The sequence below is a fragment of the Pseudopontixanthobacter vadosimaris genome (assembly GCF_012979275.1).
Lineage (GTDB): Bacteria > Pseudomonadota > Alphaproteobacteria > Sphingomonadales > Sphingomonadaceae > Pseudopontixanthobacter > Pseudopontixanthobacter vadosimaris.
This window is the reverse complement of the sequence record NZ_JABASZ010000014.1, coordinates 115,344-346,029: the sequence shown is the minus strand read 5'-3', so window position 1 is coordinate 346,029 and position 230,686 is coordinate 115,344. Positions and strand designations below refer to the sequence as shown.

Sequence of the window (230,686 nt, the reverse complement as noted above, 5' to 3'; positions counted from 1 at the left end):
TTCGGTCAGGTCGGAGCGTTCGGCACGATAGGTCGCGGCGTGGACTGCTGCCGACAGACCCTCACGCGGAACATCGTCACGCGGGATTACCGCAAGATCGTATTGCTCGGGCACAGCGTCTGCATCGGGCTTCTGCACTGCGATGACGCATGGAAAGACGTCGGCATCCGGGAACAAATGGCGCGCGTGGCCGAAATCGGCCAGAAATTCGACCCACACATCCTCGGCGAACATCCGCCGAAGCTTCTCTGCATAGCCAGCCTTCAACCACTTGTTGGTGACGACATAGCCCATTCGCCCGCCGGGCCTGAGCAGCTTGGTCCCCTGTTCGTAGAAATAGACGTAGAGATCGGCGGTGCCGGCATAGGTGTCGAAGGCTTTCGACAGGGCGGGCTTGATCGGGGAGATTTCTTCCTGCCGGACGTAAGGCGGGTTGCCAATGACCGCATCGAACCCGCCTGACCGACCCGAAGAGGACAAGTCGCGCCATACGCCGGGGAAGGCCACTTCCCAGTGGAAGAACCGCTGTTCAGCCGCGATTGCGCGCGCCTCGCGCACTAGGCTGTCTGCCAGCGCGCGGCGGCGATCATCGGGCCTATGGCTCGGCATCAGACTGCCTTGGACCGGCTCTGGTGCATCCAAGCTTAGCTCGGTTCGCGCGTCGGCTGCGAGCACTTCGATTTCACCGCTTGCGATCCGGCTGGGATCGCCGAAGGTTCCTTCGTGGACCAGCTTCATCGCTTCAGCCCGGTCGAACTTGCGTTCGGCTTCGCGCGCCTTGGCGACCGCGCGGTCAATCTTCGCAGATTCCTTTTCGAGCGCGACCCGCGCCTTTTCCGCCTTTGCTTCGTCGGTGCTGTCGGCCAGCGCCTTGCGCATGTCGGCGAGGCGTTTGTCACCATCCTTGCGAATGGCATCAGCCGGTTCGCGGGGTCGGCGGACATTCGTTTCCAGAACGCCCATCAGATCATCCGCCTTTGCCAGATCGAGGATCGCTTCGAGCGGAGCGCTGGCTTCGGAGACGGTGGTGAAGAGGCTTTTCGACTGGTCAACCTGAGCAATGTCGGTGTCGGTCAGCCCTTCGATCTTTTCCATCTCGCGCACGATGTTGGCGAGCGGGGCGAGGTGGCGGTTGGAAATAAGGGCACCGCGTTCTTGCATCCAGTCCATCGTCGGGCGCACCCACGCGCCAAGCACGCTGTTACCGCACCGCAAATGATGGTCGAGGAACGACAACGGCGCACCTACGGTGAAGCTGTGCAACCAGAGCGCGACCTTGGCGAGCTCCACGGCCATCGGGTTGAGATCGACCCCGTGGACGCAGCGCTTGAGTACCATGCGGCGCACGATATGGCGGTCATCCAGCTGGTCTTCGACGATCGGCCAGTAATGCTCCCGCGCGTTGGCGACGATCCCCTCTCGCAACTCGGCAATGAGCTTCACGAGAGGAGAAGTATAATCGCCCTCGGCCATGCTTTCGGCATCGCCGACTGCGGTCAAGACCTTGTCCGAAAGCCAATCGACCAAGCTGACGAGGAAATGCCCGCTTCCCATTGCGGGGTCGACGATGCGGAGCGAAAGCAGTGCCATGGCCGGATCGTGTGCGCGAAGGTCATCACCCTTTGCGCCGCTTGCTAGAGCGGCTTCGAATGCCTCGCGCTTCTCTTCGACGACCGGGCCGACCGTTTTTTCGATGATCAGCGATACGAGCGGTTCTGGTGTGTAATACGAACCCGAGCGGTGCCGTGCCTCGTTGTCCGAGCGCGGTCGGACGGTCCCGGTTTCCTCGATCTCGACACCGTATTCGAGGATCGATTCATAGATCGAGCCGAGCTGCTGAACCGAAAGGTCGCGGTAGTTGATGTAGCGAAGCCGCCCTTCTTCCTCGCGGTGTGAGAGCGGTAATATAGCCTTGGCTAGCGTCTCGTCCGACAGCTTGATGCGACTGAGTAGCGAATTGCCTTCCGCTGCGAACAGGCCGCCGTTGTAGGGCGGAATGCCAAGATCATCGTCGCCTTCGGAAATTGCGCCGAAAATTGTCTCGAGGCGCGACCAGTAGGCAGTGCTGCGGGCGAGCTGTGCTTGCCTTTGCACATGCCGTTCCTTGATCTCCTCTCGAAGACGGGTCAGGCAATAGTCCGCGTAGGGACCGCGCTCGTCGGGGAGCAGATTCCGATCTTCGGCATAAAGCACAAACAATAGACGATAGAGAAGGAACATGGCCGCTTGGCGAACCTGCTCGGCGTAGCCATCATCGAGCGTCTCGGGGCGATCCGGGTCTGCCAACGAGATGGCAGTAATCAGTTCGGGAAAGACGGTTTCGAACACCGTATCTGCCAGATCCTTGCGGACCCTTTCCTCCCACCGGCGCGCATCCTCGATCGCGATCAGGTGAAAGCTGCGGCCCTGCTCGCTCGGACGAAACGCTTCGCGACCAAAAATCAGCACGAACAATCGGAATGCGTAATCTGGATCGATCGGTTCGTCGAGTAGATCCGGTTCGCATCCGGGCAGACCAAAGACCTTGCCCAGGTCAATTTCGAAGAAGTCCTCAGCGACAGAAAGAGCGTTTTGGTAGTAGAGCCGCCAGTGCCGTCCGTTAGTCAGAATGCCCCACGGCATCTTTCCATCTGCCACGACGGCAGCGCGGCGCAGATAATGCATGATTTGGGTCGACGGAACACCCTGGTCGCCTTGCCCTTCGCGATCGAGCGGGCGGTTCCAGCGCTTCGCTTCGACAAGAGCAGCGCCATGACGGAAGCGTTGCCATGGCTCGAGTGTCTTCGCCTTTTCTGCGGCGTCGCCATCGGCGAAAAGCAAGGCATCGGGAACGTCCTTGCGTCCCTTTGTCGTCATGTTCTGTTGAACGGATTTGTGTTGCCAGCCCAGCAATTCGAGCAGCGGATAAATAAGTTGGTCTTCGGTTTCTGCTTCGGTTGGCTTCTTGTGGCCTGAATGTTCATGCAGCAAATGCTGGGCGCTTTCGTAGAGCTGCTCAACTTCACTAATTTCGAGATTCTGCCACTCAGGGGATTCGGTGACCCCTTGCTTCAGCCAATCACGAGTGAACAATGCGCCTTGGAACACTAAGACCCTCCATACCTTGAGTGGAGTAGCCGAACTTACATCGACTTACACCCAAACTGTGATTGTCATGCACAATGAACGACCGCGTCCCACGCCCAAGGTCTGCCTCGAAGCCCAGAGGAAAGGAGCCCGAGCGGGATATGCCACGCCTTGGACCGAAAGCGGACCGTAGCCAGGTGACCCGTTTAGCGATCAGTGCACCGCGCTCGCCGGCTGATCACGGAATTCATCAAGCCACCCGGGATCGAGTGACAGGCGATTCCGGTTCAATTCGATAGCAAACTACTTCCCCCTTGTGTCAGGATGGCCCTACAGTCACCTTCGAGATCTTCGAGCCATTTGAGATAATGACCGCATGCGCCTTGAGAACATTAAGATCCGAAACTTCAGGTTGCTGCGCCGACTCTCAATCGATCTCGCCCAGGACAAAACGACGACCATTTTGGTGGGGCCGAACAATAGCGGGAAAACCTCAGTAATGGAGGCTCTCCGGCTGTTTATCGGGCAAGGAGCCGAGGCTCCTAAAATCTCCTTCCACGACCTCTCTCAGCTTCGCCACCGGGACCTGAAGCGGATCGAGCGAAAGGTTGCGGCTGAAGCTGATCCAGAAAAGAAGATTGAGCTGCTTAGGCGGCTTACACCGCGTATGCGGCTCGATCTGACCTTTTCCTATGGCGAAGATCCCGCCGACCTCGTTGCAGCCACCAAGCTTTTGATGGACCTTACGCCTGGCACAAGCAGAGTGCGCATGCGGATCGACTATCGACTGGAGAACGCGAAAAAGCTTCTCGACGAGTTTGGGGCCAGGCCTCGCAAAGACGTCTCGCTGTGCGACTATCTGAAAGAGACGTTCAGAGATCATTTCAAACGCGTTTTCTTCAAAGTGTCCCCTGACGGCAAAGAAGTGGAACAACTCGAAGACGGCAATTTGCTGAAATCCCTACTGCGCATCGACATCGTGCCCGCTCAGCGGCACGTCGATGACGATGAGGGAAGCCGGTCCGCGAAGCTCTCAAAACTTCTCCACGATCATTACGAACGCTTCTATCGGGTCGATGACGCTGCCGGTTATCAAGCGATCGAAGATGCACTCACGGCGAGCGCAGGCGACCTTACGGGGATGTACGGCAAAGCCTTTGGCCGTTTGACGAAGCGCCTTCAGAGTTTTGGCTATCCGCCAGGCCAAAAAGCGCCGGACCTGAGGGTACGTGCTGAACTGAGCGCAGAAACAATTTACCGTGACAATGCGCGAATATATTATGCCAGCGAACACGCCGAAAAAGAAGGAGTAATGGAGGAGTTCGACCTGCCCGAAAAATATAACGGGCTCGGCTACAAAAACCTGATTTACATTGTCCTGCAGCTGGAGTCCTTCCGCGCTGCGATCGACGCGACGATGGGCGACAAGCCGCGCGTTCATATAATCGCGATTGAAGAACCCGAGGCGCACCTGCACCCGCAGATGCAGACGGTTTTCATCAGCGAGATTTCGAAGGTTTTGGAAACGGACGGAGGGACGACAGCACAAGTTCTGCTCTCCACACACTCGTCCCACATGATCGCTCATTCTGAGTTCGAGCCCGTGCGCTATTTCCGCAGGGTTGGCCGTCAGGTCGTCATGCAGGACCTTTCGCAGCTACCGCTGCCACCACACAACCCCGACCTTCTCGACTTCCTGCGCCGCTATGTTCGACTGACTCATTGCGATCTGTTTTTCGCGGACAAGGCCATCTTCGTGGAAGGCCAGGTCGAGCGGCTGCTGCTCCCAATGATGATTGAGGAGCAAGCCAAGGTGGCTGGCTGCGAGACGCTCGGAAGTCAGTATGTCAGCATTTCTGAGGTGGGCGGGGGGCACGCCCATAAGTTTAAGCCGATCATCGACTTTCTTGGCATTCCGAGCCTGATCATTACCGACCTGGACTCGGTCGATGACGGAGGAAAAAAATGCCCGGTCGCGACGGGGAAAAGCACTAGCAACGCCTGTCTCCGCAAATGGATTCCCGAGGAGGAAACCGTCGAAGAATTGCAAGCCTGCGATAATGCGGCCAAGACGCAAGGCTGCATTCGGGTTGCCTATCAGGTCACCCAGGACGGGCATTGTGGTCGTTCATTCGAGGAAGCATTCATCTACGCCAACATCACTTGGCTGACTGACAATCATGCCAAGCTCAGCACGACTAAGGCTGCCGTCAAGAAAGCGATAGACGCAGGCCTGACAGCACAAGCGTGGGAGTTGAGCGGCAAGCTCGGGAAGGTCGATTTCGCCCTCGATCTGATGGGCGCACCAGGCTGGGAGATTCCCCTCTATATTCAACAAGGCCTCCAATGGCTGGCCGAGCATCCCGCAAAATGATGACGGAAGCGGACGAAAAAATCCTGGATTGTCTGCACACGCGACAGAGCTTCCTGATCGACGCCGGGGCGGGCTCGGGCAAAACATCGTCCCTCATTCGCGCTCTTGATTTCATTCGAGGACCGGACCGTTCGAGCGTTATCGGGGAAGGCCAGCGTGTGGCCTGCATTACTTTCACGAATGTAGCAAAGAATGAGATCATCGAGCGTACAGAGCACGACCCCTTGTTTGTGGTCTCAACGATCCACGACTTCTTATGGGCCTCGATCAAAAACTTTCAGAAAGAGCTGAGGCCCGCCCTTCTTGCGTTCAATGACCGGTTGCCTGCAAGCAGCCGCAGAAAGCAAGATCAGGAGGAATTGGCAGAAGCTTTAAAGACGGTACCGACGATCGCCTACTCCGATCGCGGCGCAAACTTCTTGGAAGGCCGAATTTTTCACGACGACCTTTTGGGCGTGGCTCACATTATGTTCCACGACCATCCGCTTTTATCGAAAGTGGTCGCCGCTCGATTCCCGTTCATATTTGTAGACGAATACCAGGACACTGATCCGCTGGTTGTCTCCGCCCTGTTGGATCATCTTCTTAAGACAGAGCATCCCCCGCTGATCGGTTTCTTTGGCGACAAGATGCAGAACATCTATTCGGGAGGGGTCGGCGAATTGTCGGCCGATCAGCAGGCACAGCTGGTTCAAATCAAGAAGGAGGAGAACTATCGGTGCTCCAAGGCGGTGATCGACGTTCTCAACAAGGTCCGAACTGACATTCAGCAGGAGCCAGCGGGTGCCAATTTACCGGGGGGCGCGGTGTATGTCAGTCTCACCGGCACGGCTCCGGACGCGGACATTGCCGAACTCGCCGTCCAGAAAGCGCAGGATGTCTTCGGCTGGAGTGTACAGGGCGAGTTGAAGGTTCTATTCCTCACTCACCGCCTTATCGCCCGCAAGGCCGGATATGCCGATCTATTGGCAGCCTTCGCCAGTCGGGGAAGCTTTACGCAAGATAAGTTTCAGAGCGGCGAAGACCCGATTGCAGCCTTCTTCCTTAAAAAAGTCGAGCCATTTATTACTGCTTGGCGTGAAGGGCGGGTGGGGCGCGCTATCAGTTCATTGAAGGAACGCCCGATCCCGATCGCGGGGGCAGCCGAGAAGGCGCGAGTGAAGGCGGCCCTAGATGACCTCATCAAACTAATTGATGCCGGAGGAACGATTGAAGCAATCTTAATGCATCTGCGGGCAGCGCAATTGGTCACACTCCTTGATGACTTGGAAGCGGCCGTGGCAGGCCCTGTGGTGGCTGCCGAGGCAGGATCGCCCGAGGCAGCGCATCAGGCCTTTCTGGATCTTCTTCTGGCGGTGCCCTATCTGGAAGTCAGTCGTTACCGCGCCGTGCTGGAAAACAGCATGCCGTTCTCAACCAAACACGGCGTGAAAGGCGATGAATTTCAGAACGTGATCGTGGTTTTGGATGACGCTGGCGCGAACTGGAACCAATACTCGTTTGGCAAGCTGCTGGCAGGAACCGACACCAGCGAAAGCCGGGAGCGGAGAACCCGCCACCTCTTCTATGTTTGTTGCTCGCGCGCCAAAGACAAGCTGATTGTGGCTGACCTCGGGGTTGGGGCCCAGGCCAAAATCGAGGCGCTTTTCGGGGCCAGCGCGGTAGCCATGTGATCAAGTGGCAGCGCATGTTGGACAGGCCGCTAGTACGAGCCCCAGGTCATCGTTGAACTATGCAGCGATGCGCGTGCCAACCGCGACTTCCGATTCACCAGCAGCGACGGCGTTTTGATCCTGCTCCTGCACTGCGGTCCATCGGCCCGACGGACGACCACTTTTAAGGACGATGCGAGCCATGTCGAAAGGCTACCTAGAGGGCGCAGTACGGACTTATCTGCCTCAAATTACGCTGCCGCTGAGCACTTTGCCCTGTGATCGTTCCTGCACATGTTCGGGTCAGCCCCCGATCTTGATGTGGCGTTCGAAAACGAGGAAGACCGGCAAGCAGCTCGCAACTTCATGGATCTCCTGGCAGCATCGGAAGGCGATGGGTAAGCTGATTGCATTGGGAATACGCGAGCCTTCAGGCCCACACCCGATACCCATCCGGCTTTCTTCGCGAACAGTCCTGAACTAGGTCAGCTGAGGACGGCAACCCGTTCCTTTCCGGCCGTGTTGTCGCGCTTCGCGCGCCTGCCCGCACCACCCGTCATGAACAGGTTTCCCTTGGAGCTTCGCTCCTGCGGTGCAGTCCTCCCATGCCCTGCTTCTTCTGGATGTTCGCAAGCCGGAGATGGTCTCCGGTTTAAGGAACTGAAGGACTACCATCATGACCAACATTGCAATCCTCACTGGCCGCATCGCCCGCGATCCGGAAACCCGCGAAACCAAGGGCGGAACGTCCGTCACCGGTATCACTGTCGTCACCGATCGCCCGGCCCGGGACAAGGACGGCAAGACCTACAAGGACGAGAACGGCTACACCGCCAAGGAAAGCGAGTTCCACCGGGTTACCTGCTTCAACGGCCTCGCCAAGACCGTCGGCCAGTACTGTTCCAAGGGCCAGCTGGTCAGTGTTCAGGGCCGCATCCACTACACCCAGTGGGAGGACAAGGACGGGGGCACGCGCTACGGCACCGAGATCCTCGCCGACAAGGTCGACTTCCTCTCGCGCGGCAACGGCAGCGGTGACGATCACGACAACCAGGACGCTCCCGAGATCGACTGAACTCTCACCTCGATCTCGCCTCCCGAAGGGGTCCTGTCCCAGCCGGACAGGGCCCCTTCCTCGCGTATGGAACGCCGAAGAACTTTCAGTAATCGTTTGCAAAAGCGGTGCTACGAAGAGCGCCATGACTGACCAGGCGATCGTTTGCTATCCGGGTGAGGCCGCGACTGCAGCCGAGGTTGTGGCACTTGCAAATGAGTATCGGATCGCGGCCCAGCTTCTCGTGCAGAATGGACGGCCCGGAGAACCCAGGTCGCGGGCGCCGTTTCGCATGGTCGCGATTCATGCGGTCGAGCTTTACCTCAACGCATTCCTTCTCCGATCGGGTCACAGCGCGGGCGAGGTCCGGGGTCTCCAGCACAACCTCGCGGCAAGGGCGGACCTCGCAGTCGAGCTTGGGCTGGTGCTGCGGAAGCGGACGCGGGAACACCTGCATGCCATGTCGCAGTCGCGCGAATTTCTTGTGACGCGATACGTGCCCAGCGGGACCAGCCTATCGGAGATCAACCGCCTGCAGGCGACGCTGACAGAGGTCGCGCAGAAGGTCTCGGGAGCTATCTAGCTTGGGACCGGAGGGGAGGGGCCTGGCTCACGTTCTCCCATTCTGATGGCCGTGCAACAGGCGCGTCAAGGACGGCAGGGTCCCACCATTTTGACTCCCCTTCGCTACGCTACGGTCCGACAAAATCGTTACCCCTACCGCCGCTTCGCGGTCGCCCAAGTGGGCGATCCCTGACCCGCCGGCCGCACGCCCATCCGTCCTGCTCCTGCCGTCAACGGCAGACATCAGGAGGATACAATGGCTTCAATTGCTCGGATCAATTCGAACTCGGAACGCTACTTTGCCGCGCTGGCTGTGGCAGAGCGTCGGGCGTTGCACAGCTTCTTCGATCAGCATATCGTTGAGGACCGAGAACTCGGATACTTTGCTTTGGATGAGGGTGACTACAACGCGCTTCCTGCGCATCTTGCAGCGCGCGTGGTGCATACGGTTCATGGGGCAATGCTCGATGAGTTCTGACCGTAGGATCAGGGCGGGGACCGGGAACGGTTCCTGCCTTTTTTCTTGTTCGCAGGGTTAGGAGAGATGGGTATTCCCGATCGTTCTGCACCTCATCTCCATTCGATCTTGGGACAGTCCGGTGATGGCTATCTGGTCCCTATGATCCTCTCAAACGACCGGGCAATTGGCCCGCCTGGGGAATGACCCGCCGAGGGGGATTCTCACATAACTAAGGCCAGTTGGTAGCCCACCGGCATTTTCGCCCTGAATCTCGCTTTTCCCTACGAGGACACAATTGCTCGCGCTCCAAGAATAAGGATTAGAATTCAACCCATTGAACGGACCTCAGGGCCTCCTGAAAAGCCCCGCACACATTGGAACTTGACAGGCACACCGTACGCAGCGGGTGCTGCAATGGAAGGCATTAAAATGCTTCGCGAATTCACGAAATCTCGCCGATGTCATCTTCTGTGCCGGATGCGGTCCAGTTGCTCGCTCGTCCGTGCCGAGTCGGCACAGATCCATCTAGCCTCCTGCAATTGTTTGTGAATTTTCCGTTTTCCTACACCCCGTGCTGCGGCCTAGAGTGGCACTTGCCTTTCGAAGGGTGAGCCAGGTTCTTTGAACACAAGGAACTTGGAAAAATGCAAAGACACCACCGGTTTGTGACCTATGTCACGCCCCTGATCGCCGAATGGATCAGGAAACAAGCAGACGAGCGCAGGGTCAGCGCGAGTATCGTTGTTTGCGATTGCATCTTCGATGCCTGGCAGCGCGCGACCGAAGCTGACCTGAGGACTCCGGCGACCGATCCGGTCCGCCAGAACATCTTCATCACGGTCGCATTGGATGCGCTGCTTACGCATCATCCCGACACTACCTTGCGTGATAAAACCGTCGCTGCCTACCAGCGCCGGCTGGAGCGCCTCGGTATCGTTGCACCCCGACCCATGGGAGGCGACGATGAAGCATAATCTCGTCAACTTCACCCGCGGCAGCCAGCTCCTCGGGCATTTCGGCTTCATGTTTGCGGCGGGCCTCAAAGGGCCCCTGATCGTGACACTCTTGGTCGTTCTCGGGCTGGTCTATTGGGACGTAAGCAGCGCGCTAGATGACTATCAGGTCTACCTCCTGTGGATGCATGCCTATGCCTCTGGCTATGCCTTCATGGAGTTCGATCCAGACAAGCTTGTGAACCTCAAGCTGGCCGATGGGAGCCTCGTCGCATTTCCCATTTCCGTGGTGACCGATTACCCGCCGATGCGCGAAGCGGTCGCGCTTTTCCAGAGCGCGGTCATCAGCGCTTTGTGGCTTGCAGGGTTCATTCTTGCGCCGCTCTTCGCGCTTTTCTGGTGGGTTGCCGAACGCTTCGGCGAGAAGTCGAAACAGAAGAAGCATGTGCGCGGGGCGGAGCTTGCTACCTTGCGTGGACTTGACCGGGAGATCGCCGCGCACAACCGCAATGCCCGTGCCCGCGAGTATGGCGATGCGTTGGGCTGGCGCTGGCGTCTGGCCGGGTCGGCTTCGCTGCGGGATGCGGGCTTCTATTCTCCAGCGCATCTGGCAGGGGTCAGCTGGCCTTGGCGCCTCGAGCAGAGCCACGCGATGCTTGTTGGCACAACCGGGACAGGCAAGACCGTCGTCCTAACCGAGCTTACCAGGGAGATCCGTGAACGGGGCGAACGTGCGGTCATTTTCGATCTTACCGGGGCCTTTGTCGAAACCTTCTACGATCCCAAACGCGACATCATTCTCAACCCGCTCGACGCGCGTTGCCCCGCATGGAGCGTGTTCAACGATTGCTCCACGCGTGCCGAATTCCATGCCGCAGCGGAGTCGCTCGTCCCGCATGATGGGGGCGGTGCCGAACAGTTCTGGGTGCTCGCCGCGCGCACGCTGTTCGTCGAGACCTGTCTCAAGCTCGCCGAAGCAGGGCGGGGCACCAACGCCGCGCTTGCCCATGAACTGATGAACGCCGATCTCTCCGATCTGCACCGCCTGGTCGAAGATACCATGGCCGGTCCCATCAGCACGCCGAGCGCGGCGCGCATGGCGGAATCGGTCCGGGCAGTGTTCAATGTCAATGCCAAGGCGCTCCAGATGCTGCCCGAAGACGGGAAGCCCTTTTCGGTCCGCGCGTGGATCAACGGGGCAGGTGATCCGGGCTCGATCCTGTTCCTGTCTGCCCGCTACATCGACATGAGCGTGCTCTCGCAATTGCTCACGCTGTGGCTCGACACCGCGATCAATACGCTGATGGCGGGCCAGCGCTCGCGGGACATCAGGCTCTGGTTCCTGATCGACGAACTGGGCGCCCTGCATCGTCTCCCTTCACTCGAAAAGGGCCTCCAGACCGCGCGCAATTTCGGGGGCGCGATCGTCACCGGGATTCATGCCTTTGCCAAGCTCAAGGATGTCTACGGTGAGAACATGGCGATGACCCTGTCCTCACTTGCCCGCACCAAGCTTATCCTTGGTACCGCAGATCGCGAGACCGCCACCTGGTGTTCCGATATCATCGGCCACCGCGAGGTTCGCGAGATGGAGGAAGGATACAGCTATGGCTACAACAATGCGCGTGATGCGGTCAGCCTGACGCCCCGCCGCCAGGTCGTCCCGCTGCTGCTTCCCGACGAGCTGATGAAGCTCAAGAACCTTCATGGCTTCATCAAGTTTCCCGAAGGATTTCCGGCGGCACCCGTGGTTCTCGAACCGCGCAACTGGCCTCGGGTAGCCGAAGGCTTCATTCCCCGCGATATGCCGAAGCCACCGCCGCAGACCCGGCACGCTGATGATAAAGATGGAGCAGGGGGCGGTGCCGGAGCAGCCTCTGAAACAGGCGACAATGATGGCGATCCTCGCCGGATGAGGGACGCGCACGATCGCTCCGACAGCGCTGAAAAGAAAGCCGACAAGGAAGACAAAAAGGAACTGCGCCGGACCCGTCGCAGCAACAAGGGCGATCAGGCTCGACCGGACCAGACAAGGAAGCGTCGCGATCCGAATGCGCGAGGGAAAAGGGCGACATCGGACCCTCAGCGGCCGGCTCAATCCGAACTTCCTCTGGCTTCGAAAGCTGAGGAGCACCGCGGCATGGAGCAACGGGCTGTGCCTTCCGCCAGGTCCGATATTCCCGATCCCGCAGCGCATCAGCGAGCACAGGTCGCGCGCGGCAAGGCCGACCAGAGGCTCCAGGAAGAGCAGCAGAAGTCGCTTCTTGGCGGTGCAGCGAAGCAGGGCCGCGATGCCGATCAGGGGCAGGACCATGGTCACGATTACGGGGACTTCGATCCGGATATGTGACGCTCAACCGGGGAGGGGACGAGGGCCAAGAGAAAGTGATCCCAGCCCATGCTTTCCGTCGCCAATGTCCGCTCGCCATCGGCGGCGGCAAGCTACTTCGCTTCGGACAATTACTACGCGAGCGCCGATGCCGACCGCTCGGGCCGGTGGGTCGGCGAGGGTGCAAGGCGCCTTGGTCTCGACGGCAAGGTCGAGACCGCAGTGTTCGACGCGCTGCTGCGCGGAGAGCTGCCCGACGGCAGCAGTGTCGGCAATCCCGGGCAGGCACACCGCCCAGGTACAGACCTCACCTTCTCCGTTCCCAAGAGCTGGTCGCTGCTGGCGCTCGTCGGGAAGGACGAGCGGATCATCCCTGCCTATCGCGAAGCCGTCCTCGAAGCGCTGCACTGGGCTGAGAAGAATGCGGCCGAGACCCGGATGGTGGAGAAAGGCAAGATCGTAACGCAGGCCACCGGAAACCTTGCGATCGGCCTGTTCCAGCACGACACCAACCGCAACCAGGAGCCGAACCTCCATTTCCATGCGGTGATCGCCAATGTCACGCAAGGCAAGGACGGGAAGTGGCGTACGCTCAAGAACGACCGGCTCTGGCAGCTCAACACCACGCTCAATTCTATCGCGATGGCGCGCTTTCGCGTCGCGGTCGAGAAGCTTGGCTATGAGCCGGGACCGACCCTCAAGCATGGCAATTTCGAGGCGCGCGGTATCACCCGCGAACAGGTCATGGCGTTCTCGAGCCGCCGCCAGGAAGTACTCGATGCACGGCGCGGTTCTGGTCTTGAAGCGGGCCGCATTGCCGCGCTCGATACGCGCGCGAGCAAGGACGGGATCGAGGACCGCGAGGCCCTCGGCATGCAATGGAGCGAAACCGCGAAATCGATCGGGTTGGACCTCGCGCCCTTGGTCGAGCGGGCGCAGACCCGCACACTGAAACAGTCGATCGAAACTGGCAGGTTCGGTTCGCTTGCCGAGCGCGGGCGCGCATGGCTGGGACGTTTCGCCGCGCATGTCAGGGGCGATCCGGCCGATCCGTTCGTGCCCAAATCGGTCCTCAGGCAGGGCCGTGAGACGATCGCAGCTGCGCAGGCCGTCGCTTCGGCGGTGCGTCATCTTTCGCAGCGCGAGGCTGCCTTCGAGCGCACCGCGCTCTACAAGGCTGCGCTCGATTTCGGGTTGCCAGCGACGATTGCCGATATTGAAAGACGGACCCGCGCCTTGGTGCGCTCCGGCGACCTGATAGCGGGCAAGGGAGACCACAGGGGCTGGCTCGCCTCGCGTGACGCGGTGCTGACCGAGCAAAGGATCATGTCCGAGGTTGCCGCCGGCAAGGGTGCGAGCTCATCTGCAGTTGAGCCGGGAAGCGCTACTGATCGTGTCCAGACCGCTGCAATGGCAGGGCAGGGGTTCTGCCTCAACGAGGGCCAGCTCGGAGCGGCGAAGCTGATCCTGACGTCAGAGGATCGAACGATCGCGGTCCAGGGAATTGCCGGTGCCGGCAAGAGCAGCGTTCTGAAGCCAGTCGCCGAGGTGCTGCGCGACGAGGGCCACCCGGTCATTGGCCTCGCGATCCAGAACACGCTCGTCCAGATGCTCGAACGCGACACCGGCATCGGCTCGCAGACGCTGGCACGCTTTCTTGGTGGCTGGAACAAGCTGCTCGACGATCCCGGCAACGCGGCGCTGCGTTTGGAGGCCAAGGCGGCGCTGAAGGACCATGTGCTCGTGCTCGACGAGGCTTCGATGGTCTCGAACGAGGACAAGGAAAAGCTCGTCCGCCTTGCCAATCTTGCTGGCGTTCACCGCCTGGTCCTGATGGGGGACCGCAAGCAGCTCGGCGCAGTCGATGCGGGCAAACCCTTCGCGCTGCTGCAGCGGACGGGCATGGCGAGCGCTGAAATGGCGACCAACCTGCGCGCCCGCGATCCAGTCATCCGCGAGGCGCAGGCGGCAGCACAGGCGGGTGATGTACGCACGGCGCTGCGTCACCTGCAGCCGCACACGGTCGAGGCCAAGGGCGATGGCGCGCTGGTCGCTGCTGATACCTGGTTGGCGCTCGACAAGGACGACCGCGCGCGGACATCGATCTACGCCTCGGGCCGCGCCATCCGCTCTGCGGTCAATGCTGCCGTCCAGCAGGGACTTCTCGCCAATGGCGAGATCGGACCGGGCAAGGCCGAGCTTGGAGTGCTCGATCGCGTCAACACGACCCGCGAAGAACTGCGACATCTGTCAGCCTACCAGCCTGGTCGGGTGCTCGAGGTCTCGAGAAAGCAACAGGCCCTGGGACTGTCAGCGGGCGAGTATCGTGTCCTGGGACAGGACCGGAAGGGCAGGCAGGTCGAAGTCGCGGACAAGCGCGGCAAGCGGTTCGCGTTCGATCCTGCGCGGATCAGGGCAGGGAAGGGCGACCAGAATCTCGTCTTGCATGAGCCGAGGAAGCTCGAAATCCATGAAGGCGACCGGATCCGCTGGACCCGCAACGATCACCGGCGCGGCCTGTTCAATGCCGACCAGACCAGGGTGGTTGCCATTGCCGGCGGAAAGGTCACTTTCGAAACTTCAAGGGGAGACCAGGTCGAGCTCAAAAAGGACGATCCGATGCTGAAGCGGATCGATCTTGCCTATGCGCTGAACGCCCATATGGCGCAGGGTCTGACATCCGATCGCGGCATTGCAGTCATGGACAGCCGCGAGCGCAACCTGTCGAACCAGAAGACCTTCCTGGTGACGATCACGAGGCTTCGCGATCACCTGACGCTGGTTGTCGATAGTTCGGACAGGCTCGGAGCAGCCGTCGCACGCAACAAGGGCGAGAAGGCCTCGGCCCTCGAGGTCACCGCACAGTTGACCCCGCCAGAAAAGAAAAACGGCGAACTTGATCAGCTGAAACCGGAAGAGGTCAACAAGGCCGAAAAGGAACTCGCCCGAAGCAAGAGCAAGACACTGGACTTCGGGATTTGAAGGGCCGCTATGTGCCAGATTTTCTGACGAATTGGGCCAGGCAGTTGGTCCAGGTGGTGCTTACACGCGAACGGCCGGATTTCGGAACCGCTCTCAGATCGCAAGAGTCTTGCGATGCCTCTCAATCGCGCTTCGCACGTCATCGGGGAAGGGCAGGTGTCCGCTTTCGTTGCTCCAGGCGTCGTCGAACTGTGCAACGACATCCTTCGCTGTCGCGGTGATCAGCTTGGCAGGCAGCCTTGCCTTGTCGGCGATCGCCTCGAGTTCATCATAGGTATAGGACGCCCACTCGCGCGAGCTATGAAACTTGAGTGCAGCATCGTCGCCTGGGATATAGGCGAGCGTCGAAAGCAGGTCATAGGCAGGTGCCAGCAGCGCGTTTCGCCTATCCGGATAGATCAACGACCAGTTCTTGAGGTGCATGTCGCCATTCCCGATCAGCACCGAGTAGGTGAGCCGGCGGACCAATTCGACCACGCTTTGCTCGTCGGTCTCGATCGCCAGCACGCTGAGGATCTGGCGGTAGCTCGCATTCTCGTATTTATCGTCTGCAAAGACACCGAACACCTGGGCGAAGTCTTCGGTGTGTACGGGTCCCTCTTCTCCCCGGTCGAAGCGCCGGATGGCAAAAGCGGACTCTCCGTAACGGGTGATACCTTCGGGTATGCCATCAATCTGATCGAGCGGAACAAGGTCGATTTCAGGAACGTCGATCCCGATCTTTGCCGCCAGTTTCATCGCTGCGAATTCTGCCTCGGGCACGTCCGGATGTCTGGCAGACGGGAGCTTGACGATCCAGTCGCCGCCGCTGCCCGTGACCGGGATCGTCAGCCCGCCATTCTTGCCCTGGGCTTTGATTGCCGAGAATTTGAGTTGCACGCCGGCAAGCGAGAAGCGCAGCGCGCGCTCTGCCTGCTTCCCCGCCGCTTCTTCATCTAGCTCGTCGGCCTCCGTTTCCTCGGCATCGACGGCGACGGCGCGCACTGCGCCGGGAAGATCGTGCCCGAGCTGTGCGAGAAGGTGGTACTCGCGCATGGCTTTCACGCCCGCGCGGCGGGCCAGGTAGTCGCGAAGCGTGCCTTCAGGAAGGAGGTTGGAGAAGAACGGCTCAATCTTCGTTCGATAGCTGCGTGTCTCGGCAATGATTTCGCCGTTCGCGTCCTTGTAGGCCAGCGACAGCGTTGGCCGATCCTGGTCGGCAAGGTAGACTTCGTCGAATGTGAAGATGCTCGCATCTCCATCGAGGCGCGCAATGGTTCCAACGCGCGTCTTACCCAGAAAGATATCGAGAGCAGCTGCGTCGATCATGTGGCGTCGTCCCCAAGGCGGTAAGCAGGCCGTCTTGAGGCACTGTCTTGACCGATTGCTTGAACCTGCGAGTTTCTGACGTGTTGGAGGGCACGCGTGGATGCTGCGATCTGTTGGGTGAGTTTCTTCCTTCCCTCTTGCTGCTCAAGCGCCCAGCCGAGATCCTGGAGATGCTTTTTCAGATGAGCGACGGGCTGCAAGGCCTGCTCGATGGCTTTGAGCGTTTCGGGAGTGAAATTAACGGCCTGGATATCCTTAAGTGCGCTTTGAAGCTCGGTCACTTCGGTGACGCTCGGATAGCTCTCCCGTACTCGCTCGGCGAACCGGTTGGTTTCGGCAATCGTTGCGAGCACTCGACTTGCCTCGCTTCTTTCGCGCTGTGAGCGAACTACGCCTTCGATCGCCGGTACGGTCCTTCGAGGCACTAGCTTCAGTTCGAGGTCGAGCGCGCGCGCTATTTCGACGAGGCTGGAAATCTGTAGGTCTACACTCCCGCCTTCGATTTTGGAGATATGGCTTTGAGGCAAGCCTACCCGTTCACCCAGCTGTTTCTGGGTAAAGCCTTTTGCTATCCGTGCCGCTTTGATGCTTGCGGCGATGTCCTCGATTGTCGTGCTCATAAATATGTTTCTACATATGCTGGCCTACGTCTATATGTTTTAGCATATACCATGATCGTTGAGAAAGGCAATAGAGATATGCAATGGCATATATACACTACCCATGATAGGCCATTGCATATCATGGGTAGTGTTTGCCGCGCATAAAGCGTGAGCCGTCGTCACTTCAAAGAACCTTTTCCCGCTCTTTCGATGACAGAGCTTTCGCCCAGAGATCTGCCATTCAGTCAGGAAGGCCAACGGCGGCAATGCGCCCCAAACTCGGACATCAGGCTGGTCACTGCCAAAGCCTGAAAGCGGACCCTCTGCTTGAACCTCCCAATGATAGGTCAACAATCAGTCGAAGCGTCAGGGCGCCCGTCCTTGCACCACCTTACCTGCCCTGAGTTGATCCAGAAGTGGCATCCGCATTTGTTTTTCTGATGAATTGACGGATGTATTGTAGGCCGCAACCAAAAGTCTTCTGAGACCTGCCAGCGTGGTCGCTGATTAGGATTCAGCGAGAGATTGATGACTTCCCCGCAGCCGCCGGGACACTTCATACATGCCCATTTCTTGATATCGCCACTCTCAACGATAGTGAGATTACCCGCTTCGATCAGTGTCGGGTCCGGCAAGGTTGAAGCGCGTATCATGAGAAAATCAAATCGTAGCAGGCGCAAACGTCGCAGTAAGCGTGAGATATTATTTTTCATGTCAGCTCACCACGTCCAGAAACGGTTGCATATCTGCCCGACCAAGTGTTGCTGGCTGGTTGCAACAGGGGCAATCGGGTTGCGACTCCACAAACGGTCTGCGGTCGTCTCTGGCGTGAAAGCGCCGCATGCGCGTTGGCACCATTCCGGCCTCCCCAGCAAGCCCGGTCACTCCAGCCAACCACTCATTGACTGCCATCGCCGCTGCTTCGGTCGTGAAGGTGACAACTGCCGGAGAAGGATCACCTTCACCCAGAACGTAGGCTTCTTCTTTCAACTGCTCATATGCATCGGGATCATCGCGCCTTATCGCTTCTTCACGTGCTCGCTGCGGATCGACGTAGTCGCCGCAAAGTAGGCATGGATGCCCAGGCACAAGTGTCGAAACGCGGGCGAAGAGATCATATGCTGTGTCGGTACGCCGCTGCATCGCCAGTCCGACATCGATAACGGGGATGCCGTAAAACCGCGCGAAGCGATTGAGAAACAACCGTCCGGCGTGGTCATCTGTGCAGCAAAAGATCACATCGCATGCCTTTAGCGTATCCCAGGTTCCTGGGTGTCCGGCCCAAGCATCCACGCTCACCAGCGTCATGCCGAGCCCGGATTCCTCGACGGTTCGCGTGTGAATAGCGGTCTTGGGCAATTTGGCATCGACATCCGAGCGCCGCGCGCCGTGAAGGCGATTGAGATTTGTTTCGTCAACGATGTCTTTGTCGAATTGGACGGCCTCTTGAACCCCAAGCCGCAACAGCAGGGACAAGACGGCACTTCCAGTTGCACCTCCACCAGCAATCCCGCATCGAAAACCAGCTACTTGACGTGAGGCTTCCCTCCCGAAGAGCCGGACTTGGCGATCCAGAAAATCCGCCGGCGTTCCCTTCAGTCCCGAGATATGCAGGCGCGGTCCGACATGCAGGAGCCGACCGATGTCTTCTGCTTCTTCTGTCTGCGTCCAAATACGTGCAACAATATCGCCATTGCCGGCAATAACGATGCTGATCAAACCCGGCATTCCTTTCAGTAGGGCGGTGCGTGCAAGCTCGGCTTCGTTGCGGTCGTCCTGCTCAGAGAACTTGGCCTGGCCCGTGGGGTGGGTATGGACCAAGGAAGGCACGAGTCCGTTCACCTTGGCGTCGTTTAGGAGGCGCATGAAGCCATCGGTCTGCCAAGTCACATGCCGTGCTGACGCTGATACAACGTCGTTACCGCTGATGGCTTGGAAACGATGCGAAATCAGACGGCGCCGCTGTTGAAGTGTCCACGGATCGACTTCGATATCCGCGATGCCAAACAGCATGTAGGCGGAGCGCTCCGACCCGGCCCCTATCTTCAGCAGGGACCGAATCTGCGCCTCGTGCGGGTCGAGAAGGATGAGATCGGGTGCCTCCATTACGCTCGGGCCTCAGCCAATGCTGTTTGGACGCGGGCGACCATGGTCTGAAGACCGTCGACCCCAGGGCGCCAGGCGTTGTTATGACGGGACCAGCGCTGCCACACACGACCAGCGAAGCGGTGTTCAACAGTGCAGGCTTTCGGCACTTGTCCGGTGCCTGCCAGAGTCAGCTTCGGTGCGACGTAAAACATGTCGGGCGGGCAGTCGGGATACCCCTTGGGAAGCAGGATCAGAACATCTGCAACCGCATGAGCGAATTTGCCATCCGGCAGCGGCACAGCATTTAGGATGATCCCCGTGCTGCCGCCTTCCGCCACCACTTCGAACTCATAGCCGTGACCGGAAAGGTAGGTCTGATCTTTCGACGGAAGCGCATCCCCCTCCGTCGTTTGATCGATCAGCGAAACGAACCGCTCAACTCCGGCGTCGGCCAGGTTGATCACATCGGTATCAGCGATCTTCTTGTCGTGCTGTCCCGGGATTTCCTGCCAGAGGTTGTAATTGGGCGGCAGCTTGGCCAGCGTGCGCAGCACGAAGCCACTGATGCAGGCCCGCGGCCATTCGAGATCGGCGTCGTCGATCTTGAACTTGAAACTGCGATCGGTGCGGGCAACGAGCACTTTTTCGGCGCCGCGCCCACGCAGATCATAGCTTTCATCGAGGCGAAGATCCTCGAAATCGCCATTCGGAAGGATCGCGATTGCGACATGTTCATCCACCGGATGGCTGCCGGTTGCTTCAATGATCTGACGACCGAGAACCTTCGGATCGTCGAAAATGTGCGGTTTGTAGTCGAGATTTTCGTCTGCAATCAGAACGCGGAAGCGATCATCTTTTTCATTCGGTTTCATAAGCTTAACACCTTGTATGTTTTCAAGCACCGGCCTCATGCCTGTGCTTTCACAAGGTAAATCGCTGGTCCCGCCGGAAACCGGTAAGTCAGTTCAGATTCTTTTTCGCAAGGTTGCCCGATGGTACGTCAGTGCAAACGAAAAAGTATGGGCACCGCGGACACGTTCTTGCTGGCTGCTTCGGGCTGGCCGGAAATGTCCCCGACATGATCGATGAAACAGCGCTCTCAATCCTCTTTCTGCGGTTATTGAGCTTGGTTGTTCCCATAGCCACCGGAGAGCGCGATTCATCGGTCAGGAACACGAACTCGATGTCGCCTATTGATTCAGCGGCGAGCTGATAGGCTGCAGCATCCAGGGTGTCGGTCGACGTAGAGGTCTTGCGGCCCGTTCTGATACGCCTGAAAACGAGCCGGCCATCAGAACACACGGTCCGCTCATCCGGTCGCACGACAATCTGTGCACCCGCCAGGTTCAGAGTAAGGTCGGTGGCAGGCTCCGGTGTCTCGTTGCGGCGCAAATCAAACAGGTACGAAAGCAACTGGCGCCCTATGCGCTTATAGTCGTCTTCATATCCATGATTGACTGGGCCTCTCATGGCCCAGTGCTTTTCTAGGAGGCTTTCGAGTTCGGCCTCGGTAGTTATCGAGGTGGCCGGGTTTACGAGTTCATTGATGGCAAATTGCACCGCCGAGTGCATTTGCATGAAGGCAGTTTCAGTTCGTTTGCCACCAAACTTCAGAACATGGGTATACAAGAAGCGCCTTGGGCATTTTTCGTAAAGTGCCAATTGAGATGGTGTGATCGCCAACGGCTTGTCGAAGGAGACACCAACTGCCTTCTCGCTGTTGTTGGAGGAGCCTGATGCTGTGATTGCCTCTGAAAACTCGAGTTTGTCCGCTATGCGATCGATGAATTGGGATCGTTTCTGTGATCTGCCATCAGATTGTTTTGACGGGGCGTACATCAACAGTTCGTTTTCAGCTCGGGACAGCGCTACGAAAAACAAGCACTCCTGTTCTTCGTCATGCCCCGCTTTAACGGCATCCTTTCCGGAATGGATTGCGCCCTCGATCATTCCATCCGGTGGAGCCGTAGTGCTCTGCCGCGCAAAAGAGGGCATCGACCGACCGGTCAAACTTGGTAGATGTAATGTCTTGAACTCCAAGCCCTTACTTCCGTGAATTGTCGTCAGTCGAACCGCATCCAAAGCTTGGGCCGCTGCTGGCAAGTCGCGCAAATCTCTTTCATCGGAAAGGATCACCAGTTTGCGAATGTGGTCGAGAAGAAGCGTGATCGGATATCCTTCTCCGTCTGCACGAGCCGAACGCAAGAAGTTCTGAAATTGCCACAAGGCTATCGCCGGTAATGATGTCTCACCAGCCGCCCGATCGGAAAAACGACGGATCAGATCGGAATTGTCCAAATAGATCGCTGTAAACGCGCGCCAAGGCGTGGATGTTTCCTGGAGCCCTTCCAATGCAGCGATGATCGAAGCCAGACTTTGTTGCCCATCTTGGCTCAGCTCTGCGAACTCAGTCAGACGTTCCTTCCAATCAAGTGGTTCCGGTTCGGAAATCGAGGCCAGATGATGCGCGCATTTTGATACATCATCTACAGACAGTTCAATGCCAGGCATGGTGGCCACGCAGCCAAGACCCATAGCGCGCGGGTCCGTCAGCAGCGACAAGAACGCCAACGCCTGCTTGACTTCGGGCCGGTCAAAAAGCGGTCCGAGGAATAGGACTGGGACGTCATGTGCTTCCAAGCCCCTGGCAACGGCGGCGAGGCGATCGTTGGCTTTGCACAAGACTGCTTGCTCTTTGAATGGAACTCCATTTTTGCGGGCGGTTGCTATCCGGGTGGCAATTTCAGCAACTTCATGATCTTTGCTTTCGACAGTGACGAAAGCCGGTCGTTCGCCTGCCGCTCCTCTTTTGGCGATGGCTTCGACATCGGATTCCGCAGCAAGCATGTCAGCGTCTGCAAATTCGACGAACGCATCGCAAATCTCCTGATAAGATCGATAATTCGTCTTGAGGCTTTTGATTGTCCCACCAGGGAAATCCTCGTCCTTAAATCGTTCAAGGTTGAACGAGGAAGCGCCGCGGAATCGATAAATCGATTGCTTCGCATCACCGACCACCCAAAGACCTTGCCCGTCAGGCTTCATCGCGCGCAGAAGCCGCACACTGGCTCTGTTCACGTCCTGATATTCATCGACGAGGATATGTTCGTATCTGTCCTGCAGTTTCGCGCAGACTTCGGCATCTCTTTCCAGAAGCGTAGTCGGCAGTGCTACTAGATCGCCGAAATCTACGAAGCCACCGCTTGTCTTGAGCGATTCATACGCTTGATAGACTTGAGCGATTTCCTGGCAGCGTTCAGCCGCTTCGATTTCTTCGTCTGAAGCGGCCTGCGCCTGCATGGCATCGGCGAGTTCTTTGTAGCGGGGGGCATCGACCACCTCATCTTTCGCGCGAGAAATCGCCGATAGGATGTCTTTGAGCTTTTCGGTGGGATCCCACAGATCCCTAAAATGAGACAAGGACAACCGAACGAACTCGTTTTCCAGCAGCGCTATGGCATCGGTTGTATCGAGCGGTGTCGGATCAGCGGGAAAATCCAAACGATCATGGAATCGGCGAACAAGGTCGAGCCCAAAGGAATGAAAAGTTCCGATCCAGATCGCGCCAGCTGCTTCGGGCCACAAAGAAAGTGCTCTTTCTGTGAGTTCTCCGGCAGCCTTGTTTGAGAATGTGAGAACCAAGATCGAGCCCGGATCGACCCCCTTGTCTCTAAGATGTTCGAGCCGCCCGACCAATGTTTGTGTTTTGCCTGTTCCGGGTCCAGCTCTCAGCAACAAGGCGCCTTCCGAGTGGATCGCAGCTTCTTTCTGTTCGGGGTTGAGTGGTTTTGGCTTGAATGACTTGGGCGAAGCCAGCTCAACTTCAGGAAGTAAGAGGGCATCGAACAGTTGGACTGCGACCATATCGTATGGTGCCCCAAGCCGATCCGTTATCTGTTTTGCCGAGAGACCTTCCTTGAGATACCATTTTCGCGCCAATGGCCTGGGAAAGAGCAGCTCGCGAGCAAACAGGTCCATCAGAACTTCCTGACGGGCCTTGTGACTGTAGTCCACCAAACGCTCTGCGCCCGTGGCTGATGGATCGGCCGAACGCGCCGGATCAATTTCAATCACTGGTTCTGTGTCATGGCCGCTGTCGAATTCATCGTGCCCGATTTCGTGAGCAATCAAAAAGGCATTCAGGAATCTGTTGCCAGTGTCTTCATGACGAATTGCCCCCGCATCAGCATCGAAAAGTGCGCGACCACCTTCCAGTTGAGCGTGGCCTTGGGGATAGGCGCGCACTTCAATATCGCGCCGCTTCGCTTCGCGAAGCGCCAACGCAAGAGAATCTTCCGGATCGCCGCCCTTTGCGATTAAATCCGCGTGGAGCCCGGCGGCCTTTTGCCTGGCAAGCTCAATCCGTTCCATCTGCTTCGGACAGTTTGTTCAGAGCTTCCAGTTCGCTTTCGTCCAAATTTAAGCCAGCGACAAAATCATCAAACTCGACTGGAGCGGAGCCACGCGGCTTTCCATCCGCTTTGTAGGCCATCTGCGGAGTGGGCGCTGTTGAATCCTGAAGATGATAGATCAGCTGATGAACACCAACCTTCGCGGTCCGCGCGAGATTTCCGAGTAGCGCACCGGGAATCGAACCGAGGCGGATCTTTCTATCGCGAAAACCTGCAACGAAATCTCTGGGAAGGCCCAAATCCTGGGCAAGTCCGCGTAGATTGGTTCCGGATAGAGCACTCATGACGGCAGCTGCGCTCTGCTGAGCGCCCACATCCGCCGGATTTGTTTCGAATGGCACGCCGTCAACCGCAGTTGATAGATCAACCAGACGCAACTCGTGATAAAGATCAGTTAGCTCCACTGCGAGCGAGGGGAATCGTTGGACGTAGCTCCGTAATGTCTCGGGGCCTAACGACGGCTCGGTTGCGAAGTCATCGAGTATGTCATCCTTATCTGTTTTAGCTGACATTCTTGACCTCCGTTCCCAACATTTTTTGCAGTTTCTCGACAGCTCGATCACGACGATTTCGGACCGTCTGTGGGCCACAACCGAGAAGTTTGGATATAGTTTGAACTTCTGGGTCTTTGCTCTCGCTCGGTATCTCCGCAAAGATCATATTGATCACCCGCCTTTCGTCTTCTGGAAGGGTGTCAATCGCTTGCTGCAGTTGAAACCGGTAAGTAATTTCATCTTCAATGCTGTTCGAAGCAGGGTTTAGGCGGGTGAGGGCCTCCTCCACCTCAACGGAAATCTCTCCATCCTCATCATATTCAAGCTGAGCCGTTGGCTTATCCCGCCGGTACATTTTTCGCATCGCGTCATGCTTGCGCCGAGCAATCATGTGGTCGAATGCAACTTCAAACCCGTCTAGTGTCTCGTCATAAATTTGCCGGTCGCGCATTACCCGTTCAGCAAAATCATCGAGAACAAATTCCTGAAGATCGAGCAAATGTGCGATAGCCCCGTCTTTCTCGCCAAGACGGATTTCGGACTGGGGGCACAATCTCTTTATCCGGGTTTGCAGAAGCTGATACAGCGCTCCAAATTGGGTGTCGCTGTTATGCGTTTTCGTTTGCCTCAGAAAATAAACCAGCACCTCGGAAGGAATGTATTCGGAATGCGTTCTGGCGCTGATCTCTGCGCGATCGCAAAGCTGTTCAAAGCTCAAATCGCGGCACGCTTGAATGAGCGCTTCTGTTTCAGCTCTCCGCTTATAGAGCGCCCCTGCCTCGCTCCTTTTTCTAAGTGGCGGTAGGTCGCTCATTGAAGTCATCTCTACTTTGATTTTCGATAGGGCCTGTCGTCACCCTCACAGAGCATCTCGGACAGCATCCGCCAAGATATGCCTCGCCATTTTCACCCGATTGCGATGTGAGTGCCACCTAGGTGACGAAAAGCTCGCTCTCGACAGGTAAGAAGGATTACTTGCATCCGCTCCGCAGCTTCAGCCAGAATATCACTCATCAGATCTAGTCTAGCGTCGTCGGAATAGGCCAGCGGGTCATCGAGGATCAAGGATACCGGTCGTCCCTTTTCTAGGAGCATATCGGCGAAGGCCAAGCGGGTTAAAACGGCCAATTGCTCCTGCGTTCCGCGCGATAGGTGTGTACACCCTTCCTCCGTTCCTGCCCGGGTGATCGATTGTAGCTGAAGATCTTCCGTAAATGACAGATCGCACCCTGGTAGAAGCCGCTCAATGTGGCGCTTTGCCCTGCGAGCGATGGGTCCAACATAGGTACGGGATGTCTCCAAACGTGCATCTTCGAGCGTGTCGCGCAACAGTTTCACTGTTGCAGCTTCTTCACTCACACGATCTAATGACCTCTGCGCAGCCTCTGCCTCTTCCTCTGCCTTTGCTGCAGCTTCGGCGAGGCCCTTTCCGCCCTCGGTTTCAATCGTGGCTTCAAGTCTCGCGATCTCCAGCTGAAGTTCGGTCGCTTGCGTTCGAGCGGACTCCGCGCGCTTGTCGATTTTCTCTATTTGTCGCTCTATGGCGTCGGGATCGAGAGAACCAGCGTTCTCCTGAGCCTTTTGCCATGCGACATCCGCACCGGCTGCTTCCTTGCGCGCGGCGAGCAGTTCCGCATCCAAGTTTGCGAAGCGTGGGTCTGCTTCGATTTTTGCAATCTGCTGCTCGGCGCTAGCGAGAGTGGAGCGTGCCGAGGTTTCTGCTGTGGCGAGTGGGCGGTCCTTCTCTTCAGCTTTTCGCAAAGCTTCAAGCGCAGCCTGGTAAGTGCCATCGGCGGTCGCAAGACCTTCCTCAGCATCTTCGAAACGCTTCTCCAGGGCAGCTAGGTCGGGAATTGTATCAGGTGCTACCGTGTCGCTGTCGGCGATTGACGCGACGAATTTCCTCAATGCATCAGCCCCAGTACCAAGTTCTATTGCCGGCACGGCGGGGGTGATTGCTTCGATACGCGCATCGAGCGCGGCGGTACTTGCTTTGGCATCGCGAGCGGCGTCAACACGATTGCGCGCTTCCGAAACGCTCGCAACACCGAGCTGAGACAGCTCCGATTTTAGCCTTGCGTTCAAATCGTCCAGCCGCGCTTGCGCACTCGCTGTCCCGCGCGGGGGTTTGACAATCAGTTCGGCTCCACCACCGATGCCAATTCTGCTCTCCTCGACGATCGTTCGCGCACCGTCGCCGAATTCATTGCCATCGACAGTAATGTGGGATGCTTCGCCGACCAATTCGATGGTGGTTGAGCCAGCAGATAGCTCGGCAGAGGCGGTTGCGACGTCCCGCTGGAGGGATTCCAGCGACTTCAACGTTTGCGGATCGACGCCAGACGCTTCGATCTTTTTTGCTTCCGCAAGCTCTGACTCCAGCTCGACGAGCCTTTCATGTCGACTTTTCGCGTCAGCGATTGCCGAATGTTGAGAAGCGGCGGTGGCGAGCAGTCGGGCATCTCCTAACGCGGATCGCGCGGCTGCGCGGGCATCGCGGGCTGATGACAGCGCATGCTTCGCGCTCTCCTCTTTCTTCTTCGCGTCCGCGACTTCCGCTTCGACGTTGGCCCTTTCTGCATTTGCATCGGCTAGTGCGCCAGCGGCTTCTGTTTTCGCTTTCACAGCATTTTTATGGCGTTCGGCGAACTCGCCAAGCGCGTCGGCATCTGCCTGTGCGGCCGAGCGTTCGGCTTTGCGCTGGCCGAGCATCAAGGCGGCCGCCTGAGCCGTTTCGAGAGACTTCATGAGATCAGCTCGCGCTTGCGCATCGCGCTCGTCCGCCAATTCACGTTTCAGAACCTTCATGCGCGCTTGTTTGTCGGCCAGCTCCGTGAATGAAAGTTCCAAGGCTGCGAGTTCGGATGCGGCCTGGTACGCTGCATCTCGCGTCTTTTGCGCAGCATCGCGGGCCGATTTTTGTCGGCCGCCGATCGCGCCGCCGGGGGTCCAGTAATCCGCGAATTGCTTGTCGACGGCGGCACGGACAGCATCGTGCGTCGCTCCACCCATGATCGAACCAACTTCCGCTTCCAGGGTCGAGCGTACGCTGTTCCGCACGATTTCACCCGGTGCTTTTATGGAAAGCGCATCGCCTTGCCCGACCCAGAGCAAACCCAAGGCACCATAGGAGTCCAGATCGGCATCACGGCTCGTGCTGCGCTCGAACCCAAGCAACGCCTGTAATTTTTCTTCCGCCGCGTCCCCTGAAGTGCGCCCTTTCGGCCCATGGACCTCAAGTGCAGGCGATTTGAGGAATTTCTTGGCGACGCGCCAACGCTCTCCGTCAATCTGAAACTCAATTTCGACCTCGGGCGCTACGTTCTCGCCGAAAGGCATGAAGGATTGCGCGAGCTGATTTTTCGTTCCGTGCCGGACAAAAAGGCCAGCGCGAAGGGCTTCGAGAAGCGTGGATTTGCCAGTTTCATTGGGTTCGATGACAACGTTGAGGCCGCTTCCGAGGCCTTCGATTACCATAGGATCGCGGAACTTCCGGAAGTTGGTCGCGACGATGCGTTCGAGTTGCATACTCACGAGCCGATTGCCTTGGCGTGTTCGACAAAAAGCCTTTCAAGCGCTCTTCGCGCGATCAGGCTTTCCGGCCCATCCTCCTGGATACGAGCATTTAGGGTCGAAGCTGCTGTTCCCAAGATCCCTTCGGCGGCGAATGCCGCCAGATCGTCGTCGCTGGGTTTCGCTACGAGGTCCGTTGCTGAGAAGGCGAAGTAGCGGAACCTGTGCGCAAGTTCGTCCTCGAGCGATCTCAGCATGGCGACGCGGTCGGTCAGTGTCGTTATGCCGCTCAGCGTCAATCGAACTAGCGTTTCAGCAGGATTGCACTCGTCGAGAAGTTGGGCACGTTGCGCTTCGAACCCTGCGGCATCGTCCACGCGCCAGTCGCGCTTCAGCCATTGGTACTTTCCTGTTCGGAGTTCGGTAACGACGGGTTCGGCACTTTGTTTAAGCTCGACCAGCAGCGCTTTGCCCGGTTCGTCGCGCTGAAAACGGTCGACCTCTGGTGTTCCTGAGTACCAGGTCCGCGCATTTACTTGCAGCGAACCATGCCAATCACCAAGCGCGAGATAGTCAAGGCCGGAGCGCGCAGCACGATCAGGGGCGATCTGGTTCTTGGTTTCGCCTTGGGCACCAAAATCTACGATCGAACCATGCGCTAGTCCTATGCGTAGTTTGGCGCCCGGAGTTTTCATCGTGTCGAATTTTTCGGTTGGGTCGTCATCCTGGTGACGATGAACCAGCGGTGCTGGTAACAGCCACATACCCCCTTCAAGTTCCGAAGGCTGAGCCTCCGATATCAAGTATACGTTGCCTGGTAGTCGCGCCTCGATCCGGTCCCATAAACCTCCAGCTCTGACGAAGTCATGATTTCCCGGTAGCAACCACCAGTGGCATGCATGCCGCTCCATTCGGGAGAGAGCCTGAACGATCGTCCGGGGGTCCGGGCCTTCGGTATCGAAGACGTCACCTGCGACTAGAACATGAGTTGCTGAATGCTCGTTTGCCAACTTACCGATGGTGTCGATGGCATCGAAGCGCGCGTCCGTGAGGGCGCTGCGCACTTCAGGCTCAGCCCAGGCATAGGGCTTTCCCAATTGCCAGTCGGCGGTGTGGATGAACCGAAACATCTTATCCCCTGTTTGATCAAAGCATTCGGTCTGCGCTCAAGCTTCGACAAATTTCGCATTTATTGTCTTCGCCACTCCGCGCGCGACAGCTTTCGTTTTCATCGACTTAATTGCGCTTTACCTATAGCTAAAGAGAGAAACGAAGAGTTGCCAGAAAAACCGAATATTGCGTCGGTAGCGAGACGAAATTGAATGGAGTGCTCAAATGGATATTGAAGGCGCGCTAGCTGATGTCGATGAAGCCGAACTTCGGGCCGAAACGGCAGCGTTTCTGCAAAACTTTATGACGCCAGCGTTTGGATCCTTACCCAAAAGGGAGATCGAACTCGGGGTGTTTGATCTTTTGCGCAATCTCGGCATCCTTCAGACCGAGGCTACGATTTACAGTCTGATGACGGATTTGAAGGTCACGAGGACCAAGGCTTCACAACTGATTTTTGACCTGGAAATCCGCCGACATGGGAGCGACCGCGCGCGATTGGATGACCTCGTTAAACAGGCACTTATTGAGACAAAGTTTGCAAGGGACGGCGACTATTTCGTGATGGAGATCGAGAATCCGCTAACCATTGCGCACATGCGACAACGGATCCGCGAGGTTGGACATTTTTCCGATACCTCCTTCAACTCTTCGCTGGTCAGGGCGCCGCTCAGCGCTGTGACGGACCTCATGCTGAGTATCATCCCGGACGATCAGCATCAGGCGATCAAGGCCGCGCTGGTCGATGCCGGGGCACCCGACAACAGTGTCAAAGCAGTTGTTAAAGGCGCGCTGAAAACACTCGGAAGTAAGGTCATTGGCGAGGCAGCCGACCAGGTCGCTGAAGGCATTGTCGACAGATCGGCGGATTTCCTTGGTCCGCTTGTGAACGCGGGAATTGAGCAGATACGCGACCGTTGGAGCGCCTTGTATCCCGCGGACGGTAACGAGAACTGACCCTTTCGAATTCGGCACGCTGCTACATGGACCACCAAGGCACTGACCGATATGGTCGGATGCTTGGAATTGTCACCAACTCCCGCTGATCAATTGGTGACCAGATGGTGCGTGCCAACGTTGCTCGGACATTGTCGGGCCGCCGAGAGCCATAGCGCTAGCTGTTCCGAGAACTGTTTAAGGTTGAAAGGCTCTGATCCGCCGTGGTTTCAAAGTCGAATTCGTACACAAAGAGACCCCACACCATTTGTTTCTTGCAACGCGTTTGTGAAGTTCAGTCTACGGCTTAGGACAATTTAGCATTCGCCTTGCACTCTGGCCGTTTCTCGCACCGTGATCTGAATGTCCGCTTTGCTGTCTACCCGACCAGAACCGGACCGTCCGCCTTCGGCCCAAGTCCTGCCGTTACAAGGCTCGGCCAAACCAGATGACCCGACCGACGACGTGCACCTCAGATCGGTCCATGTCGTGCCAAGTTGGATAAGCTGGGTTGTCGCTGGCGATTGTGATTTGTCGGCCACCAGGCTTGATAGCAATACGCTTAACGACCAGAGCATCATCAGCGCGCAAAACGTAGATTCCATCGCGCAATCGTGAGCCATGGTCTGACGCGTCGACCAGGACCTCGTCACCATCGCTGAGCGTGGGCTCCATCGAGTCACCCTTTACGCCGACGATCGACAGGCTGGCGCTCTTGGCCGACGTCAGGTGCCGCAGCCACCGCTCATCGAACCCGAACCGGGTGTGTGCAGTCTCACTGGCAGCTACCGCGCCGAATCCAGCAGATGCTTCCACATCGAGAACGGGGATCTCGACCATACCATCATTGACTGGATTGGCGGGACCGCCGAGCACTTGCTCATCGACGCCGAAGAAGCAGGCAAGTGTCTTTCGGTCTTCGTCATCGAGCTTTCGCGGTGAACCGCGCTTGATGAATTGCTGCACATAGGCAGGGTTGCGGCCAAGCAGCCGCGATATCGAGGCGTAGCCATATCCGCCCTTGAGGATCAGCCGGTCGAGCTCTTCCCTGACATGTTCCATCTGTCTGTCCTTCGAATCTCAATTGTAGGAATTTTCCTAGACTCGCGGATGTGATCCTACTAAGAACATAACAAGAACACAAGGGATTTGCGAGTCGGAGCGAAAGGGTTATGACCTTGCTGGAACGGATCGAAAAGCATCTGAAAGATCACCATATTTCGGCAACGCGCTTCGGCCGGCGCGCAGTTGGCGATCCTCGATTCGTACTCGATCTCAGGCAAGGGCGAAGGCCGCGTCGACGAACGCTTGAACGGCTGGAAGCCTATCTGCAGTCAGTCGACGCTAGAGATCCTCAAGGTTCTATCAGGAATAGGTCCTGCGCTCGACAAGTTGCTCATAGCGACGGGCAACATTCTGCCAAAGTCTTGCCCCGTCCTGCTCGCCGGCCTGGTATAGCTGATCGATCTTCGACGCAATGAATTCACCTCCGGCGTCGCCATGGTGCTTATCCACCCACAGCGCCATGCCCCAAAGCTCCTGATCACGGGTGAGCATCAGAAGAGTGACCCGATGCCTGCGATGAGCATAAGGACAATCGGAATACCCAGCAGCCATGCTTCGAGCTTCAATTTCCATTCCCGCTCGTTGCCCGGCAAGGGATCGTCACTGTCCGGCCAGATGCGCATCAGCACCATGGCTCCCTGCGTCCGGACCAGGTTCGTGCTAGTCCTTCCGCGACCAATTGGTCGCCGATCGAGCGGCCATCGCGCATCAGGACACGGAGCTTACGACCGTACTGGTCTTCGTCTCGATTACCGATTGGAACGGCGGAGAACTCTCCCTGATTGAGCAGAACCACCAACCTGTCGCGTGCCCTTATGCCGAGATCGTATTCGATATCGCATCTTGGCTGCGAAATTTCAGGCGTGTCGATATCCGCGATCCTGATCTTCACGCCTTCGAGCCAGATCGTGTCGCCATCGATGACACAAGTGCGTCTGACCATGCCGCAAACGGCAACGCTGTGCTTGGTTCGTGCCTCAGCGATCGCCGAACCAAAAGGCCAGTAGATGCCAAGAATGCCGCCCAGAATGCCAACGAGTAAGCCTCCGGCAACAAGCAGCGCAAGGCCGCGCCGTTTGCCTTGCTTCTGTCGGAGAACTCCTGCGTGAAAATCGAAGACATTATTCTGAGGTGATCTTCCTGCCATGCCAACTCCTTTCATTTTCGGGCCTGCAAGCCAAGATACCGTGCTCGCTTTTCCGATGATTTTCGGCTATTTTCTCAGCAACAAGATGGGGCTGAGAAGAGGAGAGGGCGGCTCCCTTCTTGTGAAGGAGAATGAGCGATGAACGATCCAGACGACACACCCCCGGGCGGCAAGGAGGGCTGGGAGGGCTTCCGCGAAGTAGATCGGGCCATCGCCGAGAACCGTCTCACTTCCTACACCTGGAAAAAGACCTGGGCTGACCCGTGGGGCAAGCTTGGATTGATCCTGTTCGGGGTCCTGTTCCTCGCCTTTTTGATCTATGTGATCATCTACGACGGGCTGATCTGAGCTACCATTCCTTCACATCGTCGGCCGCCTCAGCCGAGGCTCCCTTGGCATCGCGAGTCTTGCCATCGAGGTATCCTTTGACGGTCCCGATCCGCCGGTCCCCTTGTTGTTGGACCCGACCTACATTCCGGGCGATGTCTTCACGCTCGCTTGAGGGGGCGCCAAGGCTCCCTGGTACCCCGCCAAGCCGTACCGATCCCCGCACGCCATCTGCGCTGCTCACAGCGGGTCGAGCGACGGACGCAAAGGGCGGCAGAGCCAGGTCATCCGCGATCTCGGCATTGAGCTGGTTCGCATAGCTTTCGACGAACCGCGCCTGGAGTTTCTGGCCCCGCGCACTCATCTGGAAATCGATGTCGTCGAAGCGCACCGGCCCATAGTAGTCGCGGTTACCATCGATCTCCGCCATGCCCCATTCGCGATAGGCCTGGCTGAGGTTGAGCGTGCCTGCGGCATTGGCACTTTCGTACCAGCTTGCTTGGTTCTCGAGGCGGCTGGCGATCTCCTCGGCTCGGCGCGCTTCGCGGGTGTAGCTCTGCGCTTCGGTGATCGACGTGGTGATCCCGGCCGAGCTGCTTGACACCAGCGCCTCCGAACTCGAACTCGTTTCACGCAGGAAGCCTTCGCGCGTGCTCGACCAGCTGCGACTGTCCGAGATCTGGCTCAGCGCGCCCATGATGCGCGAGCGATCCTCGGAGGCGATCCCGATATCACTGTCAGTCCAGGTCTGGTTCCGACCACCCTTTAACCCGAGGGTGCCCTTGATCGAGCCTCGTTCTCCTTTGACCCCGAGACCGGCATCCCCGTTCAGGAACCAGGACACAGTAATGTCGTCGGCCGCGCGGCGCGACAGCCCGAACTGCTGCTGGAGTGTTTTCGAGGCGTTGTCGACTTCGCTGAAGGCGCTGCCGATGCTGTCGCTCGTTGACGTGCCACTGACGCTCTCGTTCGAGCGCGAGCGGGTGTAGGCATCGCGCAACTCGCTGAAGCGGGTGACAGCCGAGCTCGTCGATTGCTGGGCAAGGTTCGAGAATGTCTCGCTCTGGCCGCGGCTCTGGCTCGCCATGGTCGCAAGCCGGCTCGAGAAGTCCTGCCCTAGCGTTGGTGTGAACGGATAGCTCGAGGTCGGCACAGTCGCGAACTCGGCCTGCGGGAAGCCGGTGGTTTGGGTGCCGTTTTCGCCCGTCGTTCGCGTCTGCGCGGCGCCGTAGCCAATGTTGGGAGCAAGGCTGGCTTGCGCAAACTGGCGCGAAAACACGTTCGAGTTCTCAAGGCTGGAATTGCCGAGCGAAATATTGCCGGTGCTCGCTTCGCGCGCCGCCTCTTCTGCCGCGTTCTGGCTCGGATTGAGGTAGCTGGTTGCCTGGCCCGATATTGCGAGCGCGCCCCTGGCGACGCCGCCTGCAAGGAACGGTATCGATGCGACGAGGTAGCCGGCCAGGATCCCGATATCGTTGTTGACGTCGGTCATGCCGGAGAAGGTCGCGAGGCTGAGACCGGTCGCGCCGCCCGCTGCCGCCACATCGCTCGCGCCCTTGAGCATCAGGATCATGTGCAGGATGACGAACAGCGGCCCCCAAGCTGCCAGATAGAAGAAGCCCGTGACGTATCCTCTGAGAGCGATCGGTCCGGTCTTGGGCATCAGGAACAGTGGGAAGAGCACCGGAAAAAGCGCGTAGAATACGACCGTCAGGACGACATTGAGGATCGGGACCCATTTCATCGCGTTGTGCGCGATCGAGGAATAGGTCCGTTCGGTTTGGATGTCGGCGCGGGTCTGCGCGAACACATCGACGCTCGATGCACCGCTAGCTCCGGCGAAGCCATGCATCGCCTGGTTCATGGCGTTGATGGTCAGAACCTGGCGGAAGATGCTGCTTGCATCCTTCGAGACGCCGGTGAGGTATTGATAGGCAATCGGCAGGTCTGCGATGAGCTTGGCCTTCGCGAGCGCCTCGGTCTGCCGGGGGTAGAGCTGGCGCCCGGCGACCCGTGTCATCTCATCAATAAGCCCGGCCCACTGGTTGGAGAGCGCAGTGTATGCTTCGCGGCAGGTGATGATCGTGGCCGTGACGCTATCGTCCGCCTGCCGGGTGAGGAAGCGCTGTGCCCGCGCGGCACTGCCAGGCGCAATGGTCGCCCAGATATCGTTGCTTTCGGACAGTTCCTTCATCGAGTAGCGGCCGAGGAGCAGGTCGTAGAACACGCATTGCCGCACATGCTCGTCGAAATTGGCGGCAAACTCGGGATCGGCAATGCGCAGGGACCGTGTCGCTTCGAGCAGGCGCGCGCCATAAATCATGCCGTTCTTCGAGTAGTTGAGATCGTCGGGGAGGCCGAAGACGAGCTCGGCGGAGCGGGTAAGGTAGTCGCCTGCCTGACTGGTGAAGCTTGCCATGAGCGCGAGCCCGAGCGGGACATTGGCGACTGTCGCCGGAGCGAGGCTCGGATTGACACGGTCGGTGACCTGCACATCCATGCGCGGCACCATCAGGCACATGTAGATGAGTGTCGCGCCGAGGAACCAGTTGAGCCAGGCGCGCCAGTCCTGGTTGAACGCGACGACAATGACCGCAAGCGCCATGCCCATGACCAGCGCCACCTGGATCAGGCTCTTGTAGCCACCGGCCCCGGTCCACGCGGCGACGGCGTTCAAGACATTGACGATGTATTCGCCGCCGCCGGTTGTGAAGATCTCGACCATGTCGCGGCCTCAGGGGATAATCGAGCGCGACTGGAGCCCGCGCGACCAGTCGAGCGCTGCCGACATCGAGGGCGACATCGAGGCGGCAAGGGCGTTCTCGATCATCGCCGTTTTCTCGATGATCTGCATGATAGCGGAGACCTTGGCCTGTCCGGTGGCCTGTCGCTGGACGAGCCCCGAACGCACCTCAGCAACCTGGCCGCGCCAGATCGCGAGCTTGGCTTCGTCGGCGGCGATGAAGCTCGCCATCGAGCGCCCGGCTTCCGACACGATCCGGTCGAGGATGGCATAGAGCAGGTCGATGCTGGCGATCTCGGCGAGCGTGTCGCGGTCGTCAGTCGGCATTCCGCGCCCATAGGCGGCCTGGACGGTAAGGATCTTGTACAAGGGGACCGAGGCGACCTGCAGCAATTCCTTTTCGGCATTGCCGATCGCGGTGTCGGCCCGGATCGCATCGACCATGTTCCCGATCAGGAGCGTGACCCGCGGGCGGATGGCCTTTGCATTCGATAGGCTCATCTGCTCGAAGGTGGGATTGAGGCAAAGATCGGTCTCGTCGCAGCGGAAAACGCGAACAGTCTGGCCCTGCGTCCCGTCGAGCAGTGCGCTCACCAGGGTGGATGAAGCATCGCCTGCGAAAGGCACGAACTTGCCTGCCTCGTCGTCCTTGGGCGGCACATAGATCACCGTGCCGATCAGTGTCATGGCGTATTCGGCAAGCTCGCGGTCGAATGTGCCGCCGGGGTTGAAGAAGGCGCTCTTTTTCAGAACGTGCCAGGTGTAGTTGCGCGCCACGCCCGGATTGATGTCGGCGTAGTCGGCGCCGGCGCCTTCATTCGTTGAGGCGCGCTGCCCGCGCGTGCCGCAGCCGTGTTTGGCTGCGGCATAGTCCGTGAAGATGCCTTCGGAATTCCCGATCGCTTCGCAGATCGCCTTGTCGGCGAGATCGCCCTTGGGCCACAGGCCTCCGACCAGCCCCTGCGCCATTTCGCAGGAGTTGATCGAGAGGTTGTTCATGAGCTGCGCCTTCTGCGAAAACTCCTGCATGATCTTGTTGCACTCGGGGCAAACGGTGTCGATCGCGAGGCTGAAGGCGAACCCGACCGCGTTGTTCGCCACGGCTTTCAGGAGCGCGACCATCTCGCTCGCATTGATGAAGGAGAAGGAGCCCGCGAAGATGTCGATCCCGCCGCAGCCCGCGCGGGCGCGGGGCAGCTGTAGGTTGGCCACGTTGGTGGTCTTCTGGGGGAAGCGCGTCCAGACATTGCCGAGGCTGTAATAGCCCGCCGACTGGCCTTCGAAAGCGGTCGGGCCGATGACATTGGCCGCCGCGCCCATGTCGTCCATGAACCGGTCCATGCTGTCGCCGACATTGGCGGCGACGGGTGATGCGACCATGCTGGCAGCGGCGAGGGTCAGCGCCGCGTTGCGAATGCTAGTAATCATGTCCGGCTTCCTTCGAGGTGAGGAGATAGATGCGGTCCTGCAGCTCGTCGGCCGAGAGCACGCCGTATCCGATCGGGATCGGGCGCTTGGTCGCGCTGTCCCACAGCACGAGCGCCGGGGTGGCCTTGCCTTCAAGACCGAGCCTTGGCGCGCTGGTTGGTCTCGACCTTGTAGTCCGGGAAATGGCGCGAAGGACCGCCATCGGTCGAGATGGCGCGCACAGTGATCCGCCAGCGGTCGGCGACTCCCTTGACGATGGGGCTCATCACTTCGCACGGGCCGCAGGTGGCGCTGAAGAAATAGAACAGGCCGTAGCGCTCGGAGAGCCGTGCCATGACGCTGTCGCGCTCGGCGCTGCGGGCGTCCTGCCACTGCTTCTTGGCGACCGCTCCGACGGGGCGTTCGAGCGTGTAGTCGAGTTCGGGGTCCTGCCAGATCGCCCGTTGCCAGACATCGGAGAACAGCGAGGCGCGGTCGAGCTGCGCGCGCTGGAAACGGATATAGGCTGCGACATTCGCTTCGGTCGGATAGAGGATCGCGCGCGCCTTCAACTCGCGCAATTCGGAGGTGATCGCATCGAGTTCTTGGCTGGCCGCGACCGGTTCGGCTTCGGGCGTTTGCGGTTCCTCTGCGGGCACAGGTTTGACGCAGTAGAACCAGTAGCCGAGCTTTCGCTCTTCGCAGTAGAGCGCGTCGGCGTCGGTGATCGATGCCGTCTCCCGAGGTTCCTGGGCATGCGCCGAAGCGGCGGCGAGCGCAGTGAAGCTGAGTGCGAGCGCAGTCAGGTAGTCCAGATGGGTCATTGACCGCCCCTTGCGTAATAGTCGTCGATCTTCTGCTGGATGAGGATGGAGGTCTCGAGCTCGTCGGGCAGCCGCGCGGCCTCGGTGAACTCGGCATAAACCTCGCTGAAATCCATGCGGGAAAGATCGAGCTGAGCGAACTCGTCGAGGGTGAAGCCCTCGCATTGTTCTTCCTTGGGCTTGTCCCAGGGCTTGGGAAGCTGCTTGCGGCCCTGTTCCTGCAAGATGCGCGAAAGCTTGCTCTCGAAGCAGCAATAGGCCTTCTTCTTGGTCAGGCAGACGCCAAGGAACTTCTTTGAACAATATGTGCCCACAAAGGCGCACAGGCCCTGCGCATCGCGCTGGTGGAGCAACACTTCCTCGCGGTCGCAGCCGAGCGCGACCAGCAGGCTGATCCCCGGAATGAGCGGGAAACCCTTGCCCTTGCAGCAATTGAGCACGCCGAAGACCTTGGACGAGCAGGTGTTGCGCGTTCCCCGGAACAGCGTCAGCGTGTTCGGGTCGAATTGCCCGCGCGCCTCGTCCATCGCATGGAGCGCGGTGACTGCATCCTTGAACTCGTCATTAGCGGTGCGCTCGATCGTCTCGCAGCTGCCATCAATGCAATAGACATCGCCATCGCAGACATATTGCGTGGTGTTCTCGGTATCGGGCAACGGGCATTCGTAGATGCGCTCCCAGGTCTCGCACGGAAGTTCGTCGGTGAGGCATTCCTCGCGGACGAAGCGGCAGGTGCCCTGGCTCTCGATGTCCGAGCAATCGGTCGCCGCTTCGCGCGAGGTGCAGGTGTAGCTGCGCTGCCATTCCCAGCAGGGCCGCGTCACCGAGACGCCGTCGATCACGCGTGTCTGCGGATCGGCATCGGTGCAAATCTCTACATCGAGCGTGCAGTCTCCATTGTCGGCAAAACCCGTGCACTGGCTCTCGTCTGGAACCGCATCGACCGTGCTGTCTGTGGTGACCGCATAAGGCGTGTAGCGAGGATCGGGCGCATTGCAGGAGATTTCGGCAATCGGATCGCCCGGCTCGGAGCAGAAGCGGTTGAACCCGTTGTCCCACCACTGGAGGCACGGGCCGGGGCGATAGCCGGTGATGCGGCACGAGCCGCCATCGAAGGCCGAGCACCAAGGAAGACCCTGGTAGATGCCGGTGTCGTTGCAGAGATAATGCCATTGCTGGCGCTGCGTCACGCTGGCGACGAGCGGCACCGCGCATTGACCCGCCGACTGGTCGATCCGCGTGCCGGTGTTGCAGGTCGCGGTGTAGGTTCCCGCAGAGCCCGAGCCGGGCGGCAGCGGGACGCAATTGCCCTGGCCGCCCGAGATATCCATGCCGCTGGTGTATTCAAGCGGCGTCTCGTTGATCGCGAGACTGCGCGCGATCACATCCTCGATCTCGTCTGGATCGAAGCATGCGCGGTTGGCGATGCTGTCGCGCATCGCGCGATAGCCCTGGTGCCCGGTGGCCACCGCCGCGGCATTGCTCTCGATCCGGTCGGGATCGTCGGCAAGCGTTTCGAGGTCACGCACGGCATTGCGATCGTAATTGGGGAGGGTGGATGCGTCGTGCTGCGAGTTGGCGGCTGCCTGCGCTTCGCTGCGCAGGCTTTCGCCAAAGGCCTTGCCGTCAGCCCGCGCATCCTGCTGCTGCGCGGAGAGGGGCGCGGCGACGGCGAGAAGAGCGAGCAGTCCCAGACGAAGCGATTGTGTGAGCCTCATGGCCGCTCTCCTTCAAGGCGGCGGAGATGGAGACGTGCAAGCTGCGCGCCCGGACCGCCTCCTGAAGCAAAGGTGTCGAGCACTTCGGCCACGCTGAAATTGCCAGCGATGCGGTCGTGCGGCGGAAGGATGTCGCTGCAGTCGAACCCGTCGCAGGGGGCAAAGTCGCTCGCGATCATCACGAAGCTCGGAGCGACCTCGATATCGAAGGCGCGGAACAGGCGCGGGTCGATCCCGAGCGCGCCGGCTTCATGGCCATCGCTCCAGATCGCGGCGATGCGTTTCTTGAAGCGCGCGCTGTCGCCTTGCGGGAACCCGCGCAGCACGGTGACGCCGCCCGCCCTCGCGACATCGTGAACCAGCGCCTTGAGCGAGCGTTCCGGCATTCCCAGCGAGGCAAAGGCAATGAACCGGGGCGTCTCGCCCATTGCCGCCACTTCGGCATCGGCCTGGGCGCGGATCATGCCATCGAGATCGAGCGGGCCGGTATCGGCAGTCGCTTGCGCCGCTTCTGCATAGGCTGCGCGGTTCGCGTGGGCCGTTTGTTGAGCGGCGCGCGCGTCCTCTGCCAGCGCATCGGCTTTTGTCTTCACCGACGTGGCGAGCGCTTCGGCATCGGCGCTATGCTCGCTGGCGCGCGCGCGGATTTCGGCAAGATCGAGTTCGGGCGAACTCTCTTGCGCAGACGCGGCAGCAAAGGCGGCGGCGGTCGCAAGGCTGATAGCGACCAGCAGGGGGAAGGCGATTCTCATAGCGCGCAGCAATTCCTCTTGCGCCAGACGAGGTATCCCATGTCTTCGCCGATGGCGGGGATGACCTGTCCGGGGGACTGGAAGGTGGTGGAGGCACCGATAGGCGGGCAGGCGAAGCGGCCCTTGGTTGCCGGATTGGGATTGGTGGCCTGGAAGCGGTATTGCTGCTTGCGCATCACCGGCATCAGGTATTTGCCGCACAGGCCCTTCGATCCCATCGTGCCCCACGAAACGAGTTCGCGGTGGAGCTTGTAGGCGAAGCGCGAGAGCACGAGCCGCGAGGCCTGGACATGTCCGATCGAGGCCGAGACGTTGCCGTTCATCGGGTACATCGAACCCTGGCAGCCCGCGCACCAGAACATCTCGTCGAGCGGCAAATTGGCGGTCGATGCCGCGCAATCCGCAGCGCAAGCGGCAAGCGCCAGCGGGTTGGCGAAGAGCACCGCTTCGGGGTTGATGATCGCGGTGAGCTCGCTGTCCTGCCACAGCGGATCGATCTCGGAGATGTAGAGGATGTCGATCGAACCGGGCTCGAGGCACAGGAAATCGGCGACGATCTCCATCCAGTAGATCAGCGGATAGGCATACCAGTGGACATGCCAGCTCGAATAATACTGGCTTGCGCCCCCCACCGCCGAAGGACCCGAGATCGAGCGGAAGCCAATATCAAAGCCGGGATCGAGTTTCATCCCGCCGAGGTTGACGAAGCACCAAGGCTTCATACTGACATCGGCGAGCCGGACCGGCTCCCAGAACCCCATCGCGATGCCGGGCCGAAGCCCGCACAGGCACACCGGTAGGTCCGGATTGTCGGGATCGGGGCGATTGCTCGGCCAGATTTCGAGCCCGCCGACCGATATCGGGAACAGGCACGACCAGCAGATGTCGGTGATCGGGTTGACGAATTGCCCGGTGCACTTGCCCGGACCGGCATCGGCCGAAGCCGGTGATGCGAATACCAGCGATAGCATCGCCGTGAACAGCACCAGGAAGGCGCGGATGCTGCTCATGGCTGTGCCTTCCGGGGCGGCAGCGCGATCTCGCTCACTTCGAGCATCCGGCCGTTCTGGCGCACGCGCGCAGGCGTCGCCCGAATTCCGAATTTGTCGGTGAGCTTGCCGCCCTGGTCGAAATAGAACCTTCGCTGGCGGGCCTTCATCAGCTCGAGCGGCGCACCCTTGACGAGGATCAGCTTGGCATTGACTTCTTGCCTCAGCGACCAGGCGACCTGCGCCGGATCGTCGCCGTCGAGAAACAGGAGGTCGCCGCGCAGCTTGACGCTGTCGAGCGGATTGACCCGGGTTCCGGCGGCATGGATCAGCTCGCCTTTTGCGCCCCGGATATCGGCAGCAAGCGTAATTGTCGGATCGAAGGCCCATTGGCGGCTTGCGCTTGCGCGGATCACGCCGGCAACCGGATCAGGCCGGTTGACGCGGGCGATCGTACGACGCTTGAGTTCCTCGTTGAGCCGCGCGGTCTCGCCCGACTTTTCCATCTGCGCGAGGCGAGCATGGATCTGTTCGAGCAGATCGCGCTCGATCACGGGGAAGACTGCGCCGCGCTGGCCATAGTCTCGCGCCTGCAGGCTGGCCGGGAGCGCAGCGAGGAGAAGCGCGCCAAGCGGAAAGAGGGAGCGCATCACAGGATCGCCCTCCCGCTGCCAAGGATTTGTCCGCGGCACACGAAGCCGATTGCGCCATAGCGGCTGTCGAGCCCGCGGGGATGGCTGGTGCCGGTGTAGTAGCAGCCCTCGGGGATGACGCCTTTAGGCCCCCGCGTGAGCGGGACACCGAGACGGGTGACCTCGAGCAGGCTCGCGACCTGCTTCCCGTTGATGAAGACCGCATCGCCCTCGTGGCGCACGACATCGCCCGGCATGCCAAGCACGCGCTTGCCGAACATCTGCGGTCCTTTTCCGAAATGCCTTTCGACCAGCTCGCTTTGCGGCGGCTCAAAGAAGATCAGGCTGCCGCGTTCGATCGGCGCGTGCTTGTCGAGCCAGAACGCCCAGTTGGACAGGCTCGGGCTCGCATTGATGAGGAACGCGTGGTCCTTGCTGAAGGCATCGAGCGGCGCCCAGGCAAGCGGCAGCAGGACCAGCCCCGAGAGCAGCAGCGGACGGCGGATCGAGCGGGTCAGGCTCATGGCTGCTTCTCCCCGGCGAGCTTGTCCGCAATGCGCTGCTCGAGTTCGGAGGTTGCGTCTTCGGCAGCGCCCGCGAGCACGGCCTCGGCAACCAGCACCACGCGGCCGTCATGGCCCATGTCGGCGACGGCGCTTTCGGCGGCTTTGAGGTATGCAAGGCTCGCCGCCTGAACGACCGCCGGATCGGCATCGGCGCGCGCGGCTTCCTCGACGAATGTCCCGATGGTCTCGGCAAGCCGGACCGTGACGATCCGCTGCTCCGGGGAGCTGGTGACCTGCTGCGTGATCCACGCACCCCACAGGAGCGCGGCAACGAGCAAGGCTAGAGCGAGGAGTTTCGGGCCCAGCTGGCTAAGCGGGAGGTTCAGTCTATCCATGGCGGGGAGATCCTTCGGCGAGGCGGCGATCGAGGCGGCGCAGGAAAGCCGGCAATCGCAGCAGGGCGAGGCCGCCGGCTGCGATGAGGAATGCGATCTGGAGGTCTTGGGCAAAGAAGCGGCGCGCGACCGGTTCAGCGGTGCGGTAATGGTCGGCAAGATTGCCGAGCTGCGCGAACAGCGCCGTGAGATCCCAGCCTGCTACAGCCAGGAACACGAACAGCGGCAGGCCGAGGACCAGCAGCAGCGTGCTCGCCGCGAAGCTTGCCGTTTCGATCAGCACCAGGCAGGTGCCCTGGAACAGCGCCAGCCAGTCGATCACACGGTGCTTGTCGCGGGCTTGTCTGACTGACGGAAGCGGCACGCGATCTACGAGCGTGGTGGTCTCGAGCACCATCACATGCCTCCTTCCACGCCCGCGACCAGCGCGACTGCGCGCTCCAGCGGCATGCCGTTTTCGACATGGCGGTGGATCGCGGCATAGGTGTCAGGATCGGAGGAGAAGATGGTTGCCGAGAGTGGGTCGAGCACCAGGCGTCCAACGGCTTCCATCTCGGGACCTTTGAGGTAGATCTCGCTGTACTCGGTGCCCGAGCGCTTGAGGCTGCGGATCAGCGTCTCGGTCCGGTCGTCCATGTCGAGCCGGGCCTCCTTGCGGAAATCGGCAATGGTCTCGGGCTTCTGCTGGAGCACCAGCATCCAGTCGCTGTTTTCGAGCGCGGCCCGCGCGCCGTCGGATTTGTAGTAATCGTTCAAGGACTGGGTGGCAGTGGCGAGCGCACCCCCGTACTTGCGCGCGGTGCGAGCATAGGTCTCGACGAACTCGCCCATCGAACCACCCTTGAGCATGGCCCAGGCTTCATCGATCAAAAGCAGCTTTTTGGTGGACCGCGAGCTGCGCGTCATCGCCTGGCCGGTCATGAACATGATCGCCGAGAGGACAACGCTTCGCAGTTCCTCGCGGGACGCAAGGTCGCTCATCTCAAAGACGGTGAAATCGTCTTCGAGCGCGAAACTCGCCTTGCCGGAGAAAAACCCGGCATAGCTGCCGCCGCGGCAGAAAGGCGCGATCGCGGTCGCCAAATCCCTGCCCGCCTCGTTTTCGCTTTGATGGAGGGCATGCGCGACATCGTCGATCGCGCCGCCGCTGCCGAGCGCTTCCCAGACCTGCGTCACCGCGCGGTCGATGAGGCCGCGCTCGGTGTCCGAGGGCGCGGCGCTTGGCCGCGCCATCTGGCTGACGATCGCCTTGATCATCGCAAAGCAGTCGAGCCGGTAGTCCTCGTCCTCATGCGCGCGGGCATCGTCGACCATCGAGAAGGGATTCAAGGAGAAGCCCGAGGCGAGGGTGAACTCGACGAAGCGCCCGCCCTGCAGCTTTACCGAATGCTCGAAACTGCGTCCGTCATCGATCACCACGACCTTGGCGCCCGCGCCGCGCAGCGCGGCGCACAGCTCCTGCAGCAGCACCGACTTGCCCGAGCCCGACTTCCCGCAGATCGCGATGTTGTGGTTGCCCGCCGCGTTCTCGAAGGGTGACCAGAAGAAGGGCTGGCCGCGCCGGCCGAGAAGCAGCAGGTGCGGGATAGTGCCGCCGAGATACTCGCCCTGCAGCGGGGCGATATGGGCCGCGGTGGTCGAGAGCATGGTCCGAAAGCGTTTGAGCCGCGCAAGGTCGTGGACCAGACCATCGGCGAGGCTCAACGGGAACGCCGCGACGAGGCCCTGGAGCTGGAGGAAGCGCTCGTCGGCAAGGTCCCATCCGGCCGCCTTGTAGATCGCCTTGACCGTGCGCTCATGCGCATCGCCTTCGCCAAGCGGCGAGATCGTGGTGAGACCATAGAACAGCTTGACCAGCTTCTTGCCCGCCTGGAGCTCGGCCTGGACGTGTTTCCATTCTGCCGACTGCTCGGACAGTTTGGGCAGGAAACGTGCGCTCTTCGTTTCCGACAGGCTGGTGGTGCGCATGAACTTGTAGCCTGCGCGCGCCGAGGCGGCTTCCTGGTCGGGATAATGCAGGCACAGCATGGTCGCAGCCGGGCAGGGAAAGCGCAGTTTGTCGGTGAACATGTCGCCGATGAGCCGCGCGCATTCCCACGGTGCCCAGCGCTCAGGGGTAGAGCGCACGCCGTAATGGCGCACATCGAAGCGGTCGGGATAGCATTCACCTACCTGCGGCACGCCATCTCGCGAGCGCCCGGTCTCGCGGAAGCGCTCGGTGCGCAAGATCAGCCGGTCGTCCTCGACTTCGAGTTCGATGTCGCGGCGGATCGCTTGCGCGTCGAGCGTGTCCTCGCGGTTCCAGTGCGTGAGATCGGGTTCGCGCGCGGTGGTCGGCGAGGTGAGCTCGTCGACCAATGCGAGGAGGCCTGCGGGCTCGAGCCTGTTCGATGCAAGGCCGAGCGAGTTCAGCATCCCCGACATCCCGTCGCGGCATTCGGTGAGTTCTGCATCGGTGACGCTTCCGGGCACCGGAACGCCGAGCGAGAGCACCAGACGCACATGGCGCGCATGGAACGGCGCGTGTGCCGAGCCCGACTTCCAGACGAGATCGTAGAGCCGGTTGGTGCGGGCTTTCGCAATCGCTTCGTAGATCCCGCCCTGCTCGTAGCGCGGTGCGAACCACGGGCCGACGATGGCGCCGATGCGCGGGGACGCGAAGTTCAGCACTTGGAGGCACGCGCCTTGCGGCAGGCTCTCGGAAAAGAACTGGCCGAGGATCTCACCTGTCCGCTCGTCGGCGCCGATGAGCGGGGTGACTTCGAGAATGAAGCCCTTCGAGTGCGCGTTGCGGTAGAGCCCCGGGCCCTCGTCATAGACTCGGTACGGAAGCCAGTCCGACAGCATGTCGAGCGCGAAACGCGGCTGCGCATGGTCGCCCCTTTTCGCATCGCCGAACAGGCCAGCAAGGAGCGCGTCGCGCGCAGAGGATAGCGAGAGGTTCACTTGGGCTCTCCTTCGGGCAGAACGGGGTGGGGCACCTGGCCGGGGGAGGGGGGACGACCAGGTGCCCCGGGGTCCGGCGCTTTGGCGCCGGGCAGCTCCGTCAGATCCTGCGAGGGGATGACCAGGACATCGGGAGGCTGCTGGGGGGAGGGATTGGGATGCTGGAAAGGAATTGCTTCTGCGGCGGCGGGCGGGGCGACTTCTGCTTCAGCCGGACGCGCCAGTGCGCGAAGCACGTCGCCGGTCGAACGCGGCGCGCGCCAGCGCTCGGCAGCGCGATCGGGCAGCACGACATGAACAACCCGGGCCTCGTGGATGCGGCCCGCCCCGTCGCGGTAGCCCGCAACAACGATCCGCAATCCGCGATCACCGGCCCTGTGCGCTCCCGCAGAGGCATGACCGGACCGTTCTGCCTGTGAAACGCGGGTCGCGGCATCGTCGATCATCGAGGTCGGCGCGCAGCTTCCCTCCGGTGCCCGGCAGGAAAAGTCGCCCTTGACGTTGCCGCCAAGCGTCGCACAGCCGGCGATCATCAACGCGAGAATTGCCGTCGCTCCGACACGGGTCGCACCGCCGCTCATTGCTTCGATCCGGTCTTGGCATTGGCAAAGGCGCGCAGTGTCTTTGCATCACGGTAGCCGTGCAGCACCGCACCGTCGCGCGCCCGGACGATTACCGGGGTTCCGGCAAAGCCGTTGGCCTGTGCAAAGGCTTCGTTGGCATCGAGCGCAGCTGACTTTTTGCAGGTTGCGCGCGGTTCGAGGTGCTTGCCGGTGTATGCGGCATGGAGCGCCTCGACCGGGTCGGCGGCGCACAGCACCGCCTCGGACAAGCGGCGGCTCGACGCGCCGAAGATCGAGATCGGCCGTTCCTCGACAAGAACGCCTGCCTTTTCGAGTTCGCCGGTGAGCCGCTTGCAGTAGCCGCACTGGAAATCCGAGAAGACAACCAGCTTCAGCCCCTTGGGATTGCCCCACAGGATCGCGCCTTCCTTGGGAAGGGCTTTAAGATCGACATGCGTCGCGACCTGCCTGTCGCGGGTTTCGGCAACGTCATGGCGCCCTCCAGTGTCCTCGCCGGCGTGGCGGGCTGCGCCGGCGGCGAGCAGGTCGGGGTTGAGTTCGAGCAGGCGCGCGGCAGTCACGTCGCGCCGCTCCTCCATGTCGTAGAGCCGCCCGACGAAGAGGTAGCGTGCCGCTTCGTCGATGTAGAATAGCGTCTCTCCCGAGACGACCTCGCACCATGGCGCGAATGTCGTGCAATCGAGCGCGTCGATCGGCGTTCTGGGCAGACGAAGCTTGAGCGCTTGAACCACATCTCGCGTGATCGCGGCCTGCGCGGGCATGGCGGTTACGATCGCGACGCCGCTTGTGAGGAGGGCTGCTGCGCTGGCGGCAGCGAGCGATATGTGCGCGGCGCGCGCCTTGAGGCCGGGCCGCTGGTTCGAATAGTTCATTGCGGTGTGCTCCTGACATGGACGCCGTCGAGAAAGACGATCTCGACTGCGATGCCGGTCGGCATCTCGACGACGGGTTGGTACTGTTCTGCGCGTTCGATGAGGTATTTGGCTGTAGTGTCGGCGGCTTCGCCCGCGCCCTGGCCGAGGCCGCCTGCGAGGATGTCGGTCGGCGAAAGCGCCTCGCGCCTGCCGTCGCTGCCGACAGGCTGCGCAAAGATGCCGTTGGCATTGGCCGAGAAGCCGCGCCCGAACCCGCCGACGATCCCGGCAAGCAGCGCCTGGCTGACAAGGCTGCCTTCGCGGCTGACGACATTGCCGCGCACGCCCGACTTGCCGGCAAAGGCGATGAACCCCTTGACCTCGCTCACCGCGAAGCGTCCGCCCGGTTGCGCGCAGGTCATGCGCACGAGCTTGACGTAAACCTTCTCGGCCGAGAGATCGCCGCGTGCCGCGCCGTTGACGAGGCAGCCGGTGAGATCGGTGGTGAGCAGCTTGTCGCCTTGCAGCACCGAGCGCGCCGGCCCGGTGATGCGCAGCACCACGGGCAGCGGATCGCTCTGACTGGTCACGCCCGTCGAGGCGTCGACCCCGACGATCACGGTGGCAGGTGCATAGCTGTTGGGCGGGAGATAATCGCGGCTTGCCTCGAGCAGCAGCGGCGGCGTGCTTTCGGTTGCCTTCGCTTTGGCTGCGCCCGGCTTTTCGGATGAGAAGCTCAGCAGGCTCGCCTTGGGTTCGCTGGGTGGCTCGAGCGGTCCGGGAGCGAAACCCGGAGTCCGCGGTTCTCCTGCGTCAACTGGCGTGACCGGGGGATTGGCGCGGACGGTTTCGAGTTCCGAGCGCAAGGCGGCGTTCTCCGCCGAGATCGCATCGATCGCAGCTTGCCCGTCGCTCAGCATCCGCGCGTTCTCGCCCCGCAGCGTTTCGAGCTCCTGCTCGATCGAGGCCTTGGGAAGCTGGCTTTCCTGCAGGTCTTTGATCGCGCGGCCCTGCGCATCGAGGCGGTTGCCGTAAGTGGCGACGAATTCGCGCTGCGAGAGATTGCGATTGACCAGCGCGCCGGTCTCGATCGTGGTCGCGCCCACGCCGTCGGCGCCGGCTTCATCCTCGCCGCCGAAGATGAACATCGAACCGGCGATGAGCGCCACGCCGCCGATCCCGGCAAGCAGCAGCTTCTGGCGCTGCGCGACCGTGCGGTTGAGGTTGCGCCGGGCTTCGCCGCGCGTCTCGTCCTTTGGCGCTGGCGCGGGCGTATCGCGTGTGTCGGGATCGGCCATTACTCGAGCCCTCCCTTGGTAAAGACAAGGAAGGCCTGAGTGCTCTCGCCAGGCTGAAGGCTGTCGCGGCCATAGGCAAAGGCCAGCGCCCCGGCCGGCGCCTCGCGCTCACCGGCAAGGTCGACGGGCGCCGAGCCAAGATTGCGTAGAGTAAAGGCTTGGCCGATCAGTTCGGCGCCTTCGTATTCCGCGACCTGCTGCACTTCGAGGCTGTCGGTGTGGCGTGGTCGCGAAAGTTCGGCACGGGCGCGGAAGCCCGGCAGGACCCCATCGCTGGCCATCGCTTCGATCAGCCGGATCGCGGCCTCGTCGCGCGTCACTGCTGCGCCTTCCCATTCACTCGCCTGGGATTTGGCGAGCGCGGGATTGGTGACGAAGAGCTGGCTCGCTTCCTCGCCTTCGACGCGGCAGGTGAACTTGTAGACATAGCCCGCGCTGCTCGTCGCGAAGAAGCTGACCCTGGCGCTCGCATATTGCAGCGGCACCGAGACATAGATGTCGCCGCGCACCGGCTCGTGGGTCACCTCGAAATCGTTGTAGGGAAAACCGCTCGCCATCTTCGAGACATTGGCGAAACCGTCCTCGATGAGGGCGATACGGGTCAGCGCGCCGCGCGCGAGCACGCAGTCGATCGCGGCGCCATCAGCGGCCTCGACGAACTGGTCGGCATGTGCCGGTGAAGCGTAGGCGGCCGTGGCGATTGCCAGCGCAACGCTGGTCAGCGCGGCGGGGAAGGGGCGGGATAGGAGTGTCATGGGTTCTCCTCCTCGTTTTCGGTTGGGAGCTGGCGGAAGCCGGTGAGGCCGAGACTGAGGCCGCGGCGGTTCCAGCTGAATTCGAAGCTGCGCTCTTGGCTTGCGATCACCTGCGCACCGACGAAGGTCTTGAGCGTGCCGGTGACGACAGCGGTGAGCGCCTGCGCGTCGACCTCCATCCGCGAGATGACGAAGGCCTGGCTGATGTCCGAACCGCGCTGCTCGTCGACGATCTTGACGAGCTCGGCCTTGAGGCTCCCGTGCGCTGACGGATCTGCCACCTTGAGGACCTGTTCCATCCAGTAGTCGAGGCTCTCGGGTGCGCGATTGAGCAGCATGAGCGCGGTGTCGCGGGTTACGAGTTCGAGGTAGTGCGCATCGGTACCGCCGCTCCCGAGCGTCAGGCGCTCGGTCGTGACAGGCACCAAAATGACGCTTTCCTCGCGCGTCGCCGCCGCGCCGACCGCCAGCAGGCTGGTAAGGCCCAGCACGGCTGACAGCGCGGCGAAGCGGTTGCGCTGTTTGAGGTGACGCTGCGCTTCCTCATAGGCGAATTCGTGTTTCACTTGGGTCCTCCCTCAGCCTGCGAGCAGGCGGCAGTGGGAGGGCGGCGTGGCTTTCAGCCCGAGGAAGCTCCCCGGCAGATACCAGTAGGCAGCATGGACCAGTTTCGACCCTGCGCCTGATGCCTTCGCCTTTCGAAGGGCGAACCAGGTCATGACCGATAGGCCGGTGCCGATGATGATGTGCTGCGAAAGGATGCCCCACGCGAACGGGACGAGCAGCCCCGCAAACTCGTCGATGGTCCAGAAGCCGATGACCTCCGGGTCGTCGAGCCGCCGTGGAACGAGGTATCTGTCGGCCATGCCGCCCTCCCGTCGTTAGACCGCGATCAAATGGTTGCGGTCACGACCGAGGTGACGATCGGCACGCCTGTGCCGACGCCAATTCCGACACCGACCGGGACCGCGACCTGCCCAAGGGCGAAGCGGCCCGAGGCGAGCGCGATCAAACCGCCGGCAAGGCTGAGGACGGTGATGATCTTGCCGCCCGAACCTTCGAGGAAGTCAGTGAACTTCTGCAGCGCCGGATCAAAGGTCGTGTCGGCACCGGCATAGGCGGCACCGGCGCAGGCGAGCGCAATCGCGGCCGGAAGAATATAGTCGCGGGCACGAATGCCTTTGACGGATTGGCGGGGAAGGGTGATTGCCTTGGTCATCGAGGAACTCCGTTTCGAACATTGGCAGCGATGCGTTCGCTGTATGTTCTTTCCTCGATTGGAAGGCGGGGTGTAGGAAAACGGAAACTGCCGCACGCGGCATTCCGACCAAGAGAAATCGTCGATTCTGGGCAATCTGACCAGGCTTTGCGCGACCGGTGCAGACATTGCGGCCAAGAATACCGATCATTGCGCCACCCATACCGAAGTCTGAGATCGAGGGACCGGAATCTGCGCGAATCAAATCGTGTGACGATGAGCCAGTTTCCTACGTGTTCCTTATTTGTTCTTTTTCCTTTCCTACAGTTTGACGCGTCGCCTAGCCTGTTGGTGATTCGCTGAAGATCACCGGAAGCAGGAACAATGGCGCGAAACACAAACGACAAATGGGAAGAACTATCGCGAGGAGTCGCCGCTTTCCTCGACCATGCCGTGGACGAAAGTGGCAAGTCCCGGCGGACGATTGCCGCACAGACGAATATCAACAAGGACGCGCTCCGACGCATCCTCGCCGGGACAAGGTCAGCCACACTGCCAGAGGCGCTGGCCATCCTTGACGCGAGCGGACACGCGCCGCGCACCTCCCTGATGCTGGCACTCGCGGGGTACTCGCGGCGTAGCAAGGATTGGCAGAATAGCGGCGTGCTGGAATTTCTTGAAACCTTCATAAGCGAGTTGCCGTCTGCTTTGGATCAAGCGCTGGGCGAAAGGCTGCTCGATGTGAGACCGCGCTGGGCAAAGGGGACCGCGCACCGCACCGCCGGTCTCCTGTCGGATCACCTCGCGCAACTGGAGCGGCAGGATGAACAAAGCTTCGCTCTCTGAAATGACGACTGGTCTCGAAACGGACGCGGAAGCCGTTCCTGTCGAGCCACCGCCAGACCGGCTCATTCGTCTTCCCGAGGTCATGGCGCGCGTGGGCCTGCGCCGAACGGCAATCTATCAGCGGATGCGCGAAGGCCGTTTTCCAAAGTCGCGTTCGCTCGGTCCCCGTTGCACGGTATGGGTCGAAGCCGAGATCGATGACTGGATCGGTTCTGTTGTCGAACGCACCGACGAGATATGTCAGAACACGCCCCGAATTTCGAGATGATCATGGTTTGCGTCCCGTCACCGCTCGAATAAACGCGCGCTTCCCGCTAGCCGGCAAGCACTTCGATTATCCGGCATTCGCCAACCGCTCCGTGCTGGCAGTCGTCGACCATGTGGCGCAGTTCGGTTCGCAGTTTTCGCAAGTCACCAAGCTTCCGATCCACTTCGCGTAGGTGGAGGCTGGCAATAGAGTCCACGGCTTCGCACGATTGCGATGGATCATCCGACAAAGAAAGCAATTGGCGCACCTCCGCCATGGTGAAGCCAAGGTCGCGTGCGCGGCGGATAAACCGCAATCTGGCCAATTCGGTCGGGCCATAGTCCCGGTAGTTGCCGGCGGTCCGTGGTGGTTCCTCCAGCAATCCCGTACGTTCGTAGTAGCGGATCGTTTCGGCGGTCGTGCCGGTCTTCCGCGCCAGGGCACCAATCTTCATGGAGTTCTCGCAATGCTTGACCTTGTAGCCACTACAAGGTGCATAAGGCGATTCGAAGATGCAAGCAGAACGGTGAAATCCTGTGGCGAAGAAGGACATTGTCGAACTTATCGAAGCTGAGCGGCGCGTTTTCCGTGCCGCCAGGCAGTCTGGTAACCGGGCTTTGGCGTGGACCGCGCTCGAGCGGGAACACATTCTGGGCCAAGGCTTCTTCGGGCCGCATCTTCGCTCGCATATGGCGATGCTGGGCTATGCGGTTGAAACCCGCGATGGCCGGGAAATTCTGGGGCAGGTCATGCGTCTTGCGCTCGCCCCTCTTGGCAATCTCACCGGACGGCTCCCCTGGGGGAATACCGGACGCGCAAACGTGAGCGCATTCGCGCCAATGCCTTACCCGGACGACCTCGCGGAGATCCTTACGATCTCTTCGGACGAGGCTCGTTAGCACGCGCCATGGCAATTCTATCCAATGAACAGGTTGAACGCCTCTACGACAAGAACGCGGGAATCTATGACCGATTGGTGTCGGGGTTTCGGTGGGCCGGTCTTGGTCGTTGGCGACGCGATCTGGTTGACCGGCTTGAACTCAAGGCCGGCGACCATGTGGTCGATCTGTGTGCTGGCACCGGCGCAAACCTCGCGTTTCTGCTTGAGAGCGTAGGACCAAGCGGCAAGGTGACGCTGGTTGATCTTTCGCAAGGCATGCTCGACCAAGCCCGTCGACGAGCGAAGCGCCTGCGAGCAAGCAATGTCGAATTTGTGCAGTCAGACGTAGCCGCCTTCCGCTTTCCGAGCGAGACCCGCGCAGTCATCAGCACCTTTGGACTGGAAATGCCACCTGATTACGCTGGGCTCATCGAGCGCGCCTCGGCTGCTCTCCCGACGGGTGGCCGGATGGCCCTGCTTGGCCTGAAACACCCCGAGCGCTGGCCGCGATGGCTGATTGAAATCGGAATATTCGCTACGAAACCGTTCGGCGTCTCGCGCGATACGAAGAATTCCGCCCGTGGCTACCAGCCCGCCGAGAGCTGAACGAACTCCATTTCCGCGAGTTTCTGGCAGGATGCGCTTACGAATTCGTCGGTGCCAAATCGTAATGCGGCGGAAGCCGCAGTTGCGTGACTGCTTTTGTCTAGCTTCATGCGGGTTCCCCTGTTGAGTTCGAGCCCAAATACACCACATCCGCTTGCGCTGGTCAGTCGATTTTAACCGTGCGCAGATAGGGGCGCAGCGTTGTGAAACCTTGCGGGAAGCGCGCTTTCGCTTCTTTATCGGAAACAGACGGTGGAATGATGACGTCATCCCCACTCTGCCAATTGACCGGGGTTGCCACGCCTTTACTTTCGGTGAGCTGGACTGAATCGAGCAATCGAAGCACTTCTTCGAAATTGCGTCCGCTGCTCATCGGATAAAGTAGCATCGCACGGATTTTTTTGTCCGGGCCAACGATATAGACGGCGCGAACGGTAGCATTGTCGGCTGCGGTTCTTTGCTCCGCACTGCCAGTCTCCTCGGCGGGCAACATATTGTAGAGTTTGGCCACCTTCAGGTCGCTGTCGCCGACCACCGGGTAATCGACTTTATTGCCGCTGACCGCGCCTCGATATCGGGTAGCCAGTCGCGATTGTCTTGGCTGCTGTCGACCGACAGGCCGAGAATCTTGGTGTCGCGTTTGGCAAATTCCTCGCCGAGACCGGCCATGTAACCCAGCTCGGTCGTACAAACCGGGGTAAATGCCTTTGGATGAGAAAACAGGATAGCCCAATTGTCGCCCATCCAATCATGGAAGGTGATGGTGCCTTGGGTCGTTTCCGCTGTGAAATCGGGGGCTGTCGAGCCAATGGAGAGGGTCATGTGCATAATCCTATTTGTCGTGAGGGGAGGTGTCCGCCGTCCTCATATTTTGGCGGGTGTGTGGCCTGCGGCACGTCGAATGTCGACGCAATCGATTGCGTGAGTCTCGACCTCACCTGCATTTAGTGGGGCGGAAATGCTCACTGGCGCTCCCGCCTCCTACAAGATTGCGCGATCATCGGCCGGCGTAGATACTCAGAAGCGCACGCTAGCGCCTGCTACGAAGCGCCGGGGAGCCCCCGGTCTCAAACCCGAAGGCCGACGCGCTACAGCATAAGCATTGTCGAACAGATTATCCACTCTGGCACACAAAGAGAGACCTTCCGTCAGCGCAAACCGGCCGGCGAGATCAAAGACAATCCTTTCGTCAATACGCTCATCGGGCGAAATATCCCCGCTACCTGCTTCGGTGCGTACTTGCGATGTGTAATTGGCGCTCACGAGCAAGGATGCCGGTCCAAATGCGAGCCCCGTTTCGGCATAGAATTGGTGGCGAGCGATGTAGGGGAGTGCGTCGCCCTGGGACACGGAACCGAAGAACGCACTCTCGAAACTGCTTTCGAATTGCGCGTCGGTGAGCGTGTAAACCACCGAGAAGGGAATTGAAATTTCCCTACCCACTTGATGCTCCGTCGAAGCTGCCAGCTCCAACCCCTTTACGGAGACGGCCCCAGCATTGAACTGGTCGCCAATATCCCCGACGCTACACCCCACGGATTGTGTGCAGTTTCCGAGCAGATTGGAATAGTCGGAATAAAACGCAATCGCGGAAGCTTGAATGGCGCCATTCCGAAAACGCCCACCAAATTCATAGTTCCAGCTTTTCTCGGCTCGCGCCTCCGGATTTCCTGGCCCGGGGGGAGAAAAACCGCGCGAAGCGCCTGCAATCAACAGCACGTCTCCCAGTGCATAGGTTGCACCGAGTGCGGGAAGCCATTCGTCAATGTTGGTCTTACGTATGCGCGAAGGTCCATCGAGACGAGCGGGGTCGGCTCGATCATAGTCCAGTCGGGTAAGGTCGATGCCTTCGTACCGAATGCCGGGTGTCAGAGTAAGCCCGCCGATCTCGATCCGGTCCTCCAGATAGAAAGCGATCGCCTTCGCCTTCGCCTCGCGATTGGCTTGAGCGCCCGGAGCCGTCTGCCGGACGAAAACGAGATCTCCATCCGTTTGCGTATAGAATTCCTCATTCTGCAACCGGTCTTCTTCATCCTCGTGATACCGGAGCGACGCAGCCAGGTTGTGCCTGACCTCGCCGGTCTCGAAAGGTCTTTCGAACGAAAGCTGGACGCCTTCGCTCCGATAGACGCGGTTGTTGTTGCGAATGCGAAGGGCACCTTCAGCGCACTCTGCGCCTCGCAGGATTGCGAGGCCTCTCTCGTTTGAGGAGGGAGCATCGAAAACGGGTTGGATGGCATCAAAGCTGCCATCACCATCGAAATCGATGTCCTGTAGCTTCGACCAACTTCGTGTGAAATCGTTGCGATATAGGGTAACCGCGAACTGCGTGTCGTCGGGCAACCGGAGGGTGCCGGTGAGCCGATATTGATCGTGCTCGCCCGTGAAAACGTCGCGTTGGCTGGCCGAATAGCGCCGGTACGGATCGCTCGCGAAATCCGCGTCGGCGAGGCCCAAATAGGTTTCGTTCGCCTCAAGTTCTGATCGACCATAGGCGAACTCGAGGCGCGCATCGACCGGCGAATCTGGGCTGGTGTGGACGGCGAAGCGGGCGCGATAGTCCTGACGTTGAAAACCGGTCTCAGCGCCGGGAAGCCCATCTATCGTCTTGAACCCGTCACTGCCTTGCTGATAGCTTTCCACCAGCGCCCCGAAATTGCCGGCGCTAGCGCCAATCCAGCCATGACCTTGATAATAGCCGCGAGAACCAAGCTGTCCGGAGGCTTCGCCAGCAAGGCTCTCGGTCGGTATCGGAGTCGATCGGAAATTGATGGCCCCGCCGATCGTGCGAGGACCATAGCGTACCGAGCCCGCGCCCTTGATCACTTCGACTGCATCCATTCGACCGATCGCAGGGAAGTAATACGCGGCCGGAGCGGCGTAGGGGGCAGGGGCAATAAGAACGCCATCTTCCATCAAGGTGATGTTGCTCGACCGTTCGACCGGCGCGCCGCGCAAGCCAATATTCGGGAATAGCCCGAAACTGTCCTCTTCCTGAATGTTGACCCCCGGCACCTGGCGCAGGACACGGTTGACGTCACCATGCTCGAATTCGCTCAGTTCCTCGCCATCGATTAGGTCCGCCGCACCGGCCACTTCATACGCATCGATGCGACCGCCAATCACGATAATCGATTCGCTTGGGTTTGCTATCCCGTCCTGCGATTGCCGCTCATCGGTCGGGTCTTTTTCATTGGCGTAAGCAGGGGCGGCCAGTGCAATTGCTATGAGCGAGGCGGTAGCGCGATACCTGTGAAGAATCCTTTCGAGACATTTACCAGCCTACTACTGCTATTGAGACGTATTCGCAATAGCAGTAGTAGGCTTTTATGCCCATATCGGGTTAGGGCGGCTCGCGGTGCATCGGTTCCGGACTGCAATACCGTCCGTGACCGGCGCGCGATGAGGGCTCAGGGTCTGCGAACGGTCGGGCAGGAACAGGCCAGCGAAAGCTTAATCACCGGCCGTGTCTTTCCCGTTGTTGGGTGCCGGGTGGGCAGGGATCAGCGCATCATCGCAGTCCGTAGCGAGGCAGGGCTCGAAAGTGGCATGTGCGATGCCGAAATCCTTTTCCAGCATCGCCCGCGCGCGTCGCTTGACTCCCTCGAATGCTGTTTGGGAGTAATCAACAAGAGTGAGATGGGCTTCGAGCGCCCGGTGATGTTCTCCCAGATTCCAGACATGGACGTGGTGAATATCCTGCACGCCGCCAAGCGCGCGCAGGTTTTCAACCATCTGATCAAATTCCACCTCGTCCGGCACTGCTCCCATCAGCAGACGAACGGTTCGCGGTAGGAGCGTCGCGCCCTGCCAGATGACATAGGCCGCGATGATGAGAGTGATGATGAGATCGGCGACGACGAGATCGTATAGAATGATTAGCACTCCGGCGACGATCACACCGATCGAGGCCAGCGCGTCCGAAACATTATGCAGGAAGGCAGCCTTCATGTTAATGCTGTCATGCGCGCCGCGATAGACAATGAATGCGGTGACGAGATCGATGACAAGTGCGATCCCGGCAACCCAGATCACGGTCCAGCCTTCGACCGGCTGCGGCGCGGCGAAACGGTTGATCGCCTCAACGATCAGATAGAATCCGATGATCAGCAAGGTCGTGAGATTGATGAGCGCGGCGACGACTTCTCCCTGGGCGTAGCCGAAGGTCATCAGCTTGTCCGCCGGCCGCCGGCCTATGCGCCGCGCAAACCATGCAAGACCAAGAGAGGCCGCATCGCTGAAGTTGTGCAATGCATCCGCGATAAGCGCCAGTGACCCCGAAAGGATGCCGCCGACGATCTGGGCAAGGGTCAGGAGGACATTGATCGCGACCGCGAGGATCAGCTGACGATCGCTAAGGTTTTCCTCGCCGTGACTGTGGCCAGTATGATCGTGCGAGTGCGCCATCACTTCTCTCCGCTATTTACGATTTCGTTGCCGGCGGTATCCGGATGCTGAAGGATCGCATCGGAATTATCGATTGCTCCGATCGCGGCGTTAAATCCGACTGCAATCATTCCGAACATCGCAAGCCCGGAGATGAAGGCCGCGAGTGCTGCCAAATTCAAACCTCCCAGTCTGCCCGGGATTTGCAGCAAAAAATGAACCGACCAGATAAGAAAGTATCCTGCGAGTAGAATTGCCAACCGCGCGTCGGTTGTTTCGCTCATGCCGTGGAGAAGCCAAAACCCGGCTACCGCTGCGGCAACAAAGGCGAGTGACAGAAAAACATGGATCGCCAGACGATCCATGCGTTTCATCGCGCTGTCGCGAAATCCGGCTGTTGTCTTTCGCCCCACCAGGAAAAAGGTGATTCCAACCCCTAGTGTTGCTGCGAAACCGGCGAAGACAGACACGGCTGCTGCTGCACCCAGAGCGATGCCACCAAACCCCAGCGCAATACCGCCTTGAAGCGCAATGGTCATCTTCGGCCCGCGTCTTCCCACGGCGTCGGACAGGGTTCCAACTGAGTCGCGATGCGAAGCCCAGCCTCCGATCAGCACCGCCAGAAGATAGAGAGTCCCGCCAGCGGGGAGCAGGGCTGCGTCTATGAAGTCACCCCTTGCTTGTCCAACTGCAGGACCGGTCAAAACAAGCGCAAGTGCGGCAAGGGCGCCAGAGTGGACGGCCGCCGCGAACCCATTTTCGTTCGGGGTAGGCCCGTGCTTTTCTTCCCAGACAACGCCAGCACCCAGGCCGAGGCTTGCCAGCATCGCCAAGGTCAGGATCGCCGACAAATCCTCAGTTACAAATATCTCGTGGACGAGGCTCATTCCCGTGTTTCGCCATGAACCGTTCCCGCTTCGTCGTGCTTGTCACTGTGCGCGTCGCGCAGGATATCGATCCCGCCGTAAAGAGCTATGCCAGCCACAGCGATGCCGACCACAAGGTCCGGCCAGTTCGCGCCTGTGATCATAACGATGACGCCAGCGATGATAATCCCGCCGTTCGAAATGAAGTCATTGAAGCTGAATGTGGTGGCGGCCCGCATGTTGACGTCCTTGTTCTGCATCTTTTGCAACAGGCGAAGGCAATAGAGGTTCACTATGCCCGCGACGGCAGCCATCGCGATCATCAGGATGCCACCCGGCTCAGAACCTTCAACAAACCGCCTGACGGCATCAGCAATCACTCCGCCGGCAAAGATCAAAAGCATGACGCCAGAAAAGCGCGCTGCGCCTCGCTTCCAGGAGCGCGGTCGACTCAGCGCAAGGAGACTGAGAGCGTAGACAAGCGCGTCCGACGAATTGTCGAGTCCGTTGGCCAGCAGCGCATTCGAGTCGCCAAAGTAGCCCATGACGAAAAACCCGACCGCAATCGCAACGTTAAGCCATAAGACGATCCATAATGTGCGGCGCTTGTCAGACGTATCCAGATTGAAGTTATCATCGCCGCTCATGCTTGCGTCTCCATTATCGCCTTTGCACCGCTCTTCTCTTTATACGCCAGAAGCCGGAGCGCGTTGGCGACCACGATCAATGTCGAACCTTCATGAACCGCGACAGCGGGGCCTATCCCGAGACCGAAAATAGTCGCCGGAATAAGCACAGCGACAATTCCGAGACTGACGATCATGTTCTGCCGGATGATCGAGCGGGTCTGCCGGCTCAGATCGACGGCGAAAGGCAGCCGGGCAAGATCATCAGCCATAAGGGCGACATCGGCTGTTTCCAATGCAACGTCCGAGCCTGCAGCGCCCATTGCTATCCCGACAGTGGCATTCGCCATGGCAGGAGCATCGTTAACCCCGTCTCCGACCATCGCAACCTTGTCCTGACCGGCAAGCTTGCGGATGGCCTCGACCTTGTCGTCGGGCATGAGATTACCCCAGGCCTCATCGAGGCCGACATCCTTTCCAACCGCATCGGCCACTCTTTGATCGTCGCCCGAGATCATGATCATTCGGGTGATCCCGAGGCCGCGCAGCGCTTCGAGCGTCGCCTTTGCTGCCGCCCGCGGCGTGTCGAGCAAACCGATCGCTCCAAGATCGCGCGTTTCCGAACGAACGCCCATTGTTGTCCGCCCACGCTCGCGCATGGCCTCGATTTCTCCCGACAGGCCCTCACTGAGCGAAGGAACGCCGTCTTGGCCAAACATTTCGAGCTTGCCGATCCACACCCGCTCCCCGCCAACAATTGCGGTGATGCCCTTGCCTGTGAAGCTTTCAAGATCGCGCGCTTTGGGTAGTGTCTCATCGCCGATCTGCTCGCGGCCATCCTTGACGATCGCCTGTGCCAGAGGATGATCGCTCAGGCTTTCGGCGGCGGACGCAATCGCAAGCAACTCTCGTTCCGCTACGCCGGGCGCTGCCACAACATCGGTAATCCGGGGCTCACCTTTTGTAAGCGTACCCGTCTTGTCGAACGCGATGGCCTTTAGCGCACCAAGATCTTCGAGCGGCGCTCCGCCTTTTACCAGAATACCGCTGCGTGCTGCTCTGGCTACTCCGGACAAGACCGCGCTCGGGGTGGCGATCGCCAAAGCGCAGGGGCTGGCAGCCACAAGCACCGCCATCGCCCGGTAAAAACTGTCGCGGAACGGCTCGTCGATGACAACCCAGGCGAAAAGGAGCAGGCCGGCCAGAGCGAGCACGGCGGGCACAAAAATTCGCTCAAAGCGCTGCGTGAAACGCTGGGTAGGAGATTGCTGAGCCTCGGCTTCGCTCACCATTTGGACGACCTTGGCGAGCGTCGTATCGCTCGATCGCCGGGTCACTTCCACTTCGAGCGCGCCCGATCCGTTGATCGTCCCTGCAAAGACGCGATTGTCATCCGCAAGATTGTCAGGATTGGCGCGCGCAGAAGCGATATTCGAAACCGCGCTCTTGTCGACCGGCACGCTTTCACCGGTCACCGGAGCCTGATTGATGGCACTGACGCCGTCCAGGATGAAACCATCGGCCGGAAGGCGTTCATTCGGACGCACTATGACCACGTCGCCAATCGCAAGCTTCTCGACCGGAACCTCAACGACGTCAGTTCCGCGCTTTACTCGTGCCGTTTCCGGCGCGAGCTCGGCGAGCGCCTCGATCGCCCTCTTGGCGCGGCCCATCGCGTAGTGTTCGAGCGCGTGGCCGAAACTGAACAGGAACAGCAGAAGCGCGCCTTCGGCCCATTCCCCAAGAAAGGCGGCGCCCGCAGCAGCGACAAGCATGAGGCTGTCGATTTCGAACCGGCGGAGGCGCAGATTGTCCCACGCCTCTCGGACGGTAAAGAATCCGCCAAAGAAATACGCTGCGAGATAGCACGCGAATGGCAGCCATCCGGGATGCCCAGACCATAGTTTCTCAATCCCGAACCCGGTCGCGAGAAATGCGCCCGAGGCGAGCGAGAAATAGAGTTCGGTGTTCGCGCCGAAGATTCCGCCATGACTGTGTCCGGCATGATCTTCATCATCGTGACTATGGTCTTTGGAAGAGTGCTCGGCGTTCCTGACGACATCGCCCGCCAGAACCGACACGCCGAGGTTCTTGAGCTCGCCCGCAATCCTAGGCTCATCGGTTAGCTGACGGTCGTATTCGGCGATGAACCTCCCGCTCGCATCAGCATTTGCTTCGAGGATACCGGGTTTGCTCGCCAGCAGGTCCGCGACCGTTTGGGCACGGCGGGTGGAATTGATGCCATCGGCTTGCCAGACAACGTGTCCGTAGCGTTCGGAGATTTCCGCTCCGGCCACATGGGCCAACTCCTTGATGCGGGGGACAGTCAGGCGATCGGCATCGTATGATATCGCTAGTCGGGCGGATGCATCTTTCTCGCCGGGCAATATCGTGACTTCGTGCACGCCGATCCGCGAGTTGAGCAAAGACTGCAAGCGAGCGATGCAATGGTCGGTTTCGCTGGGGATGTCGGGAAGGAGCGGTGAGACTTCGAGTTCGATGGTTCGTGTCATTGCCTATTGCATCCCATTGGAAATTGACCGCTCCCGGTGCCGCAGACCCGTAAGCTTGCAGGTTCGCGAAACCCGAATAGGGACTAGCGAAGCCCGCATATTGCGTAAAGAAAGCGTCAATGTGCGTCCTGACCTGCCGGCACTTTCAGCGAATTCGCTGGACAGCGGTGAAACGTGCGCGTGACACCGCGATAGTTGCGGGTTGTAAGTTTTTCGGCGGTGCGCTCTTCGATGGTAAGATGACGAACCCGCATCGGCCGTTCATGACCTTCAAATGGCATGTGCGCGTGGGTGTAAGCGATGGCATCGCCCTCGTCTCGCCAAATTCCGACGGCGGCGGGGGCACCGTCCGGAAGCTGCACTTCGGCATAATAGCCATCTGCGAAAAACACCCAGGCCGGTCCGCTATCACAAGACCGCGTTTCACCAAGGCTCCAGACACCGGCGATCGGAACAAGCGTGCTCTGATCCTGCGCCGATGCTGGAACACTTGAAAGTATCAGGGCGCCGGCAAGGGTCACTCTGAGCTGGCTAGTAATCATTGATACTCTCCATTCACGTAACCTCTTGCAGCTCTTGCCGTTCCTCGGGAGTGACGTTGCGGCGCAGGCGGTCCCACCAGCGTTGACGCCACGTCCGGTCATCCTTTCTGGTGGCGAAGACGAGCTTTAGGATCGCGGGAAGGACGAACAAGGTGAGCGCAGTGGCGGTGATCAGACCGCCAATGACCACCGTTGCCAGAGGCCGTTGAACCTCCGCTCCAGTGCCGGTCGCGATCGCCATGGGGACAAACCCGAGCGACGCGACCAGAGCCGTCATCAATACTGGACGCAAGCGCGCCAGTCCGCCTTCCACGATGGCCTCATCGAGCGCCATCCCCTTGTCCAGACGCTGGCGTATTGCAGTCACCATCACGAGACCGTTGAGGGTCGCCACGCCCGAGAGGGCGATGAACCCGACTGCCGCCGAAACCGAAAACGGCATTCCGCGCAGAGCCAGCGAGAAGATGCCGCCAGCGAGGGCGAGCGGGATCGCGCTGAAAACAGCCAGAGCGGGAACCCAGCCTCCGACTGCCATATAGAGCAACAGGAGTATAACCGCGAAAGCGATCGGGATAACGATCTGCAACCGTTCCTGCGCAGCCTGAAGGTTCTGGTACTGGCCGCCCCACTCGATGAAGGCTGCAGCGGGCAATTCGACCTGCGCCTCGACATTCGCCCTCGCTTCCTCAACGAAGGAGCCAAGATCGCGCTCGCGCACATTGGAGGAAACGATCACCAGCCTGCGTCCCTGTTCACGGCGGACTTCGGCAAGGCCATCCACAACCCGGAATTCGGCGACCGAGCGCAGCGGTATGGTCGCTCCGTTCGGAAGCAGCACCGGCAATGCACCAAGCTGATCGAAATCATCGCGTGTCGCATCCGAAAGCCGAACGACGACCTCGAACCTTCGATCGCCTTCAAAGACCAGCCCGGCAGGCCGCCCGCCCAAAGCAATTGCGACGGATTGAGCGACGTCTTCGACCTTCAGCCCATATCGAGCGATCGTTGGACGATCGAAGGCAATATCAAGCGTTGGGAAACCGGTGACCTGCTGGACTTTAACATCCGCAGCTCCCTCGACCTCGCGCAAAATCCCGGCGACCTCGTTCGCTGCCGAGGTCATGGCGGTCAGGTCGTCGCCGTAGATCTTGACCGCGACATCGCCGCGCACGCCAGCGATCAGTTCGTTGAAGCGAAGTTCGATTGGTTGGCTGAACTCATAGAGATTGCCAACCAGGCCTCCCAGAGCACTCTCCATTTCTGCCACCAGATCATCTTTCGAAAGATCCGGGTCAGGCCATTCATCGCGCGGCTTCAGGATCACATACGCATCGGAGGCGTTGGGCGGCATCGGGTCGCTGGCCACTTCCGCAGTACCGGTACGTGAGAATACAAGCTGCACTTGCGGAAATTCCTCCAATCGATCTTCTACTCGCCGCTGCATCGCCAGAGACCGCTCGAGAGATGTGGAAGGGATTCGCAATGATTGCACCGCGATATCGCGCTCGTCGAGCTGCGGTGTAAACTCGCTGCCAAGGAAACTGAACACCAGAGCAGCAACGGCAAAAATGCCGGCACCGGCCCCGATCACCGGCCAAGGGCGGGCGATGGCTTTGCGGACAAGAGGCCCATAGCGTTCCTTGGCGATCCGGATCGGTTTGACTTCCTTCTCCGTCAGTTTTTTGTTCAGCAGGATCGCGATCATCGCCGGGACGAAAGTCAGCGAGAGTACGAATGCCGACGCGAGCGCCAGCATGACCGTGATGGCCATCGGCGAGAACGTCTTGCCCTCGACTCCGGTGAAGGTCAGCAACGGTGCGAACACCAGAAGGATAATCGCCTGACCATAGACAGTCGGCTTGATCATCTCCTGCGCGGCAAGCCGCGTTTCCGTCAGCCGTTCGCCAAGTGTCAGGAGCCGGCCCTCATGCTCCTGTCTGGCCGCAAGACGTGCCACACTATTCTCGACGATAATCACGGCCCCATCGACGATCAGACCGAAGTCAAGCGCGCCCAGACTCATCAGATTGCCTGACACTCCGAGCCGGTTCATGCCGATCGATGCCATCAGCATCGAAAAAGGGATAACCAGAGCGGCGATAATTGCGGCCCGTATGTTGCCGAGCAAAAGGAACAGGATGGCTATGACCAGCAGCGCACCCTCGACGAGATTCTTCTCGACGGTCGCGATCGTTGCATCGACGAGAGACGAACGATTGTAGACGATTTCGGCTACCACACCTTGCGGCAGGGAGGCGCGGACTTCGTCAAGCCTCTCAGCGGCCTGGGCTGAAACAGTGCGGCTGTTTTCTCCTGCCCGCATGAGGACGGTACCAACCACAGCCTCGTCGCCATTCAGCGATGCAGCCCCGGTTCTGAGATCACCGCCAATGCTGACCGTTGCGACATCTCCCACGCGAATGGGAACGCCTCCACGTGTAGATATGACTGCTTGCTCGATGTCCTGGACACTGCCGAGCCGTGCATCGACACGAGCCAGCAGGGCTTCTCCTGATCGCTCGACGAAATTCGCGCCTTCGGCAAGGTTGGCGGCTTCCAGCGCATCGATCACCTCATCGAATGAAAGCCCGTAGCCTGTCATGCGAGCAGGATCGGGCTGTACGAGATATTGCTTTCGGAAACCCCCGATGGAATCGACACCGGCGACGCCATCGACCGACCGCATGAGTGGAGCGACCACCCAGTCCTGAATGGTACGCAGATAAGCAGCCTTAGCGACATCGCTATCCAGCCTGTCACCGCGTTCGGTAACGAAGCTTCCGTCGGACTGCCAACCGACCGCATTGCCCTTCGGTGCTTCCTTGCCCCCCGGATGCTCGAACTCGATCGTATACATGAGTACTTCGCCCAGACCGGTCGAGATAGGTCCCATTACCGGTTCTGCTCCTTCGGGCAGCGAAGCGGTGATCGGCGTCAGGCGCTCATTGACCTGCTGCCGCGCGAAATAGATGTCAGTACCTTCTTCGAAGATTGCAGTAACCTGGCTGAACCCGTTGCGCGAAATCGAACGGGTCATTTCCAGACCATCGATCCCGGCGAGACCGGTTTCCACCGGATAGGTTACCTGCGTTTCGACCTGGGAGGGGGAAAGGGCGGGCGCTTCGGTATTGATCTGCACCTGAACGTTCGTAATGTCGGGTACGGCGTCAATGGGAAGCCGAAGAAGGTTCATCACGCCATAGATGGCAACACCGATCGTCAAAACGACCATGGCCCAGCGAAAACGCACGGCCATGTCTAGGATCATGCCGATCAGGCCGTGGCGGTGCGAGTGCTCCGTTTCCTGCATGCGATCAGTGTCCATGTTCGGCTTCCTCTTTTTCGAGTTCGGCTTTGAGCAGGAAGGCATTCTCGGTTGCGATCCGCCAGTTCGCTTCGAGACCGGATTCGATCACCACGCGGCCTGCGGAACGTGCGCCGGTCACCACCGGACGGGTCTGGAAGCCGCGGCGCGTGCGCACGAAAACCACTTCCTGGCCGTCGAGTGACTGCACCGCGCTTTCGGGCACCGACATGCGGCCCGTGTCGACCTCGCCCGAAGGCCGGATGCGCGCTTGCAGGAAGGCACCTGGTTGAAGACCGGGGATGGACCGCGTGAGCGAAAGGACTGCCGTCGCGCTGCGGCTCTCAGGATCGAGCGATGGCGTGACGGAGCGGACCCGCGCTCCGATCTCGCGGTTTTCTGCAAGTTCCAGCGTGGCTTCATCGCCTGGCTGAATACGGCTCGCTTCTGCAGAGGGGAGCGCGACTTCGATCTGCATCGCATTAGGATTCACGATTTGGTAGAGTTCCTCTCCCGCATCGACAAACGAACCAAGGACAATAGGCGCCGCCGTTACCCGTCCTGCAAGAGGGCTGGTAACCGCCAAAGACCGACCGTCGCCACTCACGCCCGCTGCCGCAACCGCTGCCTGCGCGCGGGACAGTTCTGACTGGGCGACCTGGAGATTGGCGCGCACCGCTTCGAGATCCTGCCGCGCCGTAACATTGGCTTCGAAAAGCCGGCGTTCGCGCTCATAGGCGGCTGACAATTCGTTGACGCGCGCGCGCGCCGCGCTCAATTGCGATGCCAAAGCTGCCGCTTCCGCACTTTCGATACGCGCAATGGTTTCACCCTGCCGGACGTAATCACCCAGCGTTTTTTGAACGCTCCGCACCACGCCCGCCGCTCGCGCATCGATCCGCGCGCTGCCTGTGGGGCTAGCGGCGATTGTGGCTGGGAACACTAGCTCTACCGCCGAGCCCTCACCAACGGTCTCGACCATGATTTCGGAGCTTCGAATCTGCTCTTCGCCGAGTAGGACCAGTCCTTCCGGGAGATCGCTTTCTTCGGTTTCCTCTTCGCTGTGCGGTTCTGCGCCGTTGTCCGGCCACAGCATTACAGCAGCCGCAAAAACAAGAATGATCAGGCCGATCAGTACGGCCAAACGCTTACGGTTCATGGGTATTTTCCTCATTGGGCGCCAAGCCAGATCAACTGCGCCGCCAGGCGACCGCGATCTTCCTGGGCTTGGATCAAGGCTTCTCGGATTGCATCGCGGGCTTCGGCCGCAGCCAGAACCTCGATCAGCGGGAACCTGCCGTTGCGATACCCAATCCGGACGAGGCGCAAGGCTTCTTCCGCTTGAGGCAGGGAGGTTTGGGACAGAGTCTCTACACGAGCCTCGGCGGCGAGAAAGCGGCCGCGCGCCTGGGTTACTTCGAGTTCGAAATCCGCGCGGGCGACAGCCTCGCGTGCGGAGGCCGCGCGGAAGCGGGCCTCGGCAGCGGCGATGTTACCCTGATTGCGATTGCGGAAAGGAAGGGGAATCGAGACGCCCACTAGGAAGGCCTGATCCCTGCTTTCCTCGAACCGCCTGACACCGGCGGAGATGGCCGGATCGGGAACACCCAAAGAGCGCTCCCTGTCGATCGCAGCGTCCGCCGCCTCGCGTTCGGCACGCGCGACTTGGAGACGCAAAGCAGAAGGCGATGCAAGAAGCATCGCAGGAGGTTCGATCCCGGGAAACGCCGATGGCACGTCCGGGGGAGGGGACGTTTCACCCCAGAGCGCCACCAACGCGCTCCGCGCCGCTATCTCTGAAGCTCGCGCGGCTTCAAACTCCGCCTCGGCTTCAGCAAGGGCCGCTTCTGCACGAAGCGAGCGCAGCGGCGGCTCGCGGCCAACTTCGACAAGCAGGCCAGCTATACGCGCGAGTTCGCGATTGCGTTCGACTACGTCGCGGGCAAGTTCCAGTCGCGCAGCTGAAGCGACCGCCTCGATGTAGCGTTCGCGCACCATGCGACTCAGCTCAGCGACCGACAATTCTCCAGAAAGCATTGCCACGCGCGCCTCGGCCTCGGCCGAGCGAATGCGTGCGCCCCGCTTGCCGCCTAGCTCGAGGCGCTGACTCAAAGACAGCGTATATTCGGTTGCTTGCAGCCCTGAAAAGGCACCGCTTCCTGCGATGTTCTCCGCTTCAAAGGCAAGCTCAGGATTTGGCCGAAGCCGTGCCTGATCGATAAGCGCGCGTGCCGCGTCCGTTTCGGCCTGCGGCCCGATCAAACGCGGATTGTCTGATTGCACCTGCGCGCTTTCGTCCACCCCCGCACGCGCGAGAGCTTCGTCGAGCGTCAACACCGCGCGTTCTTGTGCACGCACCGCACCGGGCAGTACTGCGAGGCTCAGCCCTGCAAAAAGGGCGCCTCGCCAAATAATGGCAAACATGAATTGATTTTTCCTCTACTGACATGCCGAATGCGCGCCGACATTGCGGCGGCAATACTGGACGTCAGATTCGAGGAGGGGGCGTCAAAATCGCTTGCTGGACTGCAGTCAGGCCGACGGGTTCGAAGAAATGCTGTGCACCGGATGAACGCTCACCGGCCCCGATATCCGCATTGCCTGCAAATTGGACTCCATGATGGCAATGGCCGTGGGCGCAGATGCCATGCTGCTCATTCGGGCTGTCCGGCAAGTCTTGACCAGTCTCGCTACTTGCAGCTTTGACACTTGTAAGTTCGCCAATTTCAGGCCCGCATACCGCCGCGTCCACGCTTACGCTGAACACCAGGCCGAAGAGAATCAGCATGGCGAAAACCGGCTTCAAGGCAAGAAGGGGCATACGGAGGGTCATGACACTTTGGCCCCGCTAGCAGGACCAATCACATGGCACAAGTCGATATTCTCTTCGAATGCCGAAGCCGTCGCGCAGCTCAATGCATAAGAACGAACAAATGCGCTATTCATGTACCGACCTGGGTCGACACAAACGCCGTAATAGAAAGATATATTATCACACTGCATCGCGTTACCGGTCATTGTTTGATGCTCGGGTGTGATTAATCCAGAAACCAAGTAAAAGTGCGGATGCCATTGCAAATTGAGCGCCAATCACTTGGAACGTCGGATAAACTCCAAGCATACTTAGTCGCGGACCGCCGGCTATCGGTGCAATTCCGATCACACCCGCTTCCTGCAAGCCCGCGATCCCTTTGCCAATCAGGACAATCGCAAGCAGGGCGATGAGCACCGAACTGTAGGCAAAGAACTTTCCGATCGGCAGCGTCCGGCTGTAGCGCAGCAGCAGCCAGGCGATGACGACAAGGAGCAAACCGGCCGTGGCAGCGCCCGCCAGCAGATAGCCCGTACTTCCCTGAGCGGACAGCGCAGCGTAAAAAAGGATGGTTTCGAAGACCTCTCTATAGACGACAAGGAATACGATCCCGAACAGGAACCAGAGCGATCCGCGCGAAAGCGCCTTGCCAAGCTTGTCGCGGATATAGCGCTGCCAATTGTCTGCCTGTGATTTTCCGTGCATCCAGACGCCAACCGACAGAAGGACCAGCGCTGCAATCAGCGAACCGAATGCCTCGATCGATTCCCGGCCGGCACCGCTGATGTCGAGAAGATAGGTCGCCGCAAGCCAAGTAAACGCGCCTGCTACCAGCGCACCGGTCCACCCGCCATGGACAAATCGCAATGCCCGATCCTGTCCCGCCTTCCTCACGAAAGCGATCATGGCGATCACGATCAGCAATGCCTCCAGACCCTCGCGGAGGAGGATCGCGAAAGATGCCACAAAGGTTGACCATCCCGTCGCAGATTCCGGCGTAAGGACATTTTCAGCCTGTACGAGCAAACCCTCGATGGCCCGGATCCGTTCGCTTATCGCAGAGGTCGGCAGATCTGCGTCGATGGCTGCACGCAAGTCCATCATCCCGCTCTCGATACGCACCAGAAGATCCGGATTGCGTGTCGCCAATATCGGTTCGACGGGTTCGAACCCGTCCAAATATGCCGACAGTGCGAGCTCCTTGGCCCGGGAAATATTCCCGTTCGCGTGGGCGCGTTCAGCTTCTGCGAGCCGGGTACGTGTGATGCCAAGAGGCCCCGCTGCATCGGCGATCGCCGACGGGTTGGCCCGAAGATAGGCCATGAGCGCGTCCGCGCGCTCTTGCCCGATCTCTCCTGCCAGTTCGTCCGGCGTGATCTTCGTGAGAGCGGCAAGATCGGGAAAGCGTTTACGTAGTTCGGAATCTGACTTCCATAGACGCGCCCCTTCGTCCGCCGCCTCAAAGGCGACGGATCCCGAATAGAAGGCCAGGGCCCAACGATCGTCGGAGGAGAGCTGTGAGAAACCGGGCATGGCGGTGCCATCGATCCCTTGGTCGATAACCTGATAGAGACCCATAATGCTACGCTGGCGCGCGCGATCGACGTCGGTAAATGCGATCGGCGGTGGATCAAGGCCCGCAGACGCCGGCCCGCGACCGTTTCCTGACACCCCGTGGCAACTGGCACAAGTCTCCTGGTACAGCAGTCTTCCGCGCTCAAGATCGGGCGCCCTCGAAGGCGAGAGCGTGATCGGATAGATGGCTAGGAGATCCGCAGCGAGCTTTCTGGCTGCCGTGGCAACTTGATCAACGGGGGCCATCGAGAGGATATCGGCTTCAAGTTGCTTCGCGTTTGCCTCTAGCCGAACGCGACCGGGGCTTTCAGGCAATTCCGCAATACCCGATCGTACCGAACCGGCGAATTCGACCATTTCCTCATATTCGAGTTCGTTGACGACTTCGCCGTCCTCGACGGCAGCTGCATAATCTACCGCCATGTAATCGAGCAAGCGCCAGATCGTGTTGGGTTCTGCCGCCAACGCTTGCGCGCTGCCGAACGACAACAGAAGGGCCAGGCAAATGCCGGACAGGCGCGCCAAATATTTCATCATGCAATCTGCTGCGTCTTCATATCGCTGCGCGCATGGCGGATAATTTCGAGAGCCGAATGGAGGAACAAAAACGCAATCGCAGCGGCCACGATGATATCAGGCCATGCGCTTCCCAACCAATAAACCAAACCGGCTGCGACGATGACCGCGACATTGGCCAGGGCATCGTTGCGTGAAAATAGCCATATCGCGCGCGCTTGAGCATCGCCTCCTTTGCGAAAGCGAGCGAGCACAAAAACGGCGGCAAGGTTGATAAGCAGGGCGACAAACCCCACCCAGCCCATGATGCCGGCTTCCGGCTGCACCATATCGAACATGCGCCAGATCGCCGCGCCGATCACACTCACACCAAGCGCCGCCAGAAACAAACCTTGCGCGAGCGCCACCCGAGCACGCGTCGATGCCGTCCATCCGAGCGCAAGCAGTCCGATGAAGGTGATCGAGCCATCGCCAAGGAAGTCTAGCGCGTCGGCTTTGAGCGCCTGGCTCGCGGCTAAAAACCCGGCGGCCAGCTCGATCATGCCGAAGCCGACATTGAGGATAATCACGATCCAAAGCGCGCGGCGGTATTGCGGATCGTCAACCGCCCTCTCAGGGTCGCCGGTGCAACCACAGTCTTCCGAATCATCTAAACTCATGGTTTCTAAGCTTTACAATCTCCAGTTACTGGAGGATCAAGGACTTTCTGCGAACTTTTCGCAGAAAGTCTGACGGCCGATGTGCGATTGCGTCGCGGAGACACACACCCTGCGATGGCCATCATCGAGGATTAAAGAATGCAGATAGGAAAAATTGCCCGCGCGACCGGGACCAAAGTCAACACCGTTCGCTATTATGAAGAGATCGGTCTTCTGAAGCCCGCTCCGCGCTCCCAGTCGGGACGAAGGATTTACGCAGACGCCGATGTCGAACGGCTCGTATTCATCCGGCGGGCTCGGGGTTTGGGCTTTTCGGTGTCCGAAGTTCGCTCGCTGCTCGAAGTGTCGGACGCACCAAACCGGGATTGCAAGGACGCTGCGAATTTGGCACGAAATCATTTGCGCCGGGTGGAAGAGCAGATCGAACAGCTGCAGGCGATGAGACAGGAACTGATCGGCCTGGCACGGGCCTGCGATGGGGGCACTGCCACCGACTGCGGCATCATCGGCGGGCTTGCTAGAAAATCCGCCTAAAGATTGCCTCGGCAAAAGCGCAGAATCTACACTTTCGGCGCGGTGCCATCGTCGCGCTGCGTTTCTCCGGACCACCAGGTAACGAGAAGCAATGCCACTCCAAGGACTATTCCGACATCTGCGAGATTGAACGCCGGCCAGTGATAGCCGCCGACATAGAAGTCGAGAAAATCGGTGACCGCTCCGTCCGCCAGTCGGTCGGCAACGTTACCCAATGCACCGCCAATGATCGAACCTATCGCGGCGGATTCGAGGCGTACGGTACTGCGCCAGAGCCATCTGGCCAGAACGCCCACGACAAGAAGCGCGAACCCGGACAGCAAATAGGGCGCGATTGGATTGCCGGAACTCAGAAGGCCGAATGTAACACCGCGATTATATCCGAGCACCAGATTGAAGAATGGAAAAACATCTATCGTGCGGGCAGGGTCCATGACCACATTCACAATAAGCCATTTTGAAATGAGATCGCTCGCGAAGACTGCAACGGCGATCGAAAGACCAAGACTTCGGTACATATTGGTTCCTTGGATGATCGGCAGATATCTCTGATTCTCTGGACGATAGAAATCAGGTCTGGGCCCGGTACTCGTCGATCATGTCAATGCAGATAGGTCAACTGCACCGCCGATCACTGGCCTAGCCATTCAGGCATCCGAATGTCATCGGCACGTGATTCCAGCGCGGGAAAATATCTGTCTCCGCCATGCCTTGATGGGCAAGCAAAACATTTTCGCCGATGTCGCAAATTGCACCGGTTTCGCGTGGGGGCACACAAGGTGGATCGCGGACTCATACTGCGGCGGTGGGAATGTCAAGAAACGCAGTCCCTACCTTCCTACCAAACCCAAGGGCTATGATTTTTAGGATACTTTTTGCGGCTACGCGCATTTCAGAACATTCGCTGAACGGCATGGTGCGAATGAGGCGGGGCTCCTTGCGTCTGTGACTCTCTTTGCGGTTGTAGTGAGAAAGCATTGCCGTAGGGCATTCATGCTTCTGAAAAGGGAATATCGAAAATGAAAGCCTCTGACTTGTTTATCGCTGCATTAGAGGCTGAAGAGGTGGAATACATCTTTGCCGTTCCCGGCGAAGAAAACCTCGACCTGCTGGAATCCCTGCGCACGTCCTCAATCGAATTGGTATTGACGCGCCATGAGCAAGGTGCGGGCTTCATGGCGGCGACCTATGGCCGTCTGACCGGCAAGGCGGGGGTTTGCCTCGCAACTCTCGGGCCTGGTGCGACGAACCTGACAACTCCGGCAGCCTATGCCGCGCTCGGGGCCTTTCCGCTCATCATCATCACCGGGCAGAAACCGATAAAGACATCGAAACAGGCGCAGTTCCAAATTGTCGACGTTGTTTCGCTGTTTACGCCGCTATGCAAGGCTTCGACCCAGATCGTGAACGGCAATCGCATCCCCTCGCTCGTTCGCGAGGGTTTCCGCCTGGCGCAGGAAGAAAGACCGGGCGCTGTGCTGCTCGAGCTTCCGGAAGATATCGCTGAAGAGGAAACGATCGAACCGGTCATACCGCCGCATCACAGGCGTTATGCGGTCGCCGGAGATGCGGCGCTCGACGAAGCGGCCGAGCGGATCATCGCGGCTGAGCGGCCATTACTGCTGATCGGAGCCGGAGCAAACCGCCGCCGCGCTTCGAAGGCGTTGCGCAAATTCGTGGCCGATACCGGCTTTCCCTTCTTCGACACCCAGATGGGCAAGGGCGTGGTCGATGAAGATAACGAGCTCTATCTGGGCACCGCGGCGCTATCGTCGGGCGATTATGTTCACTGCGCGATCGAGAAGGCCGATCTGATCGTCAATATCGGTCACGACGTGGTGGAGAAGCCGCCCTTCTTCATGGAGCCGGGCGGGCAGACCGTCATCCATATCAATTACAAGGCGGCCGAAGTCGATCAGGTCTATTTCCCGCAGCTGGAGGTAATCGGTGACATTGCCGGTTCGGTCGAGCGGCTGGGAAACCGCCTGGATGGCAAGCTGCAGTGCGATCGCAGCTATTATACCGCCCTGCATCACGAGATTGCTTCGCACATTTCCGAAACCAGCGACGACGAACGTTTTCCGATGGTCCCCCAGCGCGTGGTTGCCGACGTACGCAGCGTAATGGCGCGCGATGATATCGTTGCGCTCGACAACGGTATCTACAAGATCTGGTTCGCCAGAAACTACATTGCGAATGAACCGGGCACCATCCTTCTCGACAATGCATTGGCGACGATGGGCGCGGGCCTTCCATCCGCCATGATGGCGGCGATGCTGTCGCCCGGGCGCAGAGTTCTCGCGGTATGCGGCGATGGCGGGTTCATGATGAACTCGCAGGAGCTGGAAACGGCCGTCAGGCTGGGCCTGAACCTCGTCGTACTCGTCCTGAACGATGCGGCATACGGCATGATCCGCTGGAAGCAGGACCAGCTCGGCTTTCCGGACTACGGCCTGACCTTTTCCAATCCCGACTTCGTCACCTACGCACAAAGCTATGGAGCGACCGGTCACCGGGTCGAACGGAGCGCAGATCTTGTGGCGGTCCTGAACGACGCATTCGAGGCGGGCGGCGTGCATATCGTCGATCTGCCCGTCGACTATTCCGAAAACAAGAAGGTGCTGATCGACGAACTCGGCGCGAAGGTGTGCGAGCTATGAAAACGATCGTTCACAATCCTTTCGACCGCTCGCCGATTGCAGAAGTACCGCTTGTTGACTGGGCTCAAATCGATGAATGGCTGAATGAAGCGCAGTTGCTCCACCGCGACCGCAGTTGCTGGCTTGCCGTGCACGAGCGTATCGCCATCCTCCGGCGGGCGGCGGATATCATGCGCGAACGAGCCGAAGAACTGGCTCTCCAGATCGTCAGGGAGGGCGGCAAGCCCTTGGTCGATGCGCGCGTGGAAGCCGGTCGCGCGATCAACAGCGTCGACTTGTGCGTTCAGGCGCTCAGCGATGGCGGCGGCCACGAGATCCCCATGGACCTGACAGACGCGGGTGCGGGACGGACGGCGTATACCTTCCGCGAACCGATCGGTCCTGTCGCGGCGATCTCGGCATTCAATCACCCCCTCAACCTGATCGTCCATCAGGTCGGACCGGCGGTAGCAGCCGGGTGCCCCGTTCTCATCAAGCCTGCGCTGGAAACGCCTCTGTCATGCCAGAGCTTCGTGAGCATTCTCCATGAAGCCGGCCTGCCCGAGGCCTGGTGCCGGTTCGCTCCGTGCAGCAACGATGTCGCCGAAAAAATGGCAACCGATCCGCGCACGGCGTTCTTCTCATTCATCGGTTCTGCGAAAATCGGCTGGATGCTTCGCTCGAAGCTGGCGCCGGGAACCCGCATTGCTCTCGAGAACGGCGGCGCGGCGCCGGTCATCGTGGACAGCGGCGTGGAGCGCGCAGCAGTGATCGCCTCGTTGCTCAAAGGCGGGTTCTATCATTCGGGTCAGGTCTGCGTTTCCGTGCAGCGCGTATTCGTCCCTGCTGCAGAATTGAAAGACTTCGCCAATGACCTGGGGCGAGCTGCCGAAAAGCTGGTCGTGGGCGATCCCGCCGATGCTGAAACCCAATGCGGCCCCTTGATCCGGACGGAGGAAGTCGACCGCGTCGAACGCTGGGTCGATGAAGCCATCGCAGCAGGCGGTACCCTGGTGTGCGGGGGAAGCCGTCTGAGTGACACTCTTTTCTCCCCGACCGTCATTGTCGATCCTCCCGAAAGTGCCAAGGTATCCCAGGAAGAAATCTTCGGCCCCGTGATCTGCGTGTATGGCTATGACGATATCGACCTGGCTATCGAGCAGGCCAATGCCCTGCCTTACGCCTTTCAGGCCGCTATATTCACCGATCGGCTGTCAATCGCCAATCATTGCATACAGTCTCTGGCGGGATCGGCTGTGATGGTGAACGACCATACGGCATTCCGCGTCGACTGGATGCCTTTTGCAGGGCTGCGCCGCTCCGGGCTTGGCGTCGGCGGGATCGCCTATACGATGGAGGATATGAGCCTTGAGAAAATGGCCGTCTGGAACTGGCCAGAGGATGGTTTTCGATCAGATCGATAGGAGCGTTCGATGATTGTCCCGCACACGGACTATTGAAAAAGCAGTTACTTATCGCTGCTACCCGATCTTCAACATCATGAAGACTGAGACGAGAGATGGCCGCGAATTCTTCATAAAGCGGGCAGACACTTGCATTAGGGCGGCTATCGCTGCGGAGACTGTGAAGAGCAATGAAGCGGGCCGGTGCCTGTGCCTCACGCCTCTCGGCGGACCCATACTTCTGTATTCCTGGGCTTCTGGGTAAGGCCTATTCAGATGCTAGCGCCTTCCATGAGGTGGCGAATGCCATTCTACAGCTTTCGTTCGGCATGACCGTGCCCGTTCGTCCATATCGATTTCATCCGGAAATGCGAGAGGAACATTATCCGGCGCCTCGCCGTTGCAATGGTACGCAAATATTCAGGTATTTAATAGAAATTGGAGACATATCATGGAAGCCAAGAATGTGATGACCTCGAATCCTGCATGCTGCAATCCTTCGACCAGGGTACGGGAGGCCGCTAATCTCATGGTGAAAAACGACTGCGGCGAAATTCCGGTTGTAGATGATTCCGGCACACTGGTCGGAGTGATTACCGATCGTGACATTGCTTGTCGCTGCGTCGCAGACGGCAAGTCTTCTGACACGTCGGTAGAAGACGTGATGACAAGCTCTCCGATTACTGTCACACCCGACACGAGTGTCGATGATTGTCGCAGCAAAATGGAGGACAACAAAGTTCGGCGGCTTCCTGTTGTGGACGAGAGTGGCAAATGTTGCGGCATCGTTTCACAAGCCGACATTGCTCGGCACGCGAACGAAAAAGAGACCGGCGATCTGGTGCGTGAGGTATCGGAACCCACCGAGGAAGCGTCAAAGTCAGGTTGCTGTTAGGCAAATTTGAGCAATAGGTTTGGGCTTCGGGTTTGCTGAAGCGAAAACATAAATCTGACCTTTGTCTTCAGCCTGATAACCGACTTGCACATCGTATGCGTTCGGACTATCCCAAACCGGTGACGTATATTCGTGCTCTTACTTTGATCTGCTTCAGCTTCGGCCTGTTTGTGCAGGACGCAGCACAGGCAGCTGTTCCGCAGATTGAAGTGGCCGGAACGACTGATTGCGCTGAAATGGTGCAAGGCATGCCCAATCACACAATGCCCGAGCAGGTGATGGCCGATAAGGACAATGCCGAGCAGCACGGGCCTTGCTGCGAGATGACACTCGATTGTCTCGTTGCGATGAATTGTTTTCCGCCCCTGGCGCTTACCGGCTCGGGACTGGCGCATACAGAACCGCTTTTTGTTGCGCCTCAGTACCTTTCCGCGAGTGCCAGCAGGCTCGAGAGCCAGCCGCTACCGCCGGAATCGCCACCTCCACAACGCCAGCTCACCATCTAGCATTTCCCGGGCGGTGCATCGCATCGCTTGCGAGCTTGACGGATAAACAGGCCCAGCGCCCGGTCGATTGACCGCGTGCGCCGTGGACCTTCCCGGTCAGCTTGCTTTGAAAGAGTGAGAATTATGGATTGGCGAATTGGCTGGGTGCCGTTTTCGGCCCTGCTCGCCGCGCAGACTGCACAAGCACAGTCTGTCGGATACGAGGAAGCACTTGCAGCGGTACGGGGCGAACAGCCCGTTCTGGAAGCTGGCGCGCTGCGTGTTCAATCACGGCGCGAAGCAGCAGAGGCGGCGGACGAGCTTCCCGATCCGCGTGTGCGTGCAGGGATCATGAACCTTCCTGTGACCGGACCTGCCGCGTTCGACCCAGACCGGCAACTCCCCACGCAGATCGCAATCGGTATCGAGCAGGAAATCCCCAATCTCGCCCGTCGACGGGCGAGGTTCGGCGTTGCCAGTTCGGAAGTGCGCCTCGCCGAGGCACGCCTTGGCATGGCCGAGCGTATTCTTCTCGCCGATGCGGGAACGGCCTGGGTCCGGCTCCATTATGCGCAAGCGCGGCTTCATCTTGCCCAAGGCGCGCTCGACGAACTGAGAGCATTCGTTCCGGTGGCCAACAGTGCTGTCGCTTCGGGGTCGGCCCGCCCGGCAGAGAGTCTGGCCATCCGGCGCGAGCTACTCGGAATTGAGGATGCGATTACCGCTATCGAAGCCGAGCGCGACGCGGCGCAAGCGCAGATTTCCCGATATGTACCGCTCGCAGATCCGGTTGCTCTGGGTGCCGCGCCATCGGCTGTCCTCGATCAGGAACGGCTGCGGTTCGAGCTCGAGAGCAATCCCGAAATCCTGCTGGCCGATGCCGAACGAGGCCGGGCCGAAGCCGGTGTCGCGCTCGCACGCGCCGAGAAACGACCCGATTTCGGCGTGAGCGCCACCTATGGTCGCCGCAACCCCGATTTCGGCGATGCGGTGTCGATCATGGGGTCCATTACACTACCGATCTTTACCGACCGGCGGCAGAATCCGCGCATTGCCGCAGCCGAATCCGAGGCCGCCGCCGCATCGGCCGAGCGCGAGGATCGCAGGCGCGCCTTGGTTGCCGGCTTCGAAGCCGATCTGGCCACTTGGCGCAGCACAGTGCGGCAATGGGAACGCGCGCGTGACGAGCTTCTCCCGCTGGCGCGCGACCGCGCCGACCTCGAGACAGCCAGCTTCGCGGCCGGGCGTGCCGATCTCGTCGATGTCATTGCGGCGAAATCCGCGCTCGCGCTGCTCGAACTGGAGATACTCGAGCGCGAACAGGCAGCTGTCGAGGCGGCGGTGAGGCTGCGACTCACCTACGGGGAGAGCAGGCCATGAACTCCGCGCTCGAACGATTCACACCGCGCCAGCGCATGTATGCGGCTGGGCTTGGCATTGCTCTGGTCAGTTTGTTGGCGGGCTATGGTTTGTCCACGCTCGGCGGCGAGAGCGGCGGCGGCGATGCAGCGACCGATACGGGCTGCGAGGACGTGCTCTACTGGTACGATCCGATGGTCCCTGATCAGCGCTTCGACGAGCCGGGCAAATCTCCTTTCATGGACATGCAGCTTGTTCCCAAATGTGCGGGCGGCGACGCGCAGGGCGCCGGGGGTGTGAGCATCGATTCGACGCTCGTCCAGAATTTCGGGATCCGGACTGCTGAAGCGGAATATGGCGTGCTGGAGCCCGAAATCAGCGTCACCGGCACGCTCGCTTATAACGGCAGCGAGATGGCGATCGTTCAGCCGCGCGCCGGCGGCTATGTTCAGCGGACCTACGGCCATGCACCGCAGGACCTGATTGCCAGAGGCGCTCCGATCGTCGACATTCTGGTGCCCGAATGGGGCGGCGCACAAAACGAGTATCTTGCTGTTGCCGCAACCGGCGACGAAGCGTTGACCCGGGCCGCTCGCGAGCGCCTGCGGCTGCTTGGCATGCCGGACTCGATGATCGCCTCGGTCGCCCGAAGCGGACGGCCGCAAACGATCATCACCGTCACTGCACCGCAATCGGGCGCGATCACGTCGCTCGGGGTAAGGCCGGGCATGACCGTGGCGGCGGGCCAATCGCTGGCCGAGATCAGCGGGTACAGTCCGATCTGGCTCGAGGCGGCGGTACCCGAGGCACTGGCTGGCAACGCGCGTGTCGGGCAGCCGGTGAGCGCCACTCTCACTGCCTTTCCCGGCGAACGGTTTGCCGGACGCATCATCGCCATTCTGCCGAGCGCGCAGGATGCGAGCCGCACGATCACCGTGCGGGCAGCGATGCCCAATCCGGGCCTGCGGCTCAAGCCTGGCATGTTTGCCCAAGTGATGCTCGCGCCTGAACGGCGCGAAGCGCTGCTGGTCCCTTCGGAAGCTGTCATTCGCACCGGCGAGCGGACCCTGGTGATGATCGCGCAGGAAGGCGGCGGCAATCGGCCCGCCGAAATCCGTATCGGCCGCGAAGCGAACGGACGGACCGAAGTCCTTGCCGGGCTGGCTGCAGGAGAGAGAGTGGTCACCTCGGGCCAGTTCCTGCTCGATTCCGAAGCCAGCCTTGCCGGCATCGACGTGCGTCCCGTCGATCAGGCACCATCCGGTGCGAGCGAAGACCGAGGATCGGACGATGCAGATGAGCCACAGACTTATCGCGCGACCGGGACGATCGAGCGCATAAACGCCAACAGCGTGACCTTGCGCCACGGTCCGGTGCCTGCGCTCGAATGGCCGGCGATGACCATGCCCTTCGCCAGCGAAGGACCGGAACAGCTGCGCGGTTTCGCGCGCGGCGACCGGGTCTCCTTCACATTTGTGCAAGCCAGTACGGGTCCGCGCATCGTCTCGATCCGGAAAACCGGGCAATGATCGCGCGCATTATCGATAGCTCGATCGCCAATCGCTTTTTCGTGGTGCTGGCAGCGATAGGGTTGGCGCTGGCCGGTTTCTGGGCGGTACGGACAACGCCCGTCGATGCCCTGCCGGACCTTTCCGATGTACAGGTGGTGATCCGCTCGAACTATCCAGGTCAGGCGCCCCGTATCGTCGAGGACCAGGTGACCTATCCGATGGCCACGACCATGCTGTCGGTCCCCGGTGCCAAGACCGTGCGCGGCTATTCCTTTTTCGGAGACAGCTACGTCTATGTGATCTTCGAGGACGGGACCGACCTCTACTGGGCGCGCTCTCGCGTTCTGGAGTATCTGAACCAGGTCCAGAACCGCTTGCCCGACGGGGTTCAGAGCACACTCGGCCCTGATGCAACCGGGGTGGGCTGGATCTACGAATATGCGCTGGTCGACCGCAGCGGCGGTCACGACTTGGCCGGGCTCAGGAGCCTGCAGGACTGGTTCCTGCGCTACGAGCTGAAAACCATTCCCGGCATCGCCGAAGTCGCCAGCGTGGGCGGCATGGTCAAGCAGTACCAGATCGTGCTCGACCCCTATCGCATGGCTTCGCTGGGCGTGACGCACGCGCAAGTGGTCCGCGCGGTGCAGGCAGGCAATCAGGAAACCGGGGGCTCTATCGTCGAAATGGGCGAGGCCGAATATATGGTCCGTGCCTCGGGCTATCTCGGCACGCTGGCGGATTTTCGCAGCATACCCTTGCGCGCCCAAGCGGGCGGCACTCCGGTAACGCTGGACGATGTGGCCAATATCCAGATCGGCCCGGAGCTGCGGCGCGGCATTGCGGAACTCAACGGCGAAGGCGAGGTTGCCGGCGGTATCGTCATTCTGCGCCAGGGCGCCGATGCGCGCAGCGCAATTGCGGCGGTCGAAGCGAAGCTCGAACAATTGCAGGCAAGCCTGCCCGAAGGGGTCGAGATCGTCACCACCTACGACCGTTCGCAATTGATCGATGCTTCGGTCGAAAACCTGACCTCCAAGCTCATCGAGGAATTCATTGTCGTTGCCCTGGTGTGCCTGCTGTTCCTGTGGCACGCGCGCTCGGCACTCGTCGCGGTCGTCACCCTTCCGCTCGGCGTGCTCGCGGCCTTCATCGTGATGCGCTTTCAGGGCGTAAACGCGAACATCATGTCTCTTGGCGGGATCGCCATCGCGGTCGGCGCGATGGTCGATGCTGCGGTGGTGATGATCGAGAACGCCCACAAGCATCTGGAGCGCTGGGCCGAGGAGAACCCTGACACGGTTCTGTCCGTCCAGGAGCGCTGGCGGATCGTCGCGGATGCCTCGAAGGAAGTCGGCCCGGCGCTGTTTTTCAGCCTGCTGATCATCACCTTGTCGTTTCTGCCGGTGTTCACCTTGCAGGCGCAGGAGGGACGGCTGTTCGCACCGCTGGCCTTTACCAAGACCTATGCCATGGCGGCTGCTGCGATCCTGTCGATCACTCTGGTTCCGGTGCTGATGGGATGGCTGGTGCGCGGAAAGATTCCGGCAGAGGACAGCAACCCGGTCAATCGCGTGCTGACCCGGGACTATCGGCCCGGGCTAGACTGGGTGATGCGCCGCCCGAAGACCGCTTTGGTCATCGCTGGGCTGGTCTTCCTGACCACGCTCGTTCCCTTCTCGCGGCTTGGCGGCGAATTCCTGCCGCCGCTCGACGAAGGCGACCTGCTCTACATGCCCAGCGCCCTGCCTGGATTGTCTCCCGGAGAGGCGTCAGCGCTGCTACAGCGCACCGACCGGCTGATCATGACCGTACCGGAAGTCGAAACCGTGTTCGGCAAGGCCGGGCGCGCCGATACCGCCACCGATCCCGCCCCTCTCACAATGTTCGAGACGACCATCCGCTTCAAACCACGCGATGAGTGGCGCGAGGGCATGACACCGGATATGCTGGTCGAGGAACTGGACCGCGCCGTGCAGGTGCCTGGCCTTGCCAATGTCTGGGTGCCGCCGATCCGCAACCGGATCGACATGCTCGCAACCGGGATCAAGAGCCCGATCGGGGTCAAGGTTTCGGGCGAAGATCTCGGCGAGCTGGAACGCGTCGCGCTCCAGATCGAACAGGCGGCAAAGAACATTCCCGGCGTCAGTTCTGCGCTGGCTGAAAGGCTGTCGGGAGGCCGCTATGTCGATGTCGATATCGACCGGCTGGAAGCGGCCCGCTACGGTCTCAACATCGCCGACGTGCAGCAGATCGTCTCCGGCGCAATTGGCGGTGCCAATGTGGCCCGTACAGTCGAAGGCCTCGCAAGATACCCGATCAATGTTCGCTATCCGCGCGAGATCCGCGACAGTGTCGACGAGCTGCGCAATCTGCCGGTGCTGACCCCGTCTGGTCAGCAGATCACGCTTGGTACCGTTGCGCAGGTGCGTGTGACCAGCGGCCCGCCCATGCTCAAGAGCGAACAGGGCCGTCCCACAAGCTATGTCTATATCGATGTGCGCGGGCGCGATCTGTCTTCTGTGGTTGGCGATCTGCAGGAGGTTATCGCGGCCGAGGTCGATCTGCCTCCGGGCGTCAGCCTGTCCTATGCCGGGCAGTTTGAATATCTCACGCGGGCCTACGAACGTCTGCAGATCGTCGTTCCGGCTACGCTCGCGATCATATTCCTGCTGCTTTACCTGATCTTCCGCCGGTTCGACGAGGCGCTGCTCATCATGGGCACCTTGCCGTTCGCGCTGACAGGCGGCTTCTGGCTGCTTTACCTGATGGGATACAACCAGTCGGTCGCGACCGCCGTCGGCTTCATCGCGCTGGCCGGGGTGTCAGCCGAATTTGGCGTCATCATGCTGATCTATCTGAAAGCTGCGCTGGAGCGGCGCGGTGAGGACCCGGATGCGGAGGAAGTCTCCGCCGCCATCCGTGAAGGGGCATTGTTGCGCGTCCGGCCCAAGGCAATGACCGTCGCGGTCATCCTCGCCGGCCTGTTTCCGATCCTGATCGGCACTGGGGCTGGCTCCGAAGTGATGAGCCGCATCGCCGCGCCGATGATCGGCGGGATGATCACCGCGCCGCTCCTGTCCATGTTCGTGCTTCCCGCAGCCTATCTGTTGCTGCGTCGTCCCCGGCCGGAACGGCCAACCCAACCCCAAGGAGAAGAAGAATGCGTCACACAACCCTCATAACCCTATTGGCCGCGCCGCTGGCGCTGGCAGCCTGCGATTCTGGCCAGGACACTGCCGAGATGGAGGACATGCCGATGGCTGAAGATGCAATGATGATGGACGGCCAGGATATGCCGATGGCGGATACCGGCAACGCAATGCAGTCCGCGAGTGCGCAAGGCACCGTCACCGCCATCGACGCCGAAGCGGGTACGATCACCGTCGACCACGGCCCGGTTCCCGCAATCGAATGGCCGGCAATGACCATGGCGTTCGAAGCCGATGAGCAACTGCGCAGCGAAGTAAGCGTCGGTGAGGGAATTGCCTTTGAATTTCGTACTGGTTCTGAAGGCAGTGTGATCACGTCGATCACGAAGGAGTAAATCGGTTGGGTGGTGCCAGGCAAATCTGGTGCCGCCCATCGCGAAACAGGAGGAGCATGATCCGGATACCGCGCATCACCCAGGCATTCCCCGTGGACCGCCGCACACTGATCAAAAGCGCTGGTTTTGCTGCTGCAGGCTTTGCCGCGTTCCCGCTTGCGGGATGCAAGGCGCAAGACGCATCGATGCTGGACAGCACTCCAGGGTCCAATCCGCTCGCTATACCGCCCTTGCAGCGTGGCGAGATTGAGCAGGGCGCACGGGTTTTCCGCCTGTCTTTGACACCGGGCCAGAAGGAATTCGTCCCCGGTGTTGCTTCGCCCACCATCGGCATCGACGCACCCTATCTGGGACCGACGCTTGAAATGCGCCGGGGCGAGTGGGTGCAGTTTCATATCGACAACAAGCTGGCCGAAGGCGCTACGGTCCATTGGCATGGTTTCGAACTTCCTGCCGCAGCCGATGGCGGACCGCATCAGTTGATCCGTCCCGGCGAACGCTGGAGCCCCTCTTTCGAAGTTCGCCAGCGGGCTTCGCTCTACTGGTGTCATTCGCATTTGGAACGCGAAGCCGGGCCGCAGGTCTATGCCGGGCTTGCCGCGCCGATTTTTGTTCGCGATGACGAGGAAGAGCGCCTCGACTTGCCGAGCGACTATGGCGTCGACGACATTCCGCTGATCGTGCAGGACCGCGTCATCGATGGATCCGGCCGCTTGGTGTACCCGCTGAGCATGCACACGCGGATGATGGGCGTGCGCGGGAGCCGGATATTCGTCAACGGCACTGAAAACGCTGTGTTCGACGCACAGACAGGCCAATTGCGGCTGCGCATCCTCAATGGATCGAACGCCCGCCTTTACGATCTTTCGCTCGAAGGTGATCGTTCGATGCAACTGATCGCGAGCGATGGCGGCTTGCTCGATCGTCCGCACATCGTCCGCTCGGTCAGGCTCGCCCCGGGGGAGCGCGCGCAGGTAATTATCGATCTCTCGGAAGGACGCCCGCTTCGCCTTCTTGCCAGCAGTCCCGAAAACGCCATGGACATGATGGGCGGACGCGGAATGATGGGCGGCGGGATGACGGGGCGCGGCGATAGCGGCGATGCTTCCGCAGACGTGTTTCAAATCCTCGATATCAGGCCGGCAAGTTCGGCCCAGCGCATCAGGGTGCCGACACAACTGGCATCGCTTGCTCCACCCGACCTGTCGTCAGCCGTCCGAACCCGGCGTTTCGTTCTCGACATGGGCATGATGGGCGGCGGAATGTCCATTAACGGTGCGGCGATGGACATGGATGTGATCAACGAACGTGTGCCCGTCGGCCAATGGGAAATCTGGGAGATCGCCAACGCTTCCATGATGGCCCACCCGTTTCATATCCATAACGTCCAGTTTCGTGTGATCGACCGCGATGGCCGAGCGCCCCCACCATTGGAAACCAGTTTGAAGGATACCGTGATCGTCAACCCGCGCGAGCAGGTACGCCTTCTCCTGCGTTTTGAAGAACACACCGACCCAGACCTGCCCTACATGTATCACTGCCACATTCTCGAACACGAGGATGCAGGCATGATGGGGCAGTTCGTAGTCGTGAAGAGCTAGGAAGGACAGGCGATGAGCAAGAACGAGAGCGTAATCGAGGGTACTGCGATCGACCCGGTTTGCGGCATGAGCGTTGCAATCGACGGGGCTCAGCATATCGCGACGCATGATGGCGCGAAACACTATTTCTGTTCGCCGCGCTGTCACGACAAGTTCGTCACCGATCCCGAGCTCTATCTCTCGGGCGCGCATCTCGACGCGGTCGAGGATGTGCCCGAAGGCACGATCTACACCTGCCCGATGCACCCTGAAATCCGCCAGCCCGGGCCAGGTTCATGCCCGATTTGCGGCATGGCGCTCGAACCGGAAACGGTTTCGCTGGGCGATGGCCCCGACCCCGAACTGGTCGACATGCGGCGTAGGTTCTGGTGGAGCGCACTGCTTACGCTGCCGCTGTTCGTCTACGCGATGAGCGACATGGCACCGGGGCTCAGTTTCGACGGGCTGATCGAACCTGCCTGGGCGCAATGGGCGCAGTTTGCCCTTGCCACACCGGTTGTTCTTTGGGGAGCCTGGCCGTTCTTCGTTCGGGCCATCCAGTCGCTCAAGACGCGCAATCTCAACATGTTCACGCTGATCGGGTTTGGCGTTGCCATCGCCTATCTGTTCAGCGTGGTGGCGACGGTCGCGCCCGATCTGTTCCCTGCAGCGTTCCGCGACCATTCGGGACGGGTCGGGGTCTATTTCGAGGCGGCAGCGGTCATAACCACGCTTGTCCTGCTCGGACAGGTCCTCGAGCTCAAGGCCAGGGGCTCGACCTCGAGCGCCTTGCGCGCATTGCTCGAGCTGGCACCGCCCAGCGCGGTCAAGATCTTCGGCTCCGGCGATGAGCGCGAGGTGCCGCTCGACCAGCTGGCCACAGGCGATCGTCTGCGCGTCCGCCCCGGCGATAAGGTTCCGGTCGATGGAGAAATCGAGGAGGGATCGAGCGCGATCGATGAATCCATGATCAGCGGCGAACCGCTTCCGGTCGCCAAACAGGCTGGCGACACAGTCATCGGCGGCACAGTCAACCAGACTGGTGGGTTCATTATGCGCGCAACCGGCGTGGGCAAGGACACGATGCTGTCCAAGATCGTCCAGATGGTGGCCGAGGCGCAGCGCAGCCGCGCACCGATCCAGCGACTGGCGGATCAGGTGGCGGGCTGGTTTGTGCCTGCGGTGGTGGTGATAGCCATCGCCACCTTCGTGGTCTGGGGAATCTGGGGTCCCGCACCTGCGCTTGCCTATGCGCTGGTCAATGCCATTGCGGTCCTGATCATCGCTTGTCCCTGCGCGCTTGGTCTCGCTACGCCGATGTCGATCATGACCGGCACGGGCAAGGGTGCCCAGCATGGCATCCTGATCCGCAATGCCGAGGCGCTGGAGACACTCGAGAAGATCGATACGCTAGTGGTCGACAAGACCGGCACGTTGACGATGGGCAAGCCCGATCTGGTGGCGGTGACGCCAGCAGAAGGAATCGACGAAGCCGATTTCCTGGCTGCGGTTGCAGGCGTCGAAATGGGGAGCGAACATCCGCTGGCCCACGCCATCGTCGAAGGTGCGCGGACGCGCGGGGTCTCGCCCGCCAATGCCACGGATCTCGCTTCGACGACCGGGGAAGGTGTTGAAGCCAATGTCCAGGGCCGCCGGGTTGCGATCGGCAATGAGAAGATGATGCGGCGCGTCGGGATCGATGACGAGGCCTGGCTCGGCACGGCCGAAAGTGGCCGCAGGCAGGGTCAAACAGTGATGTTCGTGGCATTCGATGGCCGTCCGGCAGGGCTCATCGCGGTGGCCGATCCGATCAAGCCTACCAGTGCAGCGGTCATTGCGGCGCTGCATAAGCGCGACATCCGGGTCGTTATGCTCACGGGCGACAGCCGCGGCACTGCCGAAGCGGTCGCCCGTGAAATGGGAATCGACGAAGTGCATGCGAATGTCTCGCCCGAAGACAAGCACCGCAAGATCGAAGAGCTGAAAGCGCAAGGTCGCCGGGTCGGCATGGCCGGGGACGGGATCAACGATGCTCCTGCGCTGGCTGCCGCCGATGTTGGTATTGCGATGGGCACCGGCACCGATGTCGCAATCGAAAGCGCAGGCGTGACGCTGGTTCGCGGCGACCTGACAGGAGTGGTGCAGGCCATCGTGCTGTCGCGTGGGACGATGCGCAACATCCGGCAGAACCTGTTTTTCGCCTTCGCTTACAACACACTCGGCATTCCGGTCGCGGCAGGCGTGCTGTATCCCTTCTTCGGAGTGCTGCTCAGCCCGATGATTGCGGCCGCAGCCATGAGCCTCTCTTCCGTATCGGTGATAGGCAATGCGCTGCGGCTGCGGGGTCTGCGCCTCGAAGTCTGACAGGCCAAACTTCAGCCATGCGCGTTTTTCCAAGCGCCCATGGAACCGAGATAGATGTCGAGGCGCTTGAAGCCCTGGCTTGCGAGCCAGCCTGCCGCAACGCTCGCCCGCATGCCGCTCGCGCACATCAGCGTGTAGTGGCGGTCGCGGTCGAGCTCTTTCCATCGCTTGTTGAGCTCGCCAACATAGATATGCTCTGACCCGTCGATGCTTGCATCTTGTCGTTCGTCCGCGTCGCGCACGTCGAGCAAAGTCCATTCGCAGCTGTCTTGATCGAGCCTGCGCGCGACTTCCTCGGTGCCAATCATGGGAATGCTGCGCATCGCTTTGCCCTGAGCAGCGGCTGGAACCACGCCGACATAGCCGCCGACAACATTATCGAGACCGATGCGCACCAGATGGGCCATGGCGTGGGCTAGCTGGTCTTCCTCGGAAGCGACGAGGGCAATCCTGTCGCCTTCACCGAGGAACCATCCGGCAAAGGCCGGTATCATTCCCACCGGAAGGCACATGGCACCCGGCATATGACCGGCGGCATAGGCGAGCGGCTCGCGCACATCGACCAGGTGATCGGCGCCGCTCTCGCGAAGGTCGTCCAGCCCCAGACGCCTTGGCCGCATAATCCGCGGCGCGGCATCGGCCCCTTCGAGGTTAAGCCGTTCCATCAGCCGGAAATAGGGAGGTTGGTAGTGGTGTTCTGCTACCTTCGCCTTGATGAACTCATCGCGGTCGGAGATGCGCAGGCGCGGGTTGTTGCGCCGCTCGTGGCCGATTGTCGAGAATTCCCGGTCCGCCATTCCCGACCCGCAGACCGAGCCCGCACCATGCGCCGGGTAGATGATCGCCTGGTCGCCGAGGCGGCAAAGTTTCTGCAGGGAGTCGAAAAGAAGGCCCGCGACTTCTTCCTTGCGCTCGGGATAGAAATCGGTGCGTCCGACATCGCCGACGAACAAGGCATCGCCGGTAAAGACGCCGACCGGTCCCTCGGAATATTCGCTGTCATGGATGACGAAAGCGAGATGATCGTCGGTGTGTCCAGGTGTTTCAAGCACTTCGATCTTCAATTGACCCAGCTCGAAACAATCGCCTTCGCGCGTAGTGTTGGCGAAGGCCACGTTTCCGGCCGGATTGGGACCGTGGTGAACCGTCGCACCAGTCAAGTCCGCAAGGATCGGCGAGCCGCTGAGCAGATCCTCATTGCGATGGGTTTCGAAGATATGCGTTATCTCCAGCCCTTCAGCCCGGGCCCTTTCGACATAGACCTCGAAGTCCCGGCGCGGATCGATGACCGCTGCCTGTCCGCCCGAACCGATGATGTAGGAAAGGTGCGAGAGGCCAGGGGTTTTGATCTTCTCCAGAAACATACAATTTTCCTTGTCTGTTGCTCAAAACTTGTAACGTTCGGGCTTGTTACAGAACGATAAATGATACGACGCTCAATCGATACCGAGTTCGGCCTTGATGGCACCAGGACTTTCGAAACGTTCGGCTTCGGGCCTGCCGATGGCAGGCTTTGCGTTGATCCAGGTGTCTTCGCACACGAATTCAAGCAGGCTCGCCGCGAGATCAGCATGACGGCACCGGAAACAGCCTTCCGCCAGCCGCTCGTCCGTAATCACGGCGTCGCCAGTGTAAGGCTCATCCAGCAGCCAGCCCGGCCGTGCGGCCGTCCATTTAATACCTTGGGCGTCGCTGAGCATCACTTCCATGGAGCGCATCTGCTCGAGTATATTGAACAATGCAGGCTTGGCAGTGAGTTCAAACCAGGCCGGGACGCTCGACTGATGTTCGACGAAGGCAGCGGAGATTACGGCAATGCGGTCGATCTTCGCTTGTGCCATCGCCTCGAGCAGGTTGCGCGTGCCATCGGTATAGAGCGGCGGTGGATCGATCGCATTGCCCGGACCGAAAGCGACACCGAGGGTCGAGATAACCGCGCGGCAGCCATCGAGATCGCCCGCGAAATTATCCGACAGCACATCGCATTCGATATATTCGAAGTCGCCCACCCGCTCGCCTGGCCCAGGCACGGTGTGTTCAAAGGCGCGGATCGGTATGTCTCGGGCAATGGCACGCCTCAAGAGCTCGGTGCCGGTCTTCCCGCCTGCGCCGAAGACAGCGATGGGCCTCGTATCGGTCATCTGCTTGTTCCTGTAAAAATGGTGAGGGCGACGAAGGGCGGAGGCGCGGGCGCATGGGTTAGCCGACGGCCCGCCCATGCGCCCTGCCAGTATCAGGCTCCGTCGGCCGGACAGGTGGTATAACCCCAAAAGCCGAACTCATCCTTGGCTCTTGGTGCTGCCACGATCATCTCCTGCATTTGCAGGCCCGCATCGCCTTCATCATCCAGCATGCGGGTTTTGATCCGAAGCTCGCCGTTCGCATAGCTGCCAGGGCCATCGGCGGTCACGGGGATCAATTTGCCATTGATCTTGATCGCTCCGCCCCCGTCACCGTCATAGACAAACGAGGGAAAGGCCACTTCGGTCAGGCGGAACTGGCAGGCCTGTCCTGCGCCCAGAGCAGCAAGGTCCGCGTCATTCATGGTCCCGGGAAGCATGAGGCCCGGGTCAACATTTGCCAGTGCACTGGCCGCGTCCTCGATCGGCGCGGCAGTGGCAGGCGGGTCGAGCTGGGCTTCGCGGTCGTTGCCCGGAGCGGTGTTCGAATTGCAGGCGGCAAGCGGCAGCGCGATGAGCGCCGTGAAAGCTATCTTGTTCATGGCTGCATCTCCTCGGGCAGGCGTTCTTCGGTTCGAGGACCGTTCTGCTCGATATCGTCTATGAGGTATTTCATCTCGGCGATTTCGCGGCGCTGTGCGACAATGATGGCCTGCGCGAGTTCGCGCACGCGAGGATCTTTCAGGCTCGCGCGTTCGCTGGTCATGATCGCGATTGAGTGGTGCGGGATCATTGCTGCCATATATTCGGTATCGTCAACGGTGGTCTGGCTGCGCACCAGCCATAGTGCGAGCGCGAACACAAAGGCCCCGACGCCCAGGATGATCAAGTTCTTGGTCCGGTCCTTGTACATGCCCCACATGAAGAGCAGCATGACAACCATCATCATCGCGCCCATGACGAACATCATCCAGAAGCGCGTTTCGCTCCAGAAAAGATCATCGACGGTAAAGGTGTTGGCATACATCAGGAAGAACATGATCACGGTCGAGGTCGACACCATGGCCATGAATCGCCAGTAGCTGCCGCCCCCTCCCTTGTCCGAGTGGGAGGTCTTTTCGGTCATGCTTTTTCTCCTTTTTGCATCATGGTCCAGAATAGCTGCGCCGAGCAGCTGATGAGAGCGAAGCCGGTAAGGGCCTCGACGCCGGCGAGAACTCTCAGGTGCTCGGTCGGATAAATGTCGCCCAGGCCCAGTGTGGTCACGTTGATGAGCGAGAAATAGAAGTAGTCCATCCAGTCCATGGAAGGCGCCTTGTCGAACCCTCCCAGGCCCCATTGCGCGCCCAGCCAGAAACCTGCGGCAAAAAGGATCGCGACCAGGAAATGCGACGCGAGCACGAGTAGCGAGACTGCAAGCTTTCTCAGCGTATCGCGGCGGCGATCGAGAAGCCGGTGGCCGACACCCAGAATGGCAAGGTGGGAAGCGACGGCTGCAAGGAACAGAAAGACGGCGAGAAGGAGCGCGGTGATCATGCGAGAAGCTTCGCGCCCATCCACAGACCCATTCCGATCATGAACAGATTTTCGGTCAGCGAGACGAAGCCGAGCGGCACATTGCTGCCCCCACCGACGCAAGCGCATTTGAGCTCACGCTTGTCGATGTAGACAGCCTTGAAGACGCTGACAGTGCCGACGGTGCCAATGAACAATGCCAGCGGGGCCGAGAGCCAGGTCAGCGCGCCTGCGGTCATCAGAATGCCGGCAGCGGCTTCGCCGAACGGGTAGACGAAGCCATAGGGCACCCAGCGCCGTGCGAGCAGATCGTAGTTGAGGAACATTGTCGAGAAACTGCGCACGTCCTGAAGCTTCTGGACGGCGAGCAGGGTCATCGACAGGCTGACGAACCATTCCGCGGCCCGGACGGTGAACAGATCGTCAAAAAACGCCCAGCTCAGCCCTAGCGCGAGCAGCAGCGCGACCGCGAAAATCGCAATGACCGGCTGATAGCTGGTCTCGCCTTCCTCTGGCTGCGAACGGCTCTTGCCGAAGAACTCGCGGACATCGTCATAGCCGCCAATGCGCTTGTCTTCGATAAAGGTCTGCGGGGTGGTCTCGACGTTGTGCTTGTCCTTGAATGCGTCGGTTTCCTCCCTGCTGGTCAGGTGATGATCCTCGACCTCGAAGCCTTGCCGTGTGAGGAGATCGACCGTCTTGATGCCATAGGGACAGACATGGTCCTCCATGACCATACGGTAGACCGCCGCTGTTCGGGTCGTCATGAATCGCTCCATCTGTTTTGCCTGACGTTTCTCGTGCTCAACGCCGGTTTTCGGTGAACGGTTTCGAAAAAGCCCGGCGTAAAAGCGGCAAAGCTGGTTGAAGAAGTTGCCATCACCTTTTCTCTCCTGACCCATCATCTTCAGGAGATGCGGGCGCTTCGGAATTGCGCGAGAGGTAGATCCATTCTCCCACGAAGACTGCGACGATGCCGATCGCCGCGTAGGCGACAACGGCAGGATCGCTGCGCAATTTGGCCGCGGTAAAGGCTGCGAGGACCACGCCATCTGCCGCGAGCGCTGTCAGAAGTATTGTTGCGCGCGCGCCGACTTCCTTGCGCAGGTGGCGCAGGACGCCCCAGTGAACCAGCATATCCATGACGAGGTAGAAGAAGGCGCCCAGCGAGGCGATCCTTGACAGATCGAACAGGACCGCAAGCGTCCCGGCAATGACCACCGTATAGACCAGCATGTGGCTGCGAATCCCGCCGCTCATGCCGAAATGGCTGTGCGGGATCATCTTCATGTCGGTCAGCATCGCAAGCATGCGCGACACGGCAAATACGCTCGCTATCACGCCCGAAGTGGTGGCGGCGATCGCGATCGCCACGGTGAAATAGAAGCCCAGTTCTCCCAGCGCCGAACGCGCCGCAGCCGCGAGCGAATAATCGCGCGCCTCGACGATCTCGGATATGCTCAGGCTCGAACCCACCGCCACTGCGACAAGCAGATAGATCACGATGCAGACGGCTATCGAGATCATGATGGTTCGGCCGACATTCTTGTGCGGGTCAACGATTTCGCCGCCGCTATTGGTAATCGTGGTGAAGCCTTTGAAGGCGAGGATCGAGAAAGCAACCGAGGCGAGCAGGGCTTCTGCATTGGTCAGCGAAACGGACTGCGAAAATGCGCCTGATGAAAATCCGCTGGCCCAGATCGCCGCGACTGCGAACAGCGCGATACCGCCGATCTTGATGGCGGACATGATGAGCGAGAAGCCGCTTACCGACTTGTTGCCCGCTGCATTGACGAGATAGGCGAAGATGATGAGTGCAAGCGCTGCCAGCGAAACGAGCCACCCGCTGCTTTCGAGGCCAAACGGGCGCAGCGCGTAAGTCGCAAAGGTGCGGGCCACGAGGCTTTCATTGATGACCATCGACAGAGCCATCAGGAGCGATGCCGACGCGGCAATGACGCCGGGTCCGTAGGCCTTCTGCAAGATCATCGCGATGCCGCCCGAAGACGGCCATTTGTTCGACATCTTGATATAGCTGTAGGCCGCCAGCGAAGTTACCAGCGCGCCGGCGATGAAAGACAGGGGGAAGAGCGGACCGGCGAGCTCGGCGATCTGCCCGGTCAGCGCGAATATGCCGGCACCGATCATGACGCCGGTACCCATCGCAACGCCGCCCAGCAGGGTTATCGAGCCAGCCGTTTCGCTTTGATTCTCGTGCTCATGGTCTTGCAAGACTTTCCCCTGTCGATGGTCTCCCGTGAAAGAAAGATTATGTCGACCAGTACGTTCGCCCTTGCCGCGTCCCTCAAAAAACTTTCAGGACAAAGCCGGAGAGTTGCGTTTTGCTCGGGGCGCTCGAGCAAATTGCGGCCTAAAGCGGACTGCCTGCGCGACCGAAAAACGCTCCGCGAGTTTCAAGGCAAGCGGCCATCGCCGCCGATCTGCTACGTCCTGAATCGGTTCCGGAAAAATCGCAGCATTGGCACCCCAATGATCGCGATGTACCAACCGTACAAAAAGCTGCCGAGAGCGCCTGCCAGAAAGCCCGAGATGGTCAGCCATTCGAACCCGGGAAGCAGCGGCGCCCACGCTTCGTGCATGTGCGCCTGTTCGGGCGCGAGCAGGCCGAAACCGATGCAGATCAGGTAGCTGAAAAGCAGGAAGAGGCTGAGTGTCCAGCCCCATATCAGTATTGTGGTTTTGACCGAATAGTCTGACATGATGGTCCTCCGTTAGAGTTGGCGCTGAGATGGCTTGTCCATGGTCACGGGTAGGATGCGAAAACGCGCTGCCCGCCTGAGCCGAAGGCGATGACATCATACGGCTGCACCCGGTCCCCGGCTTCCATTCCGGGCGAGCCAAGCGGCATTCCGGGCACAGCCAGGCCTGCCACGCCTTCGGGGCTTTCGCGTAATAGTTTCGCGATGGCATCGGCGGGCACGTGGCCTTCGATGATATAGCCATCGACTTCCATCGTGTGGCACGACCACAGATCCTGCGACACACCCCTGGCTGTCTTGAGCGCAGCCATGTCGTCGGTGTCGACCGAGGCGACCTCTGCTTCGAGTCCGTGTTCTACGTGACCGGCCCAATTGAGACAGCAGCCGCACCCTGCGTCGCGGAACATGGTGTAGGTCGCGGCCTGGGCCGCATTCGAGCAGGCTGCAATGGCGAGGAGGAGCGAGGCCGCCAGCGAACGGCGTAGCGGTCTCGAATCTTTCATGAGGTTCATTGAGCATTGCCTTTCTTGATGCCGCCCAGAGAGAAATGGTTCCGGTCGCGGTATGGATACGATCGAGCAATTCGGCGTCCGCGAAAATCTCGGCGAGCAATTTCTCGACGGCTCCGTCGGCGCTCGGCTGGGTGTCCTTGACGCCGTCGAGAAGCTGAACGCTCGAACGGAACAGCGCGCGCATGAGTGGAGCATCCTGCCGCATATAGTCGGCAATCAGCGCCATGCCCCCGGGGGCGAGCAGGTTCTCGATCTGGTCGAGGATCGCGCGCTTTTGCGATACGGGGACCTGGTGAAGGACGAGGCTGCTGACGATCTTGTTTGGCCGCCAGCCGTCGGAAAGCTCGAGACTATCGAGAAAGCCGTTGTGCCACCGGACCATATCGGCTCCGGCACCGAACTTGCGCTGCGCGATAGCCAGCGCTGCGGGGTCGGGCTCAACGCCGATGAAGCCGGCTTCGGGGCAGTTGGCCATCAGCGCCCTGAGCAAGGTCCCGGTGCCGCACCCGACATCGATGACCTTGTCGCCGGGCAGCAATGCGGCCTTTTCGACGATTGCGCGGCGCCACCGTCTCTCGCGCGTAAAGACTGCGATCGCGCGATCATAGAACGGCGTGAGCCAGCTTTTGCCCAGCGGCGGAGTGAACTCGCGCTCTTTTGGCGGAACTGCCGCGCTTTTCATGCCATGGCTCCTATTCGACGCTGGTACTTGCCGCTGTTGCTTGACTTACTCCTCTTACGCGTCGCCGACCCGCACCCCTCAAAAAAGAAACTTGAGGGTTTGCGCGAAGCATCGCGTATAGGAACCGTGCAACCGACAGGAGCAAGGGATGCGTGACAATCAGACACTCGATGCGATGCTCGGCACCATGGCCTCGCAGAAGGCTGGCGACGTGCCGCCCGACTTCATGAACGGCGTCTGGCAGCGCGCAGGGCAGCTGGGGGAAATTGCCGATCAGCGGCGCAGAATGGCCTTGTTCGCCGGTCTGTTTGTCGTCGGCCTAACGGCAGGCGCAGGGACCAGCGGATGGCCGTCCGAAAACGGCGCTCCTACAGAGATTGTTGGCGAGAGCCTCGTTGGCGGAGAATCCCTGTCACCCGCTGCATTGCTTCATGTGGGGTCATAGACGTTGAAGAAGTTTCACCTTGTCCTTGCGGTCCTGCTGGCGGCGCTCGCCGGATGCCTAGGAGCGCTTGCCGCCGATCGCTGGGCCAACAACGATGCCGAGGGCGGCCTGCACCAGTTCGTGCACGATGAGCTGTCGCTCACGGCTGACCAGGAGCAGCGGCTCGATGCGCTCGAAGCGCGTTTCGCGGTAGAACAGGCAAGGCTCGAAGCCTCTGCGCGCGCAGCCAACGCCCAGCTCGCCCAGGCAATGGAAACCGAGCACGAATACGGGCCCGAAGTCAGTGCCGCGATCGACGAGGTGCATGCGCGCATGGGCGATTTGCAAAAAGCGACCGTGCGCCACGTCTTCGACATGCGGGAAATTCTCGATTCCGATCAGCAGCTCCAGTTCGACCGGAAAGTGTCCGCGGCCCTCACGCGCGATCCGCGTGACTGACCAGCCTTGGCAGCGGTGGATGACACTTCGGATGAAGCTCTGATCGGGCGGGCGATAGCCGGTGACAAGCGGGCGTTCACAGCTCTCGTCGAGAGCGAGATCGCCCGGTTGATTGCGCTTGCCACGCGCATGCTGGGTTCACCATCGCGGGCCGAAGATGTCGTTCAGGACGGTCTCGCGTCGGTCTGGCTGACACGTCATCGCCTCGATCCGAGCAAGCCCATCGGTCCCTATTTGACGACAATCGTTCTCAACCGGTGCCGCGACAAGCTCCGCCGCAGGAAAGTTATTGGCTTCCTTGGTTTGCCGGATGGGCGGGAAGCCGACGCCGTTGCCGACGATGCCCCTAATCCCGAAAATGTTGCCGGAGCCCGCGAACAGCTGCGGCTGGTCCAGGCCGAAATCGGGCGCTTGCCGGTGCGCCTACAAGAGGCGCTCGTGCTGGTCACTGTCGAGGGGTACAGCCAGGCCGAGGCTGCCGAGCTGCTCGGCACCACCGAGAAAGCCGTCGAGACGCGCATCTATCGTGCGCGCAACCGGCTGAAGGAGCGGTTCGAAAAGTTTGAGGGGTAGGGCAGCTGACCGCGTATGTGACGGTATACGCATTTTCAGGAGCCCCCTATGCCTGCCCTCAATCGCCGAAGATTCCTTGGAACAAGTGCTAGCGGGCTGGGCCTGCTTGGTCTCTCCGGTGCCATGCCGGCCTGGGCGCGCGGCGCGGACATCCTTGCAGGAAACGCCCGCAAAGGGCTGGATGAAGTATCCGGGCCGAATATCGACCTCACTGTCGCGCGGTCTGCCTTTGCAACCGGCAACAGACGCGGCGGCGCCATCGCCGTCAACGGCACGATCCCCGGCCCGTTGTTGCGTTTGAAGGAAGGCACGACCGTCCGATTGAACGTCCATAACCAGCTCGAGGAAGACACCTCGATCCACTGGCACGGGCTGCTCGTGCCATTCGAACTCGACGGGGTGCCAGGTGTAAGCTTCCCCGGCGTCAAGCCCGGAGAGACCTTCACCGCTGAATTCCCGGTGCGCCAGTCGGGCACCTACTGGTGGCACTCGCATAGCGGCCTGCAGGAACAGGCCGGGCATTACGGCGCCATTGTGGTGGATCCGGCTGGACCCGATCCGGTCCAGGCGGACCGCGAATATATCGTGGTGCTCAGCGAATTCAGCGAAATGTCGCCCCACACGATTTTCGACAAGCTCAAGAAGGGCGAAGGCTACTTCAACTACAACATGAATACCTGGACCGACGACTATCCGCTTTCGGGCGAGGATCGCCGGATGTGGGCGAGAATGCGTATGATGCCGACCGACCTTAGCGATGTGTCGGCCCCAGCCTACACTTACCTGCTGAACGGTCATGGCCCGCTCGACAATCTGGAATATCTCTTCCGTCCGGGCGAGCGCGTGCGGCTGCGCTTCATCAATGCCGGGGCCATGACCTTCTTCAATATCCGCATTCCAGGCCTGCCGATGACCGTCGTTCAAGCCGACGGGCAGAACGTCGAGCCGGTCGAAGTGGACGAGTTCCAGATCGGCGTCGCGGAGACCTACGACGTCGTCGTGACGCCGGGTGAGCAGCAGGCGTACACATTGGTGGCCGAGTCGGTGGATAGGTCCGGAATGGGGATCGCAACGCTTGCGAGCGCGCCTGGCGCGCGCGCGGCCATTCCGCCGCTGCGCGATCCCCCGCTTCTGACCATGGCTGATATGGGCATGAGCGGTATGGACCACGGGGCTGGCAGCAACGATGCCGGTATGACCGGCATGGATCATGGCGCCGGCGGTATGGCCGGAATGGACCACGGATCGAGCGGAGCGGCTGGCGCGGATGGGATGTCCGGTATGGATGGCGGTTCGGCGGAGATGGCCGGAATGGCTGGCATGGCGGGAGGTATGCAGATGCGCGATACATCGCTCCTGCCTCCCGACGTGAAGGTCGGGCCCGGTCTCGACATGGTCTCGATGAACCCGGTCGACCGTATGGGCGACCCCGGCATCGGCCTTGCCGATGTCCCCCACCGCACCCTCGACTATCGCAAGCTCCGCTCGCTGACACCTCATCAGGAGGGGCGGACTCCCTCGCGGCGGATGGAAATCCATCTCACCGGGAACATGGAACGCTATATGTGGTCGTTCGACGGCAAGAAGTTCTCCGCCGTCTCCGACGAGCCGATCCGCTTTGCCTATAACGAACGCGTGCGTGTCAAATTGATAAACAACACGATGATGGCGCACCCGATCCACTTGCATGGGCACTTCTTCGAACTGGTTAACGGCGCACCTGCCGATCGTCAGCCGCTCAAGCACACGGTTAACGTGCAGCCGGGCGGCAGCGCGCAGTTCGACCTGACGGCGGACGAGCCGGGCGACTGGGCCTTCCACTGCCACCTTCTCTACCACATGCATGCCGGGATGTTTCAGATCGTCACTGTCGCCAATCCCGATGGGAGCGAAGCATGAAGATTCGTATTACCAGCCTGCTCGCATCGATCGCAGTCGGCTCAGTTCTCGCCTCCCCCGCTGCGGCGCAGCATGCCGGTCATTCGCCCGCGGAGCCGCAGCAGAGCGCCGAGGCGCAGGCTGACGCCAAGACAAAGTGCGAAGAAGAAGCCCAGCGCCATCGCGCGATGGGGCACCCGGTAGCCGAAGGAGCTTGCGAACCAGTGGCCCAGCCTGAAGTTGCCATGGATCATTCGACGATGGACCATTCGACTATGTCTCATGGTTCGACGACCGCTCAGGATGGTCATTCGGGCATGGCAATGCCGATGGACGCTGCCCGTCCGGAGACTACACCCGGGAGTCATGAAGGAATGGATCATGGCTCGATGCCGCATGGCACGCCTGCCGAAGGCGCGATGGATCATTCGCAGATGAACCAAGGCGACATGGGTCAGGCGGAAGCCAGCAACTCGTCGATGGACCATGGGCAGATGGATCACAGCCAGATGAACCATGGGCAGACGGGATCGCAGGATATGCAGGGCATGGACCATTCGGCGATGCAGATGGGCTCGAACGACGATATCCCGCTGCTGCCGCCTCCTCCCGAAGCCGGGAGCGGTCCCGCGCGCGCGGCGGTCGCGATCTGGGGCGAGGAAGCCATGAACGAAGCGCGGCGCGAACTTGTCCGCGAGACCGACGGCGGGATGCGCTTCTGGTTTCAGGGCGACCGGCTCGAATACCGCGCCCGCGAGGGAGTGGATGGATATCTTTGGGACATCCAGGGCTATTATGGTGGTGATATCGACAAGTTCTGGTTCAAATCCGAGGGCGAAGGCAGCTTCGGTGAGCCTGTCGAGGGAGCCGAAGTCCAGGCACTCTGGAGCCGGGCGATCGCTCCCTTTTTCGACCTACAGACAGGTGTGCGCCAGGATTTAACAGGACCCGAGCGCACCCATGCTGTCATTGGCATACAGGGCATTGCTCCCTACCAGTTCGAGGTCGACGTTGCAGCGTTCGTATCGAACAAGGGTGATGTAACCGCGCGCTTCGAGGGCGAGCTTGATCAGCGCATCACGCAGCGGCTGATCCTCCAGCCGCGAGCCGAAATCGCTCTTTCGGCTCAGGATATTCCCGAACTCGGCATTGGCGCTGGCCTCGACCGGATCGAGGCAGGTCTGCGTCTTCGCTACGAGTTCGCACGCGAATTCGCGCCCTATGTCGGCGTCTCCCAGGAGTGGCGGATCGGTCAGAGTGCCGATTTTGCACGCGCCGCAGGGGAAGACCCTAGCGTGACGAATTACGTCGTGGGCATGCGATTCTGGTTTTAAGAGAAGGAAATATACAATGAGGATAAGACTATCTCTAAGCGCGGTCGCCCTGGCCTTGGCTGCAGGCGGCACTCCCGCCCTGGCACAATCCATGGATCATTCCGCGCACTCGGACCCTACGGCTTCGACGCAGATGGACCATACGGAGCAGGGCATGAACCACGCCGAGCATATGGATGCGATGAATGATGACGTTGCGGAAGCCGAGGCGGTTCTGACATCATATCGGGATGCCCTGACGTCGCGCGATGCAGAGGCCATGGCCGCGCTGTTTGCCGAGGAATCCTTCGTTTACGAAAACGGCAAGGCGGAAGGCAGCTTCACGTATTACATGGAGCATCACCTGGGACCGGAACTCGATGCAATAACCAGCTTCACCTTCGGCGAACCGACGCTCGCAGTCACCCGGATGGGACATATGGCGTATGGCCGCGAATCGTACACCTATCGGATCGAACTGGCCGACGGCCGCGTGATCGACCGCGAAGGCGTTGCGACCTCGGTGCTTGCCCATGATGCGGATGGCTGGAAGATCGTTCAGTACCATTCGTCGTCACGAGCGCCGCGTAACAACTGATTTGATCGGGGGAACACCGATTGGCGACACGCTCTTTCAAGCTGCGTCTGCATGTGCTGGGCAGCAAGCTTCACAAATGGCTGGCAGTCTTTGTCGGCGTCCAGGTGCTTCTATGGATGGCCACCGGGGCGCTGATGTCGTTCCTCGACATCGAAGAGGTCCGGTCCGAACATGTCGTTTCGCGCGCACCGGAGGTTCTGCCCGCTAATGCTGCCATGCCCGAGTGGCTCGATAGCAGGGAGGGGGTGGTTTCCCTTGCGACGCGCGCGGTCGGCGGCAGGACAGTAACCGAGATCCGTCGGGACGATGGAAGCGTCACGCTCCGCGACCCGAACAGCGGCGCTCTCCTTTCGCCTCTTTCGAGCGCGAGCGCACAGGCCATCGCTCGCCATGCTTGGACGGGGCCACCAACCACCATAGCGACCACGCGCCTCATCGAAGGTGCTGTCGGGACCGAATTCCGGGGTCCGTTCCCCGCGTGGCAGATTACCTATGGCGATGAGGACAATACCCGCGTCTACATCGATGCATCGAGCGGCTCGGTGCTCGCTGCCCGCAGCGACACCTGGCGTCTGTTCGATTTTATCTGGGGGCTGCATATCATGGACTGGACGCAGCGCGACCGCATCAACAGCTGGTGGCTGCTACTGTTCGGGATCGGCGGGACAATCATCGCGGTTTCGGGCTTTGTCCTGCTTGCCAACCGGTTTCCCAGGATCAGGCGGCGGGCGAAACATGTGCCGAATGCCCCCTGAAGCCGCTCCCAGTTTAATCAGGTTCGGCTCGGGCAAAGCGGACCAGAAGGATCGTTAGCGCGGGCACGATCGTCCACATCGCGATCGGGATCAGCGCCAGTCCCGTCACTGGCTCTTGCGGCATCAACTCGCTGTAGCGCCAGCTCAGGAAACTGTTTGCCGGAAGCGATGTGGCGATCATTTCGACGGCGATCGCGACGACAAGCCCGAAGCCGAAATAGATCGCATAGGGCATTTTGGCGGCTTGCCAGAGCCACGCGTGCCCGCCACGTAATCCTGCAAGGCTATAAGCTGTCAGCAGGATCACGCCATCGCCCAGGCTTGCAATGCCGCAGCGAATGGTCCGCTCGAAGGGTTCGAGATCACCCGGTTCGAAGAATGGCATCTGGAAAATCTCCCAGACGAACGCGATCAGGCTCCCGCAAATAAGGATCAGCCAATGGGTTCTGGTCATGTTGCAGGTACGCCCGAAAAATCTGCGCCAGCAAATAGCAAGCGGCCGGATTTCCACTTCCTGCATAGCGCCTTCGCTGCCCCAAAGCCCGGATCAGTCATGATTTTCGCGGCCCTCCGACTCGGCCATGCGAGCAGCGCGTTTGAGAAATTTCCGCATGTCACCTGCTGCCAGTTCGGTAAGCGGGTGCCGGCTCGCATCGGGGCGCGGTTCGATCATGTCCGCACGTTTCCTAATCTGTTCGATCTGTTCATCGCTCGCCCCGGACAAAAGGCCAAGAACTATGTTCTCGAGAGTAATGAGGCGAATGCGCATTTGCACCAGATCGGCATGATCGGGCTCCGGGATATCCCAGCTGCCGTTCTCATTGACCGTGCTCACGACTGCTTCTCCGACGGCTCTGCTGGCACCATGATACTCCCCATTCGTCGTTATCGGCTTCTCTCAAAAAGGTGGCCGAAAAACAGCACCGCTGCAACCGGCCGTGCTTCGGCCCACCAGCCCCACCGCTGCTGCGGATTGTTTGAGGGGAAGAGATGGCGGCTGCGTAAAGAGGATGACTGCACACAGCATCCACCGCAAGACCGACGAAAGGAAATCGACCATGAAACTGACAGTTCTAGCTTTCGCGCTCGCCACCGGCCTGGCAACCACCCCGGCAATGGCCCGGCAACAGCATGACCACGGGGATCAAGCGGCGGCGCAGCAGCAGTCACACGCTGGCCATATGATGCAGGATTCGGCGGCCATGACGGCCCACCGCGAGAAGATGGCTGAAATGCGCGCGCTGATGCAGCAGGCCCACGCGGCGAGCGATCCTGCCGAACGCCAAAGGCTTATGGCCGAACATCGTGCAAAAATGCAGGAACACATGGCGGGCATGATGCAGGGGGACAACGCCGATATGATGGCGGCCTGTCACCAGCACATGATGATGATGCATGACATGATGGAGCAGATGGCGGCTCACGAGAACATGGCGCAAGACGATTAGGAGGCGGTGGCCGGGCTCTCGCTTTGTGCCTGAGCCTGGCCACACTCTTACCAGGGCGCGGTGCAAGGCAGGAGGTCCGACCATCTCGTGAGTAAAATTTGAACCCTCACGCGTCGACGATCGCCGCGCTCTATCACCGCAAGAGATGAAGGTTCGCAGAGCATTACAGACACAATAGGTTGCACGACCATCGCCAAGACCGGAGCCCGTAGAGAATGAAACGAATACAATTCATGGCTATTGTGGCCGCCAGTCTGCTCTGGATAAGTCCGGCCCAGGCCCATGGCGACGAGGAACATGGCGAAGCGGCCAGTGCTGTCGTCTCCGATGCGGCGTCAAAAGATATCCAGGCTGCGCAGGGGCACGGCGACACGGCTGCTGATCATGACGGGGCGAAGGGACAAGATGCAGACGAAGGCGACAAGGGCGTGGTCGGTGTGCTCAAGTCGCTGCATCCCGCCACCGTACACTTTCCGATCGCCTTGTTCTTTATGGCCGCTCTCACCGAGCTATTCGTCATCGCACGGAAGGGCACAGGCCTAGAGTCGGCAGTGCGCGTACTTGTTTATGGCGGTGCCGCCGGGGCGGTCGTGGCGGCCATATTCGGTTGGATCCATACCGGTCTCTGGTTCGGCGGAGATACTGCGATGCAGGTTCATCGCTGGAACGGAATGCTGATCGCGGTTCTCGGTCTGGCGATGGCCTATCTGGCGAGCCGTGCTTCCGCGAGCCGGACCGCGTTTCGCGCCGCAATCTTTGCCATGGCCGCTCTAGTGCTGGTGCAGGGATTTCTGGGCGGCGAGCTTGCGCACGGTGCCAATCATCTTGGTATCTCCTGGCTTTGAAGGATAGAATGATGCGCAGATCAAATCGGAACGCGTTTGTTGCCCCCCTTGCTGCGGCGGCATTGGGGCTAGGGCTCGCTGCCTGTGATCAGACGCAGGACACTTCATCAGAAGCTGAAGCCTTGCCACTGTATACGGCCCCGCCGACCGAGAGCACAGGTGCTGGCGAAGGCGAAAGAGACAACGCTGCCTTTCCCGCTGGAGAGGCCAACACGAACCGGTCGGGTGAAGCTGCGACTGCCGGTAGGCAACCAGACCGACCGGCGAGCACTCCGGTAGTAGCGTCGTCCCCTGCGGCCACTCCCCCGCCGGTGAATGCCCAGCCTAGCAACACACCCGATCCTCATGCGGGCCACTATATGCCATCCATGCCCGACCATGACATGCCCTCGATGTCCGATCAGGCGCATGGATCGTGACCTGGCGTTTCGCCTTCTGATCGGCCCAAAAACGGCCGACGCTCGTTTTACCAGTCACTACGAATAACAAGTCGTCGTTTGCCAAAGGCGCTTTATCTCATCTGTCCGATTTTGGGGGTATTGATGGGGGTATTTGCAAGACGACTCAAAAAGTTTATTAGGTAAATCAGCACGTTATATGCTCTCTATATTTCCCTCCTCCGCTACCAATCTCGGATTTGCATGGGTTCGTTTGTGTTCGCCCACATCCAAAAAGATAACGCGATCAGAACGGCGCATCTGATTTCCATTCGCTTGAAGCCGGTTTCGGAGTGAGTGTATTTTCCGGAATGCGAAAAGGAGCGATACCTCCAATGGCTTCGAATGAGATACAGATCGTAGAGCGAAGGCGTCAGAACGGTCGCACAAGCTCGCCATCGGTGAAGACCTCTTCCTGCTCGCCGAGAGGAACGGCTCAAAGCTCTGGCGGCTAAACATCGTTATCACGGATAAGGAAAAGCTGCTTTCTTTCGGTGCGTATCCAGTGAGGAGCCGCTCTGTCAGCTGTCAGACCGGCTTCATGGTTGCAATCTGCTGCCTCTTGCCGCCGGATGGACGGGGAGCATCCTAGGTGATCGGCCGTTCGCCGGTTATGGACAGGCCGTAACCTTCCAGCGCCACCATGGAATGATGCGTGTTCGTCAGCAGGACCATGTCGCGCACGCCCAGTTCGGCGAGGATCTGCGCGCCGCCGCCGTAATCGCGCTGCTCCGAAGGTTCGGCCTGTTCGTCCAGCGCTTTGCCGCTGTCGCTCAATTGCATGGCGCGGCTGACGTAATTCGGGCTGGGGCGATTGATCAGCACGACCACGCCCGCACCTTCGCGCCCGATGATTTCCATGGATTTTTCCAGCAGGCCACCGCGTTCGGAACGTTCGGCGAAAACATCGGGGAAAATCGACAGCAGATGCATCCGCACCAATGTCGGCCTGTCCGCCTCGATGGTGCCTTTCACCAGCGCCAGCGTCTCTTCCTTCGTCGCCTTGTTGTAAAAGGCGATGGCCCGCCATTCGCCGCCCCAGCGACTGGTGAACTGGCGTTCGCTGCGGCGTTCGACCAGGTGGTCGTGTTCGCGGCGATAGGCGATCAGGTCGCGGATCGTGCCGATTTTCAGATCGTGTCGCCGGGCAAACCGCACCAGATCTTCCATCCGCGACATCGTGCCGTCGTCATTCATGATCTCGCAGATGACGCCGCTCGGGTTCAATCCTGCAAGGCGCGAAATATCGACCGAGGCTTCGGTGTGTCCGGCGCGCACCAGCACCCCGCCGTCCCGTGCGACGAGCGGAAAGACATGCCCCGGCGTCACCAGATCCTCCATCCCCCGGCTGCCGTCGATGGCGACGGAAACCGTGCGCGCGCGGTCGCCTGCGCTGATGCCGGTGGTGACGCCCTCGCGCGCCTCGATCGAGGTGGTGAAGGCGGTTTCGTGCCGGGTACGATTGCTCGTGCTCATCAGATCGAGGCCGAGTTGATCGATGCGCTGCCGCGTCATGGCGAGACAGACCAGCCCGCGCCCGTGCGTCGCCATGAAATTGATCGCCTGCGGCGTCGCCATCTGCGCGGGGATCACGAGATCGCCTTCATTCTCCCGATCTTCGTCATCGACCAGCACGAACATGCGCCCGTTGCGCGCTTCCTCGATAATCTCTTCCGCACCCACGATGACCGGCGAATCATCATTGTCGGACAGGAAGTTTTCCAGCTTCCGCAAGGTGTCGGTCGTGGGGTTCCACTTGTCCTCGAGACAGTCGCGCAGGGAATTGGCGTGAAGCCCTGCCGCGCGGGCCAGTGCGGTGCGGGACACGGCGCCCGAATCAATGATGGTGCGGACGCGGTCTATCATGGTGCTGTTGCTCATTCCGGGCAGATACTCCGTCTGCCATCACATCGCAATGTCAATTGCACATTTCGATGTGAGCGGGTCGGGAGGGCGGCTTTGCATCTGCCGAACCTTGCGGCAATGGGGCAGGAGTGGCAGAGGCCGCGCCATGAACATGGCAGTGAAAGACCGGGTCATCGCGCTCGACGGCGTGGCGAATTTACGCGACTATGGCGGCTATGCCGTAGCGGGCGGGGCCAGAGTGCGCCGCGGCATCCTGTTCCGCTCCGGCGATCAACACGCGGCCACCGAGCGCGATCTGTCCGCCCTGGCCGCGCTGAACCTTGCCGCGATCGTCGATCTGCGCGGCAATGGCGAAAGGGAGCGCCACCCCAGCCTGCGCCCCGATGGCTGCAAGGCGCGCGTCCTGTTCTTCGATGGCGAGACGGCAGGGCTTGCCCCGCATCTCGAAGCGGCCGAAGGCGTTCTGGACGAGGCGGGTGCGCACAGGGCGATGGAACGGATCTATGCCCGTCTGCCATTTCGCGAAAATCTCATCTGGATCATGCGGCGCTATTTCGCGGTTCTGGCGGAGGGACAAAGCGCAAGCCTGGTGCATTGCCACGCCGGCAAGGACCGCACGGGCATGGCGGTGGCGCTGTTGCACCATGCCCTCGGCGTGCATCCGGACGATGCGATGGAAGATTATCTGCTCACCAACAGCGCCGTCGATCTGGACGCGAGAGTGGCTGACAATCGCGAGACTGCGAGACAGAAATATGGCGCAAGGGATGATGCCACCATCCGGGTGCTGATGGGCGTGGACGCGCGCTATCTCGATGCGGCATACAGGGCGCTGCGCGAGGAACACGGTTCGATCGACGCCTTCCTGCGGCAGGTGTTGCAGGTGGACGATGAACGGATGGAAGCCTTGCGCTTGCATCTGCTGGAACGCTAACCAGATTCGCAAGCGCGGCATTGCCGCCGTTTCACCCGATCCGCCGCAACTGGACGAGACACCATGGCCACCCATCATACCCGCATGCTCATCATCGGCTCCGGTCCCGCCGGGCTTTCCGCCGCGATCTATGGCGCGCGGGCGGCGATGGAACCGATCGTGGTGCAGGGCCTGCAACCTGGCGGCCAGCTGACCATCACCACCGACGTGGAGAATTATCCCGGCTTCAGGGACGTGGTGCAGGGTCCGTGGCTGATGGAGGAAATGCAGGCGCAGGCGGAACATGTCGGCACGCGGATGATGTGGGACACCATCACCGATATCGACATCGCCGGCGGATCGCCTTTCCGTGCGGTGGGCGATAGCGGCGATGAATATATCGGCGAGACACTCGTGATCGCGACCGGCGCGCAGGCGAAATGGCTGGGCGTGCCGGGCGAGCAGGAACTCGGCGGCAAGGGCGTTTCCGCCTGCGCGACCTGCGACGGTTTCTTCTATCGCGGCAAGAAGGTGGCCGTGATCGGCGGCGGCAATACCGCTGTGGAAGAAGCGCTGTATCTGACCAATCATTCCGACGATGTGACGCTGATCCATCGCCGCGACGAATTGCGGTCGGAACGCATCCTGCAGGAACGGGTGTTCGGAAACGACAAGATCTCGACGCTGTGGAACAAGACGGTCGAACGCTTCATCGGCGACCCTCTGCAAGGGGGGCTGACCGCGCTTGAACTGAATGACACCGTTACCGGAGAAGTCAGCACATTTCCGGTGGAAGGCGCTTTCGTCGCCATCGGCCATGCCCCTGCAACCGGATTGTTCAAGGGCAAGCTCGAGATGGACGACAGCGGCTATCTGACGGTCGAGCCCGGCACGCCCAAGACCGCGATCCCGGGCGTATTCGCCTGCGGCGATGTCATGGACCATACCTACCGCCAGGCCGTGACCGCCGCCGGCACGGGCTGCATGGCGGCGCTGGATGCGGAACGGTTTCTGGCAACGCTCGAATTTGCGAAGAAGGAAGCGCGCGAGGCTGCCGAATAGGGCCTGCCCCCGCGCAGCCTATCTTAAGGTCAGGGAGCGATGCCGGGGTTGAAGAACAGCGTCAGTGCCACGGCGCGGATGGCAAGGTAGATCAGTGCGAAGCTGGACAGGGCAAACAGGCTGAACCGCACCGGCACGCGATTGACCGTCGCCTGCCAGATCGAATGAACGATGCGGAGCACCACATAGGCCCAGGCGAGCGCCACGTCCCATGCATTCGCTCCCATCAGCGCGATAATGAGCACGGCTGCATAGAACAGTGTCGGCTGCTCCATCAGATGCGCGTAATTATGCGCTTTCCAGTTGATCCGGTCGTCCAGCACGCCTTCCAGATCCTGTCCCCGGCCGCCGGGTTTCGCTTCGCCCAGACCGCCCATCTTCCGGAGCGCGGGCAGGCGTGTCGCGGCCATCCAGATCAACATCATCAGCGACCACAATATCAGCACTGCGCCCGGTGCCAGCATCTGCGCCATCATCGTCGTTCCCCTTCTCGCCCCATCAGCCCGCGGGGATGCGGTGCGCCGTGCGGATTGTCAAACGCGGTCTGATCCGCCGTGCTGATAGTGGCTGCAAATTGCTGCGGATCGACATTGCTGCCGGTGATCATCACCACCGTATGCTCATCCAGACAGGTCTTGCCCGCCAGCGCCGCCGCCAGCGCCGCCGCGCCGCCGGGTTCGACCACCAGCCCCAGTTCGCGGAAGGCGAAGCGCTGGGCTGTACGAATCTCGGCTTCGCTGACCGCTACGCCCGGCTCGGCGCGATGGTTGAGGACGGCGAAATTGACCGGCGCGGTCTGCGGGGTCTGCAGGGCGTCGCAGGCGGTGGGTGGCGGATTGGCACCGACCGGCTCGATCCGCCCGGATGCGAGGCTGCGGGCCATATCGTCCCAGCCCTGCGGCTCGATCGGAACGATGGCGCTGTCGGGGCAGGCAAGGGCGAGGCCGGCCGCCAATCCGCCGCCACCGCAACAGACTACAAGGCGCGAAGGTTGCCGCCCAAGTTGATGCGTGATCTCGACACCGGCGCTGCCTTGCCCTTCGATGATCCAGGGGTCGGCATAGGCATGGACGAAAACCGCGCCGCGCTGGTCGCACAATGCATTCGCCACCGCATCGCGGTCCACCCCGCCGGGCCGATCGTAAAGCACGATTTCCGCACCCAGCGCCCTGGTGGCGTCCAGCTTCACCTGCGGCGCATCCACCGGCATGACGATGGCGGCGTCGATGCCGAGGCGGCGAGCGGCCCATGCCACGCCCTGCGCGTGATTGCCGCTGGAGACGGCGACGACCCCGCGCCGCCGTTCTTCTGAACTGAGGCTGTTCAGCCGGAACCAGGCACCGCGAATCTTGAAGGCGCCAATGGGTTGCAGGCTCTCCGCCTTGCCCCATAGGCTGACTCCGCCGATCTGCACGGGCAGCAGCGGCGTCGGCGGCAAAATGGCCGCCACCTGCTCGGCTGCCAGCCGGGTACCGGCGGCGGTGGGGTTGCGGGGGCTTTCGCGAAACATATCTGACGCCTAATGCGTTCCGCAGATATTAGCCATTGCCGCGAGATGCGGCGCAGACAATTTCCTCGGAGTATCCATGTCCACTATTCTGGTAATCGGCGCGGGCGGCGTCAGTTCGGTCGCGGTTCACAAGATGGCGCAGGTCAGCGCCGCAGGCTCGGGTATCTTCGGCGACATCCACCTCGCCAGCCGCACGAAGTCGAAATGCGATGCCATTGCCGCCAGCGTCAAGGAACGGACGGGCGTGGAGATCAAGACCTACGAGATCGACGCCGAGGAAGTCCCGGCGATGGTCAATCTGCTGAACCGCGTGAAGCCCTCGCTGGTCGTCAATCTGGCGCTGCCCTATCAGGATCTGCCCATCATGGACGCCTGCCTCGAGGCGGGCGTGAACTACCTCGATACCGCGAATTACGAACCCAAGGACGAGGCCAAGTTCGAATATAAATGGCAATGGGCCTATCACGACCGTTTCAGGGAAGCGGGGCTGATGGCGCTGCTGGGGTCGGGCTTCGATCCCGGCGTCACCAGCGTCTTCACCATGTGGCTGAAGAAACACAGGCTGAAGACGATCCGCCAGCTCGACATCCTCGATTGCAACGGCGGCGACCACGGGCAGGCTTTCGCCACCAATTTCAACCCGGAAATCAACATTCGCGAAGTGACCGCGCCGGCGCGCCACTGGGAAGATGGCGAGTTCGTCGAGACCCCGGCGATGGCCCGCAAGGTCGAATTCGACTTCGAAGAGGTCGGCACCAGGAACATGTACATGATGTATCACGAGGAACTGGAGAGCCTCGCGAAATTCGTGCCCGAACTGGAGCGGGCACGGTTCTGGATGACCTTCGGCGACGAATATATCAAGCATCTGACCGTGCTGCAGAATGTCGGCATGACGGGCATCGAACCGATCCGCTATCAGGGCAAGGATATCGTGCCGCTGCAATTCCTCGCCGCCGTGTTGCCCAAACCCGAATCGCTGGGCGAGACCACCAGGGGCAAGACCAATATCGGGGTGATCGCCACGGGCGAGGCGCTGGACGGTAGCGGCGAGAAGACGTTCTACCTGAATAACATCTGCAGCCACGAGGCAGCCTATGAGGAAACCGGCAACCAGGCGGTCAGCTACACCACCGGCGTTCCGGCGATGATCGGCAGTGCGCTCGTGGTGTCGGGCAAATGGCCGGCTCCGAACGGCGAGGGCGGCGTGTTCAATATCGAGCAGTTCGATCCCGATCCCTTCATGGACATGCTGAACGAACACGGGCTTCCATGGAACGTGCGGGAACTCGGCGGCCCGGTGGCGTTCTGAACAGATGAAGCTTTGCCATCTTCCATTCGCCGCGCTGCTGTTCTCCCTGGCGTCCTGCGCTCCGGCCGAACAGGTAGCAACGCCCGATCCGGGCGGCCCGGCTCGTCCCGCAGGTCCGGCTTTGAACGGCGCGCCGGGCGAACCGATCGATCCGGATGTGTCGATGACCGCGAGCCGGCGCGCTGCGTGCGAGGCTGCTGGTGGATATGTCGAACGGCGCGGGCGCAGGAATGCGGAACTCTGCGTCACGCCGTATCCTGACGCAGGAAAGGCTTGCTCCGACGGGTCGGATTACGAGGGGGATTGCATCGTCGAAGGTGCCGCAGAAATGCACAAAAGCGGGAACAGCACCGGCATCTGTCAGCGCGACGATGCGCTGTTCGGCTGCTTCGGCACTGTCGAGAATGGAGCAATCCTTCGCGGATTGTGCGTGGACTGATGGAAACCAGAGCCGGAGATCCCGGAGCCTTCGCGCAGTTCGATCTGGGCCGTGTCGACAGCCCCGCCTTTGTCGTGGATGCGGCGAAGCTGCGCGCGAACTGCCGAATTCTGGCCGACATACGCGATTCGGCGGACATCAAGGTGTTGTCGGCGCTGAAGGCGTTCTCCATGTGGAGCGCCGCGCCGATCATCGGTGAATATCTGGACGGCGCCTGCGCGTCGGGCCTGTGGGAAGCGCGCCTTGCCAGCGAATTCTACGACGGCGAGATCGCCACCTACAGCGCCGCCTACAAGCCGGACGAGCTGGAGGAAATCTGCCGCCTTTCGGACCACGTCATCTTCAATTCGCCCGGCCAGTTGCAACGCGCCGCGCTGATCCTCGAACAGGGCAGGGCGACGGGCGGCGATTTCGACATCGGCCTTCGCATCAACCCGCAGGTGCCGACCGGCGAGGTGCCGCGTTACGATCCCTCCAGCCCCGGTTCGCGCCTCGGCTTTCCGCTCGACCAGCTGACGGAGGAGATGATGGAAGGCGTGGACGGCATCCATTTCCATAATCTGTGCGAGCAGGATCTGGAGCCGTTGCAGCGCACCTGGGACAAGGTTTTCGACGCGATCGAGCCGTATTTCGGCCAGCTGAAATGGATCAACATGGGCGGCGGGCATCATATCACCCGCGCCGATTACCAGCGCGAGGAACTGGTCGCATTCCTGCGCGATGCGAAGGAAGACACCGGGGCGGAAATCTACCTCGAACCGGGCGAGGCCGTGGCGCTGGATGCGGGTATTCTGGTGGGTACGATCCTCGATACCGGCGTGAACGAGACTCGCTTCGCCATTACCGACATTTCCGCCACCTGCCACATGCCCGACGTGATCGAGGCACCTTACAGGCCAGCGATGCTCGGCGAAACTGCGGAAGAGCAGGCGGCGGGCGAACTGGTGCGGCTCGGCGGACCGTCCTGCCTCGCCGGCGATGTCATTGGTGATTATGCGCTGCCGGTGCCCTGCGAGGCGGGGGAGCGGATCGCGTTTCTCGACCAGGCGCATTATTCAATGGTGAAGACCAACACGTTCAATGGCGTGCCCCTGCCGTCCATCTGGCTGTGGGACAGCGAAATGGATGTTCTGGAGCAGGTGAAAAGCTTCGGTTACGAGGACTTCCGGGGCCGGCTGAGCTGAAGGGCGGAATACGCGGTATCGCGCGGTGAATGGCACCCGGTTTCTGCGCCTCAGCCGTGCTATTTTCACTTGCAGTTCAGCCGCCGGCGCCTATATGCGCCACCTGCTGCCAAGCCCCGCTTCAGGGGGGACTTCCCGACCGCAAGGCAGCGTCACCATATCGAACCGTTTGGGGGTCCCTTGAATTGCACCAATTTCCTGACGCCAAGGCTGTAGTCCGGGCCCTTGCGCCCGACGAACCGGTCATCCTCAACCGTCCGCAGGCAGCAGCCCGGGCGGCGCGTTTCTTCACGTCCAACTTTCCCGGCAAGTCGCTCTACGCGGTGAAGGCGAACCCGTCGCCGGATCTGCTGCAGATCTTGTGGGACAACGGCGTGACGCATTACGACGTGGCGTCCATTGCCGAGGTGCGGCTGGTGCGAGCCACCTTGCCGAAGGCCACCTTGTGCTTCATGCATCCGGTAAAGACGGCCCGCGCGATTGCCGAAGCCTATCACACGCACGGCGTCCGCACCTTCAGCCTCGACACGATCGAGGAACTGGAGAAGATCGTGTTGGCGTGCTGCGATGAAGCCGGCAATCCGGCGGAAGATTTGTCGCTCTGTGTTCGCCTGCGCGTATCCAGCGAATTCAGCGAATTGTCGCTCGCGTCGAAATTCGGCGTCGATCTTGCCGATGCGGCACCGCTGCTGCAGGCCACGCGCCAGCATTGCGACGCGCTCGGCATCTGCTTCCACGTCGGCAGTCAGGCCATGACGCCCTTCGCCTATGTACAGGCGCTGGAGCGGGTGCGCGCCGCCATCGTCGACGCTTCCGTTACCGTGGACATCATCGATGTCGGCGGCGGCTTCCCGTCGTCCTATCCCGGCATGGAGCCGCCGCCGCTGGAGGATTATTTCGACGTGATCTTCCGCGCCAGCGAATCGCTGCCGATTTCCTATTCCAGCGAATTGTGGTGCGAGCCGGGCCGGGCGCTCTGCGCGGAATATAGTTCGCTGATCGTCAAGGTCGAAAAGCGGCGCGGGGACGAGCTTTACATCAATGACGGTGCCTATGGCGCACTCTACGACGCGGCGCATGTCGAATGGCGTTTCCCCGTAAACGCGCTCGAGGACGATCTGATCGAAGGCACAGCCGAATTCTCGTTCTACGGCCCGACCTGCGACGATGCGGATTTCATGAAGGGGCCGTTCATGCTCCCGTCCGACATCCAGGCGGGCGATTATATCGAGATCGGGATGCTGGGTGCCTATGGCGCGGCCATGAAAACCGCGTTCAACGGGTTCGGGGCAGCGGAAGCCTTCGAAGTGGCCGATGAACCGATGGAGAGCCTGTATCGCGGTGACCGGGTGGACCCGCGCAGCAGCGACAATGTGGTGAGTTTGCGTTAAGGCGCGATCGAAACGGCGGCGGGCTGCTCATGCGCCCGCGGCCGTTTCATGCCTGTAGTCTAGTCGGGAAAGCCGACGAAGCTTGCCGCTGCATCCAGCGGCTTGCGGTTGGACACCACGGCATTTGCCGGAAAATCCTCGTCCGGCCAGCCCATCGCGACGCAGATCATGATGACCTGATCGTCGGGAATATTCGCTTCGCGCCGCACGACGGGCGACTGCATGATGCCCTGGCTATTGATGACGCAGCCAAGGCCGCGCGACCACGCGGCATTGACCAGCGCATTGGTAACGGCGCCGCAATCGAAGGGCGCGACATCGCTGCCCAGCAGATCGCGGTCGTAAGTGACGACGATGGAAACCGGCGCATCGAACTGGCGAAATCCGCGCAGCACCCAGTCCTGCCGTGCTTCCTTGTCTTCGCGGGCGATGCCCATGGCACCGAACAATTGCTTGGCGACCTCGACCTGCCGTGTGCGGTGATCGCCGGACTGCTTGCCATGGGTGCGGAATTCACGGCTGTCGGGCGTACCGGCCAGGATGCCTTCCGTATTGCCTCGCCTGATCCGGTCCAGCGGCTCACCGCTGACCACGGTGAAGTTCCAGCATTGATTGTTGAAAGAGGACGGCGCGCGCATGGCAAGTGCCAGCACTTCCTCGATCAGTTCGCGCGGCACCGGCTTATCCAGAAAACCCCGGATGGACCGACGGCCTTCGACGACGGCATCGAAACTGGGTGCCGCGTGGTTCATGCGGCCCGGCGCAGGTCCATTTCGAGCCTGTCCCAGATCTCCACCAGCGCACCCGTCAGTTCCGTCATCATCGCCTCGTCATGCGCGGGGCCGGGCGTGAATCGCAGGCGCTCCGTCCCGCGCGGCACGGTCGGGAAATTGATCGGCTGCACATAGACGCCATATTCCGCCAGCAGAATGTCGCTGATCTTCTTGGCACGGACAGGGTCGCCTACCATCAGCGGGACGATATGCGTCGTCGAATCCATGACCGGCAGCCCGGCTTCGCGCAATTTGGCCTTCAGCATCGCTGCATTCGCCTGCTGGGCATCGCGTTCGGCGCTCGAAGATTTCAGATGCCGCACAGAGGCAAGGACGCCTGCCACCAGCACGGGGCTGAGCGATGTCGTGAAGATGAAGCCGGGAGCATAGGAACGGATGACGTCCACGATGCGGCTGTCGGCGGCGATATAGCCGCCCATGACGCCGAACGCCTTGCCCAGCGTGCCTTCGATAATGTCGATGCGGTGCGCCGCTTCGTCCCTTTCGGAGATGCCGCCTCCGCGCTTCCCATACATGCCCACGGCGTGCACTTCGTCGATATAGGTCAGTGCATTGTATTTTTCGGCAAGGTCGCAGATGGCATGGATCGGCGCGACGTCGCCATCCATTGAATACACGCTTTCGAACGCGATCACCTTGGGCGTATCGATATCTTCTGCTGCCAGCAGGCGTTCCAGATCGGCGAGATCGTTGTGCCGCCACACGCGCTTGACGCAGCCCGAATTGCGGATGCCTGCGATCATGCTGGCGTGGTTCAGTTCATCGGAGAAGATCACGCAGCCGGGCAGCAGCTTCGCCAGGGTCGAGAGAGTCGCGTCGTTCGACACATAGCCGCTGGTGAACAGCAAGGCGCTCTGCTTGCCATGCAGATCGGCCAGTTCGCGTTCGAGCTGCACATGGAAATGCGTGTTGCCGCCGATGTTGCGAGTGCCGCCGGAACCTGCACCCACATCGTGCAGCGCTTCTTCCATCGCGGCGATCACCTTGGGGTGCTGCCCCATGGCGAGATAGTCGTTCGAGCACCAGACGGTGATCGGCTTCGGCCCGTTGTGCCCATGAAAGCAACGGGCATTTGGGTAGGCACCCTTGTTGCGCAAGATGTCGATGAATACCCGGTACCGCCCTTCGGCATGGAGCCGGACTATCGCCTGGTCGAAAATCTGGTCGTAGTTCAACGGATATTCCGTGCGTTGCGCCGGACGCCCCCGGCAGCGAATAGCCAGGTTCTAAGCCCGAAATCGCGTAAATGCCACCGCGATCTTTGCGAATGATTCGCGTTAAAGCGCGGTCAAGTCTTCGATGCCGTAAGCGGCAAACGCTTCGGCAAGCCGCTCAAGTTCATCGAGCGGCCCGCTGGTCACCGCGAGGCCCGGGCCGCTGCGGGCGAATTGCTGGTCGCGGGTGAGATCTGCTATCCGCCGCGCGATGCCAGATGCTCCGTCGATAAAGCGAACTCCGGCGCCGAATGCGTCTGCAAGATCGGTGGCAACCAGCGGAAAATGCGTGCAGGCAAGGACGACCGTGTCGATCCTGTCCCCGCCCGGCATCGCGCGCAGCCCTTCCGCAGCGCGGCGGAATACGTCCCTTTCGACAGGAATGCCGCGCAACCGGCTTTCCGCCGCCGCGACCAGTTCGGGCGCCGCGTGTCGCAGCAGCAGCTTGTCCGGCGCGAAAGCCGCCTCCAGTTCGTCGACATAGGCCTGCCGGATCGTCGCCGCCGTGCCCAGCAGGCCGATCACCCCGCTGCGGGTAAGGGCGGCGGCGGGTCTTATGGCCGGCACCGTTCCGACGATCGGCGTGTTCAGAACCTCGCGCACCATGCCGAGCGCGATGGTCGACGCCGTATTGCAGGCGATGCAGATCAGGCGCGGGGCGAACCGTTCCGCCATGCGTCCGAGCAGGCCGGACACGCGGGCGGCGATCTCGGCTTCGCTTTTTTCTCCATAGGGCAGACCGGCCAGATCGGCGGCATAGATGATGGGCGCATCGGGCAGCAGGGCGCGCAGTTCGGCCAGCACCGACAACCCGCCGACACCGGAATCGAACAGCAGGATTGGTGCGTCGGGTCTGACTGCGCGCGCGCTCGTCCGGTTCACGTGGCCTCCCTGATGTCCCCGGGCTGCGCTCACCCATTCCCGCGCTTGCCGACGCGCTGCCTTTTACCTACCAAGCGGCAAAAGAAAAGGCGTGGCCGCATGGCGCGCCTTGCTGACGGGGGTTTGTCGAGCCATGGAAATCCTGCTCGCCGCATTGCTGGGCTACGCTCTGGGGTCCATCCCCTTCGGCCTGCTGCTGACAAGGGCCGCGGGCAAGGGCGATGTGCGAAAGATCGGCTCCGGCAACATCGGTGCCACCAATGTCCTGCGCACCGGGAACAAGGGGCTGGCGGCGGCCACCCTGCTGCTCGATCTTGCCAAGGGTTTCGCGCCGGTTTTTGCCGCCTGGGCAATCTGGGACGATCCATTCGCAGCCGGTTTCGCCGCAATCGGCGCGGTGCTGGGGCACTGTTTTCCGATCTGGCTGAAATTCCGCGGCGGAAAGGGCGTGGCGACCTGTGCCGGCGTGTGCTTCGGCCTCGCCTTGCCGATCGGGCTAGCCTATGCGCTTGCCTGGATCGGGATGCTGCTGATCTGGCGGATATCCTCGCTGGCCGGGATGGTGGCAGCCATTGCCGCGCCGGTCATCGCGTTTCTGACGGGCTGGATCGTCTTCGTGCCGTTTCTCATCATAATCGCTTTGCTCATCCTCTATCTGCACCGCGCCAATATCGCCCGCCTGCTAGCCGGCGAGGAGCCACGCATCGGTGCCCGCTGAGACGGCGATCAAGGACGAGCACCGGCTGACACAGGAGGAAGCGTTTGCCCGCATCCGCCTGTTGCGTTCACCGAATGTGGGGCCGGTCAGCTACCGCCAGTTGCTGGCGCGCTTCGGCGATGCACGGCGGGCGCTGGAGGGTTTGCCGGAGCTGGATCGCTCCGGCAAGCGAAGCTATCGGGCGGCTCCTTCCGGGAAGATAGAGGATGAGATCGCCGCGGCCAGACAGGCCGGGGCGCGCTACCTTTTTCATGATTCACCCGGCTATCCGGAACTCCTGGCGCAGATTTCGGGCGCGCCGCCGATCCTGCTGTATCGCGGCGATATCGGATTGGCCGCGCGGCCCTGCATCGCCATTGTCGGCGCGCGCAACGCATCCGCAGCGGCGGTGCGGCTGGCGCGAACTTTCGCAGGGGAACTGGCAGCAGGCGGGCTGGCGGTGGTATCCGGCCTTGCACGCGGCATCGACGGTGCGGCACATGAAGGGGCATTGCCGGCCACCATCGGGGTGATCGCCAGCGGCATCGACATCGCCTATCCGCCGCAGCACGAGGCCCTGCAGGAACGCGTGGCGACAGAAGGTCTGCTGCTGGCGGAACAGCCGCCGGGTACGCAGCCGCGCGGCAGTCATTTTCCCAGTCGCAACCGGATCATCGCCGGGCTGGCGCAGGGAACGCTGGTGGTCGAAGCCGCGCCGAAATCCGGTTCGCTTATCACCGCGCGGCTTGCGGGCGAGGCCGGGCGCGAGGTCATGGCCATTCCCGGCAGCCCGCTCGATGCGCGGTCGCAAGGGTGCAATCTGCTGATCCGCGAAGGCGCGGTGCTGGTGCAATCGGCGGCCGATGTGGTCGAACTCGTGACCGGCTTCGGCGGCAACCCGCGTTCGTCGCTGCGCGAAGCCGCGCCTGAACCTTATGCCTATGAGGATGAACTGGCCGATGCCGAACCCGCCGATGTCGAACAATTGCTGACCAATGCGCCGGTCGCGGTGGATGAACTCATCCGCCAGTCGGGCAGCGGGGCGGCGTCGGTGCAACTGGCACTGCTCGAACTGGAACTGGCCGGCAGGCTCGAACGCGGGGCGGGCGGCAAGGTGCGGCTGGCGGGATGAACCGGCGCCCTCCTTGCCTGACGTGAGAAAACACGGTTGACGCGCCGCGCCTTGCGGAACCACCCTCGCGCGTACACATGAAAGGGCCCGCCATTCGGGCCGCACCGTCAAGGATCGCTTTAACTCTATGCAACTCGTCATCGTCGAATCGCCTGCCAAGGCGAAAACCATCGAGAAATATCTCGGCAAGGATTTCAAGGTCCTGGCCAGCTACGGCCATGTCCGCGACCTGCCGCCCAAGGATGGTTCGGTGCGGCCCGACGAGGATTTCGCGATGGATTGGGAGACCTATCGCGACAAGACGGCGAGGGTGAAGGAAATCACCGACGCCGCGAAGAAGGCGACGCGCCTGATCCTGGCCACCGACCCCGACCGCGAGGGGGAGGCGATTTCATGGCATGTGCGCGAATTGCTACAGAAGAAGAAGGCGCTGCCCGCCGATGTCGAGCGCGTCACCTTCAATGCGATCACGAAGCAGGCCGTGACCGATGCGATGAAGAAGCCCCGCGATCTGGATGGCGATCTGATCGACGCCTATCTTGCCCGCCGCGCGCTGGATTATTTGTTCGGTTTCACCCTCTCGCCCATCCTGTGGCGCAAGCTGCCGGGCGCGAAGAGCGCGGGGCGGGTGCAGTCGGTGGCGTTGCGGATCATCGTCGACCGCGAGCGTGAGATCGAGGCATTCAAGCCGCAGGAATATTGGTCGGTCACCGCGCAGATGGAGCAGGACGGCACTGCTTTCGATGCCCGGCTGGTGCGCTATGACGGCAAGAAGCTGGAGAAGCTGACCATCGGCGAGGAAGGCACCGCGCTTGCCGCCAAGGCCGCGGTCGAACAGGCGCTGTTCACGATCGAGGAGATCGAGACCAGGCCGCTGAAACGGCACCCCTCGCCGCCGTTCACGACATCGACCCTGCAACAGGAAGCCGCGCGCAAGCTGGGCTATTCCGCCAGCCACACCATGCGCCTGGCGCAGAATCTGTATGAAGCGGGCGCCATCACCTACATGCGGACGGACGGCGTGCAGATGGATGGCAGCGCGATTTCCGCCTGTCGCAAGGCCGTGGCCGATCGCTATGACGGGCATTATCTGCCCGAGAAACCGCGCCATTATTCGACCAAGGCCAAGAATGCGCAGGAAGCGCATGAGGCGATCCGCCCGACCGATTTCACCAGGGACCGCGCCGGATCGGGCGACGAGGCGAAGCTCTACTCGTTGATCTTCAAACGCGCGATGGCGAGCCAGATGGCTGCCGCCAATCTCGAACGCACGACCGTGACCATGCGCGACAAGGCAGGCCTGCACGAATTGCGCGCGACGGGACAGGTGGTGAAGTTCCCGGGCTTCCTGGCGGTTTACGAGGAAGGCCGCGACACGAAGGACGATGACGACGAAAGCGGCTTGCTGCCGCAGATGGCGAAGGGTGACAGCCCGGCCAAGAAGCAGGTCGAGGCCAACCAGCATTTCACCCAGCCTCCGCCGCGCTTTTCCGAAGCCAGCCTGGTCAAACGGCTGGAGGAACTCGGCATCGGGCGGCCCTCCACTTACGCATCGACCATCCAGACCTTGCGCGATCGCGATTACGTGCGGATGGAAAAGAACCGCTTCTTCGCCGAGGAAAGCGGACGATTGCTGACCTCGTTCCTTGAACGGTTCTTCGAACGCTACGTCGCCTATGATTTCACGGCCGGGATGGAGGACGAACTCGACGAGGTGTCCGGCGGGCGCGAGGCTTACAAGCATCTGCTCACCCAGTTCTGGCGCGACTTCAAGCCGAAGACGGACGAGGTGATGGAGCAGCAGCCTTCGGAAGTGACGAAGGTGCTGGACGAATATCTGTCCGACTACCTGTTCCCGCCGAAAGCCGACGGCACGGACCCGCGCCTGTGTCCGAAATGCGAGGTCGGGCAACTGGCGCTGCGGGGCGGAAAATATGGCGCCTTCGTCGCCTGCTCGAACTATCCTGACTGCAAGTTCACCCGCCGATTCGCCCAGCCGGGCGCCGATGGCGAGGATGCGGCGGAAGACCAGACGATGGGCGTCGATCCGGAAACCGATCTGCCGGTGGAGCGCAAGACGGGCCGCTTCGGCCCCTATGTGCAACTGGGCGAGGGCAAGGAGGCCAAGCGGGCCTCCATCCCCAAGGATCTCGACGATTTCGACCTCGAATGGGCGCTGAAACTGCTCAGCCTGCCGCGTATCGTCGGCGACCATCCCGAAACCGGCAAGCCGATCGAGGCGGCGATCGGACGCTACGGGCCTTACCTCCGCCATGACGGCAAATATGCGAAGCTGGCAGGCACGCGCGACGTGTTCGAAACCGGCATGAACGCGGCGGTGTCGCTGCTGGCGGAAGCGGCCAATCGCAAGGGCGGCGCGCGCCAGAAGGCGGAACCGATCAAGGAGCTTGGCAAGCATCCCACCAGCGAAGGCGAGATGAAGGTGATGCCGGGGCGCTACGGCCCCTATGTCACGGACGGCACGACCAATGCGACGATCCCGAAGGATATCAAGCCCGAGGATCTGACCGAAGAACAGGCGATCGGCCTGATCGACGCCCGGGTGGCGAAGGGGCCGGTCAAGAAGAAGCGCAAGGCACCCGCCAAGAAGAAATCGCCCGCGAAGAAGGCGGCAACGAAGAACGCTGCGGCCAAAAAATCACCGGCAAAGAAAACCGCCGCCAAAAAGCCGGCCGCCAGAAAAGCGCCCGCGAAGAAGCCAGCCGAAGCGGAGGCGGAGTGATGGCTGCCGACAAGTTCGAGAGGCACAAGCAGCCCTGGAACGGCGAGGAGGCGGGCAAATTGCGCCTGCTCGCCGGCAAGGGTCAGGGGCTTAAACAGATCGCCAAGGCGCTGGGGCGCAGCGAGGAGTCGACAAAGGACTTCGCTAAGAAGAACAAGATCGCAATCGCCAAGAAGCGCTAGCGGAACCTCGCCTTACTTACCCCAGTCGAGGCCGATCTCCTCGAAGATCTCCTTGTCGTCGGCCCAGCGTTCGTCCACCTTCACATGCAGGAACAGGTGGACCTTGCGGCCGAGCAGCTCGCTCAGCTCCTTGCGAGCAGCCTCGCCGATGGCCTTGATGCGCTGCCCGCCCTTGCCGAGCACGATGGGGCGCTGGCTTTCGCGGGCGATGACGATCTGCTGCCTGATCTCGACGCTGCCATCACGCTTTTCGGTGTAGCTTTCGGGCCGCACCGCGCTGTCATAGGGCAGCTCCTCGTGCAATTGCTGGTAAAGCTGTTCGCGGGTGATCTCCGCCGCCAGCAGGCGTTCGCTCGCATCTGAAACCTGGTCTTCGGGATAATGCCACGGCCCCGGCGGCATTTCTCCCGCCAGATGCTGCTTCAGGCCCGCGACTCCGTCGCCGGTCTTGGCGGAAATGAAGAATATCTCGTCGAAATCGGCCTTGCCGCCGAGATCCTGCGCGAGCGCGAGCAGCGGCTCCTTCACCGCGATATCCACCTTGTTCAGCGCCAGCAGCTTGCGTTCGGGGCGGTCCTTCAGGGCGGTGAGGAGCGGCTCCAGCTCGTGCCGGCGCTGCTTTACAGGGTCCACCACCAGCAGGATGGCGTCGGCCTCGCTCGTGCCTTCCCAGGCGGCGCTGACCATCGCCCGATCGAGACGGCGTTTGGGCGCGAAGATCCCCGGCGTGTCCACCAGGATCATCTGCACCGGGCCATCGAGCGCGATGCCCATCAGCCGGGCGCGGGTAGTCTGCGCCTTGGCGCTGGTGATGGCGACTTTCTGGCCGACCAGCTGGTTCACCAGCGTCGATTTGCCGGCATTCGGCGCGCCGATCACCGCGACTACGCCGCAATAGGACTGCTTCTGCTCGTTCATCCGTAACGCTCCATGAATTTCTTTGCCGCGGCGGTTTCCGCCTCCTGCTTGCTGGATGCGGTGGCCTGCGCCGCGCCCACATTGGGAACGCTGACCCTGACCGTAAACCTCGAGGAATGATCGGGGCCGGATTTGTCGACCACCTCGTAATCCGGCATCCTGCGCCGGTTGCCCGCGGCCCATTCCTGCAAGGCGGATTTCGGATGCTTGGCGATCCCGGCCTTGCCCTCGACTTCCACCGCCCAGATGGTGCGGACCCATTCCCGTGTCGCTTCGAAGCCGCGTTCGACGAAACTTGCCCCCAGCAGGGCTTCCATGACGTCTCCCAGGATATTGTCGCTGTCGGCGCCGCCATCGTCGCGGGCCTGCTTGCCCATGCGGACATGTTCGGGGAGGCCGATGCGCCGCGCCACGCGGGCGCAGGTGGCACGGCTGACCAGCGCATTCAGGCGCTGCGAAAGCGTGCCTTCAGAGCCGGTATTGCGCTGATAGAGCCAGTCCGCAATCGCGATGCCCAGCACCCTGTCGCCCAGAAACTCCAGCCGTTCGTAATCGGGTTCGTCGGTGCCATAGCTGCCGTGCGTAAGCGCCTGTTTCCAGAGGTCGCGGTCCGCCGGTTCGATGCCGAATTGTGCCAGCCACTGCACGGTTTCGGTTTTCATATGAGATCGCCGATCCGGCTCCAGCGGGCGGCGGAGAACCAGGTCCAGGGCAGCAGCCATTCCGCCGATCCGTCGGTGGACCACATCAGAACGGTGGCCCGGCCGACCAGGTTGTCCAGCGGCACCATGCCGATGCCGCCGCCCGGCGCGGCAACGAAGCGGCTGTCCTGCGAATTGTCGCGATTGTCGCCCATGGCGAAGAAGTGGCCTTCGGGCACGATGACCGGTCCGAAATTATCGGCAGGCCCGGTGCCGAGGTCGATGATTTCGTAGGTGCGGCCATTCGGCAGCATTTCCGCAAATCGGATGTAGCGGCAGAAAAGTGCGCCTTCCACCCGCGCGACCTGTGCGGCGGGATGGCAATCCGTATTTGCCGAGATCGGCACCAGCAGATCGTCGAGGCGGCGGCGGGGCAGGGCCTCGCCGTTCAGATAGACTGTGCCGTCGCGCAGTTCGACCGTGTCGCCGGGAAGGGCGATGGCCCGCTTGATGTAATCGGTTCCATCGACCGGGTGCCGGAAGATCACGACATCGCCTGCCTCCGGATCGTCTGCGAAGATGCGCTCCGGGATCAGCGGTGCATTCAGCGGCAGCGAATTGCTGGTGTAGCCATACGACCATTTAGCGGCGAGCAGATAGTCGCCGTTCATCAGCCGGGGCAGCATGCTTTCGCTCGGGATGTTGAACGGCGAGAAGATGAAACTGCGGAAGATGATGACGATCAGCGCCAATTTCAGCACGAAGATAAGAAAGCTTTCCTCCTCCTTCGTCTTCTTTCCGTCGTGATCCGCGGGCGATTGCTCCGAAACGCGGTCCTGTGACGCGATGGCGGGTTCGCTCACGAAGGGTCGCCGGTCAGGAGGGTGAGGCGGCTGGGTTGCATCATCGGGACGGAGCCCTTTTCATCCTTCCAAATCATGGCCGCATTCCCTAGTCGCGGCAGGGCACGGTAGGAAAGGAAATTCGATGAGCGACCCGGCCCAATCCACGAAAGCGCAGGACATCATGGATCGGATCGCCGGGCGACAGGTTCGCACTCTGAAGGAACTGTTCGCGGATGATCCGGGCCGCGTCGAGGCGCTTGCCTCACGGATCGAATGGCCTGTCGGAGTGACCGACGAGGCTGGTCCCGATGCGCCCCGCGCCGGGATGTTGTGCGACTGGTCGAAAACCCATCTCGACACGGCGTTGCTGGGCGATTTCGAGGAACACGCCGAGGCGATGGGCTTTTCCGCGGCGCGCGAGGCGCTGTTCGCAGGCGAGATCGTCAATGTGACGGAAGGTCGTGCCGCCGAACACATAGCGCAGCGCGGCGTGGGCGATGAAGCGGCGGTCGAGGAAGCGGCGGCGCTCCGCCGCCGCATGAAATTGCTGGTCGAGGCGATCCATGAGGGTGCATTGGGCGAAATCCGTCATCTTATCCATATCGGCATCGGCGGCAGCGCGCTCGGGCCTGCACTGGCGGTGGATGCGCTCACCCGCGACCTCGCCCTCGTGGACGTGCATGTCGTGTCGAACATCGACGGGCTGGCGCTCGAAGCCGCCTTCGCTGCCTGCGATGCGGCCACGACCCTGATCGCCGTCGCCAGCAAGACTTTTACGACGATCGAAACCATGACCAATGCGGCCAGTGCGTTGAAATGGCTGGGCGACAATGGCGTTGCCGATCCGCAGGGGCGTGTCATCGCGCTGACCGCCTCGCCGGAAAAGGCCGTCGATTGGGGCGTCGACGAAACGCGGGTGCTGCCCTTTTCGCCGGCGGTCGGCGGGCGCTATTCGCTCTGGTCGTCGATCGGTTTTCCGCTGGCGCTGGCGGTGGGCTGGGATGAATTCGCACAGTTCCTCGGCGGCGCACGGGCGGTGGACGAACATTTTCGCGACGCGGAAGGGCGGGATAATCTGCCGCTGCGAGCCGCCTTCGCCGATCGCTATTATGCCGAAATCCGCAAGTGCCAGACGCGGGCGGTGTTCGCCTATGACGAACGGCTGGAGCTGTTTCCTGACTACCTGCAGCAGCTGGAGATGGAATCCAACGGCAAGCGGGTGACGGCCCAGGGGCATCCGGTGACCGGTCCCACCGCGCCGATCACCTGGGGCGGAGTGGGTACGGACGGCCAGCACGCAGTGTTTCAACTGCTGCATCAGGGTACGCATCTGGTGCCGGTGGATTTCATCGCCAGCATCGCGCCCGGCGACGATCTCGACCCGGCGCATCACCGCATCCTGCTGACCAATTGCTTCGCGCAAGGGGCGGCGCTGATGGCAGGCGCCAAGGGCAAGGATCCGGCGCGCCACTTCCCCGGCGACCGGCCGAGCGCCACCATCCTGTGCGACGACATCGATGCGGCGACGCTGGGCGCGCTGATCGCGTTTCACGAACACCGGACCTTCGCCAATGCCGTGTTGATGGGCATCAACCCTTTCGACCAGTTCGGGGTCGAACTGGGCAAGCGCATGGCCAACGAGATCGAGGCGGGCGAGGGCGATTTCGACGCCGGAACGCGCGGGCTGCTGAAGGCCGCCGGCTTGGACTGAATCGCTGGCCCGGGGCGGTTGCGGAACCGCGCTCCTGTTGGCATGCCGGCGCGGCTCGCCCATATGGACCGGGATCGCATGGGCGAACAGGAGTATTGCATGGCCGAATATGATTATGATCTCTTCACCATCGGCGCCGGATCGGGCGGGGTTCGCGCATCCCGCGTTTCCGCTGCGCATGGGGCGAAAGTGGCCGTGGCGGAGGAATATCGGGTCGGCGGCACCTGCGTCATCCGCGGCTGCGTTCCCAAGAAGATGCTCGTCTATGGGGCGCATTTCGCCGAGGATCTGGAGGATTGCCAGAAATTCGGCTGGACTGTCGAAAACCCCACCTTCGACTGGGTCAAGCTGCGCGACAATGTGCTCGGCGATGTCGACCGGCTGAACGGGCTGTACAAGGATACGCTGGAAAACCACGGCGTCGAGATCATCCACCAGCGCGCCCGCATCACCGGCGATCACGAGATCACGCTGGCGGATGGCACCGCTATTACGGCCAGGCACATCCTCATTGCCACCGGCGCCCGTCCTCATGTGCCGCAATGCCCGGGGAATGAATATGGCATCACCAGCAACGAAGCGTTTCACCTCGACAAATTGCCCGAACGCATCCTGATCGCAGGCGGCGGCTATATCGCCAATGAATTCGCCGGGATCTTTAATGAACTCGGCACCCATGTGACCATCGTCAACCGCAGCGACACCCTGCTGCGGCAGTATGATGAGCAGGTCCGCGACCGGCTGCTGCAGATATCGATGATGAAGGGTATCGATTTCAAGTTCCATGCCGAGTTCAAGGAGATCGAGAAGACCGACGCCGGCTGCCTTCGCGTTTCCATGACGAACCATGACGATATCGAGGTCGATTGCGTCATGTTCGCAACCGGCAGGGTTCCGAACACGGAAGGGCTCGGCCTTGAACAGGTTGGCGTGGAACTGGGGGATAAGGGCGAGGTCAAGGTCGACCGGTTCAGCAAGACCAGCGTCGATTACATCTACGCCGTGGGCGATGTGACCGACCGGATACAGCTCACCCCCGTCGCCATTCGCGAAGGCCAGGCCTTTGCCGACACCGTGTTCGGGAACGAGCCCACCTCGGTCAGTTACGACCACGTTCCCAGCGCCGTTTTCAGTCATCCGCCCATCGCTGCGGTCGGCATGACCGAAGGGGAGGCCCGCAACAGCCTGGGCACCGTCAAGGTCTATACCTCCGATTTCCGCCCGATGAAGAACGTGGTCGCCGGGCGGAACGAGCGCGGGCTCTACAAGCTGGTCTGCGATGGCGAGAATGGCCGTATCGTGGGCGTTCACATGATCGGCCCCGACGCGCCCGAGATCATGCAGGCCGCTGCCGTCGCGGTGAAGGCCGGACTGACCAAGCAGGATTTCGACAACACGGTCGCCATTCACCCGACGATGGCGGAAGAGCTGGTGCTGATGCGCTGAGCCACGCCGGCGCGGCCTGTCTGAACGATCCGCAGGGTCATGCGTTCATCCGGCAATGCATCAATGCACAGTTACGAGGAGAAACATCATGGCAGGAACGGTTCTGGTCACGGGCGGTACGGGTTACATCGCAGGCGAATTGATCGGGCAGTTACTGGATAGCGGCTGGAAGGTCCGGACGACGGTCCGCGACATGGCGGCGGGCGGCGGCCGGCTGCGCGGCCGGTTTCCGCAAGCCGGCGACGATCTCGCGATCATGAAGGCGGATCTGCTGTCGGACGACGGCTGGGCCGAGGCGATGAAGGGCTGCGATGCCGTTGCCCATGTCGCCTCGCCCTTTCCGATGGGCGTGCCGAAGGACGAGGATGAACTGATCCGCCCGGCCCGCGAAGGCACACTGCGCGTGTTGCGATTCGCCAGGGAAGCCGGTGTTACCCGCTTCGTGCAGACCTCCAGCGCGGCGGCCATCGCCTATGACCATGACAGCGACCGCACCCATTTCGACCATACCGACTGGACCGATGTGACCGATCCGAAGGTCGCGCCCTATGCGAAAAGCAAGACGCTGGCCGAATTCGCGGCTCGCGACTGGGTACGCGATAATGCGCCGGACATGGTCTATTGCTCGGTCAACCCGGTCGCGGTCCTCGGCCCCGTCCATGACGAGGATCTGTCGACATCGATCGAGTTCGTGAAAAAGGCGCTGGACGGTTCAATGCCAATGATCCCCCATGTCGGCGTGGGCATCGTGGATGTGCGCGACGTGGCTGCGCTGCATGTGAAAGCGCTGGAAGCGGAGGCGGAAAAGGTGAGGGGCGAACGTTTCGCAGCCTCCGGGCCGTTTATCTGGCTGGAACAGATCACCGAGGTGCTCCGCAGCCGGTTGCCGGAGCGCGAAACCCGCAAGGTGCCGACGACCCGGATGCCCGGTTTCGCCGTGCCGATCCTGGCGGTGTTCATGCCGGAAATGCGGCAGTTGAGAACCGAGACGGGCCGGGTCCGGGTGATCGACTCCAGCCATGCCGAGAATGTGCTCGGCTGGACGATGCGCGACTGCACCCAGACGATTGTGGACACCGCCCGCAGCCTGATTGACCAGCGCATCGTCAAGGTCTGACGGCTTCGCGACGCGTGGCGCGGCGGCTATTGACGCTGCACCGCGCCACTCGCTAGGCGATGGGTGTAAGTTTCTTCTCCCATGCCGAACCAAGCGGCATGCCAGCCGCAGGATCGCCAATGTCCGCCAATATCGCCGAAATGGAACGTCGCCGCGCCGCAGCCCGGATGGGCGGGGGGCAGAAGCGGATCGACGCGCAGCATGCGAAGGGCAAGCTGACAGCGCGCGAACGGCTGGACGTGCTGCTGGATGAAGGCAGTTTCGAGGAATACGACCAGTTCGTCGAACATGACGCGGTCGATTTCGGCATGGCGGACCAGAAATTCTACGGCGATGGCGTGGTCACCGGCAGCGGCACGATCAACGGCCGCCTCGTCTATGTTTTCAGCCAGGATTTCACCGTCTTCGGCGGCAGCCTGTCGAAACGCCACGCGGAAAAGATCTGCAAGGTGATGGACATGGCGCTGCGTAACGGCGCGCCGGTCATCGGCCTCAATGACAGCGGCGGCGCGCGCATCCAGGAAGGAGTCGCCAGCCTCGGCGGCTATGCCGAAGTGTTCCAGCGCAATGTGCTTGCCAGCGGCGTGGTGCCGCAGATCAGCCTGATCATGGGGCCGTGCGCGGGCGGCGCAGTCTACAGCCCCGCGATGACGGACTTCATCTTCATGGTGAAGGATTCCTCCTACATGTTCGTCACCGGCCCGGAAGTGGTGAAGACCGTCACCAACGAGGTCGTGACGCAGGAGGAACTCGGCGGCGCGGTAACGCATACGACCAAGACCAGCGTGGCCGATCTCGCTTTCGAAAATGATATCGAGACGCTGCTGCAGACGCGGCAGTTTTTCGATTACCTGCCGCTGTCGAACCGCGAGGGCGTCCCCGAACGCCCGACTGACGATGCCTGGGACCGGGTGGAGGAAAGCCTCGACACGCTGATCCCGGACAATGCCAGCCAGCCCTATGACATGCACGAAATCATCGCCAAGGTGCTGGACGAGGGTGATTTCTTCGAGGTGCAGCCTGCCCATGCCGGGAACATCCTCTGCGGTTTCGGCCGGGTGGAGGGGCGCACGGTGGGCATGGTCGCCAATCAGCCGATGGTGCTGGCGGGCGTGCTCGACATCAATTCGTCGAAGAAAGCCGCGCGTTTCGTGCGCTTCTGCGATGCGTTCGACATTCCGATCCTGACTTTCGTCGACGTGCCCGGTTTCCTTCCCGGCACGGGGCAGGAGCATAATGGCATCATCAAGCACGGCGCGAAGCTGCTGTTCGCCTATGCCGAGGCGACCGTGCCCAAGATCACCGTGATCACCCGCAAGGCTTATGGCGGTGCCTATGACGTCATGGCGTCCAAGCATCTGCGCGGCGACCTCAACTACGCCTGGCCCACCGCCGAGATCGCGGTGATGGGCGCGAAAGGCGCGGTGGAGATCATCTTCCGGCAGGACCGCGACGATCCCGAAAAGATCGCTGAAAAGACGAAGGAATATGAAGACCGCTTCGCCAATCCCTTCGTCGCGGCGTCGCGCGGCTATATCGACGAGGTGATCTATCCGCATTCCACCCGGCGCCGGATTGCGCTGGGGCTACGCAAACTACGCGGCAAGGTGCTGGAGAATCCATGGAAGAAGCATGGGAATATTCCGTTGTGATTGCTGATATGCCAGGGAAACCAGATCTTCGGCTCGTATCGGATGGAGATCCGGACAAAAGCAAGATTTTTGGCGTCTATAACTCACGCCAAGATGAGCGCATCGTGATAGCGCAATCTGAATATTCGGCTATTCAGACAGCCAAGGCCTTTGGGCATGTTCGAACCATTTCAGCATTAGCTAAACAATTCGACAGAAATTTGATTGAAAGGAGATTGGGGCGTACATCGCCTGTTCTTGCGGATTTATTACAATTTGGAGCGCAAGGCAAGATCGAGATGGATTACAGTATGCCGTTTCCAACAGCTCCATCCGCTATTTACATCGATGCCCAGAACAAAAGAGCGAAGAGGCGCTTATGAAGCTCGGCCGTCTCAACCACATCGGCGTCGCGACGCCCTCCATCGCGGACAGCATCGTCTATTACCGCGAGGTAATGGGCGCGACCTACATTACCGACCCGTTCGACCTGCCAGAACAGGGGGTGAAGGTGTGCTTCGTCAACACGCCGACGGACAGCGGCATGAACGGCACCCAGATTGAACTGATCGAGCCGCTGGGCGAAACCTCCACCCTGCGCGCCTTCATGGAGAAGAACCCGCTCGGCGGGCAGCATCATGTCTGTTACGAAGTGGAGGATATCGGGGAAGCGCGCGCGTGGTTCGAAGGCAAGGGCAAACGCATCCTCGGCCCCACGCGCATCGGAGCGCATGACACGCCGATCTTCTTCCTTCACCCGAAGGACATGATGGGGCAATTGACCGAGATCATGGAAACGCCGAAACCCAAGCGAGAGGACATACACTGATGGCCGATTATCAGACAATCCGTTTCGAGGTCGCCGACAACGTCGCCCGGTTGACCCTGAACCGGCCCGAACGGCTCAACGCCTGCTCGCTCGACATGGCGGATGAAATGATGGACGCGCTGGACCGGCTGGACGGCGCCCGTGTGCTGGTACTGACAGGTGAAGGCCGTGCATTCTGTTCCGGGGCCGACCTGGCGGCGCGCGGTGATCGGCCGGTGAATGGCGGTCAGGGCAGTTATGCCGCGCTGGTTACGCGGTATAATCCGCTGATGATGAAGCTGGCGCGGCTCGACATTCCGGTGATCTCCGCCGTCAACGGTCCTGCTGCCGGGGTAGGATGCTCCATTGCATTGGCGGCGGATTTCGTGATCGCGGGCGAATCCGGCTATTTCCTGCAGGCCTTCGTCAATGTCGGCCTGGTGCCCGATGGCGGCGCCAGCTGGATGCTGCCCCGCCTCGTCGGCAAGGCGCGCGCCACGCAGATGATGATGCTGGGCGAAAAGATCGGCGCGGCGCAGGCACAGGACTGGGGCATGATCTACAAGGCGGTTGCCGACGATCAGTTGTCGGGCGAGGTCGATGCGCTGGCGCAGCGCCTCGCCAGTGGCCCCACGGTGGCTTACGGTGCCATGCGCCGCAACCTTCTGACCGCGCTCGACGCCAGCTTCGCCGAGGCGCTGAATGCCGAGGCAGAGGGCCAGCGGCTGGCCGGCTCCTCCGCCGATGCGGCGGAAGGCGGCATGGCTTTCCTCGCCAAGCGCAAGCCTGCTTTCAAAGGGCAATGATGAGCAAGAATGCCACCCCCGCTGACTGGCAGGCCGCCGCCGACAAGGAGGTAAAGGGCCGCGACCTCACCTGGCACACGCCGGAAGGCATCGCGGTAAAGCCGCTGTACACCAGTGAAGATACCGTTGATCTCGACCCCGGCATGCCGGGCTTCGCGCCTTACACGCGTGGGCCCTATGCCAGCATGTACACTGGTCGTCCGTGGACGATCCGCCAATATGCGGGATTCTCGACCGCCGAGGAATCCAACGCCTTCTATCGCCGCAATCTGGAGGCGGGGCAGAAGGGCCTGTCCGTCGCCTTCGATCTGGCTACTCATCGCGGCTATGACAGCGACCATCCCCGCGTCACCGGCGATGTCGGCAAGGCGGGTGTCGCCATTGACACCGTGCGCGACATGGAGATCCTGTTCGACCAGATACCCTTGGATACCATGAGCGTGTCGATGACGATGAACGGCGCGGTCATCCCGATCATGGCCTTCTACATCGTCGCCGCCGAACGTGCGGGCGTGAGCCAGGAGAAACTTGCGGGGACCATCCAGAACGACATCCTGAAGGAGTTCATGGTCCGCAACACCTACATCTACCCGCCCGAACCGAGCATGCGCATCGTGTCGGACATCATCGCCTATACGTCGGCGAACATGCCGAAATTCAACAGTATTTCCATCTCGGGCTACCATATGCACGAAGCCGGGGCGACGGCCGTGCAGGAACTCGCCTTCACCATTGCGGACGGCAAGGAATACGCCAAACGCGCGATGGAAGCGGGGCTGGACATCGACGCTTTCGCGCCGCGCCTGTCCTTCTTCTGGGGCATCGGCATGAATTTCTTCATGGAGATCGCCAAGATGCGCGCCGCCCGCAAGTTGTGGCACGACGTGATGGAAGGCTTGGGGGCGCAGGATGCCAAGTCCAAGATGTTGCGCACGCATTGCCAGACCAGCGGCGTCAGCCTGCAGGAGCAGGACCCCTACAACAACGTCATCCGCACCACGGTGGAAGCGATGGCGGCGGTGCTGGGCGGCACGCAGAGCCTGCACACCAATGCGCTGGACGAGGCGATCGCCTTGCCGAGCGATTTTTCCGCCCGCATCGCGCGCAACACGCAATTGGTGATCCAGGAGGAAACCGGCATCACCCATGTCGCCGATCCGCTGGGCGGCAGCTATTATGTCGAAAGCCTCACCGATGCGCTGGTCGAACAGGCGCGCGTCATGCTCGGCGAAGTGGAGGCGGCAGGCGGAATGACCGCCTATGTCGCCAGCGGGAAGCCCAAGGCCGCCATCGAAAGCGCCGCCGCAGCCAAGCAGGCCAGTGTCGACCGGGGCGAGACGGTGATCGTCGGCGTGAACAAGTACCGCCGCGAAACGGAAGACGAGATCGACACGCTCGACATCGACAATCATGCGGTGCGGGCGAGCCAGATAGCTCGGCTCGAAAAGGTCCGCGCCGCACGCGACGAGGCAGCATGCCACGCAGCTTTGCAGGCGCTGACGGACGGTTCGAAGGGTGGCGGCAATGTGCTGCAACTCGCCGTCGATGCCGCTCGCCACGATGCCACGCTGGGCGAAATTTCCTACGCGATGGAAGATGTGTTCGGCCGTTACGACACCATGCCGACACCGGTTCGCGGCATCTATTCGCAGGCCTATGAAGGCGACGACCGCTACGCGCAGGTCGTGGAAGGCGTGAAGGCGGTGGAACGCCGCCTCGGCCGCGCGCCGAGGCTGATGGTCGCGAAGATGGGGCAGGACGGGCACGACCGCGGCGCGAACGTGATCGCATCTGCCTTAAGCGACATGGGCTTCGAGGTGCTGTCCGGCCCGCTGTTCCAGACGCCGCCCGAAACCCGCGACATGGCGCTGGAGAACGACGTGGATGCCATTGGCGCCAGCAGCCTTGCGGCAGGACACAAGACGCTGATCCCCGAACTGATCGGCCTGCTAAAGGACGCGGGCCGCAGCGACATCAAGGTGATCGCCGGCGGCGTGATCCCTCAGAAGGATTACGACTTCCTGCGCGATGCCGGGGTGCAGGGCATCTATGGCCCCGGCAGCAATGTGGTCGAATGTGCAGCGGACGTGCTGCGCTTGCTGGGTCACAACATGCCGCCTGCGGGCGAGGATCTGGGTGAGGCTGCGGGGTGAACGAGAGCATGGTCCTTCTCGGCGTTTCAGGATTCGTTCTGTTTACGATCGGGTTGCTGCTCGGCTTCCTGATCCCAACTTTTCGCAACGCGAGGATGGGCCTTTCAGCGCACCTGACTGCTGTACAGACAGGACCAGCGCTCATCGGCGTTGCCTTATTCTGGGAACATCTGTCCATTCCTTCTGCATGGTCCGCAGAATTGTCCTCAGCCCTGATAGGTTCGTCCTATGTGCTTGTCGGAGGAATTGCGTTGGCCGCCGCATCAGGCGCTAGCGAAGCACTACCGATTGCCGGCGGCTCCTATCGCGCGAACAGAATGTACGAAGCCGTCGTCTCCCTCCTGGTCAAGGGTAGTTCGATCACCATGGGTTTGACCGCCGTTACCATTTCATTCTTTGCTATTCGTGGAATTGCCTGACTTGAATCTGCCCCGCACCGATTGGACCCGCGAGGAAATCGCGGACCTCTTCGACCTCCCTTTCACCGAGCTGCTCTTCCGGGCGGCAACCGTCCACCGCGAGTTCCATCCGCCCGAGCAGGTCCAGCTCTGCACGCTACTGTCGATCAAGACCGGCGGATGCCCTGAAGATTGCGGCTATTGCTCGCAGTCGGTGAAGGCGGACAGCGGCGTCGAGGCGACCAAGCTGATGGAGGTGCAATCGGTCCTCCAGCGTGCGGCACAGGCCAAGGATCAGGGCAGCCAGCGTTTCTGCATGGGTGCCGCCTGGCGCAATCCCAAGGACCGCGATATGCCCAAGATCGTCGAGATCGTGAAGGGCGTGCGCGACATGGGGCTGGAGACCTGCATGACATTGGGCATGCTGACGCCCAAACAGGCGGATATGCTGGCCGAAGCGGGGCTGGATTATTACAATCACAACATCGACAGCAGCCCTGAATATTACGAGCGCGTCATCAGCACTCGCACGATGGGCGAACGCCTCGAAACGCTCGATAATGTGCGCAAATCCGGCATCAACGTCTGTTCAGGCGGGATCGTGGGCATGGGTGAAACGCGCGCGGACCGGGTCGGCTTCATCCACACGCTCGCCACACTGGAAGCGCATCCCGAGAGCGTCCCGGTCAACGCGCTCGTGCCGGTGAAAGGCACCGTATTAGGCGACATGCTGGCCGACACGCCGCTCGCCAAGATTGACGATATCGAATTCGTCCGCACTGTCGCGGTGGCGAGGATTACAATGCCGCTGAGCATGGTGCGCCTCTCCGCCGGGCGCGAGAGCATGAGCGAAGCCACGCAGGCGCTGTGCTTCCTGGCGGGCGCAAATTCGATCTTCACCGGCGACAAGCTGCTGACCGCACCCAATGCCGGTGACGACAGCGACGAAGCGCTGTTTGCGAAACTCGGACTGACCGCGCTGAAGGGCGAGGAACCCTTGCGCCAGCAGAAGAACCTGGAGCCTGCGGAATGACGATGTTCAAGAAAATCCTGATCGCCAATCGCGGCGAAATCGCCTGCCGGGTCATCAAGACCGCGCGCCGGATGGGCATCGCGACAGTGGCCGTCTATTCCGATGCGGATGCCCGTGCGCCTTTCGTGCAGATGGCTGACGAGGCGGTGCATATCGGCCCCGCGCCTGCTGCCGAAAGCTATCTGCTGGCGGAGAAAATCATCGCTGCAGCCAAACAGACCGGCGCGGATGCGGTACACCCCGGTTATGGGTTCCTGTCCGAACGGGCCAGCTTCGTCGAAGCGCTCGATGAGGCCGGTATCGCCTTCATCGGCCCGCCCGCAAGCGCCATTGCGGCCATGGGCGACAAGATCGAATCGAAGAAACTGGCCGAACAGGCCGGCGTGAACGTGGTGCCCGGCTCCGGCGGTGCCATTGCCGACACGGCAGAGGCGCTCGAATGGGCGAACCGCATCGGCTATCCGGTGATGATGAAGGCCAGCGCCGGCGGCGGCGGCAAGGGCATGCGCCTCGCCTGGAACGATCAGGACGTGAAGGACGGCTTCGAGGCGACCCAGCGTGAAGGGCTGAATTCCTTCGGCGACGAACGTGTCTTTATCGAGAAATTCATCGAAGATCCGCGTCACATCGAAATACAGGTGCTGGGCGACAAGCATGGCAACCTCATCTACCTCAACGAACGCGAATGCAGCATCCAGCGCCGCCATCAGAAGGTGGTAGAGGAAGCGCCTTCGCCCTTCGTCAGCCCCGAAATGCGCCGCAAGATGGGAGAGCAATCCATCGCGCTCGCCAGGGCCGTCGATTACCACAGCGCCGGCACGGTCGAACTGATCGTATCGGGCGCGGACAAGACGGGCGACAGTTTCTTCTTCCTCGAAATGAACACCCGCCTGCAGGTGGAGCACCCCGTCACCGAGGCAATCACGGGGGTCGACTTGGTCGAACAGATGATCCGTATCGCGGCCGGCGAACGTCTGGCGATGACTCAGGACGACGTGAAGATCGACGGCTGGGCAATCGAGAACCGCGTCTATGCCGAAGACCCTTATCGCGGATTCCTGCCGAGCATCGGTCGGCTGGTGCATTACGATCCGCCGGTCGAACCCTGGGCCAGCGATGCCGAAGCCTACGACGGTCGCGGCGTTCATGTGGACGGCGGTGGAATCCGCGTCGATGACGGGGTGCGCGAAGGCGGCGAGGTGTCCATGTTCTACGACCCGATGATCGCCAAGCTGGTGACTTGGGGCGAAACCCGCGACGCCGCTGCCGATCTGCAGGTACAGGCGCTGGATGCGTTTCGCATCAGCGGCGTTGGCCACAATGTGGATTTCCTGTCAGCCATCATGCAGCACCCCCGGTTTCGCAGCGGCGAGTTGACGACGGGCTTCATTGCCGAAGAATATCCCGATGGGTTTACCGGCGCCGCCGCCGACGATCATCTGAAGCGGGAGCTTGCGGCGATCGCGGGCGTCGTCGCCACCGTGGATGAAGATCGCGCCGGCCGTATCGATCAGAAACTTGCCGAACGTACGCCGCCCACAGGCGACTGGACGGTGCGGCTTGGCGGGCGTGATTATGAAATCGTCATGGAAGAAGACGCGATCACGGTCGACGGCGTCGAGATCGAGCTGGCGATGGAATATACACCCGGCGACCGCATGATCGAGGTGGAGGTGGGCGAAAGGACGATGACGGTGCAGCTTGCCCTTATGCGGACCGGCTACCGGCTGACCACGCGCGGCGCGGCGCATGAAGTCCGCGTGCTGCCGACCCGCATCGCCGCACTGGCCGAACACATGATTGAAAAGGTGCCGCCCGATCTTTCGCGTTTGCTGATCTGCCCCATGCCCGGCCTTCTGGTGAAGCTTCATGTCGAAGAAGGCGAAACCGTGCAGCCCGGTCAGCCTCTCGCAACCGTCGAGGCGATGAAGATGGAGAATATTCTGCGCGCCGAAAAGGAAGGGATCATCGCCAGCATCAAGGCGGGCGAAGGTGACAGCCTTGCCGTGGACGAGGTGATACTGGAACTGGAGTGATGGTGGGGCGCCCTGCTACGCCCCAGGTCGCAGGATGGGATCAATGCGCCTGAAGCTGGCTGTCGAGGAAGCGGGCGACGTCTTCCAACGCAACATCGGACGCGACGAAAGCATCGCCGATGCCGCGCAGCAGGATGAAGGGCAGGGTGCCGGCATCCATCTTTTTATCATGACGCATGTGATCCACCAGTCGTTCACCATCGCAGGCGAGGCCCATTGCACTGATTTCCGACGGTAACCCGGCCATGTCGGCCGCGCGGGTTAGCCGGCGTGCGGCCTCGTCCGGCAGAAGCCCGCCCCGCACCGAATAGCGCGCGGCCAGCACCATGCCCAGTGCCACGGCCTCGCCATGCAGCAGGCGATCCGAAAATCCCGTCTCGGCCTCCAGCGCATGGCCAAAAGTATGCCCGAGATTGAGCAGGGCGCGCAGCCCTGCCGTTTCCCTCTCGTCCTTGGCCACGATCGCGGCCTTGGCTGCGATGCTGTGCGCCACGGCCTGTTCGGTGACTTGGCTGTCAAGCCGCAGCACCGCTTCGCCGTGGCTTTCCAGCCAGTCGAAGAATTTGGCATCGCCCAGGACGCCATATTTCAGAACCTCGGCATAACCCGCCCGCAATTCTCGCGGTGGCAAGGTGCCGAGGCAGGAAATATCGGCGAGTACGAGCGAGGGTTGGTGAAATGCGCCGATCAGATTTTTGCCCGCCGCGCTGTTGATCGCCGTCTTTCCGCCGACGGAACTGTCCACCTGGGCCAGAAGGGTGGTGGGCAGCTGCACGAAGCCGCAGCCGCGCTTCAATATGGCCGAGGCGAAGCCGGCCAGATCGCCTACGACGCCGCCACCCAGCGCCACGACGTGATCGCCCCTTTCCACGCCCTGATCCAGCATCCAGTCGGTAAGAAGGCGCAGATTATCCCAGCTTTTCGACGCTTCACCACTTTCGACATCGAACCAGGCGATCTCGTGCCCTGCCTGCATCAGCGAATCGGCCAGCCGGTCTCCATGAAAGTGGCGGGCGTTCACATCGGTGATCACGGGAACGATCTTCTTCCGCAGCAGCGGTGCTGCAACGGATGCCGTCCGGCCCAGCAGCCCTGTTCCGACATGCACCTGATAGGATCGCCCTTCGAGCGCGACGGGAATCACAGCCATCGTTCGATACCTTCCAGAATGCGCAGCGCCGTCGCGTGATGCGGCCCCTCCTCGCTGTTCACGTGGACAGGCGCCAGCCGGTAGATCGGATCGCGCTCTTCCGCCAGCCTGCTCAGGATTGCCTTGGGATCACCTGCACGCAGGAGCGGGCGGCTGTTCCGGCGGGCAGTGCGTCTGACCAGCGTGTCGACCGTCGCCCGGATCCAGACGGTAACGCCCCGTTCCAGGATCAGGGCGCGGGTTTCTGCATCCACGAAGGCACCGCCGCCGGTGGCAATCACCCCGTGCCGTTCCGCCATCAGCCGTGCAATGACGCGTCGTTCCCCGTCGCGAAAATAGGTTTCGCCGTGGCTTGCGAAAATTTCGGATATGCTGCGCTGCGCGGCGGCTTCGATCGCCTCATCCGCATCGATGAAGCCCGTGCCCAGCAGGTGGGCAAGTTTGCGCCCCACGGTGCTCTTGCCCGTACCCATCAGCCCGACCAGAACGACGGGGCGGTCGATCCGCCGGGCCAGTGCGCCAATTTCGGCTGGCGTCATGACGGGCGCTTCGCCGTTCGGGCCGGATGGTGTGAAAGGAGGGGGCATCATGGTCGCCGCAACTATAGATGCTGCTGTGCGAATCGGCTAGGGCGTGCCTGTTTTTGCTTGCGACGAGGTTTGTGCAAGAGATGGCGTTTGAGCGGTTCCGTCGGGGCTTGGGTGGCAATGGTACCATCGGCAGGGGTGCCGCGATGTTGCTGGGTGCCGCGCTGGCACTTCTGCTGCTGTTGATCTATGCATGGTTCGATGGCGGCGAGGAACCCGTTCGCCCGATCACCCAGCCTGTCGATTTGCCGGAGCAGGCATGATGAAGAAGTTTCTCCTGACCACGACATCCGCCGTTCTGGTGGCGGGATCGATGATCGGATTGTTCGGCCCGCAGCTTCAGGCCGCGCCGGAAAGCCTGTTGCCGCCGGTCTTCCGCAATCCAGCGCCCGCACCTACGCCCAGGTCGTCCCCCACACAGGCACCGTCTCCATCGCCGTCACCGGCTCCGCGGCCCGCACCTGCACCATCGCCGTTGCCGACGGCGACGAGTTCACCGGTCATCCAGCAAATCCCGTCCACCCCGGCCTCTGAACCGCAGCGACCGTCCCGCCCTGCCTTCCAGCCCTCGGCCCCGGCGGCTGAACTCCCCGATGGTCTGCCGACCCTGCGTGAGCTGGAGAACATGTCCACCGACGAGCTGGATCAGCTGTTCGGCCTGCGCCCCACGGTGGACATCCCGCCGGGCGCGCAGCGATCGCTGGCGCAGGTCGGCCTGATTGCGCGATCCGAAGGGGGGCTGCCCGCGGCATCGCTGGCGCGCCAGCCAGCGTCGCTCGTTCGGGCCACGCTGGGCAATGTGGACGGGCCGCTGGTCTCGCGCTGGGGGCACATCCTGTTTCGCCGCGCGCTGTCCAGCCGCCTCGCTGCGCCTGCCGGGATGGACCCGGTCGAATTTGCAGCCATGCGCGCCGCTGCCCTGAACACGATTGGTGAACATGCCGTCGCAAGGGCGCTGGTCCAGGATGTCGACACCGCCAATTACAATCCTGCGCTGACCGATGCGGCGTTGCGGGCATATCTCGCCACGTCCGACATAACCGGTGCCTGCCCCGCCGTGCGGCTGCAGAGCGGGCGTGACGATCCGCAGTGGCAGTTGCTGCAGGGGATCTGCAACGCCTTCGCGGGCGAGGGAGCGAGGGCGGAACGCGATCTGAAGCGGGCATTTTCCCGCGGGATTGCACCGCCCATCGACGTGCTGCTGGCCCAGCGTTACGCCGGGGCCGCTGGCCGGAGCCGCCGCGCCGTCAACATCGAGTGGGACGATGTCGACGAGTTGAACCCGTGGCGGTTCGCGCTGGCCAATGCCTTGAACGAGGAAGTGCCCGAAGGGCTGATGACCTCGGCAGGTCCCTATTACGAGCGGGTCGCTGCGACCACGCCGTCCCTGCCGCTGCCGGTCCGGGCGGCGGGCGCGCAGCGGGCGGCCCGCGAAGGCATTCTCTCGTCTGCGGCGCTGGTCGATCTGTATTCGATGATTTACCAGTTGCAGGACATGGACGATCCCTCGGCCGAAATCGCGCGGCAATTGCGGACTGCCTACGTCGGCAACAATCCGGCGGCCCGGCTTGGCGCCATCCGCCAAATCTGGGACAGCGGCGGCGCGAATTACGCAATGCAGGTGCTCACCGCTTATGCCGCAGCCCGGGTCACTCCGGCGGAAGAACTGGCGGACGACGCCTTTCCGCTTATCGCCTCCATGCTGACCGCCGGCCTCGATCGCGATGCGATGGAATGGCAGCCATACGTGCCGCAAGGTGGCGGTGCCTGGGCGCTGCTGGCGGTGGCACAGCCGGACCAGCAGGGATCGATATCACTGGGCGCGCTTGACGAGTTCATCGATGAAGATGCCAGCGATCGGCAGCACAAGTCGCGTTTCCTGGTTGCGGGACTGGCGGGGCTGGGGCGCCTCGGTGCCGATGACGCTTCCGAACTGTCGCAGCGCCTGGGGCTCGGCCTTGGACGGGAAACCAAGTGGAGCCGGGCGATCAGGCAGGCCGGCAGCTATGGTAATCCTGTTCTCGTGTCATATCTGGCCGCGCTCGGTATGCAGGGCGATGGCTGGGAACGCATGACGCCGCGCCACCTGTATAATATCGTCGCCGCGCTGAATGCCGCAGGTCTCGGCGCAGAAGCGCGCATGATTGCGGCGGAAGCCGTGGCGCGCGGGTAGGCGGGCGGCGCATTCTGCATTGGCGGTTCAGCGCGAGGTGGGCAGGATTTGATCGAGGATTTCCTTGCGATGCTTTCCGCAGAACGCGGGGCGGCGGCGAACACGATCGCAGCCTACCGCCGCGATCTGCGCGGCGCGGAAGACATCGTCGGCAATCTGGCGGCGGCGGGTGCGGATGATCTGAAGCAACTCGCCGCTGCATGGCGCGATCTCGCCCCCGCAACGGTCGCAAGAAAATCTTCCGCCTTGCGGCAATTCTACGGCTACCTCCTGGATGAGGGAACGATTTCTGCCGATCCCGGTCCTCACCTGCCGCGCCCTGCGACCAGAAGACCGCTGCCGCGCATCCTCGATCATGCGCAGGTTTCGGCCTTGTTCGAACAGGCGGAAAACGAAGCGAAGGGCGATCTTCCGGCGCCTCTGCGTACCCTTGTCATGCTGGAACTGCTCTATGGCTCCGGCCTGCGGGCGACGGAACTCGTGTCGCTGCCGCTATCTGCGGTGCCGCGCGACGCGCCGTTCCTGACCGTCACCGGCAAGGGCGGGCAGGCGCGCATGGTGCCGGTGAGCGGACGGGCGGTGGAGGTTCTGTCCCGCTGGATACCCGTGCGGCAGACTGGTTCGGCCTATCTCTTTCCATCGGGCAGGCACCATCTCACGCGCGTGCGCCTGTTCCAGCTGTTGAAGGAACTGGCCACCCGCGCCGGGATACCTGCGGCGCAGATAAGTCCGCACGTCCTGCGCCATGCCTTCGCCACTCATCTGCTCGAAGGCGGCGCGGATCTGCGCGTCCTCCAGACCCTGCTCGGCCATGCGGACATTGCGACGACGCAGATCTACACCCATGTCGACAGCGCAAGGCTGGTCGCGCTGGTCAATGAGCGGCATCCGCTTGCGGATCGCCCCCTTTCGGACTAGCGCCACCGCCCATGAAAACATTCCTCGACTTCGAAAAGCCGGTTGCCGAACTGCAGAACCGCATCGCCGAACTGCGCAGTGCTGCAGAGGGGGACGATGTCGATATCAGCGAAGAATTGCAGCGCCTCGAACTGAAGAGCGCCGAACTTCTCGCCAGCACCTATCGCAGCCTTACCCCGTGGCAAAAAACGCAGGTGGCGCGCCATCCGCTTCGCCCGCATTTCCGCGACTATGTCGAACATATCTTCGACGATTTCATGCCGCTCGGCGGAGACCGGACCTTTGGCGAGGACGAGGCAATTCTGGGTGGGTTCGCCAGGCTGAACGGGCGCCGTGTCATGCTGATCGGACATGAGAAAGGCAACGATACGCAAAGCCGCATCCGCCACAATTTCGGCATGGGCAAGCCGGAAGGGTATCGCAAGGCGATCCGGCTCATGGAAATGGCCGGGCGCTTCGGCCTGCCGGTGGTGACACTGGTCGACACTTCGGGCGCGTTTCCGGGTATCGAGGCGGAGGAACGCGGCCAGGCCGAAGCCATCGCCCGTTCGACGGAGGCCTGCCTTGCATTGCCGGTGCCCATGGTCGCAACCATCGTGGGCGAGGGCGGCTCGGGCGGTGCAGTGGCGCTTGCCAGTGCGGAACGGGTGCTGATGCTGGAACATGCCGTCTATTCCGTCATATCGCCCGAAGGATGCGCCTCGATCCTCTGGCGAACGGCGGAAAAGGCACCCGATGCGGCCGAGGCGATGAAAATCACCGCGCAGCAACTTGCGCAGATGAACGTGATCGACCGGATCATCAAGGAGCCGGTCGGCGGCGCGCACCGCGATCCGGCGGCCGCAGCCCATGCTCTCGGCACCGCGATCGCCGAGGAACTGGATGCGCTGATCGGCAGGCCCGCCGATGAATTGCGGCGGATACGCGAAGATCGCTTCCTCGCGATCGGCGCGAATTAGGCTCCGGCTTCCGCAATCTGCCAGAATGGCGGGAACCAGACCTGCTCCCGCACGCTTTTTTGCAAGGAACACCACGGCACGGGCGGGGCGGTACGTCGTGCGCTTCACGGAGGAATTATTCGATGAGCTTCAGCAAGACAGATTTGCCCAGGAAGATCGCCCCCAAATTCATGGCGCTGGCATCCAGTGCCGCCCTGGCCCTTTCGCTCAGCGGCTGTGCCGCTGTTGGCGGCGGAAACATCCCCAGCGCCAATACTCCGATCAGTCAGTCCGAAGCGCAGCAGGGCGCAGAGGCCGATCCGCAGCTGCTGGCCGAATTCGGCGGCCGCATGACCGGGCGTCATGCCGATTATGTCGAGCAGGTGGGCAAGAATATCGCCGTTCAATCCGGGCTGGGCAATGCGCGCGAGGATTTCCAGGTGCGTCTGGTTAATTCCAGCGTCAATAACGCCTTCGCGATCCCCGGCGGCTATATCTACACCACCCGCCAGCTTGTCGCGCTGATGAACAATGAAGCGGAACTCGCGGCCGTGCTGGGGCATGAGGTCGGACACGTAGCCGCCCGTCATTCGCAGCGCCGCCAGGCTGCATCGCAGCGCAACACGCTGGCCGGAGCAGGCCTGGCCATCCTTTCGGGCGTGCTTCTGGGCGACACGGGTCTTGGTGACACATTATCGCGCGGATTTCTTCAGGGATCGCAGCTGCTTACCCTGAGCTTTTCGCGCAATCAGGAGCTTGAGGCGGACAGGCTGGGCGTTCAATATCTGAATTCCGCCGGATATGATCCGCGCGCGATGGGCATGGTTCTCGCCAGCCTGGCGGCGCAGAACGCGCTGGATGCGCAGATCCAGGGCCGTAGTGCCACCATCCCGGAATGGGCCTCGACGCATCCCGATCCGGCGAGCCGGGTGCAGAATGCATTGCAGATGGCGCAGGGCACCGGCATCCTCAGCCGCGATACGTTCCTCAACAATATCGACGGGCTCGTCTATGGCGACGATCCGGCGCAGGGCGTCATCGAGGGGCAGCAGTTCATCCATCCGGATTTCCGCCTGAAGTTCACCGCTCCCAACGGGTTCTACATGGTGAATGGCACGCGGGCGGTTTCAATCAACGGACAGAGCGGCCAGGCGCAGCTTACCACCGGCCAGTATAACGGTAACATTGAAACCTATGTGCGGCAGGTATTCGCCGCGCTGGGCGGCCAGCGACAGCAGATCACGCCGCAATCTATCCGGCGCACGACAATTAACGGCATTCCGGCAGCCTATGGCACGGCGCGGGTGAACGCGCAGGGCGGGGCAACGGATCTGACGGTTTTCGCCTATGAATTCGGCAACAACCAGGCCTTCCATTTTCAGGCGGTCGCACCGGCCGGACGTGCGAATGTCTTCGGGCCGATGTTCAATTCGATGCAGCGAATCAGTCAGTCCGAAGCCAATGCGATCATCCCGCGCCGGCTCGATATCGTGACGGTCGGTGCTGGTGACACGGTGCGCACGCTTGCCAGCCGGATGGCCTATCCCAATGCACAGGAAGCACGGTTCCGGGTGCTGAACGGCCTGTCCTCCAGCGATGTGGTGCAGGCGGGGCAGAAGGTGAAGATCGTGGTTCGCAGCCGCTGAGTCCAGCGGCAACGGCGCTTTTGAAATTTTCTGTATCAGCAAGGCAAAGAAGAACGGCGGGGATTGCTCCCCGCCGTTCTGATTTTGGCGGTTTATTGTTCTTCGCCACCCGATCATGTTGTACCCTCGCCCCTTTCGCCCTTTTCAAGTTGGGTGCTTACATCGTTGAAAGTGCTGCTGAGCTGGTCACCGAGGCCGTTCATAGCTGTAATCGCTGCAACAGCGATAAGAGCAGCAATCAGGCCGTATTCAATTGCGGTCGCGCCCTGCTCGTCGGCGACGAGATTCTTGAAAAACTTCATGTGGTGTCTCCTGGTTCAGTCTTCGTGTCCCCGCTCTCACCGTCCTGGGCCAGAGCAAATCCGGTATTAGGGTAGACTTCTTTACAAGATGTAAAATCCGCCGACCCTTATTTCATTACCGCTGAAGTCTCATCGCGTACGGTCGCCCACAACCCATCTTTCTCATCAGCTAACGATGACATGGCGGAAATGCAGGCTATTACGATAAGGCTTACTATCAGCCCGTATTCGACTGCTGTTGCGCCGGAATCGTCTTTCCCGACTTCATTCAGGAGTTGTGACAATTTCATCCAACTTCCCTCGAATTCGGCCTGATCAGACTGGTTCTGACTCAGAACATTTAACAAGAAGTTGAAGCCTGCGATGAAAGTGAAAGAAAAGCCGACACGGGTGATGGTCGTTGCAGCTGCGATATTCGATCAAGACGGCCGCGCGCTGATGCAGCAGCGGCCCCGGGGCAAGCATCATGCCGGCCTGTGGGAGTTTCCCGGTGGCAAGGTAGAGCCGGGTGAAACCCCGCAATCTGCTCTTGTTCGCGAACTTGCCGAAGAGCTGGAGATTGTCGTTGATCCAGCAGAACTGGTGCCCGCCGGTTTTGCCGATAATGGAGAGGACGGGCAGGGCCGCCCGCTTGTCATACTTCTTTACAGCCTGTCCCGATACGATGGCGTGCCACGTTCGACCGAAGGAGCGGAGCTTGCCTGGCACGGTCCGGAAACCCTGCACCACCTGCCGCTGCCGCCACTGGACCGGTTCCTCGCCTCGCGGCTGTTTTGACGAAAAGAGCGCGCAAGGGGATTGCCAAGCGCGAGCATCGCCCATATAGGCCGCGGCTCCAAGGCGCCCGTAGCTCAGCTGGATAGAGTACTTGACTACGAATCAAGGGGTCGGAGGTTCGAATCCTTCCGGGCGCACCATAATCCCAACACATAATAGGCGATGGCGGATCGCATAGTTGCAGCCTGCGCTTTCGCTGGTCGCCACCTTGCTCGCTCGGCACTTGTGCGTGGACGGGCCTCGCCGGTTCATCCATCAGGGCGGCATGGGAAAAGCCACGATCTACGCATGGGGGAGTTACGACAGAAGCAAACCGTGCGTACTACTGCTCCTTGCCGCGTTGCGCCGGCGGGGAGTGCTGGCCGGTAAGATCGAGATCGAAGCCTGGCGCGGCGTAAGGGACAAGGCGCTGATGAAACGGTCGCAGATCATCAGGGAAGCGTTCCGGAAATTTCTGCTTCGCCTAGCGCCGAATGAAGGTCAGGCTGGCTGCTGCCGCCACCAGTTGGGCAATGGTGATGACGACGCGCGACAGGAGCGCCTCGACCAACGGAAGCCTGCGTTGCATGTCACAAATCCGTGAACAGCGCTCCGGATGGCGGCACCGTTGCGGGACGGTCCGCGCGCGCGGCGAGATGCAAATCCCAGCGCGCTATCACGATGTGCGACACCCGCCAGAGGACGGTGACCAGGATTACCGATACGAGGCCGTCCACGGCATAATGATACGCCAGGTGGACCGAGGCGATCCAGATGGTGACGAACAGGGCGAAGAACCAATGTCCGGCGTTTCGCGACACGCGCCGTATCGCCAGCCAGAACAGGAAGGCGATCGCGACATGCATGGACGGCATGGCCGTTATGCCGGCCCCTGAACCCGGTCCGTTCGCGAGATAGGTCTTGAGCAGGATCTCCTGAACATGCAGCACCACGACCGGTATCTGTTCGTCCGCCGCATTCAGATAAGCCATCTGTTCCGAGAAGCGCGGATCACCGGTCACAGCTTCGAGGAAGCATGGCCCGACGCTGGCCATGCCGCTGGCGAGAAGAAACCCGCCGACGAACCACGTCAGCATGAAGGCGAGCAGATATTGTCTGCGGATGCCCTCGGTCCGCCTGACATACAGGAAGATCAGTGCGCCGGGATAGATCAGCCCGAACCACGCGTGATAGATGACGGCCAGTGCTGCGGTGACGATCGGAAAACCCACTATCGGTTGCAGCAGGCGCCAGGGATCCGTTCCGAAAATTGCCCGGTCCCACTGGATCAGAACAGGATCCCAGTCATAGGGGTTGAGCAGCGGTATCAGCGGTTTCAGCAATGCGAACAGCGGGAGAAATGCGATATACAGTAGGAGCAGGGGGAGCCTTGCAACGAACAGCTCCAGCATGACCGGGTCGGAATATCTGCTCCAGATGAAAGCCGCAGGGCTTGTCGGGCGGTTTCTGTAAAGCAGATAGCTGAAATCGCAGATCACGAACAGCAGGAAACCCTTGAGATAGATATCCAGATTGGTGATTATCGAGGAGACCGGAAACGGCATCCCATAGCGCGACAGCAAGATTGCGCTGATTGCGAGGATGAAAAGAAAGCACGCATATACGGGAAGTTGCGGGTTGCTGCCGGCAGCAGGGAGGGCGGGCTGAAGTTGGTAGTAGATCCGCTTCATCGCACGCCTCGCCTTCTCGAACTGCGGCTAGCGCATCGTAGTTAAGAAGAAGTCAATTCGGTTGCTAATCCCGCGCTTCTTCAGGGCAGTCGCGATCAATCGGCCTCATCCTCCAGCTGGTGCATGTCATCGTCCGAGAAGCCGAAATGATGCCCGGCCTCATGCACGACCACGTGATGGACCAGGTGCTCCAGGTCGACGCCGGTTTCCTGCCATTCACGCAGCAACGGTTTGCGAAAGAGGGTGATGGCCGGCGGCATGTCGGAATGGTCCCACACCGATTTGTCGGGCAGCGGTCGCCCTTCGTAAAGGCCAAACAGGTGCCAGCGATCGTCGATCTCCACCGCACCGAGCTGCTCCGGCGTGGCGAAATCGGCGACCCGGAGGACGATATCGGTAAGATGCTCGCGAAAGCGGGCGGGTAATCTGGCGAGGGAGCGTTCGGCCATGGCCTGCATCTGCGCGATGTCCGGCAAAGCGGTCGGTTGATTGTCCATCCGGGACATATAAGCGCTGCCTGCCGCCATGCCAGAGCATCTGCCCACGCCGCGGAACTGCCCCTGCGCCGGCGGGTTGTGAATGCAAGCAACAAGGAAACGTCCAGAATGACCGACAGCACCGACATCTTCGATCGCCTGAAACAGGATCATGATCGCCATCGCGATCTGCTCGACAAGATGGCGGGCACCAAGGGCGAGACGGACCGGCGCAAGACCCTGCTGGAGGAATTTACCAAGGAGGTGAAAAGTCATGCGGCGGCGGAGGAGCAGGCGCTTTATTCCACCATGCTCCGCAAGCCGCCGACGACGGATGAAACCCGCCATTCGGTGGCAGAACACCACGAGTTGGACGAGGCGCTGAACGATCTGGCCGCGACCGATATGTCATCCGACGAATGGATGGAGAAGTTCAGGCAGCTGGATCACGATTATCGCCACCACATCAACGAGGAAGAGGAAGATCATTTTCCGGATTTCGAAAAGCACCTGACGTCCGAGGATGAACAGCACATGCGGGCCGTGTTTGACCGGCGCAAGGAAGCCGAACGTGCATCCGCCGAAGTGACTCCTGAAAAGAAGGAAGATGCCAAGGAGTGAGTTTTGCCCTACGGGCAAGTCGCATGAGTGAGAAAGCGAAGAACACATCCCGGCTGGACGACAGCGTCGAGCCGGGCGTCTGGCGATACGAACGCGCGGAAAAGGCCAGCGTCATCATCGATGCTGCGGATTATTTTTCGTTGATGCAGGACGTGATGCTGAAGACGCGGCAGCGTATTCTTCTGATCGGCTGGGATTTCGATACCCGCATCCATCTGGCGCAGGGGCGTCGCTGGTGGCAGAAGGGCTTTCAGCGCAAACATCCTTCCCGGCTCGGCAGTTTCGTCCTCTGGCTCGCGCGGCATAATAAAGATCTCGAAATCCGGATTCTGAAATGGAGTGTCGGCGTCTTTCAGCTGTTCTCCCGCGGATCCATGACGATGGATCTGATGCGCTGGTTTCCCAATCGCCAGATCGACTTCAAATTCGATACCGCGCATCCGGTCGGATGCAGCCATCACCAGAAGCTGGTCATCCTTGACGACCGGCTGGCGGTTTGCGGCGGCATCGACATGACCACGCACCGTTGGGACACGCGGGCGCATATCGAGAACGACACGCGACGCAAGCGGCCGCGTGGGGCGCTGTACGGTCCATGGCATGACGCAACCATGATGCTGGAAGGCCCCGCCGCCTCCGCCCTGTCGGAACTTGGCCGCGATCGCTGGATCAGGGCGGGCGGGAAGCCGCTGCAAGCGATCGAGAATGGGGGAGCGTCGCTCTGGCCGGACAGTCTGGAAGTCAGTTTTCAGGATGTGGAAATCGGCATCGCGCGCACACGGGCGAAGCACCGCGATTGGGAACAGGTCGCCGAGATCAGCGAGTTGTTCGTGCGGCATATCAAGCGCGCGAAAAAGTTCATTTATGCGGAAAGCCAGTATTTCGCCTCACGGGTTGTGGCCGAAGCGATCATGGCGAGGCTGGAAGAAGACGATCCGCCCGAAATCGTTATCGTGCATCCGCAAAATGCCGATGGCTGGCTGGAACAGCAGGCGATGGACCATGCCCGCGCGAAGTTGGTGCAGGGTTTGCACGAGGTTGACCACAGGAAGCGGTTTTCCTTGTGGATGCCTTTCACCGGTGCAACGCCGATCTATGTCCATGCCAAGATCATGATCGTCGATGACGAGATCCTGCGAATCGGATCGGCCAATCTCAACAACCGTTCGCTTGGCCTCGACAGCGAATGCGACGTGTTCATCGACTGCCAGCGACCGGGCAATGAGAAGCACTGCGCTGCAGTGCGCGGATTGCGGCTTTCGCTGCTGGCGGAACATCTGGGTGTCGGCGAGGACGAGATCGGCCCGATGCTGGACGATCACGGTTCCATGGCGGCGACCATCAGGGCGGTGGGCACGGCACGGGCGCGTTCCCTGCGCCCCTATGAAATGCCCGACCTGAACGAGCTGGAGGAGAGGCTTGCCGAATCGGGCCTGCTCGACCCGGAACGCCCTGAAGACATGTTCGAACCCTATGCAAACGGGGGGCTGATCCGCGAAGGGAGTCGCCTGGAACGCGCCCGGAAGAAAATTTCACGGAGGAAGAAATGAGCAGCCTTGTCGGACCCGATGAAGACCGGGAGGCAGGCAAGCCTCCGGTGCCCGAAGACGTGCAGGACGCTGTCCGCAAATTGATCGCCTGGGCAGGCGACGATCCGTCACGCGAAGGACTGCTCGACACCCCCAAGCGAGTGGCGCGGGCCTGGAAGGAATATTGCCTCGGCTATGGCGAGGATCCATCCATCCACCTGTCCCGGGTTTTCGAGGAGGTGGGCGGTTACGACGAGATCGTCCTCCTGAAGGATATCCCGTTCCAGTCGCATTGCGAACATCACATGGCGCCAATCATCGGCAAGGCTGCCATCGCCTATCTGCCGCGTGATCGCGTGGTCGGAATTTCCAAACTTGCCCGCGTGCTGCATGGTTATGCGCGCCGGTTGCAGATACAGGAGCGGCTCACCGCCGAGGTCGCAGGCTGTATCGACGACCATCTGAAGCCGCGCGGCGTTGCGGTGGTGATCGAAGCGAGTCATGCCTGCATGACCGCGCGCGGTGTACGCACGCCGGGTGTCACGATGGTGACCAGCCAGGTCATGGGCGTATTTCGGGAGGACGACCGCAGCCGCAAGGAAGTGCTCAGCCTCATGGGGTACTGATCGGCCGAGGCTTCGGGAGAATCAGGCTGTCGCAGTATCCAGGCCGTCCGGCGAAGAAGGCGCGACTTCACGAAACTTTCCGATGCGATGTCCACTGTATGGTTACAACTAACATCATACAGGAAAACGATAGAACATGGCGATCAAGGACGATATCTCCACCACGAACGGTCTCATCAAAACCACTCTCGACAGCATGAAGGGCTATCGCGAAGCGTCCGAGGACAGCAAGACGGCCAACGCCGCTTTCTTCTGCGAAATGGCCGATCAGCGCAGCGCCGTCGCAACGCGGCTGCAGTCGCATGTGGCATCGCTCGGCGGCGATCCGCAGGACGACAGCAGCGCCTCTGCCGCCGCCCATCGCGGGTTCATGAACCTGAAACAGGCGATCATGGGCACGGAGGAAAAGGCGGTGGTCGAGGAAGTCGAGCGGGGCGAAGACTTCATCAAGGCAAAATATGAAGATGCCTTGAAGGACAGTGATTTGTCGCCCGCGACCCGCAGCGTGATTGAAGAAGCCTATACTTCGATCAAGGCCGGTCATGACAAGGTCAGTGCCATGAAGCACGCCATGGGCTGAATCGCTGGGCCGAACGATGAAGGGGTGCCGTCTGGAAGCAGGCGGCACCCCTCTCGCATCCAGGGCCGTCTTGCTTGGCCCTGCGGTAACCTACCGGATCAAAGCTGGCCCAGCAGGTGGTCGGCCGAACTGACCGAGAAGTCGCCGGGCTGTTCGACGTTCAGCTGGGTAACCTTGCCGTCATCGACCACCATCGAGAAACGCTGGCCACGCTTGCCCATGCCGAAGCCGCTGCCATCCATCGTCAGGCCCAGCTTCTCGGCGAATTCGCCATTGCCGTCGGCGAGCATGGTAATGTCCGAGGCACCATTGTCCTTTGCCCAGGCCGCCATGACGAAAGCGTCGTTCACCGCGGTGCAGGCGATCTCGTCGATGCCCTTGGCCTTCAGTTCATCCGCCTTCTCGACGAAGCCGGGCAGATGCTTGGCCGAACAGGTCGGCGTATAAGCGCCGGGAACGGAAAAGATCGCGACCTTCTTGCCCGCGAAAAAATCTTTTGCCTCGATCTTGTCCGGTCCGTCTGCCGTCGCCTTGACCAGGGTTGCCTGCGGGATAGTGTCGCCTACGGAAATCGTCATGCAATTCGCTCCTTCTTCAGATGTCGGTGGGGTTGCAGATAGGGACGGACGGAAGCCGGACAAGCCGCGCCGGGCAAATCCCTCCGGCGCAGTTTGCCAATGAATGCAGGAGTGGTAAGGGCGCTGCAACAACACGGCCGACGCAAGCGCGGCCTGCCTCGAGCCATTCTTCATTTTCAAACGACAGGAGCCGGTTTTGGCTGACACTAACGACTATATTATCAAGGATATCAGCCTCGCCAGTTACGGGCGTGCGGAAATCGCGATCGCCGAAACCGAAATGCCGGGGCTGATGTCGCTTCGCGAGGAATATGGCGAAAGCCAGCCGCTGAAGGGTGCCCGCATCACTGGCAGCCTTCACATGACCATCCAGACCGCCGTTCTGATCCAGACCTTGACCGCCCTTGGGGCCGATGTGCGCTGGGCCACCTGCAACATCTTTTCGACGCAGGATCACGCTGCGGCCGCCATCGCCGACAGCGGCGTGCCGGTGTTCGCCGTGAAAGGCGAATCGCTTGCCGAATATTGGGACTATGTCGGCCGCATCTTCGACTGGTCGAGCGATGACGATGCCGACCTCACCGCGAACATCATCCTCGACGATGGCGGCGATGCCACCATGTTCGCCCTGTGGGGTGCGCGGCTCGAAGCGGGCGAGGAAATGCCCGAACCGCAGAATGCCGAAGAGATCGAAATGCAGCGCGCGCTGAAGGCCTATATCAAGGCCAAGCCAGGTTATCTGACCAGATCGGTCGAGAATATCGTCGGCGTTTCGGAAGAAACCACGACGGGCGTGCACCGGCTCTATGCGCTGGCGAAGAACGGCAAACTGCCATTCCCCGCCATCAATGTGAACGACAGCGTCACCAAGTCGAAATTCGACAATCTGTATGGCTGCCGCGAATCGTTGGTGGATGCCATCCGCCGTGCAACCGACGTCATGCTGTCGGGCAAGGTTGCCTGCGTCGCCGGTTTCGGCGATGTCGGCAAGGGCAGCGCCGACAGCCTTCGCAACGGCGGCGCGCGCGTCATGGTCACCGAAATCGATCCGATCTGCGCGTTGCAGGCGGCGATGGAGGGCTACGAGGTCGTGACGATGGAAGACGCGGTGGGCCGCGCCGACATCTTCGTGACGACGACCGGCAATGAAGATGTCATCACGGCCGAGCACATGAAGGCGATGAAGCCGATGAGCATCGTCTGCAACATCGGTCACTTCGATTCCGAGATCCAGATCTCGGCGCTCGACAATTACGAATGGACAGAGCTGAAGCCCGGCACCGATCTCGTCAAATTTCCCGATGGCAAGGAAATCATCATCCTGGCCAAGGGCCGCCTGGTGAACCTCGCCTGCGCGACAGGTCACCCCAGCTTCGTGATGAGCTGTTCCTTCACCAACCAGGTGCTGGCGCAGATCGAACTCTACAAGAATGGCGATGCCTACAAGAACGACGTCTATGTCCTGCCAAAGCATCTGGACGAGAAGGTGGCCGCGCTGCATCTCGACAAGCTGGGCGTGAAGCTGACGAAGCTGAGCCAGGAACAGGCGGATTACATCGGAGTGCCGGTGGAAGGCCCCTACAAGCCCGAGCATTACCGCTACTGAGGGGGCGTAGCGGTCCTGCTGCCCGCGCCGCCTGACCTGAACGGATCCGCCGATGATCCTGAACGAATGATCGGCGGCCCCTGTTCATATTGGCGGGGGATTTGCCGGTCACCTGTCGCGCCCGCGCCATTGCATCTGGGCCGCGGGCGTCATAGCGGATGGTTGCATGGAACTGACCCCTACCGCGCTGGCGTTCATCGGCCTGCTCATGGCAGCATGGACGGCTGCTGCGGCATGGATGATGATCGCATCGGCGACCCGTGCCCGCAAGGCCGAGACGAGCCGCAAGGCCGCCCGGCGGCTGACCCGGCTCATCGATGAAGCGCCCGCCATTCCGCTGCTGATCCGGGCCGACGGCAGGATCGAGGCACCCGACCGGCTGGCGCGCTGGCTGGGGCTGGCCGATGTGCCGCGCTATCTGTCGGACCTCGACGGCGGCGCGGCGGCGGGCAAGCGCGGCGGCGGTTTGTCGGTTCCGCAACTGGAGGAGCTGACGCGCAACGTCCGCAAGACGCAGAAGACCGCTGCGCCGTTCCGCATGGCCCTGACGCTGCCCGCGTCGAACCGCAGTCTGGCCCTGCGCGGGTCTTTGGCGGATGCACAGGTGTGGCCGGGCGGCGCGGCGATGGTGTGGATCTTCGATTTCAGTGAAAGCGAGAGCGAATTGACGCGGCTGCGTACGGAAGCGGTGCAGGCGCGGCAGGATTTTATCGCTCTGTCCGGTTTGATCGAGGCAGCCCCCATGCCGATGTGGTTTCGGTCTTCCGACTGCCGGCTGAAACTCGTCAATGCCGCTTACGTCAAGGCAGTCGGCGCTGCCTCGGTGGCCGAGGTCATCGCGAGCCAGATCGAATTGATCGAAACCACCGATGGCCGCACCGCCGCACAACACGCGCAGCAAGCGGCGGAGCAGGGCGCTCTGCTGGAACGGGTGGTCGCGACGACCATAGATGGCGAGCGTCGGACCCTGAAGGTAAGCGACCTTCCGCTTGGGGCTGAAGGGGTTGCCGGATACGCCATCGACATGGAGGAACTGGAGGAACAGAAACGCGCCTTCCGCGCCCTGCGAGAAGCGCAGCGGCAGATGCTGGATCAATTGTCGGTCGGTGTCGCCCAGTTTGATGGACAGCGCCGCATCATCTCGGCCAATCAGCCCTTTCGCCGCATCTTTGCCATTGCGACCGGGGCGGTCGCCGGCGGCAAGACATTCGAACGGTTACTTACCGATGCGCGCGAACAGGGCCGCACGCCTGAAGTGCGCGACTTCCCGGCATGGCGCGCCGAACATGCCGAATGGTTTGCCGCCGGCGAAACGCAGGAAGAGGCGTGGCCGCTGCCCGGCGGAACGCATCTGCGAATTGTCGCCCAGCCCATGCCGGATGGCGGGCTGGTGCTGATCGCCGAAGACCGGACGGAGCAGCTGTCCCTGGCCGCAACGCGCGACACCCTGCTGCGGACGCGAACCGCTACTCTGGACAGCCTGTTCGAATCGCTGGCCGTATTCGCACCCGATGGCAGGGTGCAGATCTGGAACCGCAGCTTCGCTCGCAGCTGGGGCCTACCGGCAGATTTCCTCGACAGCCACCCTTCGGCCGAGGATATTCTCGACGCGATCACTCCGCGCCTCGACGATGCGGGCAATGTGCAGGCCATCGGCCGGACCATTCGTGCGGCCACGCTGGACCGCAAGGGTACCGGGGGGCGTGTCGCCCTGACCGATGGCCGGGTCCTGGAATATGCGGGCGTTCCCTTGCCCGATGGCAACGGCCTGCTGACCGTCCTCGACATAACCGATGCCCAGATGGCGGAAAATGCCCTGCGCGAGAGGAACCAGGCGCTGGAACAGGCCGACCAGGTGAAGACACGTTTTCTCGCCAACATGTCCTATGAATTCCGCACGCCGCTGACCTCCATCGGCGGCTTTGCCGAATTGCTGCAGGCGGGTGTGGCCGGCGAACTGTCGGAGCAGGGGCGCGATTATGTGGATGCCATCGTGAAATCCGTCGGCCGCCTGACGGAGCAGGTGGAGAATGTTCTCGACCTGTCGCAAAGCGAAGCGGGCCTGATGCCGATCTCCAAGGAACAGGTCCGGGTTCTGCCCTTCGTGACCGATATCGTGCGGCAGAGGGCCGATGTGATCGAGGCTGGCGGATTGACGCTGGATCTGCGGGGCGGGGCCGGGGCCAAAATCGAGGCCGATGCACGTCAGCTCGGCAAAGCCATCGGCCATCTCCTCGACAATGCGATTGCCGCGACGGAAGAGGGGGGCAAGATCCTGGTCGATCTGTCGCGCAGGAACGGGACGTGCCGCATCGTCATTTCGGACAATGGCGCGGGCATGACGAAGAGCGAGTTGGCGCGGGCAATGGACGGCCTGCGAACGGCGCCGGACGGCACGCTGGAACGCCGGCAGGGTCTCGGCATACCGCTCGCCCGTCAGTTGGTGGAGGCGCATGGCGGCACCCTCGACATCGTCTCCGCCAAGGGCGAGGGCACTTCGGCGACGATTACGCTACCATGAACCGTAAACTCCCCGATCTTTTCGCCATGCGACTGTATGGCCAGCGGATTGCCCGCAAGCTGCGGGCGGGCGATGTCGTCGCGCTGACCGGCGGCCTCGGAGCCGGCAAGACGACGCTGGCCCGCGAAATCATCGCGGCGCTGGGCCATGAAGGCGAAGTGCCTTCGCCCACCTTCACCATAATCGAATGCTACGACACGCAGCCGCCCGTGGTGCATGCAGATTTCTATCGGTTGGACGACCCTGCCGAGGTGGAGGAGCTGGGGCTGGACGATTACCGGCAGGGCGCAGTGCTGATCGCCGAATGGCCGGACCGGGCCGGCGGGTTCGAGGGCGAACCTGGCTGCCTTTCCATTCACCTCGAAATTGCGGATGAGGGACGGATTGCGATTGCCCGCGCAGGCCCTGATTGGCTAACCCGCCTGCCATGAGTGACCTACCCGACGGACTCGACCTTTTCCTTGCTGCAAATGGCTGGGCGGATGCCGCGATCCTCCCGCTTGCCGGCGATGCCAGTTTCCGGCGTTATTTCCGTCTGACACGCGGCAGCGATAGCGCGATGCTCATGCATGCCCCGCCGCCGCATGAAGACGCAGCGCCCTTTTTGCATGTCGCACACTATCTAACCGGAGAGGGGCTGCATGCCCCTGAAATCCTGGCGCAGGATGCCGCTGCTGGCTGGGTGCTGATCGAGGATTTCGGCGATGTCCGCATGCGCGAGGCGCTGGAGGCCGACCCTTCGCGTGAGCAGGCGATCTACGCCGAGGCGATCGACACGCTCGTTACCCTGCACCGGAAACCCGCCGGATGGTTCGGCACCTATGACCTGGCGGTGTACCGGCGCGAGGTCGATCTGTTCGTCGACTGGTACTGCCCGCTGCTGGCTCTGGAAACCGATCGGCCCGGCTGGGACGCCGCATGGCAGGAGGTGCTGGAGCCTCTGCTCGACCGCCAGCAGCCGGGTGTGACCGTGCTGCGTGATTATCATGCGGAAAACATCATGCTGCCACCCGGCGGCGGGCAGGGGCTGATCGATTTCCAGGACGCTCTGGTCGGGCATCCGGCCTATGATCTCGTCTCGCTTCTGCAGGATGCCCGTCGCGATGTCTCTCCGGCGCTCGAACGGGAAATGCTGGATCGATACCAGGCAGCGGCCGATCCGCACCCGGAATTCAGCGCCGATTACGCGCGGCTGGGCGCGCAGCGGAATGCGAAGATCATCGGCATCTTCGCGCGCCTGTGGAAGCGCGACGACAAGGGGCGCTACCTCGCCTATATTCCCCGTGTGTGGGAGGCGATGGAGCGCGACCTTGCTCATCCGGCACTGCAACCCGTCGCAACCTGGTTCGATGAAAACATCCCGCGCAACATACGCGATAACAGCGGCGGGGAGTTGCGGTGACGGTGAAGACCCACGGCCTTGCATCTGACACCGCGATGGTGATGGCGGCAGGGCTGGGCAGGCGGATGCGTCCTCTCACCGCCTCGCAGCCGAAGCCAATGGTGCGGGTTGCGGGCAAACCGCTGATCGACCATGCGCTGGACCGCATCGCCGAGGCGGGCATCGCCAGGGCGATCGTCAACGTGCATTATTTCGCCGACGTGCTGGAAGCTCATCTGAAAGAGCGGGCATCGCCTGAAATCCGTGTGTCGGACGAACGTGAGATGCTGCTGGAAACCGGCGGCGGCATGGTCCATGCCCTGCCGCATCTGCCCGACCCTTTCTTCTCCCTCAATTCCGACAATATCTGGCTCGACGGGCCGCGCGACGCTTTCCGCGATCTTTCCGCCTGCTGGGATGCAAGCCGAATGGATGCGCTGCTCCTGCTGGTGCCGCATCAGCGAGCCATCAATTTCAGCGGACCGGGCGATTTTCACATGGACGCGGGCGGTCAGCTGCAGCGGCGAGCGCCCGGGCGGATCGCCCCCTTCATCTTCACCGGCATACAGATCGTCTCGCACCGCCTGCTGCGCGATGCGCCGGGCGGCAAGTTCTCGACCAATGTGCTGTGGGACCGCGCGCTGGGTGAAGGGCGGCTGCATGGCGCAGCCTTCACCGGCCAGTGGTTCGAAGTCGGCACACCGGAAGCGATCCGCCCGACCGAGGATGCGCTGATCCTTGGCTGACGGTCCGTCCATCTATTCCATTGCTGCGCATCGCGGATTTGCCGATGCGTTGGTTGCGGGCCTGTTTCCGCGCTATTCCGAACCGGAGCTCGGCCTTGCCCGGCTGACCCTGCTGCTGCCCAGCGGGCGCGCGATGCGTACCATGAGCGAGGCCTTCATTCGCCTGTCCGGCAGTCAGGCGGCCACTGGGGGCGGTGCGGGCGGGGCAGGCGGGATGCTGATGCCGCGCATGGTGGTCGCGGGCGATCTCGACCTCGATGAATCGCTCGGTCCGCTGCTCGACCCGCTGGGCGGCAGTGACATACCGCCTGCGGTCGAACCGACCCGGCGCTGGCTGCGGCTCGCCAGCCTGCTGGCGGAGGAGATGGGGGCGGACGCGCCCCGCGGCAGTGCGCTGTTGCGGCTGGCGCAGGATGTCGCCGGAACGATGGACCGGCTGCTGGTGGAAGATATCGGCCCCGAAGAACTGGTACAGGACCGCGTCCTCGATCTGCTGGGCGATCTGTCCCACCATTGGCAGAACAGCCTGCGATTGTTTGCGCGGGTTCAGGCGCGCTGGCTGGCCGAACTGCAGCAGCGCGGCGAACTCGATGCCGCCGCCCGGCGCAACCGCCTGTTCGACCATGCCGCCTGCCAGTGGCGTTCGCAGCCGCCGTCCACGCCCATCATCGCGGCCGGAATAACCAGCGCGTCACCAGCCCTGGCGCGGTTGCTGAGAGTGGTCGCCGATCTGCCGGACGGTGCCGTTATCCTGCCGGATCTCGACCTGGCGATGGAGCAGGCCGTGTGGGAAGAACTGGGCACGGCAGGCGCGCCGCGGCAGCCGGGCGATGCGCCGTTTCAGCGCAGCGATGCGGTCACCCATCCGCAATATCATCTGAAGCTGCTGCTGAACCGCATGGGCATCGCGCGCGCAGAGGTTCGCCAGTGGCATCGGAAAGGAGTGGGCGCGGCTCCGCCGACGCGCAGCAGGGCGATCTCCTCGCTGTTCCTGCCCCCGGATGCGAGCCGGATCTGGATCGATCTGCCTTCCGAGGACCGCCGCCTGTCCGGTGTCCGGATCATGGAAACCGCCAATCCTGAAGAAGAGGCGCAATCGGTCGCACTGCTCGTCAGGCAGGCAATTGCAGAGCCGGAACGCCGCGTTGCCGTGGTGACGCCCGACAGGGGCCTTGCGCGCCGGATCGTCCACCATCTGCGCCGCTGGAACATCACGGCGGATGACAGCGCGGGCCGCCCGCTTTCCCAGACTGCTGCGGGCCGGCTGTTCCTGCTGCTGGCGGAAACCGCCGCGGAACAGGCCGCGCCGATCCCCTTGCTCGCGCTGCTGGAACATCCGCTCGTCCATGCCGGTATGCCGCGCGGCACCTGGCTGGCCCATGCGCGCGCTTTCGAGATGAAGATGCGCGGTCCCCGGCATGCGCCCGGTCTCGAGCCGCTGCGGGCGGTTGCACAAGAGGCGCAAGTTCTCGAATGGTGGGCGGCGATCACCGAAATCCTCGCGCCGCTGATGATCGATGCCGGGGCTACACCGCTGGCAGATCTGGTCGACAGGCTGGCTGCTGCGGCCGAGGCATTTGCCGGTGAAGCGATCTGGGCGGGCGAGGATGGGCGCGCCCTGGCATCCTTCGTGGAAGATCTGCGCCTGCATTCCGCAGATGTCGGCACGGTTCTTGAATTACGGGAATTGCCGTCCGTCCTGTCCGATGCGATGGAACAGATCGCCGTTCGCCCGCCCTATGGCGGCCATTCGCGCGTGGCGATCTACGGCCTGCTGGAATCGCGGATGAGCCGGGCCGATCTGGTCATCTGTGCAGGGCTGAACGAGGGCACCTGGCCTGCTGCCGCGAAGACGGACGCTCTGCTTGCGCCGGGCGTGCTGCGCGCCATCGGCGTTCCCGGTGCGGATTTCCGTATCGGCCTGTCTGCGCACGATCTGGCCGGGGCACTGGGCGCGCCCGAGGTCGTCCTTAGCCGAAGCGCGCGCGACCTTGGCGGCCCGGCCATACCGTCGCGGTTCCTGCTGCGGGTACAGGCGCTGCTCGGCCGGGATCTGTTGCCGCGGCACCGCGAAAACGCCATGCCGGAGCTTGCCCGCGCAATCGACGACGCACCGCCCGCGCCGCATTATCTGCGGCCATCGCCCCGGCCTTCGGCGGAACAGCGAAAACGGCGCATCAGCGTCACCGCTCTGGATCGGTTACGATCCGATCCCTATCAATTCTATGCCGGATCGATCCTCGGTCTGAAGGAACTGGATGGCCTGGATGCCGAACCCTCGGCCGCATGGCGGGGGACGGCGGCGCACGAAATCCTGGAAAACTGGCACCGCAGCGGAGAACCTATGTCCACCGTCGCCGCCAGGGTTCTGCAGCAGATGCATGCCCATCCCCTGATGCGGGCCTTGTGGGAGCCGCGGCTGATGAAGGCGCTCGAATGGGTGGAGCAGGAAATCGCCGCCATGGACGGCCGCCAGCCGGTACTGTTCGAGGCATGGGGCGCGATGATGGTGAAGGGCGTCGAGATTTTCGGCAAGGTGGACCGGATCGACAGGATGGATGACGGCGCTCTGGGCATCGTCGATTACAAAACCGGCGGGCCGCCATCCGGGCGCGAGGTCGAGGCAGGGTACGCGCTGCAACTCGGGACAATCGGCCTGATGGCGGAGCGGGGTGCTTTCGCCCCTGAAAATGGCGCTGCCCTGACCGGAGAGGCCCGAAAATTCGAATATTGGTCGCTGGCCAAAAGCCACCGCAGCGAAACCGGCTTCGGCTATATCGCAACGCCATTGAAGGAAGGCGCGAAGCGCAGCGGTATCGCGCCGGGTGAGTTCCTGCCCCAGGCAGAGGATTTCCTGCATGATGCGCTGGACCGCTGGATATTGGGCGAGGAAGGTTTCACCGCCCGCCTCAATCCCGATGCACCCTCCTACGCCACTTACGATCAGCTGATGCGGCTCGACGAATGGATGGGGCGCGAGGAATGAGCGGCGGCGGTGCAGTTCACGCCTTGCAGGGCAATCAGGCGCTGGCTGTCGATCCGCGCGACAGCGTGTGGCTGTCCGCTTCGGCGGGAACCGGCAAGACGCAGGTGCTGTCCGCCAGGGTGCTGCGCCTGCTGCTGCGCCCCGGTGGCGATCCGGGCCAGATCCTCTGCCTCACCTTCACCAAGGCTGGCGCTGCCGAGATGGCGACGCGGGTCAATTCGGTGCTGGCCAGCTGGGTACGGATGGAATCGGTCGGCCTCGCCGCCCATCTGAAGGCGATCGGCGCGCCTGTCGATGCGGACACGCAGGCACATGCCCGCACCCTGTTCGCGCAGGTGCTGGACACGCCGGGCGGCGGGCTGCGGATCGATACGATCCACGCCTTCGCGCAATGGCTGCTCGCCGCCTTTCCCGAAGAAGCGGGCCTGATGCCGGGGACGAGCGCGATGGAGGATCGTTACCGCGAAATCCTGTCTCACCAGGTGCTTGCCGATATGCTGGTCACGGCGGAGCGTGACGGCGACCGCCCGATGCTCGACGCGCTCGCCATGCTCAGCCTGCGGATGGGAGCCGACGGGGCGAAGGCATGGCTGATGCGCTGCGCCGAAGCGCGGGAGGTCTGGTTCGGCACCGGCGCGTGGACGGCACCGTTACGCGGCCGGGTGCTGCAGCTGCTGGGTCTTGGCAGCGACAGCGGGCCGGACCAGCTGGCCGCGCTCTGCGAAGACGACACCTTTGCGTGTGATGCACTGCGCCAGTGCATTGCGGCCAATCTGGCATGGGGAACGAAGACCGGGCGCGGCACTGCGGAAGCCGGGCAGAACTGGCTTGCCGCCGAACCGGCTGAGCGAGCATCGCACTGCGCCGATCTCGCCAAGGCGTTCTTCACGCAAAGCGGCGATGTGCGCAGCCTCAAATCGCTGGAGAAGCAGGACGCGCAATATGCCGCATCGGCCGAGGCGCTGAAGGCCGCGCTCGATATCGTGCAAACGCGCGCGAAGCTGATGGAGCTTGCCGACTGGCTGGCACCGGCGCTGGAAATCGGCCGCCGCTTCGCGCTCGCCTGGGACGAGGCGAAGACGCGCGAAGGGCTGATGGATTTCGACGACCAGATCCGCCGGGCCGCCGCCCTGCTGACCCGGTCCGAAATCGCCGACTGGATCCGCTACAAGCTGGACCGGCGTTTCGATCACATCCTGATCGACGAGGCGCAGGACACGAATGAAGCGCAATGGTCCATCATCCGCGCCCTGACCGAAGATTTCTTCACCGGATCAGGCCAGCGCGAAGATATCCTGCGGACGATCTTCGTGGTGGGCGATTACAAGCAGGCGATCTTCCGTTTCCAGGGCACCAGTCCGGAAAACTTCGAGACTGCAAAGCATCATTTCGCGCAGATCATGGCGGATGCGGCGCGCAATGCAGGTGGCCTGGATCAGGCGATACCTGCGCGAGAACTGGTGGACCTCGGCCTCGGCCGATCCTATCGCACGGCACAGCCGGTGCTCGATTTCGTGGATGCGGCGATCGGCGCGATCGGACACGAGCACTTCGGCCTGACCGATCCGCCCGAATTACATCGGGGTGACGAGCGGCCCGGGCTGGTCACCCTGTGGCGGCCCGTTCTGGCGCAGCCCGACGAGGATGAGCAGCACGGCGATACCGGCGGCGAGGTTGAGGGCGACGGGCTGGAAGGCTGGGTTTCCGAGCCCGAAAGACGAATGGCCGACCGCATTGCAGCGCAGGTGAAGCAGTGGATGGATCACGGTTTTCCGCTGGTGAAGGGCGGCAGGCGCAATGCGGGGCCGGGCGACGTGATGGTGCTGGTCCGCAAGCGGCGCGAACTTGCCGGACTCGTGGTTGCGCGGCTTCATGCCGCCGGTGTTCCTGTGGCGGGCGTGGACAGGCTGCGCCTCGGCGCGCCGCTGGCGGTCAAGGATCTGATGGCGGCGATTCGTTTTGCTGCCCAGCCGCTCGACGATCTGAGCCTTGCCAATCTGCTCGTCTCGCCTCTCATGGGATGGACGCAGCAGCAATTGCTTGAGCATGGCTACCGCCCGGATGAGGTGCCGCTCTGGGATCACCTGCGGCGCAGCGACGATGCGTTTGTCGCCGCGACTGCGGATTCCCTGCGAGACATATTGCGTCTTGCCGATTACGAACCGCCGCAGGCGCTTCTGCACTGGATGCTCGTCGGCCCATGGCAGGCACGGCGCAGGCTGGTGGCGCGCCTCGGGCGGGAAGCCAATGATCCGATCGATGAATTGCTGAACGCGGCGCAGAATTACACCGCCAGCCACACGGCAAGCCTTCAGGGGTTCATCCGCTGGTTCGATTCGGGCGAGGGCGAATTGAAGCGCGATGCGGCGGAAAATACCGGACTGGTCCGGGTCATGACGGTGCATGGGTCGAAGGGCTTGCAGGCACCCATTGTCATCCTTGCCGATGCGACCGGCAATCCCGACGCTTCACCGACACGCGGACTGACGTTGACGGAAGAACTGCCCGGCGGCGGCGGGCGGACGCTGCCGCTGCCGTCGCTGAAAAGCGATGAGCGGATCGGCCCCATCGCCGAGGCCGAGGCTGCCGCTGCACTGGCCGAACGGCAGGAACACTGGCGGCTGCTCTATGTCGCCATGACCCGGGCGGGGGAAGCCCTGTTCATCGGCGGCGCGCTGGGCAAGCGCGAAACGGAGCCTGCCGCAGACAGCTGGTATGCCCGGCTTTATCCCCTGGCAGACCCCGAACCTGTAGAGGACGATATCTGGGGATCGCGTCTGGAATGGGGCAAACTGGCGGAACCGGTGACTGATCTGCCCACCTCCGCTGCCATTACCTCACCTGAAATGCCGGACTGGGCCGTGCAGCCAATCGGTCCCGAACCGCGTCCCCCGCGTCCGCTGGCGCCGTCATCGGCGGGCGAGGAGGCCGGTGCCGATCCGCCCCTGCCACCGGATGTCGCAGCCTTTGCGGCGCGTCGCGGAATAGCGATCCACCGCCTGCTGGAGAGACTGCCGGAGGTGGAGCCTGCCCTGCGCGAAGATGCAGCACGGCGCTGGGTGCAGCGGCAGGCCGCCGATCTTTCGGTGGCTGAGCAGGAGGAGATCGTCTCGTCCGCCATTGCGGTGCTGGCGCATCCCGATTTTGCCGATATCTTCGCACCTTCGGCTACCGGCGGTGCTCTGGCCGAGGTTCCGCTTGCCGCGACCGTCGATGGCCAGGTGATCGCCGGGGTGGCCGACCGGCTGCTGGTGACTGCGGATGAAGTCACCGTCATCGACTTCAAGACAGCCCGGCGGCCGCCTGCTGCCATCGAAGCCATACCGGCGGCCAACATGCGCCAGATGGCCGCCTATGTCGCGGCGCTTGGCCAAATCTATCCCGGTCGCAGGATCCGCGCTGCGATTCTCTATACGCAGACGCCGCAACTGATGGTGCTGCCGGGCGCGCTGCTGGCAGGGAATGGTGCAGCTTTGCAGGATGGCAAGGATAGCTTTGCCGCCTCGCCCGTTGAATAGATGAACGACGCGCCCGACATGGGCGATAATGAACCATTCAAGGAGATTACCATGGCCACCGTCAATGTAACCGATTCCAGCTTCCAGACGGACGTACTCGATTCCGAAACGCCGGTGCTGGTGGATTTCTGGGCCGAATGGTGCGGGCCATGCAAGATGATCGGTCCGTCGCTGGAAGAGATCAGCGACGAACTCGGCGACAAGGTGAAGATCGCCAAGATGGACATCATGGAAAATACCGAGGTGCCGGGCCAGATCGGCGTTCAGTCGATCCCGCTGATGGTGCTGTTCAAGGGCGGCAAGCCGGTGGCGCAAAAGCTTGGCGCCGCGCCCAAGAGCCAGTTGAAAAGCTGGATCGAAGGCGAGCTCTAAGCTGCCGTCAGGCGTTTCCCGGCGGATAGAGGTCCGCCATCGCCTGCCACAGTTCAGGGGACGCCGCACCGATCAGGCCGCGGCGTTTCCATTCATCCACGCGGTAGGGCGAACCGTCGGGCCGGGCGACCTTGCCGCCGGCCTCGTTCAGCCACAGCGAACCGGCCGCATGGTCCCAGGCCAATGTTCTCTCGAAGATGGACACATCATTTTCGCCCAGCGCAAGCCGCGGATATTGCTCCGCCGCGCAGCGAGGAATGTCAACCAGCCGGTAATGCGGTGCGATTTCGCGCTTGATTGCGGCGCGGCGCTGCTCATCGAGAAAGACCAGCGAAATGGCGGCGACCGGCGGCACTTCGCCCGTTGTTCGCGCCATCACGCGTTCACCGCCGATGTAAGCGCCCTGGCCAAGGTGAGCGGCGCAGAACCGGCCGGTCATGCAATCGTATATCCAGCCCGATTGCGTCACGCCCGCATCGGCCAGTGCAATGAGGATTCCGAAAGGCGCCTTGCCTTTCGCAAAATTGTTCGTGCCGTCCAGCGGATCGACAATCCAGCAAGGGCCGGACAGCAGCTCCGCCACCTGCGGGTTCGCATGGACATTTTCTTCCCCCACGATAGCGATGCCGGGATTCAAACGAGCCAGCCCTTCGCACAGCAGATCTTCCGCTGAACGGTCGGCCACGGTCACCACGTCATCGGCGGCCTTGTTCTCGATCTGTGATGCGGACAGGGTGCGGTAATGCGGCATGATCGCATCTTCCGACGCGCGGCGCATCAGGGACAGGATCTCGCGGTCCAGCACGCTCACGACCGGTAATCCGCATTGATAGCGATGTAGCCATGGGTCAGGTCGCAGGTCCAGACCGTAGCCGAGCCATTGCCCAGCCCGATATCGGCTTCCACCACGATGTCTTCGCCTTTCAGATGTTCGGCAAGCGGGGCCTCATCGAAATCGACAATGCGTTCGCCATGCCGTGCCGCCGGAATGCCGCCGAAGGCGATGGACAGGCGGTCGCGGTCGGCAGGTTCGCCGGCTTTGCCAACCGCCATGACAATGCGGCCCCAATTGGCATCTTCGCCCGCGATGGCGGTCTTTACCAAGGGAGAATTGGCGATGGAAAGGGCAATGCGATGCGCGCTGTCGTCGCTCACCGCGCCGGTAACCCGCACCTCGATGAATTTGGAGGCGCCTTCGCCATCGCGCACGACCAGCTGCGCCAGTTGGCGGCAGACATCCTCCAATGCCGCTGCGAAGGCGTCCGCTCCCGGATCTTCGGCTGACTTGATGATCGCGGTTCCGGCTTGGCCGGTCGCAAAGGCCAGAACGGTGTCGCTGGTGGATGTATCGCTATCGACTGTGCTGCAGGAGAAGGTGCGCCGATTGGCAGCAGACAGCGCCTGCTGCAGAAAGTCTGCATCCACGGCGGCATTGGTGAAGATATAGCCCAGCATCGTCGCCATGTCGGGCGCGATCATGCCGCTGCCCTTGACGACACCGACCAGTTCGACTCGTTTGTCCCCGATCATCGCCGAGGCAGTCGCACCTTTTGCAAAAGTATCCGTCGTCGCGATTGTATCGGCGGCATCGCGCCACGAGCATGGATCGGCGGAGAGGACGGCGGCGACCCCGCTTTCCGCCTTGTCCAGCGGCAGGGGCACACCGATCACGCCGGTGGAAGACACGAAGACCTCGCTCGCCGTGCAACCGAGATGCGCTGCGACCTGCGCGCAAATCTGTTCGACGGCCCTGCGGCCGCGCGCTCCTGTAAAGGCGTTGGAATTGCCGGCGTTCACGATCAACGCGCGAGCACGCCCGGCCTTGACCTGTTCGCGGCCTGCTTCCACCTCTGGCGAAGGGCAGGCGCTGCGGGTGAACACACCTGCGACGCTGGTGCCTTCCGCCAGTTCGGCAAGGGTGATGTCGCAGCGTTTCCAGTCCTTGTAGCCGGCACGGGCAACGCGCAGGGTCACTCCGGCGACGGACGGCATGTCGGGGAAAGGGCGGGCGAGGGGCGAGGGTGCAAGTTCCATGACATTCCGGCGATTATGGGAGGATGGGACGTGCCGCAAGCGCATCCACCCGCGCACTTGCATTTGACCAATACCGATCTAGGGCAAAATGATGACTTCGCAGGACAAGATGTTCGTCTGTTTCGGGCTGATCGGGCTTGCTGCCTTCGCAATGGTACTGGACGCATCCAGCTATTCGTTCGGCAATGACGATTTGGCGAAATCCGACCTGTTTGAAAGTATGAAGCGGGCTGGTGTCACTATTGCCAGGCTGCAGGAACATCCAAGAGGACCCATCCCCAAGAACCGGGACGAATGGCTGGTATCGGAAGATTATCCCGCGCAGGCGTTGAATGATGAAAACGAGGGGGTGTTGAGCCTGAAAATTGGGGTCGATGCATTTGGTGAGGTCTTCGATTGCGAAGTAACGCGGTCGAGCGGTTACGTCATGTTCGACCGGCGCGCCTGCGATGCAATTTCTACGCGCGCAAGGTTCTATCCCGCACTCGATGAAGGCCAGCAGAGCGTGAAGGCGTATTACGATCAAACGGTGCGCTGGCAGATGGAGGACTGAGCCGGGCAGGATGGACAGGCCGCGATGCAGTGCCTATCTGCCGGTTACATGATCCGCCGCATTCTGACCCTGCTTGCCCTGATGACGGGCCTTGCCGCGACGGCTGCGCCCGCAGGTGCAGGCGTTGCGGATGCGCTCGCGGGCCGTGTCGAGGCAGGCGAACAGAAGCCGGGGCTTGAGATTGCGGTCCTGTTGCAGGAACGGCTGACGGTCGCCTCGGCGGAAATCGCTTCGTCCGGCAGCACCGAGAGGCCGCTGGCGATTCTGCCTGGCGCACCGGCGCCTGTCCTGCTGCCGGTCGACCGCGCGCACGAATAGTCGCGCCTGCTCGATCCCGCATTTTCGCCGCTGCGCCCCTGATGCGCATGCAGCCGGTTACCAGCATTCCGTCCCCGGAGGACCACGCCCATGATTCCCTTTATGAAGAACATTTTCGGTTCGTCTAACGACCGCTACGTCAAGTCCATCCGCAAAGTGGTCGACCAGATCAACGCGCTGGAAGGTCAGGTGGAAGGCTTGTCCGATGCCGATCTTCAGGCCCAGACCGGCAAGTTCCGCGAGTTGCTGGCGAACGGATCGACCCTGGACGACATTCTGCCCGAAGCATTCGCCACCGTCCGCGAGGCATCGCGCAGGGTGCTGGGCATGCGGCATTTCGACGTGCAGATGATCGGCGGCATCGTGCTCCATCGCGGAGAAATCGCCGAGATGCGGACGGGCGAGGGCAAGACGCTGGTGGCGACGCTCGCCACCTATCTCAACGCCATCGAGGGCAAGGGCGTTCATGTCGTCACCGTCAATGATTATCTCGCCGCGCGCGACGCCGAATGGATGGGGCAGATCTATCGCTGGATGGGGCTGAGCGTCGGGGTCATCATCCCCAATCTGGGCGAACACCAGCGGCGCGAAGCCTATGCCGCCGACATCACCTATGGCACGAACAACGAGTTCGGCTTCGATTATCTGCGCGACAACATGAAGCAGGAACGCGGCCAGATGGTGCAGCGCCCCTTCAACTACGCCATCGTCGACGAGGTCGATTCCATCCTGATCGACGAAGCCCGTACCCCCCTGATCATCTCCGGTCCGACCGAGGACAAGCAGGATCTGTACATCGCCATCGATGCAATCGTGAAGCAGATCGACGAGAGTTATTACGAGGCCGACGAGAAGACGAAGAACATCTCGTGGACCGAAGAAGGCAGCGAGAAGGTCGAGGAGCTGCTCGCTGCATCCGGCCTGCTCCAGACCGATAACCTCTATGACGTCGAGAATACGCAGGTCGTCCATCACATGGACCAGGCGCTGAAGGCGAACATCATGTTCAAGCGCGATACGGATTACATCGTGAAGGACAACAAGATCGTCATCATCGATGAATTCACCGGCCGCATGATGGAAGGGCGCCGCTGGTCCAACGGCCTGCATCAGGCGGTGGAGGCGAAGGAGGGCGTGAAGATCGAGCCCGAGAACCAGACCATGGCCTCGATCACCTTCCAGAACTATTTTCGCATGTACCCCAAACTGTCCGGCATGACCGGCACCGCCGCCACGGAAGCGGCGGAGTTCTGGGACATCTACAAGATGAATGTCGTCAACATTCCGACCAATGTGCCCGTTCAGCGCATCGACGAGGAAGACGAATTCTACAAGAACACGATGGACAAGTTCCAGGCCATCGCCAGGGCGATCCGTGAAAAGAACGAGATCGGACAGCCGGTGCTGGTCGGCACGGTCTCCATCGAGAAGTCCGAATTGCTCAGCCAGTTCCTCGACAAGGAAGGCGTGAAGCATTCCGTCCTGAACGCGCGTTTTCATGAAAGCGAAGCGCATATCGTCGCGCAGGCGGGCCGCCTCGGCGCGGTTACCATCGCGACCAACATGGCGGGCCGCGGCACCGACATCCAGCTTGGCGGCAATGTCGAATTCCGTATCGAGGACGAACTCCGCGACATGCCCGAGGGGCCGGAGCGCGATGCTGCGGTCCGGAGGATCGAGGAAGAAGTCGCGGCCGAACGGCAGCAGGTCAAGGAGGCGGGCGGATTGTTCGTGCTGGCGACCGAACGCCACGAAAGCCGCCGCATCGACAACCAGTTGCGCGGGCGATCGGGACGTCAGGGCGACCCCGGTCTCTCACGCTTCTACCTCTGCCTCGAAGACGATCTGCTGCGCATTTTCGGCCCGGACACCTTGTTCAGCCGGATGATGAACTCCAACCTCGAAGATGGCGAGGCTATCGGCTCCAAGTGGCTTTCCAAGGCCATCGAAACGGCGCAGAAGAAGGTCGAGGCGCGCAATTACGACGTGCGCAAGCAGGTCGTAGAATATGATGACGTGATGAACGACCAGCGCAAGGTCATCTACGAACAGCGGTCCGAGATCATGGACAGCGAAGCCGTGGACGATGTCGTCGTCGACATGCGGCACGACACGGTGAACACGCTCGTCAGCGAAGCCTGCCCGCCGGGATCGTATCCGGAGCAGTGGGATACCGCCGGACTGAAGGAACGGGTGAAAGACGTGCTCGGGATCGAGCCCCCGATCGATCAGTGGCTGGAAGAGGACCAGGTCGAGCCGGAACTGATCGAGGAGCGTCTGCAGGCCGAAACGGACGCGATCATGGAGCGCAAGATCGCCGAGGCCGATCCGTCGATCTGGCGCCGGGTGGAAAAAGGCATCCTGCTGGAACGGCTGGATCACCACTGGAAGGAACACCTCGCCACGCTGGACGCATTGCGGCAGGTCGTCTTTCTGCGTGCCTATGCGCAGAAGCAGCCGATCAATGAATATAAGCAGGAAGCCTTCGGCCTGTTCGAACGGATGCTGGAAACCCTGCGCGAGGACGTGACGAAGATCCTGCTCGTCAACCAGTTCCGCATGGCGCCGCCCCCGCAGGCCAGCCTGCCCGACCTGCCGGACTTCCTGACCGGGCATATCGACCCGCTGACGGGCCTCGACAATTCGAACGACGGGGACGGTTCGGAAACCCGCGGCGCCTTGTTCGGCTCCCTCGCCGGCAGCAGCCGCGCGGCAGCCGGGCCGGGCGGTGCCAGTCGCGAAAATCCCTATGCCGACAAGGACGTCAGCCGTAATGCGCCGTGCCCGTGCGGGTCAGGCAACAAATACAAGCACTGCCACGGCGCCGCCGCCTGATCTTGCGCTGGATGATCGTAGAAGGCCCGGTCAGCGATGGCCGGGTCTTCTTCTTTGGCCAAAGGCGAACAGAAGCCGGACAGGAAAAAACCGCCCGAAAAGGCGGTTCGTCATTCAGCTTGAGCCATGCTGTAAGTGGCTCCCCGAGTTGGATTCGAACCAACGACCAAGTGATTAACAGTCACCTACTCTACCGCTGAGCTATCGGGGAGCAGCCCTTTCGGGGCGAGCCGAGCCTATATGCAGCGCAGATTGCTTTGGCAAGCCCATTGATCGCGAAAATGGGCCAGTCATTCAGAAAACGAACTGTTCCGCCACGATCCGCTCGTCCAGCGAATGACCCGGATCGAACAGCAGGGTCAGTTGCCGGTCACGTGCCACGTCCATGCTCACTTCCACGATGTCGCGCAGTTCCTTCTGGTCGGCAACGGCGGAAACGGGCCTCTTGTCGGCTTCGAGCACGCGGAACTTCACCCTTGCGCGGTCGGGCAGGACAGCACCGTTCCAGCGCCTGGGCCGGAAGGGACTGATGGGCGTCAGCGCCAGCAATTGTGAATCGAGCGGCAGGATAGGGCCGCCGGCCGAAAGATTATAGGCCGTGGAACCGGCAGGCGTGGCCAGCAGCACCCCGTCGCAAACCAGTTCCTTGATGCGGACCTTGTCGTCTACGGTCACCTCGATCTTTGCCGTTTGACGGGTTTCCCGCAGCAGGCTGACCTCGTTGATGGCACGAAGCCGTTCCGTCTTTCCGGACTTCAGGGTAGCCTCCATCGCCAGGGGGGCGATACCGATCACGCGTGCCTTGTTGATGCGGGACAGCAGCTTCGCACCGCTGCGATAGCGGTTCATCATGAACCCCACGGTGCCCAGGTTCATGCCATATGCGGGTAGAACCTTGCGCGCATCCAGCATCCGGTGCAGCGTGTGCAGCATGAACCCGTCACCGCCGAGCACCACCACGGCCTCGGCTTCGTCCTGCGGTACCCAATCGTGCAACTCCGCCAATTCGCGCGCGGCGGATTGGGCGCGTTCTGTGTCGGAGGCGATCAGCGCGATCTTCTGAAAATGATGGCCGTGAGTCAAAGCTGCAATCCCCCGGTCTTCGGCAGCAGGCCGCCTGCCCTGACGCTGCCCTATGGAGGCCTGTGCCATTTGGCAACGCATGCGATCAAAGGCAGGACGCGCAGGCAGTCCCCTGTTACAGGATGGCCATGGCCTTATTGTCTCTTTTGGAAGCAGACGACATGCGCGATGCCCTGACCGGGCTTGCCAATGCGGAACGCGTCCGGTCGACGCTGGCACAATGGCAGGTGTCGCGCGAGAACGAAGCAGATGCCGATTGCTCCAGATCCTGCTGCCGCGTGATGCTGCTGGGGCTTGGCCGGATCGACACGGTCAATCTCGCTTATGGCGCCAGTGTGGGTGACCGGGCATTGCTGGAGGTCGCCCGCCGCATCCTCGTCTTTGCCGAAGACGAGTTCGAAAGCGAACCCTGGCTGGCGGCGCGCCTTTCGGGTGGCAATTTTCTGCTGGCCGTTCGTGAAAACTGTTCGCGTGAAAGGTGGCAGTGGCTCGCCGAGGCTCTGGCCGACATCGTTTCCCACCCCATCAGCGACGATGCGAATGCCGACACGCTGCGTCTGTGGCCGAGGATCGCGGTCATGCAGCCCGCTTCGCTTGAAACCCCCGACATCATCCTGGACCGGCTGGCGGACACTCTTGCGCGGGCGCAGGACAGGCATGGCAGCCGGGTTCTCTGGGTCGATGGCGAACTGTCACCGCCCGGCCGCAGCAGCGCGTCGCTGGAAGCGGATTTGCTGAGTGCGCTGGACCGCGACGAGATCAAGATCGTGTATCAGCCGCAATTCGCGCTCGGCGACGATCGCCTGATCGGGGCGGAAGCTCTCGCACGGTGGAACCATCCAACTCTTGGTAATCTCGGGGCGAATGCATTGTTCACCATTGCGGAACGGGCCGATCACGTTGCACAATTGTCGCAGCACATTGCCCGCGCCGCGATTGCGGATGCGGCGAACTGGCCGGATCGCCTGCGGCTTTCGCTCAATGTCACGCCGGCCGATCTGTCGGCCGGCACCTTCGCTTCGAACCTTCAGGACATCATTGGCGAAACCGGCTTCGACCCGCATCTGCTGACGCTGGAAATAACGGAACATGTCCTGCTGGCGGATCTGGAACGCGCGGCCATTTCCTTCAGCGCTTTACGGGCCCATGGAATGCGCGTGGCGCTCGACGATTTCGGGGCGGGTTTCTGCAATTTCCGCTATCTGAAACTGCTGCCGCTGGACTATCTCAAGCTGGACCGGACCATGGTCGAGGGGCTCGGTCACGATGCGCGTGATCTTGCGATCTTTCGCGGCATGGTGACGATGGCGAAAGCGCTGGACCTCTCCATAATCGTGGAGGGCGTCGAGCGGTCCGACCAGATCAGGATCGCCCGCGAAGAAGGTGCAGCGATCTATCAGGGTTTCATCGGTGGCAAACCGCTCGCCAGTGATGCATTTCAGGTGTTTGCGGCCAATCGCCTCGCCGGCTAGGCGGCAGATTTCCTTGCTTTCCTCGCGATGTTCGACAGCCCCTTGGTAAGCTGGAACAGGCCGTTGAGGCGGCTTTGCGGATCGCCCCAGGCGCGGTTCACCACCAGCTTCATGTCGGGCCGCAGTTTCGCGGTTCCCTGCAATCTGTCCACATAAGCGAGCAGGCCCTGCGGGTCGGGGAAATGGTCCTTGTGGAAAGTGACCAGCGTACCGCGCGCGCCGACATCGATCTTGGCGATATGGGCCATGATCGCCTGATGCTTGATCTCGATCAGACGCACCAGATTGGCGGTTGCTGCGGGCAATTGCCCGAAACGGTCGATCATCTCGGCGGCCAAGGCCTCGATCTCCGCCTTGTCGCTGGCATCGTTCAACCGCCGGTACAGCGCCATCCGCACGGCAAGGTCGGGCACGTATTCTTCAGGGATCATGATTGGCGCATCGACGGTGATCTGCGGTGACAGTCCACGATCCTCCCGCTCCAGCCCCATCTCGCCGGCCTTTACCGCCAGGATCGCGTCTTCCAGCATCGATTGATACAATTCGAAGCCGACTTCGCGGATATGGCCCGACTGCTCGTCGCCCAGCAGATTGCCCGCACCGCGAATGTCGAGATCGTGGCTGGCAAGCTGGAAACCTGCGCCCAGACTGTCGAGATCGCCAAGAACCTTGAGCCGCTTTTCAGCAACCTCAGACAGGGCCATGTCGCGTCCCGTGGTCAGATAGGCATAGGCGCGCAGTTTGGATCGTCCGACCCGGCCGCGAAGCTGGTAGAGCTGTGCCAGACCGAAGCGGTCGGCGCGGTGGATGATGATGGTATTAGCGCTGGGGATGTCCAGCCCGCTTTCCACGATCGTCGTCGACAGCAGGACGTTGAACCTGCCGTCGTAAAATGCGCCCATGCGCTCCTCGACCTCGGTCGGGGACATCTGCCCATGCGCGCTCACCGCCTTCAGTTCCGGCACATTGTCGCGCAGCCATCCCTCGATCTCCTCCATGTCGGAGATGCGCGGTACGACGATGAAGCTTTGTCCGCCGCGATGATGTTCGCGCAGCAGCGCCTCGCGCATGACAACATCGTCCCATTCCATCACATAGGTCCGCACCGCCAGCCGATCGACCGGCGGGGTCTGGATCGTGGTTAATTCGCGCAGGCCCGTCATGGCCATCTGCAGCGTGCGCGGAATGGGGGTGGCCGTCAGCGTCAGCATGTGAACATTCGCGCGCAGCTGCTTCAGTCGTTCTTTGTGCGTGACGCCGAAACGCTGTTCCTCGTCGACGATGACAAGGCCGAGATCGCGGAAATTCGTGTTTTTCGACAAGATCGCATGCGTACCTATGACGATGTCCATCGTGCCTGCAGCCAATTGTTCGCGCGTGTCTTTCATCTCAGCAGCAGGCACGAGGCGCGACAGGCGCCCCACCTTCAGGGGAAAGCCGGAAAAGCGTTCGCTGAAATTGGTGTAATGCTGGCGGGCGAGCAGGGTGGTCGGCGCGACGACGGCCACCTGCTGGCCGTTCATGGCGGCTACGAAGGCCGCGCGCAGGGCGACCTCGGTCTTGCCGAAGCCGACATCGCCGCAGACGAGCCGATCCATCGGATGCCCGCTTTCCAGATCGCGCAACACGTCGGCAATGGCGTTTTCCTGATCGTCGGTTTCCTCCCACGGAAACTTGTCGACGAACTGGTTGTAGGAAGCAGGATCGCGCGTGACTGGCTCGGCCTGTTTCAGCGCGCGTTCGACGGCGACCTTCATCAATTCGCCAGCGATTGCCTGAATGCGCTCCTTCAGTCTGCTGCGGCGTTTCTGCCAGGCTTCGCCGCCCAGACGGTCGAGAGGAACGTCGTCCTCACCGCTGCCATAGCGTGACAGGACATCGATGTTCTCGACCGGGATGTAGAGCTTGTCGCCGCCGTGATATTCCAGGATGGCGCAATCGTGCTGGCTCTTGCCGACGGTAATCGGTTCAAGGCCCAGATATTTGCCGATGCCGTGATCGCTATGCACCACCAGATCGCCGCGCCCGAGCGCCGAGAGTTCGGCCAGAAAGGCATCGCTGCTCTTGCGCTTCTTGCGGCGGCGGACCAACCGGTCACCGAGGATGTCCTGCTCGGTCAGCAGTTCGAGTTCATCGTTGGTGAAGCCGGTTTCCAGCGGCAGCACCATGGCCGCGACCTGGCCCTTCGCCGACAGTCCCAGCGCTTCCTGCCAGCTTTCCGCCAGCGCCAGCGTCGTTCCGGCCTCGCCGAGGATCGAGGCGATGCGCGCCCGCGATCCGGTGGAATAGGCGGCGAGAAGCCGCTTATGGCCCTTCTGCGCGCTGGCTCTGAAATGGCGGGTAGCTGCCTCGTACACATTGTCGCCGCGCGCGCGTTCGGGCGCAAAATCGCGAGCCGAGGCGAAGCTGAAGTCGATCACCCGCTCGCTTTCCGGTTCGGCAAAGATCCCGGCGCGGTGGATCGGCCATGCGGCGAGGGCGCGGTCGAACTCGTCCTCCGCCAGATACAGCGCGTGCTGCGGCAATGGCCGGTAATTGCCCGATGCCGGGCCGGTCACGTCGCGGCGTGCCTGGTGATAATCCGCAATGTCCGAAAGGCGTTCGGCGGCGGCGGGAATAGCGGCGGCGTCGATGACGACGGCATCGTCTTCGCTCAAGTGATCGAACAGGGTTGCAAGCTTTTCTTCGAACAGCGGTAGCCAATGTTCCATTCCGGCAAGGCGCCGCCCGTCGCTGACGGATTGATACAGCGGGTCTTCCGTTGCGCCTGCTCCAAAGGTTTCCCGGTAGCGGGTGCGGAACCGCTTGATCGAGTCAGCGTCTATCAGCGCCTCGCTGGCGGGCAGAAGCAGATGCGACTCCAGAGTGCCCGTGCTCATCTGGGTGGAGGGATCGAACAGCCGCAGCGATTCCAGTTCATCGCCGAAGAAATCGAGGCGCAATCCCTGGTCGAGGCCGGAGGGGAAGATATCGAAGATGGAACCGCGCACGGCGAATTCGCCCGCATCCACGACGGTATCGGTGCGGCCATAACCCTGCCTTTGCAGAAGCGCGCTGAGCGAAGCGTGGCCGATCTCGGTCCCGACGCGGAATTCCCGGATGGATTCGCGAATGCGGAACGGTGTCAGCACCCGTTGCAGCACGGCGTTGACGGTGGTGACCAGCAGTTGCGGCGTGCCGTGGCCCGCCTGCAGGCGGTGCAGGGCGGACAGGCGCTGCGCGCTGATGGACAGGGCAGGGGAGGCACGGTCGTAAGGCAGGCAGTCCCATGCCGGAAAGGTGATGATTTCAAGCTCGGGCGCGAAATAGCCCGCAGCATCGGCCACGCTGCGCATGGCGCTATCGTCGGGAGCGATAAATACGGCCCTGCCGCCCTTCCCTCGGCCTGCGGCGGCGCGGGCGATATCCGCCATGACCAGCGGCTGCGCGCCGCGCGCGACGGATGCGAGTGTCAGGGCGACATCGGATTTCAGGATGCGGGTGAAATCGGGCATGAATTTATATCGGCTCACTATCGTGCAGGCACGCGAAAACCGCCCGGCGGAACTGGCGGGCGGTACGGACACCATCTTGGCTGCGCCTATCTAATGCGTCAGGCGCGGGCAAGCCACCCCGCGCAGCAGATCAGATCCGCACGTAATCCAGTTTCTGCATCTTCTGCATGTGTACGTTGTCATATTCAGGCGGAACGGCCTGCGTCCTCAGCGCCCACGCCATCACGTCCACATCATCCTCGTCCAGCAGCCGTTCGAACCAGGCGAAGCCGGCATCGTCCCAGTGATGATGGTACCGGTCGAAATATCCCCCGATCATGTAATCCGCCTCGCGCGTTCCGCGATGCCATGCCCGGAACCGGCACCGGTTCAACCGGTGGCTATCGGCGGTGGATATTGCGGGTTCAGGAGGCGATTTTTCAGGCATGAGCAACGGGTAGGCCACTCGCATTAAGCGTGCAACCGGCTATAAAGCGCGGCATGCGGCCTGACATATTGAACCCCCTGTTCACCCCCACCGAAACGCTGGAAGGGGTGGGGCCGAAGCTGGCCAAGCCGCTGAACAGGCTGGGCCTCGGAAGACTTCGCGACGTAGCCTATCACCTGCCCGAACGTTTCGTGACGCGGCGCGCCGTCGCCAGTCTCGACGATGCGGCTATCGGTGAACAGGTGGTCATCGCCCTGGTGCCGATCGAACATCAGGCGAGCAGGGGGCGCGGACCCTACCGGGTATTGGCGCAGGACGATGCCGGGAACATCTGCGCGCTGACCTATTTCGGCAGGGCGTCCTACAGTGCGAAGAAGCTGTTGCCTGTCGGCGAGAAGCGTTGGGTGGCCGGGCGCATCGACCAGTACGGCCAGATGCTGCAGATCGTGCATCCCGACCACGTCGTCGAAACCGGCGGCGATACTCTGCGGCGTCTCTGCGAACCCGTCTACCGGCTCGCCGAGGGGTTGACGCAGCCGAAGCTGGCCAACCTCGTGGCACAGGCGCTGGAGAAACTGCCCGACCTGCCGGAATGGATCGCACCGTCGCTTCTCGACCGGATGCAGTGGCCCGATTGGGCCGATGCGCTGGAGCTTGCCCATCAGGGCGTGAACGCCGCCGCGCGCGACCGGCTGGCCTATGATGAATTGCTGGCCAATGCGCTGGCGCTGGCGCTGGTGCGCGCCGATAACCGGCAGAAGAAGGGGCGCAGCCTGACGGGCGATGGGCGGCTGCGGGACCGACTGTCGCTACCCTTTCCGCTTACCGGGGCGCAGACGCGCTCCATCGCCGAAATCGAGGCGGATCTGGCGCAGGAATCACCCATGCTGCGCCTGTTGCAGGGCGATGTGGGCGCAGGCAAGACGGTGGTCGCACTCGCCGCGATGCTGGTTACGGTGGAGGCTGGCGCGCAGGCCGCACTGCTTGCGCCGACCGAAATCCTGGCGCGGCAGCATTTCGAAACGCTGCGCCGCATGACCGCGCCGACCGGGGTGCAGATCGCCTTGCTGACCGGCAGAGACAAGGGACGGGCGCGGGAAGGAACCCTGCTCGGCCTGATGGACGGCAGCATCGACATCGTGATCGGCACCCATGCCATTTTCCAGGACAGCGTGAACTATCGCGACCTGGGGCTGGTGGTGATCGACGAGCAGCATCGCTTCGGCGTTTCGCAGCGACTGGCGCTGGCGGGGAAGGGGCGGCGCACTCCGCATACTCTGGCGATGACCGCCACGCCGATCCCGCGCACGCTGACGCTTGCCCAATATGGCGAAATGGATGTCAGCCGTCTGGACGAGATGCCGCCGGGCAGGCAGGCTATCGATACGCGGGTAATCGCGCTCGATCGGATGGATGATGTCATCGCAGCCGCTCGCCGCCACCTTGCCGGCGGGCAGCAGGCCTATTGGGTCTGCCCCATGGTGCATGACGACGACACGAACGAACTGGCCGCCGCGGAAGCGCGTTATGCCGCGCTGCGCGAGATCTTCGGCGCTGATGTCGTCATGGTTCACGGGCAGTTGAAGAGCGAGGAAAAGGACGCGGCGATGGAGCGCTTCGCTGCCGGCGGCGCGAAATTGCTGGTGGCGACGACGGTGATCGAGGTCGGCGTCGATGTGCCTTCCGCTACGCTGATGGTGATCGAGCAGGCCGAACGCTTCGGTCTGGCGCAGTTGCACCAGCTGCGCGGGCGGGTTGGGCGCGGTGCGGAAAAATCCACCTGCCTCCTGCTGCGCGGCGAGATGCTGTCCGAAACCGCGCGCGACCGGCTGGCGCTGATGCGCGAAACGCAGGACGGCTTCCTTCTGGCAGAAGAAGATTTGCGGCTGCGCGGGGGCGGTGAATTGCTCGGCACGCGGCAATCGGGCGACACGCCCTTCAACGTGGCGACGCTGGAGCAGATCCAGCGCCTGCTGCCGGTCGCGCATGACGACGCGCGCATGTTGCTGGACCGGGCCGAGGCGGAGGGCGCAACCGGCAAGAAAGGTGCGGCGCTGCCGGGCGAACGCGGTGAGGCGGCGCGCATCCTGCTCTATCTGTTCGAGCGGGATTTCGGCGTCCGTACCCTGCGCGGCGGGTGACGCACGGTCGGACAATCGGACCGCAGATCAGTCGGCGAACTGCTTTACCAGGGCGTCTGCCGCAAGGGACACATCGTGCCACGTGCGGCTGAAATCTTCGGCATTACCTTGATAGGGATCGGCCACCGAATCGCCTTTGCGGCCGGGTACCGCGTCCATCAGCAATCCCAGCCGGGCGGAGACCTCGGCCGGGGCGCGTCTCGTGATATCGGCGAGGTTTTCCTCGTCCAGAGCAAGGATGTGCGTGAAGCGGGTGAAATCCCGCATCTGCAACTGACAGCCCTGATATTGCGAGATGTCGATTCCATGCCGCCTCGCTTCGGCAATGGCGCGCGGATCGGGCGGGTCGCCGACGTGGTAATCGGCGGTTCCTGCGCTTGCGACCTCCATCGCGATGCCAGCTTTCGTCGCAGCGGCACGCAGGGCAGCTTCGGCGAGTGGTGAGCGGCAGATGTTGCCGAGGCAAACGAACAGGATGCTTGGATGATCGGACATGAAACCCGGCATAGGGTGCAGGCACGCAAAACCCAAGCTGGACCCGCCGCGAACTCGCCCATAAAACGGATTGTAAAAGGGGGAATAGAAAATGCAGTTTCACGACATAGCCGGGAGACAGGTCCGCACCGCGATGCTGAGCGGCGCTGCTGCGCTGATGTTCGGTTGCGGCGCATCGGCTCTGGCTGCTCCGGCAGATGATTACCGCGAATTGCGCGATGCGATCTGGCAGGACGCGCTCGACCGCGATCCGCTGCTGGCCACCAGCGTGGGCGACCGGCGCGGGGACGGGCGGTTGGGCGACAATTCACTCGAAGCGGACGCCGCGCGCGCTGCACAGGCTTCGCGTTTTCTCGCCCGCCTGGAAGCGATCGATGCCTCCGCGCTGCCGGAAGATCTGGCCGTCGATCGCGCAGTGGTAAAGCGCGCATTGGAGGACGAGATCCGCGGGGCCGCATTTGACCAGTCCCGTTACATGAACTTGACGAATCGCGGCGGATGGTTTTCGTGGTTCGCCTCGCTCGCCTACCGCTCGCCCTTCTTCACTGCCGCGGATTACGAAAGCTACGTTGCGCGGCTGGAGGCTTTTCCCGCCACCAATGATGCTGCGCTGATCAAGGTGCGCGGTGCGGTCGAGCGCGGTCTGACCCAGCCCTGCATCGCAATGGAGGGCTTTGCCGACACGGTGCAGGCGGGCATTTTCAGCGAGGCCGAGGCTTCGCCATACTGGCAACCTTTCGCCAACCGGCCCCCCGCCGTGGACGAAACCCGCTGGATGCAGTTGCAGCAGAGGGCGGAAGCCGCGCTGGAGGAAGGCGTGTTCCCTGCGCTGCAGCGATTCGCCGACTATTACACATCCGACTATGCGCCCGCCTGCCGAAGCGAGGCGGGCATTTCATCGACCTCGGGCGGCGCGGAATATTATCGGTGGCTGGTGGCGAACCACACCACGACGGACCTCACCCCCGACCAGATCCACGACATCGGCCTTGCCGAAGTCGCGCGCATTCGTGCCGAGATGGAAAGCGTGGCCGGTGAAGCGGGCTTTGCAAGCCGCGAAGCCTATATCGAACATCTGCGGACCGATGCGCGCTATTATGCGAAATCACCCGAAGAACTGATGCTCGAGGCCAGCGCCCTGGCAAAGCAGATCGACGGCTGGATGCCGCGCCTGTTCGGGACCTTGCCCCGCCAGCCATATACCGTGTCCCCCATTCCGGCCGCGCAGGCGCCGGGGAACACGACGGCCTATTACGAACCGGGTTCGCTCGATACTGGCCAGCCCGGCATTTACCGTGTGAATACGACGCAGCTGGACCAGCGACCCTTGTGGGAATTGCCCGCGCTGGGCGTGCATGAAGCAGTGCCGGGCCATCATCACCAGATCGCCCTGCAACAGGAACTCGACCTGCATCCCCTGCGGCGGAACGGCACCTTCTTCACCGCTTTCGTCGAAGGCTGGGGCCTCTATTCCGAAAGCCTCGGCGAGGAGATGGGCCTGTACGACACGCCCGCGCGCCGCATGGGGCAGCTGAGTTACGATATGTGGCGCGCGGCGCGGCTGGTGGTCGACACCGGCATGTATGCGAAGGGCTGGAGCAAGGAACGCGCGGTGGCCTTCATGGCCGACAATACTGCGCTTTCAGCGGCGAATATCGATGCCGAGGTCAATCGCTACATCACCTGGCCGGGTCAGGCGCTGGGCTACAAGATCGGGCAATTGCAGATTGCCGAATTGCGGAACCGGGCGGAGACGGCACTGGGCGCATCGTTCGACCTGCGGAAGTTCCACGATGCCGTGCTGGAAAACGGCGCCATTCCGCTCGATGTCCTGGAACGCCACATCGATCGCTGGATCGCGGCGCAGCGACGCTCCGCCCGCTGACCGAGGTGCAGGCGAATGGAACCCTGCGCGCCGCTGACCGGCCGCCCGGTTCCATACTCAGGTTCAGACTGCGCGGTCGCCGGCCTCGCCTACCGATTCGATATCCTGTCCAAGGCCGCGCACGGCATTGCAGGCGGACAGCGACACCGCAGCGGCGCAAAGAGCGGCGATGGCAAGTGTCTTGCGGGTGTTGCTGGTCTTGTTGCTGATCATGTTCTGTATCCTGCCTCTTTTGTTGACGCGCGGGATGATCCTGCCTCGGGATCAACTAAGCAAGCAAATTGATGCGCGATGGAACCGCGCTACTTACGCGCTGGTCCGCTGCAATATGTCGCTCACGATGTCCCTGACATTTACGACCGCCTGCAACCGGGCAGCCAGCAGCGCGGTTCCGCTGATCTTGCGCTGCACGAACAGCGTGTCGGTCGGGGGCAGGTGCCATGTGGCGCGATCACGCGCGATAGCCGTTCCTTCTTCCCGGAAGACGGGCACGAACGCGCGATCGCCGAAGTCGAACGGCCCTCCTGCATTCATCTCGCCAAGGATCACGTCGATCATCCTGTCGATGCGCTCGGCATGGGATGTGATCGCTGCCGCGCCGATGAAGCCTGTCGACACTGCGGCGTGCCTCACCGCATCGCGATCGTTCGAAAGCCCGGCCTCCAGCAGGGTGCGATAGGACGCCTGCACCTGCGGCGAAACCTCGCGGGTGGCACCGAAATCAAGGAGGACGATGGCGTTCTGCTCGTGATTGTAACGATAATTGGCGAAGTTCGGATCGGTTTGCATCACGCCGAAATCGAACAATTCGCGCCCCACCAGGTCGATCAGGCGGGCCATGATGTCGTTCCGCAGTTCCTGCGACTCGTCGGCCATCGATTCAATCGGCACGCCTTCCTCGTAAGACATGGCGAGGATGCGGCCCGTCGATAATTCATCGTCCAGTCGCGGAATGGTAAAGCCGGGTTCACCGGACAACCGCTCGGCGAAAGCCCGCATCTGCGCGCCCTCCCGGCGATAATCCGCCTCTTCACGCAATTGCTGCTTTGCTGCCGCCAGCAGGGGGGCGATGTCGAGTTCCCTTGGCAGCAGGCCAGAGATTTTCAGCAGTCCAGCCACATTGTCGACATCGGCATCGATGCTTGCCGCGATGCCAGGATATTGCACCTTGATCGCAAGCACGCGTCCGTCCCGGGTCATGGCGCGATGAACCTGGCCGATGCTGGCAGCGGCAATCGGGCGCGGCTCGAACCGGCGGAACCGGCGGCGCCAATCCTTGCCCCACTCCTTGGCAAGCACGCCATCGAGCTGCCTTGCCGGCATGAAATCCGCACGGTCGCGAAGCGTTGCGAGAATGGCCGCGAGTTCCGGCGGCAGGAAATAGCCCGCATCCATGGAAATCATCTGGCCCAGCTTCATGGCGGCGCCGCGCATGTGGCCCAGCCTGTCTGCCAGCCGCCGCGCATTTCCGGGCGTCAGCATGATCTGTTCGAGCGTGGGTCGTTCGCCGGATGCGAGGCGGCGCGCGCCTTCGGCCATCATCCCCCCGGCCACGCCTCCGGCCAGCCTGCCGAAACCGCCGATCCTGCCAAGCCGGGAAGAAGGCACGGCACGGTGCCGATCCTTACCGTCATCAGCCATGCGCTCGCCCGCCGATCACCGGCCGCTTACCTCAAGCACGCACGAAATTGACGTAAATGCCGTGGATCAGGCCGGGAACGAAAAAGATGATGGTGAGAACGAGGTTGATCCAGAAATCACGGTCAGCCCGTGTTTCAGGGCGACGCCCAATGGCGGCAGGAGAATGGTGGCAATGAGTATGATGATCGGCATGTTTTCAAAATCCTTTTCAGGATCAGGAATGATTGGCCGCCAAGCATGTTCCAAAGGCGAGCGAAACGGGGAACCAGAGCGCCCGGTTTTAGCGCCGCCTTGGTGCTTCACCGATCCGGAGGATGGTGAGGAGACGCGCAGGCGCATGGAAAAATATGGTCGGGGAGAGAGGATTCGAACCTCCGGCCCCTGCCTCCCGAAGACAGTGCTCTACCAGGCTGAGCTACTCCCCGACCGATGCCAGACCCGCATTGCGGCGGGGGCGAGGCAGAGGCGGGCCTATAGGTGGGCATCCAGCGGCTGGCAAGCGAACTTTTGACCGGACGGCTGACGATATCGTTCAACAGGCCGCGCCATCGCTCGGGGCAGGTAAGGGCCGCAAATGGGGATGCAACACGGCGCCGGACGCGCTAGGGGCTACGGCATGGGCAGTGCTTTTCATCGACCGATCCCGACATGACGGCCAAGTCCGCCAAGACAGATGATCCCGTGGCTCATCCCGAAATTCAATATCTCGATCTGATGCGCAAAATCTGGACGGATGGCGTCCGGCAGGATGACCGCACCGGGATCGGAACCCGTTCGATCTTCGGCCATACCTTGCGGTTCGATCTGTCGGATGGCGCAATGCCGCTGCTTACCACCAAGCGAGTCTACTGGAAGACCGCCACGCGTGAATTGCTTTGGTTCCTCACCGGTGAAACCAACATCCGACCCTTGTGCCAGCAGAATGTCCAGATCTGGACCGACTGGCCGCTGGCGCGCTACCGGCAGGAGACAGGATCCGACATTGCGCGAGAGGATTTCGCGCAGCGGATTGTGGATGATGCCGCGTTCGCCTCGCAATGGGGCGATCTGGGGCCGGTTTACGGAAAACAATGGGTGAACTGGCCGACCTTCGTGCCGGCAGGTGACGGGCTGTTTCGCCGCGGTGAAGGTATCGACCAGGTTACGCAACTGGTTACCTCCTTACGGGAAAACCCCACCAGCCGGCGCCATATCGTAGAAGGCTGGAACGTTGCCGAGATCGACCGGATGGCCCTGCCGCCCTGCCACAAGACCTATCAGTTCCAGGTTGCAGATGGGCGGCTGAATTGTGCGCTGTATCAGCGCAGTTGCGACGTCGCTCTGGGGCTTCCGTTCAACCTTTGGGCGGGCGCCCTGTTGCAGAGGATGATCGCACAACAGACGGATCTGCGCCCAGGCGAGTTCGTCTGGATGGGCGGTGATGTGCATCTCTACGAAAATCAGGCGACACTGGTCGAGGAACAGTTGCAGCGATTGCCGCAGGGCCATCCTCGGCTCGAAATCAGGCGCAGACCCGAGAGCATCTTCGACTATCGCATCGACGATTTCGCAGTTCACGGTTACGAGCCGCTGGGAAAGCTGACTGCCCCGGTTGCAGTATGACGAAGATCGGCTGATCGGTTGCCTTGACCATCTCGTCCTGCTGAAATAAAATAACAGCTTGTTAGAAGAAAACTGCTGACGCCAATGGGAGAGCATGAATGGCCGACCGGCCCGATCAGGCACAGCAAGGGCAGAACAGACCTACGCTGCAGTTGCATGTACCCGAACCCAGTTATCGCCCCGGCGACACCGTCGATTTCGGTCATCTGACGATCACCGAAGCCGGAGCGCAACCGCGACCCGACGAAGGATGCGATGCTGCTGAAACCAACCCGCTGACGACCGATCTGATTCGCGTACTCGGCGATGACCACCTGCCCCATGGTCCCTGGGATCCGAAACTAGACGCCGGCACTTTGCGCGAAATGCTGCACCACATGGCAGTGGTGCGTGCTTTTGACGAGCGCATGTTCCGCGGGCAGCGGCAGGGCAAGACCAGCTTCTACATGAAATGCACCGGGGAAGAGGCGACGTCGATCTCGGCCGCCATGGCGCTGGCGTCGGACGATATGGTGTTCCCATCCTATCGCCAACAGGGCATATTGATCGCGCGGGGCTATCCGCTGACGGAGATGATCAACCAGATCTATTCCAACAGCGCCGACAAGCTGAAGGGCCGGCAACTGCCCATCATGTATTCCAGCCGCGACAAATCGTTCTTCTCGATCAGCGGGAACCTGGCCACCCAGACGCCGCAGGCCGTGGGCTGGGCGATGGCGAGTGCGATCAAGGGCGACAGCCGGATCGCCGCGACATGGGTCGGCGAAGGCTCCACCGCGGAAGGCGATTTCCATGCCGCCTGCACCTTCGCTGCCGTCTATAATGCGCCAGTGATCCTGAACGTCGTCAACAATCAGTGGGCCATTTCCAGCTTCTCCGGTTTTGCCGGGGCGGAACGCACCAGTTTCGCCGCCCGGGCCGTCGGCTATGGCATCGCGGGGCTGCGGGTGGACGGAAACGATCCGCTGGCCGTTTACGCTGCCGAACGCTGGGCAGCCAATCGCGCCCGTGCCAATGGCGGGCCGACGCTGATCGAACATTTCACCTATCGCGCGGAAGGGCATTCGACCTCCGACGATCCCAGCGGCTATCGCAGCGCGCAGGAACGTGAGGAATGGCCGCTCGGCGATCCGGTCATGCGGCTGAAGAACCACCTGATCGCGCTCGGCGAATGGGATGAGGAGCGGCAGACGGCGCTGGACGAGAATTGCGCGACCGAAGTGAAGAAGGCGACCAAGGAAGCGGAAAAGAACGGCATCCTCGGCCACGGCCTTCATCATCCGTTCCGCACCATGTTCGAGGATGTTTTCGAGGAATTGCCCTGGCACCTGAAGGAACAGAGCACACAGGCCATTCACGAGCGAGAGACGAAATTTCCCGAAGGATTGCCGGAATGAACGCCCAGACACAGAAGGCCGGCGCTGCGGAGAAGGCTGCGGGCAAGAAGGGCATGGGCGCTGACGGAGAACGCCGCCTGAACATGATCGATGCGATCAACGACGCGCTCGACATCATGCTGGAGCGCGACTCCAACGTCGTGGTGATGGGCGAGGATGTCGGCTATTTCGGCGGGGTGTTCCGCTGCACGGCGGGCCTGCAGGAAAAGCACGGCAAGACGCGGGTGTTCGACACGCCGATCTCCGAATGCGGCATCATAGGCGTCGCTGTCGGCATGGGCGCATATGGATTGCGGCCGGTGCCGGAAATCCAGTTTGCCGATTACATCTACCCCGGTCTCGACCAGCTGATCTCCGAAGCGGCGCGGCTGCGATACCGATCCGCTGCCGAATATATCGCGCCGATGACGGTGCGTTCGCCCTTTGGGGGCGGTATCTTCGGCGGGCAGACTCACAGCCAGAGCCCTGAAGCGATTTTCAGCCACGTCTCCGGCCTGAAAACGGTGATTCCGTCCAACCCCTATGATGCCAAGGGACTTCTGATCGCATCCATTGAGGACAATGACCCGGTCATCTTCTTCGAACCCAAACGCATCTATAACGGCCCCTTCAACGGCTATTACGATAAGCCGGTAGAACCCTGGAAGAAGCACGCGCAGAGCATCGTTCCAGAAGGATATTACCGTGTCGAACTGGGCAAGGCGCGCAAGGTGACCGAGGGGGACGAGCTGACGGTCCTCGCCTACGGCACCATGGTCCATGTCGCCGAAGCGGTCTGCGCCGCCAAGGGCGTAAATGCCGAGATCCTGGACCTCAGAACGATCGTCCCGCTCGACATAGAAGCGATCGAGGCTTCGGTGAAGAAGACCGGGCGGTGCCTGATCGTGCATGAAGCGACGCGGACATCCGGCTTCGGCGCGGAACTGTCGGCACTCGTCACCGAACGCTGCTTCTATCATCTCGAAGCCGCGGTCGAACGCGTGACCGGCTTCGACACACCCTATCCGCACAGCCTGGAATGGGCATATTTCCCCGGTCCCGTCCGCATTGGCGAGGCGATCGACAAGATCTTGAGCGAGTAAGACAATGGCCCGTTTCACATTCAATCTTCCCGACATCGGCGAAGGTATCGCAGAAGCCGAAATCGTCGAATGGCACGTCAAGGTCGGCGACACTGTTGAGGAGGACGCCCGCCTTGCCGACGTGATGACCGACAAGGCGACGATCGACCTCGAAAGCCCCGTGTCGGGCAAGGTTCTCGAAGTGGCTGGCGAGGCCGGAGATACCATTGCGATCGGATCGATGCTGGTCGTGATCGAAGTCGAAGGAGAAGGCGCGGGCGAACCCGGCGACGAGGCTACTGCGGCGCAGGCGCCGTCACCCGCTCCCGCCCCGGCTCCGAAGGACGATGATGTTTCTACCCGGATCGAGGTGGAAAACTCCGACGCTTCCGATGCCAATGATGCGATCGCACGCGGGCAGGATGATCGGAAGGAGCAGGACGAGGCCTCCAATTCGCCGAACGATCAGCCCGGCACCGGGCGCAAGGCATCGAGTACCCGGATCCTCGCCAGCCCGGCCGTTCGCAGGCGGGCACGCGATCTCGGTGTCGATCTGCAGCAGGTCCGCCCGCAGGAAGACGGCCGTGTCCGTCATGCCGATCTGGACGCGTTCCTGTCCTATGGCGGCGGCGGCGGTTTCGCGGCGGCCGGCAAGGCCCGGAAGGACGAGGACATCAAGGTCATCGGTCTCCGCAAACGGATCGCGCAGAACATGGCCGCGTCGAAGCGCAACATCCCGCATTTCTCCTATGTCGAGGAGGTGGACGTCACCGAACTCGAACGCCTGCGCGCGCAATTGAACGACAGGCGGGGCGACAAGCCGAAACTGACCATGCTGCCGCTGCTGATAACGGCAATCTGCAAGGTGCTGCCGGACTATCCGATGATCAACGCGCGTTATGACGATGAAGCCAATGTCGTGACGCGGCACGGCAGCGTTCACCTCGGCATGGCGGCCCAGACGGATAACGGCCTGATGGTGCCGGTCATCCGCGACGCGCAGGCGAAGAACCTGTGGCAATTGGCGAATGAAGTCCTGCGCCTCGCCAATGCAGCGCGCGATGGAACCGCAAAATCGGAGGAACTGTCGGGTTCCACCCTGACGCTGACATCGCTGGGGCCGCTCGGCGGCGTGGCGACCACGCCGGTCATCAACCGGCCCGAGGTGGCGATCATCGGCCCGAACCGGATCGTGGAACGACCCATGTTCGTGCCCGATGGCATGGGCGGCGAGAAGATCGAGAAGCGCAAGCTGATGAATATCTCGATCAGCTGCGATCACCGGGTGGTCGACGGATATGATGCCGCCAGCTTCGTGCAGGATATGAAGCGCCTGATCGAAGCGCCGGCCAATCTGCTGATCAACTGACCGTCAACGGACGATCGCGCGGTAGGTAATCTGCCCACTATTTCTGTCAGGAGCGATGCGCCATCGCAAATACGTGATCGCGCCGGGGGAGGGGGCCTGATAAGTCTCCCCCGTCTGTCTTCCCGCGCGGTCCAGCCGGCGCCAGCTGCGCCCGCCGTCAGTCGAAATTTCGGCCGCCTCAGTGCTGCTCCTCTGGAAGCTGAGCGCGCCGGGCACCGCGCTTGCCATGGTAAAACCACGCGCGGCATCTTGTACGCGCCAGGAAATGACCAAAACCACGCTGTCGCCTTCGCGCAGCATCGAGGCGGGTTCCAGGGCGAGTGTGCCATCGGCTGTCATGTTCTCGACATAGATGCCGCGGCTGATTTCGACCTTGCCCGCCGCGGCGATGGGCTGTGCCATCAGAGCCGCTGCTGCCGCCCCTATTCCGGCCCATAAGGGTTTGCAAACCATGTCTTCTGCCCCCCCGGCTGTTTCACCCCGAGCCTTCACAGAACATGGCGAAGATATGGTTAACAGGAGCGCCTTTTCACGACATTGTCCGCATATCGCAAATTGATCGGAATTTTGCCGTTTTGCTCGTTGACAGGGTGGAACACCTCGCCTAATTGCGCGGCTCCCGAACGGCAACAGCCAGTTCACGCGGGTGTAGCTCAGTTGGTTAGAGCGCCGGCCTGTCACGCCGGAGGTCGCGGGTTCAAGTCCCGTCACTCGCGCCATTTTCCCAGCGAATTGGCGATCGGTCGATCTTGCAGCCTGCCGCAGGTGAAGGTTCCTGAAATTACGTCGCTGGATGCATGGCGCAGGTCAGGCCGGGTAATCCGCTGCTCCCTGTTTCTATGCTGTCGCAGTCGCTGCAACGTATGGCCGGTTTACGGATGCCGGCGTCACACGCTGTTCCTGCACCTGTTCCTCTATTCAGGCCGGCGGCTCGCCCCAGCGACCGGTTTCCATCCAGATCAGGAAATTCCGCAGCGGCAGCAACCATAGCACACCCAGCACGAGATAGGCGATTGTCTGCAACCAGACCGGCAGCAGAGATATCCACTCACTCGCCCATGCAACGCATAAGGCATAGATCACCAGGCAGGTGAGGAGCGCCAGAATGCCTACCGGAAGACGCCAGGTCGGTTCCTCGCGCATCAGAACGGGCCGAAAATCCGGGTAGGGGTCACGATTGCGCGCATGGCGATATCATGCGCCTCCTGCGGCAGATCGTCAACGCGCTGCACGTCCCAGGCAAGGCCGATGGGAACGACATCGGGATGCGCCGCCAGATAGGCATCATAATGGCCACCGCCCCGACCGATCCGTCCCCCGTCCTCGGCAAATCCGAGGAGCGGCACGAAAAGCACCCTGGGCTGCAATATGTCTGCATCCGCCGCAGGTTGCATCAAGCCGTAGGGCCCCGTTACCAGGTCGCTGCCGCCCAGAGGGTCGCTGTGCCGGGCGAACTGCATCGGTGCACCCTCGCTTTGGAACCTTGGCAAGGCGATATCATGGCCCGCTTCCTGGAAGAACTGGGCATAACGAGCCGCAGGAGCCTCCTCGGCAGCCGCGTGATAAAGTCCGACACTCGCCCCGTCAGGCACCAGTGCGAGCGCCGCACCGGGCGGGCGCATGAACAGCAGAGCGCGGGTTCTTTCATCGAGGCTGGCGACATGTTCGCGCCGCAGCCTGCGAAGGCTCTTCCGTAATTCGACCTTGCTTTGCATCAGCCTGAGTCAGTTCCTTGGCACCGGTTCAGGCCAGCCGAACCTGTCATCGATGGGCATGTGTGGCGAGCGGTATAGGGCGGGATGACGGAACCACCATGGATCGTTTGCCTCGAGATCCTCTGACGCGAAACGTCAGGTGGGCGCCATGTGCACCGAAGCCCCGTGTAGCCACGTTACCCCGGGCAGGGACAGCTCCCTAGGATATGGTTATAGCCTCAGGGATGTTCATCGGCTCGTATCGGGCAGTCCCGCCAACACCTATCTAGTGCATGGCGGCGGCACTTCCAAGCCTGCCTTCAAGCCCGTCGGCGCATTTTTCGAGCATTTCGGCGAAATGTTCCAGCGCGGGGGCGAGTGCCGGATCGTCGGACGATGCCGAGAACGTCTTCGCAGGGCTGCCGGCCTGTTCGGCAAGCTGCCGGTGCAGCCTGTCGATCTCGGCCGCCATGCCTCCCCGTTCTTCAGAAAATCTTTCCGCATCGGCCCGCAACTGACTGATTTTGCTCAGCAGGGAACTCTTCTCCTCTTCCGCTCTATCGCGGTGATCGTCGGAGGCGCCCCGATCTCGCCGGACATGCGCCAGCGAAGCGGAGACTTCTGCCAGCTCCGCAGTGCGTTCGTGCAGATCGTCAGCCAGCAGAAGCGCACAGAACAACAGGTTCTGCGATGCCTGCGGAGCCCTGGCGGAACCAAGCTGCGCCATCTTTTCATCGACGAGAGCCGCCAGCCTCTTGATGTGATCTTCCTCGCCCGCCGCACAGGCAACCGTATATGGCCGTCCGCCGATGGAGAGCGTCACCTGGCCACCGTGCGTGCTCATCTTTCCAGCTTCCCGATCAGAAGGTCCAGATCGCGCACGCCCGCCTCGACAGTTTCGCGCAGTCTTTCATGACGGGCAATGAGATCAGCGGTCGACGAATCGCTTGCCGCGCCTGCAACCTGACCTTTTTCGTCAAGGGTCGGCTGCAGGGTCTCCGATGCGGCGGCGATGCGCGCAAGTGCCGCCTCTATCCGTCGTGCCGCCGATTCGATACGCGAGTCGTCCATGGTTTCATGATAGAACGAAAAGCAGCCTCGCGGCAAAGGTTTGTCGCAGGTACCTGAGGGGTGGACGTAGATAGACACCGGCACTGATGCTGGGCATCTGTCCCGCCGCGAGGGCGCGCTGCGCTTGACCTATACCGGTCGCTCCGCAAAGGCTTCGCGCGCATCGAATCAGTGCGCCAATTACGCTACAGTTCAGGAGCCTACACGGCATGAGTCTCGATCCCGCCCGCCTGCAGCCCATGGCGAACGCCATACGCGCCCTGTCGATGGACGCGGTGCAGGCCGCCAATAGCGGGCACCCCGGCATGCCGATGGGCATGGCCGATGTGGCCGCGGTATTGTGGTCAGAATATCTGAAATTCGATCCCACCACTCCGGACTGGCCAGACCGTGACCGTTTCATTCTGTCGGCAGGTCATGGATCGATGCTGATTTATGCCCTGCTGCATCTGTCGGGTTACGCAAGGCCGACGATGGATGACATCCGCAATTTCCGCAAGCTTGGCAGTCCCTGCGCCGGACACCCCGAAAATTTCCTGCTCGACGGCGTGGAATGCACGACAGGGCCGCTGGGGCAGGGGCTTGCCATGGGTGTCGGCATGGCGATGGCCGAACGGCATCTGAATGCAAGCTTCGGTGACGATCTCGTCGATCACAGAACGTGGATGATCGCGGGTGACGGTTGCCTGATGGAAGGTATCAACCACGAAGCCATCGGGCTTGCCGGACATCTGAAGTTGGGCAAGATGATCGTGCTGTGGGACGATAACAAGATCACCATCGACGGAAGCACGGCGCTTTCGACCAGCGAGAACATCCTCGCCCGCTACAAAGCCACGGGCTGGCACACCGTTTCATGCGACGGCCATAATTTCGCCGATATCGAGCGCGCGATCGAAGAAGCGATCGCCGATGAGCGGCCGTCGCTGGTGGCATGCTCGACCATCATCGGGAAGGGTTCGCCCAACAAGCAGGGCACTTCCGCGACACATGGGGCGGCGCTCGGCCACGACGAGGTCGCTGCGGTGCGCGAAACCCTGGGCTGGAATTCCGAGCCCTTTGACATTCCTGCGGAAATCCTGTCCGACTGGTCCGCTACGGGGGAGCACGGCAAGAAGGCGCGTGCGGCCTGGCATGGCCGGTTCGACACTTCGGAACTCAGGGACGAATTCTCGCGCCGGATGCGGGGCGATCTGCCGGAAAATTTTTCGCTCGATCATCACATCGCCTCGCTATTGGACGCGCCGCAGAAAACCGCGACACGCAAGGCCAGCGAGAATGCTTTGGCCCGCATCAACGATATGCTGCCCGAAACCATCGGGGGTTCTGCCGATCTGACCGGGTCGAACAACACCAAGGCTGGCGGAATCGAGCCTTTCACGGCGGATGATTACAGCGGACGTTATGTCTATTACGGCATTCGTGAATTTGGCATGGCCGCTGCCATGAACGGGATGGCGCTGCACGGCGGCGTCATTCCCTATGGCGGCACCTTCCTGGTATTTACCGATTACTGCCGCGGGGCGATCCGCCTTTCTGCATTGCAGGAAGCGCGGGTGATCTACGTCATGACGCATGATTCCATCGGTCTTGGCGAAGACGGGCCGACCCATCAGCCTGTCGAGCATCTGCAGAGCCTGCGCGCCATGCCGAACCTTCTGGTAATGCGGCCGGCTGACGCGGTGGAAACGGCGGAATGCTGGGAGATCGCCCTGCGGCAGAAGGATCGCCCGACCGTTCTCGCGCTCAGCCGACAGGATCTTTCGCAATTGCGCACCGAACCGAGCAAGCACAATCGTTGCGAACGGGGTGCCTATCGTCTGAAAGCTGCGGAGGGAGATCGCAAGATCATCCTGATCGCCACCGGTTCGGAGGTGCAGCTGGCGATGGAAGTTGCCGCGAAGCTTGAAGAGCAGGATATTGGCGCCGATGTCGTTTCGATGGTCTGTACGGAACTGTTCGATGCCCAAACGGCGGAATACAGGGAAAGCATTCTGCCCAATGAAGATCCGGCCAGCATCCTGCGCGTGACGATCGAAGCAGGAACGACCTTCGGATGGGAGCGCTACACCATGCCGAACGGGCTGAACATCGGCCTCGATCGCTTTGGTGCTTCCGCCCCGATCGGCGACCTGATGGAAAAGTTCGGCTTCACCGCCGATGCCATCATTCCCAGAATTCTCGAGAAAATCTGACAACTTACCAGGAGTATTTCACATGGCGACGAAAGTTGCGATCAACGGTTTCGGACGTATTGGCAGGTTGGTGGCACGCGCCATATTGGAGCGGAGCGATCACGATCTGGAACTCGTCGTTATCAACGATCTGGCCGATGCCGAGGCGAATGCGTTGCTGTTCCAGTATGATTCCACTCATGGCCGCTTTCCGGGCGAGGTAAGCACCGACGGCAAGAGCATCACGGTTGACGGGCGCGAGATCGCCGTGACTTCGGAGCGCGAACCGGGCAAGCTGCCGCATGGGGACATGGGCATCGACCTGGTGCTGGAATGCACCGGTTTTTTCCAGAGTCACGAAGCGGCACAGCCGCATCTGGACGCGGGCGCCAAACGGGTGTTGATCTCCGCACCCGCGAAGAACGTAACGAAAACCATCGTTTACGGCGTGAACCATGAAACACTCACAGCTGAAGATGTGATTGTCTCGAATGCAAGCTGCACGACCAACTGCCTCGCACCTGTTGCCAAGGTGATGCAGGACACCGTCGGGATCGAGCGCGGCTTCATGACCACGATCCACAGCTATACCAATGACCAGCGCATGCTCGACCAGATGCATTCCGACATGCGCCGCGCGCGCGGCGGTGCGCAGAACATGATTCCGACCACCACCGGTGCGGCGCGTGCCGTCGGCCTGGTCCTGCCCGAACTGAACGGCAAGCTGGACGGGTCCAGCGTCCGCGTACCGACGCCGAATGTCAGCCTGATCGACCTGGTGTTCACGCCGTCGCGCGACACGACACGCGAAGAACTGAACGATGCGCTGAAGGCCGCGTCACAAGGTGCGATGAAGGGCGTGCTGGACTTCACCGATCAGCCGCTGGTGAGCAGCGACTTCAATCATTATCCGGCAAGCTCCACCGTCGATAGTCTTGAAACTGCGGTGCTCGAAGGCAAGCTGGCGCGCATCGTGTCCTGGTATGACAATGAATGGGGCTTCTCCAACCGCATGGTCGATACCGCAGGCGTCATGGCGAAGCTGATCTGATCGCGATGAGCAACTTCAGGACTCTCGACGATCTGGAAACCGACCTGGGGAGCGTGGCCGGCAAGGTCGCGCTCGTCAGGGTCGATCTCAATCTGCCGATGCGTGAGGGGTCGGTTACCGACACCACGCGCATTCGCGCCAGTGCGCCGACCATTCTCGAACTGGCCGATGCAGGTGCGAAGGTCCTGCTGCTTGCTCATTTCGGCAGGCCCGGGGGGCAGCGATCGTCGACCCTGTCGGTCAGCATGACTCTCGACGCCGTGGAGGATGTGCTGGGGCGCGAGGTCATGTTCGTGCCCGAGGTGGGCGGCCCGGTCGTGGCACAATCCGTCGGCATCCTTGGGCATGGCGATATTGCGATGCTGGAGAACACCCGCTTCTGGCCTGGCGAGGAAGCCAACGATCCGGAATTTGCCGCGCTTATCGCGGAAAACGGGGACTTCTACGTCAACGACGCCTTCTCCGCCGCGCATCGCGCCCATGCAAGCACGGAAGGTCTGGCGCATCTTCTGCCATCTTTCGCCGGGCGCTCCATGGAAAGCGAGTTGAAGGCACTGGAGGCTGCACTGGACAGGCCGGAGAAGCCGGTCGCCGCGGTCGTGGGCGGAGCGAAAGTTTCATCGAAGCTCGCCGTGCTTGAACATCTGGTCGGCAAGGTCGATCATCTGATTATCGGCGGCGGCATGGCCAACACCTTTCTGGCCGCGCGCGGCGTGGACGTGGGCGCGTCGCTCTGCGAACATGATCTGCGCGATACGGCCAACCGTATCATGGACGTCGCCGATCATGCGGGCTGCACGGTCCACCTGCCCTATGACGTCGTGGTGGCGACCGAATTCGCCGCCAATCCGCCCGGCGTGCGCACCTGCAATGTGCACGAAGTCGCCAGTGACGAGATGATCCTCGACATCGGTGCGGCAGCTGCCGAGACGCTGGGTGACGTGCTGAAGACCTGCCGGACGCTCGTCTGGAACGGCCCGTTGGGCGCGTTCGAAACGGAACCGTTCGATGCCGCCACTGTGGCGCTGGCCCGCACGGCCGCTGCGCTGACGGCGGAGGGATCGCTGGTGTCCGTCGCGGGCGGCGGCGATACTGTTGCCGCGCTGAACCACGCGGGTGTTTCTGAGGATTTCACCTATATTTCAACTGCAGGCGGCGCTTTCCTCGAATGGATGGAAGGTAAGAGGCTTCCCGGTGTGGCTGCCTTGCGCGCCTGACCGAACCAATCGCAAGAACCAGGGTGATGAAATGACTTACGACGAAATGAAGCAGAAGATGGCCGAGGGAAACGGCTTCATCGCGGCGCTCGACCAGAGTGGCGGTTCGACTCCGAAGGCGCTGCGGTCCTATGGCGTCAAGGACGATGAATGGTCCGGCGACGAGGAGATGTTCGGTCAGATCCACAAGATGCGGTGCCGTATCATTAACGCTCCCAGCTTTTCCGATGGACGTGTGATCGGTGCGATCCTGTTCGAAAAGACGATGGAGGGCTGTAGCGAAGATGGCTCGCCCATTCCCGAACTGCTGTCGCGCCGCGGTGTGGTCCCGTTCCTGAAAGTCGACAAGGGCATGCACGACGCCGAAAATGGCGTGCAGTTGATGAAGCCGATCCCCGATCTGAACGCGCAATGCGCCCGCGCGAAGGAACTCGGCGTTTTCGGAACGAAGATGCGCAGTGTCATTCATGAGGCGGACCAGGCCGGCATCGAAGCGGTGGTCGCCCAGCAGTTCGATTTCGGCAAGCAGATCCTTGACGCCGGTCTGATGCCGATCCTCGAACCTGAGGTATCGCTCGAGAGCGACAGCAGGCCGCAGGCGGAAAACCTGCTCGTCGCCGCCATTCTCGACGAGTTGGACCGGCTTCAGGATGGCCGTCAGATCATGTTGAAGCTGACGATCCCGAGTGAACCGAACCTCTACAAACCGCTGGTCGATCACCCGAAAGTCCTGCGCGTCGTCGCTCTTTCGGGCGGCTATTCGCGTGAGGATGCCTGCCGGGAACTGGCGAAGAACGATGGCATGATCGCCAGCTTCAGCCGCGCGCTTCTCGAAGTCCTGCAGGCCGATATGGACGAGGGTGAATTCGATAGCGCACTCGGCCGTGCCATCGAAGAGATCAGCTGCGCCAGCACGGGCCGCGAGATTAAGGCGGCCTGACAGGGCAGGAAGGGCGGATCAGGTCCGTTCTTCAACTTCGAAGGCGAAACGATAGTCATTCGGCCTCGTTTCGCCTTCGACCTTTGTAACCGGCATGACTGCCGCCAGGGCAACAATGTAGCCGCGGACAAATTGCGGCTCATCCAGCACGAGATCGACTGTCTGCTGCCAGCCTGGTCCTGTAATCAGCGCCGTAAGGACGAAACGGCCCGCCCAGACGCATGTGGTCCGCACCGGGCAACGGCTGTCCTCCACCACTTCGATCGGCAAGATGGTGAGTGACCGAATTGCTGCGCTCTGCTGCAGGGTGACAAACCGCATCTCTGTTTCCGCCGTCTCCAGCCGCGCATCAGGCGCAGCCGAACAGGCCATGAGTGTACCGGCGAGCAGGGTGGTTGAAGCGGCGCGGTACGAAAATTTCGGCATGGCTTCCCTGTCCTGGTAAATGAGCCGGCAAGACGACCGCCTTGCTGGCGATCCCACCTTGGCGTTTGCCTGCTGGCGGAGTAGAGCGCGGGCATGGCCGATACACAAGAATTTCCGCGCACCCCCTGCCAGCTTTACCTCATCAGCCCGCTTGAAACAGGGGGCGGATTCCCTGCCCGGCTGGAAAAAGCTCTTGAAGCAGACAGGACTTTCGGCCTGGTCACTGCGTTTCAGTTCCGCGTAAAAGGGCTGGATCAGCACGAGGCGGCGCGGCTTGCCTTGCCGCTGCAGGAGATTTGCGCGGCGCATGAGGTAGGCTTCGTCGTCAATGACGATGTCGCTCTTGCCAGGCGCCTGCACGCCGACGGTATCCATCTGGGGCAGCAGGATGCGTCTCCGCGCGATGCACGCGAGGAGCTTGGGCCGGACGTGCAGATCGGCGTCACCTGCCATGCCAGCCGTCACTTGGCGATGGAGGCGGGTGAGCAGGGTGCCGATTATGTCGCATTCGGCGCATTCTACCCCAGTTCAACCAAGCCTTCGGATCATCGTCCCGAACCGGAAATTCTGGACTGGTGGCAGGGCATGTTCGAACTTCCCTGCGTGGCAATCGGGGGCATCACCCCCGCCAATTGTGCGCCGCTCGTGAAGGCCGGTGCCGACTTCCTGGCGGTATGCGGTGCGATCTGGAACGGCGATGAGGCGGCGGCGATCAGGGAATTCGCGCGTGCAATGCGCCCGGCATGATAATTCGATAGCGCCTGCGCCTGTCCGCTCTATAGTCCATGGTGACATAGCAAAAGCGGGGGTATGTCCCTCCTGCCTCGCGAACCGCTGAAGGCCAAGGTGAATGACAAGAAAATGGCGCTGAATACGACCGATCGGATATTGACCGTCGTTGTCACTGCGACATTGACGTCCGCCGCATGGATCATCGCGGGCGGCAGCCTGATGGAAAACGCGGGGAGCGAAGGCCAGATCGCGAGCACCCGCCCCGCGCATTCCGCCCCCAGTCCCGTACCGCCTGCCGACGGTCCGTCCGATCCTGCATTAGCCAACACTGCTGCAGGCGATGCGGCGAAAGCGCTGGACACAGTGGCGGCAAGCCAGCCGCTGGGCGCGGAAGGGCGCAATCTGATAATCCCTGTTCTCAATGTACGAAGCACCGACCTGACCGATACTTTCACCGATGATCGTAGGGGAGGGCGCCGCCTGCATGAAGCGATCGACATCATGGCACCGGAAGGCACTTCGGTCGTCGCGGCAGCGCCTGGTACCGTCGAGCGACTATTCGTGTCGCAGCAGGGCGGCAACACCATTTATGTCCGGTCCGCCGACCGGTTGACGATCCATTATTATGCTCATCTGGCGGAATATGCGCCGGGGTTGAAGGAAGGACAGCGGGTGCGCCGCGGACAACGGTTGGGCTCGGTGGGCAGCACCGGAAATGCGTCGATTGATGCGCCGCACCTGCATTATTCCATCCTCCGCACGACTGCGGATGCGGAGTGGTGGGAACCGTCCAATGCCATCAACCCCTATCCCCTGCTGACGGGCGACGCGGCTGCAAGCTCGGCCGCTTGACGTCCTGGCGGCGCGTGCAGCCGCACTCCTGCGAGCCTTGCCGCCGCGTCCATCCTCGGCTAAGGCCCGCGCCAACGAAGCGGCTCCCTGCCCATGCGGCGGGCCTCGTGGTCGCCTCATTCTCCAGCGAACAGGCAGTTTCATGAAAATCAGCGGCGTCGATATCCGTCCGGGCAATATTCTCGAATATGAGAAAGGTATCTGGAAGGTCGCCAAGATCCAGCATACGCAGCCGGGGAAGGGCGGGGCCTACATGCAGGTAGAGATGAAGAACCTGATCGACGGGCGCAAGACCAATGTCCGCTTTCGCAGCGCCGATACGGTAGAAAAAGTCCGCCTCGATACAAAGGATTTTCAGTATCTTTATGCCGGGGATGAAGCGCTCGTCTTTATGGATAAGGATACTTTCGAACAGATTACCCTCCCCACCGATCTGCTGGGCGATGCTGCGGCATTTCTGGAGGATGGGATGGATGTCACCCTCGAACTTTATGACGAAAGGCCGATCAGCGTCGCTTTACCCGAACAGGTCGAAGCCACGATTGTCGAAGCCGATGCCGTGGTGAAGGGCCAGACAGCTTCCTCCAGTTTCAAGCCTGCCGTGCTTGAGAACGGTGTGCGCGTCATGGTGCCGCCGCATATCGAAAGCGGCACGCGTATCGTGGTCGATGTCTACGAACGCACCTATGTCGGCAAGGTGAGCTGAGGCCGATGGTTGCGATTTCAGGCCTCATTCGCGTCATGGAACGTGCCGCGCGCAAGGCGGGCAATCGTCTGCGCCGTGATTTCGGCGAGGTTGCGCATCTGCAGGTGAGCCGCAAGGGTCCTGCGGATTTCGTTTCCAAGGCCGATCAGAATTCCGAACGCACCCTCTATGACGAATTGCTCAACGCACGGCCCGACTGGGGGTTCGAGCTTGAGGAAGGGGGCCGGATCGAAGGCGCGCCGGGTATGCCGCGCTGGGTCGTGGACCCGCTAGACGGGACGAGCAATTTCCTGCACGGCATCCCGCATTTCGCGATCTCCATCGCCGCGCAGGAACCGAAGCCGGATGGCAGCGGATGGGGCGATGTCTTCGCGGCCTGCGTCTATCAGCCGGTGACCGACGAGACCTTCTGGGCAGAAAAGTCGCGCGGGGCGTGGTTGCAGGATGCGCGGCTTCGCGTGTCATCACGAGGGCGGCTGGCCGATGCACTGATCGCTACGGGCACACCGTTCCACGGGCATGGCGATTTCGATGAATGGTCACGCATCTCCGGTGCCATCGCTCCGCAGGTGGCGGGTATCCGGCGTTTCGGTGCGGCATCGCTCGATCTTGCCTGGCTCGCCGCAGGCCGTTTCGACGGTTACTGGGAAAGCGATCTGAGCGTCTGGGATACGGCGGCTGGCTGCCTGCTGGTGCGGGAGGCCGGTGGCTTCGTCACCGATTATCGTGGCCGTTCGCTGCCGATCTGCGACCGGCAGGTGCTGGCGGCGAACGATACGCTGCATTCCAGGCTGCACAAATCGCTCGCCGGGGCGCTGAAGGGCACTTCGGAGAGGGTGGCAACGAAAAAGCCTGCTTGAAGCCTTTGCGGCAGGGCGCTATCGCCCATGTCGCAGTGAGATGCCCCTGTGGTGGAACTGGTAGACGCGCTCGACTCAAAATCGAGTTTCTTCGGAAGTGCCGGTTCGAGTCCGGCCAGGGGCACCACTTCTGGTTAAAGATGGGAACACTCCCCTCCAGTGGGGGAGACCCTTGGCCAACTCGCGCTCTCCAGCACTGATTTTGAACCGGAAATCTGGATGCCCTTTTTGCTTACAGACACCTCGGAGGCAGCTGCGAAAAGCTGTTCGGTGATAGCGATTTGAGTCAAACCTGTGACTCGATGGGCGTTTCGATCGACGGCGGCTGATTGAATTTTGGTGCGCATCGCCGTTCCGACCGCGTTGTCGCACATATCTCGAACCGCTTGCTCTTCGGTTCCAGTGTAGACGATGCACCTTACCTGCGTATCTATCTTGTTGTGATGGACGGTTCGAAGCGCTTGCACGCGGCGATAGCCGTCTTCGACCCGCATAGTTTCCATCGTCGCTTTTGATGACCTCGATGGGAGGCAGGAATTCAGGGTCGAAGGCCGATTCGAGCAATCCCGCGTCAGCTGCTTCCGACTGCTGCGACATTGCCGCACAGTGGTAAATGCAATCGACCAGATCGAAGATAGGAAGGGTAGTTTCGCCAGCCACTCTCGGCGGGGCATCGAAATGTGTCTTGCCGGGTTCGGCGAATGATCGCTGATGGTGTCGATTTCATCGAACTCGACGGAATTCGCTCTGCCATTCTGGCCGCTTTGCGCCCCAATCTCTGTCATAGCGACTTCATCTCGCGGTGCCCGAACAGACAGACATTCGCGCGATCTCGTCGGTTACAGATCGCGTCAACTGCCAACCGAGGCGGCAAAAAAGAGTGCCGAATTTCTGTGATCAATTGCGCGACTTGGGCCGAGACGACTGGCAAAATCGCAAAGCACCATCGTTGTCGTTCAAAAGCCGGAAAACAAAAAGGGCCGCCCCGCAGGACGACCCTGATTTGGTGCAGTTCTGACTACTTGCTAGCGATCAGACCGCGATTTCATGAATGCTCTTGCTTTGCGTCCGCAGCTGACAGAAGTCAAGCCGAGGAGGAACTGCATGACATATCGGCTTGGCATCGATCTCGGCACGAACTCGCTGGGATGGTGCGCATTGAAACTGGACGACGATCACAACCCGGTCGGCGTGCTCGACGGTGGCGTGCGAATTTACGCGAACGGACGCGAAGCGAAGACTGGCACTTCGCTGGCCGTCGATCGTCGGAATGCGCGAGCCATGCGCCGCCGCCGCGACCGCTATCTGCGCCGACGCGAAGTTCTCCTGCAGGAGCTTGTCCGTTTCGGTCTGATGCCGGAGGACGAGAAGAATCGCAAAGCACTCGTTTCACTCGACCCCTATCACATTCGCGCGACAGCTCTCGACGAAGCTGTTCCGCCGCACTTTCTCGGCCGTGCCTTGTTTCACCTGAACCAGCGGCGCGGGTTCAAGTCGAATCGGAAGGCAAACCGCAGCGCGGGCGACGCCGCCGAGCTTGGCGTCGTGGCAAGCGGACACGACAATCTCGACTCGGCAATGGCAGCCGCCGGAGCGCGAACTTATGGCGAGTTTCTGTGGCAGCGGCACCGGCTCGATCCGCAATCGCGTACGCCTGACCAGCGCCGGACGCGCATCAGGCGGAACGATGGTCAGGATGGCTACGATTCTATCCCGCGCGCAGGCATCTAGAGGCGGAATTCGATGCGCTGTGGGATGCGCAAACGCGTCATCACCCCGGCCTGCTGACGGACGAAGCCAGAGGGCGCCTGCACCACGTCATTTTCGGTCAGCGTCCCCTGAAGCCCCCGCGTGTCGGTCGTTGCAGCTATGTGGACGAGGAAAGGATCGCGAAAGCGCATCCGCTATTTCAGCGCTTCCGGCTCGTGAAGGCGGTCAACGAACTGACCGTCGAAAGGCTCGGTGACGAGACGCGTGCGCTGACCCGCGAGGAGCGCAATCAGATCCTCGCCGCATTCAGAACGCCCGCCAGCACCAAGCGCAGCATGACCTGGGGTCAGTTGCGCAAGGCTGCGCGGTTGCCGCGCGACAGCGGTTCCGGGGCGAAGAGCAGCGCGGCACAGGCCTGGTTGGGGATGAAGTCGAGGCTGAGATGGTCAGGGTGTACGGACCTGCGTGGCGCGACCTTTCATGCGATAACCAATGGGCTCTGGTTCGCCGGCTCAAGGACGAGGAAGACGAGAGCGCCTTGCGCGAGTTCCTCGTCAAGGAGAAAGGCTTTGAACCCGATGTGGCGGATGCGCTCGTGAACGCGCGTCTTCCCGAAGGTCACGGGCGCATCGGACCGACCGCCACGGCCGCTATCCTCGAGCGACTGTCAAACGAGGTCGACGCGGATGGCGCCGTCATCGCCGAATCGCAGGCCGTGTCCTTGTGCGGATGGCATCACAGCGACCGGCGAACCGGCGAGGTGCTGGGCGAACTACCCTACTATGGCGAGATCCTCGCGCACAACATCCCGCCCGGCTCGCAAGATCCCGACGACGACGATGCCGAACGGTATGGCCGCATCACCAACCCCACGGTGCATATCGGCCTTGGCCAGCTGAGGCGCGTGCTCAATGCCCTGATCAAGCGTTATGGCAGACCGCACGATATCGTTGTGGAACTGGCGCGCGACCTCAAACTGTCCGAGGATCAGAAGCGCCAAGTCAACGCAGCCAACCGCAGAAACCGCGATGAAGCCGAGCGCCGCGGGACGAGGCTGGACGAGATCGGTGTTCGCAATTCCGGCGCCAACCGCGCCTTGCTCAAGACATGGGAGGAACTTCACCCCGATCCGAAGGCGAGGGTGTGCATCTATACCGGCGCGCCCATCGGTGTCCGCATGCTCTTCGATGCCAGCACCGATATCGATCATATTTTGCCGGTGCGCGAGACGCTGGACGACAGCCAGGCAAACCGGCTCGTTTGCATGGCTGCTGCCAATCGCCGCAAGGGCAATAGGTCGCCCTTCGATGCGTTCGGCAGCACGCCGGAATGGGAAGCGATACTGGATCGCGCGCAAAGCCTGCCGCCGAACAAACGCTGGCGCTTCGCCCCCGATGCCATGACCCGGTTCGGCAGCGAGCAGGGTTTTCTTGCACGGCAGCTGACCGATACCCAGTATTTGTCCCGCCTCGCGCGCAGCTACTTGGAAGCGCTCTATCCGGAAAAAGGTGCGGGCAGCCAGCGCGTGCGTGTGATCCCGGGGCGATTGACCGAGATGATGCGCCGCAATTGGGGGCTCAACCAGTTGCTTTCCGATCACAATTACGCCGATGTCACCAAGCAGAAGAACCGCCTCGACCATCGGCACCACATGATCGATGCCTTTGTCATCGCACTGACCGACCAGTCGCTCCTGCAGCGCGTGGCGATCGCCGCGGCACAGGCCGACGAGGAGGGCCGTGACAATATCTTCCGCGATCTGCCCGAACCGTGGCCGGGTTTTCGAGGGGATTTGGAAACCGTCCTGAACCGCGTGACGATCAGTCACAAACCAGACCACGGGAGCCGAGCCTCGGAGGGGCAGCGAGCGCGCGGTGACGACACCACATCTGGCCAGCTGCACAACGATACCGCCTATGGCCTGACGGGTGAGACGGATAGCAAAGGCAACGCGATCGTCGTCCGCCGTGTCCCGCTACTCTCGCTCACCAGCGACGCCAAGATCGCCGCCGTGCGCGACGACCATTTACGCAACGAACTGGAGAAGGCAGTGGACGATACCAGCGGAAAGGCTCGAGAAGAGGCACTGCGCAGGTTCGCCAAGGAGCATCCGATCTATCGCGGGATCCGTCATGTTCGCGTGCTCGAAGGTCTGAAAACCGTGAAGATCACCGACAAAGACGGGCGCGCCTACAAGGGCTATAAGGGCGACGCCAACTATCGCTATGATGTGTGGCGGCTACCCGATGGCAAGTGGCAACACGATGTTCTGACCATGTTCGAAGCCCATCAGCCCGACTTTGACCCTGAAGCGCGCCGCCCGCACCCGGCAGCGAAACGCATTCTGAAACTTCATCAAAACGACCTCGTCGCTCTTGATCATCCGCAACTTGGCGAATGTATCTGTCGGGTGGTGAAGTTTACTCGAAACGGTCAGCTGACCTTGGCTCGCCATACCGAGGCCGGCAATCTGAAGAAGCGAGATGCCGATCCCGACGATCCGTTCAAGTATTACGCACCCTCGGCGGGGGGATTGAAGAAAGCGAATGCCCGACAGGTCCGGATCGACGAGTTGGGCAAAGTCTGGGATCCGGGTCCGCTCGAGCGAGGCTGAGAAATTCTTCATAAACTTGTGACAGATAGCGTCCCTGCCATGCGGAGAACGCTCAATGGGGATCGAACGGGTCGTCGATATTGCCGGGGACCGGCAGCATATCTCGCTGAAACGTGGCTTCCTGCTCGTCAGCCGCGATGGCGAAGAGCGCGGTCGGGTGCCGCTCGACGATGTCGCAGCGCTGATAGTCCACGGGCACGGATCGACCTTTAGCGCGAACCTGGTGTCGGCGCTCGCCGAGCGCAGCGTTTTCGCCGTCTTCTGCAACGCCAAACATGCGCCGACCGCATGCCTTTGGCCACTGAGCGGCCATCACGCGCAAGGCGGCAGGATGCGGGCGCAGGTCGCAGCGAAACTGCCTCTACAGAAGCGCCTGTGGCAGCAAATCGTCATCGCCAAGATCGAAACGCAGGCTGCGGTCCTGAGTGCTACCGGCGGCGAGGGCGAGCGGCTGCGCCGCCTTGTGAGCCAGGTTCGCTCGGGCGATCCTGATAATCGAGAAGCGCAGGCCGCCCGGCACTATTGGCCGCGCCTGATGGGGAACAGCTTCCGCCGCGACCGCGACGCGGACGGAGCGAACGCTTTGCTCAACTACGGCTACACCGTGCTGCGCGCCTGCGTCGCCCGCGCGATCGTTGCGAGCGGGCTGCATCCAACGATTGCCCTGCATCACCGCGCGGCGCATAATGACATGGCTCTGGCAGATGATCTGATGGAGCCGTTCCGTCCATACATTGATGTCGTTGTTCGCGGCCTAGTGATCGCTGAACATGACTCCGTCTGCCCCGAAGCGAAAGAGAAGCTCACCAGCTTGCTTGCGATGGATCTGGATGGACCTCAGGGCATCACGACTCTGGCCGTCAGCATTCAGCGAGCAGCGCACTCTCTGGCCGACAGCTTCGCGAATGCTCGACCCCAACTGGTTCTTCCCGCCCCACCTTCACCGAGCCAGTTGGCGAGTTTTGGACGGGCATGATGGCGAGACACGAAACATATTTTCTATCAGGATATCGTCTGATGTGGATAATGTGCATGTTCGACTTGCCGGTGGACACCAAGCCCAATCGCAAGGCCGCCACGGATTTCCGGCACTTCCTGGTCGACGAGGGCTTCGAAATGAGCCAGCTCTCAATTTATGCACGATTTTGTTCAGGCAAAGAACATTACGACACGCTTGCGGGTCGGATCGGTCGGCATTTGCCGCCGCAGGGCGATGTTCACTTGGTTGGCTTCACCGACAAACAATACGAGAATATCGTCCGATTCTCATCGCAAAGACGTTTGCGAGCGCGAAAAAGTCCCGGACAGCTCGCGCTGTTCGATTGATTCGCGCCGCTTTTTAAGCGGGGGAGCTATAGAAAAACTATGCCGATCAATCAGTTACCGATCCACAGGCATAGCATTCATGAAATCGCGGTCCAACCGCAGCTTCTCCCGCAGCTTCGCCTTGTCTGCTTCAGGCATAGCATTCATGAAATCGCGGTCCAACCGCAGCCGAGTATCTGACGCACCGTTTCGAGATGCTGGCATAGCATTCATGAAATCGCGGTCCAACCGCAGCGGCGCGCTGACCAACCGCCTGATCGGCATCGGCATAGCATTCATGAAATCGCGGTCCAACCGCAGCCAGCTGGCCCGCGACGTCATCGAGACGATCGGCATAGCATTCATGAAATCGCGGTCCAACCGCAGCTTTATGAAGAACCCGTCGAAGAGTTCGATGGCATAGCATTCATGAAATCGCGGTCCAACCGCAGCACTGGTGCCGGGAAGACCATGACGGCATCCGGCATAGCATTCATGAAATCGCGGTCCAACCGCAGCGAAATCGGTCCCATCGAATTGCCGCGCAGGGCATAGCATTCATGAAATCGCGGTCCAACCGCAGCGAAATCGGTCCCATCGAATTGCCGCGCAGGGCATAGCATTCATGAAATCGCGGTCCAACCTATCCCAGGTGATTGACCGCTGGGTAGGATTGCGTCCAAACTTGCACCCGTGCAGCAATTCGCGTTTCGTGTAACAAGTCGATTCCAGTGCTAGGGAGCCCCCGAATGAAGAACCCGATCTGCGACTTGTTGGGCATCGAATTTCCGCTGCTTGCGTTTAGCCATTGCCGCGATGTCGTGGCTGCGGTCAGCAAGGCCGGAGGGTTCGGCGTGTTCGGCGCAGTCGCCCATACGCCGGAAACCATACATGAGGAACTCGACTGGATCGACCGGCACGTCGGTGGCAAGCCGTACGGCGTCGATGTTCTGGTGCCAGAAAACCTCGCGACGAAGGGTGAAGCGGATACATCATCGCAGAGCTTGAAACAAAAGATCCCCGCGCAACATCAGGCATTCAGCGACGGTTTGCTGGAGGCTGCGGGGATCCTTGCCGAAAATACCGCGCCAGGATCAGAGCATCACATGCGTGATCATCAGCCCTTCGATCCTGACAACGCGCTCAAGACATTGGAGGCGGCTTTCGACCATCCGATCAAGCTGATCGCGAACGCGTTGGGTGTCCCGCCAAAATCAATGATCGATATGGGCAAACGGCATGGTGTCCCGGTCGCCGCGTTGGTCGGTGCCAAGGAACACGCCCTGCGCCAGGTCGAGGCTGGCGTCGACATCATCGTGGCACAGGGCACGGAAGGGGGCGGCCATTGCGGTCAGGTCAGTACATTGGTGCTGATTTCTGAAGTTCTGCAGGCGATCCGGCCTCACAGTGATATTCCCGTGCTTGCCGCCGGCGGGATTATGACCGGCCAGCAGATGGCCGCCTGCATGGCGCTGGGCGCTGCGGGCGCTTGGACCGGTTCGGTATGGCTGGCGACCAATGAATCGGAAGCGAGCGACATCTTTCGCGAAAAGATGATCGCGGCGACCAGCAGGGATGCCGTACGGGTGGCGAGCCGGACGGGCAAACCTGCGCGCCAATTACGTTCCGGCTGGACGGAAGCCTGGGAAAACAGCCCTGACAGTCCTGGCGCTCTGCCGATGCCTTACATGAGTCTCATCAGCGAACCCGCGCTGCAAGCGGTCGACAAGGCAGCGCAGGGTGGAAACGAGCAGGCGCGCGATCTGGTTACCTACTTCGTCGGGCAGGGCGTGGGCCTGGTAGATTCGGTGCGCGGCGCCAGTCAAGTGGTGCAGGATTTCAAGATGGAATATCTGGAAGCAATCGAAACCCTGAACGCTTCGATCGAGGATTGAACGTCAATTCTCCGGGGTCGGTTGTCAGTCGGGCAAGGCGTCCTCGCCGCGAACTTCTTGACGAGCGAGGCCGCCATTTACATCGACGATAATGAAGCGAAGCAGGTTCAGCGAAGAGCACAACATCGCGGTTTCGAAGGAACAGGAGACTGGGATGCCGACGGCGGAAGTGTGCCGCCGCCACGGGATCAGTTCCGCCACGTCGTGCAAGTGGAAGTCGAAGTTCGGTGGGCTGGAGGTGTCTGACGCCCGTCGGCTGCGGACGGTCGAGCAGGAGAACGGCCGGTATTCCGTTGAAAAACTCCGCTTGGAGAAGGGCTGACCTGCTGATTCAGTGATTGTCACGGGCAGGAGATATGCTGATGATAGGCGAGCGGACGGTGAACGTTGCACGCCGAAGCTGCCGGCAAGCAAGATCATGCGGTCTGTCCACGAACGCGCTCGCGGCCTGGCCCGCGATATCGCCACCAGTCACGCCTGTCTCGACTCGCGCCGCCAGCGCCAACAACAACTTCTTCAACAGAATAGAGCCGGGTGCAGTCGCTCAGTTTGATTATTGCCGCCAATGCTTTCGTGCAACTGGGAACTCTCAAGGGTTCCGGAAATGCTTCGAGATATCGAAAGACGCCTCTTGAGATCCTTATTCAACCCACCGAGAGCGCTGCACCATTGCAAATTATATCACCTGATATATATTTGCGGGTGAAAGGACCTCTCACCATGAACGATATGGCATTCCCCACCAGGACGCAAAAGGCGCATTTGCGCCCGAAGCAGCGGATCAGGCCACGCTCATTCCCGAAATCTACGCCAGCATTGATTTTGCGGCACAGCCCGAACGATTCACGACCGATCCGAACGCCAAGACCGAAATGCCTGAGCGGTTTCTCGACATGCGCGAGGCGCTCTTGCAGAATGAAGAGCTGGTTTCGCTCATTCGGCGCTATACTATGACGGGGGATCGCACGGCGGACGCCTACGCCGCATTGATGCCGAAACTTGGGTTCCGGCCGCTTGTCGATATGCTCGATCTGGCGTGCGACAAAGGTATCGAGGCGGTTGAGAATGCACCCGACGAGCTCAAGGCCTTCATAGCGGAAATGGAAGTTCTGCCGGAATGGCTTGATCGCGAATTGGTAGAGCAGGGCGCGCGGCAAGAATTGCTACATTATGTCCATCTCGCGCCGCTTGCGCTGCGGGGAGGATTGCTGGCGACCTTTATCAATAAATACTCTGCCCTGCCCATGGCGCTAACCGGTACGCTCGGCGGCAAGCAGAGCGCAAGGCGATCATTTGAAACCGCGAGTTTCTTTGGCTCCACGATCATGCCCGGCGCGCTTGAACGCTACGGCGCAGGGTTCAAAGCCTCAGCCAAGGTTCGCCTGATGCACTCGATGGTGCGGCTCAACCTGATGCGCGGCAACCGTTGGGACGCCAAAGTTTACGGCATCCCTATCCCGCAGGTCGACCAGATGCCTGCGGGAATGTTCGGCATGTATCTGATGTCGTTGGCAGTCCTTGATGAAGGGCGCGAAGAGTTTACGCCGCAAGAACGCGCGCGTGTCGAACTCTCCCGTTATCGTTGCTATCTGCTCGGATTGCCCGAGACATTGCTGGCCGAAACGCCGCGTTCCATTCGTGATATCTGGCTGACCCGCCAGGCGACTTTGCGATCGGAATGGGACGATGCCACCTGCGGCGAACTGCTGCGCGCCACCATGAATGCAGAATTGTTCGATCAAACGGAGATCGGGACGAGAATACATCGCTGGTATGAAGCCGGTTTTTCGCGCCTGTTCCTGATCAAGAATTTCTTGAATGGCAGCTTCAGGCGCGCGCAGTCCCTGGGTGTTGATGTTACCCGCACGCATAGGATTGCCGCCCTGATCGGTTTTGCCTTTGCCAATGGGCGCACAAGGCTGTTTCAGGCCATTGATGGCGTACCGGTGATAGGCAACATCGCCTATCGAAGCCGGGTGCGCAAATTGGCGAGGCAACTGGAATCCTATGGTCATGCCGACTTCGTCACGGATGCCTCGAAATACACACCAAGCGCGTGAGATCGGTGACAGGATTATCAGCACAAGCCGAGGGACGGGGCGAATACGCCAAGTCGTCTCTGACCCGCGAGAATATTGTCGCTGCAGCAATTCCGATCTTTGGCGCTCGCGGACTTGATAGCGCGGGGACGCGTGAGATCGCTGAAGCAGCCGGCGTCAATCAGCCAGCGATCAATTACCATTTCGGCTCCAAGGAGAACCTGTATCGGGCATGTGCAGAGGCGATTGTCGACAGATACAGGCAACAGATGGGCTCGCTCAGCCTCAATGCAGCAAAAGCTCTGTCAGATGGATGCTCGGCTGATGAGGCACGCGAGCAGCTCACCACACTGATCGAAAGTCTTACCGAGTTCCTGGTAGCCGATGAACACTCGCAAAACTGGGTGGGGTTCATTGTGCGCGAAATGAGCGAGCAGGGTGACGCTGCGCGCATTCTCCACGAGAATATCTGGCAACCAGGCACAGAATTGGTTGCTCAGCTGATCCAGGCAGCGTGGGACAATTCAGGTGAGATGCTATTTGAAGAGGCCTGCTTGGAAGCTCTGCTGCTCGTCTCCAATCTGGTCGCCTTTACCAACGGTCGAACTGTTTCTATGCAGATACTGGACTGGGATGCGATGGGTCCGGTTGAGCTCAGTAAAATCAAGCAGGCGATGGATTTTCGTGTGAAAGACATTGTTGGCCGGTCAAGCAGATAACGTAAAAATACCCAAACTTTTTAGAGGTCCGCTTCCCAACTCCAGTTTCAAACGCTGCATATTTCGCCGAATTTCAGCCCACTTCCGTGAGGTTCGCCAGCCGCCCTCTTTCTTGCAAAGGCCACCAGCATGCAGGTGAAGCGAAAACGCAAAGCTGGATGCAGTTACTTTCCCTTATAGTATCATACAAGATACGCACGCTAGTTCTGCAAATCTGAAATCCAACTCTCGATAAGGCATGCTGCAAAAGAGACAAGAATGGCCCAAGTGACACTCATCGAGCACCCACTTTCACCGTATGCACAGAAGGTGAAAATCGCGCTGTTGGAAAAGAACATTCCATTCCGGATTTTGGCGCCAATGGGTGCATCTGAAGACGAGCAGAAGATCCTCCATTCTGCCAATCCTCGTGGCGAAGTCCCGGTGTTATTGGACGGTGAGCTTTCCATCTACGACTCAACGATCATCTTGGAATATCTTGAAGACCGCTGGCCAGAAACACCTCTGCTGCCAGCCGGTGCCGCTGAGCGAGCCCATGTCAGAACCCTTGAGGAGGTGGTAGATACGCACCTTGAGGCCAATAGCTGGGGACTTGCCGAGGTAACAATTTATCGAAGAGCTACTGGTGAGCGAGCTAATGCGCTCATTCAATACGGCAAGAAGCAGATCATGGGATGGTTTTCCTGGCTTAACCGAGAGCTTCGTGACCGCCAATATTTTAATGGTGAGACATTCGGTTGGGGCGACATCGTAGTTGCGCCCTATGTAAACGATGCAGCCCGGTTCGGCATCGCTCCCGATCCGCAATCCAATTTGGCCGCTTGGCTGGCACGTATCAAGGAGCGCCCATCGGTTACGCAGACCTTTGCTGAGGCCAAGGCAGGCGAGCTCAACCCCGCTTTTATGACCGCTGCATTGGCGGCTGGCTTCAAGCGTGAATATCGTGATCATCGTCTCGAATGGATGATCCGCGCGGGCGCAGTAGATATCGTGCAAGCAGGGTTGGCCCACGAGAATATCCGCTTCACCGAAACATTCTGGGAGGAGTAATCCATGACTCCGATTCTGCACCACTATCCCCCCAGCCTCTTTTCAGAGAAAGTGCGCGTTCTTTTCGGATATCTCGAACTTGAATGGAAATCGGTTATCATTCCGCCGATCATGCCGCGCCCCGATCTTGTTCCGCTTTCAGGTGGTTATCGCAAAACACCAATCTTGCAGGTCGGGGCCAATATATATTGCGATACGGAGATTATTTGCCGGCACCTTGCCAAAAGGGCCAATGACGCAACCGTCTATGGTCATGGTTTCAATGCCGAGCGGGTCGCGCGCTGGGCCGACACTGAACTTTTCCGCATTGTCGTGGCGCTCAACTTTCGCCCCGAAGCGATACAAGCGCAGATGAGCCAGATGTCGGCTGCTGGTATGAAAGCATTCCAAAAAGACCGTGCGGAACTGTCGGCTGGTTCGCAACAGATTCGGTTAGACCCTTCTGCTGCTGAAGCGCAGTTCAAAGGATTGTTGCAGAACCTGGAAAATTCTCTGGCGGCCAAATTCCTGTCTGGCGATATTCCGTGCATTGCAGATTTCAGCCTCTATCATTGCCTGTGGTTCGTCGGTGAGAACATCGCAAATGCGTCGATTCTGGAATGCTGGCCCAAGATCAAAGCGTATAGGCAGCGGATGGCAAATTTCGGGCATGGGAAGTTTACCCAAATTTCCTCCCAGGAAGCGCTCACAGAAGGCAAGAACACTGAGCCCGCTGTACCGGCCAACGCAGAAGTCGACCAAAGCATCGCTGGTGATCTGCGTGCTGGCGATTCCGTTACCATCGCTGCCAATGATTATGGCCGCAATCCAATCGCAGGCAATCTTGTTAGCTGGTCAGCGAATGAAATCGTCATCTTGCGAGAGGATCCCGAAGCTGGAGCAATCATGATTCATGCACCAAATAGCGGCTTTGAAGTTGCTGCGAGGGTTAATTGAGAATCGCCAGGATGCCTGCGCTGTAATTTGTGCATTCCGCCCAAATTGATGAAGGTGTCCCGGCCCAAAGCATCCGATTTCCAGCACTGATGCGACAGACATTGTAGTCGGCGCTGCCCATAAGTGCATTCATGCCGTTGAGTGAGGCGATACTGATGACCTGCCCCAGCCCTGTTCGCGCATCTGTCGGCGGCAAGCTGGATGTCCGCTTCCAGGAGCTTTGAACTTTGCCGCTAACGTCTGAAAGTGGGCGCGAAGCAGTCATCAAGGTAGTTCGATCAAAACTGCCCAAGGGTTCGAGTTTTCATCTTCATCCTTTAGGGGGCACCAAAGAATTTCCATGATTTCTGCGCCCTGCAATCCGTTCTGCCTCCTTTATGACGAACTTGGCCGGTTGAAGTCTGCCGGGCGGCGGAGAGTGTTGCGTCGGGCGGCCGGGATCGATTTCTCTTCCAACGATTATCTGGGATTGGCGGCAAGTCCGCGCCTGCGTGAAACGGCAATCGCTGCCTTGCGCGGCGGTATCCCCGTGGGTGCGGGCGGGTCGCGGCTGCTTCGCGGAAACCATGCAGCCCATGAAGCGATCGAGGCGCAGGCTGCACAGTTTTTCGGCAGCGAGGCGGCCCTGTTTCTTGCCAATGGCTATGCGGCCAACATGGCGCTGTTCGCGGCCCTTCCGAGGGCTGGCGACATGATCATTCACGATGCCCTTGTTCATGCGAGCGCCCATGACGGGATGCGGCTGTCGAGAGCGGACCGTGCCAGCGCGAGGCATAATGATGTGCAGGCATTCGCCGATCATATCGCAGCCTATCGCAAAGCCGGCAAGAAAGGCACGGTCTGGATCGCCGTGGAAAGCCTCTACAGCATGGATGGCGACAAGGCGCCGCTGGGCGATCTGGCAGAGCTTGCGGATCGTGAAGGCGGTGTGCTCGTCGTGGACGAGGCGCATGCGACCGGCATCTTCGGGGACAGCGGCAGAGGTCTGGCACATCATCTGGACGGGCGCGCCAATGTCATCGCGCTCCGCACCTTCGGCAAGGCGCTCGGCTGCGAAGGGGCGCTGATCTGTTGCCCGCAGATCGTGAAGGACGCGCTGGTCAATCACGCAAGGCCCTTCATCTTCTCGACCGCGCCATCGCCCTTGTCGGCCCATATCGCGGGTGAAAGTCTGAGGATTGTGGCCGAAGAACCGCATCGCCGGGCAGAACTGCACAGGCTGATCGGTCATGCCTCCGAACGGCTGGTGCCACTGGGCGTGACAGACAGCGGATCCCCCATAATGCCGCTGATCGTCGGCGATGATGCCGCGACTATGGACATGGCCGGACAGCTGCAACATGCAGGATTCGACCTGCGCGGGATTCGTCCGCCGACCGTTCCTGCGGGCGAGGCCCGCCTGCGTATCTCGATCACCCTCAACATCACTGCGGCGGATATCGACAGACTGGCCGACAGGCTGGAGCAAATCGCATGAGAACATTGGTTATTGCGGGAACCGATACCGATGTCGGCAAGACCGTCTTCGCTGCGGGGCTGGCGGCGGCGACAGGGCGCTTCTACTGGAAGCCCGTGCAATCCGGTAACGATGATGGCGGCGATTCCGCCACGGCGCTCAGTCTGGGCGTCCCCGCCGATCGCATCCTGCCCGAAGCCTACAGCCTGAAGACACCGGTCTCGCCGCACCGGGCAGCGGAAATCGACCGCGTGACGATCGAGCAGGAGAGGCTGAAACTCCCCGAACTGCCCTGCATCGTCGAAACCGCGGGCGGCGTGCTGGTTCCGCTCACGCGCGATACGCTGTTCATCGAAATCATGGCGTGGTGGCGCGCGCCCGTCATTCTGGTCGCCCGCACCGCATTGGGCACGATCAACCATAGTCTGCTATCGCTTGAAGCGCTGCGGGCGCGCGACATTCCCGTTCTCGGCATCGCTTTCATCGGTCCTGCACATCAGGATAGCGAGAGCACCATCTGCGACATGGGCAAGGTGAAGCGCCTCGGCAGACTTCCGTCGCTGGAGGATCTGACGGCCGAAACGCTCGGGTCGGCTTTCTCCGCAAGTTTCGATCTCGATCTGTTTACATGATCGATACACCCGTCTGGCATCCGTTCACGCAGCACGGTCTCGGCGAGCCGATCCCCGAAATCGTGCGCGCGGAAGGTGCGGCGCTCTACACCACCGAGGGTCAGCGGATCATCGATGGCATATCGTCATGGTGGGTGAACACCCATGGCCACTGTCACCCGCGCATTTCCGCCGCCATCGCACAGCAGGCCGGCCAGCTCGACCAGATGATCTTTGCAGGCTGGACGCATGGCCCGGCGCAGGATCTGGCGACCGGATTACGGGCGATCATGCCGCCGGACCTGACGCGGGTCTTCTTCTCGGATTCAGGTTCCACGGCGGTGGAAGTGGCACTGAAGATGGCGCTGGGCTACTGGCGGTCGCGCAAGGGCGGTGCCCGGCACCGGATCGTGGTGATGGAACATTCCTATCACGGGGATACCATCGGCGCGATGTCGGTTGGCGCACGCGGCGTGTTCAACCAGGCTTACGAACCGCTGCTGTTCGATACCACGACCGTCCCCTTTCCAGCGGCGGGATGCGAACAGGCGACGCTGGATGCGCTGGAACAAGCCTGCAGCGATGCTGCTGCCTTCATCGTCGAACCGCTAATCCTCGGCGCAGGAGGGATGCTGACCTATTCGCCCTGCATTCTGGCGGAAATGCGCGCGATCTGCGCGCGGCACGGGGTTCTGTTCATCGCGGACGAGGTCATGACAGGGTGGGGGCGCACGGGCACTCTGCTGGCCTGTGAGCAGGCGAAAGTATCACCCGACATATTGTGCCTGTCCAAAGGGCTTACCGGCGGGTCGGTTCCGCTGGCCGTCACCATGGCGACGGAACCTGTCTATCAGGCCCATTACTCGCAGGATCGTGCGGACATGTTTTTCCATTCGTCCAGCTATACGGCCAATCCGCTTGCCTGCGCCGCCGCAAATGCGAACCTCGCCATCTGGGCGGAGGAGCCGGTGATGCAGAGGATCGCTACATTGGCGCAGAAGCAGCAGGCATTCGTCGTCAGTCTGCAAGATGTGCCGAATGTCGAGAACGCGCGCCGCTGCGGCACGATCGCTGCATTCGATATCAGCGTACCGTCCGGGCAGGGGGGCTACATGGCCGGGCTGGCCCCGGCGCTGCTTGCCTATTACCGGAGCTGCGGTTTGCTGCTGCGCCCGCTGGGCAACACCGTCTATGCGATGCCGCCCTATTGCATCGATGCCGACGACCTTGCTGCACTGCATGAAGGCATGGTGCAGTCGGTGTCCGCAATTGGTTGAAATCATGCTGAAATCAGCGGGCGACGCCGCGGGCGAATGCGCGTCCTGCTACCCATTCCCGCCCGTACCAGGTCTGCTATAGTCGGATGATGATTGCGCCGCCTTCCTTTCATGCCATTGCGGCAATGGCCGTGACGATCGCCATGTTCGTCGCCTTTGCGCGCGGGCGGCTGTCGGTGGAGATCGTCTCGCTGCTCACCATCGCGGTGATTGCCGTGGGCCTGTATTTCTTCCCGCTGCCCGGCACGCGATCGACCGATGGGCTGCAACTGGCATTCTCGGGCTTCGGCCATTACGCATTGATCACGATCTGCGCCCTGATGATCATGGGGCGCGGCCTCGTGGTGACAGGTGCGCTGGACCCCGTGGCGCGCTTCCTCGAACGCCTGTTCAAGTTCAATCTGCAACTGGGCCTGCTGCTGTCGCTGCTGCTTGCCTTTTTCTTGTCCATGGGCGTCAACGATACGCCGGTGCTGGTCCTTCTGCTGCCGATCTTCGTCCAGCTGGCCGCGCGCGGCGCCATGCCGGCTTCCAAGACGCTCATCCCCCTGAACGCGGCCGTTCTGATCGGCGGCATGGCGACCACGATCGGAACATCCACCAACATATTGGTCGTGTCGATCGCGCGCGACCTTGGGGCGCCCGCCATGGGGGTGTTCCATTACACGCCCATAGTCCTGGTCGCCGCGCTGGTGGCGCTGCCCTATCTATGGCTCGTCATGCCCCGCCTGCTGGGCGACAACCGGGTCACCAACCCGGCGCAGGAGCGGCGCTTCCATGCGCGGCTTCGAGTGGGGGAAAAGAGCATCCTGAATGGCCACCAGCTGGCCGAAGTGACTCCGCGCCTGCCTGATTCGCTCGAATTTCACGACGTGCCGGCCGGGATCCTCAATTCGCAAAGCCAGCTGCGGGTTTCCGGAACGCATGCGGTGCTCGAGGATGCCCTGCGGACGCTGGATGGCGAGGTTGCACCGGCGTGGGTTCTGGACCGTATCCGGATGAAGGCGACGGCCCTGGGCGAGGATATAACAATTGTCGAGATGGCGGTAACTGCCGACAGCCGGCTGATTACCCGCACCCTTCCCAGCTCCGGAATCGCCGATCTGTACGGCGTGGCGGTTCTCGGCATCCATCGCCCCGACCGGCTGATGGCTGAACTCGACCGGTTCAGCGAAGGCGGTGACATGAGGATCGCCGAAGGCGATGTCCTGCTGGTGATGGGCGTGTCGGAAGATCTGGCTGAATTCGCGCAGAACGACAGCCTTCTGATCCTCGACGGAGCACGCGAACTGCCACGCCGGTCGAAGGCCCTGCTGGCCGGCGGGATCATGCTCGGTTCGGTCGGTGCCGCTTCCATCGGCCTGCTGCCCATCGCGGTTTCGGCGCTGGCCGGTGCGATCCTGATGTTCGTGACCGGTTGCGTGAAATTCGACCGGGTCGGCCGGGCCCTGTCGGCCAAGGTCATTGTGCTGGTGGCGGCCAGCATCGCCATAGGCCGGATCGTCTCGGACAGCGGGGCGGCGGACTGGCTCGGTCTGGTGCTATCGTCCGGCCTGCAATTTCTTGCGCCGGCGGCAGTGCTTGCTGCCATCATGCTGTTCGTGACGCTGCTGACGAATTTCGCCTCCAACGCCACTGCGGCAACCGTCGGCACGCCCATTGCCTTCAGCATCGCCGATACGCTCGGCCTGCCTGCCGAACCGCTCATCCTGGCCGTGCTGTTCGGCTGCAACCTCTGTTATGCGACGCCCATCGCCTATCAGACCAACATGCTGATCATGGCGGAGGGCAGCTATGAATTTCGCGACTATATCCGGACGGGCGTGCCGCTGGTCCTGCTGATGGTAACCACCCTGTCGGTCCTGCTGGTGGTGAGATACGGATTGTAGGATGAGCGGCCAAGGCCCTTTTCGGTCGCCAGCGAATCTGTCATCCTTCGGCCATGATCTAACGAACAGGGGGAAAACAGGATGTTGAACGGATTAGGCGGCGGGATCGGAGCAAGCCTGATTGCGATGGCGGCGATGTCGCCGGTCATGTCATCGGGCGCTCAGGCCGACGAATTGCGCGATGCCGTGCAGGCGGACATGCCGGGCCTGATGGAACTTTATCGCGACCTTCATGCTCATCCGGAACTCAGTTTCGAAGAAGTGAGAACTGCGGCCAAGCTGGCTGCGCGGATGCGGGAACTCGGCTTCGAAGTGACCGAGAAGGTCGGTCGCACGGGAGTCGTCGCGGTAATGGCGAACGGACCGGGGCCGGTGGTGATGCTGCGCGCGGATATGGACGGCCTGCCGGTGGTCGAACAGACCGGCTTGCCCTATGCCTCGACGCAAACGGCGACACCTGCATCCGGCGTCACGACAGGCGTAATGCATGCCTGCGGTCACGATACGCACATGGCGGGCTGGATCGGCGCGGCGCGGCAACTGGCGGCGCGCAAGGACGAATGGTCGGGCACGCTCGTCATGATCGGGCAACCCGCCGAAGAAGTGGGGCTGGGTGCTTTGGCGATGCTGGAGGATGGCCTCTACACGCGGTTTCCGAAGCCGGATTTCGCGCTGTCCTTCCACGATGCAGCGCAGTTCCCTGCCGGAACGATCGGCTATTCACCGGGGTTCGCGCTTGCCAATGTCGACAGCGTCGACATCACCGTCCCCGGGGTCGGCGGGCACGGGGCCTATCCTCACACAGCCAGGGATCCGATCGTTCTCGCCAGCGCCATCGTCATGAAACTGCAGACGCTGGTCAGCCGCGAGAGCAGCCCGCTCGATCCAGCCGTCGTGACGGTTGGCAGTTTCCATTCCGGCGCCAAGCACAACATCATTTCGGACGAGGCGAAGCTGCAGCTCACCGTCCGCAGCTATGGCGATGATTCTCGCAAGCTGTTGCTGGATGGTATTGCCCGCATCGCCCGCGGCGAGGCTATTGCCGCCGGAATGCCCGAGGACAGGATGCCGACGGTGACGGTCGAAGATCCATATACACCCGCCACCTATAATGATCCCGACTTCACAGAGACCGTAATGGCGGGCTTCCGCGACAGGTTCGGCGACGATCGGGTGATGCAGGTGCCGTCCGTGATGGGCGGCGAGGATTTCGGGCAATTCCGCCGGGCAGATCCCGACGATGTCGAATCCCTGATCTTCTGGATCGGCGGCGTTCCGCAGGAGCGGATGGAGGCTGCGGCCAGGGGAGAGGCGGAGCTTGTCTCGCTGCACAGCCCCTATTGGGCACCGGATGCCGAGAAGGTGATCGCGACCGGGGCCGAGGCTCTCGCTGCAGCAGCCTTGCGATTGATGCCTGTCAGCGGCGGCTGAATCAAGGGTTCATCGTCCAGGATGGCGCCATGCTGCATCGCTCCCCCAAACCGGCGAGCGATGCAGTCAACGGCCTATCCTGCTGACGCTGGCAATCGGAAACTGCTTCGCGCAGCTTTACTGGGTGAGTTCCGCCAAGGCGTCAGGAATAGGTGCCGAGCCGGTGATGCAACGCATTGATACGGGCGAGTTCCTCCCGGTCTTCGGTCGTTTTGGCATGGCTGGCGAGGGCGGTGCGCAGCAGCTTGAAATCGGCGGTGGAGAACAATGCGCGGGCGCGGGCCGGTTCGCGTCTGGTGTCTTCGGTCTGGTCGGTCATGAGCGTTGCTCCTGCAATTAAATGTTGCCCCTCTTCTGACACTGCACGCCGTCCCTTGCTAGGAAAAGTTGCGTTCGGCGCCGATAGTAAGGCTTCGCACAGGCCGGCACGTGCACCGCAGAGCAGTCCGTCACGGCCAGTTCGCGCCAGGCATTAACGATGCTGCTCCATTCGATCGGATCATTGAGATTGGCGCAGTGCCAAGTTTGCCGGGATTATCCGAGGTTCTGCGGGATCCTGCGAGGCTCTGTTCAGCCTTCGATGATGAGGGTGCGCCCCCGCACTAACGTCCGAAACCGTTCATTGCCCCCGAGGCAAACGCCACGATGCACGCACCCCGACACATGCCTCGCGCAAACGTCCAACACGATTCCCGGTTGTTGGCCGGGCGGCTCGATGCATGCAGTCGAACTGCCATCGGCCTCACTCTTACGCCCGAAGCGTTTCCCGGTTATTGGCCGGGCGAGCTGATGCACAATGGCAGCCCGTGGAGAATAAAGACGTCGCTGGCATTTCGCAACCTACGGCTCGCCAAGGCGCTTCAACATGCGCCGGACACCCTGTTCGCTCATCGTCAGGCGCGAGGCAATCTGCGCGTGGCTCATGCCCTGCCGCCGATAATGTTGTGTCCGTAGGTCTTTCAGCAGGGGTATCTTCACCTGGTTGGGCGCGAGGTCGGCAGCGAGGTCCTGTGCGCGATCGAGACCGACCGGGACGGTCTAAGGGTGGTCCACCGTAATCGTCTTCGGGATATAGATCGATCGTGATGCCCCGATCGGCAAGGCTTTGCTGATATGCCGTCGCTTGGGCGACTGTGCGAAGAGGTGCTCGGAAATTATAGCGCCCGCTTCAGGCGATGATTTTTGTCACGCTGGCCAACCTCTATGGGCCGCTCCACCATGCAAATTCGCGGATAAGGCAGTGTAAGATTTACCGACGCTTCACCTTTCTGTAATAGCGATCCGGATCGCTGAAAGGATTGCTTCCCGGCCACCTGAATGATCCGTCTGTTCAAACATTATATCCCGCATGCGGTGATCCTGCTGGGCCTGTTCGACCTGTGCCTTCTAGTTCTGTCGGGAGAACTTGCCTGGCTGTTCCGGGCATCGCAGATCGGCATGGATCCCGGCACGGTGGGTGCGCGGATCGGCTCTCTTGTCCTGTTCGCGCTCATCGTATGGATAGCGATGACAGCGGTGGGCATTTACGGGGCAGAGGCCCTGCGCAGCATGCGTTATGCAGGCGCGCGTCTGCTGGTGGCGGTCAGCCTCGGCATCATAGCGCTGTCCTTCATCGATTTCCTGCTGCCCGGCCACACGTTCTGGCGATCGACGCTGGTATATGCGATGGTGCTGGCGATCCTGCTGCTGATGCTCAATCGCATGATCGTCGGGGGACTGCTGGGCACCAATGCCTTCCGCCGCCGCGTCATGGTTCTGGGCGACGGGGCGCGGGCGCTGCGGCTGAAAAAACTGGCCGAGAGGCGTGAGGCGGGTTTTGCCATCGTTTCCTACATCGGCATGAATGAAGGTTCACCGCTGATCGCGGAGGCGATTTCCCGCAATTCGGTGAGCGATCTCGGAAGGTTCGTCGAGAACCTGGGTATCAGCGAGGTCGTTCTCGCCCTGGAGGAACGGCGCAACGCATTGCCGCTGAAGGATCTGCTCCGCATCAAGACGATGGGCGTGCATGTCAATGATTTCAGTACCTTTCTTGAACGTGAGACCGGGCGGATCGATCTGGGCTCGGTCAATCCGAGCTGGCTGATCTTCTCCGACGGCTTTTCGTCGGGACGCATTCTGTCAAGCGCAGCCAAGCGCATATTCGACATTCTGGCCAGCAGCCTGCTTCTGGTGCTTACCCTGCCTGTCATCCTTCTCTTCGCCTTGCTGATCAGGCTCGACAGCAAAGGCCCGGCCTTTTTCCGCCAGACCCGGGTCGGCCTGTATGGACAGGATTTCGAGCTGCTGAAACTGCGGTCGATGAAACTGGATGCCGAGATCGATGGGGCGAGGTGGGCCGAGCACGACGATCCGCGCGTAACCCGTGTGGGCCGCTTCATCCGCAAATTCAGGATCGACGAACTGCCGCAGGTCTGGACGGTCCTGATGGGCCGGATGAGCTTTGTCGGGCCGCGCCCCGAACGCCCGAATTTCGTGAACGATCTGGAGGAACATCTGCCCTTCTATGCCGAACGTCACATGGTGAAGCCCGGCATCACGGGATGGGCGCAGATCAATTATCCGTATGGCGCATCGGTCGAAGATGCGCGCCAGAAGCTGGAGTTCGACCTTTATTACGCCAAGAATTACACGCCGTTTCTCGATCTGCTGATCCTGTTGCAGACCGTCCGCGTGATCCTCTGGCCGGAAGGGGCGCGTTGAATGCCGCCCGCTCAAATCGTCACGGACGTCTGGCAGCTTGCCGGCTTCGTCATGTTTCTGGCCGGTGCGGTTGCCTGCCTGCTGGGTGCAGCATGGCTAACGCGGTCCGGGCGGCGCAGGCGGAGCGACCGCACACCCACCGCACTCGCCCTCTTCCTGTCGTCGCTCTGGTGCACGATGGCGCTTGCCTTCGGTCCTCTGTCGCAAGTGGCCGGCATAGCGGAAAGCCTGCGGAACCTGGGCTGGTTTGCCGTGCTTTATGCCCTGTTCGTACTGGACGGGCGGCATCGGAGCGTGGCGCAGATCCGGCCTGTCCTGATCGCGCTCGCTGTGTTGGAGATAATCCAGCCACTGATGCTGGCGCTTGGTCACGGGCCGCAGGCCAGCGAAGCTGCGCGGGCAATGGTCTTCGAAACCGGAACCCTGTTCCGTGTGCTGGTGGCGATCGGCGCATTGCTGCTGGTTCATAATCTCTATGGCAGCGCCTCGCAGCAGGCGCGCCCGATCGTGCGCTGGGGTGCTGCCGGACTGGCCCTGCTCTGGGCTTTCGATCTGAACTTCTACACCGTGGCCTATCTTGACGGCCACGCGTCCTTTCAGCTCGGCGCGGTCCGCGGGCTGATCATGGCGCTGTGCGTGATACCCATCGTGCTGGGCCTCAGGGTCGATGCCGGATTGCTCCGCCTTAAGCCCTCGCGGATCGTCGCATTCCAGACGCTCTCGCTGATCGCCATCGGGCTTTACCTGCTGTTCATGGTTGCGATCGCCCAGGCGTTAAGCGCTATCGATGGCGGAGTGGGCCGGCTTACGCAGGTCGCCTTCGTACTCGTGGCCACCGTCGCAGCCCTTCTGTGGCTGCCATCCCAGCGGCTGAGAAGCGGGCTGCGGGTGAAGGTCGCCAAACATCTTTTCCAGCATCGCTACGATTACCGGGAGGAATGGCTGCGCTTCAATCGCACCATCGGACGGACCGATGCCGGGGGCGGTTCCGCAGGCCAGGGGCTGGGCACCCGCGTTGCCAAGGCGCTGGCCGATATAACCGACAGCCCGGGTGCCTTGCTGCTGACAATTGCCGAGAACAGCGAGACCGGCCTCGATGCAGCGTGGAACTGGGCTGGAGCCGACACGCTGCCAGGCGATCTGCCGGCGGAGCTTGTCGCCCGGCTTGAACGGGAAAACCACATCCTCGACATCGACCATCTGAGGGCAGGCGGCGGAGAGCCGGACAGTCGCTGGCCGCTGCCCCGCTGGCTGCTGCAGGAGGATCGCGCATGGGCGCTGGTGCCCTTGCTGCATTTCGAACGGCTCGTCGGGGTTGTCGTGCTCGCCCGCCCTGCCATTACGCGAAAGCTGGATTGGGAAGATTTCGACCTGCTGAAGATAGCCGGTCAGCAGCTGGCCAGCTATCTTGCCGAACGGGACGGGCAGGCGGCGCTGATGCAGGCCGGTCAGTTCGACGAGTTCAACCGCCGCATCGCCTTTGTCATGCACGATATAAAGAACCTAGCCAGCCAGATCTCCCTTTTGGCGCGCAATGCCGAAGTGCATGTCGAAAATCCGGAATTCCGGGCAGACATGCTCGTCACCTTACGCAACAGCGCCGACAAGCTGAACGCCCTGCTGGCGAGGTTGGGCCGATATGGCAGCCAGGGTTCGGAAGAAAGCGCAACACTCGATCTCGCCGAATTGTCGCGCAGAATTGCCGGGCGGTTCAGCGATGCCGGCCACCGCGTGGCAGTCACGCGTGCGGATAATTGCCGGATTGTCGCAAATCCTGAAGGGCTGGAGCAGGCGCTGGTCCATCTGGTGCAGAATGCCCTGGACGCTGGCGGAAAAGACGTCCCCGTAATGCTGGACGTAACCACGGAAGGGCTGCACGGCTGCGTGCAGATCGTCGACTGCGGAAGCGGCATGAGCCCGCAATTCATCCGCAATGGCCTGTTCAGGCCATTCATTTCGAAAAAGCAGGGGGGGTTCGGGATCGGTGCGTTCGAGGCCCGCGAACTCGTGCGCGCCATGGGCGGACGGCTCGACGTCGAATCGCGTGAAGGCGTGGGCACGAATTTCTTCCTTCGCCTGCCGCTTGCCGCCGCGGCCGACATGCTGCGGAACGAAAGTGGTGCAAGGGATCATTTTGCAAAGCGGGAAACTGCGTAGTCATGCAATCCAAGAATAAGCGGGCACGGCGCAAACTGCTGGTGATCGAGGATGATCCGGGCCTGCAGGCGCAACTGAAATGGGCCTATGAGGACTTCGACGTCATCATCGCAGGCGATCGCGCTGCGGCGCTGACGGCGCTGCGGGCGGAGGAACCCGCCGTAGTCACGCTCGATCTCGGCCTGCCGCCGGACCCGGACGGCACCAGCGAAGGTTTTGCGGTGCTCGATGCGATCGTCGAACTCAAGCCCGACACGAAGATCATCGTGGCTTCGGGGCACGGCGCGCGGGAAAGCGCTCTTTCCGCAATCGAGCGGGGAGCCTATGATTTCTATGCCAAGCCGGTTGACATCGACGAACTCGGGCTGATCGTGCGCCGCGCTTTCGAACTGCATGCGATCGAAACCGAAAATGCGCGCCTTTCGGAGCGTGTCGGCAAGGATCAGACCGTGCTCGGCGGCCTCATCACCGCGGCACCGGAGATGCTGACCGTGGCGCGGACCATCGAACGGGTGGCGAATACGAATGTTTCCGTAATGCTTCTGGGGGCGAGCGGCACGGGCAAGGAACTGCTTGCCCGGGGCGTTCACGATGCCAGCCCCCGCGCGGATGGCGAATTCGTGGCAATCAATTGCGCGGCAATCCCGGAAAGCCTGCTGGAAAGCGAGTTGTTCGGGCACGAGAAGGGTGCGTTTACCGGGGCGGTCAAGACCACGCCGGGCAAGATCGAGCAGGCCGATGGCGGCACGTTGTTCCTGGACGAGGTGGGTGATATTCCGCTGCCGTTGCAGGTGAAACTGCTCAGGTTCCTGCAGGAACGCACCATAGAGCGGATCGGCGGGCGCAGGGCCCTGGCGGTGGATACCCGTATTGTCTGCGCCACGCATCAGGATCTGGAAGCCATGATTGCGGACGGGCGTTTCCGCGAGGATCTGTTCTATCGCCTGGCGGAAATCGTCATCCGCATTCCTGCGCTGAAGGAACGCGCGGGCGATCCGCCGCTGCTGGCCAAAGCTTTCCTGACGCGATTTGCCGTCGAAATGAATCCGCAGGTCAAGGGGTTCGCTCCTGATGCGCTGGCAGCGATCGAGGCATGGGAATGGCCCGGTAATGTGCGGGAACTGGAGAACCGGGTGAAGCGCGCCGTCATCATGGCAGACGGGCGGCTGATTACGGCGGTCGATCTGGATCTTGCCAGCGATGGTGCCGAGGACGATCAGCCATTGAACCTGAAAGCCGCTCGCGAACAGGTCGATCGTCTGGTCATCCGGCGCGCGCTCGCCCGCAGCGACGGCAACATTTCCGGGACGGCGCGGCTTCTGGGCATCAGCCGCCCGACGCTGTACGATCTGATGAAGCAATATGATCTGACGCCGTGACAAGAAGCGTATCTGCCGCAGCGCAGCCGGCATGCTGAATGCGCTGTTCTCGCGTATCGACTGGATGGTTCGGTTGCTGCTGCTTGCCGTTTTGTGCGCAAGTTTCCTGCCGGTGGAAGGCGGCGCTCGCACAGTCGCACAATCCATCTCGGATGGTGCCATCTTCCTGCTCTTCCTGCTGAACGGGATGCGGCTGTCGCGGGCCGATGTTCTTGCAGGCATGGGAAACTGGCGATTTCTGGGTGCGCTGGTCGGCTGGTGTTACGGCGCGATGGCGCTTGCCGGGCTGGCCCTTTTCCACTTAGGCGCGGGGCTGCTGCCGAACGTAGTTGCGCTCGGCTTTCTCTATCTCGGAACACTGTCGTCGACGGTGCAGTCGGCAACCGCCTACAGCTCGCTTGGCGGCGGCAATGTCGCTTCTTCAGTCGTGGCCGCAGCGCTGCTGAACATCATCGGCGTGTTTCTGACCGCACCGCTGTTCTCGGCTCTGGCGGGACAGCAGGGGGCCGATTTTGGTGGAGCGGCACTGGTGAAGATCCTGCTGATCCTCATCCTGCCATTCGTTCTCGGGCAGATACTCCAGTCGCGCACCGGCCGCTGGATGGAAAGGAATGGCGGAATCGTCAGCTGGATGGACCGGATCGCCATTGCGATCGCCGTCTATGTCGCATTTTCCGGGGCCGTGACACAGGGGTTGTGGACGCGGGTTGATCCATTCGCATGGGCCATCCTCCTTGCCGGCGTCGCCCTGTTCCTCGCCTTCGGTTTCTTCGGCGCATGGTGGCTGGGCGCGGGACTGCGCCTTGGCCGAAGCGACCGCATCGCCTTTCTGTTCGCGGGCGCGCACAAGAGCACCGCCATGGGCGCGCCGCTGGCCATGGTGCTCTTTCCGTCAGCGACAGCCGGATTGCTGATGGTGCCGCTGCTGGCCTATCACCTGCTGCAGCTGGTCATCAGCGCTCCGCTGGCAAATCGCCTGCGGAGCCGGTCGGGCTGATCCTGGCCTGCTCACCGTCCCCGTGGCGACGGTTGTGGCGGATCGACCACCATAGCGACAGCCCGATAAGAGTGGCGCCGATCAGCCCCGTAATGGTTTCCGGTATGTGCCAATGCGCCGACGCCAGCATGATGGCACCCAGCGCGATGATTGCCCAGAATGCACCATGCTCCAGAAACCGGTACTGCGTGAGCGTGCCCGCCTTGACGAGGTGGATCGTCATGCTGCGCACGAACATCGCACCGACGGACAGGCCGATCGCGATAATGATCATGTTGTTGGTGAGGGCGAACGCCCCGATCACCCCGTCGAAGGAGAAGCTTGCATCGAGGACTTCCAGATACAGGAAGCCGCCAAGACCCGAACGGGCGGCACCCTCTGCCATGTTCTTGCCCCCGTACTGATCCAGCAAGGTGCCGATCCCATCGACGATGATATAGGTCACCAGCCCCAGGATACCCGATACGATGAAGGTAAGCGCCTCGTCATCGGGAAGCATCAGCGAGATGCCGTAAAGCGCCAGGATCAGGATCGCGATCTCGGCCGCTTTCAGGTCGGAAGCCCTGGTCAGGAACCGTTCCACCTTGCCGATCCAGTGAACCTCTTTCTCGCCATCGAAGAAGAAGTTCAACCCCACCATGGTCAGGAACGCGCCGCCGAATCCTGCAATGCCGACATGGGCGCTGGATACGATCGCTTCATACGCCGCGGGATCGTTCAGCGACAGGTCGATGGCGGCCAGCGGCCCGAGTCCCGCCGCCACCGCCACGATCGCCAGCGGGAACACGATCCGCATCCCGAACACGGCGATCAGTATGCCCCATGTGAGGAAGCGCCTCTGCCATTTTTCGCTCATGTCGCGCAGCACGGTCGCATTCACCACCGCATTGTCGAAACTGAGGGAGATTTCCAGGATCGACAGGACGAAGACGATCCACAGGATCTCTGCGGTGCCCGCGAGCGATCCCGTGCTTTCAAACCCGTACCAGACCGCCAGGCACAGGCAGGCAAAGGTGAAGCCGAGCGAAAACTTGTAGTAACGCAGGAGCGTGTCCATCGGTGTCATGTCCCATCATTGGGTGAGGTACAGGGAGATTGCCGGTTCAGCGCGGCTGATAGGTCTGGTCCGCACCGGGGAAGCTGCGGGCGCGCACCTCACCTGCATATTCGCGAACACGCCTGTCGATCAGGGCGGCGATGTCGTCATATTTCTTCACGAAGCGCGGCACACGTTCGAACATGCCGAGCATGTCGTCCGTCACCAGCACCTGGCCGTCACAATGGGCGGATGCGCCGATCCCGATGACCGGGCAAGACAATGCTTCCGTCACCGCGATGGCGATGGGTTCGACCACGCCTTCCACCACCACGGCGAAGGCTCCGGCTTCGTCGAGCGCCCGCGCATCGTCGAGGATCTTGTCGGATTCGGCATCGCTGCGCCCGCGTGCGGCATATCCGCCGAGTACATTCACCGCCTGCGGTGTAAGACCGACATGGCCCATGACGGGTATTCCGCGCCGCGACAGGAAGGCGACGGTCTCCGCCATCACTTCGCCGCCCTCCAGCTTGACGGCGGCCGCACCGCTTTCCTTCAGCAGGCGCGCCGCGCTCTCGAATGCATGGCCGGGAGAGGTCTCGTAAGCGCCGAACGGCATATCGACGACGACCACGGAATGATAGCTGCCGCGCACCACGGCGGCCGCGTGGTTCGCCATCATCTCCATCGTAACCGGAACGGTGGAGGGAAGGCCGTAGATGACCTGCCCCAGTGAATCGCCGACCAGCAGAATGTCGCAATGTTCATCCAGCAATTGCGCCTGCCGGGCGGTATAGGCGGTGAGCATGACGATGGGTTCGTCCACCTTGCCGTCCTGCTTGCGCGCCCTGATCTTCGGCACGGTCAGCCGTTTCATCGGGCTGGGAGTCGGATTGGCTCGGCTGGTGCTCGTATCGAGCTGGAAGGTCGTGGACATGGCGGCGTTCCTAGCGGCAGGTGAGCGGTTTGGCAAAGCCGCGCACTCGACGTGGCGGTCAATCGTTGTAATAGGCGCTGAAGACATGCGCCCGACGCGCAGCACGCTGGGAGAATATGCCGATGGTCGCCACGAGTGGTTCAGATGATGCAGCAAGGCAGCCGGGCACGAAGGACGGCTGGTCCTCGCGGTCGGCCTTCATCCTTGCGGCGGTGGGGTCCGCGGTCGGCCTTGGCAATATGTGGCGTTTCCCTGCCGAGGCCGGCGCGAACGGGGGCGGGGCCTTCGTTCTGTTCTACATTTTCTGCGTCGTTCTGATCGGTTCGCCGGTCCTGCTGTCGGAAACGCTGATCGGCCGCCACGGACAGGCATCCGCCCCTGAAAGCGTCAGGCGGATGGCGATCGAATCGGGCAAGTCGCGCCATTGGGACGCGCTCGCCTCCATCGGCGTGCTGGGTGCCTTCATCGTTCTCAGCTTCTACTGTGTGGTCGGCGGATGGGTGCTCTATTATGTCGGCGCCTTCGCGCAGGATCTGGTCACGACCGGACTGTCGGGCGGTGCCTTCCAGGGCCGCCCTGCCGAGGAGGTGGAGGCCCTGCTGCCCGGCCTGTTCGGCAATGGCACGCTGATGGTCGCGCTGCAGGTGTTGTTCCTGCTCATCACCCTCTATTTCGTCGCGAGAGGTGTCTCGGGCGGGATCGAATTCGTCGCCACCTGGCTGATGCCGGCCTTCTTCATCCTGTTTCTTGCGATCACCATTTACGGTGCCTTCACCGGAGGCTTCGCCGAAGCGGTCACTTACCTGTTTTCCTTCGAACCTGAACGTCTGACCGGCCCAGTGATGCTGGCCGCGGTGGGGCAGGCGTTCTTTTCGCTGTCGCTGGGGGTCGCGGGGATGATCACCTACGGCTCCTATGTCGGCCGCGACGTCAATCTTGCCGGCACTTCGACGATCATCGCCGGAGCGGATACGGCGGTGGCGCTGATCGCCGGCCTTTGCATCTTCCCGATCGTCTTTGCCGCGGGGCTGGAACCGAATGCCGGGCCGGCCCTGATGTTCCAGTCGCTTCCGCGCGCATTCCAGGACATGCCGGTCGGTTCGCTGATAGGGCTCCTGTTTTTTATCATGGTGTTCTTCGCCGCTTTGACGAGTTCGGTTTCGCTCCTCGAAGCGCCGACGGCCTGGATGAAGGACAAGTTCGGCATTTCGCGCGTGGTGGCCACCGTCACGGTTTCGGCGGGTGCATTGCTGCTGGGCGCGTTGGCCGCCCTGTCGTTCAACACTCTGGAAGAATGGCACCCGCTGAACGGTATGTCGCTCTTTGCCGGCATGGGCATGTTCGACATTCTGGATACGGTCACCAGCAAGGTGCTGATGCCGATCGGCGCGATCCTCACCTCGATCTTCGTGGGGTGGATCGCTTCCCGCCGGTTGATCGATGCCGAAAACGGCCTGACCGGCGGGCTGCACCGGTTCTGGCTGTTCCTCGTTCGCTGGCTTTGCCCGGTTGCGCTGATGGCCATTCTGCTCGTCGGCATCTTTCCTTCCCTGACTGAATAGAGCGACGCTGCTTTTTGCGCTTCCCGTCGGCGTCGAACGCGATTAGTCGTTTCGCGCCGGCTGGTTGCGCGGGGATGTCTCGCGGCGGGCCTGGGGGGAAATGCATGCGGTGATCTTCAGTCGTGTGAAGCCGCTCGATGCCATTCTGGACGTCGCTGCGAAGAAATCTCTGGAACGCACGCTTGGTGCTTTCCAGCTCATGCTGTTCGGTATTGGCTGCGTCATCGGCACGGGTATTTTCGTGCTAACCGCTGCGGGCGCGCAAAAGGCGGGGCCAGGGCTGATGCTGGCCTTCGCCATAGCGGGGGCCATCTGCATCGTAGCCGCCCTCTGTTATGCCGAGATTGCCGCGATGATCCCGGTTTCGGGGTCCGCTTATACCTACACCTATGCGACCATGGGCGAATTGCTGGCCTGGACGGTCGGCTGGGCGCTGATCCTGGAATATGCGGTGGCGGCGAGCGCGGTTTCCGTGGGCTGGTCGGGCTATTTCGCCGGTACGATCCTGAACGAATTCCTTGGCATCCAACTACCGGCCTGGCTGTCTGCGGGTCCGCTGATATTGGGCGGCGCACCGGGAGGACTGATCAATCTGCCGGCGCTTGTGATCGCCTTGCTGGTCACCTGGCTGCTGATGGTCGGCACGCGGGAAAGCGCGATTTTCAATACCATCCTGGTTGCAATCAAGGTAACGGCCCTGACCGTATTCCTGTTCCTGACCCTGCCGGCGGTGGAACTGCAGCGGTTCAACCCTTTCCTGCCGGCCGGGATGTTTGGCGGGTTCGGCAGCGGTGTCGGCGCGGTCGGCGCAGCGGCGACGATCTTCTTCGCCTATGTCGGCTTCGACGCGGTTTCGACGGCGGCGGAGGAAACGAAAAATCCGCAGCGCAATGTGCCCATCGGCCTCGTCGGATCGCTGCTGTTCTGCACCGTGTTCTATATTCTCGTGGCGGCAGGGGCGATCGGCACGATCGGCGGGCAGCCGATCATGGGGCCGGGCGGCATTCCATTTCCCGCAGGGTCCGAAGAACTGGCCCGTCAATGCGCCCTGCCGCAATTTTCGCAGATGCTGGTCTGTTCGGACGAGGCGCTGGCCCATGTCCTGCGGCAGATCGGTTTTTCCGAAGTCGGCAATATGCTCGGCATCGCGGCCTTTGTCGCCCTGCCTTCCGTGATCCTGGTTCTACTGTTCGCGCAAACCCGCATCTTCTTCGTCATGAGCCGCGACGGGCTGTTGCCGGAGAAGCTGAGCAGGGTGCATCCCAGGTGGAAGACGCCGTATGTCGTCACCATGATCACCGGTGCGGTCGTTGCCGTGGGGGCGGCGTTTCTGCCTGTGGGGCAGCTTGCCGATATCTCCAACGGGGGTACTCTGTTCGCCTTCATGATGGTGGCGATCGCGGTGATGGTGCTGCGGCGGACCGCGCCCGAGGTGAAGCGCAGTTTCCGCACGCCCGCATTGTGGCTGGTGGGGCCGGCCACGATTGCGGGGTGCATCTTCCTGTTCCTCAACCTGCCGTTCCTGGCGATGCTGGTCCTGCCGGTCTGGGGCGCGATCGGGCTGGTGGTCTATTTCGGCTACAGCCGCAGCCACAGCCTGCTGGGCAAGGGCATCGTCGAGATACACGAACAGGATACGGCCGGGATCGAACCTGATATACCGGGTCTCGCGGATCGAGGACGGGATTGAAGACCGGCGTGAAAATGGCCGCTTCCATTCCGGGAGCGGCCATTTTGCTCGAGGTGTGCCGTTTAGCGCAGGCCCGTTCTAACGCAGGCCCGTTCTAACGCAGGCCCGTTCTAACGCAGGGAAGTCTTGGCGTGGTGTTCCGCGCCTTCTTCCCGCACATCCATGCCCAGCATCATCTTCCCGGTGGTCA

General features: G+C 61.4%; 211 protein-coding genes, 5 tRNA genes, 3 pseudogenes and 1 CRISPR repeat array (2 of these 220 only partly in view). Of the genes and pseudogenes, 117 read left to right on the top strand and 102 right to left on the bottom strand.

The window, feature by feature from the left end; translation table 11 throughout:
* On the bottom strand, window positions 1-3,087 hold the 5' portion of the coding sequence (locus tag HG250_RS13080; RefSeq protein WP_138619423.1) for an Eco57I restriction-modification methylase domain-containing protein. The gene continues 1,128 nt to the left of window position 1, outside the view; 3,087 of the gene's 4,215 nt are visible here — the first part of the coding sequence; the start codon lies at window positions 3,085-3,087; its stop codon lies beyond the left edge, outside the window.
* Between the two features lie 355 nt (window positions 3,088-3,442).
* Here HG250_RS13080 and HG250_RS03885 point away from each other — a divergent pair, with 355 nt between their 5' ends.
* From HG250_RS03885 to mobF, 8 genes are all read left to right on the top strand, one after another.
* On the top strand, window positions 3,443-5,440 hold the full coding sequence (locus HG250_RS03885) for an ATP-dependent nuclease (RefSeq protein ID WP_170002872.1): 1,998 nt from the start codon (window positions 3,443-3,445) through the stop codon (window positions 5,438-5,440).
* Window positions 5,437-7,113, top strand: coding sequence for a UvrD-helicase domain-containing protein (locus tag HG250_RS03880; RefSeq protein ID WP_054525568.1), 1,677 nt, complete (start codon window positions 5,437-5,439; stop codon window positions 7,111-7,113). Before HG250_RS03885 ends, HG250_RS03880 begins: the two co-directional genes overlap by 4 nt.
* A 655-nt stretch (window positions 7,114-7,768) precedes the next feature.
* A complete protein-coding gene (locus tag HG250_RS03875; RefSeq protein WP_170002870.1) occupies window positions 7,769-8,167 on the top strand; it encodes a single-stranded DNA-binding protein in 399 nt (132 codons plus the stop codon).
* A gap of 271 nt (window positions 8,168-8,438) precedes the next feature.
* The gene (locus HG250_RS03870) at window positions 8,439-8,729 is read left to right on the top strand and encodes a hypothetical protein (RefSeq protein ID WP_240956890.1); all 291 of its coding nucleotides are present in this window, start codon (window positions 8,439-8,441) and stop codon (window positions 8,727-8,729) included.
* A 237-nt stretch (window positions 8,730-8,966) separates the two neighbouring features.
* On the top strand, window positions 8,967-9,188 hold the full coding sequence (locus HG250_RS03865) for a hypothetical protein (protein WP_054525571.1): 222 nt from the start codon (window positions 8,967-8,969) through the stop codon (window positions 9,186-9,188).
* 647 nt (window positions 9,189-9,835) lie between these two features.
* Window positions 9,836-10,144: a hypothetical protein gene (locus HG250_RS03860; RefSeq protein WP_338103852.1), complete on the top strand. Its 309-nt coding sequence runs from the start codon at window positions 9,836-9,838 to the stop codon at window positions 10,142-10,144.
* The gene (locus HG250_RS03855; protein WP_170002868.1) at window positions 10,134-12,473 is read left to right on the top strand and encodes a type IV secretion system DNA-binding domain-containing protein; all 2,340 of its coding nucleotides are present in this window, start codon (window positions 10,134-10,136) and stop codon (window positions 12,471-12,473) included. The genes HG250_RS03860 and HG250_RS03855 overlap by 11 nt, the downstream gene beginning before the upstream one ends.
* A 48-nt stretch (window positions 12,474-12,521) precedes the next feature.
* Window positions 12,522-15,434 (top strand): MobF family relaxase, encoded by a 2,913-nt coding sequence (gene mobF, locus HG250_RS03850; protein ID WP_170002866.1) that lies wholly within the window; start codon window positions 12,522-12,524, stop codon window positions 15,432-15,434.
* A gap of 93 nt (window positions 15,435-15,527) precedes the next feature.
* Here mobF and HG250_RS03845 read toward each other — a convergent pair whose 3' ends face one another.
* From HG250_RS03845 to HG250_RS03805, 10 genes are all read right to left on the bottom strand, one after another.
* On the bottom strand, window positions 15,528-16,742 hold the full coding sequence (locus HG250_RS03845; RefSeq protein WP_090483106.1) for a type II toxin-antitoxin system HipA family toxin: 1,215 nt from the start codon (window positions 16,740-16,742) through the stop codon (window positions 15,528-15,530).
* Window positions 16,739-17,362, bottom strand: coding sequence for a helix-turn-helix domain-containing protein (locus HG250_RS03840; protein WP_090483105.1), 624 nt, complete (start codon window positions 17,360-17,362; stop codon window positions 16,739-16,741). Before HG250_RS03840 ends, HG250_RS03845 begins: the two co-directional genes overlap by 4 nt.
* Window positions 17,363-17,691: 329 nt before the next feature.
* Window positions 17,692-17,997, bottom strand: a complete 306-nt coding sequence (locus HG250_RS13110) for a ubiquitination-like system serine protease family protein (RefSeq protein ID WP_476705055.1) — start codon at window positions 17,995-17,997, stop codon at window positions 17,692-17,694.
* 61 nt (window positions 17,998-18,058) lie between these two features.
* Window positions 18,059-19,450, bottom strand: a complete 1,392-nt coding sequence (locus tag HG250_RS03835; RefSeq protein ID WP_170002864.1) for a ThiF family adenylyltransferase — start codon at window positions 19,448-19,450, stop codon at window positions 18,059-18,061.
* The gene (locus HG250_RS03830; RefSeq protein ID WP_170002855.1) at window positions 19,450-20,304 is read right to left on the bottom strand and encodes a multiubiquitin domain-containing protein; all 855 of its coding nucleotides are present in this window, start codon (window positions 20,302-20,304) and stop codon (window positions 19,450-19,452) included. The genes HG250_RS03835 and HG250_RS03830 overlap by 1 nt, the downstream gene beginning before the upstream one ends.
* 88 nt (window positions 20,305-20,392) lie before the next feature.
* Window positions 20,393-23,803: an ATP-dependent helicase gene (locus HG250_RS03825; RefSeq protein ID WP_205763509.1), complete on the bottom strand. Its 3,411-nt coding sequence runs from the start codon at window positions 23,801-23,803 to the stop codon at window positions 20,393-20,395.
* Entirely contained in the window at window positions 23,790-24,356 is a 567-nt protein-coding gene (locus HG250_RS03820; RefSeq protein ID WP_170002853.1) for a hypothetical protein, read from the bottom strand. Before HG250_RS03820 ends, HG250_RS03825 begins: the two co-directional genes overlap by 14 nt.
* A complete protein-coding gene (locus HG250_RS03815; protein WP_170002851.1) occupies window positions 24,346-25,152 on the bottom strand; it encodes an RNA polymerase sigma factor in 807 nt (268 codons plus the stop codon). Before HG250_RS03815 ends, HG250_RS03820 begins: the two co-directional genes overlap by 11 nt.
* 92 nt (window positions 25,153-25,244) lie before the next feature.
* Window positions 25,245-27,866, bottom strand: coding sequence for an AAA family ATPase (locus HG250_RS03810; RefSeq protein ID WP_205763525.1), 2,622 nt, complete (start codon window positions 27,864-27,866; stop codon window positions 25,245-25,247).
* 2 nt (window positions 27,867-27,868) lie between these two features.
* Entirely contained in the window at window positions 27,869-28,981 is a 1,113-nt protein-coding gene (locus tag HG250_RS03805) for a metallophosphoesterase family protein (RefSeq protein ID WP_170002831.1), read from the bottom strand.
* Between the two features lie 205 nt (window positions 28,982-29,186).
* Here HG250_RS03805 and HG250_RS03800 point away from each other — a divergent pair, with 205 nt between their 5' ends.
* On the top strand, window positions 29,187-29,918 hold the full coding sequence (locus HG250_RS03800) for a hypothetical protein (protein ID WP_170002829.1): 732 nt from the start codon (window positions 29,187-29,189) through the stop codon (window positions 29,916-29,918).
* A 405-nt stretch (window positions 29,919-30,323) separates the two neighbouring features.
* On the opposite strand, the gene HG250_RS03795 is transcribed toward HG250_RS03800, so the two are convergent.
* The 3 genes from HG250_RS03795 to HG250_RS12915 all read right to left on the bottom strand — a co-directional run bounded on the left by HG250_RS03795 (window position 30,324) and on the right by HG250_RS12915 (window position 32,124).
* Window positions 30,324-30,959: a S24 family peptidase gene (locus HG250_RS03795; protein ID WP_137675989.1), complete on the bottom strand. Its 636-nt coding sequence runs from the start codon at window positions 30,957-30,959 to the stop codon at window positions 30,324-30,326.
* Between the two features lie 303 nt (window positions 30,960-31,262).
* Window positions 31,263-31,535: a DUF6961 family protein gene (locus HG250_RS03790; protein ID WP_240956889.1), complete on the bottom strand. Its 273-nt coding sequence runs from the start codon at window positions 31,533-31,535 to the stop codon at window positions 31,263-31,265.
* Window positions 31,536-31,584: 49 nt separating this feature from the next.
* Window positions 31,585-32,124: a thermonuclease family protein gene (locus tag HG250_RS12915; protein ID WP_240956888.1), complete on the bottom strand. Its 540-nt coding sequence runs from the start codon at window positions 32,122-32,124 to the stop codon at window positions 31,585-31,587.
* A 123-nt stretch (window positions 32,125-32,247) separates the two neighbouring features.
* Here HG250_RS12915 and HG250_RS03780 point away from each other — a divergent pair, with 123 nt between their 5' ends.
* Complete coding sequence (locus HG250_RS03780) at window positions 32,248-32,457, top strand: hypothetical protein (protein ID WP_137675987.1); 210 nt, start codon at window positions 32,248-32,250, stop codon at window positions 32,455-32,457.
* 1 nt (window position 32,458) lies between these two features.
* Here the strand turns inward: HG250_RS03780 and HG250_RS03775 are convergent, their stop codons facing one another.
* The 18 genes and pseudogenes from HG250_RS03775 to HG250_RS03690 form a co-directional block, all read right to left on the bottom strand.
* The gene (locus HG250_RS03775) at window positions 32,459-35,161 is read right to left on the bottom strand and encodes a conjugal transfer protein TraG N-terminal domain-containing protein (protein ID WP_137675986.1); all 2,703 of its coding nucleotides are present in this window, start codon (window positions 35,159-35,161) and stop codon (window positions 32,459-32,461) included.
* A gap of 9 nt (window positions 35,162-35,170) precedes the next feature.
* Window positions 35,171-36,607 (bottom strand): conjugal transfer protein TraH, encoded by a 1,437-nt coding sequence (locus HG250_RS03770; protein ID WP_152434333.1) that lies wholly within the window; start codon window positions 36,605-36,607, stop codon window positions 35,171-35,173.
* Window positions 36,597-37,410: pseudogene (locus HG250_RS03765) on the bottom strand (conjugal transfer protein TraF). The gene HG250_RS03770 and the pseudogene HG250_RS03765 overlap by 11 nt, the downstream one beginning before the upstream one ends.
* On the bottom strand, window positions 37,407-39,128 hold the full coding sequence (locus tag HG250_RS03760; RefSeq protein WP_170002827.1) for a conjugal transfer protein TraN: 1,722 nt from the start codon (window positions 39,126-39,128) through the stop codon (window positions 37,407-37,409). The pseudogene HG250_RS03765 and the gene HG250_RS03760 overlap by 4 nt, the downstream one beginning before the upstream one ends.
* Window positions 39,125-39,880, bottom strand: coding sequence for a type-F conjugative transfer system pilin assembly protein TrbC (gene trbC / locus HG250_RS03755; protein ID WP_170002825.1), 756 nt, complete (start codon window positions 39,878-39,880; stop codon window positions 39,125-39,127). Before trbC ends, HG250_RS03760 begins: the two co-directional genes overlap by 4 nt.
* The gene (gene traU, locus HG250_RS03750) at window positions 39,877-40,890 is read right to left on the bottom strand and encodes a conjugal transfer pilus assembly protein TraU (RefSeq protein ID WP_137678738.1); all 1,014 of its coding nucleotides are present in this window, start codon (window positions 40,888-40,890) and stop codon (window positions 39,877-39,879) included. Before traU ends, trbC begins: the two co-directional genes overlap by 4 nt.
* The gene (gene traW / locus HG250_RS03745; RefSeq protein WP_137678737.1) at window positions 40,887-41,519 is read right to left on the bottom strand and encodes a type-F conjugative transfer system protein TraW; all 633 of its coding nucleotides are present in this window, start codon (window positions 41,517-41,519) and stop codon (window positions 40,887-40,889) included. Before traW ends, traU begins: the two co-directional genes overlap by 4 nt.
* Window positions 41,519-42,025: a S26 family signal peptidase gene (locus HG250_RS03740; protein WP_137678736.1), complete on the bottom strand. Its 507-nt coding sequence runs from the start codon at window positions 42,023-42,025 to the stop codon at window positions 41,519-41,521. The genes traW and HG250_RS03740 overlap by 1 nt, the downstream gene beginning before the upstream one ends.
* Window positions 42,022-42,402, bottom strand: a complete 381-nt coding sequence (locus HG250_RS03735) for a TrbI F-type domain-containing protein (RefSeq protein WP_170002823.1) — start codon at window positions 42,400-42,402, stop codon at window positions 42,022-42,024. Before HG250_RS03735 ends, HG250_RS03740 begins: the two co-directional genes overlap by 4 nt.
* Window positions 42,395-42,799, bottom strand: coding sequence for a hypothetical protein (locus tag HG250_RS03730; protein ID WP_137678734.1), 405 nt, complete (start codon window positions 42,797-42,799; stop codon window positions 42,395-42,397). The genes HG250_RS03735 and HG250_RS03730 overlap by 8 nt, the downstream gene beginning before the upstream one ends.
* Window positions 42,799-45,348, bottom strand: coding sequence for a type IV secretion system protein TraC (traC, locus tag HG250_RS03725; protein WP_152434335.1), 2,550 nt, complete (start codon window positions 45,346-45,348; stop codon window positions 42,799-42,801). Before traC ends, HG250_RS03730 begins: the two co-directional genes overlap by 1 nt.
* Window positions 45,345-45,881 carry a hypothetical protein gene (locus tag HG250_RS03720; protein WP_152435765.1) on the bottom strand — a complete coding sequence of 179 codons (537 nt, stop codon included), beginning with the start codon at window positions 45,879-45,881 and terminating at the stop codon, window positions 45,345-45,347. Before HG250_RS03720 ends, traC begins: the two co-directional genes overlap by 4 nt.
* Before the next feature lie 44 nt (window positions 45,882-45,925).
* On the bottom strand, window positions 45,926-46,804 hold the full coding sequence (locus tag HG250_RS03715; RefSeq protein ID WP_170002821.1) for a DsbC family protein: 879 nt from the start codon (window positions 46,802-46,804) through the stop codon (window positions 45,926-45,928).
* Window positions 46,801-48,084: a TraB/VirB10 family protein gene (locus HG250_RS03710; RefSeq protein WP_170002819.1), complete on the bottom strand. Its 1,284-nt coding sequence runs from the start codon at window positions 48,082-48,084 to the stop codon at window positions 46,801-46,803. Before HG250_RS03710 ends, HG250_RS03715 begins: the two co-directional genes overlap by 4 nt.
* On the bottom strand, window positions 48,084-48,839 hold the full coding sequence (locus tag HG250_RS03705; protein ID WP_137678730.1) for a type-F conjugative transfer system secretin TraK: 756 nt from the start codon (window positions 48,837-48,839) through the stop codon (window positions 48,084-48,086). Before HG250_RS03705 ends, HG250_RS03710 begins: the two co-directional genes overlap by 1 nt.
* A complete protein-coding gene (locus HG250_RS03700; protein WP_010412621.1) occupies window positions 48,836-49,405 on the bottom strand; it encodes a type IV conjugative transfer system protein TraE in 570 nt (189 codons plus the stop codon). Before HG250_RS03700 ends, HG250_RS03705 begins: the two co-directional genes overlap by 4 nt.
* A gap of 12 nt (window positions 49,406-49,417) precedes the next feature.
* Complete coding sequence (traL, locus tag HG250_RS03695; protein WP_137678729.1) at window positions 49,418-49,705, bottom strand: type IV conjugative transfer system protein TraL; 288 nt, start codon at window positions 49,703-49,705, stop codon at window positions 49,418-49,420.
* 26 nt (window positions 49,706-49,731) lie between these two features.
* Complete coding sequence (locus HG250_RS03690; RefSeq protein ID WP_137678728.1) at window positions 49,732-50,058, bottom strand: hypothetical protein; 327 nt, start codon at window positions 50,056-50,058, stop codon at window positions 49,732-49,734.
* Between the two features lie 363 nt (window positions 50,059-50,421).
* On the opposite strand from HG250_RS03690, the gene HG250_RS03685 reads away from it, so the two are divergent.
* Together HG250_RS03685 and HG250_RS03680 are read left to right on the top strand one after the other, a co-directional pair.
* Complete coding sequence (locus HG250_RS03685; protein ID WP_137678727.1) at window positions 50,422-50,883, top strand: hypothetical protein; 462 nt, start codon at window positions 50,422-50,424, stop codon at window positions 50,881-50,883.
* A 1-nt stretch (window position 50,884) separates the two neighbouring features.
* The gene (locus HG250_RS03680; RefSeq protein WP_137678726.1) at window positions 50,885-51,151 is read left to right on the top strand and encodes an AlpA family transcriptional regulator; all 267 of its coding nucleotides are present in this window, start codon (window positions 50,885-50,887) and stop codon (window positions 51,149-51,151) included.
* 46 nt (window positions 51,152-51,197) lie between these two features.
* Here HG250_RS03680 and HG250_RS03675 read toward each other — a convergent pair whose 3' ends face one another.
* Window positions 51,198-51,584, bottom strand: coding sequence for a MerR family transcriptional regulator (locus HG250_RS03675; protein ID WP_137678725.1), 387 nt, complete (start codon window positions 51,582-51,584; stop codon window positions 51,198-51,200).
* Between the two features lie 82 nt (window positions 51,585-51,666).
* On the opposite strand from HG250_RS03675, the gene HG250_RS03670 reads away from it, so the two are divergent.
* Together HG250_RS03670 and HG250_RS03665 are read left to right on the top strand one after the other, a co-directional pair.
* The gene (locus HG250_RS03670) at window positions 51,667-52,029 is read left to right on the top strand and encodes a DUF3703 domain-containing protein (RefSeq protein ID WP_170002817.1); all 363 of its coding nucleotides are present in this window, start codon (window positions 51,667-51,669) and stop codon (window positions 52,027-52,029) included.
* An 8-nt stretch (window positions 52,030-52,037) separates the two neighbouring features.
* A complete protein-coding gene (locus HG250_RS03665) occupies window positions 52,038-52,616 on the top strand; it encodes a class I SAM-dependent methyltransferase (protein ID WP_240956887.1) in 579 nt (192 codons plus the stop codon).
* A 163-nt stretch (window positions 52,617-52,779) separates the two neighbouring features.
* On the opposite strand, the gene HG250_RS13165 is transcribed toward HG250_RS03665, so the two are convergent.
* The 14 genes from HG250_RS13165 to HG250_RS03600 form a co-directional block, all read right to left on the bottom strand.
* Window positions 52,780-53,151, bottom strand: a complete 372-nt coding sequence (locus HG250_RS13165) for a thioredoxin domain-containing protein (RefSeq protein WP_438865876.1) — start codon at window positions 53,149-53,151, stop codon at window positions 52,780-52,782.
* Window positions 53,130-53,438 carry a redoxin domain-containing protein gene (locus tag HG250_RS13160; RefSeq protein WP_428831680.1) on the bottom strand — a complete coding sequence of 103 codons (309 nt, stop codon included), beginning with the start codon at window positions 53,436-53,438 and terminating at the stop codon, window positions 53,130-53,132. The genes HG250_RS13165 and HG250_RS13160 overlap by 22 nt, the downstream gene beginning before the upstream one ends.
* Window positions 53,439-53,633: 195 nt before the next feature.
* Window positions 53,634-55,742 (bottom strand): TonB-dependent receptor family protein, encoded by a 2,109-nt coding sequence (locus HG250_RS03655; protein ID WP_305958900.1) that lies wholly within the window; start codon window positions 55,740-55,742, stop codon window positions 53,634-53,636.
* 327 nt (window positions 55,743-56,069) lie between these two features.
* The gene (locus tag HG250_RS03650) at window positions 56,070-57,023 is read right to left on the bottom strand and encodes a cation diffusion facilitator family transporter (protein WP_090479115.1); all 954 of its coding nucleotides are present in this window, start codon (window positions 57,021-57,023) and stop codon (window positions 56,070-56,072) included.
* Entirely contained in the window at window positions 57,023-57,889 is an 867-nt protein-coding gene (locus tag HG250_RS03645) for a hypothetical protein (protein ID WP_090479112.1), read from the bottom strand. The genes HG250_RS03650 and HG250_RS03645 overlap by 1 nt, the downstream gene beginning before the upstream one ends.
* Window positions 57,886-58,515, bottom strand: coding sequence for a cation efflux transmembrane domain-containing protein (locus tag HG250_RS03640; protein ID WP_090479109.1), 630 nt, complete (start codon window positions 58,513-58,515; stop codon window positions 57,886-57,888). The genes HG250_RS03645 and HG250_RS03640 overlap by 4 nt, the downstream gene beginning before the upstream one ends.
* A complete protein-coding gene (locus tag HG250_RS03635) occupies window positions 58,512-61,007 on the bottom strand; it encodes a heavy metal translocating P-type ATPase (protein WP_090479106.1) in 2,496 nt (831 codons plus the stop codon). Before HG250_RS03635 ends, HG250_RS03640 begins: the two co-directional genes overlap by 4 nt.
* 116 nt (window positions 61,008-61,123) lie before the next feature.
* On the bottom strand, window positions 61,124-61,549 hold the full coding sequence (locus tag HG250_RS12910) for a hypothetical protein (protein WP_240956886.1): 426 nt from the start codon (window positions 61,547-61,549) through the stop codon (window positions 61,124-61,126).
* A 13-nt stretch (window positions 61,550-61,562) separates the two neighbouring features.
* On the bottom strand, window positions 61,563-64,826 hold the full coding sequence (locus tag HG250_RS03625) for an efflux RND transporter permease subunit (RefSeq protein WP_137678839.1): 3,264 nt from the start codon (window positions 64,824-64,826) through the stop codon (window positions 61,563-61,565).
* Between the two features lie 37 nt (window positions 64,827-64,863).
* Window positions 64,864-66,012: an efflux RND transporter periplasmic adaptor subunit gene (locus tag HG250_RS03620; protein ID WP_011413836.1), complete on the bottom strand. Its 1,149-nt coding sequence runs from the start codon at window positions 66,010-66,012 to the stop codon at window positions 64,864-64,866.
* Window positions 66,013-66,023: 11 nt separating this feature from the next.
* Window positions 66,024-67,277, bottom strand: a complete 1,254-nt coding sequence (locus tag HG250_RS03615) for a TolC family protein (RefSeq protein ID WP_010412683.1) — start codon at window positions 67,275-67,277, stop codon at window positions 66,024-66,026.
* A gap of 64 nt (window positions 67,278-67,341) precedes the next feature.
* Window positions 67,342-67,686, bottom strand: coding sequence for a hypothetical protein (locus tag HG250_RS03610; RefSeq protein WP_170002815.1), 345 nt, complete (start codon window positions 67,684-67,686; stop codon window positions 67,342-67,344).
* Window positions 67,687-67,860: 174 nt separating this feature from the next.
* Window positions 67,861-69,777 (bottom strand): cytochrome c/FTR1 family iron permease, encoded by a 1,917-nt coding sequence (locus HG250_RS03605; protein ID WP_090479097.1) that lies wholly within the window; start codon window positions 69,775-69,777, stop codon window positions 67,861-67,863.
* On the bottom strand, window positions 69,774-70,415 hold the full coding sequence (locus HG250_RS03600) for a cation efflux transmembrane domain-containing protein (protein ID WP_011413839.1): 642 nt from the start codon (window positions 70,413-70,415) through the stop codon (window positions 69,774-69,776). Before HG250_RS03600 ends, HG250_RS03605 begins: the two co-directional genes overlap by 4 nt.
* A 138-nt stretch (window positions 70,416-70,553) precedes the next feature.
* On the opposite strand from HG250_RS03600, the gene HG250_RS03595 reads away from it, so the two are divergent.
* Window positions 70,554-70,949, top strand: a complete 396-nt coding sequence (locus tag HG250_RS03595; protein ID WP_090479094.1) for a MerR family transcriptional regulator — start codon at window positions 70,554-70,556, stop codon at window positions 70,947-70,949.
* A gap of 26 nt (window positions 70,950-70,975) precedes the next feature.
* Here HG250_RS03595 and lspA read toward each other — a convergent pair whose 3' ends face one another.
* The gene (lspA, locus tag HG250_RS03590; RefSeq protein ID WP_090479092.1) at window positions 70,976-71,467 is read right to left on the bottom strand and encodes a signal peptidase II; all 492 of its coding nucleotides are present in this window, start codon (window positions 71,465-71,467) and stop codon (window positions 70,976-70,978) included.
* 501 nt (window positions 71,468-71,968) lie between these two features.
* Here lspA and HG250_RS03585 point away from each other — a divergent pair.
* The 10 genes from HG250_RS03585 to HG250_RS03540 all read left to right on the top strand — a co-directional run bounded on the left by HG250_RS03585 (window position 71,969) and on the right by HG250_RS03540 (window position 86,729).
* Window positions 71,969-73,609: an acetolactate synthase large subunit gene (locus tag HG250_RS03585; RefSeq protein ID WP_090479089.1), complete on the top strand. Its 1,641-nt coding sequence runs from the start codon at window positions 71,969-71,971 to the stop codon at window positions 73,607-73,609.
* Window positions 73,606-75,012, top strand: a complete 1,407-nt coding sequence (locus HG250_RS03580; RefSeq protein WP_170002812.1) for an aldehyde dehydrogenase family protein — start codon at window positions 73,606-73,608, stop codon at window positions 75,010-75,012. The genes HG250_RS03585 and HG250_RS03580 overlap by 4 nt, the downstream gene beginning before the upstream one ends.
* A 430-nt stretch (window positions 75,013-75,442) precedes the next feature.
* The gene (locus tag HG250_RS03575; protein ID WP_090479084.1) at window positions 75,443-75,886 is read left to right on the top strand and encodes a CBS domain-containing protein; all 444 of its coding nucleotides are present in this window, start codon (window positions 75,443-75,445) and stop codon (window positions 75,884-75,886) included.
* A gap of 95 nt (window positions 75,887-75,981) precedes the next feature.
* Window positions 75,982-76,392 (top strand): hypothetical protein, encoded by a 411-nt coding sequence (locus HG250_RS03570; protein WP_090479081.1) that lies wholly within the window; start codon window positions 75,982-75,984, stop codon window positions 76,390-76,392.
* Between the two features lie 123 nt (window positions 76,393-76,515).
* Window positions 76,516-77,751, top strand: a complete 1,236-nt coding sequence (locus HG250_RS03565) for a TolC family protein (protein ID WP_090479078.1) — start codon at window positions 76,516-76,518, stop codon at window positions 77,749-77,751.
* A complete protein-coding gene (locus HG250_RS03560; RefSeq protein WP_170002810.1) occupies window positions 77,748-79,259 on the top strand; it encodes an efflux RND transporter periplasmic adaptor subunit in 1,512 nt (503 codons plus the stop codon). The genes HG250_RS03565 and HG250_RS03560 overlap by 4 nt, the downstream gene beginning before the upstream one ends.
* A complete protein-coding gene (locus tag HG250_RS03555; RefSeq protein WP_170002808.1) occupies window positions 79,256-82,423 on the top strand; it encodes an efflux RND transporter permease subunit in 3,168 nt (1,055 codons plus the stop codon). Before HG250_RS03560 ends, HG250_RS03555 begins: the two co-directional genes overlap by 4 nt.
* The gene (locus HG250_RS03550) at window positions 82,402-82,785 is read left to right on the top strand and encodes a copper-binding protein (RefSeq protein WP_225982093.1); all 384 of its coding nucleotides are present in this window, start codon (window positions 82,402-82,404) and stop codon (window positions 82,783-82,785) included. Before HG250_RS03555 ends, HG250_RS03550 begins: the two co-directional genes overlap by 22 nt.
* Window positions 82,786-82,841: 56 nt before the next feature.
* Window positions 82,842-84,386: a multicopper oxidase family protein gene (locus HG250_RS03545; RefSeq protein WP_170002806.1), complete on the top strand. Its 1,545-nt coding sequence runs from the start codon at window positions 82,842-82,844 to the stop codon at window positions 84,384-84,386.
* 12 nt (window positions 84,387-84,398) lie between these two features.
* The gene (locus HG250_RS03540) at window positions 84,399-86,729 is read left to right on the top strand and encodes a heavy metal translocating P-type ATPase (RefSeq protein WP_007163847.1); all 2,331 of its coding nucleotides are present in this window, start codon (window positions 84,399-84,401) and stop codon (window positions 86,727-86,729) included.
* 11 nt (window positions 86,730-86,740) lie between these two features.
* Here the strand turns inward: HG250_RS03540 and HG250_RS03535 are convergent, their stop codons facing one another.
* The 10 genes and pseudogenes from HG250_RS03535 to HG250_RS03490 all read right to left on the bottom strand — a co-directional run.
* The gene (locus tag HG250_RS03535) at window positions 86,741-88,093 is read right to left on the bottom strand and encodes an MBL fold metallo-hydrolase (RefSeq protein ID WP_086438288.1); all 1,353 of its coding nucleotides are present in this window, start codon (window positions 88,091-88,093) and stop codon (window positions 86,741-86,743) included.
* Between the two features lie 72 nt (window positions 88,094-88,165).
* Complete coding sequence (locus HG250_RS03530; RefSeq protein WP_086438289.1) at window positions 88,166-88,870, bottom strand: NAD(P)-dependent oxidoreductase; 705 nt, start codon at window positions 88,868-88,870, stop codon at window positions 88,166-88,168.
* A 92-nt stretch (window positions 88,871-88,962) separates the two neighbouring features.
* Window positions 88,963-89,451: a DUF6692 family protein gene (locus HG250_RS03525; RefSeq protein WP_007163850.1), complete on the bottom strand. Its 489-nt coding sequence runs from the start codon at window positions 89,449-89,451 to the stop codon at window positions 88,963-88,965.
* The gene (locus tag HG250_RS03520; RefSeq protein WP_007163851.1) at window positions 89,448-89,975 is read right to left on the bottom strand and encodes a DUF305 domain-containing protein; all 528 of its coding nucleotides are present in this window, start codon (window positions 89,973-89,975) and stop codon (window positions 89,448-89,450) included. The genes HG250_RS03525 and HG250_RS03520 overlap by 4 nt, the downstream gene beginning before the upstream one ends.
* The gene (locus tag HG250_RS03515) at window positions 89,972-90,385 is read right to left on the bottom strand and encodes a potassium channel family protein (RefSeq protein ID WP_170002804.1); all 414 of its coding nucleotides are present in this window, start codon (window positions 90,383-90,385) and stop codon (window positions 89,972-89,974) included. Before HG250_RS03515 ends, HG250_RS03520 begins: the two co-directional genes overlap by 4 nt.
* Complete coding sequence (locus tag HG250_RS03510) at window positions 90,382-91,131, bottom strand: glutaredoxin family protein (protein ID WP_090480206.1); 750 nt, start codon at window positions 91,129-91,131, stop codon at window positions 90,382-90,384. Before HG250_RS03510 ends, HG250_RS03515 begins: the two co-directional genes overlap by 4 nt.
* A gap of 112 nt (window positions 91,132-91,243) precedes the next feature.
* Window positions 91,244-92,527 carry an APC family permease gene (locus tag HG250_RS03505; RefSeq protein ID WP_240956907.1) on the bottom strand — a complete coding sequence of 428 codons (1,284 nt, stop codon included), beginning with the start codon at window positions 92,525-92,527 and terminating at the stop codon, window positions 91,244-91,246.
* A 281-nt stretch (window positions 92,528-92,808) separates the two neighbouring features.
* Complete coding sequence (locus tag HG250_RS03500; RefSeq protein WP_170002800.1) at window positions 92,809-93,084, bottom strand: hypothetical protein; 276 nt, start codon at window positions 93,082-93,084, stop codon at window positions 92,809-92,811.
* Between the two features lie 44 nt (window positions 93,085-93,128).
* Window positions 93,129-93,596, bottom strand: a complete 468-nt coding sequence (locus tag HG250_RS03495; protein WP_007163856.1) for a DUF411 domain-containing protein — start codon at window positions 93,594-93,596, stop codon at window positions 93,129-93,131.
* A 229-nt stretch (window positions 93,597-93,825) separates the two neighbouring features.
* Window positions 93,826-94,278, bottom strand: a pseudogene (locus tag HG250_RS03490) (class I SAM-dependent methyltransferase); the annotation flags it as partial.
* 148 nt (window positions 94,279-94,426) lie between these two features.
* Between HG250_RS03490 and HG250_RS03485 the strand changes: the two are divergent.
* From HG250_RS03485 to HG250_RS03470, 4 genes are read left to right on the top strand one after another with little or no spacing between them, the layout of a single operon-like run.
* A complete protein-coding gene (locus HG250_RS03485) occupies window positions 94,427-94,723 on the top strand; it encodes a hypothetical protein (RefSeq protein ID WP_007163858.1) in 297 nt (98 codons plus the stop codon).
* Between the two features lie 3 nt (window positions 94,724-94,726).
* Window positions 94,727-95,161: a periplasmic heavy metal sensor gene (locus HG250_RS03480; RefSeq protein WP_086438292.1), complete on the top strand. Its 435-nt coding sequence runs from the start codon at window positions 94,727-94,729 to the stop codon at window positions 95,159-95,161.
* Between the two features lie 15 nt (window positions 95,162-95,176).
* A complete protein-coding gene (locus HG250_RS03475) occupies window positions 95,177-95,734 on the top strand; it encodes an RNA polymerase sigma factor (RefSeq protein ID WP_371876727.1) in 558 nt (185 codons plus the stop codon).
* Window positions 95,735-95,782: 48 nt separating this feature from the next.
* Window positions 95,783-97,633: a copper resistance system multicopper oxidase gene (locus HG250_RS03470; protein WP_138615247.1), complete on the top strand. Its 1,851-nt coding sequence runs from the start codon at window positions 95,783-95,785 to the stop codon at window positions 97,631-97,633.
* Window positions 97,634-97,674: 41 nt separating this feature from the next.
* Here the strand turns inward: HG250_RS03470 and HG250_RS12905 are convergent, their stop codons facing one another.
* Window positions 97,675-97,866: a hypothetical protein gene (locus tag HG250_RS12905; protein ID WP_240956885.1), complete on the bottom strand. Its 192-nt coding sequence runs from the start codon at window positions 97,864-97,866 to the stop codon at window positions 97,675-97,677.
* A gap of 6 nt (window positions 97,867-97,872) precedes the next feature.
* On the opposite strand from HG250_RS12905, the gene HG250_RS03465 reads away from it, so the two are divergent.
* From HG250_RS03465 to HG250_RS03455, 3 genes are all read left to right on the top strand, one after another.
* Window positions 97,873-98,946, top strand: coding sequence for a copper resistance protein B (locus HG250_RS03465; RefSeq protein WP_240956884.1), 1,074 nt, complete (start codon window positions 97,873-97,875; stop codon window positions 98,944-98,946).
* A 154-nt stretch (window positions 98,947-99,100) separates the two neighbouring features.
* Entirely contained in the window at window positions 99,101-99,523 is a 423-nt protein-coding gene (locus HG250_RS03460; protein ID WP_240956883.1) for a YybH family protein, read from the top strand.
* Window positions 99,524-99,543: 20 nt separating this feature from the next.
* Window positions 99,544-100,278: a PepSY domain-containing protein gene (locus tag HG250_RS03455; protein ID WP_205763508.1), complete on the top strand. Its 735-nt coding sequence runs from the start codon at window positions 99,544-99,546 to the stop codon at window positions 100,276-100,278.
* A gap of 13 nt (window positions 100,279-100,291) precedes the next feature.
* Here HG250_RS03455 and HG250_RS03450 read toward each other — a convergent pair whose 3' ends face one another.
* Both HG250_RS03450 and HG250_RS03445 read right to left on the bottom strand, forming a co-directional pair.
* Window positions 100,292-100,732 carry a hypothetical protein gene (locus tag HG250_RS03450; protein WP_100261321.1) on the bottom strand — a complete coding sequence of 147 codons (441 nt, stop codon included), beginning with the start codon at window positions 100,730-100,732 and terminating at the stop codon, window positions 100,292-100,294.
* A gap of 93 nt (window positions 100,733-100,825) precedes the next feature.
* Entirely contained in the window at window positions 100,826-101,113 is a 288-nt protein-coding gene (locus tag HG250_RS03445; protein ID WP_007163866.1) for a hypothetical protein, read from the bottom strand.
* 103 nt (window positions 101,114-101,216) lie between these two features.
* Here HG250_RS03445 and HG250_RS03440 point away from each other — a divergent pair, with 103 nt between their 5' ends.
* The 3 genes from HG250_RS03440 (at window position 101,217) to HG250_RS13075 (ending at window position 103,600) form a co-directional block, all read left to right on the top strand.
* Window positions 101,217-101,726 (top strand): hypothetical protein, encoded by a 510-nt coding sequence (locus HG250_RS03440; protein ID WP_338103850.1) that lies wholly within the window; start codon window positions 101,217-101,219, stop codon window positions 101,724-101,726.
* Between the two features lie 215 nt (window positions 101,727-101,941).
* Window positions 101,942-102,571, top strand: a complete 630-nt coding sequence (locus tag HG250_RS03435) for a DUF2231 domain-containing protein (protein WP_040464221.1) — start codon at window positions 101,942-101,944, stop codon at window positions 102,569-102,571.
* Between the two features lie 834 nt (window positions 102,572-103,405).
* Window positions 103,406-103,600 (top strand): hypothetical protein, encoded by a 195-nt coding sequence (locus tag HG250_RS13075; RefSeq protein WP_338103858.1) that lies wholly within the window; start codon window positions 103,406-103,408, stop codon window positions 103,598-103,600.
* Here HG250_RS13075 and ribB read toward each other — a convergent pair.
* Window positions 103,597-104,889, bottom strand: coding sequence for a 3,4-dihydroxy-2-butanone-4-phosphate synthase (gene ribB, locus HG250_RS03430; RefSeq protein WP_170002798.1), 1,293 nt, complete (start codon window positions 104,887-104,889; stop codon window positions 103,597-103,599). The genes HG250_RS13075 and ribB overlap by 4 nt on opposite strands.
* Before the next feature lie 130 nt (window positions 104,890-105,019).
* On the opposite strand from ribB, the gene HG250_RS03425 reads away from it, so the two are divergent.
* Both HG250_RS03425 and trxB read left to right on the top strand, forming a co-directional pair.
* A complete protein-coding gene (locus HG250_RS03425; RefSeq protein WP_240956882.1) occupies window positions 105,020-105,808 on the top strand; it encodes a tyrosine-protein phosphatase in 789 nt (262 codons plus the stop codon).
* A gap of 63 nt (window positions 105,809-105,871) precedes the next feature.
* Entirely contained in the window at window positions 105,872-106,849 is a 978-nt protein-coding gene (gene trxB, locus HG250_RS03420) for a thioredoxin-disulfide reductase (protein ID WP_170002796.1), read from the top strand.
* 29 nt (window positions 106,850-106,878) lie between these two features.
* Here the strand turns inward: trxB and HG250_RS03415 are convergent, their stop codons facing one another.
* Together HG250_RS03415 and HG250_RS03410 are read right to left on the bottom strand one after the other, a co-directional pair.
* On the bottom strand, window positions 106,879-107,325 hold the full coding sequence (locus HG250_RS03415) for an MAPEG family protein (RefSeq protein WP_170002795.1): 447 nt from the start codon (window positions 107,323-107,325) through the stop codon (window positions 106,879-106,881).
* Entirely contained in the window at window positions 107,322-108,359 is a 1,038-nt protein-coding gene (locus HG250_RS03410; RefSeq protein ID WP_170002793.1) for a threonine ammonia-lyase, read from the bottom strand. Before HG250_RS03410 ends, HG250_RS03415 begins: the two co-directional genes overlap by 4 nt.
* 76 nt (window positions 108,360-108,435) lie before the next feature.
* Here HG250_RS03410 and HG250_RS03405 point away from each other — a divergent pair, with 76 nt between their 5' ends.
* The 4 genes from HG250_RS03405 to HG250_RS03390 all read left to right on the top strand — a co-directional run bounded on the left by HG250_RS03405 (window position 108,436) and on the right by HG250_RS03390 (window position 112,685).
* The gene (locus tag HG250_RS03405) at window positions 108,436-109,671 is read left to right on the top strand and encodes a saccharopine dehydrogenase family protein (protein ID WP_170002791.1); all 1,236 of its coding nucleotides are present in this window, start codon (window positions 108,436-108,438) and stop codon (window positions 109,669-109,671) included.
* Window positions 109,672-109,675: 4 nt separating this feature from the next.
* A complete protein-coding gene (locus tag HG250_RS03400) occupies window positions 109,676-110,110 on the top strand; it encodes a hypothetical protein (RefSeq protein ID WP_170002789.1) in 435 nt (144 codons plus the stop codon).
* Complete coding sequence (locus HG250_RS03395; RefSeq protein WP_170002787.1) at window positions 110,110-111,294, top strand: carboxynorspermidine decarboxylase; 1,185 nt, start codon at window positions 110,110-110,112, stop codon at window positions 111,292-111,294. Before HG250_RS03400 ends, HG250_RS03395 begins: the two co-directional genes overlap by 1 nt.
* Before the next feature lie 185 nt (window positions 111,295-111,479).
* Entirely contained in the window at window positions 111,480-112,685 is a 1,206-nt protein-coding gene (locus HG250_RS03390; RefSeq protein ID WP_170002785.1) for a type III PLP-dependent enzyme, read from the top strand.
* Window positions 112,686-112,744: 59 nt separating this feature from the next.
* Here the strand turns inward: HG250_RS03390 and HG250_RS03385 are convergent, their stop codons facing one another.
* From HG250_RS03385 to murI, 3 genes are all read right to left on the bottom strand, one after another.
* The gene (locus tag HG250_RS03385; RefSeq protein WP_170002783.1) at window positions 112,745-113,437 is read right to left on the bottom strand and encodes a nitroreductase family protein; all 693 of its coding nucleotides are present in this window, start codon (window positions 113,435-113,437) and stop codon (window positions 112,745-112,747) included.
* Window positions 113,434-114,654: a 5-aminolevulinate synthase gene (gene hemA, locus HG250_RS03380; RefSeq protein WP_170002781.1), complete on the bottom strand. Its 1,221-nt coding sequence runs from the start codon at window positions 114,652-114,654 to the stop codon at window positions 113,434-113,436. The genes HG250_RS03385 and hemA overlap by 4 nt, the downstream gene beginning before the upstream one ends.
* 102 nt (window positions 114,655-114,756) lie before the next feature.
* Complete coding sequence (murI, locus tag HG250_RS03375) at window positions 114,757-115,575, bottom strand: glutamate racemase (protein WP_170002779.1); 819 nt, start codon at window positions 115,573-115,575, stop codon at window positions 114,757-114,759.
* 133 nt (window positions 115,576-115,708) lie between these two features.
* Here murI and plsY point away from each other — a divergent pair, with 133 nt between their 5' ends.
* The 4 genes from plsY (at window position 115,709) to HG250_RS03355 (ending at window position 120,329) form a co-directional block, all read left to right on the top strand.
* Window positions 115,709-116,293, top strand: coding sequence for a glycerol-3-phosphate 1-O-acyltransferase PlsY (gene plsY, locus HG250_RS03370; RefSeq protein ID WP_170002777.1), 585 nt, complete (start codon window positions 115,709-115,711; stop codon window positions 116,291-116,293).
* Entirely contained in the window at window positions 116,283-117,404 is a 1,122-nt protein-coding gene (gene dprA / locus HG250_RS03365; protein WP_338103849.1) for a DNA-processing protein DprA, read from the top strand. Before plsY ends, dprA begins: the two co-directional genes overlap by 11 nt.
* Before the next feature lie 127 nt (window positions 117,405-117,531).
* A complete protein-coding gene (topA, locus tag HG250_RS03360; RefSeq protein ID WP_170002775.1) occupies window positions 117,532-120,147 on the top strand; it encodes a type I DNA topoisomerase in 2,616 nt (871 codons plus the stop codon).
* On the top strand, window positions 120,147-120,329 hold the full coding sequence (locus HG250_RS03355) for a hypothetical protein (RefSeq protein ID WP_170002773.1): 183 nt from the start codon (window positions 120,147-120,149) through the stop codon (window positions 120,327-120,329). Before topA ends, HG250_RS03355 begins: the two co-directional genes overlap by 1 nt.
* 12 nt (window positions 120,330-120,341) lie before the next feature.
* Here HG250_RS03355 and era read toward each other — a convergent pair whose 3' ends face one another.
* Genes era through lepB form a run of 3 tightly spaced genes read right to left on the bottom strand, consistent with a single transcriptional unit; the run spans window position 120,342 to window position 122,751 of the window.
* Window positions 120,342-121,247: a GTPase Era gene (gene era / locus HG250_RS03350; RefSeq protein ID WP_170002771.1), complete on the bottom strand. Its 906-nt coding sequence runs from the start codon at window positions 121,245-121,247 to the stop codon at window positions 120,342-120,344.
* On the bottom strand, window positions 121,244-121,909 hold the full coding sequence (rnc, locus tag HG250_RS03345) for a ribonuclease III (protein ID WP_170002769.1): 666 nt from the start codon (window positions 121,907-121,909) through the stop codon (window positions 121,244-121,246). Before rnc ends, era begins: the two co-directional genes overlap by 4 nt.
* Window positions 121,906-122,751: a signal peptidase I gene (lepB, locus tag HG250_RS03340; protein ID WP_338103848.1), complete on the bottom strand. Its 846-nt coding sequence runs from the start codon at window positions 122,749-122,751 to the stop codon at window positions 121,906-121,908. Before lepB ends, rnc begins: the two co-directional genes overlap by 4 nt.
* Before the next feature lie 124 nt (window positions 122,752-122,875).
* On the opposite strand from lepB, the gene pgi reads away from it, so the two are divergent.
* From pgi to HG250_RS03285, 11 genes are all read left to right on the top strand, one after another.
* Window positions 122,876-124,444, top strand: coding sequence for a glucose-6-phosphate isomerase (pgi, locus tag HG250_RS03335; protein WP_170002767.1), 1,569 nt, complete (start codon window positions 122,876-122,878; stop codon window positions 124,442-124,444).
* Window positions 124,445-124,543: 99 nt separating this feature from the next.
* Window positions 124,544-125,890, top strand: coding sequence for a glutathione-disulfide reductase (gene gor / locus HG250_RS03330; protein WP_170003028.1), 1,347 nt, complete (start codon window positions 124,544-124,546; stop codon window positions 125,888-125,890).
* Between the two features lie 88 nt (window positions 125,891-125,978).
* Entirely contained in the window at window positions 125,979-127,007 is a 1,029-nt protein-coding gene (locus HG250_RS03325) for an NAD-dependent epimerase/dehydratase family protein (RefSeq protein ID WP_170002765.1), read from the top strand.
* Between the two features lie 119 nt (window positions 127,008-127,126).
* Entirely contained in the window at window positions 127,127-128,659 is a 1,533-nt protein-coding gene (locus HG250_RS03320) for an acyl-CoA carboxylase subunit beta (RefSeq protein WP_170002763.1), read from the top strand.
* Window positions 128,629-129,021 carry a hypothetical protein gene (locus tag HG250_RS03315; protein ID WP_170002761.1) on the top strand — a complete coding sequence of 131 codons (393 nt, stop codon included), beginning with the start codon at window positions 128,629-128,631 and terminating at the stop codon, window positions 129,019-129,021. Before HG250_RS03320 ends, HG250_RS03315 begins: the two co-directional genes overlap by 31 nt.
* A complete protein-coding gene (locus HG250_RS03310; RefSeq protein ID WP_170002759.1) occupies window positions 129,018-129,467 on the top strand; it encodes a VOC family protein in 450 nt (149 codons plus the stop codon). Before HG250_RS03315 ends, HG250_RS03310 begins: the two co-directional genes overlap by 4 nt.
* Entirely contained in the window at window positions 129,467-130,252 is a 786-nt protein-coding gene (locus HG250_RS03305; protein WP_170002757.1) for an enoyl-CoA hydratase-related protein, read from the top strand. Before HG250_RS03310 ends, HG250_RS03305 begins: the two co-directional genes overlap by 1 nt.
* Window positions 130,249-132,405, top strand: coding sequence for a methylmalonyl-CoA mutase (gene scpA / locus HG250_RS03300; protein WP_420821303.1), 2,157 nt, complete (start codon window positions 130,249-130,251; stop codon window positions 132,403-132,405). The genes HG250_RS03305 and scpA overlap by 4 nt, the downstream gene beginning before the upstream one ends.
* A gap of 8 nt (window positions 132,406-132,413) precedes the next feature.
* Window positions 132,414-132,824 carry a hydrogenase gene (locus HG250_RS03295; protein WP_170002755.1) on the top strand — a complete coding sequence of 137 codons (411 nt, stop codon included), beginning with the start codon at window positions 132,414-132,416 and terminating at the stop codon, window positions 132,822-132,824.
* Between the two features lies 1 nt (window position 132,825).
* On the top strand, window positions 132,826-133,836 hold the full coding sequence (gene bioB / locus HG250_RS03290) for a biotin synthase BioB (protein ID WP_170003024.1): 1,011 nt from the start codon (window positions 132,826-132,828) through the stop codon (window positions 133,834-133,836).
* Window positions 133,837-133,838: 2 nt separating this feature from the next.
* Window positions 133,839-135,872 (top strand): acetyl-CoA carboxylase biotin carboxylase subunit, encoded by a 2,034-nt coding sequence (locus HG250_RS03285; RefSeq protein ID WP_170003022.1) that lies wholly within the window; start codon window positions 133,839-133,841, stop codon window positions 135,870-135,872.
* Between the two features lie 40 nt (window positions 135,873-135,912).
* Here HG250_RS03285 and aroB read toward each other — a convergent pair whose 3' ends face one another.
* Window positions 135,913-137,022 (bottom strand): 3-dehydroquinate synthase, encoded by a 1,110-nt coding sequence (gene aroB, locus HG250_RS03280; RefSeq protein ID WP_170002753.1) that lies wholly within the window; start codon window positions 137,020-137,022, stop codon window positions 135,913-135,915.
* A complete protein-coding gene (locus tag HG250_RS03275; RefSeq protein WP_170002751.1) occupies window positions 137,013-137,561 on the bottom strand; it encodes a shikimate kinase in 549 nt (182 codons plus the stop codon). Before HG250_RS03275 ends, aroB begins: the two co-directional genes overlap by 10 nt.
* A gap of 158 nt (window positions 137,562-137,719) precedes the next feature.
* Here HG250_RS03275 and HG250_RS03270 point away from each other — a divergent pair, with 158 nt between their 5' ends.
* Window positions 137,720-137,872 carry a hypothetical protein gene (locus HG250_RS03270; protein ID WP_170002450.1) on the top strand — a complete coding sequence of 51 codons (153 nt, stop codon included), beginning with the start codon at window positions 137,720-137,722 and terminating at the stop codon, window positions 137,870-137,872.
* Window positions 137,873-137,948: 76 nt separating this feature from the next.
* Here the strand turns inward: HG250_RS03270 and HG250_RS03265 are convergent, their stop codons facing one another.
* Window positions 137,949-138,113: a hypothetical protein gene (locus tag HG250_RS03265; RefSeq protein ID WP_170002448.1), complete on the bottom strand. Its 165-nt coding sequence runs from the start codon at window positions 138,111-138,113 to the stop codon at window positions 137,949-137,951.
* 121 nt (window positions 138,114-138,234) lie between these two features.
* Here HG250_RS03265 and HG250_RS03260 point away from each other — a divergent pair, with 121 nt between their 5' ends.
* From HG250_RS03260 to HG250_RS03245, 4 genes are all read left to right on the top strand, one after another.
* Window positions 138,235-139,782, top strand: a complete 1,548-nt coding sequence (locus HG250_RS03260) for a hypothetical protein (RefSeq protein WP_240956881.1) — start codon at window positions 138,235-138,237, stop codon at window positions 139,780-139,782.
* A gap of 18 nt (window positions 139,783-139,800) precedes the next feature.
* Window positions 139,801-140,700, top strand: coding sequence for a tyrosine recombinase (locus HG250_RS03255; protein WP_338103857.1), 900 nt, complete (start codon window positions 139,801-139,803; stop codon window positions 140,698-140,700).
* A gap of 11 nt (window positions 140,701-140,711) precedes the next feature.
* On the top strand, window positions 140,712-141,659 hold the full coding sequence (locus tag HG250_RS03250; RefSeq protein ID WP_170002747.1) for an acetyl-CoA carboxylase carboxyltransferase subunit alpha: 948 nt from the start codon (window positions 140,712-140,714) through the stop codon (window positions 141,657-141,659).
* Window positions 141,660-141,781: 122 nt separating this feature from the next.
* Window positions 141,782-143,284, top strand: coding sequence for a M48 family metalloprotease (locus HG250_RS03245; protein WP_170002745.1), 1,503 nt, complete (start codon window positions 141,782-141,784; stop codon window positions 143,282-143,284).
* A gap of 113 nt (window positions 143,285-143,397) precedes the next feature.
* On the opposite strand, the gene HG250_RS03240 is transcribed toward HG250_RS03245, so the two are convergent.
* Window positions 143,398-143,586: a Flp family type IVb pilin gene (locus HG250_RS03240; protein WP_170002743.1), complete on the bottom strand. Its 189-nt coding sequence runs from the start codon at window positions 143,584-143,586 to the stop codon at window positions 143,398-143,400.
* A gap of 107 nt (window positions 143,587-143,693) precedes the next feature.
* A complete protein-coding gene (locus tag HG250_RS03235) occupies window positions 143,694-143,876 on the bottom strand; it encodes a Flp family type IVb pilin (RefSeq protein ID WP_170002741.1) in 183 nt (60 codons plus the stop codon).
* Between the two features lie 103 nt (window positions 143,877-143,979).
* Between HG250_RS03235 and HG250_RS03230 the strand changes: the two genes are divergently transcribed.
* Window positions 143,980-144,363: a (deoxy)nucleoside triphosphate pyrophosphohydrolase gene (locus HG250_RS03230; RefSeq protein WP_240956880.1), complete on the top strand. Its 384-nt coding sequence runs from the start codon at window positions 143,980-143,982 to the stop codon at window positions 144,361-144,363.
* Between the two features lie 63 nt (window positions 144,364-144,426).
* Window positions 144,427-144,503, top strand: a tRNA-Arg gene (locus HG250_RS03225).
* Window positions 144,504-144,932: 429 nt separating this feature from the next.
* Here HG250_RS03225 and HG250_RS03220 read toward each other — a convergent pair.
* A complete protein-coding gene (locus HG250_RS03220) occupies window positions 144,933-145,907 on the bottom strand; it encodes a phosphatase PAP2 family protein (RefSeq protein WP_170002737.1) in 975 nt (324 codons plus the stop codon).
* 221 nt (window positions 145,908-146,128) lie between these two features.
* Window positions 146,129-146,530, bottom strand: a complete 402-nt coding sequence (locus HG250_RS03215; protein WP_170002735.1) for a metallopeptidase family protein — start codon at window positions 146,528-146,530, stop codon at window positions 146,129-146,131.
* A 108-nt stretch (window positions 146,531-146,638) separates the two neighbouring features.
* Here HG250_RS03215 and HG250_RS03210 point away from each other — a divergent pair, with 108 nt between their 5' ends.
* The 4 genes from HG250_RS03210 (at window position 146,639) to HG250_RS03195 (ending at window position 149,865) form a co-directional block, all read left to right on the top strand.
* Window positions 146,639-147,130 carry a hemerythrin domain-containing protein gene (locus HG250_RS03210; RefSeq protein WP_170002733.1) on the top strand — a complete coding sequence of 164 codons (492 nt, stop codon included), beginning with the start codon at window positions 146,639-146,641 and terminating at the stop codon, window positions 147,128-147,130.
* 23 nt (window positions 147,131-147,153) lie between these two features.
* On the top strand, window positions 147,154-148,680 hold the full coding sequence (locus HG250_RS03205) for a phospholipase D-like domain-containing protein (protein WP_170002731.1): 1,527 nt from the start codon (window positions 147,154-147,156) through the stop codon (window positions 148,678-148,680).
* On the top strand, window positions 148,677-149,285 hold the full coding sequence (folE, locus tag HG250_RS03200; protein ID WP_170002729.1) for a GTP cyclohydrolase I FolE: 609 nt from the start codon (window positions 148,677-148,679) through the stop codon (window positions 149,283-149,285). Before HG250_RS03205 ends, folE begins: the two co-directional genes overlap by 4 nt.
* Window positions 149,286-149,421: 136 nt before the next feature.
* Window positions 149,422-149,865, top strand: a complete 444-nt coding sequence (locus tag HG250_RS03195; protein ID WP_170002727.1) for a PA2169 family four-helix-bundle protein — start codon at window positions 149,422-149,424, stop codon at window positions 149,863-149,865.
* 98 nt (window positions 149,866-149,963) lie between these two features.
* Here HG250_RS03195 and HG250_RS03190 read toward each other — a convergent pair whose 3' ends face one another.
* Entirely contained in the window at window positions 149,964-150,443 is a 480-nt protein-coding gene (locus HG250_RS03190) for a peroxiredoxin (RefSeq protein ID WP_170002725.1), read from the bottom strand.
* A gap of 196 nt (window positions 150,444-150,639) precedes the next feature.
* Between HG250_RS03190 and ahcY the strand changes: the two genes are divergently transcribed.
* The 8 genes from ahcY (at window position 150,640) to trxA (ending at window position 163,573) form a co-directional block, all read left to right on the top strand.
* Window positions 150,640-152,049: an adenosylhomocysteinase gene (gene ahcY, locus HG250_RS03185; protein WP_170002723.1), complete on the top strand. Its 1,410-nt coding sequence runs from the start codon at window positions 150,640-150,642 to the stop codon at window positions 152,047-152,049.
* Between the two features lie 166 nt (window positions 152,050-152,215).
* Window positions 152,216-154,570, top strand: a complete 2,355-nt coding sequence (locus tag HG250_RS03180; RefSeq protein WP_170002721.1) for a PAS domain-containing sensor histidine kinase — start codon at window positions 152,216-152,218, stop codon at window positions 154,568-154,570.
* Window positions 154,567-155,001 carry a tRNA (adenosine(37)-N6)-threonylcarbamoyltransferase complex ATPase subunit type 1 TsaE gene (gene tsaE, locus HG250_RS03175; RefSeq protein WP_170002718.1) on the top strand — a complete coding sequence of 145 codons (435 nt, stop codon included), beginning with the start codon at window positions 154,567-154,569 and terminating at the stop codon, window positions 154,999-155,001. The genes HG250_RS03180 and tsaE overlap by 4 nt, the downstream gene beginning before the upstream one ends.
* Window positions 154,998-155,972 carry an aminoglycoside phosphotransferase family protein gene (locus tag HG250_RS03170; RefSeq protein ID WP_170002716.1) on the top strand — a complete coding sequence of 325 codons (975 nt, stop codon included), beginning with the start codon at window positions 154,998-155,000 and terminating at the stop codon, window positions 155,970-155,972. Before tsaE ends, HG250_RS03170 begins: the two co-directional genes overlap by 4 nt.
* A gap of 35 nt (window positions 155,973-156,007) precedes the next feature.
* Entirely contained in the window at window positions 156,008-156,697 is a 690-nt protein-coding gene (locus HG250_RS03165; RefSeq protein ID WP_170003018.1) for a nucleotidyltransferase family protein, read from the top strand.
* Window positions 156,690-159,683, top strand: coding sequence for a double-strand break repair protein AddB (addB, locus tag HG250_RS03160; RefSeq protein WP_170002714.1), 2,994 nt, complete (start codon window positions 156,690-156,692; stop codon window positions 159,681-159,683). The genes HG250_RS03165 and addB overlap by 8 nt, the downstream gene beginning before the upstream one ends.
* A complete protein-coding gene (gene addA, locus HG250_RS03155; protein WP_170002712.1) occupies window positions 159,680-163,201 on the top strand; it encodes a double-strand break repair helicase AddA in 3,522 nt (1,173 codons plus the stop codon). The genes addB and addA overlap by 4 nt, the downstream gene beginning before the upstream one ends.
* A gap of 51 nt (window positions 163,202-163,252) precedes the next feature.
* Window positions 163,253-163,573, top strand: a complete 321-nt coding sequence (gene trxA / locus HG250_RS03150) for a thioredoxin (RefSeq protein WP_170003016.1) — start codon at window positions 163,253-163,255, stop codon at window positions 163,571-163,573.
* A gap of 7 nt (window positions 163,574-163,580) precedes the next feature.
* On the opposite strand, the gene HG250_RS03145 is transcribed toward trxA, so the two are convergent.
* Entirely contained in the window at window positions 163,581-164,351 is a 771-nt protein-coding gene (locus HG250_RS03145) for an inositol monophosphatase family protein (RefSeq protein ID WP_170003014.1), read from the bottom strand.
* Window positions 164,352-164,380: 29 nt separating this feature from the next.
* On the bottom strand, window positions 164,381-165,607 hold the full coding sequence (gene argJ, locus HG250_RS03140; RefSeq protein ID WP_170002710.1) for a bifunctional glutamate N-acetyltransferase/amino-acid acetyltransferase ArgJ: 1,227 nt from the start codon (window positions 165,605-165,607) through the stop codon (window positions 164,381-164,383).
* 88 nt (window positions 165,608-165,695) lie between these two features.
* Here argJ and HG250_RS03135 point away from each other — a divergent pair, with 88 nt between their 5' ends.
* From HG250_RS03135 to secA, 3 genes are all read left to right on the top strand, one after another.
* A complete protein-coding gene (locus tag HG250_RS03135; RefSeq protein WP_170002708.1) occupies window positions 165,696-166,160 on the top strand; it encodes an energy transducer TonB in 465 nt (154 codons plus the stop codon).
* Between the two features lie 48 nt (window positions 166,161-166,208).
* Window positions 166,209-166,478 carry a hypothetical protein gene (locus HG250_RS03130; protein ID WP_170002706.1) on the top strand — a complete coding sequence of 90 codons (270 nt, stop codon included), beginning with the start codon at window positions 166,209-166,211 and terminating at the stop codon, window positions 166,476-166,478.
* Window positions 166,479-166,580: 102 nt separating this feature from the next.
* A complete protein-coding gene (secA, locus tag HG250_RS03125) occupies window positions 166,581-169,313 on the top strand; it encodes a preprotein translocase subunit SecA (RefSeq protein ID WP_240956879.1) in 2,733 nt (910 codons plus the stop codon).
* Between the two features lie 136 nt (window positions 169,314-169,449).
* Here the strand turns inward: secA and HG250_RS03120 are convergent.
* Together HG250_RS03120 and HG250_RS03115 are read right to left on the bottom strand one after the other, a co-directional pair.
* A tRNA-Asn gene (locus HG250_RS03120) sits at window positions 169,450-169,524 on the bottom strand.
* 83 nt (window positions 169,525-169,607) lie between these two features.
* Window positions 169,608-170,465 carry an NAD kinase gene (locus HG250_RS03115; RefSeq protein ID WP_170002702.1) on the bottom strand — a complete coding sequence of 286 codons (858 nt, stop codon included), beginning with the start codon at window positions 170,463-170,465 and terminating at the stop codon, window positions 169,608-169,610.
* Window positions 170,466-170,524: 59 nt separating this feature from the next.
* Here HG250_RS03115 and HG250_RS03110 point away from each other — a divergent pair, with 59 nt between their 5' ends.
* The gene (locus HG250_RS03110) at window positions 170,525-171,868 is read left to right on the top strand and encodes a bifunctional diguanylate cyclase/phosphodiesterase (protein ID WP_170002700.1); all 1,344 of its coding nucleotides are present in this window, start codon (window positions 170,525-170,527) and stop codon (window positions 171,866-171,868) included.
* Here the strand turns inward: HG250_RS03110 and mfd are convergent.
* Window positions 171,865-175,362: a transcription-repair coupling factor gene (mfd, locus tag HG250_RS03105; RefSeq protein ID WP_170003012.1), complete on the bottom strand. Its 3,498-nt coding sequence runs from the start codon at window positions 175,360-175,362 to the stop codon at window positions 171,865-171,867. The two genes, HG250_RS03110 and mfd, sit on opposite strands and share 4 nt — an antisense overlap.
* Window positions 175,363-175,492: 130 nt before the next feature.
* The gene (locus HG250_RS03100) at window positions 175,493-175,789 is read right to left on the bottom strand and encodes an FAD assembly factor SdhE (RefSeq protein WP_170002698.1); all 297 of its coding nucleotides are present in this window, start codon (window positions 175,787-175,789) and stop codon (window positions 175,493-175,495) included.
* A gap of 53 nt (window positions 175,790-175,842) precedes the next feature.
* Between HG250_RS03100 and recG the strand changes: the two genes are divergently transcribed.
* Complete coding sequence (recG, locus tag HG250_RS03095) at window positions 175,843-177,930, top strand: ATP-dependent DNA helicase RecG (protein ID WP_170002696.1); 2,088 nt, start codon at window positions 175,843-175,845, stop codon at window positions 177,928-177,930.
* Window positions 177,931-177,957: 27 nt separating this feature from the next.
* On the opposite strand, the gene HG250_RS03090 is transcribed toward recG, so the two are convergent.
* The gene (locus HG250_RS03090) at window positions 177,958-178,425 is read right to left on the bottom strand and encodes a low molecular weight protein-tyrosine-phosphatase (RefSeq protein ID WP_170002694.1); all 468 of its coding nucleotides are present in this window, start codon (window positions 178,423-178,425) and stop codon (window positions 177,958-177,960) included.
* A gap of 91 nt (window positions 178,426-178,516) precedes the next feature.
* Here HG250_RS03090 and HG250_RS03085 point away from each other — a divergent pair, with 91 nt between their 5' ends.
* Window positions 178,517-180,310: a DUF885 domain-containing protein gene (locus HG250_RS03085; RefSeq protein ID WP_240956878.1), complete on the top strand. Its 1,794-nt coding sequence runs from the start codon at window positions 178,517-178,519 to the stop codon at window positions 180,308-180,310.
* Window positions 180,311-180,373: 63 nt separating this feature from the next.
* Here the strand turns inward: HG250_RS03085 and HG250_RS03080 are convergent, their stop codons facing one another.
* The 5 genes from HG250_RS03080 to HG250_RS03065 all read right to left on the bottom strand — a co-directional run bounded on the left by HG250_RS03080 (window position 180,374) and on the right by HG250_RS03065 (window position 182,376).
* Window positions 180,374-180,523, bottom strand: coding sequence for an entericidin A/B family lipoprotein (locus tag HG250_RS03080; protein WP_170002692.1), 150 nt, complete (start codon window positions 180,521-180,523; stop codon window positions 180,374-180,376).
* Between the two features lie 93 nt (window positions 180,524-180,616).
* On the bottom strand, window positions 180,617-181,951 hold the full coding sequence (locus HG250_RS03075; protein ID WP_170002690.1) for an ABC1 kinase family protein: 1,335 nt from the start codon (window positions 181,949-181,951) through the stop codon (window positions 180,617-180,619).
* Between the two features lie 31 nt (window positions 181,952-181,982).
* Window positions 181,983-182,042, bottom strand: coding sequence for a hypothetical protein (locus tag HG250_RS13155; RefSeq protein ID WP_338103856.1), 60 nt, complete (start codon window positions 182,040-182,042; stop codon window positions 181,983-181,985).
* The gene (locus tag HG250_RS13150) at window positions 182,018-182,290 is read right to left on the bottom strand and encodes a hypothetical protein (protein ID WP_240956877.1); all 273 of its coding nucleotides are present in this window, start codon (window positions 182,288-182,290) and stop codon (window positions 182,018-182,020) included. Before HG250_RS13150 ends, HG250_RS13155 begins: the two co-directional genes overlap by 25 nt.
* 9 nt (window positions 182,291-182,299) lie before the next feature.
* Window positions 182,300-182,376: transfer RNA gene (locus HG250_RS03065), tRNA-Pro, on the bottom strand.
* A 223-nt stretch (window positions 182,377-182,599) separates the two neighbouring features.
* Here HG250_RS03065 and thyA point away from each other — a divergent pair.
* From thyA to HG250_RS03045, 4 genes are all read left to right on the top strand, one after another.
* Window positions 182,600-183,553 carry a thymidylate synthase gene (gene thyA / locus HG250_RS03060; RefSeq protein ID WP_170002688.1) on the top strand — a complete coding sequence of 318 codons (954 nt, stop codon included), beginning with the start codon at window positions 182,600-182,602 and terminating at the stop codon, window positions 183,551-183,553.
* A 98-nt stretch (window positions 183,554-183,651) separates the two neighbouring features.
* Window positions 183,652-184,950 carry a 3-methyl-2-oxobutanoate dehydrogenase (2-methylpropanoyl-transferring) subunit alpha gene (locus HG250_RS03055; RefSeq protein WP_170002686.1) on the top strand — a complete coding sequence of 433 codons (1,299 nt, stop codon included), beginning with the start codon at window positions 183,652-183,654 and terminating at the stop codon, window positions 184,948-184,950.
* Between the two features lie 53 nt (window positions 184,951-185,003).
* The gene (locus HG250_RS03050) at window positions 185,004-186,032 is read left to right on the top strand and encodes an alpha-ketoacid dehydrogenase subunit beta (protein WP_170003008.1); all 1,029 of its coding nucleotides are present in this window, start codon (window positions 185,004-185,006) and stop codon (window positions 186,030-186,032) included.
* A 4-nt stretch (window positions 186,033-186,036) separates the two neighbouring features.
* Window positions 186,037-187,380: a dihydrolipoamide acetyltransferase family protein gene (locus HG250_RS03045; RefSeq protein ID WP_170002684.1), complete on the top strand. Its 1,344-nt coding sequence runs from the start codon at window positions 186,037-186,039 to the stop codon at window positions 187,378-187,380.
* Window positions 187,381-187,383: 3 nt separating this feature from the next.
* Here HG250_RS03045 and HG250_RS03040 read toward each other — a convergent pair whose 3' ends face one another.
* Window positions 187,384-187,782: a chromosomal replication initiator protein DnaA gene (locus tag HG250_RS03040; protein ID WP_170002682.1), complete on the bottom strand. Its 399-nt coding sequence runs from the start codon at window positions 187,780-187,782 to the stop codon at window positions 187,384-187,386.
* Between the two features lie 240 nt (window positions 187,783-188,022).
* Between HG250_RS03040 and HG250_RS03035 the strand changes: the two genes are divergently transcribed.
* Window positions 188,023-188,099 (top strand) — tRNA-Asp (locus tag HG250_RS03035).
* Window positions 188,100-188,298: 199 nt separating this feature from the next.
* Here HG250_RS03035 and HG250_RS03030 read toward each other — a convergent pair.
* From HG250_RS03030 to HG250_RS03015, 4 genes are all read right to left on the bottom strand, one after another.
* Window positions 188,299-188,523, bottom strand: coding sequence for a DUF2842 domain-containing protein (locus HG250_RS03030; protein ID WP_170002680.1), 225 nt, complete (start codon window positions 188,521-188,523; stop codon window positions 188,299-188,301).
* Entirely contained in the window at window positions 188,523-189,095 is a 573-nt protein-coding gene (locus tag HG250_RS03025; protein ID WP_170002679.1) for a 5-formyltetrahydrofolate cyclo-ligase, read from the bottom strand. The genes HG250_RS03030 and HG250_RS03025 overlap by 1 nt, the downstream gene beginning before the upstream one ends.
* Before the next feature lie 265 nt (window positions 189,096-189,360).
* Window positions 189,361-189,918: a cell division protein ZapA gene (locus tag HG250_RS03020; protein ID WP_170002677.1), complete on the bottom strand. Its 558-nt coding sequence runs from the start codon at window positions 189,916-189,918 to the stop codon at window positions 189,361-189,363.
* Window positions 189,915-190,223, bottom strand: a complete 309-nt coding sequence (locus HG250_RS03015; RefSeq protein WP_170002675.1) for a hypothetical protein — start codon at window positions 190,221-190,223, stop codon at window positions 189,915-189,917. The genes HG250_RS03020 and HG250_RS03015 overlap by 4 nt, the downstream gene beginning before the upstream one ends.
* Window positions 190,224-190,354: 131 nt before the next feature.
* On the opposite strand from HG250_RS03015, the gene tkt reads away from it, so the two are divergent.
* From tkt to HG250_RS02995, 4 genes are read left to right on the top strand one after another with little or no spacing between them, the layout of a single operon-like run.
* On the top strand, window positions 190,355-192,340 hold the full coding sequence (tkt, locus tag HG250_RS03010; protein WP_170002673.1) for a transketolase: 1,986 nt from the start codon (window positions 190,355-190,357) through the stop codon (window positions 192,338-192,340).
* A 22-nt stretch (window positions 192,341-192,362) separates the two neighbouring features.
* Entirely contained in the window at window positions 192,363-193,370 is a 1,008-nt protein-coding gene (gene gap / locus HG250_RS03005; protein WP_170002671.1) for a type I glyceraldehyde-3-phosphate dehydrogenase, read from the top strand.
* Window positions 193,371-193,375: 5 nt separating this feature from the next.
* Window positions 193,376-194,587: a phosphoglycerate kinase gene (locus HG250_RS03000; RefSeq protein WP_170002669.1), complete on the top strand. Its 1,212-nt coding sequence runs from the start codon at window positions 193,376-193,378 to the stop codon at window positions 194,585-194,587.
* A gap of 31 nt (window positions 194,588-194,618) precedes the next feature.
* A complete protein-coding gene (locus tag HG250_RS02995) occupies window positions 194,619-195,527 on the top strand; it encodes a fructose bisphosphate aldolase (protein ID WP_170002667.1) in 909 nt (302 codons plus the stop codon).
* Between the two features lie 18 nt (window positions 195,528-195,545).
* On the opposite strand, the gene HG250_RS02990 is transcribed toward HG250_RS02995, so the two are convergent.
* Window positions 195,546-195,953, bottom strand: coding sequence for a hypothetical protein (locus HG250_RS02990; protein WP_170002665.1), 408 nt, complete (start codon window positions 195,951-195,953; stop codon window positions 195,546-195,548).
* A 93-nt stretch (window positions 195,954-196,046) separates the two neighbouring features.
* On the opposite strand from HG250_RS02990, the gene thiE reads away from it, so the two are divergent.
* The 5 genes from thiE to HG250_RS02965 all read left to right on the top strand — a co-directional run bounded on the left by thiE (window position 196,047) and on the right by HG250_RS02965 (window position 199,230).
* Window positions 196,047-196,700: a thiamine phosphate synthase gene (gene thiE / locus HG250_RS02985; protein ID WP_170002663.1), complete on the top strand. Its 654-nt coding sequence runs from the start codon at window positions 196,047-196,049 to the stop codon at window positions 196,698-196,700.
* Between the two features lie 63 nt (window positions 196,701-196,763).
* Window positions 196,764-197,537 (top strand): M23 family metallopeptidase, encoded by a 774-nt coding sequence (locus tag HG250_RS02980; protein ID WP_240956876.1) that lies wholly within the window; start codon window positions 196,764-196,766, stop codon window positions 197,535-197,537.
* 142 nt (window positions 197,538-197,679) lie between these two features.
* On the top strand, window positions 197,680-198,243 hold the full coding sequence (efp, locus tag HG250_RS02975) for an elongation factor P (RefSeq protein WP_170002661.1): 564 nt from the start codon (window positions 197,680-197,682) through the stop codon (window positions 198,241-198,243).
* 5 nt (window positions 198,244-198,248) lie between these two features.
* Window positions 198,249-199,103, top strand: coding sequence for an inositol monophosphatase family protein (locus HG250_RS02970; protein ID WP_170002659.1), 855 nt, complete (start codon window positions 198,249-198,251; stop codon window positions 199,101-199,103).
* 42 nt (window positions 199,104-199,145) lie between these two features.
* Window positions 199,146-199,230 (top strand) — tRNA-Leu (locus HG250_RS02965).
* A gap of 7 nt (window positions 199,231-199,237) precedes the next feature.
* Here HG250_RS02965 and HG250_RS02960 read toward each other — a convergent pair.
* Window positions 199,238-199,888 (bottom strand): hypothetical protein, encoded by a 651-nt coding sequence (locus HG250_RS02960; RefSeq protein ID WP_170002657.1) that lies wholly within the window; start codon window positions 199,886-199,888, stop codon window positions 199,238-199,240.
* Window positions 199,889-200,207: 319 nt separating this feature from the next.
* Between HG250_RS02960 and cas9 (HG250_RS12890) the strand changes: the two genes are divergently transcribed.
* From cas9 (HG250_RS12890) to HG250_RS02890, 16 genes and pseudogenes are all read left to right on the top strand, one after another.
* The gene (cas9, locus tag HG250_RS12890; protein ID WP_240956875.1) at window positions 200,208-200,834 is read left to right on the top strand and encodes a type II CRISPR RNA-guided endonuclease Cas9; all 627 of its coding nucleotides are present in this window, start codon (window positions 200,208-200,210) and stop codon (window positions 200,832-200,834) included.
* A gap of 140 nt (window positions 200,835-200,974) precedes the next feature.
* On the top strand, window positions 200,975-201,412 hold the full coding sequence (locus HG250_RS12885) for a hypothetical protein (RefSeq protein WP_338103847.1): 438 nt from the start codon (window positions 200,975-200,977) through the stop codon (window positions 201,410-201,412).
* On the top strand, window positions 201,313-203,427 hold the full coding sequence (gene cas9, locus HG250_RS12880) for a type II CRISPR RNA-guided endonuclease Cas9 (protein ID WP_338103855.1): 2,115 nt from the start codon (window positions 201,313-201,315) through the stop codon (window positions 203,425-203,427). The genes HG250_RS12885 and cas9 (HG250_RS12880) overlap by 100 nt, the downstream gene beginning before the upstream one ends.
* A 55-nt stretch (window positions 203,428-203,482) precedes the next feature.
* Window positions 203,483-204,403, top strand: coding sequence for a type II CRISPR-associated endonuclease Cas1 (gene cas1, locus HG250_RS02950; RefSeq protein ID WP_205763507.1), 921 nt, complete (start codon window positions 203,483-203,485; stop codon window positions 204,401-204,403).
* Window positions 204,400-204,753 carry a CRISPR-associated endonuclease Cas2 gene (gene cas2 / locus HG250_RS02945; protein WP_338103846.1) on the top strand — a complete coding sequence of 118 codons (354 nt, stop codon included), beginning with the start codon at window positions 204,400-204,402 and terminating at the stop codon, window positions 204,751-204,753. Before cas1 ends, cas2 begins: the two co-directional genes overlap by 4 nt.
* A 67-nt stretch (window positions 204,754-204,820) precedes the next feature.
* Window positions 204,821-205,381: direct repeats of the CRISPR family, unit length 36 nt; unit sequence GGCATAGCATTCATGAAATCGCGGTCCAACCGCAGC.
* Between the two features lie 100 nt (window positions 205,382-205,481).
* On the top strand, window positions 205,482-206,627 hold the full coding sequence (locus HG250_RS02940; RefSeq protein WP_170002653.1) for an NAD(P)H-dependent flavin oxidoreductase: 1,146 nt from the start codon (window positions 205,482-205,484) through the stop codon (window positions 206,625-206,627).
* Window positions 206,628-206,718: 91 nt separating this feature from the next.
* Window positions 206,719-206,913 (top strand): annotated as a pseudogene (locus HG250_RS02935) (transposase); the annotation flags it as partial.
* 607 nt (window positions 206,914-207,520) lie between these two features.
* A complete protein-coding gene (locus HG250_RS02930; protein ID WP_205763506.1) occupies window positions 207,521-208,687 on the top strand; it encodes an oxygenase MpaB family protein in 1,167 nt (388 codons plus the stop codon).
* Window positions 208,684-209,385, top strand: a complete 702-nt coding sequence (locus tag HG250_RS02925; protein ID WP_170002647.1) for a CerR family C-terminal domain-containing protein — start codon at window positions 208,684-208,686, stop codon at window positions 209,383-209,385. Before HG250_RS02930 ends, HG250_RS02925 begins: the two co-directional genes overlap by 4 nt.
* Window positions 209,386-209,643: 258 nt before the next feature.
* Window positions 209,644-210,435, top strand: coding sequence for a glutathione S-transferase family protein (locus tag HG250_RS02920; protein ID WP_170002645.1), 792 nt, complete (start codon window positions 209,644-209,646; stop codon window positions 210,433-210,435).
* Window positions 210,436-210,438: 3 nt separating this feature from the next.
* Window positions 210,439-211,371 carry a glutathione S-transferase family protein gene (locus tag HG250_RS02915; RefSeq protein WP_170002643.1) on the top strand — a complete coding sequence of 311 codons (933 nt, stop codon included), beginning with the start codon at window positions 210,439-210,441 and terminating at the stop codon, window positions 211,369-211,371.
* A 340-nt stretch (window positions 211,372-211,711) separates the two neighbouring features.
* The gene (locus HG250_RS02910) at window positions 211,712-212,848 is read left to right on the top strand and encodes an 8-amino-7-oxononanoate synthase (protein ID WP_170002641.1); all 1,137 of its coding nucleotides are present in this window, start codon (window positions 211,712-211,714) and stop codon (window positions 212,846-212,848) included.
* Window positions 212,845-213,459 carry a dethiobiotin synthase gene (gene bioD, locus HG250_RS02905; protein ID WP_170002639.1) on the top strand — a complete coding sequence of 205 codons (615 nt, stop codon included), beginning with the start codon at window positions 212,845-212,847 and terminating at the stop codon, window positions 213,457-213,459. The genes HG250_RS02910 and bioD overlap by 4 nt, the downstream gene beginning before the upstream one ends.
* Complete coding sequence (locus tag HG250_RS02900; protein WP_170002637.1) at window positions 213,456-214,715, top strand: adenosylmethionine--8-amino-7-oxononanoate transaminase; 1,260 nt, start codon at window positions 213,456-213,458, stop codon at window positions 214,713-214,715. Before bioD ends, HG250_RS02900 begins: the two co-directional genes overlap by 4 nt.
* A gap of 125 nt (window positions 214,716-214,840) precedes the next feature.
* A complete protein-coding gene (locus HG250_RS02895) occupies window positions 214,841-216,604 on the top strand; it encodes an SLC13 family permease (protein WP_338103845.1) in 1,764 nt (587 codons plus the stop codon).
* A 135-nt stretch (window positions 216,605-216,739) separates the two neighbouring features.
* The gene (locus HG250_RS02890) at window positions 216,740-218,035 is read left to right on the top strand and encodes an amidohydrolase (RefSeq protein WP_420821305.1); all 1,296 of its coding nucleotides are present in this window, start codon (window positions 216,740-216,742) and stop codon (window positions 218,033-218,035) included.
* A gap of 142 nt (window positions 218,036-218,177) precedes the next feature.
* Here HG250_RS02890 and HG250_RS02885 read toward each other — a convergent pair whose 3' ends face one another.
* Entirely contained in the window at window positions 218,178-218,354 is a 177-nt protein-coding gene (locus tag HG250_RS02885) for a hypothetical protein (protein ID WP_170002633.1), read from the bottom strand.
* Window positions 218,355-219,352: 998 nt separating this feature from the next.
* Between HG250_RS02885 and HG250_RS02880 the strand changes: the two genes are divergently transcribed.
* The 4 genes from HG250_RS02880 to HG250_RS02865 are packed head-to-tail and all read left to right on the top strand — an operon-like array spanning window position 219,353 to window position 225,271.
* The gene (locus HG250_RS02880) at window positions 219,353-220,738 is read left to right on the top strand and encodes a TIGR03013 family XrtA/PEP-CTERM system glycosyltransferase (RefSeq protein ID WP_170002631.1); all 1,386 of its coding nucleotides are present in this window, start codon (window positions 219,353-219,355) and stop codon (window positions 220,736-220,738) included.
* Complete coding sequence (gene prsK / locus HG250_RS02875; protein WP_170002629.1) at window positions 220,739-222,895, top strand: XrtA/PEP-CTERM system histidine kinase PrsK; 2,157 nt, start codon at window positions 220,739-220,741, stop codon at window positions 222,893-222,895.
* 2 nt (window positions 222,896-222,897) lie between these two features.
* Complete coding sequence (prsR, locus tag HG250_RS02870; protein ID WP_170002627.1) at window positions 222,898-224,274, top strand: PEP-CTERM-box response regulator transcription factor; 1,377 nt, start codon at window positions 222,898-222,900, stop codon at window positions 224,272-224,274.
* A gap of 31 nt (window positions 224,275-224,305) precedes the next feature.
* A complete protein-coding gene (locus HG250_RS02865) occupies window positions 224,306-225,271 on the top strand; it encodes a bile acid:sodium symporter family protein (RefSeq protein WP_170002625.1) in 966 nt (321 codons plus the stop codon).
* On the opposite strand, the gene HG250_RS02860 is transcribed toward HG250_RS02865, so the two are convergent.
* From HG250_RS02860 to HG250_RS13070, 3 genes are read right to left on the bottom strand one after another with little or no spacing between them, the layout of a single operon-like run.
* Window positions 225,228-226,328, bottom strand: coding sequence for a DUF475 domain-containing protein (locus tag HG250_RS02860; protein ID WP_170003000.1), 1,101 nt, complete (start codon window positions 226,326-226,328; stop codon window positions 225,228-225,230). The two genes, HG250_RS02865 and HG250_RS02860, sit on opposite strands and share 44 nt — an antisense overlap.
* A gap of 46 nt (window positions 226,329-226,374) precedes the next feature.
* On the bottom strand, window positions 226,375-227,244 hold the full coding sequence (panB, locus tag HG250_RS02855; RefSeq protein WP_170002623.1) for a 3-methyl-2-oxobutanoate hydroxymethyltransferase: 870 nt from the start codon (window positions 227,242-227,244) through the stop codon (window positions 226,375-226,377).
* 58 nt (window positions 227,245-227,302) lie between these two features.
* The gene (locus tag HG250_RS13070; protein ID WP_338103859.1) at window positions 227,303-227,446 is read right to left on the bottom strand and encodes a hypothetical protein; all 144 of its coding nucleotides are present in this window, start codon (window positions 227,444-227,446) and stop codon (window positions 227,303-227,305) included.
* On the opposite strand from HG250_RS13070, the gene HG250_RS02850 reads away from it, so the two are divergent.
* The gene (locus tag HG250_RS02850; protein WP_338103854.1) at window positions 227,445-228,806 is read left to right on the top strand and encodes a sodium-dependent transporter; all 1,362 of its coding nucleotides are present in this window, start codon (window positions 227,445-227,447) and stop codon (window positions 228,804-228,806) included. The genes HG250_RS13070 and HG250_RS02850 overlap by 2 nt on opposite strands.
* A 109-nt stretch (window positions 228,807-228,915) precedes the next feature.
* Window positions 228,916-230,496 (top strand): amino acid permease, encoded by a 1,581-nt coding sequence (locus tag HG250_RS02845; RefSeq protein WP_338103853.1) that lies wholly within the window; start codon window positions 228,916-228,918, stop codon window positions 230,494-230,496.
* A gap of 110 nt (window positions 230,497-230,606) precedes the next feature.
* Here the strand turns inward: HG250_RS02845 and HG250_RS02840 are convergent, their stop codons facing one another.
* Window positions 230,607-230,686, bottom strand: partial view of a pyridoxamine 5'-phosphate oxidase family protein gene (locus tag HG250_RS02840; RefSeq protein WP_170002617.1) — the end only. 406 nt of this gene lie beyond the right edge of the window; 80 of the gene's 486 nt are visible here — the last part of the coding sequence; its start codon lies beyond the right edge, outside the window; it ends in the stop codon at window positions 230,607-230,609.

Coding starts and splice junctions, on each gene's coding strand:
- HG250_RS03885 (WP_170002872.1), top strand. CDS start 3,443: ATGCGCCTTGAGAACATTAAGATCCGAAACTTCAGGTTGCTGCGCCGA.
- HG250_RS03880 (WP_054525568.1), top strand. CDS start 5,437: ATGATGACGGAAGCGGACGAAAAAATCCTGGATTGTCTGCACACGCGA.
- HG250_RS03875 (WP_170002870.1), top strand. CDS start 7,769: ATGACCAACATTGCAATCCTCACTGGCCGCATCGCCCGCGATCCGGAA.
- HG250_RS03870 (WP_240956890.1), top strand. CDS start 8,439: ATGGTCGCGATTCATGCGGTCGAGCTTTACCTCAACGCATTCCTTCTC.
- HG250_RS03865 (WP_054525571.1), top strand. CDS start 8,967: ATGGCTTCAATTGCTCGGATCAATTCGAACTCGGAACGCTACTTTGCC.
- HG250_RS03855 (WP_170002868.1), top strand. CDS start 10,134: ATGAAGCATAATCTCGTCAACTTCACCCGCGGCAGCCAGCTCCTCGGG.
- mobF (WP_170002866.1), top strand. CDS start 12,522: ATGCTTTCCGTCGCCAATGTCCGCTCGCCATCGGCGGCGGCAAGCTAC.
- HG250_RS03845 (WP_090483106.1), bottom strand. CDS start 16,742: ATGATCGACGCAGCTGCTCTCGATATCTTTCTGGGTAAGACGCGCGTT.
- HG250_RS03840 (WP_090483105.1), bottom strand. CDS start 17,362: ATGAGCACGACAATCGAGGACATCGCCGCAAGCATCAAAGCGGCACGG.
- HG250_RS13110 (WP_476705055.1), bottom strand. CDS start 17,997: ATGATACGCGCTTCAACCTTGCCGGACCCGACACTGATCGAAGCGGGT.
- HG250_RS03835 (WP_170002864.1), bottom strand. CDS start 19,450: ATGGAGGCACCCGATCTCATCCTTCTCGACCCGCACGAGGCGCAGATT.
- HG250_RS03830 (WP_170002855.1), bottom strand. CDS start 20,304: ATGAAACCGAATGAAAAAGATGATCGCTTCCGCGTTCTGATTGCAGAC.
- HG250_RS03825 (WP_205763509.1), bottom strand. CDS start 23,803: ATGGAACGGATTGAGCTTGCCAGGCAAAAGGCCGCCGGGCTCCACGCG.
- HG250_RS03820 (WP_170002853.1), bottom strand. CDS start 24,356: ATGTCAGCTAAAACAGATAAGGATGACATACTCGATGACTTCGCAACC.
- HG250_RS03815 (WP_170002851.1), bottom strand. CDS start 25,152: ATGAGCGACCTACCGCCACTTAGAAAAAGGAGCGAGGCAGGGGCGCTC.
- HG250_RS03810 (WP_205763525.1), bottom strand. CDS start 27,866: ATGCAACTCGAACGCATCGTCGCGACCAACTTCCGGAAGTTCCGCGAT.
- HG250_RS03805 (WP_170002831.1), bottom strand. CDS start 28,981: ATGTTTCGGTTCATCCACACCGCCGACTGGCAATTGGGAAAGCCCTAT.
- HG250_RS03800 (WP_170002829.1), top strand. CDS start 29,187: ATGGATATTGAAGGCGCGCTAGCTGATGTCGATGAAGCCGAACTTCGG.
- HG250_RS03795 (WP_137675989.1), bottom strand. CDS start 30,959: ATGGAACATGTCAGGGAAGAGCTCGACCGGCTGATCCTCAAGGGCGGA.
- HG250_RS03790 (WP_240956889.1), bottom strand. CDS start 31,535: ATGGAAATTGAAGCTCGAAGCATGGCTGCTGGGTATTCCGATTGTCCT.
- HG250_RS12915 (WP_240956888.1), bottom strand. CDS start 32,124: ATGAAAGGAGTTGGCATGGCAGGAAGATCACCTCAGAATAATGTCTTC.
- HG250_RS03780 (WP_137675987.1), top strand. CDS start 32,248: ATGAACGATCCAGACGACACACCCCCGGGCGGCAAGGAGGGCTGGGAG.
- HG250_RS03775 (WP_137675986.1), bottom strand. CDS start 35,161: ATGGTCGAGATCTTCACAACCGGCGGCGGCGAATACATCGTCAATGTC.
- HG250_RS03770 (WP_152434333.1), bottom strand. CDS start 36,607: ATGATTACTAGCATTCGCAACGCGGCGCTGACCCTCGCCGCTGCCAGC.
- HG250_RS03760 (WP_170002827.1), bottom strand. CDS start 39,128: ATGAGGCTCACACAATCGCTTCGTCTGGGACTGCTCGCTCTTCTCGCC.
- trbC (WP_170002825.1), bottom strand. CDS start 39,880: ATGAGAATCGCCTTCCCCCTGCTGGTCGCTATCAGCCTTGCGACCGCC.
- traU (WP_137678738.1), bottom strand. CDS start 40,890: ATGAGCAGCATCCGCGCCTTCCTGGTGCTGTTCACGGCGATGCTATCG.
- traW (WP_137678737.1), bottom strand. CDS start 41,519: ATGCGCTCCCTCTTTCCGCTTGGCGCGCTTCTCCTCGCTGCGCTCCCG.
- HG250_RS03740 (WP_137678736.1), bottom strand. CDS start 42,025: ATGAGCCTGACCCGCTCGATCCGCCGTCCGCTGCTGCTCTCGGGGCTG.
- HG250_RS03735 (WP_170002823.1), bottom strand. CDS start 42,402: ATGGATAGACTGAACCTCCCGCTTAGCCAGCTGGGCCCGAAACTCCTC.
- HG250_RS03730 (WP_137678734.1), bottom strand. CDS start 42,799: ATGGTGCTCGAGACCACCACGCTCGTAGATCGCGTGCCGCTTCCGTCA.
- HG250_RS03720 (WP_152435765.1), bottom strand. CDS start 45,881: ATGATCGCCGGCTGTGCGACGCTTGGCGGCAACGTCAAGGGCGACTTT.
- HG250_RS03715 (WP_170002821.1), bottom strand. CDS start 46,804: ATGAACTATTCGAACCAGCGGCCCGGCCTCAAGGCGCGCGCCGCGCAC.
- HG250_RS03710 (WP_170002819.1), bottom strand. CDS start 48,084: ATGGCCGATCCCGACACACGCGATACGCCCGCGCCAGCGCCAAAGGAC.
- HG250_RS03705 (WP_137678730.1), bottom strand. CDS start 48,839: ATGACACTCCTATCCCGCCCCTTCCCCGCCGCGCTGACCAGCGTTGCG.
- traL (WP_137678729.1), bottom strand. CDS start 49,705: ATGGCCGACAGATACCTCGTTCCACGGCGGCTCGACGACCCGGAGGTC.
- HG250_RS03690 (WP_137678728.1), bottom strand. CDS start 50,058: ATGACCAAGGCAATCACCCTTCCCCGCCAATCCGTCAAAGGCATTCGT.
- HG250_RS03685 (WP_137678727.1), top strand. CDS start 50,422: ATGGCGCGAAACACAAACGACAAATGGGAAGAACTATCGCGAGGAGTC.
- HG250_RS03680 (WP_137678726.1), top strand. CDS start 50,885: ATGACGACTGGTCTCGAAACGGACGCGGAAGCCGTTCCTGTCGAGCCA.
- HG250_RS03675 (WP_137678725.1), bottom strand. CDS start 51,584: ATGAAGATTGGTGCCCTGGCGCGGAAGACCGGCACGACCGCCGAAACG.
- HG250_RS03665 (WP_240956887.1), top strand. CDS start 52,038: ATGGCAATTCTATCCAATGAACAGGTTGAACGCCTCTACGACAAGAAC.
- HG250_RS13160 (WP_428831680.1), bottom strand. CDS start 53,438: ATGACCCTCTCCATTGGCTCGACAGCCCCCGATTTCACAGCGGAAACG.
- HG250_RS03650 (WP_090479115.1), bottom strand. CDS start 57,023: ATGGCGCACTCGCACGATCATACTGGCCACAGTCACGGCGAGGAAAAC.
- HG250_RS03645 (WP_090479112.1), bottom strand. CDS start 57,889: ATGAGCCTCGTCCACGAGATATTTGTAACTGAGGATTTGTCGGCGATC.
- HG250_RS03640 (WP_090479109.1), bottom strand. CDS start 58,515: ATGAGCGGCGATGATAACTTCAATCTGGATACGTCTGACAAGCGCCGC.
- HG250_RS03635 (WP_090479106.1), bottom strand. CDS start 61,007: ATGACACGAACCATCGAACTCGAAGTCTCACCGCTCCTTCCCGACATC.
- HG250_RS12910 (WP_240956886.1), bottom strand. CDS start 61,549: ATGATTACTAGCCAGCTCAGAGTGACCCTTGCCGGCGCCCTGATACTT.
- HG250_RS03620 (WP_011413836.1), bottom strand. CDS start 66,012: ATGAACCGTAAGCGTTTGGCCGTACTGATCGGCCTGATCATTCTTGTT.
- HG250_RS03615 (WP_010412683.1), bottom strand. CDS start 67,277: ATGTTTGCCATTATTTGGCGAGGCGCCCTTTTTGCAGGGCTGAGCCTC.
- HG250_RS03610 (WP_170002815.1), bottom strand. CDS start 67,686: ATGACCCTCCGTATGCCCCTTCTTGCCTTGAAGCCGGTTTTCGCCATG.
- HG250_RS03605 (WP_090479097.1), bottom strand. CDS start 69,777: ATGATGAAATATTTGGCGCGCCTGTCCGGCATTTGCCTGGCCCTTCTG.
- HG250_RS03600 (WP_011413839.1), bottom strand. CDS start 70,415: ATGAGTTTAGATGATTCGGAAGACTGTGGTTGCACCGGCGACCCTGAG.
- HG250_RS03595 (WP_090479094.1), top strand. CDS start 70,554: ATGCAGATAGGAAAAATTGCCCGCGCGACCGGGACCAAAGTCAACACC.
- lspA (WP_090479092.1), bottom strand. CDS start 71,467: ATGTACCGAAGTCTTGGTCTTTCGATCGCCGTTGCAGTCTTCGCGAGC.
- HG250_RS03585 (WP_090479089.1), top strand. CDS start 71,969: ATGAAAGCCTCTGACTTGTTTATCGCTGCATTAGAGGCTGAAGAGGTG.
- HG250_RS03580 (WP_170002812.1), top strand. CDS start 73,606: ATGAAAACGATCGTTCACAATCCTTTCGACCGCTCGCCGATTGCAGAA.
- HG250_RS03575 (WP_090479084.1), top strand. CDS start 75,443: ATGGAAGCCAAGAATGTGATGACCTCGAATCCTGCATGCTGCAATCCT.
- HG250_RS03570 (WP_090479081.1), top strand. CDS start 75,982: ATGCGTTCGGACTATCCCAAACCGGTGACGTATATTCGTGCTCTTACT.
- HG250_RS03565 (WP_090479078.1), top strand. CDS start 76,516: ATGGATTGGCGAATTGGCTGGGTGCCGTTTTCGGCCCTGCTCGCCGCG.
- HG250_RS03560 (WP_170002810.1), top strand. CDS start 77,748: ATGAACTCCGCGCTCGAACGATTCACACCGCGCCAGCGCATGTATGCG.
- HG250_RS03555 (WP_170002808.1), top strand. CDS start 79,256: ATGATCGCGCGCATTATCGATAGCTCGATCGCCAATCGCTTTTTCGTG.
- HG250_RS03550 (WP_225982093.1), top strand. CDS start 82,402: ATGCGTCACACAACCCTCATAACCCTATTGGCCGCGCCGCTGGCGCTG.
- HG250_RS03545 (WP_170002806.1), top strand. CDS start 82,842: ATGATCCGGATACCGCGCATCACCCAGGCATTCCCCGTGGACCGCCGC.
- HG250_RS03540 (WP_007163847.1), top strand. CDS start 84,399: ATGAGCAAGAACGAGAGCGTAATCGAGGGTACTGCGATCGACCCGGTT.
- HG250_RS03535 (WP_086438288.1), bottom strand. CDS start 88,093: ATGTTTCTGGAGAAGATCAAAACCCCTGGCCTCTCGCACCTTTCCTAC.
- HG250_RS03530 (WP_086438289.1), bottom strand. CDS start 88,870: ATGACCGATACGAGGCCCATCGCTGTCTTCGGCGCAGGCGGGAAGACC.
- HG250_RS03525 (WP_007163850.1), bottom strand. CDS start 89,451: ATGAACAAGATAGCTTTCACGGCGCTCATCGCGCTGCCGCTTGCCGCC.
- HG250_RS03520 (WP_007163851.1), bottom strand. CDS start 89,975: ATGACCGAAAAGACCTCCCACTCGGACAAGGGAGGGGGCGGCAGCTAC.
- HG250_RS03515 (WP_170002804.1), bottom strand. CDS start 90,385: ATGATCACCGCGCTCCTTCTCGCCGTCTTTCTGTTCCTTGCAGCCGTC.
- HG250_RS03510 (WP_090480206.1), bottom strand. CDS start 91,131: ATGACGACCCGAACAGCGGCGGTCTACCGTATGGTCATGGAGGACCAT.
- HG250_RS03505 (WP_240956907.1), bottom strand. CDS start 92,527: ATGGGTACCGGCGTCATGATCGGTGCCGGCATATTCGCGCTGACCGGG.
- HG250_RS03500 (WP_170002800.1), bottom strand. CDS start 93,084: ATGTCAGACTATTCGGTCAAAACCACAATACTGATATGGGGCTGGACA.
- HG250_RS03495 (WP_007163856.1), bottom strand. CDS start 93,596: ATGAACCTCATGAAAGATTCGAGACCGCTACGCCGTTCGCTGGCGGCC.
- HG250_RS03485 (WP_007163858.1), top strand. CDS start 94,427: ATGCGTGACAATCAGACACTCGATGCGATGCTCGGCACCATGGCCTCG.
- HG250_RS03470 (WP_138615247.1), top strand. CDS start 95,783: ATGCCTGCCCTCAATCGCCGAAGATTCCTTGGAACAAGTGCTAGCGGG.
- HG250_RS12905 (WP_240956885.1), bottom strand. CDS start 97,866: ATGATCCATGGCAACTTCAGGCTGGGCCACTGGTTCGCAAGCTCCTTC.
- HG250_RS03465 (WP_240956884.1), top strand. CDS start 97,873: ATGGACCATTCGACTATGTCTCATGGTTCGACGACCGCTCAGGATGGT.
- HG250_RS03460 (WP_240956883.1), top strand. CDS start 99,101: ATGAACCACGCCGAGCATATGGATGCGATGAATGATGACGTTGCGGAA.
- HG250_RS03450 (WP_100261321.1), bottom strand. CDS start 100,732: ATGACCAGAACCCATTGGCTGATCCTTATTTGCGGGAGCCTGATCGCG.
- HG250_RS03435 (WP_040464221.1), top strand. CDS start 101,942: ATGAAACGAATACAATTCATGGCTATTGTGGCCGCCAGTCTGCTCTGG.
- ribB (WP_170002798.1), bottom strand. CDS start 104,889: ATGAGCAACAGCACCATGATAGACCGCGTCCGCACCATCATTGATTCG.
- HG250_RS03425 (WP_240956882.1), top strand. CDS start 105,020: ATGAACATGGCAGTGAAAGACCGGGTCATCGCGCTCGACGGCGTGGCG.
- trxB (WP_170002796.1), top strand. CDS start 105,872: ATGGCCACCCATCATACCCGCATGCTCATCATCGGCTCCGGTCCCGCC.
- HG250_RS03415 (WP_170002795.1), bottom strand. CDS start 107,325: ATGATGGCGCAGATGCTGGCACCGGGCGCAGTGCTGATATTGTGGTCG.
- HG250_RS03410 (WP_170002793.1), bottom strand. CDS start 108,359: ATGTTTCGCGAAAGCCCCCGCAACCCCACCGCCGCCGGTACCCGGCTG.
- HG250_RS03405 (WP_170002791.1), top strand. CDS start 108,436: ATGTCCACTATTCTGGTAATCGGCGCGGGCGGCGTCAGTTCGGTCGCG.
- HG250_RS03400 (WP_170002789.1), top strand. CDS start 109,676: ATGAAGCTTTGCCATCTTCCATTCGCCGCGCTGCTGTTCTCCCTGGCG.
- HG250_RS03395 (WP_170002787.1), top strand. CDS start 110,110: ATGGAAACCAGAGCCGGAGATCCCGGAGCCTTCGCGCAGTTCGATCTG.
- HG250_RS03385 (WP_170002783.1), bottom strand. CDS start 113,437: ATGAACCACGCGGCACCCAGTTTCGATGCCGTCGTCGAAGGCCGTCGG.
- plsY (WP_170002777.1), top strand. CDS start 115,709: ATGGAAATCCTGCTCGCCGCATTGCTGGGCTACGCTCTGGGGTCCATC.
- topA (WP_170002775.1), top strand. CDS start 117,532: ATGCAACTCGTCATCGTCGAATCGCCTGCCAAGGCGAAAACCATCGAG.
- HG250_RS03355 (WP_170002773.1), top strand. CDS start 120,147: ATGGCTGCCGACAAGTTCGAGAGGCACAAGCAGCCCTGGAACGGCGAG.
- era (WP_170002771.1), bottom strand. CDS start 121,247: ATGAACGAGCAGAAGCAGTCCTATTGCGGCGTAGTCGCGGTGATCGGC.
- rnc (WP_170002769.1), bottom strand. CDS start 121,909: ATGAAAACCGAAACCGTGCAGTGGCTGGCACAATTCGGCATCGAACCG.
- pgi (WP_170002767.1), top strand. CDS start 122,876: ATGAGCGACCCGGCCCAATCCACGAAAGCGCAGGACATCATGGATCGG.
- gor (WP_170003028.1), top strand. CDS start 124,544: ATGGCCGAATATGATTATGATCTCTTCACCATCGGCGCCGGATCGGGC.
- HG250_RS03325 (WP_170002765.1), top strand. CDS start 125,979: ATGGCAGGAACGGTTCTGGTCACGGGCGGTACGGGTTACATCGCAGGC.
- HG250_RS03320 (WP_170002763.1), top strand. CDS start 127,127: ATGTCCGCCAATATCGCCGAAATGGAACGTCGCCGCGCCGCAGCCCGG.
- HG250_RS03315 (WP_170002761.1), top strand. CDS start 128,629: ATGGAAGAAGCATGGGAATATTCCGTTGTGATTGCTGATATGCCAGGG.
- HG250_RS03310 (WP_170002759.1), top strand. CDS start 129,018: ATGAAGCTCGGCCGTCTCAACCACATCGGCGTCGCGACGCCCTCCATC.
- HG250_RS03305 (WP_170002757.1), top strand. CDS start 129,467: ATGGCCGATTATCAGACAATCCGTTTCGAGGTCGCCGACAACGTCGCC.
- scpA (WP_420821303.1), top strand. CDS start 130,249: ATGATGAGCAAGAATGCCACCCCCGCTGACTGGCAGGCCGCCGCCGAC.
- HG250_RS03295 (WP_170002755.1), top strand. CDS start 132,414: ATGGTCCTTCTCGGCGTTTCAGGATTCGTTCTGTTTACGATCGGGTTG.
- HG250_RS03285 (WP_170003022.1), top strand. CDS start 133,839: ATGTTCAAGAAAATCCTGATCGCCAATCGCGGCGAAATCGCCTGCCGG.
- aroB (WP_170002753.1), bottom strand. CDS start 137,022: ATGGCTGTGATTCCCGTCGCGCTCGAAGGGCGATCCTATCAGGTGCAT.
- HG250_RS03275 (WP_170002751.1), bottom strand. CDS start 137,561: ATGACGCCAGCCGAAATTGGCGCACTGGCCCGGCGGATCGACCGCCCC.
- HG250_RS03265 (WP_170002448.1), bottom strand. CDS start 138,113: ATGACCGGTGAACTCGTCGCCGTCGGCAACGGCGATGGTGCAGGTGCG.
- HG250_RS03260 (WP_240956881.1), top strand. CDS start 138,235: ATGTCCACCGACGAGCTGGATCAGCTGTTCGGCCTGCGCCCCACGGTG.
- HG250_RS03250 (WP_170002747.1), top strand. CDS start 140,712: ATGAAAACATTCCTCGACTTCGAAAAGCCGGTTGCCGAACTGCAGAAC.
- HG250_RS03245 (WP_170002745.1), top strand. CDS start 141,782: ATGAGCTTCAGCAAGACAGATTTGCCCAGGAAGATCGCCCCCAAATTC.
- HG250_RS03240 (WP_170002743.1), bottom strand. CDS start 143,586: ATGAAGTTTTTCAAGAATCTCGTCGCCGACGAGCAGGGCGCGACCGCA.
- HG250_RS03235 (WP_170002741.1), bottom strand. CDS start 143,876: ATGAAATTGTCACAACTCCTGAATGAAGTCGGGAAAGACGATTCCGGC.
- HG250_RS03230 (WP_240956880.1), top strand. CDS start 143,980: ATGGTCGTTGCAGCTGCGATATTCGATCAAGACGGCCGCGCGCTGATG.
- HG250_RS03220 (WP_170002737.1), bottom strand. CDS start 145,907: ATGCCGTTTCCGGTCTCCTCGATAATCACCAATCTGGATATCTATCTC.
- HG250_RS03215 (WP_170002735.1), bottom strand. CDS start 146,530: ATGGACAATCAACCGACCGCTTTGCCGGACATCGCGCAGATGCAGGCC.
- HG250_RS03210 (WP_170002733.1), top strand. CDS start 146,639: ATGACCGACAGCACCGACATCTTCGATCGCCTGAAACAGGATCATGAT.
- HG250_RS03205 (WP_170002731.1), top strand. CDS start 147,154: ATGAGTGAGAAAGCGAAGAACACATCCCGGCTGGACGACAGCGTCGAG.
- folE (WP_170002729.1), top strand. CDS start 148,677: ATGAGCAGCCTTGTCGGACCCGATGAAGACCGGGAGGCAGGCAAGCCT.
- HG250_RS03195 (WP_170002727.1), top strand. CDS start 149,422: ATGGCGATCAAGGACGATATCTCCACCACGAACGGTCTCATCAAAACC.
- HG250_RS03190 (WP_170002725.1), bottom strand. CDS start 150,443: ATGACGATTTCCGTAGGCGACACTATCCCGCAGGCAACCCTGGTCAAG.
- HG250_RS03180 (WP_170002721.1), top strand. CDS start 152,216: ATGGAACTGACCCCTACCGCGCTGGCGTTCATCGGCCTGCTCATGGCA.
- tsaE (WP_170002718.1), top strand. CDS start 154,567: ATGAACCGTAAACTCCCCGATCTTTTCGCCATGCGACTGTATGGCCAG.
- HG250_RS03170 (WP_170002716.1), top strand. CDS start 154,998: ATGAGTGACCTACCCGACGGACTCGACCTTTTCCTTGCTGCAAATGGC.
- HG250_RS03165 (WP_170003018.1), top strand. CDS start 156,008: ATGGTGATGGCGGCAGGGCTGGGCAGGCGGATGCGTCCTCTCACCGCC.
- addA (WP_170002712.1), top strand. CDS start 159,680: ATGAGCGGCGGCGGTGCAGTTCACGCCTTGCAGGGCAATCAGGCGCTG.
- trxA (WP_170003016.1), top strand. CDS start 163,253: ATGGCCACCGTCAATGTAACCGATTCCAGCTTCCAGACGGACGTACTC.
- HG250_RS03145 (WP_170003014.1), bottom strand. CDS start 164,351: ATGCGCCGCGCGTCGGAAGATGCGATCATGCCGCATTACCGCACCCTG.
- argJ (WP_170002710.1), bottom strand. CDS start 165,607: ATGGAACTTGCACCCTCGCCCCTCGCCCGCCCTTTCCCCGACATGCCG.
- HG250_RS03135 (WP_170002708.1), top strand. CDS start 165,696: ATGATGACTTCGCAGGACAAGATGTTCGTCTGTTTCGGGCTGATCGGG.
- HG250_RS03130 (WP_170002706.1), top strand. CDS start 166,209: ATGATCCGCCGCATTCTGACCCTGCTTGCCCTGATGACGGGCCTTGCC.
- secA (WP_240956879.1), top strand. CDS start 166,581: ATGAAGAACATTTTCGGTTCGTCTAACGACCGCTACGTCAAGTCCATC.
- HG250_RS03115 (WP_170002702.1), bottom strand. CDS start 170,465: ATGGCACAGGCCTCCATAGGGCAGCGTCAGGGCAGGCGGCCTGCTGCC.
- HG250_RS03110 (WP_170002700.1), top strand. CDS start 170,525: ATGGCCTTATTGTCTCTTTTGGAAGCAGACGACATGCGCGATGCCCTG.
- mfd (WP_170003012.1), bottom strand. CDS start 175,362: ATGCCCGATTTCACCCGCATCCTGAAATCCGATGTCGCCCTGACACTC.
- HG250_RS03100 (WP_170002698.1), bottom strand. CDS start 175,789: ATGCCTGAAAAATCGCCTCCTGAACCCGCAATATCCACCGCCGATAGC.
- recG (WP_170002696.1), top strand. CDS start 175,843: ATGCGGCCTGACATATTGAACCCCCTGTTCACCCCCACCGAAACGCTG.
- HG250_RS03090 (WP_170002694.1), bottom strand. CDS start 178,425: ATGTCCGATCATCCAAGCATCCTGTTCGTTTGCCTCGGCAACATCTGC.
- HG250_RS03085 (WP_240956878.1), top strand. CDS start 178,517: ATGCAGTTTCACGACATAGCCGGGAGACAGGTCCGCACCGCGATGCTG.
- HG250_RS03080 (WP_170002692.1), bottom strand. CDS start 180,523: ATGATCAGCAACAAGACCAGCAACACCCGCAAGACACTTGCCATCGCC.
- HG250_RS03075 (WP_170002690.1), bottom strand. CDS start 181,951: ATGGCTGATGACGGTAAGGATCGGCACCGTGCCGTGCCTTCTTCCCGG.
- HG250_RS13150 (WP_240956877.1), bottom strand. CDS start 182,290: ATGCGCCTGCGCGTCTCCTCACCATCCTCCGGATCGGTGAAGCACCAA.
- thyA (WP_170002688.1), top strand. CDS start 182,600: ATGACGGCCAAGTCCGCCAAGACAGATGATCCCGTGGCTCATCCCGAA.
- HG250_RS03055 (WP_170002686.1), top strand. CDS start 183,652: ATGGCCGACCGGCCCGATCAGGCACAGCAAGGGCAGAACAGACCTACG.
- HG250_RS03050 (WP_170003008.1), top strand. CDS start 185,004: ATGGGCGCTGACGGAGAACGCCGCCTGAACATGATCGATGCGATCAAC.
- HG250_RS03045 (WP_170002684.1), top strand. CDS start 186,037: ATGGCCCGTTTCACATTCAATCTTCCCGACATCGGCGAAGGTATCGCA.
- HG250_RS03040 (WP_170002682.1), bottom strand. CDS start 187,782: ATGGCACAGCCCATCGCCGCGGCGGGCAAGGTCGAAATCAGCCGCGGC.
- HG250_RS03030 (WP_170002680.1), bottom strand. CDS start 188,523: ATGCGCGAGGAACCGACCTGGCGTCTTCCGGTAGGCATTCTGGCGCTC.
- HG250_RS03025 (WP_170002679.1), bottom strand. CDS start 189,095: ATGCAAAGCAAGGTCGAATTACGGAAGAGCCTTCGCAGGCTGCGGCGC.
- HG250_RS03020 (WP_170002677.1), bottom strand. CDS start 189,918: ATGAGCACGCACGGTGGCCAGGTGACGCTCTCCATCGGCGGACGGCCA.
- tkt (WP_170002673.1), top strand. CDS start 190,355: ATGAGTCTCGATCCCGCCCGCCTGCAGCCCATGGCGAACGCCATACGC.
- gap (WP_170002671.1), top strand. CDS start 192,363: ATGGCGACGAAAGTTGCGATCAACGGTTTCGGACGTATTGGCAGGTTG.
- HG250_RS03000 (WP_170002669.1), top strand. CDS start 193,376: ATGAGCAACTTCAGGACTCTCGACGATCTGGAAACCGACCTGGGGAGC.
- HG250_RS02995 (WP_170002667.1), top strand. CDS start 194,619: ATGACTTACGACGAAATGAAGCAGAAGATGGCCGAGGGAAACGGCTTC.
- HG250_RS02990 (WP_170002665.1), bottom strand. CDS start 195,953: ATGCCGAAATTTTCGTACCGCGCCGCTTCAACCACCCTGCTCGCCGGT.
- thiE (WP_170002663.1), top strand. CDS start 196,047: ATGGCCGATACACAAGAATTTCCGCGCACCCCCTGCCAGCTTTACCTC.
- HG250_RS02980 (WP_240956876.1), top strand. CDS start 196,764: ATGTCCCTCCTGCCTCGCGAACCGCTGAAGGCCAAGGTGAATGACAAG.
- efp (WP_170002661.1), top strand. CDS start 197,680: ATGAAAATCAGCGGCGTCGATATCCGTCCGGGCAATATTCTCGAATAT.
- HG250_RS02970 (WP_170002659.1), top strand. CDS start 198,249: ATGGTTGCGATTTCAGGCCTCATTCGCGTCATGGAACGTGCCGCGCGC.
- HG250_RS02960 (WP_170002657.1), bottom strand. CDS start 199,888: ATGACAGAGATTGGGGCGCAAAGCGGCCAGAATGGCAGAGCGAATTCC.
- cas9 (WP_240956875.1), top strand. CDS start 200,208: ATGACATATCGGCTTGGCATCGATCTCGGCACGAACTCGCTGGGATGG.
- cas1 (WP_205763507.1), top strand. CDS start 203,483: ATGGGGATCGAACGGGTCGTCGATATTGCCGGGGACCGGCAGCATATC.
- cas2 (WP_338103846.1), top strand. CDS start 204,400: ATGATGGCGAGACACGAAACATATTTTCTATCAGGATATCGTCTGATG.
- HG250_RS02940 (WP_170002653.1), top strand. CDS start 205,482: ATGAAGAACCCGATCTGCGACTTGTTGGGCATCGAATTTCCGCTGCTT.
- HG250_RS02930 (WP_205763506.1), top strand. CDS start 207,521: ATGCGCGAGGCGCTCTTGCAGAATGAAGAGCTGGTTTCGCTCATTCGG.
- HG250_RS02920 (WP_170002645.1), top strand. CDS start 209,644: ATGGCCCAAGTGACACTCATCGAGCACCCACTTTCACCGTATGCACAG.
- HG250_RS02915 (WP_170002643.1), top strand. CDS start 210,439: ATGACTCCGATTCTGCACCACTATCCCCCCAGCCTCTTTTCAGAGAAA.
- HG250_RS02910 (WP_170002641.1), top strand. CDS start 211,712: ATGATTTCTGCGCCCTGCAATCCGTTCTGCCTCCTTTATGACGAACTT.
- bioD (WP_170002639.1), top strand. CDS start 212,845: ATGAGAACATTGGTTATTGCGGGAACCGATACCGATGTCGGCAAGACC.
- HG250_RS02900 (WP_170002637.1), top strand. CDS start 213,456: ATGATCGATACACCCGTCTGGCATCCGTTCACGCAGCACGGTCTCGGC.
- HG250_RS02895 (WP_338103845.1), top strand. CDS start 214,841: ATGGCCGTGACGATCGCCATGTTCGTCGCCTTTGCGCGCGGGCGGCTG.
- HG250_RS02890 (WP_420821305.1), top strand. CDS start 216,740: ATGTCGCCGGTCATGTCATCGGGCGCTCAGGCCGACGAATTGCGCGAT.
- HG250_RS02885 (WP_170002633.1), bottom strand. CDS start 218,354: ATGACCGACCAGACCGAAGACACCAGACGCGAACCGGCCCGCGCCCGC.
- HG250_RS02880 (WP_170002631.1), top strand. CDS start 219,353: ATGATCCGTCTGTTCAAACATTATATCCCGCATGCGGTGATCCTGCTG.
- prsK (WP_170002629.1), top strand. CDS start 220,739: ATGCCGCCCGCTCAAATCGTCACGGACGTCTGGCAGCTTGCCGGCTTC.
- prsR (WP_170002627.1), top strand. CDS start 222,898: ATGCAATCCAAGAATAAGCGGGCACGGCGCAAACTGCTGGTGATCGAG.
- HG250_RS02865 (WP_170002625.1), top strand. CDS start 224,306: ATGCTGAATGCGCTGTTCTCGCGTATCGACTGGATGGTTCGGTTGCTG.
- HG250_RS02860 (WP_170003000.1), bottom strand. CDS start 226,328: ATGGACACGCTCCTGCGTTACTACAAGTTTTCGCTCGGCTTCACCTTT.
- panB (WP_170002623.1), bottom strand. CDS start 227,244: ATGTCCACGACCTTCCAGCTCGATACGAGCACCAGCCGAGCCAATCCG.
- HG250_RS13070 (WP_338103859.1), bottom strand. CDS start 227,446: ATGAAGGCCGACCGCGAGGACCAGCCGTCCTTCGTGCCCGGCTGCCTT.